The 228,655-nt window shown below is 69.5% G+C and carries 201 protein-coding genes, 7 tRNA genes, 3 pseudogenes and 1 riboswitch (2 of these 212 only partly in view); of the genes and pseudogenes, 93 read left to right on the forward strand and 118 right to left on the reverse strand.

Going from position 1 to position 228,655, the window contains the following annotated elements:
* A protein-coding gene (locus tag ACIP79_RS06535) for a protein kinase (RefSeq protein ID WP_401220137.1) crosses the window boundary here: on the reverse strand, positions 1-243 show its 5' end (the start). It extends 1,332 nt beyond the left edge of the window; only the first 243 of its 1,575 coding nucleotides appear in the window; the start codon lies at positions 241-243; its stop codon lies off the left edge, out of view.
* A gap of 398 nt (positions 244-641) precedes the next feature.
* On the opposite strand from ACIP79_RS06535, the gene ACIP79_RS06540 reads away from it, so the two are divergent.
* On the forward strand, positions 642-2,306 hold the full coding sequence (locus tag ACIP79_RS06540; protein ID WP_401220140.1) for a protein kinase: 1,665 nt from the start codon (positions 642-644) through the stop codon (positions 2,304-2,306).
* A 66-nt stretch (positions 2,307-2,372) separates the two neighbouring features.
* Here the strand turns inward: ACIP79_RS06540 and ACIP79_RS06545 are convergent, their stop codons facing one another.
* A complete protein-coding gene (locus ACIP79_RS06545) occupies positions 2,373-2,903 on the reverse strand; it encodes a bacterial proteasome activator family protein (protein ID WP_401220143.1) in 531 nt (176 codons plus the stop codon).
* Between the two features lie 185 nt (positions 2,904-3,088).
* Here ACIP79_RS06545 and ACIP79_RS06550 point away from each other — a divergent pair, with 185 nt between their 5' ends.
* Positions 3,089-3,529 carry a hypothetical protein gene (locus ACIP79_RS06550; RefSeq protein WP_401220145.1) on the forward strand — a complete coding sequence of 147 codons (441 nt, stop codon included), beginning with the start codon at positions 3,089-3,091 and terminating at the stop codon, positions 3,527-3,529.
* Positions 3,530-4,371: 842 nt separating this feature from the next.
* On the opposite strand, the gene ACIP79_RS06555 is transcribed toward ACIP79_RS06550, so the two are convergent.
* Positions 4,372-5,352 (reverse strand): NAD(P)H-quinone oxidoreductase, encoded by a 981-nt coding sequence (locus ACIP79_RS06555; RefSeq protein ID WP_401220148.1) that lies wholly within the window; start codon positions 5,350-5,352, stop codon positions 4,372-4,374.
* 221 nt (positions 5,353-5,573) lie between these two features.
* Here ACIP79_RS06555 and ACIP79_RS06560 point away from each other — a divergent pair, with 221 nt between their 5' ends.
* Both ACIP79_RS06560 and ACIP79_RS06565 read left to right on the forward strand, forming a co-directional pair.
* Positions 5,574-6,617 carry an ATP-binding cassette domain-containing protein gene (locus tag ACIP79_RS06560; RefSeq protein ID WP_401220151.1) on the forward strand — a complete coding sequence of 348 codons (1,044 nt, stop codon included), beginning with the start codon at positions 5,574-5,576 and terminating at the stop codon, positions 6,615-6,617.
* Positions 6,614-7,462, forward strand: coding sequence for an ABC transporter permease (locus ACIP79_RS06565; protein WP_401220154.1), 849 nt, complete (start codon positions 6,614-6,616; stop codon positions 7,460-7,462). The genes ACIP79_RS06560 and ACIP79_RS06565 overlap by 4 nt, the downstream gene beginning before the upstream one ends.
* 13 nt (positions 7,463-7,475) lie before the next feature.
* Here the strand turns inward: ACIP79_RS06565 and ACIP79_RS06570 are convergent, their stop codons facing one another.
* The 7 genes and pseudogenes from ACIP79_RS06570 to pdhA all read right to left on the reverse strand — a co-directional run bounded on the left by ACIP79_RS06570 (position 7,476) and on the right by pdhA (position 15,256).
* Complete coding sequence (locus tag ACIP79_RS06570; RefSeq protein WP_401220157.1) at positions 7,476-8,594, reverse strand: potassium channel family protein; 1,119 nt, start codon at positions 8,592-8,594, stop codon at positions 7,476-7,478.
* Positions 8,582-10,111, reverse strand: a complete 1,530-nt coding sequence (locus ACIP79_RS06575; RefSeq protein WP_401220160.1) for a molybdopterin molybdotransferase MoeA — start codon at positions 10,109-10,111, stop codon at positions 8,582-8,584. Before ACIP79_RS06575 ends, ACIP79_RS06570 begins: the two co-directional genes overlap by 13 nt.
* Positions 10,108-10,983 carry a DUF6457 domain-containing protein gene (locus tag ACIP79_RS06580; RefSeq protein WP_401220917.1) on the reverse strand — a complete coding sequence of 292 codons (876 nt, stop codon included), beginning with the start codon at positions 10,981-10,983 and terminating at the stop codon, positions 10,108-10,110. The genes ACIP79_RS06575 and ACIP79_RS06580 overlap by 4 nt, the downstream gene beginning before the upstream one ends.
* Before the next feature lie 69 nt (positions 10,984-11,052).
* Positions 11,053-11,418 (reverse strand): annotated as a pseudogene (locus tag ACIP79_RS06585) (molybdenum cofactor guanylyltransferase); the annotation flags it as partial.
* Positions 11,419-11,481: 63 nt separating this feature from the next.
* Positions 11,482-13,092, reverse strand: a complete 1,611-nt coding sequence (locus ACIP79_RS06590) for a dihydrolipoamide acetyltransferase family protein (protein WP_401220163.1) — start codon at positions 13,090-13,092, stop codon at positions 11,482-11,484.
* Positions 13,092-14,096 carry an alpha-ketoacid dehydrogenase subunit beta gene (locus tag ACIP79_RS06595; RefSeq protein WP_383678872.1) on the reverse strand — a complete coding sequence of 335 codons (1,005 nt, stop codon included), beginning with the start codon at positions 14,094-14,096 and terminating at the stop codon, positions 13,092-13,094. The genes ACIP79_RS06590 and ACIP79_RS06595 overlap by 1 nt, the downstream gene beginning before the upstream one ends.
* Positions 14,093-15,256, reverse strand: coding sequence for a pyruvate dehydrogenase (acetyl-transferring) E1 component subunit alpha (pdhA, locus tag ACIP79_RS06600; RefSeq protein WP_401220167.1), 1,164 nt, complete (start codon positions 15,254-15,256; stop codon positions 14,093-14,095). Before pdhA ends, ACIP79_RS06595 begins: the two co-directional genes overlap by 4 nt.
* A 190-nt stretch (positions 15,257-15,446) precedes the next feature.
* On the opposite strand from pdhA, the gene ACIP79_RS06605 reads away from it, so the two are divergent.
* On the forward strand, positions 15,447-15,932 hold the full coding sequence (locus tag ACIP79_RS06605; protein WP_383678985.1) for an Lrp/AsnC family transcriptional regulator: 486 nt from the start codon (positions 15,447-15,449) through the stop codon (positions 15,930-15,932).
* A 58-nt stretch (positions 15,933-15,990) separates the two neighbouring features.
* On the opposite strand, the gene ACIP79_RS06610 is transcribed toward ACIP79_RS06605, so the two are convergent.
* Positions 15,991-16,581 carry a TetR/AcrR family transcriptional regulator gene (locus tag ACIP79_RS06610; protein ID WP_383678869.1) on the reverse strand — a complete coding sequence of 197 codons (591 nt, stop codon included), beginning with the start codon at positions 16,579-16,581 and terminating at the stop codon, positions 15,991-15,993.
* Positions 16,578-18,092: a 3-hydroxyacyl-CoA dehydrogenase gene (locus ACIP79_RS06615; protein WP_383678867.1), complete on the reverse strand. Its 1,515-nt coding sequence runs from the start codon at positions 18,090-18,092 to the stop codon at positions 16,578-16,580. Before ACIP79_RS06615 ends, ACIP79_RS06610 begins: the two co-directional genes overlap by 4 nt.
* Positions 18,093-18,251: 159 nt before the next feature.
* Here ACIP79_RS06615 and paaN point away from each other — a divergent pair, with 159 nt between their 5' ends.
* Complete coding sequence (gene paaN, locus ACIP79_RS06620) at positions 18,252-19,958, forward strand: phenylacetic acid degradation protein PaaN (protein WP_401220171.1); 1,707 nt, start codon at positions 18,252-18,254, stop codon at positions 19,956-19,958.
* Positions 19,959-19,988: 30 nt separating this feature from the next.
* On the opposite strand, the gene ACIP79_RS06625 is transcribed toward paaN, so the two are convergent.
* Genes ACIP79_RS06625 through ACIP79_RS06635 form a run of 3 tightly spaced genes read right to left on the reverse strand, consistent with a single transcriptional unit; the run spans position 19,989 to position 23,334 of the window.
* Positions 19,989-20,774, reverse strand: a complete 786-nt coding sequence (locus ACIP79_RS06625) for a TrmH family RNA methyltransferase (RefSeq protein ID WP_401220174.1) — start codon at positions 20,772-20,774, stop codon at positions 19,989-19,991.
* Positions 20,771-21,994, reverse strand: a complete 1,224-nt coding sequence (locus ACIP79_RS06630; RefSeq protein ID WP_401220177.1) for an HTTM domain-containing protein — start codon at positions 21,992-21,994, stop codon at positions 20,771-20,773. The genes ACIP79_RS06625 and ACIP79_RS06630 overlap by 4 nt, the downstream gene beginning before the upstream one ends.
* Positions 21,991-23,334, reverse strand: a complete 1,344-nt coding sequence (locus ACIP79_RS06635; RefSeq protein ID WP_401220180.1) for a DUF5819 family protein — start codon at positions 23,332-23,334, stop codon at positions 21,991-21,993. The genes ACIP79_RS06630 and ACIP79_RS06635 overlap by 4 nt, the downstream gene beginning before the upstream one ends.
* Before the next feature lie 444 nt (positions 23,335-23,778).
* Between ACIP79_RS06635 and ACIP79_RS06640 the strand changes: the two genes are divergently transcribed.
* Positions 23,779-24,912 (forward strand): acyl-CoA dehydrogenase family protein, encoded by a 1,134-nt coding sequence (locus ACIP79_RS06640; protein WP_401220183.1) that lies wholly within the window; start codon positions 23,779-23,781, stop codon positions 24,910-24,912.
* A 57-nt stretch (positions 24,913-24,969) separates the two neighbouring features.
* On the opposite strand, the gene ACIP79_RS06645 is transcribed toward ACIP79_RS06640, so the two are convergent.
* From ACIP79_RS06645 to ACIP79_RS06660, 4 genes are all read right to left on the reverse strand, one after another.
* On the reverse strand, positions 24,970-25,299 hold the full coding sequence (locus tag ACIP79_RS06645; RefSeq protein WP_383678981.1) for a rhodanese-like domain-containing protein: 330 nt from the start codon (positions 25,297-25,299) through the stop codon (positions 24,970-24,972).
* Positions 25,300-25,511: 212 nt separating this feature from the next.
* Positions 25,512-26,315: a hypothetical protein gene (locus ACIP79_RS06650; protein WP_401220921.1), complete on the reverse strand. Its 804-nt coding sequence runs from the start codon at positions 26,313-26,315 to the stop codon at positions 25,512-25,514.
* A 523-nt stretch (positions 26,316-26,838) separates the two neighbouring features.
* Entirely contained in the window at positions 26,839-28,452 is a 1,614-nt protein-coding gene (locus ACIP79_RS06655; RefSeq protein WP_401220184.1) for a DUF2252 domain-containing protein, read from the reverse strand.
* Positions 28,453-28,656: 204 nt separating this feature from the next.
* The gene (locus tag ACIP79_RS06660; RefSeq protein ID WP_401220186.1) at positions 28,657-29,019 is read right to left on the reverse strand and encodes a winged helix-turn-helix transcriptional regulator; all 363 of its coding nucleotides are present in this window, start codon (positions 29,017-29,019) and stop codon (positions 28,657-28,659) included.
* Between the two features lie 239 nt (positions 29,020-29,258).
* On the opposite strand from ACIP79_RS06660, the gene ACIP79_RS06665 reads away from it, so the two are divergent.
* Entirely contained in the window at positions 29,259-29,912 is a 654-nt protein-coding gene (locus ACIP79_RS06665) for an FMN-dependent NADH-azoreductase (RefSeq protein WP_401220188.1), read from the forward strand.
* A gap of 341 nt (positions 29,913-30,253) precedes the next feature.
* On the opposite strand, the gene ACIP79_RS06670 is transcribed toward ACIP79_RS06665, so the two are convergent.
* Positions 30,254-30,336, reverse strand: a tRNA-Leu gene (locus tag ACIP79_RS06670).
* Positions 30,337-30,918: 582 nt separating this feature from the next.
* On the opposite strand from ACIP79_RS06670, the gene ACIP79_RS06675 reads away from it, so the two are divergent.
* The 6 genes from ACIP79_RS06675 (at position 30,919) to pknB (ending at position 39,081) form a co-directional block, all read left to right on the forward strand.
* On the forward strand, positions 30,919-31,770 hold the full coding sequence (locus tag ACIP79_RS06675) for an FhaA domain-containing protein (RefSeq protein WP_401220190.1): 852 nt from the start codon (positions 30,919-30,921) through the stop codon (positions 31,768-31,770).
* 10 nt (positions 31,771-31,780) lie between these two features.
* The gene (locus tag ACIP79_RS06680; protein WP_383678850.1) at positions 31,781-32,302 is read left to right on the forward strand and encodes an FHA domain-containing protein; all 522 of its coding nucleotides are present in this window, start codon (positions 31,781-31,783) and stop codon (positions 32,300-32,302) included.
* A 128-nt stretch (positions 32,303-32,430) separates the two neighbouring features.
* A complete protein-coding gene (locus ACIP79_RS06685; RefSeq protein ID WP_383678848.1) occupies positions 32,431-33,960 on the forward strand; it encodes a Stp1/IreP family PP2C-type Ser/Thr phosphatase in 1,530 nt (509 codons plus the stop codon).
* A 26-nt stretch (positions 33,961-33,986) separates the two neighbouring features.
* The gene (locus ACIP79_RS06690) at positions 33,987-35,423 is read left to right on the forward strand and encodes an FtsW/RodA/SpoVE family cell cycle protein (RefSeq protein ID WP_383678846.1); all 1,437 of its coding nucleotides are present in this window, start codon (positions 33,987-33,989) and stop codon (positions 35,421-35,423) included.
* Complete coding sequence (locus ACIP79_RS06695; protein WP_401220194.1) at positions 35,420-36,910, forward strand: peptidoglycan D,D-transpeptidase FtsI family protein; 1,491 nt, start codon at positions 35,420-35,422, stop codon at positions 36,908-36,910. The genes ACIP79_RS06690 and ACIP79_RS06695 overlap by 4 nt, the downstream gene beginning before the upstream one ends.
* Before the next feature lie 170 nt (positions 36,911-37,080).
* Positions 37,081-39,081: a Stk1 family PASTA domain-containing Ser/Thr kinase gene (gene pknB / locus ACIP79_RS06700; RefSeq protein WP_401220196.1), complete on the forward strand. Its 2,001-nt coding sequence runs from the start codon at positions 37,081-37,083 to the stop codon at positions 39,079-39,081.
* Between the two features lie 195 nt (positions 39,082-39,276).
* Here the strand turns inward: pknB and ACIP79_RS06705 are convergent, their stop codons facing one another.
* The 6 genes from ACIP79_RS06705 to ACIP79_RS06730 all read right to left on the reverse strand — a co-directional run bounded on the left by ACIP79_RS06705 (position 39,277) and on the right by ACIP79_RS06730 (position 43,959).
* Entirely contained in the window at positions 39,277-40,023 is a 747-nt protein-coding gene (locus ACIP79_RS06705) for a class E sortase (protein ID WP_401220199.1), read from the reverse strand.
* 75 nt (positions 40,024-40,098) lie between these two features.
* Positions 40,099-41,523: a class E sortase gene (locus tag ACIP79_RS06710; protein ID WP_401220201.1), complete on the reverse strand. Its 1,425-nt coding sequence runs from the start codon at positions 41,521-41,523 to the stop codon at positions 40,099-40,101.
* On the reverse strand, positions 41,520-42,158 hold the full coding sequence (locus ACIP79_RS06715) for an aminodeoxychorismate/anthranilate synthase component II (RefSeq protein ID WP_383678836.1): 639 nt from the start codon (positions 42,156-42,158) through the stop codon (positions 41,520-41,522). Before ACIP79_RS06715 ends, ACIP79_RS06710 begins: the two co-directional genes overlap by 4 nt.
* On the reverse strand, positions 42,155-42,397 hold the full coding sequence (locus ACIP79_RS06720; protein ID WP_401220204.1) for a hypothetical protein: 243 nt from the start codon (positions 42,395-42,397) through the stop codon (positions 42,155-42,157). The genes ACIP79_RS06715 and ACIP79_RS06720 overlap by 4 nt, the downstream gene beginning before the upstream one ends.
* On the reverse strand, positions 42,348-43,097 hold the full coding sequence (locus ACIP79_RS06725) for a class E sortase (protein WP_401220207.1): 750 nt from the start codon (positions 43,095-43,097) through the stop codon (positions 42,348-42,350). Before ACIP79_RS06725 ends, ACIP79_RS06720 begins: the two co-directional genes overlap by 50 nt.
* Before the next feature lie 82 nt (positions 43,098-43,179).
* Positions 43,180-43,959 carry a DUF881 domain-containing protein gene (locus ACIP79_RS06730; RefSeq protein WP_401220210.1) on the reverse strand — a complete coding sequence of 260 codons (780 nt, stop codon included), beginning with the start codon at positions 43,957-43,959 and terminating at the stop codon, positions 43,180-43,182.
* A 142-nt stretch (positions 43,960-44,101) separates the two neighbouring features.
* Here ACIP79_RS06730 and crgA point away from each other — a divergent pair, with 142 nt between their 5' ends.
* Positions 44,102-44,356, forward strand: a complete 255-nt coding sequence (crgA, locus tag ACIP79_RS06735) for a cell division protein CrgA (RefSeq protein ID WP_383678830.1) — start codon at positions 44,102-44,104, stop codon at positions 44,354-44,356.
* Between the two features lie 293 nt (positions 44,357-44,649).
* On the opposite strand, the gene ACIP79_RS06740 is transcribed toward crgA, so the two are convergent.
* Both ACIP79_RS06740 and ACIP79_RS06745 read right to left on the reverse strand, forming a co-directional pair.
* On the reverse strand, positions 44,650-45,567 hold the full coding sequence (locus ACIP79_RS06740; RefSeq protein WP_401220212.1) for a rhomboid family intramembrane serine protease: 918 nt from the start codon (positions 45,565-45,567) through the stop codon (positions 44,650-44,652).
* A 202-nt stretch (positions 45,568-45,769) separates the two neighbouring features.
* Positions 45,770-46,303 carry a peptidylprolyl isomerase gene (locus ACIP79_RS06745; protein ID WP_401220214.1) on the reverse strand — a complete coding sequence of 178 codons (534 nt, stop codon included), beginning with the start codon at positions 46,301-46,303 and terminating at the stop codon, positions 45,770-45,772.
* Positions 46,304-46,693: 390 nt separating this feature from the next.
* Between ACIP79_RS06745 and ACIP79_RS06750 the strand changes: the two genes are divergently transcribed.
* The gene (locus tag ACIP79_RS06750; RefSeq protein ID WP_383678824.1) at positions 46,694-47,395 is read left to right on the forward strand and encodes a DUF5324 family protein; all 702 of its coding nucleotides are present in this window, start codon (positions 46,694-46,696) and stop codon (positions 47,393-47,395) included.
* Positions 47,396-47,611: 216 nt separating this feature from the next.
* On the opposite strand, the gene ACIP79_RS06755 is transcribed toward ACIP79_RS06750, so the two are convergent.
* Positions 47,612-47,684 (reverse strand) — tRNA-Ala (locus ACIP79_RS06755).
* A 181-nt stretch (positions 47,685-47,865) separates the two neighbouring features.
* Here ACIP79_RS06755 and ACIP79_RS06760 point away from each other — a divergent pair.
* Together ACIP79_RS06760 and ACIP79_RS06765 are read left to right on the forward strand one after the other, a co-directional pair.
* Positions 47,866-48,414, forward strand: a complete 549-nt coding sequence (locus tag ACIP79_RS06760) for a DNA-binding protein (protein WP_266458338.1) — start codon at positions 47,866-47,868, stop codon at positions 48,412-48,414.
* 207 nt (positions 48,415-48,621) lie between these two features.
* Complete coding sequence (locus tag ACIP79_RS06765) at positions 48,622-50,733, forward strand: protein kinase (RefSeq protein WP_401220218.1); 2,112 nt, start codon at positions 48,622-48,624, stop codon at positions 50,731-50,733.
* Positions 50,734-50,776: 43 nt separating this feature from the next.
* Here ACIP79_RS06765 and ACIP79_RS06770 read toward each other — a convergent pair whose 3' ends face one another.
* Together ACIP79_RS06770 and ACIP79_RS06775 are read right to left on the reverse strand one after the other, a co-directional pair.
* Positions 50,777-52,297, reverse strand: coding sequence for a hypothetical protein (locus ACIP79_RS06770; protein WP_401220221.1), 1,521 nt, complete (start codon positions 52,295-52,297; stop codon positions 50,777-50,779).
* Positions 52,298-52,556: 259 nt separating this feature from the next.
* Positions 52,557-52,685 (reverse strand): DLW-39 family protein, encoded by a 129-nt coding sequence (locus ACIP79_RS06775; RefSeq protein ID WP_003999697.1) that lies wholly within the window; start codon positions 52,683-52,685, stop codon positions 52,557-52,559.
* A gap of 472 nt (positions 52,686-53,157) precedes the next feature.
* Between ACIP79_RS06775 and ACIP79_RS06780 the strand changes: the two genes are divergently transcribed.
* The gene (locus tag ACIP79_RS06780; RefSeq protein WP_401220224.1) at positions 53,158-53,529 is read left to right on the forward strand and encodes a DUF6344 domain-containing protein; all 372 of its coding nucleotides are present in this window, start codon (positions 53,158-53,160) and stop codon (positions 53,527-53,529) included.
* 22 nt (positions 53,530-53,551) lie between these two features.
* Here ACIP79_RS06780 and ACIP79_RS06785 read toward each other — a convergent pair whose 3' ends face one another.
* Positions 53,552-53,785: a hypothetical protein gene (locus tag ACIP79_RS06785; protein ID WP_383678816.1), complete on the reverse strand. Its 234-nt coding sequence runs from the start codon at positions 53,783-53,785 to the stop codon at positions 53,552-53,554.
* A 198-nt stretch (positions 53,786-53,983) separates the two neighbouring features.
* Positions 53,984-54,406: a helix-turn-helix domain-containing protein gene (locus ACIP79_RS06790; RefSeq protein WP_383678814.1), complete on the reverse strand. Its 423-nt coding sequence runs from the start codon at positions 54,404-54,406 to the stop codon at positions 53,984-53,986.
* A 513-nt stretch (positions 54,407-54,919) separates the two neighbouring features.
* Between ACIP79_RS06790 and ACIP79_RS06795 the strand changes: the two genes are divergently transcribed.
* The 5 genes and pseudogenes from ACIP79_RS06795 to ACIP79_RS06815 all read left to right on the forward strand — a co-directional run bounded on the left by ACIP79_RS06795 (position 54,920) and on the right by ACIP79_RS06815 (position 57,819).
* Positions 54,920-55,513, forward strand: coding sequence for an RNA polymerase sigma factor (locus tag ACIP79_RS06795; RefSeq protein WP_401220228.1), 594 nt, complete (start codon positions 54,920-54,922; stop codon positions 55,511-55,513).
* The gene (locus ACIP79_RS06800) at positions 55,510-55,929 is read left to right on the forward strand and encodes a hypothetical protein (protein ID WP_401220231.1); all 420 of its coding nucleotides are present in this window, start codon (positions 55,510-55,512) and stop codon (positions 55,927-55,929) included. The genes ACIP79_RS06795 and ACIP79_RS06800 overlap by 4 nt, the downstream gene beginning before the upstream one ends.
* A complete protein-coding gene (locus ACIP79_RS06805) occupies positions 55,827-56,423 on the forward strand; it encodes a BN159_2729 family protein (RefSeq protein WP_401220233.1) in 597 nt (198 codons plus the stop codon). The genes ACIP79_RS06800 and ACIP79_RS06805 overlap by 103 nt, the downstream gene beginning before the upstream one ends.
* A pseudogene (locus ACIP79_RS06810) lies at positions 56,420-56,752 on the forward strand (WhiB family transcriptional regulator); the annotation flags it as partial. The gene ACIP79_RS06805 and the pseudogene ACIP79_RS06810, both read left to right, overlap by 4 nt.
* A gap of 503 nt (positions 56,753-57,255) precedes the next feature.
* Positions 57,256-57,819 carry a hypothetical protein gene (locus tag ACIP79_RS06815; RefSeq protein ID WP_401220988.1) on the forward strand — a complete coding sequence of 188 codons (564 nt, stop codon included), beginning with the start codon at positions 57,256-57,258 and terminating at the stop codon, positions 57,817-57,819.
* Between the two features lie 184 nt (positions 57,820-58,003).
* Here the strand turns inward: ACIP79_RS06815 and ACIP79_RS06820 are convergent.
* From ACIP79_RS06820 to dnaA, 9 genes are all read right to left on the reverse strand, one after another.
* A tRNA-Ile gene (locus ACIP79_RS06820) sits at positions 58,004-58,077 on the reverse strand.
* A gap of 111 nt (positions 58,078-58,188) precedes the next feature.
* Positions 58,189-58,980, reverse strand: a complete 792-nt coding sequence (locus ACIP79_RS06825) for a DUF3566 domain-containing protein (protein WP_401220236.1) — start codon at positions 58,978-58,980, stop codon at positions 58,189-58,191.
* Positions 58,981-58,998: 18 nt separating this feature from the next.
* Positions 58,999-61,590, reverse strand: a complete 2,592-nt coding sequence (gyrA, locus tag ACIP79_RS06830) for a DNA gyrase subunit A (protein WP_401220239.1) — start codon at positions 61,588-61,590, stop codon at positions 58,999-59,001.
* 42 nt (positions 61,591-61,632) lie between these two features.
* Complete coding sequence (gyrB, locus tag ACIP79_RS06835; RefSeq protein ID WP_401220242.1) at positions 61,633-63,693, reverse strand: DNA topoisomerase (ATP-hydrolyzing) subunit B; 2,061 nt, start codon at positions 63,691-63,693, stop codon at positions 61,633-61,635.
* A 354-nt stretch (positions 63,694-64,047) separates the two neighbouring features.
* Positions 64,048-64,599, reverse strand: a complete 552-nt coding sequence (locus ACIP79_RS06840; protein WP_383685026.1) for a DUF721 domain-containing protein — start codon at positions 64,597-64,599, stop codon at positions 64,048-64,050.
* Positions 64,596-65,720, reverse strand: a complete 1,125-nt coding sequence (gene recF / locus ACIP79_RS06845; RefSeq protein WP_383685024.1) for a DNA replication/repair protein RecF — start codon at positions 65,718-65,720, stop codon at positions 64,596-64,598. Before recF ends, ACIP79_RS06840 begins: the two co-directional genes overlap by 4 nt.
* 64 nt (positions 65,721-65,784) lie before the next feature.
* Positions 65,785-66,660 (reverse strand): phosphogluconate dehydrogenase (NAD(+)-dependent, decarboxylating), encoded by an 876-nt coding sequence (gene gnd, locus ACIP79_RS06850; RefSeq protein WP_387187015.1) that lies wholly within the window; start codon positions 66,658-66,660, stop codon positions 65,785-65,787.
* Positions 66,661-66,814: 154 nt separating this feature from the next.
* On the reverse strand, positions 66,815-67,945 hold the full coding sequence (dnaN, locus tag ACIP79_RS06855) for a DNA polymerase III subunit beta (RefSeq protein ID WP_401220247.1): 1,131 nt from the start codon (positions 67,943-67,945) through the stop codon (positions 66,815-66,817).
* A 947-nt stretch (positions 67,946-68,892) separates the two neighbouring features.
* On the reverse strand, positions 68,893-70,923 hold the full coding sequence (gene dnaA, locus ACIP79_RS06860) for a chromosomal replication initiator protein DnaA (RefSeq protein ID WP_401220250.1): 2,031 nt from the start codon (positions 70,921-70,923) through the stop codon (positions 68,893-68,895).
* A gap of 420 nt (positions 70,924-71,343) precedes the next feature.
* Between dnaA and rpmH the strand changes: the two genes are divergently transcribed.
* The 9 genes from rpmH (at position 71,344) to ACIP79_RS06905 (ending at position 78,374) form a co-directional block, all read left to right on the forward strand.
* Positions 71,344-71,481 carry a 50S ribosomal protein L34 gene (rpmH, locus tag ACIP79_RS06865; RefSeq protein ID WP_003967884.1) on the forward strand — a complete coding sequence of 46 codons (138 nt, stop codon included), beginning with the start codon at positions 71,344-71,346 and terminating at the stop codon, positions 71,479-71,481.
* Positions 71,482-71,502: 21 nt separating this feature from the next.
* Entirely contained in the window at positions 71,503-71,874 is a 372-nt protein-coding gene (gene rnpA, locus ACIP79_RS06870; RefSeq protein ID WP_383685019.1) for a ribonuclease P protein component, read from the forward strand.
* Positions 71,871-72,236 carry a membrane protein insertion efficiency factor YidD gene (gene yidD, locus ACIP79_RS06875; protein WP_383685017.1) on the forward strand — a complete coding sequence of 122 codons (366 nt, stop codon included), beginning with the start codon at positions 71,871-71,873 and terminating at the stop codon, positions 72,234-72,236. The genes rnpA and yidD overlap by 4 nt, the downstream gene beginning before the upstream one ends.
* Before the next feature lie 3 nt (positions 72,237-72,239).
* Complete coding sequence (yidC, locus tag ACIP79_RS06880) at positions 72,240-73,517, forward strand: membrane protein insertase YidC (RefSeq protein ID WP_401220255.1); 1,278 nt, start codon at positions 72,240-72,242, stop codon at positions 73,515-73,517.
* A 15-nt stretch (positions 73,518-73,532) separates the two neighbouring features.
* Complete coding sequence (locus tag ACIP79_RS06885; RefSeq protein ID WP_383685014.1) at positions 73,533-74,045, forward strand: protein jag; 513 nt, start codon at positions 73,533-73,535, stop codon at positions 74,043-74,045.
* 157 nt (positions 74,046-74,202) lie between these two features.
* Positions 74,203-74,919, forward strand: a complete 717-nt coding sequence (gene rsmG / locus ACIP79_RS06890; RefSeq protein WP_401220258.1) for a 16S rRNA (guanine(527)-N(7))-methyltransferase RsmG — start codon at positions 74,203-74,205, stop codon at positions 74,917-74,919.
* A gap of 341 nt (positions 74,920-75,260) precedes the next feature.
* A complete protein-coding gene (locus ACIP79_RS06895) occupies positions 75,261-76,334 on the forward strand; it encodes a ParA family protein (protein ID WP_387187044.1) in 1,074 nt (357 codons plus the stop codon).
* Positions 76,331-77,428 carry a ParB/RepB/Spo0J family partition protein gene (locus ACIP79_RS06900; RefSeq protein WP_401220261.1) on the forward strand — a complete coding sequence of 366 codons (1,098 nt, stop codon included), beginning with the start codon at positions 76,331-76,333 and terminating at the stop codon, positions 77,426-77,428. Before ACIP79_RS06895 ends, ACIP79_RS06900 begins: the two co-directional genes overlap by 4 nt.
* Before the next feature lie 328 nt (positions 77,429-77,756).
* A complete protein-coding gene (locus ACIP79_RS06905; RefSeq protein WP_401220264.1) occupies positions 77,757-78,374 on the forward strand; it encodes a GNAT family N-acetyltransferase in 618 nt (205 codons plus the stop codon).
* 121 nt (positions 78,375-78,495) lie between these two features.
* Here the strand turns inward: ACIP79_RS06905 and trxA are convergent, their stop codons facing one another.
* The 7 genes from trxA to ACIP79_RS06940 form a co-directional block, all read right to left on the reverse strand.
* Positions 78,496-78,825: a thioredoxin gene (trxA, locus tag ACIP79_RS06910; protein WP_326721946.1), complete on the reverse strand. Its 330-nt coding sequence runs from the start codon at positions 78,823-78,825 to the stop codon at positions 78,496-78,498.
* 42 nt (positions 78,826-78,867) lie between these two features.
* The gene (gene trxB / locus ACIP79_RS06915) at positions 78,868-79,833 is read right to left on the reverse strand and encodes a thioredoxin-disulfide reductase (RefSeq protein WP_383683593.1); all 966 of its coding nucleotides are present in this window, start codon (positions 79,831-79,833) and stop codon (positions 78,868-78,870) included.
* A 183-nt stretch (positions 79,834-80,016) separates the two neighbouring features.
* Positions 80,017-80,958 carry an anti-sigma factor family protein gene (locus ACIP79_RS06920; RefSeq protein ID WP_401220269.1) on the reverse strand — a complete coding sequence of 314 codons (942 nt, stop codon included), beginning with the start codon at positions 80,956-80,958 and terminating at the stop codon, positions 80,017-80,019.
* Between the two features lie 5 nt (positions 80,959-80,963).
* Complete coding sequence (sigM, locus tag ACIP79_RS06925; RefSeq protein WP_401220272.1) at positions 80,964-81,680, reverse strand: RNA polymerase sigma factor SigM; 717 nt, start codon at positions 81,678-81,680, stop codon at positions 80,964-80,966.
* A 28-nt stretch (positions 81,681-81,708) separates the two neighbouring features.
* A complete protein-coding gene (locus ACIP79_RS06930) occupies positions 81,709-83,430 on the reverse strand; it encodes a protein kinase family protein (protein ID WP_401220275.1) in 1,722 nt (573 codons plus the stop codon).
* A 116-nt stretch (positions 83,431-83,546) separates the two neighbouring features.
* On the reverse strand, positions 83,547-85,808 hold the full coding sequence (gene murJ / locus ACIP79_RS06935; RefSeq protein WP_401220278.1) for a murein biosynthesis integral membrane protein MurJ: 2,262 nt from the start codon (positions 85,806-85,808) through the stop codon (positions 83,547-83,549).
* 46 nt (positions 85,809-85,854) lie between these two features.
* The gene (locus ACIP79_RS06940; RefSeq protein ID WP_401220281.1) at positions 85,855-88,266 is read right to left on the reverse strand and encodes a DUF6049 family protein; all 2,412 of its coding nucleotides are present in this window, start codon (positions 88,264-88,266) and stop codon (positions 85,855-85,857) included.
* Positions 88,267-88,486: 220 nt separating this feature from the next.
* Between ACIP79_RS06940 and ACIP79_RS06945 the strand changes: the two genes are divergently transcribed.
* Positions 88,487-89,953, forward strand: coding sequence for a CCA tRNA nucleotidyltransferase (locus tag ACIP79_RS06945; RefSeq protein ID WP_401220284.1), 1,467 nt, complete (start codon positions 88,487-88,489; stop codon positions 89,951-89,953).
* A gap of 105 nt (positions 89,954-90,058) precedes the next feature.
* Here the strand turns inward: ACIP79_RS06945 and ACIP79_RS06950 are convergent, their stop codons facing one another.
* From ACIP79_RS06950 to ACIP79_RS06960, 3 genes are all read right to left on the reverse strand, one after another.
* Positions 90,059-91,324, reverse strand: a complete 1,266-nt coding sequence (locus ACIP79_RS06950; protein ID WP_401220287.1) for an MFS transporter — start codon at positions 91,322-91,324, stop codon at positions 90,059-90,061.
* A 98-nt stretch (positions 91,325-91,422) separates the two neighbouring features.
* Positions 91,423-92,505, reverse strand: a complete 1,083-nt coding sequence (locus ACIP79_RS06955) for an inositol-3-phosphate synthase (protein ID WP_383683603.1) — start codon at positions 92,503-92,505, stop codon at positions 91,423-91,425.
* A 44-nt stretch (positions 92,506-92,549) separates the two neighbouring features.
* Entirely contained in the window at positions 92,550-93,233 is a 684-nt protein-coding gene (locus ACIP79_RS06960; protein WP_383683604.1) for a PadR family transcriptional regulator, read from the reverse strand.
* Between the two features lie 375 nt (positions 93,234-93,608).
* Here ACIP79_RS06960 and ACIP79_RS06965 point away from each other — a divergent pair, with 375 nt between their 5' ends.
* Positions 93,609-96,332 (forward strand): transglycosylase domain-containing protein, encoded by a 2,724-nt coding sequence (locus ACIP79_RS06965; RefSeq protein WP_401220291.1) that lies wholly within the window; start codon positions 93,609-93,611, stop codon positions 96,330-96,332.
* A gap of 118 nt (positions 96,333-96,450) precedes the next feature.
* On the forward strand, positions 96,451-97,956 hold the full coding sequence (locus tag ACIP79_RS06970) for a glycosyltransferase family 87 protein (RefSeq protein WP_401220294.1): 1,506 nt from the start codon (positions 96,451-96,453) through the stop codon (positions 97,954-97,956).
* A gap of 94 nt (positions 97,957-98,050) precedes the next feature.
* Here the strand turns inward: ACIP79_RS06970 and ACIP79_RS06975 are convergent, their stop codons facing one another.
* The 3 genes from ACIP79_RS06975 to ACIP79_RS06985 all read right to left on the reverse strand — a co-directional run bounded on the left by ACIP79_RS06975 (position 98,051) and on the right by ACIP79_RS06985 (position 100,814).
* A complete protein-coding gene (locus ACIP79_RS06975; protein WP_383683609.1) occupies positions 98,051-99,082 on the reverse strand; it encodes an alanine racemase in 1,032 nt (343 codons plus the stop codon).
* A 128-nt stretch (positions 99,083-99,210) separates the two neighbouring features.
* Positions 99,211-100,332 (reverse strand): peptidoglycan bridge formation glycyltransferase FemX, encoded by a 1,122-nt coding sequence (femX, locus tag ACIP79_RS06980; protein ID WP_401220298.1) that lies wholly within the window; start codon positions 100,330-100,332, stop codon positions 99,211-99,213.
* A gap of 167 nt (positions 100,333-100,499) precedes the next feature.
* Positions 100,500-100,814, reverse strand: a complete 315-nt coding sequence (locus ACIP79_RS06985; RefSeq protein WP_401220301.1) for a hypothetical protein — start codon at positions 100,812-100,814, stop codon at positions 100,500-100,502.
* 286 nt (positions 100,815-101,100) lie between these two features.
* Between ACIP79_RS06985 and rpsF the strand changes: the two genes are divergently transcribed.
* The 4 genes from rpsF (at position 101,101) to rplI (ending at position 102,833) form a co-directional block, all read left to right on the forward strand.
* Positions 101,101-101,391 carry a 30S ribosomal protein S6 gene (gene rpsF / locus ACIP79_RS06990; protein ID WP_006604399.1) on the forward strand — a complete coding sequence of 97 codons (291 nt, stop codon included), beginning with the start codon at positions 101,101-101,103 and terminating at the stop codon, positions 101,389-101,391.
* Between the two features lie 78 nt (positions 101,392-101,469).
* Positions 101,470-102,084, forward strand: a complete 615-nt coding sequence (locus tag ACIP79_RS06995; RefSeq protein ID WP_401220305.1) for a single-stranded DNA-binding protein — start codon at positions 101,470-101,472, stop codon at positions 102,082-102,084.
* Between the two features lie 47 nt (positions 102,085-102,131).
* Positions 102,132-102,368: a 30S ribosomal protein S18 gene (gene rpsR / locus ACIP79_RS07000; RefSeq protein ID WP_003949403.1), complete on the forward strand. Its 237-nt coding sequence runs from the start codon at positions 102,132-102,134 to the stop codon at positions 102,366-102,368.
* Between the two features lie 18 nt (positions 102,369-102,386).
* Positions 102,387-102,833 carry a 50S ribosomal protein L9 gene (gene rplI, locus ACIP79_RS07005; RefSeq protein WP_153289645.1) on the forward strand — a complete coding sequence of 149 codons (447 nt, stop codon included), beginning with the start codon at positions 102,387-102,389 and terminating at the stop codon, positions 102,831-102,833.
* A 175-nt stretch (positions 102,834-103,008) separates the two neighbouring features.
* On the opposite strand, the gene ACIP79_RS07010 is transcribed toward rplI, so the two are convergent.
* Positions 103,009-104,346, reverse strand: a complete 1,338-nt coding sequence (locus ACIP79_RS07010) for an MATE family efflux transporter (RefSeq protein ID WP_401220310.1) — start codon at positions 104,344-104,346, stop codon at positions 103,009-103,011.
* Between the two features lie 459 nt (positions 104,347-104,805).
* On the opposite strand from ACIP79_RS07010, the gene dnaB reads away from it, so the two are divergent.
* The gene (gene dnaB / locus ACIP79_RS07015) at positions 104,806-106,281 is read left to right on the forward strand and encodes a replicative DNA helicase (protein WP_365440785.1); all 1,476 of its coding nucleotides are present in this window, start codon (positions 104,806-104,808) and stop codon (positions 106,279-106,281) included.
* Positions 106,282-106,389: 108 nt separating this feature from the next.
* Complete coding sequence (locus tag ACIP79_RS07020; protein WP_401220314.1) at positions 106,390-107,775, forward strand: serine hydrolase domain-containing protein; 1,386 nt, start codon at positions 106,390-106,392, stop codon at positions 107,773-107,775.
* 69 nt (positions 107,776-107,844) lie between these two features.
* On the opposite strand, the gene ACIP79_RS07025 is transcribed toward ACIP79_RS07020, so the two are convergent.
* Together ACIP79_RS07025 and ACIP79_RS07030 are read right to left on the reverse strand one after the other, a co-directional pair.
* Entirely contained in the window at positions 107,845-108,297 is a 453-nt protein-coding gene (locus ACIP79_RS07025; protein WP_401220317.1) for a GNAT family N-acetyltransferase, read from the reverse strand.
* Between the two features lie 40 nt (positions 108,298-108,337).
* On the reverse strand, positions 108,338-108,796 hold the full coding sequence (locus tag ACIP79_RS07030) for a MarR family winged helix-turn-helix transcriptional regulator (RefSeq protein ID WP_401220320.1): 459 nt from the start codon (positions 108,794-108,796) through the stop codon (positions 108,338-108,340).
* Positions 108,797-108,939: 143 nt separating this feature from the next.
* Here ACIP79_RS07030 and ACIP79_RS07035 point away from each other — a divergent pair, with 143 nt between their 5' ends.
* On the forward strand, positions 108,940-110,160 hold the full coding sequence (locus ACIP79_RS07035; RefSeq protein ID WP_401220323.1) for an MFS transporter: 1,221 nt from the start codon (positions 108,940-108,942) through the stop codon (positions 110,158-110,160).
* A 115-nt stretch (positions 110,161-110,275) separates the two neighbouring features.
* Positions 110,276-110,698 (forward strand): heme-binding protein, encoded by a 423-nt coding sequence (locus tag ACIP79_RS07040; protein WP_401220326.1) that lies wholly within the window; start codon positions 110,276-110,278, stop codon positions 110,696-110,698.
* A gap of 83 nt (positions 110,699-110,781) precedes the next feature.
* Here ACIP79_RS07040 and ACIP79_RS07045 read toward each other — a convergent pair whose 3' ends face one another.
* Positions 110,782-111,648 (reverse strand): GNAT family N-acetyltransferase, encoded by an 867-nt coding sequence (locus tag ACIP79_RS07045; protein WP_401220329.1) that lies wholly within the window; start codon positions 111,646-111,648, stop codon positions 110,782-110,784.
* 824 nt (positions 111,649-112,472) lie between these two features.
* Between ACIP79_RS07045 and ACIP79_RS07050 the strand changes: the two genes are divergently transcribed.
* Entirely contained in the window at positions 112,473-114,089 is a 1,617-nt protein-coding gene (locus ACIP79_RS07050) for a globin domain-containing protein (protein WP_401220332.1), read from the forward strand.
* Between the two features lie 51 nt (positions 114,090-114,140).
* On the opposite strand, the gene ACIP79_RS07055 is transcribed toward ACIP79_RS07050, so the two are convergent.
* The 5 genes from ACIP79_RS07055 to ACIP79_RS07075 form a co-directional block, all read right to left on the reverse strand.
* A complete protein-coding gene (locus ACIP79_RS07055; RefSeq protein ID WP_401220334.1) occupies positions 114,141-114,623 on the reverse strand; it encodes an NUDIX domain-containing protein in 483 nt (160 codons plus the stop codon).
* Positions 114,624-114,723: 100 nt separating this feature from the next.
* On the reverse strand, positions 114,724-115,629 hold the full coding sequence (locus ACIP79_RS07060; RefSeq protein ID WP_401220337.1) for a LysR family transcriptional regulator: 906 nt from the start codon (positions 115,627-115,629) through the stop codon (positions 114,724-114,726).
* Positions 115,630-115,867: 238 nt separating this feature from the next.
* Positions 115,868-117,013 (reverse strand): cystathionine gamma-lyase, encoded by a 1,146-nt coding sequence (locus ACIP79_RS07065; protein ID WP_401220339.1) that lies wholly within the window; start codon positions 117,011-117,013, stop codon positions 115,868-115,870.
* The gene (locus ACIP79_RS07070) at positions 117,010-117,501 is read right to left on the reverse strand and encodes a low molecular weight protein-tyrosine-phosphatase (RefSeq protein WP_401220342.1); all 492 of its coding nucleotides are present in this window, start codon (positions 117,499-117,501) and stop codon (positions 117,010-117,012) included. The genes ACIP79_RS07065 and ACIP79_RS07070 overlap by 4 nt, the downstream gene beginning before the upstream one ends.
* 9 nt (positions 117,502-117,510) lie before the next feature.
* Entirely contained in the window at positions 117,511-117,891 is a 381-nt protein-coding gene (locus ACIP79_RS07075; RefSeq protein WP_401220345.1) for a phage holin family protein, read from the reverse strand.
* Between the two features lie 80 nt (positions 117,892-117,971).
* Here ACIP79_RS07075 and ACIP79_RS07080 point away from each other — a divergent pair, with 80 nt between their 5' ends.
* From ACIP79_RS07080 to ACIP79_RS07095, 4 genes are all read left to right on the forward strand, one after another.
* Positions 117,972-118,289: a cupin domain-containing protein gene (locus ACIP79_RS07080; protein ID WP_383679188.1), complete on the forward strand. Its 318-nt coding sequence runs from the start codon at positions 117,972-117,974 to the stop codon at positions 118,287-118,289.
* Between the two features lie 164 nt (positions 118,290-118,453).
* Positions 118,454-118,666, forward strand: coding sequence for a DUF5326 family protein (locus tag ACIP79_RS07085; RefSeq protein ID WP_365440758.1), 213 nt, complete (start codon positions 118,454-118,456; stop codon positions 118,664-118,666).
* Positions 118,667-119,220: 554 nt separating this feature from the next.
* Positions 119,221-119,985 carry an IclR family transcriptional regulator gene (locus ACIP79_RS07090; RefSeq protein WP_401220349.1) on the forward strand — a complete coding sequence of 255 codons (765 nt, stop codon included), beginning with the start codon at positions 119,221-119,223 and terminating at the stop codon, positions 119,983-119,985.
* A gap of 99 nt (positions 119,986-120,084) precedes the next feature.
* Positions 120,085-120,522, forward strand: a complete 438-nt coding sequence (locus ACIP79_RS07095; protein WP_383679181.1) for an SsgA family sporulation/cell division regulator — start codon at positions 120,085-120,087, stop codon at positions 120,520-120,522.
* A 106-nt stretch (positions 120,523-120,628) separates the two neighbouring features.
* On the opposite strand, the gene ACIP79_RS07100 is transcribed toward ACIP79_RS07095, so the two are convergent.
* Entirely contained in the window at positions 120,629-122,083 is a 1,455-nt protein-coding gene (locus ACIP79_RS07100; RefSeq protein ID WP_401220352.1) for a YibE/F family protein, read from the reverse strand.
* Positions 122,084-122,154: 71 nt separating this feature from the next.
* A riboswitch (TPP riboswitch) is annotated at positions 122,155-122,311 on the forward strand.
* Here ACIP79_RS07100 and thiC point away from each other — a divergent pair.
* Both thiC and ACIP79_RS07110 read left to right on the forward strand, forming a co-directional pair.
* The gene (thiC, locus tag ACIP79_RS07105) at positions 122,304-124,187 is read left to right on the forward strand and encodes a phosphomethylpyrimidine synthase ThiC (protein ID WP_401220354.1); all 1,884 of its coding nucleotides are present in this window, start codon (positions 122,304-122,306) and stop codon (positions 124,185-124,187) included. Its footprint overlaps the riboswitch before it by 8 nt.
* Before the next feature lie 217 nt (positions 124,188-124,404).
* Entirely contained in the window at positions 124,405-126,003 is a 1,599-nt protein-coding gene (locus tag ACIP79_RS07110) for a VWA domain-containing protein (RefSeq protein ID WP_401220356.1), read from the forward strand.
* 229 nt (positions 126,004-126,232) lie between these two features.
* On the opposite strand, the gene ACIP79_RS07115 is transcribed toward ACIP79_RS07110, so the two are convergent.
* The 3 genes from ACIP79_RS07115 to ACIP79_RS07125 form a co-directional block, all read right to left on the reverse strand.
* Positions 126,233-127,099 (reverse strand): hypothetical protein, encoded by an 867-nt coding sequence (locus ACIP79_RS07115; RefSeq protein ID WP_401220358.1) that lies wholly within the window; start codon positions 127,097-127,099, stop codon positions 126,233-126,235.
* Between the two features lie 182 nt (positions 127,100-127,281).
* Positions 127,282-128,346 (reverse strand): metallophosphoesterase, encoded by a 1,065-nt coding sequence (locus ACIP79_RS07120; RefSeq protein WP_401220360.1) that lies wholly within the window; start codon positions 128,344-128,346, stop codon positions 127,282-127,284.
* Positions 128,347-128,547: 201 nt separating this feature from the next.
* Positions 128,548-129,660: a LacI family DNA-binding transcriptional regulator gene (locus tag ACIP79_RS07125; RefSeq protein WP_383679163.1), complete on the reverse strand. Its 1,113-nt coding sequence runs from the start codon at positions 129,658-129,660 to the stop codon at positions 128,548-128,550.
* 420 nt (positions 129,661-130,080) lie between these two features.
* On the opposite strand from ACIP79_RS07125, the gene hisC reads away from it, so the two are divergent.
* From hisC to ACIP79_RS07155, 6 genes are all read left to right on the forward strand, one after another.
* Positions 130,081-131,160: a histidinol-phosphate transaminase gene (gene hisC, locus ACIP79_RS07130; RefSeq protein WP_401220364.1), complete on the forward strand. Its 1,080-nt coding sequence runs from the start codon at positions 130,081-130,083 to the stop codon at positions 131,158-131,160.
* A 661-nt stretch (positions 131,161-131,821) separates the two neighbouring features.
* On the forward strand, positions 131,822-133,339 hold the full coding sequence (locus ACIP79_RS07135) for a cytochrome ubiquinol oxidase subunit I (RefSeq protein WP_401220367.1): 1,518 nt from the start codon (positions 131,822-131,824) through the stop codon (positions 133,337-133,339).
* Between the two features lie 20 nt (positions 133,340-133,359).
* Entirely contained in the window at positions 133,360-134,367 is a 1,008-nt protein-coding gene (gene cydB, locus ACIP79_RS07140; RefSeq protein WP_401220370.1) for a cytochrome d ubiquinol oxidase subunit II, read from the forward strand.
* A 125-nt stretch (positions 134,368-134,492) separates the two neighbouring features.
* Positions 134,493-138,212 (forward strand): thiol reductant ABC exporter subunit CydD, encoded by a 3,720-nt coding sequence (cydD, locus tag ACIP79_RS07145; RefSeq protein ID WP_401220372.1) that lies wholly within the window; start codon positions 134,493-134,495, stop codon positions 138,210-138,212.
* 135 nt (positions 138,213-138,347) lie between these two features.
* On the forward strand, positions 138,348-140,126 hold the full coding sequence (locus ACIP79_RS07150) for a GAF domain-containing sensor histidine kinase (protein ID WP_401220374.1): 1,779 nt from the start codon (positions 138,348-138,350) through the stop codon (positions 140,124-140,126).
* A 271-nt stretch (positions 140,127-140,397) separates the two neighbouring features.
* A complete protein-coding gene (locus tag ACIP79_RS07155; protein ID WP_401220376.1) occupies positions 140,398-141,444 on the forward strand; it encodes a peptidoglycan DD-metalloendopeptidase family protein in 1,047 nt (348 codons plus the stop codon).
* Positions 141,445-141,560: 116 nt separating this feature from the next.
* Here ACIP79_RS07155 and ACIP79_RS07160 read toward each other — a convergent pair whose 3' ends face one another.
* From ACIP79_RS07160 to ACIP79_RS07195, 8 genes are all read right to left on the reverse strand, one after another.
* Positions 141,561-142,451: a Cof-type HAD-IIB family hydrolase gene (locus ACIP79_RS07160; protein ID WP_383679142.1), complete on the reverse strand. Its 891-nt coding sequence runs from the start codon at positions 142,449-142,451 to the stop codon at positions 141,561-141,563.
* Positions 142,452-142,541: 90 nt separating this feature from the next.
* Positions 142,542-143,444 carry an LLM class flavin-dependent oxidoreductase gene (locus tag ACIP79_RS07165; protein ID WP_401220377.1) on the reverse strand — a complete coding sequence of 301 codons (903 nt, stop codon included), beginning with the start codon at positions 143,442-143,444 and terminating at the stop codon, positions 142,542-142,544.
* A gap of 382 nt (positions 143,445-143,826) precedes the next feature.
* Positions 143,827-144,285, reverse strand: coding sequence for a hypothetical protein (locus tag ACIP79_RS07170; RefSeq protein ID WP_401220380.1), 459 nt, complete (start codon positions 144,283-144,285; stop codon positions 143,827-143,829).
* 8 nt (positions 144,286-144,293) lie between these two features.
* Positions 144,294-144,842 carry an RNA 2'-phosphotransferase gene (locus tag ACIP79_RS07175; RefSeq protein ID WP_401220382.1) on the reverse strand — a complete coding sequence of 183 codons (549 nt, stop codon included), beginning with the start codon at positions 144,840-144,842 and terminating at the stop codon, positions 144,294-144,296.
* A 123-nt stretch (positions 144,843-144,965) separates the two neighbouring features.
* Positions 144,966-146,114 (reverse strand): MerR family transcriptional regulator, encoded by a 1,149-nt coding sequence (locus tag ACIP79_RS07180; RefSeq protein ID WP_401220385.1) that lies wholly within the window; start codon positions 146,112-146,114, stop codon positions 144,966-144,968.
* 48 nt (positions 146,115-146,162) lie between these two features.
* Entirely contained in the window at positions 146,163-147,083 is a 921-nt protein-coding gene (locus ACIP79_RS07185; protein ID WP_401220388.1) for a metal-dependent hydrolase, read from the reverse strand.
* 98 nt (positions 147,084-147,181) lie between these two features.
* On the reverse strand, positions 147,182-148,942 hold the full coding sequence (locus tag ACIP79_RS07190) for an SDR family oxidoreductase (protein WP_401220391.1): 1,761 nt from the start codon (positions 148,940-148,942) through the stop codon (positions 147,182-147,184).
* Positions 148,939-149,781 carry a M24 family metallopeptidase gene (locus ACIP79_RS07195; RefSeq protein ID WP_401220393.1) on the reverse strand — a complete coding sequence of 281 codons (843 nt, stop codon included), beginning with the start codon at positions 149,779-149,781 and terminating at the stop codon, positions 148,939-148,941. The genes ACIP79_RS07190 and ACIP79_RS07195 overlap by 4 nt, the downstream gene beginning before the upstream one ends.
* A 251-nt stretch (positions 149,782-150,032) precedes the next feature.
* On the opposite strand from ACIP79_RS07195, the gene ACIP79_RS07200 reads away from it, so the two are divergent.
* From ACIP79_RS07200 to ACIP79_RS07225, 6 genes are all read left to right on the forward strand, one after another.
* Complete coding sequence (locus ACIP79_RS07200) at positions 150,033-151,037, forward strand: ABC transporter ATP-binding protein (RefSeq protein ID WP_401220924.1); 1,005 nt, start codon at positions 150,033-150,035, stop codon at positions 151,035-151,037.
* A complete protein-coding gene (locus tag ACIP79_RS07205) occupies positions 151,027-151,944 on the forward strand; it encodes an ABC transporter permease subunit (RefSeq protein WP_401220395.1) in 918 nt (305 codons plus the stop codon). The genes ACIP79_RS07200 and ACIP79_RS07205 overlap by 11 nt, the downstream gene beginning before the upstream one ends.
* Entirely contained in the window at positions 151,941-152,852 is a 912-nt protein-coding gene (locus ACIP79_RS07210) for an ABC transporter ATP-binding protein (RefSeq protein WP_401220398.1), read from the forward strand. Before ACIP79_RS07205 ends, ACIP79_RS07210 begins: the two co-directional genes overlap by 4 nt.
* A gap of 10 nt (positions 152,853-152,862) precedes the next feature.
* Positions 152,863-153,582 (forward strand): ABC transporter permease, encoded by a 720-nt coding sequence (locus ACIP79_RS07215; RefSeq protein ID WP_401220401.1) that lies wholly within the window; start codon positions 152,863-152,865, stop codon positions 153,580-153,582.
* Positions 153,583-153,711: 129 nt separating this feature from the next.
* A complete protein-coding gene (locus ACIP79_RS07220; protein WP_401220404.1) occupies positions 153,712-153,966 on the forward strand; it encodes a hypothetical protein in 255 nt (84 codons plus the stop codon).
* 262 nt (positions 153,967-154,228) lie between these two features.
* Positions 154,229-154,316, forward strand: a tRNA-Ser gene (locus ACIP79_RS07225).
* Between the two features lie 213 nt (positions 154,317-154,529).
* Here ACIP79_RS07225 and ACIP79_RS07230 read toward each other — a convergent pair.
* The 9 genes from ACIP79_RS07230 to ACIP79_RS07270 form a co-directional block, all read right to left on the reverse strand.
* Positions 154,530-155,372, reverse strand: coding sequence for an HAD family hydrolase (locus ACIP79_RS07230; protein WP_401220407.1), 843 nt, complete (start codon positions 155,370-155,372; stop codon positions 154,530-154,532).
* A complete protein-coding gene (serS, locus tag ACIP79_RS07235; protein WP_383679103.1) occupies positions 155,369-156,646 on the reverse strand; it encodes a serine--tRNA ligase in 1,278 nt (425 codons plus the stop codon). The genes ACIP79_RS07230 and serS overlap by 4 nt, the downstream gene beginning before the upstream one ends.
* A gap of 742 nt (positions 156,647-157,388) precedes the next feature.
* Complete coding sequence (gene pheA / locus ACIP79_RS07240) at positions 157,389-158,321, reverse strand: prephenate dehydratase (RefSeq protein ID WP_383679101.1); 933 nt, start codon at positions 158,319-158,321, stop codon at positions 157,389-157,391.
* 62 nt (positions 158,322-158,383) lie between these two features.
* On the reverse strand, positions 158,384-159,748 hold the full coding sequence (efeB, locus tag ACIP79_RS07245; RefSeq protein WP_401220411.1) for an iron uptake transporter deferrochelatase/peroxidase subunit: 1,365 nt from the start codon (positions 159,746-159,748) through the stop codon (positions 158,384-158,386).
* 6 nt (positions 159,749-159,754) lie between these two features.
* Positions 159,755-161,728, reverse strand: coding sequence for a copper resistance CopC/CopD family protein (locus ACIP79_RS07250; RefSeq protein WP_401220927.1), 1,974 nt, complete (start codon positions 161,726-161,728; stop codon positions 159,755-159,757).
* A 25-nt stretch (positions 161,729-161,753) separates the two neighbouring features.
* Positions 161,754-162,215, reverse strand: coding sequence for a copper chaperone PCu(A)C (locus ACIP79_RS07255; protein ID WP_401220413.1), 462 nt, complete (start codon positions 162,213-162,215; stop codon positions 161,754-161,756).
* Entirely contained in the window at positions 162,212-162,865 is a 654-nt protein-coding gene (locus ACIP79_RS07260; protein WP_383679092.1) for an SCO family protein, read from the reverse strand. The genes ACIP79_RS07255 and ACIP79_RS07260 overlap by 4 nt, the downstream gene beginning before the upstream one ends.
* Positions 162,866-162,969: 104 nt before the next feature.
* Positions 162,970-163,719 (reverse strand): YcnI family protein, encoded by a 750-nt coding sequence (locus ACIP79_RS07265; RefSeq protein ID WP_401220416.1) that lies wholly within the window; start codon positions 163,717-163,719, stop codon positions 162,970-162,972.
* A 200-nt stretch (positions 163,720-163,919) separates the two neighbouring features.
* Entirely contained in the window at positions 163,920-164,768 is an 849-nt protein-coding gene (locus ACIP79_RS07270; protein ID WP_401220418.1) for a hypothetical protein, read from the reverse strand.
* A 650-nt stretch (positions 164,769-165,418) separates the two neighbouring features.
* Between ACIP79_RS07270 and ACIP79_RS07275 the strand changes: the two genes are divergently transcribed.
* The 3 genes from ACIP79_RS07275 to ACIP79_RS07285 all read left to right on the forward strand — a co-directional run bounded on the left by ACIP79_RS07275 (position 165,419) and on the right by ACIP79_RS07285 (position 167,826).
* Positions 165,419-165,904, forward strand: coding sequence for an ATP-binding protein (locus tag ACIP79_RS07275; RefSeq protein ID WP_401220421.1), 486 nt, complete (start codon positions 165,419-165,421; stop codon positions 165,902-165,904).
* Between the two features lie 91 nt (positions 165,905-165,995).
* Positions 165,996-166,976 carry an intradiol ring-cleavage dioxygenase gene (locus tag ACIP79_RS07280; RefSeq protein ID WP_401220424.1) on the forward strand — a complete coding sequence of 327 codons (981 nt, stop codon included), beginning with the start codon at positions 165,996-165,998 and terminating at the stop codon, positions 166,974-166,976.
* A gap of 10 nt (positions 166,977-166,986) precedes the next feature.
* A complete protein-coding gene (locus ACIP79_RS07285) occupies positions 166,987-167,826 on the forward strand; it encodes a triphosphoribosyl-dephospho-CoA synthase (RefSeq protein WP_401220427.1) in 840 nt (279 codons plus the stop codon).
* A 200-nt stretch (positions 167,827-168,026) separates the two neighbouring features.
* Here ACIP79_RS07285 and ACIP79_RS07290 read toward each other — a convergent pair whose 3' ends face one another.
* Both ACIP79_RS07290 and ACIP79_RS07295 read right to left on the reverse strand, forming a co-directional pair.
* Positions 168,027-169,487, reverse strand: a complete 1,461-nt coding sequence (locus ACIP79_RS07290; protein ID WP_401220429.1) for an aminopeptidase P family protein — start codon at positions 169,485-169,487, stop codon at positions 168,027-168,029.
* Positions 169,488-169,586: 99 nt separating this feature from the next.
* The gene (locus ACIP79_RS07295; RefSeq protein WP_401220432.1) at positions 169,587-171,107 is read right to left on the reverse strand and encodes a PP2C family protein-serine/threonine phosphatase; all 1,521 of its coding nucleotides are present in this window, start codon (positions 171,105-171,107) and stop codon (positions 169,587-169,589) included.
* A 482-nt stretch (positions 171,108-171,589) separates the two neighbouring features.
* Here ACIP79_RS07295 and ACIP79_RS07300 point away from each other — a divergent pair, with 482 nt between their 5' ends.
* Positions 171,590-172,255, forward strand: coding sequence for a bifunctional DNA primase/polymerase (locus ACIP79_RS07300; protein WP_401220434.1), 666 nt, complete (start codon positions 171,590-171,592; stop codon positions 172,253-172,255).
* 125 nt (positions 172,256-172,380) lie between these two features.
* Positions 172,381-172,992 (forward strand): hypothetical protein, encoded by a 612-nt coding sequence (locus ACIP79_RS07305; protein ID WP_401220930.1) that lies wholly within the window; start codon positions 172,381-172,383, stop codon positions 172,990-172,992.
* A 244-nt stretch (positions 172,993-173,236) separates the two neighbouring features.
* Here the strand turns inward: ACIP79_RS07305 and ACIP79_RS07310 are convergent, their stop codons facing one another.
* The 3 genes from ACIP79_RS07310 to ACIP79_RS07320 all read right to left on the reverse strand — a co-directional run bounded on the left by ACIP79_RS07310 (position 173,237) and on the right by ACIP79_RS07320 (position 176,128).
* Positions 173,237-174,226 (reverse strand): DUF5926 family protein, encoded by a 990-nt coding sequence (locus ACIP79_RS07310; RefSeq protein ID WP_401220437.1) that lies wholly within the window; start codon positions 174,224-174,226, stop codon positions 173,237-173,239.
* A 312-nt stretch (positions 174,227-174,538) separates the two neighbouring features.
* Positions 174,539-175,201: an ATP-binding protein gene (locus ACIP79_RS07315; RefSeq protein ID WP_401220439.1), complete on the reverse strand. Its 663-nt coding sequence runs from the start codon at positions 175,199-175,201 to the stop codon at positions 174,539-174,541.
* A 117-nt stretch (positions 175,202-175,318) separates the two neighbouring features.
* Positions 175,319-176,128 carry a glycerophosphodiester phosphodiesterase gene (locus tag ACIP79_RS07320; protein ID WP_401220442.1) on the reverse strand — a complete coding sequence of 270 codons (810 nt, stop codon included), beginning with the start codon at positions 176,126-176,128 and terminating at the stop codon, positions 175,319-175,321.
* Positions 176,129-176,391: 263 nt separating this feature from the next.
* Between ACIP79_RS07320 and ACIP79_RS07325 the strand changes: the two genes are divergently transcribed.
* Together ACIP79_RS07325 and ACIP79_RS07330 are read left to right on the forward strand one after the other, a co-directional pair.
* Positions 176,392-177,996 carry a S1C family serine protease gene (locus tag ACIP79_RS07325; protein ID WP_401220445.1) on the forward strand — a complete coding sequence of 535 codons (1,605 nt, stop codon included), beginning with the start codon at positions 176,392-176,394 and terminating at the stop codon, positions 177,994-177,996.
* 119 nt (positions 177,997-178,115) lie between these two features.
* Positions 178,116-178,202, forward strand: a tRNA-Ser gene (locus ACIP79_RS07330).
* Positions 178,203-178,818: 616 nt separating this feature from the next.
* Here the strand turns inward: ACIP79_RS07330 and ACIP79_RS07335 are convergent.
* The gene (locus ACIP79_RS07335) at positions 178,819-179,700 is read right to left on the reverse strand and encodes a bifunctional DNA primase/polymerase (RefSeq protein ID WP_401220448.1); all 882 of its coding nucleotides are present in this window, start codon (positions 179,698-179,700) and stop codon (positions 178,819-178,821) included.
* A 397-nt stretch (positions 179,701-180,097) separates the two neighbouring features.
* Here ACIP79_RS07335 and ACIP79_RS07340 point away from each other — a divergent pair, with 397 nt between their 5' ends.
* From ACIP79_RS07340 to ACIP79_RS07375, 8 genes are all read left to right on the forward strand, one after another.
* Positions 180,098-180,406 carry a hypothetical protein gene (locus ACIP79_RS07340; protein ID WP_401220450.1) on the forward strand — a complete coding sequence of 103 codons (309 nt, stop codon included), beginning with the start codon at positions 180,098-180,100 and terminating at the stop codon, positions 180,404-180,406.
* 434 nt (positions 180,407-180,840) lie between these two features.
* Positions 180,841-182,115, forward strand: coding sequence for an acyl-CoA dehydrogenase family protein (locus ACIP79_RS07345; RefSeq protein WP_401220453.1), 1,275 nt, complete (start codon positions 180,841-180,843; stop codon positions 182,113-182,115).
* 65 nt (positions 182,116-182,180) lie between these two features.
* Positions 182,181-183,194 (forward strand): bifunctional MaoC family dehydratase N-terminal/OB-fold nucleic acid binding domain-containing protein, encoded by a 1,014-nt coding sequence (locus ACIP79_RS07350; protein WP_401220933.1) that lies wholly within the window; start codon positions 182,181-182,183, stop codon positions 183,192-183,194.
* A 1-nt stretch (position 183,195) separates the two neighbouring features.
* The gene (locus ACIP79_RS07355; protein WP_401220456.1) at positions 183,196-184,260 is read left to right on the forward strand and encodes an acyl-CoA dehydrogenase family protein; all 1,065 of its coding nucleotides are present in this window, start codon (positions 183,196-183,198) and stop codon (positions 184,258-184,260) included.
* Positions 184,261-184,451: 191 nt separating this feature from the next.
* Positions 184,452-184,847 carry a MaoC family dehydratase gene (locus ACIP79_RS07360; protein ID WP_401220936.1) on the forward strand — a complete coding sequence of 132 codons (396 nt, stop codon included), beginning with the start codon at positions 184,452-184,454 and terminating at the stop codon, positions 184,845-184,847.
* Complete coding sequence (locus ACIP79_RS07365; RefSeq protein ID WP_401220459.1) at positions 184,844-186,028, forward strand: lipid-transfer protein; 1,185 nt, start codon at positions 184,844-184,846, stop codon at positions 186,026-186,028. Before ACIP79_RS07360 ends, ACIP79_RS07365 begins: the two co-directional genes overlap by 4 nt.
* Before the next feature lie 297 nt (positions 186,029-186,325).
* Positions 186,326-186,883, forward strand: a complete 558-nt coding sequence (locus ACIP79_RS07370) for a SigE family RNA polymerase sigma factor (protein WP_383679049.1) — start codon at positions 186,326-186,328, stop codon at positions 186,881-186,883.
* Positions 186,884-187,177: 294 nt separating this feature from the next.
* Positions 187,178-188,830, forward strand: a complete 1,653-nt coding sequence (locus ACIP79_RS07375; protein WP_401220463.1) for a long-chain fatty acid--CoA ligase — start codon at positions 187,178-187,180, stop codon at positions 188,828-188,830.
* A gap of 161 nt (positions 188,831-188,991) precedes the next feature.
* On the opposite strand, the gene ACIP79_RS07380 is transcribed toward ACIP79_RS07375, so the two are convergent.
* Both ACIP79_RS07380 and ACIP79_RS07385 read right to left on the reverse strand, forming a co-directional pair.
* Positions 188,992-193,218, reverse strand: a complete 4,227-nt coding sequence (locus ACIP79_RS07380; protein ID WP_401220466.1) for a PAS domain-containing protein — start codon at positions 193,216-193,218, stop codon at positions 188,992-188,994.
* Positions 193,219-193,555: 337 nt separating this feature from the next.
* Entirely contained in the window at positions 193,556-194,056 is a 501-nt protein-coding gene (locus ACIP79_RS07385; protein WP_401220939.1) for an SSI family serine proteinase inhibitor, read from the reverse strand.
* 458 nt (positions 194,057-194,514) lie between these two features.
* Between ACIP79_RS07385 and ACIP79_RS07390 the strand changes: the two genes are divergently transcribed.
* Positions 194,515-194,605 (forward strand) — tRNA-Ser (locus ACIP79_RS07390).
* Between the two features lie 185 nt (positions 194,606-194,790).
* Positions 194,791-194,863, forward strand: a tRNA-Arg gene (locus ACIP79_RS07395).
* 82 nt (positions 194,864-194,945) lie between these two features.
* Here ACIP79_RS07395 and ACIP79_RS07400 read toward each other — a convergent pair.
* The 9 genes from ACIP79_RS07400 to ACIP79_RS07440 all read right to left on the reverse strand — a co-directional run bounded on the left by ACIP79_RS07400 (position 194,946) and on the right by ACIP79_RS07440 (position 200,933).
* On the reverse strand, positions 194,946-196,145 hold the full coding sequence (locus ACIP79_RS07400) for a tyrosine-type recombinase/integrase (protein ID WP_401220942.1): 1,200 nt from the start codon (positions 196,143-196,145) through the stop codon (positions 194,946-194,948).
* A gap of 28 nt (positions 196,146-196,173) precedes the next feature.
* Complete coding sequence (locus tag ACIP79_RS07405) at positions 196,174-196,380, reverse strand: helix-turn-helix domain-containing protein (protein ID WP_401220468.1); 207 nt, start codon at positions 196,378-196,380, stop codon at positions 196,174-196,176.
* Positions 196,377-197,666, reverse strand: coding sequence for a replication initiator (locus ACIP79_RS07410; RefSeq protein ID WP_401220471.1), 1,290 nt, complete (start codon positions 197,664-197,666; stop codon positions 196,377-196,379). Before ACIP79_RS07410 ends, ACIP79_RS07405 begins: the two co-directional genes overlap by 4 nt.
* Positions 197,667-197,830: 164 nt before the next feature.
* A complete protein-coding gene (locus tag ACIP79_RS07415) occupies positions 197,831-198,073 on the reverse strand; it encodes a SpdD protein (RefSeq protein ID WP_401220945.1) in 243 nt (80 codons plus the stop codon).
* Positions 198,074-198,098: 25 nt separating this feature from the next.
* Positions 198,099-198,293, reverse strand: coding sequence for a hypothetical protein (locus ACIP79_RS07420; RefSeq protein ID WP_143638787.1), 195 nt, complete (start codon positions 198,291-198,293; stop codon positions 198,099-198,101).
* A 13-nt stretch (positions 198,294-198,306) separates the two neighbouring features.
* Positions 198,307-198,498 carry a mobile element transfer protein gene (locus ACIP79_RS07425; protein WP_399210970.1) on the reverse strand — a complete coding sequence of 64 codons (192 nt, stop codon included), beginning with the start codon at positions 198,496-198,498 and terminating at the stop codon, positions 198,307-198,309.
* Between the two features lie 13 nt (positions 198,499-198,511).
* Positions 198,512-199,114, reverse strand: a complete 603-nt coding sequence (locus ACIP79_RS07430; protein ID WP_401220475.1) for a DUF2637 domain-containing protein — start codon at positions 199,112-199,114, stop codon at positions 198,512-198,514.
* Between the two features lie 86 nt (positions 199,115-199,200).
* Positions 199,201-200,577 carry an FtsK/SpoIIIE domain-containing protein gene (locus ACIP79_RS07435; RefSeq protein WP_401220478.1) on the reverse strand — a complete coding sequence of 459 codons (1,377 nt, stop codon included), beginning with the start codon at positions 200,575-200,577 and terminating at the stop codon, positions 199,201-199,203.
* A complete protein-coding gene (locus ACIP79_RS07440; RefSeq protein ID WP_401220481.1) occupies positions 200,577-200,933 on the reverse strand; it encodes a hypothetical protein in 357 nt (118 codons plus the stop codon). Before ACIP79_RS07440 ends, ACIP79_RS07435 begins: the two co-directional genes overlap by 1 nt.
* 194 nt (positions 200,934-201,127) lie before the next feature.
* On the opposite strand from ACIP79_RS07440, the gene ACIP79_RS07445 reads away from it, so the two are divergent.
* On the forward strand, positions 201,128-201,496 hold the full coding sequence (locus ACIP79_RS07445; RefSeq protein ID WP_401220484.1) for a hypothetical protein: 369 nt from the start codon (positions 201,128-201,130) through the stop codon (positions 201,494-201,496).
* Between the two features lie 25 nt (positions 201,497-201,521).
* Here ACIP79_RS07445 and ACIP79_RS07450 read toward each other — a convergent pair whose 3' ends face one another.
* Positions 201,522-202,310 (reverse strand): GntR family transcriptional regulator, encoded by a 789-nt coding sequence (locus ACIP79_RS07450; RefSeq protein WP_401220487.1) that lies wholly within the window; start codon positions 202,308-202,310, stop codon positions 201,522-201,524.
* 107 nt (positions 202,311-202,417) lie between these two features.
* Here ACIP79_RS07450 and ACIP79_RS07455 point away from each other — a divergent pair, with 107 nt between their 5' ends.
* The 3 genes from ACIP79_RS07455 to ACIP79_RS07465 are packed head-to-tail and all read left to right on the forward strand — an operon-like array spanning position 202,418 to position 203,689.
* On the forward strand, positions 202,418-202,834 hold the full coding sequence (locus ACIP79_RS07455; protein WP_401220947.1) for an NUDIX hydrolase: 417 nt from the start codon (positions 202,418-202,420) through the stop codon (positions 202,832-202,834).
* Positions 202,835-202,880: 46 nt separating this feature from the next.
* Positions 202,881-203,309 carry an ATP-binding protein gene (locus ACIP79_RS07460; protein ID WP_401220490.1) on the forward strand — a complete coding sequence of 143 codons (429 nt, stop codon included), beginning with the start codon at positions 202,881-202,883 and terminating at the stop codon, positions 203,307-203,309.
* The gene (locus ACIP79_RS07465) at positions 203,303-203,689 is read left to right on the forward strand and encodes a hypothetical protein (RefSeq protein WP_401220492.1); all 387 of its coding nucleotides are present in this window, start codon (positions 203,303-203,305) and stop codon (positions 203,687-203,689) included. Before ACIP79_RS07460 ends, ACIP79_RS07465 begins: the two co-directional genes overlap by 7 nt.
* 347 nt (positions 203,690-204,036) lie before the next feature.
* Here ACIP79_RS07465 and ACIP79_RS07470 read toward each other — a convergent pair whose 3' ends face one another.
* The 4 genes and pseudogenes from ACIP79_RS07470 to ACIP79_RS07485 all read right to left on the reverse strand — a co-directional run bounded on the left by ACIP79_RS07470 (position 204,037) and on the right by ACIP79_RS07485 (position 207,522).
* Positions 204,037-205,185 (reverse strand): hypothetical protein, encoded by a 1,149-nt coding sequence (locus tag ACIP79_RS07470; RefSeq protein WP_401220495.1) that lies wholly within the window; start codon positions 205,183-205,185, stop codon positions 204,037-204,039.
* Positions 205,186-205,451: 266 nt separating this feature from the next.
* A complete protein-coding gene (locus tag ACIP79_RS07475) occupies positions 205,452-206,180 on the reverse strand; it encodes a Shedu anti-phage system protein SduA domain-containing protein (protein ID WP_401220950.1) in 729 nt (242 codons plus the stop codon).
* Positions 206,172-206,366 (reverse strand): annotated as a pseudogene (locus ACIP79_RS07480) (cold-shock protein); the annotation flags it as partial. The pseudogene ACIP79_RS07480 and the gene ACIP79_RS07475, both read right to left, overlap by 9 nt.
* 427 nt (positions 206,367-206,793) lie before the next feature.
* Positions 206,794-207,522: a hypothetical protein gene (locus ACIP79_RS07485; RefSeq protein WP_401220498.1), complete on the reverse strand. Its 729-nt coding sequence runs from the start codon at positions 207,520-207,522 to the stop codon at positions 206,794-206,796.
* Between the two features lie 829 nt (positions 207,523-208,351).
* Here ACIP79_RS07485 and ACIP79_RS07490 point away from each other — a divergent pair.
* Complete coding sequence (locus ACIP79_RS07490; protein ID WP_401220500.1) at positions 208,352-208,801, forward strand: hypothetical protein; 450 nt, start codon at positions 208,352-208,354, stop codon at positions 208,799-208,801.
* Positions 208,802-209,128: 327 nt separating this feature from the next.
* Here the strand turns inward: ACIP79_RS07490 and ACIP79_RS07495 are convergent, their stop codons facing one another.
* On the reverse strand, positions 209,129-209,569 hold the full coding sequence (locus ACIP79_RS07495) for a VOC family protein (RefSeq protein ID WP_401220503.1): 441 nt from the start codon (positions 209,567-209,569) through the stop codon (positions 209,129-209,131).
* Positions 209,570-209,750: 181 nt separating this feature from the next.
* A complete protein-coding gene (locus ACIP79_RS07500; protein WP_401220505.1) occupies positions 209,751-210,440 on the reverse strand; it encodes an SMI1/KNR4 family protein in 690 nt (229 codons plus the stop codon).
* A 75-nt stretch (positions 210,441-210,515) separates the two neighbouring features.
* On the opposite strand from ACIP79_RS07500, the gene ACIP79_RS07505 reads away from it, so the two are divergent.
* The 7 genes from ACIP79_RS07505 (at position 210,516) to ACIP79_RS07535 (ending at position 220,083) form a co-directional block, all read left to right on the forward strand.
* Positions 210,516-211,472, forward strand: a complete 957-nt coding sequence (locus tag ACIP79_RS07505; protein ID WP_401220508.1) for a DUF2797 domain-containing protein — start codon at positions 210,516-210,518, stop codon at positions 211,470-211,472.
* 239 nt (positions 211,473-211,711) lie between these two features.
* A complete protein-coding gene (locus tag ACIP79_RS07510; RefSeq protein WP_401220953.1) occupies positions 211,712-212,608 on the forward strand; it encodes an amidohydrolase family protein in 897 nt (298 codons plus the stop codon).
* Between the two features lie 233 nt (positions 212,609-212,841).
* Positions 212,842-213,582 (forward strand): response regulator transcription factor, encoded by a 741-nt coding sequence (locus ACIP79_RS07515; RefSeq protein WP_401220511.1) that lies wholly within the window; start codon positions 212,842-212,844, stop codon positions 213,580-213,582.
* On the forward strand, positions 213,579-215,189 hold the full coding sequence (locus ACIP79_RS07520) for a sensor histidine kinase (protein WP_401220513.1): 1,611 nt from the start codon (positions 213,579-213,581) through the stop codon (positions 215,187-215,189). Before ACIP79_RS07515 ends, ACIP79_RS07520 begins: the two co-directional genes overlap by 4 nt.
* Before the next feature lie 14 nt (positions 215,190-215,203).
* A complete protein-coding gene (locus tag ACIP79_RS07525) occupies positions 215,204-216,682 on the forward strand; it encodes a glycosyltransferase (protein ID WP_401220515.1) in 1,479 nt (492 codons plus the stop codon).
* A complete protein-coding gene (locus ACIP79_RS07530; RefSeq protein WP_401220517.1) occupies positions 216,679-218,886 on the forward strand; it encodes a glycosyltransferase family 39 protein in 2,208 nt (735 codons plus the stop codon). The genes ACIP79_RS07525 and ACIP79_RS07530 overlap by 4 nt, the downstream gene beginning before the upstream one ends.
* Positions 218,887-219,294: 408 nt before the next feature.
* Positions 219,295-220,083, forward strand: a complete 789-nt coding sequence (locus ACIP79_RS07535) for a TetR/AcrR family transcriptional regulator (RefSeq protein WP_401220520.1) — start codon at positions 219,295-219,297, stop codon at positions 220,081-220,083.
* Between the two features lie 224 nt (positions 220,084-220,307).
* Here ACIP79_RS07535 and ACIP79_RS07540 read toward each other — a convergent pair whose 3' ends face one another.
* The 7 genes from ACIP79_RS07540 to ACIP79_RS07570 all read right to left on the reverse strand — a co-directional run bounded on the left by ACIP79_RS07540 (position 220,308) and on the right by ACIP79_RS07570 (position 227,216).
* The gene (locus ACIP79_RS07540; RefSeq protein ID WP_401220522.1) at positions 220,308-220,778 is read right to left on the reverse strand and encodes a PPOX class F420-dependent oxidoreductase; all 471 of its coding nucleotides are present in this window, start codon (positions 220,776-220,778) and stop codon (positions 220,308-220,310) included.
* 73 nt (positions 220,779-220,851) lie between these two features.
* Positions 220,852-221,673, reverse strand: a complete 822-nt coding sequence (locus ACIP79_RS07545) for a YceI family protein (protein ID WP_383679007.1) — start codon at positions 221,671-221,673, stop codon at positions 220,852-220,854.
* A gap of 110 nt (positions 221,674-221,783) precedes the next feature.
* Positions 221,784-224,306, reverse strand: coding sequence for an MFS transporter (locus ACIP79_RS07550; protein WP_401220526.1), 2,523 nt, complete (start codon positions 224,304-224,306; stop codon positions 221,784-221,786).
* Between the two features lie 29 nt (positions 224,307-224,335).
* A complete protein-coding gene (locus tag ACIP79_RS07555; RefSeq protein WP_401220529.1) occupies positions 224,336-224,836 on the reverse strand; it encodes a MarR family winged helix-turn-helix transcriptional regulator in 501 nt (166 codons plus the stop codon).
* Between the two features lie 257 nt (positions 224,837-225,093).
* Positions 225,094-225,411, reverse strand: a complete 318-nt coding sequence (locus ACIP79_RS07560; protein WP_401220532.1) for a resolvase — start codon at positions 225,409-225,411, stop codon at positions 225,094-225,096.
* Between the two features lie 79 nt (positions 225,412-225,490).
* Positions 225,491-226,474: an amidohydrolase family protein gene (locus ACIP79_RS07565; protein ID WP_401220534.1), complete on the reverse strand. Its 984-nt coding sequence runs from the start codon at positions 226,472-226,474 to the stop codon at positions 225,491-225,493.
* A 40-nt stretch (positions 226,475-226,514) separates the two neighbouring features.
* Complete coding sequence (locus tag ACIP79_RS07570) at positions 226,515-227,216, reverse strand: SDR family NAD(P)-dependent oxidoreductase (protein WP_401220537.1); 702 nt, start codon at positions 227,214-227,216, stop codon at positions 226,515-226,517.
* Positions 227,217-227,354: 138 nt separating this feature from the next.
* Here ACIP79_RS07570 and ACIP79_RS07575 point away from each other — a divergent pair, with 138 nt between their 5' ends.
* A complete protein-coding gene (locus tag ACIP79_RS07575; protein ID WP_401220540.1) occupies positions 227,355-227,816 on the forward strand; it encodes a MarR family winged helix-turn-helix transcriptional regulator in 462 nt (153 codons plus the stop codon).
* Positions 227,817-227,892: 76 nt separating this feature from the next.
* Here the strand turns inward: ACIP79_RS07575 and ACIP79_RS07580 are convergent, their stop codons facing one another.
* Together ACIP79_RS07580 and ACIP79_RS07585 are read right to left on the reverse strand one after the other, a co-directional pair.
* Positions 227,893-228,039, reverse strand: a complete 147-nt coding sequence (locus tag ACIP79_RS07580; protein ID WP_401220542.1) for a hypothetical protein — start codon at positions 228,037-228,039, stop codon at positions 227,893-227,895.
* Positions 228,040-228,224: 185 nt separating this feature from the next.
* Positions 228,225-228,655, reverse strand: partial view of a DUF4158 domain-containing protein gene (locus tag ACIP79_RS07585; protein WP_401220545.1) — the 3' portion only. Its footprint extends 268 nt past the window's final position; 431 of the gene's 699 nt are visible here — the last part of the coding sequence; its start codon lies beyond the right edge, outside the window; the stop codon is at positions 228,225-228,227.

Raw genomic sequence — 228,655 nt, forward strand, 5'->3', positions numbered from 1 at the left:
GGCCTTGGAGACCGGGTCCTCGGCCAGATCCGAGCGGAGCAGTTTGACGGCGACGGTGCGTCCCAGGCGTACGTCCTCGGCCGCGAACACCTCGGCCATACCGCCCCGGCCCAGTCTGTGGGTGAGCCGGTACCGGCCGTCGCCGACCAGGCCGCCGTTGCCCCACAACTCCGGCGCATCTGACATACCGCCGCCAGTCGCCTCGGGGTCGGACGGGCCCTGAGCGCGCTGCTGCTGTGCCATCAGTCCTCGCCGTCGTTTCTGCCCGCGGTCTGCGCGGTGGTTGTCACGGTCTCCGTCGGGCCACGCTACAGGCTCTCGGCAAGGCGCCGGTCCGAGACGGAAGCGGGATGGATCGGCCATCCAACCCGGCCCGGGTACCCGCGTGCAAATTCTGTGTACCGGCCGTACGGCACCTGTAACGCTTCCGCGACGCTTCTTTCGCAGACGGTCACGGAACGGGCACCGAGCTTGACGTGTCAGTGGCCTCGGGCAGACTTGGCCGGGAATGAGCCAATCGATCACCGAACACCGGCTGATCACCGGGGAGATCGCACCGTCGATCACCACAATCGAGTCATCGAGTCACGGACCGCGGGAGCGACCAGCCGCTGCCGCCGCGCCGATGGGGGACGCAGAAGATGAGCCAGGACGGCGCACAGGGCGGCCGGTACGCGGGGCGTGCGGTCGCCGGCGGCCGCTACCAGCTGCGTGACTTGCTCGGCGAGGGCGGCATGGCCTCGGTGCATCTCGCGTACGACTCGGTGCTCGACCGCCAGGTCGCGATCAAGACGCTGCACACCGAGCTCGGCCGCGAGCAGGCCTTCCGCGAGCGGTTCCGCCGCGAGGCCCAGTCGGTGGCGAAACTCACGCACACGAACATCGTCTCGGTCTTCGACACCGGCGAGGACGTCCTGGACGGCATGACGACGCCGTACATCGTCATGGAGTACGTCGAGGGCCGCCCGCTCGGCTCCGTCCTCGACCAGGACATCGCCACCCAGGGCGCCATGCCCGCGGACAAGGCGCTGAGGATCACCGCCGACGTGCTGGCCGCCCTGGAGATCAGCCACGAGATGGGCCTGGTCCACCGGGACATCAAGCCCGGCAACGTGATGATGACGAAGCGGAACGTCGTCAAGGTGATGGACTTCGGCATCGCCCGCGCCATGCAGTCCGGCGTCACCTCGATGACCCAGACCGGCATGGTCGTCGGCACCCCGCAGTACCTCTCGCCCGAGCAGGCCCTCGGCAGAGCGGTGGACGCCAGGTCCGACCTGTACTCCGTCGGCATCATGCTGTTCCAACTCACCACCGGGCGGCTGCCCTTCGAGGCCGACTCGCCGCTGGCCATCGCCTACGCGCACGTCCAGGAGGTGCCGGTCGCACCCTCCTCGGTCAACCGCTCGCTTCCCCCGGCGGTGGACGCGCTGGTCAGCCGGGCGCTGAAGAAAAACCCGAACGAGCGGTTCCCCAGCGCCGAGGCGATGCGCGACGAGTGCCTGCGCGTCGCCCAGTCACTGCACCCCACCGCGCCGAACATCGTGCCGGGTGCCCAGACGCCGAGCGGCGCGGGCGTCTCCTCCGCGGTCTTCCCGCCCGTCGACCAGGCGGCTCCGGCCCCCGGTCCGGTGCAGATGCCCTACCAGCCGGGTCCCTACGGCCCGCCGACCCCCGTGACGGCGTCGCCCCAGACCCCGGCGCCCACCCCGGCCCCGTCGTACGGCTATCCGCAGCAGGGCGGCTATCTGCCGCCGCCGCAGGCCGCGGCGTACTCCCCGCAGCAGGGCGTCTCCACCCCGCCGCCGTACAACCTGACGCCGCAGTACCCGACCCCCCAGCCGGGCGGTGGCGGGGGCCGCAGGAGCGGCAGGGGGGTGGTCGTCGGCTCGATCGTCGTCGCGCTCGTCGCCCTCGGCGGCCTGATCACGGCGATCATGCTCAACGGCGGGTCCGGCGACGACGACAAGGGCGGCAGCGGCGACGCCAGCCGGTCGCCCTCCGTGGTGGCCGGTCACCGGGGTCCGGACACCACGAAGACGATCGAGACGGAGAAGTGCACGGAGCCGGCCGAGTCGTACGACGACGAGACCAAGATCCAGGTCCCGGACTTCTCCTACCTGTACATCAAGTCGGTGAAGTCCTGCTTCCAGGCCGCCGGTTGGCAGATGAAGATCGAGTACGTCGACGAGAACACGTACGGCGAGGGCACGGTCATGGACCAGTTCCCCTCCGAGGGCACGGACGTCGACCCTCGGGACATGCCCCAGATCGAACTGAAGGTGTCCACGGGCAACCCGTCCTGACCCCGGCATGCGAGGGCCCGGCACCTGCGTGCCGGGCCCGTTCCGTTGTGCGGGTTCCGCCGGGGGTTACAGGTACGGGCCGCTCGTGCGCGGGCCCTCTTCCTCCTCGGCGCCGCCGACGCCCGGCGGCAGGGCGCGGCGCATCGACTCCAGCTGAGCCCTCGCCGCCATCTGCTGGGCGAAGAGGGTGGTCTGGATCCCGTGGAAGAGGCCCTCCAGCCAGCCGACCAGCTGCGCCTGCGCGATGCGGAGTTCGGCGTCGGAGGGGATCCCCTCGTCCGTGAACGGAAGGGACAGCCGCTCCAGCTCGTCGACCAGGTCGGGGGCCAGACCGTCCTCCAGCTCCTTCACGGAGCTCGCGTGGATCTCCTTCAGCCGGACGCGGCTCGCCTCGTCCAGAGGGGCCGCGCGCACCTCCTCCAGAAGCTGCTTGATCATGCTGCCGATGCGCATCACCTTGGCGGGCTGTTCCACCATCTCCGTGACCGGGATCTCGCGGGAGTCCTCGTCCCCGGCACCGCCGAGCGCCATTCCGTCCTGGCCCACGACCAGGATCTGGGGGTTCTCCGGCGACCGTTCGTTCCTCGGCATCTCCATGCCACCCATTGTCTCGCACCCGTCCACCGCGGCATCCGTCGGGCCGCCGTCCGCCGGGTCACCCGCAGCGGGGTGACCGGCCGAGATGCCGGGGCAAAGGGGACATGTGAGGCTTGACCCACTGATCATGGACTCCTCACCGGGAGGGGGTCACCGGCGTGACTCCATGGCACCGTGCGCTTGGCGTGGCGGGACTGCTGCCGGCCCTGACCATCGGGGCCGCGGCCCTCTCGTACGCCGCGCCGTACGCCGGATGGCACGCGGCCTCCCCTGCCGCTCCGCAGGCCGTCTCGTACGCCGTTCCGTACGCCCCCGAGCCCGGTGGCGACGCCTCCCGTGCGGGGAGCCATCCGGGTGAGGGCCGTGAGCGACCCGGGCGGAAGGCGGAGGGCGAGGACGCGGCGCCGACGTACACCGATCGCGACCCCGCCGTCCACGACCGCCCGGACCCGGACGCCGCCTCCGAGCCGCCCCGGGAGGCCGCGATCCCCGTACGGCAGAACGTCGTCCGCCCCGGGATCGCCCCGGAACCGGTGCTCCGGATCGTGCCCCTGGGCAGCGGGCTGATACTCATAGGCCTCGGCCTGGGCCTGGCATTCCTCGCCCTGCGCGTCCGGCGCGGCTGACGCGCCGGCACGGGGCCGGGCTTCGTCCGTCCGCTTCCGCCCGACCGGGGCCCCTCCCGCGCCGCGGCCGACGGCTCCCTGCCGGTCCGCGAGCGAAATCCCCGGTCCACGGCTTGAAGCCGCGCGCGGGCGCGGCCCGCAGCCTTCCGGATGCACTGCCGGCAGCCTCGCCGGGCACGGTCAGCACCGCCGCCGGTGCGCGGCGCGAAAGCCCGCAGGGCTGCGGCCGTCAGCCCCGCAGGTGCGACCCGAAGCCCCGCAGGTGCACGACTCGAAGCCCTCGCCGGGGCACGACCTGATGCTGGCACCCCCGCCGGGCACGGTCAGCACCCCGCCGGTGCACGGCTCGAAGCCCACCGCACTACGGCCGACAGCCCTGCAGGTGCGACCCGAAGCCCCGCAGGTGCACGACCTGAAGGGCCTCGCAAAGACACGACTTGAAGCTCGCAGGGCTGCGGCCCGCAGCCTTGCGGCAGCCCCGCCGGGGACGGTCAGCACCGCCGCCAGTGCGCGGCTCGAAGCCCGCAGGGCTGCGGCCGACAACCCCGCAGGCCCCGCCGGGGCACCGCCTGAGACTCGCAGGGCTACGGCCGACAGCCTCGCCGATGCACGGCCCACGGCACCGCCAGGGTTCAGCCAAGGAGCCCTGCCGGTCCGCAGGCGAAACCCCGTCGGTGCTCGGCCCGAAGCCCCGCCGATGCGAGGCGGACAGCACCGCCAGCGCTCGCCCGAGGAGCCCTGCCGGTCCACGGGCGAAACCCGCCGGTGCTCGGCCCGAAGCCCCCGTCGGGCAGCCACCGGCAGCACCGGGCCGGGCCCGGCCCCGGCGTCGACGCAGCCCGCTAGGGAGCGACCAGCAGGACCTTTCCGATGTGGCCGCTCTCCTCCAGCACGCGGTGTGCCTGGGCCGCGTCGTTCATGGGCAGCTCGCGGTCGATCACCGGGCGTACCTGGCCGGCGGCGATCAGCGGCCACACGTGCTCCCGTACGGCTGCGACGATCGCCGCCTTCTCCGCCGTAGGGCGGATACGCAGCGAGGTCGCGGTGACGGCGGCGCGCTTGTTGAGGAGGGTGGCGATGTTCAGCTCGCCCTTGACGCCGCCCTGCATGCCGATGATCGCCAGCCGCCCGTTGACGGCGAGTGCCCTGAGGTTCCGGTCCAGGTACTTGGCGCCCATGTTGTCGAGGATGACGTCGGCACCCGCGCCGTCCGTGGCCCGCTCGATCTCCTCGACGAAGTCCTGCTCGCGGTAGTTGACGAGGATGTCCGCGCCCAGCTCCGCACAGAAGTCGAGCTTCTTCCTGCTGCCCGCCGTGACCGCGGCCCGCGCGCCGACGGCCTTCGCGAGCTGGATCGCCATGGTGCCGATGCCGCTGGAGCCGCCGTGCACGAGCAGGGTCTCGGCGGGGCGCAGGTGGGACACCATGAAGACGTTCGACCAGACGGTGCAGGTCACCTCGGGCAGCGCGGCGGCCTGCCGGAGACCGACGCCCTCGGGCACCGGCAGCAGCTGCCCGGCCGGAACCGCGACTTTCTGCGCGTAGCCGCCGCCCGCGAGCAGCGCGCACACCTCGTCGCCGACCGCCCAGCCCGAGACACCGGGACCGATCTCGACGACACGGCCAGAGCATTCGAGGCCGGGGTAGGGGGACGCGCCGGGCGGCGGGTTGTAGAGGCCCTGCCGTTGCAGCAGATCAGCGCGGTTCACGGCGCTGGCCACCACCTCGACCAGCACTTCGCCGTGACCGGCCACCGGATCCGGGACCTCGTCCCACACCAGCGCCTCGGGCCCACCAGGTTCAGGAATCGTGATCGCGTACATGAGGGGGACGCTACTCCTCGGGGTTATTGAGATGCGCGGATCCTCCAGTAGAGGCACGGTGTAGGCAAAGGGACCGTAAAGTCGGCGGGACGTGGCGGCGGACGGCCACCCGAACGGCGGAGACGGACCACACCGCGAACTGCCCGTGCGGCGGGCGATGAGTTCGCGTCACCGGACCGGTCTCCCTTGCGTAGCCCCCGTACGCGGAAGGACTCCGAGACATGAGCGCACAGAGCGCACCGAGCACACCGGCCTCCGGTCTGGCCATCGAGACCGCAGGTCTGGTCAAGACGTTCGGCGAGACCCGGGCCGTCGACGGCGTCGACCTCGCCGTACCGGCCGGCACGGTCTACGGCGTCCTCGGACCGAACGGCGCCGGCAAGACGACCACCGTGAAGATGCTGGCCACCCTGCTGCGCCCGGACGGCGGCCAGGCGCACGTCTTCGGCCACGACGTCGTACGGGAGGCCGACCAGGTCCGCTCCCGGGTGAGCCTGACCGGCCAGTACGCGTCGGTGGACGAGGACCTGACCGGCAGCGAGAACCTGGTGCTGCTCGGCCGCCTCCTCGGCCACCACAAGCGCGCCGCCGGCATCCGTGCCGCCCAGCTCCTGGAGGCCTTCGGACTGAGCGAGGCGGCGGGCAAGCAGGTCAAGCACTACTCGGGCGGCATGCGGCGCCGTATCGACATCGCCGCCTCCATCCTCAACACCCCCGACCTGCTCTTCCTCGACGAGCCGACCACCGGCCTCGACCCGCGCAGCCGCAACCAGGTGTGGGACATCGTCCGCGCGGTCGTCGCCCAGGGCACCACCGTGCTGCTCACCACGCAGTACCTGGACGAGGCGGACCAACTGGCGTCCCGGGTCGCGGTGATCGACAAGGGCAAGGTGATCGCGGAGGGGACGAAGGGCGAGCTGAAGGCGTCCGTCGGCGCCGGTTCCGTACATCTGCGGCTGCGCGATCCGGCGCAGCGCCCGCAGGCGCGGGAGATCCTGCGCATCACCCTCGATGCCGAGGTCCAGCTGGAACCGGACCCGGTGGCGCTGACGGCCCGGGTCGGTGGCGGCGCCGCCAACGGCCGGGGCGCGGCGGAGCAGGCGGCGCGCGCACTCGCCGAACTGGCCCGCACCGGCGTGGTGGTCGACAACTTCTCGCTGGGCCAGCCCAGCCTGGACGAGGTCTTCCTCGCCCTCACCGGCCATGTGACCGAGCCCGAGGCTCCCGCGGCCGACGACACGATGGACAAGGAGGCGGCGGTATGAGCACCGCGACGACCACCGCGAGCCAGGATCTCGCCCCCGTCAGCGCCGAGTCGCTGGCCGAACTCCTCATCAGCAAGGAGCGTCCGCCGCGGCCCAGTGCCCTGTCGGCGTCGCTGACCTTCGGCTGGCGGGCGATCCTCAAGATCAAGCACGTGCCGGAGCAGCTCTTCGACGTCACGGCGTTCCCGATCATGATGGTGCTGATGTACACGTACCTCTTCGGCGGTGCGCTGGCCGGCTCGCCGAAGGAGTACATCCAGTTCCTGCTGCCGGGCATCCTGGTGATGTCGGTCGTGATGATCACGATGTACACGGGTGTCTCGGTCAACACGGACATCGAGAAGGGCGTCTTCGACCGCTTCCGCACGCTGCCGATCTGGCGGCCGTCGGTGATGGTCGGCTATCTCCTCGGCGACGCCCTGCGCTACACGATGGCGTCGGTGGTGATGCTCGTCGTCGGCGTCATCCTCGGCTACCGCCCGGACGGCGGCGTGCTGGGCGTACTCGCCGGCATCGTGCTGCTGCTGGTCTTCTCGTTCGCGTTCTCGTGGATCTGGACCATGTTCGGACTGCTGCTGCGCACCGAGAAGTCGGTGATGGGCGTCAGCATGATGGTGATCTTCCCGCTGACCTTCCTCTCGAACGTCTTCGTCGACCCGAAGACGATGCCCGGCTGGCTTCAGGCCTTCGTCAACAACAGCCCCATCACCCACGTGTCCTCGGCGGTCCGCGGCCTGATGGCGGGCGACTGGCCGACCGCCGAGGTCGCCTGGTCGCTGGGCTGGGCGGGCCTGCTCATCCTGGTCTTCGGCCCGATCACGATGCGGCTCTACAACCGCAAGTGACCCTGCACGAGCGCTAGAGCCTGTGCTGGTCCATGCGCATGCGCTTGACGTCGGGTGCCACCTGGGTGCCCGGCGTCATCCGCGCGATGGTGATCAGCCGGTCCGTCAACTGGAGCGTCCCGACGGCCGGATCGTCGTATCCGAGCACCCGATGCCCGCGTACGACACTGACGACCAGGTCTTCCGTCTCCCGTACGCCCTTGCCCACCTCGGCCTTGACGACCGGCCGCTCCACGATGTCGAGCCCGCTGCCCTGCTGGATGAGGTCCTCCATGACCATGCCCGCGGCGGGGCTGAGGACGGAGAGCCCGAGCAGCCGTCCGGCCGCGCTGGCGCTGGTGATCACGGCATCGGCGCCGGACTGGCGCAGCAGCGGCGCGTTCTCCTCCTCCCGCACGGCGGCGACGATCTTCGCCCCGCTGTTGAGCTGCCGCGCGGTCAGCGTGACCAGCACGGCGGTGTCGTCCCGCTGCGTGGCGATGATGATCTGCCGCGCCTTGCGCACCTCGGCCCGGTCCAGCACCTCACTGCGCGTCGCGTCACCGACGACTCCCGCGTACCCCTCGGCCGTGGCCGCGTCGACCACCTTGGAGCTGGGGTCGACCACCACGACCTGCTCCTTCTTCAGCCCGGTCGCGCAGACGGTCTCTATGGCCGACCGCCCCTTGGTACCGAAGCCGACAACAACGGTGTGATCTCGCAAGGCCGCCCTCCAGCGGTTCTGCCGCCATTCCTCGCGGGTGCGTTCCGTGAGGACTTCGAGTGTGGTGCCGACCAGGATGATCAGGAACAGCACGCGCAGCGGTGTGATGAGGAAGATGTTGGTGAGCCGGGCGCCGTCGCTGACCGGGGTGATGTCGCCGTATCCGGTGGTGGAGAGGGTGACGGTCGCGTAGTAGAACGCGTCGAGCAGGTCGACGGAGCCGTCGGAGTTGTCGGTGTAGCCGTCACGGTCCGCCCAGACGATGAACGCCGTGGCCGCGAGCACCAGCAGCGCTATCGCCACCCGCTTGCCGACCTGGCGGATCGGACGCTCCACGAAGTCCCTCGGGAGTTTCACCCGATGGGTCATCAGGTGCTCGTCCGCCTGGCGGGCCATCGCGTCGTGGCCCGGTAGTTTCACGTGAAACACACCCCGATTCCTGCTACCGCCCAAGGCAGGTCGAGGAGTTCGAGCTCCTGACCCGCACGTGCTCCGCCCGGTGGTACGACCGCGAGGGCGTCCGCCGCCGCGATGCCACGCAGCATCGCAGGTCCGTTGTAGTGCAGCGGCACCGCCCGGTCGGCCCGCAGCACGACGGGGACGAGCCGGGTGTCGTACGGGTGCCCCTGCACGGCTTCCCTGAGAGGCAGCGTGTACGACTCCGCCGCCGCGCGTCCGGCGAGGACGCGCAGCAGGGGTTCGGCGAGCGTGAGCAGCCCGGAGACGGCCGCCAGGGGGTTGCCCGGCAGGCCGACGAGGTACTGGTCCGGCCGGGTGCGCGCCAGGAGCATGGGGTGCCCCGGGCGCACCATGACGCCGTCGATGAGGAGTTCGGCGCCGATGCGTTCCAGGATGGGATGGACGTGGTCGACGGGACCGGAGGCCGTGCCGCCGGTGGTGACGATCAGGTCGGCCTTGGAACCGGAGATGGCCCGCTCCAGGGCCTTGGCGTCGTCACCGAGCCTGCGGACCGCGACGACCTCGGCGCCGAGCGCGCGCAGCCACGGCGGCAGCATCGGCCCGAGAGCGTCCCGGATCAGCCCTTCCTTGGGCAGCCCCTCGGTGAGCAACTCGTCGCCCAGCACGAGGACTTCGACGCGTGGCCGGGGAACGACGGCGAGGGTGTCGTACCCGGCCGCCGCGGCGAGCCCCAGCACGGCGGGCGTGACCAGCGTGCCGACCGGCAGGAGTTGGTCGCCGCTGCGGCACTCCTGACCGCGCGGGCGGATGTCCTGTCCGTGCACGACGTCGGGCGCGACCCCGCCCCGCGCGGAACCGGAGGCCTGGGGGAGAGCGGCGTGCAGCCGTCCCTTGTCGTCACCGCGCCCGTGCTCACTGCGCAGCACGGCGGTGGCGTCCTGCGGGACGCGCGCCCCGGTGGCGATCCGTACCGCCTCGCCGTCGGAGAGCGCCGCGGGCTGCGCGTGGCCAGCGAGCACCCCTTCCTCGCGCACGTCCCAGGGTCCGGGCCCGGCGACCGCCCAGCCGTCCATCGCCGACGTGTCGAACGGCGGTAGGTCCGTCAGCGCGGTGAGGGGGGCGGCGATGACCAGGCCGAGGGAGGCGTCCAGCGGTACGGACACCGGGGTGCGGCGAGGGAGGGAGCGGGCGGCCCGCTCCGCGGTGATGCAGGCCTCGGGCCAGGGGGTGGCCCTGTGGCGGGCGTCGTGGCCGCCACCGCTGTGGTCCGCCCGGCCACGAGCGCTGTCCGCGGGGCCACCGCCGTGGTCTCCGTGGCCGCTCCGGGAGGCGGGCGCGAGGGGTTCACCCGGCGGGGGCACAGCGGCGGAGGGCCTACGGGTGCCTCGGTCGGCGCTGTCGCCGGCTCCCGGCTCGGCCGAAGCCCGCGCGCTGCCTTCCCTGACCAGCGCCAGCGCCTCCTCCACGGCCAGGTCGTCGAGGTCGCCTGTGCCCTGGCCCTCGCGGGTGCCGCGCGCGGCGGTCATCCGGCGTCCGGCCGGGCGCCGGGACCCGCGCCGGTTCCGTCCGCGGGACCCGTCCCCGGCTCGGCCTCGGCGGCACCCTCGTCGGCGTCCTCGTCGGCCCAGCGGAGCGCCAGCGCGGCGGCCTTGCGTGCGGCTTCGGCCACCGCCTCGGGGCCTCCCCCGGCTCGCGCGGCCGCGTACCCCACGAGGAACGTGGTCAGCGGCGCGGCGGGCCTGGCCACCCCGTGCGCGGCGTCACGAGCCAGGTCGAGCAGGGCGCCGGTGTCGACGTCCAGGTCGATGCCCAGTTCGTCCTTGACTGCGGAAATCCATTCATCCAACACGTGCCCATGCTCCCTGATACGTGCTCGGGCGGCGGCGATGTCGTCCCAGGTGTCGCAGTCGAAGGACGCGACGGGGTCGGAGATTCGGATGAGGTCGAGCGCGGCGACGAGTTTCCGGAGCGGCAGCCCGCCAAGACCGCCGCCCGCGACGGATCCGCCATCGGACGCACCCCCGGCGAGCGAGTCCAACTCCCGGCGCAACGCCCGCACCCGGTACACCGCCACAAGCGGCTGATCCCTGCCCTCGGAATCGACGAGCAGGACACCGTCGGGACGGGTCGGCGAGCCCACGAGGCCGACTTGGCGGACGTCCACGGGGGCGGCGGCGCTTGGGACTTGTCCTGCATCAGCCGGAGCGGCGGTATTCGGGGTCCGTCCGGCATCCGCCGGTGCGGCGGTGTCCGGAATGGGCCCGGTACTCGCCGGAGCGGCGACGCCCGGAATTTGTCCGGCACCCGCCGGACTGACCGCGCCCGGCTCCCGTCCAGCGTCCACCGGGGCGGCGGTGCTGGGGATCCGTCCGGCATCCACCGGGGCGGCGCCCGGCATCTGTCCAGCATCCGCCGGGGCGGCGATGTTCGGGACCGGCCCGGCACCGGCCGGACCGGCGGTGCTCTCCTGAAGGGCTCGCGTCAGTCGTCCCACCGTCCCGGCTTCCAGGAACGGCAGGTCGGCGGAGAGCACGACGACGTACTCCGCGGTGGTGTGCCGGAGCCCGGCATCGAGCGCGGCGACCGGGCCTCCGCCGGGAGGGTCCTCCCGGGCCCACAGGACGGGGCGAGCCGTCGGCCGGGGGTTGGCCACCACCACCGTGGTGGCGGCGTCGGCGCAGGCGGCGAGCACCCGGTCGAGCAGTGCCCGGCCCCCCACCCGCACCGCGGGTTTGTCCACCCCGCCGAGCCGCCGGGCGGCTCCTCCGGCGAGCACGACGGCGTCGTACGGAAGAAGGGCGCCGGGGTCGCCCGATGCCTCGTACGCGTTCATCCCCCGAGTATGGGTGTCCGAAGGATCATTGCCACCCCCTGAGCGGCATGTGGACAGGAGCGGTCACAAGGTCCGCAGCAGCACCGCCGGCTGTTCCACACAGTCCGCCACATAGCGCAGGAATCCGCCCGCCGTGCCGCCGTCGCACACCCGGTGGTCGAAGGTGAGCGAGAGCTGCACGACCTGCCGCACCGCCAGCTCGCCCTGGTGCACCCAGGGTTTGGGAACGATCCGGCCGACGCCGAGCATGGCCGCCTCGGGGTGGTTGATGATCGGCGTGGAGCCGTCGACCCCGAACACCCCGTAGTTGTTCAACGTGAAGGTGCCGCCGGTGAGTTCCCTCGGTGTCAGCGTCCCGGTCCGCGCGGCCTCGGTCAGCCGCGCGAACTCCGCGCTGAGCGACTCCGTGTCGCGGCCGTGCGCGTCCCGTACGACGGGGACGACGAGGCCGCGCTCGGTCTGGGCCGCGAACCCCAGGTGCACCTGGTCGAGTTGGACCACCTCGCGGGCTTCCATGTCGACCGTCGAGTTCAGCTCCGGGTAGCGGGCCAGCGCGGCGGTGCAGATCCGGGCGAGCAGGGCGATGAGGGAGATCTTCGGGCCGCCCGCGGCGTTCATCCGCGCGCGTGCCTCCATGAGTTCGGTGGCGTCGGCGTCCACCCAGCAGGTCGCGTCGGGGATCTCCCGACGGCTGCGGGAGAGCTTGTCGGCGACGGTGCCCCGGATGCCGCGCAGGGGAACGCGGGTGCCTTGGGTCGCGGCGGCGCTCCGTCCGGTCGCCGGCTGTTGCCCGGACCTGGACAGAGGTGCCCCGAGGGGGGCGACGGGGCCGTGCCCGGCGACCGGGAGGGGTTCCGCGGTGGCGGGTGTCCGGGCGTGACCGGTCGCCGCCGCCCGCAGCGCGTACTCGACGTCCGCCCGCAGGATCAGCCCGTCGGGCCCCGAACCCTCCAACTCGCGCAGATCCACGCCGTTCTCCCGCGCGAGCCGCCGTACGAGCGGAGAGATGACCGGCACGGGGCCGTCCCCGCGCGCGACCGCGCCGCGGTGATCGCCGTTGACCAGGTGCCGGGTTTCCGTCCCCGGACCGTGCGGGGCCTCGGAGACCGCGTGGTCCCCGACGCCGGAACGCGAGGCGGAGCCGACACCGGTCCGGGTGAACCCACGCTCCCCCTCCGGGGCGAACGCGACACCGTCGGTCTCACTTCCCGAGCCCGTGGAAGCCCCCGGCCCGCGCGTGGCCGACGTGTTCGTCGTACCCGTTGTGTTCGTCGTACCCGTTGTGTTCGTCGTACCCCGTGTGCCCGTCGTACCCGTGATGCCCGTCGTGCCGGAGGGCCGGACCCTCCCGCGCCGTGCCGGAGGCGCTCCCGTGCCGTACCCCACCAGCACGTTCCCGGATCCCTCGTCGCTCTCCCCGTCGGCGGAGGCGCCCACGGCGACCGTCAGCAGGGGCGCGCCCACGGGCAGTTCCGCACCCTCCTCGCCGAACCGGGCGGTGACCACACCCCCGTACGGGCAGGGGACGTCGACCATCGCCTTGGCGGTCTCGACCTCGACGACGAGCTGGTCCACGGCGACGACCTCGCCGACCTCGACCAGCCACCGGACGATCAACGCCTCGGTGAGTCCCTCCCCGAGGTCGGGAAGCCTGAACTCCAACACTTGGGCCATCAGCTGTCCGCCTCCCATTGCAGACGCCCCACGGCGTCCAGGATCCGGTCGACGCCAGGCAGGTGGTGCCGCTCCAGCATCGGCGGCGGATACGGGATGTCGAACCCGGCCACCCGCAGCACCGGCGCCTCCAGGTGGTGGAAGCAGCGCTCGGTGATCCGCGCGGCGATCTCCCCGCCCGGTCCGCCATACCCACCCGACTCGTGTACGACGACCGCACGCCCGGTCCGCCGCACCGAGGCCGACACCGTCTCGTCGTCGAACGGCACCAGGGAGCGCAGGTCGACGACTTCGAGGTCCCAGCCCTCGTCCCGCGCCGCCTCGGCGGCTTCGAGGCAGACGGGCACGGACGGCCCGTACGTGACGAGTGTGGCGCTCCGGCCGGAACGCCGCACCATCGCGCGGCCTATCGGTTGAACGGCCGGCGGCTCGTCCGGGTTCCAGGAATCCTTCGACCAGTACAGCCGCTTGGGCTCCAGGAAGACGACCGGGTCGTCGGAGGCGATGGCGGCGCGCAGCAGGCCGTAGGAGTCCGCGACCGTCGCGGGCGTCACGACATGGAGCCCCGGAGTCGCCATGTAGTACGCCTCGGAGGAGTCGCTGTGGTGCTCGACGCCGCCGATGCCGCCTCCGTACGGGACACGGATGGTGATCGGCATCGGCATCGCGCCGCGCGTGCGGTTGCGCATCCGGGCGACATGGCTGATGAGCTGCTCGAACGCCGGGTAGGCGAACGCGTCGAACTGCATCTCCACGACCGGCCGCAGCCCGTACATGGCCATGCCGACGGCCGTGCCGAGGATGCCCGCCTCGGCCAGCGGTGTGTCCGTGCAGCGGTCCTCGCCGAACTCCGCGGCGAGCCCGTCGGTGACCCGGAAGACGCCGCCCAGGGTGCCGACGTCCTCGCCCATCACGTGGACGGCCGGGTCGGCGGCCATGGCGTCGCGCAGCGCGCGCCCGAGGGCCTGCGCCATGGTGGCGGGTTTCAGGGCAACGGTCGTCATCGCCCGGCTCCTTCCGGGCCGTGCGTCCCGGCCGGGCCGTGGGCCTCGGCCGCCAGCTCGGCGCGCAGTTGCGCCTCCTGCTCGCGCAGTTGCGGGGTGGGCTCGCTGTACACGTGGGCGAACAGGTCCATGGGGTCGAGCACCGGGTCCTGGTTCATGCGCTCGCGCAGGTCCGCGGCCATCGTCTCGGCGTCCTCGCGCACCGCCGCCATCCGGTCCTCGTCGAGCAGCCCGCGCTCGGTCATCTCGCGCTCCAGGAGCGCGATCGGGTCGTGCGCGCGCCAGGTCTCGACCTCGGAGTCGACCCGGTAGCGGGTGGCGTCGTCGGCGTTGGTGTGGGCGTCCACGCGGTACGTCACCGCCTCGACGAGCGTCGGACCGCCCCCCGCGCGCGCGTGCCGCACGGCCTCGCTCAGCACCTCGTGCACGGCCGCCGCGTCGTTGCCGTCCACCAGACGGCCCGGCATCCCGTAGCCGACGGCCTTGTGGGCCAGCGAGGGGGCGGCGGTCTGCTTGGCGAGCGGTACGGAGATGGCGAAGCCGTTGTTCTGGACCAGGAAGACGACCGGGGCCTGCCAGACGGCGGCGAAGTTCAGTGCCTCGTGGAAGTCGCCCTCGCTGGTGCCGCCGTCGCCGACCATCGCCAGCGCGACCACGTCGTCGCCCTTGAGGCGGGCGGCGTGCGCGAGGCCCACCGCGTGCGGGAGCTGGGTCGCGAGCGGCGTGCACAGGGGCGCCACGCGGTGCTCACGGGGGTCGTAGCCGGTGTGCCAGTCGCCGCGCAGCAGGGTGAGAGCCATGACCGGGTCCAGGCCGCGGGCGACGGCCGCGAGGGTGTCCCGGTAGCTGGGGAAGAGCCAGTCGCGGTCCTCCAGGACGAGCGCGGCGGCCACCTCGCAGGCCTCCTGGCCCGTGCTGGACGGGTACACGGCGAGGCGGCCCTGCTTGGTGAGGGCGGTGGCCTGCGTGTTGTAGCGGCGCCCGCGCACCAGTTCCGCGTACAGGCGGTGCAGCAGGGCGGGGTCGGCCTGGGCGGCCGCCTCGGTGCCGAGCACGCGGTGGGGCAGCGCGTCGGGCAGCAGCGGAGTGGGGTCGGTTCGGGGCTGCCAGGCGGGCGGCGGCGTTGGCCGGTAGGCCCCTCGCTGCTCCATGACGGTCATGACGGCACCTCCTCGTGGGAGACGGCTTCAGACGCGTCACGGATGTGACGCGCCGCACCTACCGATTGTTCGGTCGTCGACACATTTTGGCTACGGGCACCGTCAAGCTGTGGACAAACGGTTCTGCACATCCTGAAATGGACGCAGTACGTCCATGGTACGGAGGCGGGGGGACATGGCACCTGAACAAATGGCCGAGCCGCCGGAGGCCGGCCCCGCCCTGCCGCCGGCCCGCCCGCTCGACGCCATAGACCAGGACATCCTCCAGATGCTCCAGGCGGACGGCCGCGCCTCGATACGTTCCGTGGCCGAACGCGTCCACGTGTCGCGGGCCAACGCCTACGCGCGCATCAACCGCCTCATCGAGGACGGCGTGATCCGCGGCTTCGGGGCCCGCGTGGACCACGAACGCGCCGGTCAGGGCACCTCGGCGTACGTCACCCTGAAGATCGTGCAAAATTCGTGGCGAACCGTCCGCGAACAACTGAGGGTGCTCCCCGGGGCATCCCACATCGCCCTGGTGGGCGGCGATTTCGACGTCCTTCTCCTGGTGCACACCTCGGACAACAAGGCCCTGCGCGAACTGGTCCTTACCCGCCTCCAGGCCATCCCCGAGGTACTCAGCACCCGGACCCTGCTGGTGTTCGAGGAGGAGGACCTGGAACCGCAGAGCTGACCTCGTGGGCGACGGGTTGCCCCGCGCTCCTTCAAGGCCCCTTTGGTGACCGCGGAGTTCAGGACTCCTTGCGCAGCCCGCCGAAGACCAGCACGGTCACCGCGTCGGCCACTTCCCGCTCGCTCGAACCCCGCCCGTCCGGCCGGTACCACTCCACGACCGAGTTGATCATCCCGAAGACGAGCCGGGTCGCGAGCCGGACCTCCACGTCACCGCGTACGTCCCCGTCCGCGGCCGCCGCCTTCAGCAGCTCGGCCACCTGGTGGTCGAAGTCGCGGCGCCGCTCCAGGGCCCAGCGCTCGGTGTCCGTGTTGCCGCGCACCCGCAGCAGCAGCGTCACGTACGGCAGCTCGGCGGTGAGCACCTCCACCATGCGCCGCACCACGTACTCCAGGCGCTCCACGGCACGCCCCACGCGCGCGTGCTCCTCGCCGAGGATCCCGAAGAGACCGTCCAGGGCCCGGCTGACGGCCCTGCGCAGCAATTCCTCCTTGCCGGAGACATGGTGGTATATCGACGACTTGGAGATGCCCGCCGCCTTGGAGAGGTGCTCCATGGACGTGCCGTCGTAGCCGCGCTCGATGAACACCTGGACGGCGACGGAGAGCAGGGTCTCCGGGGTGTACGTGTCCCGCTTGGCCGTGGTCATGAGGTGCCCTCCCGCTTGTCGGCGGTGTGTCCGTGGCGGTACAGCGCGAGCGAGGGCGCGTAACGGCCGGAGGGTTCGCGCAGGTGCAGCTCCTCCAGGAGGTCGTGCGCCCAGGTCCTGCCGACCCTGCGGCTCCATTCGAAGGGGCCCAGGGGGTAGTTGACGCCCAGGCGCATCGCGGTGTCGATGTCCTCCTCGGTGGCGACGCCCTTGGCGACGGCGTCGTGCGCCAGGTCGATGATCCGGGCCACGGTCCGGGCGACGATCATGCCGGGGGCGTCACCGATGACGCTGACGTCCTTGCCGAGCGCCTGGAAGAGGCCGACGGCCTCCGCGAGGGTCTGGGCGGCGGTGTCCTGGCAGGCCGACAGGGCGATCCGGGTCGCCTTGCGGTAGTCGAGCGCCAGGTCGAAGTAGACGACGTCACGGAACTCGACGGAGGTCTGGCCGTCGGCGAGGACCAGTTGGCCGCCGCTGGGCAGCAGCAGCCGCGTGCCGTGGTCCTCCTCGTCCTCGCGGACCTGGATGCCCGCCTCGCGCATCAGCGGAAGGAGCTCGGCCGCGGGGCCCAGGTCGCCCTCCACGACGACGTGGGCGGGCGGCGGCGCCTGTTCCGCGGTGTGCGGCTCGGGCCGGTCGGCGCCCTCCCCGTACTCGTACCAGCCCTGTCCCGTCTTGCGGCCGTGCCTGCCGGACTCGACGAGCCGGCGCTGGGCGAGCGAGGGTGTGAACCGCACGTCCTGGAAGAAGGCCTGCCACACGGAGTGCGTGACCGACTCGTTGACGTCCTGCCCGATGAGGTCGGTCAGTTCGAAGGCGCCCATCCGGAAACCGCCGGACTCGCGCAGGACCGCGTCGATGGTGGCCGGGTCGGCGGCCTGGGACTCGTACACCGCGAAGGCCTCGGCGTAGAACGGCCGCGCGATGCGGTTGACGATGAACCCCGGGGTGTCGGCGCAGGCCACCGGGGTCTTCCCCCAGGAGCGTGCCAGCTCGTACGCGCGCGTGGCCGACGAGAAGTCGCTGGCGTACCCGGAGACGACCTCCACCAGGGGCAGCAGCGGCGCCGGGTTGAAGAAGTGCAGTCCGACGAGCCGGCCGGGGTTGCGCAGGGCGCCGCCGATGGCCGTGACGGACAGGGACGAGGTGTTGGTGGCGAGGAGGCAGTCGTCGTCGACGATGTCCTCCAGGTCGCGGAACAACTGCTGCTTCACGTCGAGCCGCTCGGCCACGGCCTCCACGACGAGCACGCAGTCGGCGAGGTCGGCGAGAGCGTCCGCCGGGCGCAGCCGGGCACGCGCGGCGTCCCGGTCGGCGCCGCTGAGCCGGTCCTTCTCGACCAGCCGGTCCAGCCGCGCGCCGATCGCCCCGGCCGCCGCGTCGGCCCGCCCCGGCACGGCGTCGTAGAGCCTCACCGGATGGCCCGCGACCAGCGCGACCTGGGCGATGCCCTGGCCCATGGTGCCGGTGCCGACGACGGCGACAGGGCTACTGAGGTCGGGTGCTGTCATGCTCGCGATCCTCCCGCACACGGTTTTCCACAGATGCGGCGGACCCCCTTGTCCCGACCGATCGTTCGGTTACTCTAACTCTGTCCGCCTCTTTCCGCGCCTGTTCCTGCCCAGGTCATGAGCTCACGAAGTGTTCTCGAGACGAGGAGTTGGTCCTTGATGGCCGCCGCACTCACCACGCACCAGCTGATCGCCCAGCACCGGCCCACCCTCGACCGGACCCTGGAAGCGATCGGCACGCGCGCGTACTGGTCCCCCCACCCCGAGCACCCCAAGGCGTACGGCGAGAACGGCAGCCTGGACATGGCGCGGGGCAAGGCCGCCTTCGACGCACTCCTGGGCACCCGCCTCGACCTCGGCCAGCCCGGCACCGACGACTGGGTGGGCGGCGAGGTCTCCCCGTACGGCGTCGAACTGGGCGTCACCTACCCGCACGCGGACGTCGACGTGCTGCTGCCCGCCATGCGGGCCGGTCAGCGCGCCTGGCGCGACGCGGGCGCCCAGGCGCGTGCCGCGGTCTGCCTGGAGATCCTCAAGCGGATCAGCGACCGCACCCACGAGTTCGCCCACGCCGTCATGCACACCAGCGGCCAGGCCTTCATGATGGCGTTCCAGGCGGGCGGCCCGCACGCCCAGGACCGCGGCCTGGAAGCGGTGGCCTACGCGTACGCCGAGCAGGTCCGCACCCCGGACAGCGCGACGTGGATCAAACCCCAGGGCAAGCGGGACCCCCTCACCATGACCAAGGAGTTCACGCCGGTGCCCCGCGGCACCGCCCTCCTGATCGGCTGCAACACCTTCCCGACGTGGAACGGCTATCCGGGCCTGTTCGCCTCCCTCGCCACCGGCAACGCCGTGCTCGTGAAGCCCCACCCGCGCGCGGTGCTGCCCCTCGCGCTCACCGTCCAGGTGGCCCGCCAGGTGCTCACCGAGACCGGCTTCGACCCGAACCTGGTGGCGCTCGCCGCGGAGCGCCCCGGGGAGGGCATCGCCAAGACCCTCGCCGTACGGCCCGAGATCCGGATCATCGACTACACGGGCTCGACGGCCTTCGGCGACTGGCTGGAGGCCAACGCCCGCCAGGCACAGGTCTACACGGAGAAGGCCGGCGTCAACACGGTGATCGTGGAGTCGACGGACGACTACAAGGGCATGCTGTCCAACCTCGCCTTCTCCCTGTCCCTCTACAGCGGCCAGATGTGCACCACCCCGCAGAACCTGCTGATCCCGCGCGACGGCATCGGCACGGAGGACGGCGCCAAGTCCTACGACGAGGTGGTCGCCGACCTCGCGAAGTCGGTCGGCGGACTCCTGGGCGACGACGCCCGCGCCAACGCCCTCCTCGGAGCCATCGTGAACCCCGACGTGAGGACCCGCCTGGAGGCCGCCGCCGGCCTCGGCGAAGTCGCGCTCCCCTCACGGGAGGTCAGCAACCCGGAGTTCCCGGACGCGGTCGTCCGTACGCCGGTGATCGTCAAGCTCGACGGCGCGCGGAAGTACTGGGAGGGCGCGGACGACGAGGCCGCCTACCTGAGCGAGTGCTTCGGGCCCGTCTCCTTCGCCGTCGCCGTCGACTCGGCCACGGACGCGGTGGACCTGCTGCGCCGCACGATCCGCGACAAGGGCGCGATGACGGTCGGCGCCTACACGACCTCCGGGGAGTTCGAGCAGGCCGTCCAGGAGGTCTGCCTGGAGGAGTGCGCCCAGCTCTCGCTGAACCTCACGGGCGGCGTGTACGTCAACCAGACGGCCGCGTTCTCCGACTTCCACGGCTCGGGCGGCAACCCCGCGGCCAACGCGGCGCTGTCCGACGGAGCGTTCGTCGCCAACCGCTTCCGCGTGGTGGAGGTGCGCAGGGACGCCTAGGCCTGTCGCCCGCCCGGCAGACCCCGGCCCTCAGGCCGTCGCGCCCCCGGTCGCGCTCCAGTGGAACAGCGTCATCGCCACACTGGTCGCGAGGTTGTAGCTGGAGACCTGGGGGCGCATCGGCAGGGACACCAGGTGGTCGGTGCGGGCCCGGAGTTCGGCGGACAGGCCGCTGCGCTCGGAGCCGAAGGCGAGGACGGCGTCGTCGGGGAGCTTGAGCCCGCGGATGTCCTCGCCCTCCGGATCGAGGGCGAACACCGGGCCCGGCGGCAGCTCGTCCACCGGCAGCCGCTCCACGGCGGTCGCGAAGTGCAGACCCGCCCCGCCGCGTACGACCGTGGGATGCCACGGGTCGAGCGAACCCGTCGTGACCACCCCGGTCGCGCCGAAGCCCGCCGCGAGGCGGATCACCGCCCCGGCGTTGCCGAGGTTGCGCGGGTTGTCGAGGACCACCACGGGTGTGCGGCGGGGCATGCGGGCCAGCGCCTCCAGGTGGGCCGCCCGGGACGGACGTACGGCGAGAGCGGCCACCGAGGTGGGGTGCGGTCGCGGCACCAGTGCCCTCAGCGTCGCCTCCGGGACCTCCACCAGCAGGCCGTCGACGGCCTCCCGTACGTCCGGGGCCAGTTCACCGGCCAGCGCGAGCGCCGCGCGCCGGTCGGTCGTGACGGCCACCGGCACCCGCGCCTGGAAGCGCAGCGCGTGCTTGAGGGCGTGGAAGCCGTCGAGCAGGACGGAACCGTCGGCGAGCCGGTGCCAGGCCCGTACGGCGTCCTGGGGAGCCGTGGCGCCGGGCCCGCTGTCGGGGTCGTTCATGCCTTGGAGCCTACGTGCGTGGGCTCGGCCGGATCCGGGGCGCTCGGCTCGTCCGCACGCGGGCCGGGCACCACGGCCCCCTCGCCGCGCGAGAAGAGCCCTCCACGCGCGCGTGCCACCCATCCACCGAGCAGCAGCAGGAACGACGTCGGCAGGAACACCGCGTCGGCGGCGATCATCGCCAGCGAGAAGAACGGCAGGCCGAGCACCACGGCGATCACCGCGTGCTCCGTGATCATGACGACCAGCAGCACGTTCTTGACCCGCCGGTTGAACAGGGTGAAGGGGAAGGCGACCTGCGCGATGACCGTCCCGTACGTCACCAGCATCACGATCGTGCCGTACCCGGTCAGCAGGTCGGACAGAGCCGGCCAGGGCGAGAAGTAGTCCAGGTGGAGCGGGTAGTAGACCGCGGTGCCGTCCTGCCAGCGCGAGCCCTGGATCTTGTACCAGCCCGCGGTCGCGTAGATCAGACAGGCCTCGGCCATGATCACGAACAGGGCCGCGTTGTGCACGAGGTTGGCGACGATGTCCAGCAGGACCCGGGGCTCGGCACCGCGCACGCGGTTGTCGACGACCCACCACAGGGCCTGCACCGCCCACAGCCCCCAGAAGACCACCCCCCAGCCGGCGCTGAGCCGGCCCGCGAGCGTCGCCGCCGCCAGCGCGAGACCGAGCGCTCCCCACAGCGCCACGCCGACCCGGTCGGGCCGTACCCGTTCGCCACGCGCGCGTGCCTCCCGTCCGAGCCGCGCCCGCCGCGCGTCCAGCGACCACACCTGTCCGCAGCGCGTGAACACCAGGTAGATCGCCATCAGGTGGATGACGTTGTCCCCGCCGTCGCCCAGGAACACGCTGCGGTTCTGCAGCGAGAGCACGCCCACCATGAAGAGGACGGAGGCCGTGCGGGTCCGCCAGCCCAGCAGGAGCGCCAGGCTCGCCAGCACGGCGAGGACGTAGACGATCTCGAACCACACCTGGCTGTCGGACCACATCAGGATCGTGAAGGCGTGGTTGTTCGCGATGAGCTGCTGGGCGATGTCCCAGCTCCACGGCGCGTCGGGCCCGTACAACTCCTGGCGGTGCGGAAACTCGCGCAGCAGGAACAGCAGCCAGGTCACGGAGAACCCGATACGGATCACGGCGCTCTGGTAGGGGCCGAGAGCGGCCCCGGTGACCCGGGTGATGCCGCGCGTGAGCGACAGGGAGAAGGAACTCATCGGGCGCTCGCCTCCGCCGTCTCCTGCTGCTGGTCACTCTCGGGGACGGACCACCAGGGCAGTTCGCGGAGCACGGGTTTGTCGGACACCGTCTCCTGACTCCACTTGGGAGGCGTCACACTGGTCGTACGCGATCGGACCTGGACTCTTTCGATCACCGCCTGCTCGCCTCCGGCCTGCAAACGGTCCAGACGCAGCACCACGATCCGGCGCAGATACCGCTCGGACAGGTCGCCGCGCATGCCCGTGGGCCGGTTGTCGGCGTCGTGCGAGTTCACGAAGAAGTCCCAGGACCGGCGCAGTTCGTTCTGGTCCGTGTGGCTCGGCAGCAGATTGCCGTCGATAGCCGCGCCGTCGAGCGCGGACAGGTCGTACCAGCCGGTCTCGCGACTGGTGCCGTCCGGCGTACGGACCTGGGCACGCACCTGGACCGCGATGTTCTGCTGCAACGGGTTCGGCGCGAAGAGCTTCCAGTTCTGCTCGAACTCGGGGTAGATCCACTCCTCGACCGCACGGCCGTGCTGCTTGGAGACGGTGTTCGAGGGCGCCAGATGCAGGAACACCATCCCCAGGTGCACACAGGCGATGACCGCGACGATCGCCATGGCGAAGGCGGCGGCCACCTGATAACCGAGGGAGAGGTTGGCTATCCCTGGGGGGGTGGGGGTGGCCTGGGCGTCGGAGGTGTCCGGGGTGGCCGGGGTATCCGGGGCGTCTTCCGCGGGCGGGGGGCGCCGGTCGGCGGGTCCCTCGGACGAGGTGGCCGCGGCGGGCACGCCGGTCGCGCCCGCTTCGTTGGGCAGGTCAGAGGCGCCGGGCCCGTCGGGGTCAGCGGGGAGGTCGGGGGCGCCGGCCTCGGCGGTGGCGGCCGGGAGGTCGGGGATGGCGAACTCGTCAGGTGCGGTGGGGAGGTCGGGCACGCCGGTGTTCCCGTGCCGGCTGGAGTTCTCGTGGGCGCTCGCGTTCTCGAGTGCGCTGGAGGTCTCGCGGGTGCCGAAACTCTCGCGGGTGTTGGAGGACTCGTGGCGACTGTCGTTTTCGGGGCGGCTGGAGGCCTCGCGTGCGTCGGAGTTCTCGTGGGGCGTGGACCGCTCGCGCGAACCGGCGTTCTCCTGGGTGCTGGAGGTCTCACGTGCGCCGGGGATGTTCGGGACGGCCGGTGCGAGGGGTGCGGCCGGTGCGAGGGGTGCGGCCGGTGCGTTCCGGGCGGCCGGTGCGTTCCGGGCGTCCGCTGCGTTCCGGGCGTCCGGTGCGGGGGGATCGCCGCGCCTGCCCGGCGCGGGGCCGTCGGGCGCGTCCGGCCCGTGTCGGCCGTTCGAGCCCTCGTCGTACGCGTCCATTCCGCCCCTATCCCCGATTCCGGTCCACAGCCCACCACGGAGGCCGCGCCGCGTGGTCGTAGCGCCCGCGGGCCCCGCACTGCGGCGTTCGCACGGGAACGGTACTCAGGCCAGTTCGCCCGGCAAAGCCCCAGAAGCCACAGCGGTCACATCGGCGGCCACGAGGTCATCCACAGCGGTTGACACCTTACGGCGACTCGTCCCGCCTATGAATCGAGTAGACCCGAACAAACCGAACGGTCGGTAGCTTCACCTGCGGCGTCAACCCCGGCCGGAGTCACCGCCAGCCGGGGTCACCGCTGGCCGGGGTCACCGCTGGCCGGGGTCGCCGCCGAGCGAGGTCACCACCGACCGTTCCCTTCTTGTAGAACCTGTTCTATCTTGACGCTCCGTCAGATCAGGCGTCCGCCTGGTCGACCGGCCGGTGCGTGGGAGGACGGGACAGTGGACTTCACCTTCACCGAGGAACACCTGGCGGCGGTCGAGGCGGCGAAGGCCGTGTTCGCCGGGGTCGCACCGGACGGGGTGCCCAGCCCCGCGCTCACCCCGGGCGCCGTGGCCGAGGACTTCGACCGCGCGCTGTGGGCCAGGCTCGCCGACGCGGACCTGCTGAGTCTGCTCCTGGACACGGAGTACGGCGGGGCGGGCCTCGACCCCGTCGCACTGTGTCTCGTACTGCGGGAGTCGGCCAAGGTGCTCGCGCGGGTGCCCCTGCTCGAGAGCGGCGCGGCGGCGGCGACCGTGCAGCGCTACGGCGGCGCGGAGTTGAAGACACGGCTGCTCACGCGCGCGGGCCGGGGCGAGCTGGTCCTGACGGTCGCCGCGAACGGTCGCAGCGGCCATGACCCGGCCGAACTCGCCGTGACCGCACGACAGGACGGCGACGCGTGGGTGCTGGACGGAACACAGACCGCCGTCCCCTGGGCACAGAACGCCGACCTCATCCTCGTACCCGCGCACACCGCCGCCGACCGGACCGTCCTCGCCCTCGTACCCCGCGTCCACGAGGGGGTCGTAGTCGCCGAACAGATCTCCACCAGCGGCGAGCGACTCGGGGAACTGCGCCTGGAGTCCGTGCGGATCGCCGCCCGCGAGGTCATCGAGGCGGACGGCGCGTGGGAGTGGTCGCGCGAACTGCTGGCCACCGGGACGTGCGCGCTGGCGCTCGGCCTCGGGGAGGGCGTACTCGGCATGACGAGCGAGTACACCGGCAAGCGGGAGCAGTTCGGCTTCCCCGTCGCCACGTTCCAGGCGGTCGCCGTGCAGGCCGCCGACCGCTACATCGACCTGCGCGCGATGGAAGTGACCCTCTGGCAGGCCGCATGGCGGATCGGCACCGGAGCGGGAGGCGCGCTCCCGGCGTCCGGGGACGTGGCCGTCGCCAAGATCTGGGCCTCGGAAGGGGTACGGCGGGTCGTGCAGACCGCACAGCATCTGCACGGGGGATTCGGCGCCGACACCGACTATCCGCTGCACCGCTACCACGCCTGGGCCAAGCAACTGGAGCTGTCACTCGGGCCGGCGGCCGCGCACGAGGAGGCACTGGGGGATCTGCTGGCGGCCCATCCACTGGGCTGAACCTCCGGTGCGCCAGGCGCCCCCCAACGGGAGCAATCCGAGTGCGGACAAGACGCCCTACAGCACGAAGCCCGGCCGGCCCTCGTCGTTCACGACCGGCCGACCGGTCGCCGCCCAGGCCTGCATGCCGCCGTCGACGTTGACCGCGTCGATGCCCTGCTGGGCCAGATACATGGTGACCTGCGCCGAACGGCCACCGGAGCGGCAGATCACGTGCACCTTGCCATCCTGCGGCGCCGCCTCGGTCAACTCGCCGTAACGCGCGACGAATTCGCTCATCGGGATGTGCAGCGCCCGATCGGCGTGACCCGCCTCCCACTCGTCGTCCTCGCGGACGTCCAGCAGGAAGTCTCCGTCCGCGAGATCCCCGACCACGACCGTGGGCACACCAGTTCCGAAACTCATGGCTCCGACGCTACCCGACCCCACGGACAGTCCGGTCCCCCTGGGGACTCCCGCGCATCAGCCGCGCGGCTACGGCACGGCTACGGCCCTGCTCCGTCTACGTCGGCTACGGCTCGGCTCGGCTCGCTACGGATGGGGATGGGTACGGCTGGATGCGGATAGCGGTGGATACGGGTCCGACCGGCCGGCCGGATTCAGGGAGCGTCGCCGCCCGTCAGCTCGGCCAGCTCCGTCTCACGCTCACCGACCTGGGTCAGCAACTGCTCGGCGATCTCCTCCAGGAGACGGTCGGGATCCTCCGGCGCCAGCTTGAGCATCGCGCCGATGGCGCTCTCCTCCAGCTCGCGGGCGAAGAAGGTGAGCATCTCCTTGCGCTGGGAGAGCCACTCGAGCCGGGCGTAGAGCTCCTCGCTACGGCTCGGCTTCCACTCCTCGGGCACCGGACCGGCGGCCCACTCCGCGGAGAGCTCCCGCAACAGCGCCTCGTCACCCCGGGCGTAGGCGGCGTTGACCCGGGTGATGAACTCGTCGCGCCGCTTGCGCTCGTCCTCGTCCTGCGCCAGGTCCGGGTGAGCCTTGCGGGCCAGCTCGCGGTAGAGCTTGCGGGCCTCGTCACTGGGGCGCACCCGCTGCGGGGGCCGCACGGGCTGGTCCGTGAGCATCGCGACAGCCTCCGGGAACAGTCCCTCGGAGTCCATCCAGCCGTGGAACAGCTCCTCGACACCCGGCATCGGCATGACCCGCGCCCGCGCCTCGTCCGCCTTGCGCAGGTCCTCCGGGTCACCTGTACGCGCCGCCCGGGCCTCGGCGATCTGCGCGTCCAGCTCGTCGAGCCGTGAGTACATCGGTCCGAGCTTCTGGTGGTGCAGCCGCGAGAAGTTGTCGACCTCGACCCGGAAGGTCTCCACGGCGATCTCGAACTCGATCAACGCCTGCTCGGCCGCCCGGACAGCCCGCTCCAACCGCGCCTCGGGCCGCGCCTCGGTATCGGCCTCCACCTGCCCGGCCGCCCCGCCCGCACCGCCGACCCCGGCCGGCTCGTCTCCGGGAACCGCTTCGGGATCCGCTCCGGAGACCGCTTCAGGATCCGCTCCAGAGGCCGCTTCGGGATCCGCTTCCGAACCTTCTACGGGACCCGTTCCGGGCCCCGCCTGCGAAGAGGCCTCGGCCTCAGCGCCGCTCTGGTGGGTCGAACCGCCTTCAGGCCGTGTGGGCGCCTCACTCCCAGCGCCGGCCGCCTGCCGCAACGGCTCGCTCACCGGCTCCGTCGACGAGGACGGCCCGCCCCCGGGCTGCGCCTCGGGGGAGTCCGCTGTGGCGGACCCGTCCGCCTCACTCCCCAGGGCACCGGACCGCTCCCGGGCCCCCTCGTCGGTGGGCTCGGACTGGCTCTGCTCGGCTTCCGGCGTCGTCACCCGACCAGCGTAGGCCACGGGGCTCCGGGGGTACTCGGGACCACTGCTTGGGGGGCCCTCCCCCCACCCCCTCCCTCCCCCACCCCTCGCCCCCTCACCCCACCCCTCAAACCCCCAACTCAGCCCCGATACGCCCCGCCCGCACCGCGCTCGTCAGTTCCGCGTGATCCGCCTCGGTGCGGTCCGCGTAGGCCACGGCGAAGGAGGCGATGGCCTCGTCCAGTTCCTCGCTCTTGCCGCAGTAGCCGGCGACAAGGCGCGGGTCGACGCTGTGGGAGTGGGCTCGGGCCAGGAGCGCGCCGGTCATGCGGGCGTAGTCGTCGATCTGGTCGGCGGCGAGGGCGGCGGGGTCGACGCTGCCCTTTCGGTTGCGGAACTGGCGCACCTGGAAGGGCAGACCGTCGACGGTGGTCCAGCCGAGCAGGATGTCGCTGACGACCTGCATGCGCTTCTGGCCGATGACGACACGGCGGCCCTCGTGCGGCACGTCAGGTATCGCGTGGCCCGCCGTCGCCAGATGCGGAAGCAGCGCCGAGGCACGGGCCTCCTTCACCTGGAGCACGAGGGGCTCGCCCCGGTGGTCCAGGAGCAGGACGACGTAGGAACGCGTACCGACGCTGCCGGTGCCGACGACTCGGAATGCGACGTCGTGCACGGCGTACCGGGCGAGGAGGGGGAGGCGGTCCTCCGACAGCGTCGTGAGGTACTCCTCCAGCGACGAGGCGACCGCGTCCGCCTCCGCGTCGGGTATGCGGCGCAGCACCGGCGACGCGTCCACGAAACGCCGGCCACCGCCTTCCACGGCTTCCGTCGACCTCGCCGCGAACCGCCCGCTGGTGTTGCCCCGCGCCTTCTCGGAGACCCGCTCAAGGGTGCCGAGCAGGTCGTGGGCGGCGGTGTGTGAGACGAGTTCCTCGTCCGCTATGGCGTTCCAGGCGTCCAGCGCCGGGAGCTTCGCGAGGAGTCTGAGGGTGCGGCGGTAGGAGCCGACCGTGTCGTGTGCCGCCTTGCGGCAGGCGTCCTCGTCGGCCCCGGCTTCGCGACCCGCGAGCACGAGCGAGGTGGCGAGGCGTTTGAGGTCCCACTCCCAGGGGCCGTGCACCGTCTCGTCGAAGTCGTTCAGGTCGATGACGAGTCCGCCGCGCGCGTCTCCGTAGAGGCCGAAGTTCGCCGCGTGGGCGTCACCGCAGATCTGGGCGCTGATCCCGGTCATGGGGGTGCGCGCGAGGTCGTACGCCATCAGGCCGGCGGAACCGCGCAGGAAGGCGAAGGGCGTGGCGGCCATCCTGCCGACCCGTATCGGGGTGAGTCCGGGGATGCGTCCGCGGTTGGACTCCTCCACCGCGCTGACGGCGTCCGGCCTGCCGGTGTCCGTCGAGAACTCGGCGTGCGTGGTGCGCGGCACTCGCTCGCGCAGGGCTTTGCCCTCTGCCTTCGGCGAGCCCTGGACGGGCCACGTCGCGAAGCCGCGTACCGCTCGCGCCCTGGACGTCTGCCTCGGCCGCGGCTCTGGCTGCGGCTGCGGCTGCGGCTGCGGCTGCAGGGCATCCCGTGCCTGGGTCGCTTCCGCTTCCGCTTCCGCTTCCTGTGCCTGGGTCGCTTCAGGTGGCTGGGTCGCTTCCCGTCCCCCGGCCCCTCCCCGTGACCGGGCGGCCTCCTCCAGCGCTTCGCCCGCTTCGTCCACTTCGCGCGCCAGAACTTCTGTACCGAGCTCGGTCATTCCGACCGCCTCCCCCGTGCATGAACATCAACTTGCGACGACGGTACAGCCGCTCGCCGAGAGGCGTCAGAGCCTGTGGACAACTCGGATCCTGTGGAAATCCCGCGGGCCGGCGCGGTCAGCCACGCGGACATCGAGGCAGACGGGAGACCTGCCGACAGAGCGCTCCGCAAGCTGGGCGACGCCCGGCGCCCCCGCCTCACCTCAGCCAGGACACCCGCCGCTCCCTGGCAGATGCGACTCCGCCCAGGTCCCCAGTTCCTTGAGCGCGGGTGCCAGCGCGGCCCCCGACTCCGTCAGCCGATAGGAGACCCGCAACGGAGGACCTTCGTCGACCTCGCGCACGACGAGTCCGGCCGCGCCGAGTTCGGTGAGCCGGTCGGAGAGCATGCGTTCGCTGATGCCGGGGATCGCCCTGCGCAGTTCGGCGAAGTGGACCGGCCGTTGCAGCAGCACGGACACGACCAGGCCCGTCCAGCGCTTTCCGAGCAGCTGGAAGACACGGGTCATGCCGTCATCGACCTGCTGGCACGGCCCTGCGTCCTCGTGGCTTCCCAGTTCTGGCATGCCCTCAGGGTACTGCGCTCACGCAAGGGGATGAAAAAAAGTAAGTAGCTGTGTTATCTATAGTCGAGTACGAAAAAGAAGCCCTCCCGGGGCGCTGGTTCCATGCCGGATCCATACCGTTCCATGCCGGTTCCACGCCGGTTCCGTGCTGCTCCGTACCGGCTTCCCGGGCCCTCCGCCCGGGTTTGCCGCTGACCACTCCCACCCCCCACTCACTCCCCACTCCTTTGGAGATCTCCATGGCAACGCTTCTCCACGTCGACTCATCCGTGTTCCCGGGCTCCGCCTCCGCCTCCCGCGCGGTGACGGACGTGTTCCGCAAGGCATGGGAGGAGCAGCACCCGGAAGGCACCGTGATCTACCGCGATCTCGCCGCGAACCCGGTGCCGCACATCACCGCCGACGCCCACTCCGCGGGCTTCGCCGCCCCGGACGCGCACACCCCGGAGCAGGCCGCCGCGTTCGCCGCGCGCGTGGCTCTCATCGAGGAGGTGGAGAGGGCGGACGCGATCCTGATCGGCGCCCCGATGTACAACTTCGCCATCCCCTCGACCCTCAAGACGTGGCTGGACAGCATCATCCTGATGGGCCGCACCGCGGCGACCGAGGACTCGAAGATCAAGGGCACGCCGGTCACCGTCGTCGCCAGCCGGGGCGGCTCCTACGGGCCCGGAAGCCCGCGCGAGGGTTACGAGTTCGTGCAGAACTACCTGGAGGCCGTCCTGCGCGACATGCTCGCCCTGGACCTCGACTTCATCGTCCCCGAGCTCACCGCGGCGCCGCAGAACCCGGCGATGTCCGAACTGATCCCGCTCTTCGAGGCTTCCCGCACGAAGGCCCTCGACGAAGCGGCCACCAAGGCCAAGGAACTCGCCGAGCGCCTGGCCGCGTAGCCGCCGGAACCCCTGAGACGTTCCTCACAGACGCCGGGTGACCACCGGCCCTCGCCCCCACCCGGCCGACCGAAGATCAACACCGGACACCGCACGACAAACACCGCACAACGCGTGACGCACGACGCGTGACGCAGAAGACGCGGCGCACGAACGCGGGCTGCCGACAGCCACACAGCCGTCGGCAGCCCGCGTTCACGTCTCCGGGCACCACACCGGCCCGACACGACATCGGCACCACGCCGACCGCAACACCGACACAACAAGAACGGGCGGCATCGTTATCACGATGCCGCCCGTTCCCTCAGTACAACCGGAGCACTTTTTCGGTGCTCCCTGTGTGCGCGAGGGGGGAGTTGAACCCCCACGCCCTTGCGGGCACTGGAACCTGAATCCAGCGCGTCTGCCATTCCGCCACTCGCGCATCAAGCGTGTCGTCCGTCTCTCACCAGTGGTGTGAGCGCCTGCCGACATCGAGAAGATTAGCACGCTGATCGGGGTGGAATCACATCCCTTTAGGGCGGGCACACGCCCTCCGCGGGACCGCGTCGGCGCCCTTCCGAACCGGGCTCCCGCCCAGGCCACCTCCCCGGCGGCCGGGCCGGCGGGGAGCCTGCGACGGTCCTGGGTACCAAGCAGAACCTGTTCACGTATCAACCTCGTACCGGTCCTGGCCATCTACCCAGGAGCAGGGCAGCCCGCACAGTCAGGTGCGGGACACTGGTCGTGGGCCGCCTCTACGATCCTTGGCAGGAGCAGTGCCCGCAGGGAGTTCGAAAAGGCACATCGCAGGGAACTTCGGGAAGGGACTTCGGAAGCCGTCGACATCCGTCGACCGGGCCGACAGGGGGAACCACCCGATTTCCCGGCGCGTAGATACGATCAGTGAGCAGTACGAGCAGGACCCGCATCACCGGCAGGATCGGCTACACCCGCAGGACCCGCAGTACCGACAACCCGACGACAGCAAGCTGTACCAGGACGGCTACGAAGGAGGAGGTGCCCCATGGGAGTCCTGAAGAAGTTCGAGCAGCGTCTCGAAGGTCTGGTCAACGGCACCTTCGCCAAGGTGTTCAAGTCCGAGGTCCAGCCCGTGGAGATCGCCGGAGCACTCCAGCGGGAGTGCGACAACAACGCCACGATCTGGAACCGCGACCGGACCGTCGTACCCAACGACTTCATCGTCGAGCTGAGCACGCCGGACTTCGAGCGCCTCAGCCCCTACTCGGGGCAGCTCGGCGACGAACTCGCCGGCATGGTGCGCGACTACGCGAAGCAGCAGCGCTACGCGTTCATGGGCCCCATCAAGGTCCATCTGGAGAAGGCCGACGACCTCGACACCGGTCTGTACCGGGTGCGCAGCCGGACGCTCGCCTCCTCGACCAACCAGCAGGCCCCGGAGCGCGCTCCCGCGGGCCCGGCGGCCCCGGGCCGGGCCGGGGGCTACGGCTATCCGCCCGCCGCCCAGCCGGCCGGCGCTCCGCCCATGCCCGCCGCGCCACCGCCCGGCGGACGTCCGGCTCCCGCGCCCATGGGCCAGCGGCCCACCGCGGTACCGAGCGTCCAGCCCAGCGGCCGGACCCGGCACTGGATCGAGGTCAACGGCTCCCGCCATCAGATCTCCCGCCCGACGCTGGTGCTGGGCCGCAGCACCGAAGCCGACGTGCGGATCGACGACCCCGGCGTATCGCGCCGGCACTGTGAGATCCGGACCGGAACGCCCTCGACGATCCAGGATCTCGGGTCCACCAACGGCATCGTGGTGGACGGGCAGCACACCACCCGCGCTACGCTCCGCGACGGCTCGCGGATCGTCGTGGGCAGCACCACCATCATTTACCGGCAAGCCGAAGGGTGAAGCGGGGGCAATGTCAGAGCTGACCCTCACGGTCATGCGGCTGGGTTTCCTGGCCGTTCTGTGGCTGTTCGTGATCGTGGCCGTGCAGGTCATCCGCAGCGACCTGTTCGGAACGCGTGTCACACAGCGCGGGTCGCGACGGGACGCCAACAGGCAGCAGCCGGCCGCGCGCCAGGCCGCGCCACCGCAACAACGCCAACAGGCCGCCGCCCCCAGCGGCGGCCGCCAGCGACGCGGCGCTCCCACCAAGCTCGTGGTCTCGGAGGGCACCCTCACGGGAACGACGGTCGCCCTGCAGGGGCAGACCATCTCGCTGGGGCGCGCGCACGACAGCACCATCGTGCTGGACGACGACTACGCGTCCAGCAGGCATGCCAGGATCTACCCGGACCGTGACGGCCAGTGGATCGTCGAGGACCTCGGATCCACCAACGGCACGTATCTCGACCGGAACCGACTGACGACCCCCACACCGATTCCGCTGGGCGCGCCGATCCGCATCGGCAAGACCGTCATCGAGCTGCGGAAGTAGTGCTACATCATGAATAGGCGCGAGCGGAGCGAGCACGCGGCGGCGGTCCAGACGAAGGACGCCCGCGCGCTCCCGACCGGAGGGTGGGCACCGTGCGGATGTACCCGGAGCCGACGGGCGAGGTGCGCATGAGTCTGTCACTGCGCTTCGCCGCCGGATCGCACAAAGGCATGATCCGAGAGGGGAACGAGGACTCCGGCTACGCCGGTCCACGCCTGCTCGCGATCGCCGACGGGATGGGCGGCCAGGCCGCTGGTGAGGTCGCCAGCTCCGAGGTGATCTCCACGATCGTCGCCCTCGACGACGACGTGCCCGGCTCCGACATCCTCACCTCGCTCGGCACCGCCGTGCAGCGGGCCAACGACCAGCTCCGCATGATGGTCGAGGAGGACCCCCAGCTGGAAGGCATGGGGACGACCCTCACCGCCCTCCTGTGGACCGGCCAGCGGCTCGGACTCGTGCACGTCGGGGACTCCCGCGCCTACTTGCTGCGGGACGGCGTACTCACCCAGATCACACAGGACCACACCTGGGTGCAGCGCCTCGTCGACGAGGGACGCATCACCGAGGAGGAGGCGACGACCCACCCGCAGAGGTCGCTCCTCATGCGCGCGCTGGGCAGCGGCGACCACGTCGAGCCCGACCTCTCCATCCGTGAGGTCCGCGCCGGCGACCGCTATCTGATCTGCTCCGACGGGCTGTCGGGCGTCGTCTCCCACCAGACGATGGAAGACACCCTCGCCAGCTACCAGGGCCCGCAGGAGACCGTGCAGCAGCTCATCGAGCTCGCGCTGCGCGGCGGCGGCCCGGACAACATCACGGTCATCGTCGCCGACGTCCTGGACATCGACGGCGGCGACACCCTCGCCGCCCAGCTCTCCGACACCCCGGTCGTCGTCGGCGCCGTCGCCGAGAACCAGCATCAGCACCAGCTCCACGACAACGGCGCGATGCAGACACCCGCGGGCCGGGCCTCTAGCCTCGGCCGCCAGGTGCCCGGCCAGGGCGGCGGCGAGTTCGGCCCGCCCGGCAGCGGCGACACCACGGGATACGTCGACACCAGCGGCTTCGGCGGCTACTCCGACGACGACTTCGTCAAGCCCCGCCCCCGGCGCAGGTGGCTGAAGAGGTCCTTTTTCATCGTGCTCGCGCTCGGTGTCATCGGCGGCGGCCTCTACGGCGGCTACCGCTGGACCCAGACGCAGTACTTCGTGGGCGCCAAGGACGAGCACGTGGCGCTGTACCGGGGCATCAGCCAGGACCTGGCCTGGGTCTCGCTCTCGAAGGTGGAGAAGGACCACCCCGAGATCGAACTCAAGTACCTGCCGCCCTACCAGCAGAAGCAGATCGAGGCGACCATCGCCGAAGGCGGTCTCAGCGACGCCAAGTCGAAGATCGACGAGCTCGCCGTGCAGGCCTCCGCCTGCAAGAAGGACTCCGAACGCCGCGCCGCCGAGGCCGACAAGAACGCCAAGACCGGCGAGGGCGAGGCCGGCGGAACCACGGGAACCACAAAGACCTCCCTGACGTCCAAGGCCACACCGACGCCGACCCCCTCGGCGTCCTCGTCCAAGTCCACGACCGCACCCACTCCCACACCCGGCCCCAGCCTCTCCGACGAGGAGCAGAAGCTGGTCTCGCTGTGCGGTAAGCAGTAAGCAGCCGTGAGGGGCCCTGTCACACCATGAGCAGTAGTACGAACACGCCGACGCACCACACGTCCACGATCGGCTCCATCGGCGCACCGAGCCGACGCAACACCGAGCTGGCGCTCCTGGCATTCGCCGTCGCCATCCCGGTGTTCGCCTACGCCAACGTGGGCCTGGCCATCAACAACACGGTGCCCCCGGGCCTGCTGAGCTACGGCCTCGGGCTCGGTCTGCTCGCCGCCGTCGGCCACGTCGTCGTCCGCAAGTTCGCGCCGTACGCCGACCCGTTGCTGCTGCCCCTCGCGACCCTGCTCAACGGCCTCGGACTCGTCATCATCTGGCGGCTCGACCAGTCGCAGCGGCTCCAGGCCATCAAGCAGGCCGGTACCGCCGCACCCCGCCAACTCCTGTACACCGCGCTCGGCATCGCCCTGTTCGTCGCCGTGCTGATCTTCCTGAAGGACCACCGCGTCCTGCAGCGCTACACCTACATCTCGATGGTCGGCGCCCTCGTCCTGCTCCTGCTCCCGCTCGTCCCGGGCCTCGGCGCCAACATCTACGGCGCCAAGATCTGGATCTCGGTCGGCAGCTTCACCATCCAGCCCGGCGAGTTCGCGAAGATCGTCCTCGCGGTCTTCTTCGCCGGCTACCTCATGGTGAAACGCGACGCGCTGGCCCTCGCCAGCCGCCGCGTGATGGGCCTCTACCTGCCGCGCGGCCGCGACCTCGGCCCGATCCTGGTCGTCTGGTTCGTCTCCATCCTGATCCTCGTCTTCGAGACCGACCTCGGCACCTCGCTGCTGTTCTTCGGCATGTTCGTGATCATGCTGTACGTCGCCACCGAGCGGACCAGCTGGATCGTCTTCGGTCTGCTGATGTCGGGGGCGGGCGCGGTCAGCGTCGCCTCCTTCGAACCGCACGTCCAGCAGCGCGTGCAGGCCTGGCTCGACCCGATGAAGGAGTACACGCTCAGCCAGCAGGGCGTCGCGGGGCACTCCGAGCAGTCGATGGAAGCCCTCTGGGCCTTCGGCTCCGGCGGCACCCTCGGCACCGGCCTCGGCCAGGGCAACTCCGACCTCATCAAGTTCGCCGCCAACTCCGACTTCATCCTCGCCACCTTCGGCGAGGAACTGGGCCTCGCCGGAATCATGGCGATCCTCGTCCTGTACGGCCTGATCGTGGAACGCGGCGTACGCACCGCCCTCGCCGCCCGCGACCCCTTCGGCAAGCTCCTCGCCGTGGGCCTGTCCGGCGGCTTCGCCCTCCAGGTCTTCGTCGTCGCGGGCGGCGTCATGGGCCTCATCCCGCTCACCGGTATGACGATGCCGTTCGTGGCCTACGGAGGCTCCTCCGTCATCGCCAACTGGGTCCTCATCAGCATCCTGATCAGAATCAGCGACACCGCGCGCCGGCCGGCGCCCGCCCCCGCACCCAACCCCGACGCCGAGATGACCCAGGTGGTCCGCCCGTGAACAAGCCCCTGCGCCGGATCGCGATCTTCTGCGGGCTGCTCGTCCTCGCCCTCCTCATCCGCGACAACTGGCTCCAGTACGTCCAGGCGGACACCCTGAGGACCGACCCCAAGAACCGCCGGGTCGCCATCGAGAGGTACGCCACCCCGCGCGGCGACATCATCGTCGACGGGAACCCGATCACCGGTTCCACCAAGACCAGCGGCGACAGCTTCAACGACTTCGAGTACAAGCGCACGTACAAGGACGGCGCCATGTGGGCCCCGGTCACCGGGTACGCCTCGCAGGCCTTCGGCGCCACCCAGCTCGAATCCATCGAGGACGGCATCCTCACCGGCAACGACGACCGGCTGTTCTTCCGCAACACCCTCGACATGATCACCGGCAAGGCCAAGCAGGGCGGCAACGTCGTCACCACCCTCAACGCCGCCGCGCAGAAGGCGGCGTACGACGGTCTGCTCAAGCAGGGCAAGGGTGCCGTCGCCGCGATCGACCCCGAGACCGGCGCGATCCTGGCGCTCGCCTCCACCCCCTCGTACGACCCCTCCACGTTCGCGGGCAACTCCACGAGCGTCGACGGCAAGGCGTGGACCAAGCTCCAGAAGAAGAGCGACCCCAACGACCCGATGCTCAACCGGGCACTGCGCGAGACCTACCCGCCGGGCTCCACCTTCAAGGTGGTGACGGCCGCCGCGGCGCTGGAGAACGGCCTCTACAAGTCCGCGGAGGAGAAGACCGACTCGCCGCTGCCCTACACGCTGCCGGACACCACGACCGAGCTGAAGAACGAGGGGAACATCCCCTGCAAGAACGCGACGATGCGCGAAGCGCTCCGCGTCTCCTGCAACACCGTCTTCGGCAAGATCGGCGCCGACCTCGGCAAGGACAAGATGCTGGCGGAGGCCGAGAAGTTCGGCTTCAACTCCGAGCAGTTCACGCCGGTCCGCTCCAGCGCCTCCGTCTTCCCCGACGACATGGACAAGCCGCAGACCGCGCTCAGCTCGATCGGCCAGTTCGAGACCGCCACGACCCCGCTCCAGATGGCCATGGTCGCCTCGGCCGTCGCCAACAACGGCACGCTCATGAAGCCGTACATGGTCGACAAGCTCCAGGCTCCCGGCCTCGACGTCATCGAGCAGACCGAGCCCGAGAAGATGAGCGAGCCGCTGTCCTCGGAGAACGCCCAGATCCTGCAGTCGATGATGGAGACGGTCGTCAAGGACGGCACGGGCACCAACGCCCAGATCAACGAGGACGGCATCACGGTGGGCGGCAAGACCGGCACCGCCCAGCACGGCGTCGACAACAGCGAGAACCCGTACGCCTGGTTCATCTCGTACGCCAAGCTCAGCGACGGCAGTTCGCCGGTCGCCGTGGCCGTGGTGGTCGAGGACGAGAGCGCCAACCGCGACGACATCTCCGGTGGCGGCCTCGCGGCCCCCATCGCCAGGAATGTGATGAAGGCAGTCATCGACAGCACCAAGTGACCCCCGTCACGTCTCATGCACATCGGTGCACGTTGCGATACCGGTCCTGTATCGGGTGACGATTGTGGCCAGGTCACAGACGGCGAGCCGGGTACGGTATGCCCGGACAGCACACCGCCCGACCACACAACGGTGCGGTCGGGACCGACGGAGAGGGCTGGTAGGTAGCTATGGAAGAGCCGCGTCGCCTCGGCGGCCGGTACGAGCTGGGCCAAGTGCTCGGCCGTGGTGGCATGGCGGAGGTCTACCTCGCCCATGACACCCGGCTCGGGCGCCAGGTGGCGGTGAAGACGCTGCGAGCCGACCTCGCACGCGACCCGTCGTTCCAGGCCCGGTTCCGCCGGGAGGCCCAGTCGGCCGCCTCGCTCAACCATCCCGCGATCGTCGCCGTGTACGACACGGGTGAGGACTACATCGACGGCACGTCCATCCCGTACATCGTGATGGAGTACGTCGACGGGTCCACGCTGCGCGAACTGCTGCACTCGGGCCGCAGGCTGCTGCCCGAGCGCACCCTCGAGATGACCATCGGGATCCTCCAGGCCCTGGAGTACTCCCACCGCGCCGGCATCGTCCACCGCGACATCAAGCCCGCCAACGTCATGCTCACGCGCAACGGCCAGGTCAAGGTCATGGACTTCGGCATCGCCCGCGCCATGGGCGACTCCGGCATGACCATGACGCAGACGTCAGCCGTCATAGGCACGGCGCAGTACCTCTCGCCGGAGCAGGCGAAGGGCGAGCAGGTCGACGCCCGCTCCGACCTGTACTCCACGGGCTGCCTGCTGTACGAACTGCTGACCGTCCGTCCGCCGTTCATCGGCGACTCCCCGGTCGCGGTCGCCTACCAGCACGTACGTGAGGAACCGCAGCCCCCGAGCGTCTTCGACCCCGAGATCACGCCCGAGATGGACGCGATCGTGCTCAGGGCGCTCGTCAAGGACCCTGACTACCGCTACCAGTCCGCCGACGAGATGCGCGCCGACATCGAGGCCTGCCTCGACGGCCAGCCCGTCGCGGCAACCGCGGCCATGGGCTCCGTCGGCTACGGCGGTTACGGCGCCGACCAGGCCACCACGGCCATGCGCTCCGCGGACGCCGGCGCGACCTCCATGCTCCCCCCGATGAACCCGGACGACGGCGGCTACGGCTACGACGACCGCCCCGACCGCCGCCGCCAGAAGAAGACGAACACCTCCACGATCCTGCTGGTCGTGGCGGGCGTCCTGGTCCTCGTCGGCGCGATCCTGATCGGCAAGTGGGCGTTCAGCGGCAACAACTCCGCCGACACGAGTGTCTCCGTACCGCGGTTCGTGGACCAGACGAAGGCGGACGCGGAGAAACTGGCCGTCAACTCCGACCTGAAACTGGCCTTCACCGAGAAGCCCTGCGAGAACCAGCCCAAGGGCAACATCTGCTCGCAGGACCCGGCCGCCGACACCGAGGTCGAGAAGCAGAGTACGGTCAACCTGGTGGTCTCCACGGGAGCGCCGAAGGTCGCGGTGCCCAGTGTCGTCGGCAAGAGCCTGGACGACGCCAAGTCGATCCTCGAAGGCGACGACTACCAGCTCGAGGTCAAGACCAAGACGCAGGAGTCCACGGAGGACCCGGACACCGTCCTGTCGCAGGATCCGATTCTCGGCAAGGAGGTGGAGAAGGGATCCACGATCACCCTCACCGTCGCCATCGAGAAGAAGCAGTCGACCGTCCCGGACGTCTCCGGCAAGTCCTGTGACGAGGCCAAGGCGCAGATGACGGCCAACGACCTCGTCGGCGAGTGCACCGAGGTGGAGACGGACGACGGCAACCTGGTCGGCAAGGTCATCCAGACCTCGCCCGCGGCCAACTCGCAGGCCGATCCGGGGTCCACGGTCAGCATCCAGATCGGCAAGGCCAAGCCCAAGGCCCAGACTCCCGTGCCGAACGTGGTCACCCAGACCGTGGCCGTCGCGAAGCAGACGCTGCAGCAGGCCGGCTTCACGAACATCAAGTTCGCCGACGGCAGCGACCAGGGCGACAACGCGATCGTCCTGGCGCAGGACCCGGGCGCGAACACCCAGGTCGACAACCCCGGCGAGACGACGATCACCCTCACCACCGCGGGCACCGGCGGGAACAACAACGGTGGCGGCGACAACGGCGGCGGGTTCTTCGGGGGCAACTCCGGATAGGGCCAACTCCGGACAGTGTCCGTCCCCCGCGGTCGCGGGGCACGGGCACTGACTCCGCCCGGTACGACAGAGAAGTCCCGGCCCCCTCGGAGGGGACCGGGACTTCGTCGTTCGTCAATCTCGCGCGGGCGCGAGCCGGGAGAGGGGTGCCCTACCGGAGGGCGGGTGCTCCACCGGAGGGCGAGCGCGGTCACCTCACTGCAGTTCCTTCGGTGGGGTCCGGTCGCCGTCGACCTTCTCCACCCGCTCCAGCTCGCCCCACACCACGTACCGGTACCGGGACGTGTACACCGGGGTGCAGGTCGTCAGCGTGATGTAGTGGCCCGGCTTGGTTCTGCCGGACTGCCTGGGGACCGACTGGAGGACCTTGACGTTGTACTTCGAGGTCTCCGGGAGGATGCCGTAGACCTTGTAGACGTACCACTTGTCCCTGGTCTCGAAGACGATCGCGTCGCCCTCTTCCAGCTTGTCGATGTTGTGGAACTTGGCGCCGTGGCCGTCGCGGTGGGCGGCGAGGGTGAAGTTGCCGTTCTTGTCGCTCGTCGGCAGGGCGGAATTGACGGGGTCCGTGTAGTAGCCGGCGACGCCGTCGTTCAGGACCTCGGACGTCGTGCCCTTCTCGACGAGGACCTCGCCGTTCCGCATCGCCGGGACATGCAGGAAGCCGATGCCCGCCTTGGTGTCCAGTGCACCCGGGCTGGTGTCCGACGAGGCCCAGTTGTCGCGGACCTTGTCGCCCTGCCTGTCCGCCGCCCGGTCGGCGACCACGTTCGTCCACCACAGGGAGTAGACGACGAACAGACCCAGCACCAGACCCGCGGTGATGAGGAGTTCACCGAAGACGCTGACCGCCATCGCCAGCCGGCCGGAACCACGGCGTCGCGGCGCCGGCGTCGGCTCCTCGACGTCCGTGCGCTCGTCGTGGTCGGTACTCGCTGCCACTGTGCATCTGCCCCGTCTGGTCCGTCTCGGGTGGTCCGATGTGCTGTTGCCGCCGCCGGTACTGCCGGCGCGCCGTCACTGGACGAGCGCTTCCGGTTTGCCCTCGCCGCGCGGCCGGTCCTCGACCATCTTGCCCCACACGATCATCCGGTATTTGCTGGTGAATTCCGGCGTGCAGGTGGTGAGCGTGATGTAGCGGCCCGCCTTGGTGAACCCCGAGCCCGCGGGCACCGGATCGATCACCGCCGTGTTGCTCGGACTCGTCACCGGCAGGATCGACGTCATCTCGTAGACGTAGTAGTCGTCCTGCGTCTCGACGACGATCTCGTCGCCCGGCTTGAGCTTGTTGATGTACCGGAACGGCTCGCCGTGCGTGTTCCGGTGCCCCGCCAGCGCGAAGTTGCCCGTCTTGGCGTCGGGCATCGCCGTCTTCAGGCTGCCCTCCGCGTAGTGGCCGACCATCCCGCGGTCGAGCACCTTCGACTTGCTCGTGCCCTCGGCGATCGGCGTGACCACGTCCAGCTTCGGGATGTGCAGGATGGCGAAGCCCTGCCCCGGCTCGAACGTCCCCGGCTTCCCCTGGCCCGTCGCCCAGTCCTGCTGAAGGTTGTTGGCGGCCTTGTCGGCCTGCTGGTGCGCCCGCACGTTCGACCACCACAGCTGGTAGGTCACGAACAGCAGCATCAGCACACCGGTGGTGATGAACACCTCACCGATCACCCGGCTCACGATGACCGCGGCCCCCGGTTTCCGCGCCCGCTCCGCCCGCCGCGCCTCCATCCGGGTCAGAGGCGCCTCAGCGCCCTTCTCCCGCGTCGCGGACGACCCCTGGGACTCGGGGGACTCCAGAGGCTCCTGAGCCCCTCCACGCCGCCCGTGGCGCCGCGCCGCCCTACGCCGGGCCGCACGACCGCCGGGCACGGGTGCGCTGTCGGCGGCACTGCGGGCAGCGGTCTCGGCTATTCGGTCCGAGTCCGGGATGCGCAGCGCCACCGTCTCGTCGTCCAAGGGCTGCGGGGGCGGCACGGTCGCCGGGCGCGGTTGCTCGTACGGCGCCGAGACGGGCTCCCGGTACGGCGGGGCGGCCGGTTCCTCGTACGACGGCTGCCTCGGGCGCGTCGGCTCGGGCGCCGCGTACCGGTCGTGGGCGTACCCCTCCGGGCCGTACCACTCCGGCCCCTGGGGGACCCGCGGCGGAGGTGCGGGCTGCTGAGAGGGAACGGGCTGTTGCGGCGGAAGGGGCTGCCGGGTGGCCCGATGCTGACCGGTGGTCGCCTGCTGCTGCCCCGGGAGCGGATCCGTCAGCGGGTCGGCCAGTTGCTCGACCGCCGCCTCGAACGCCTGGGTCGCCCCCAAATCCTCTGGGGCCGCCGGCACTTCGGCGCTCCCGAACGCTTGGGCACTCCCATACGCTTCAGCACCCTCGAACGCCTCGGCGCCCCCGTACGCGGCCTCGCCGCCGTAGGAGGAGCTCTCGCGCTCGGGGCGCAGCGCGGTCACGCCGTGGCCCTGCCCACCACCGGGGCGAGCCCCGCCGACCTCGCCACGGCCCCTTGGTAGCCGCACTCCACCAGCCAGTTGGCGAGCATGCGGTGCCCGTGCTCGGTCAGGACCGACTCGGGATGGAACTGCACGCCCTCGACGGCGAGTTCACGGTGGCGCAGCCCCATGATGATCCCGTCGTGGGTACGCGCCGTGACCTCGAGTTCGGCCGGCACGGTCTTCGGCTCGGCCGCGAGCGAGTGGTAGCGGGTCGCGGTGAAGGGGGAGGGAAGGCCGGCGAAGACGCCCGCGCCCTCGTGCTCCACGAGCGAGGTCTTGCCGTGCAGCAGCTCGGGCGCCCGGTCCACGACACCGCCGTACGCCACCTGCATCGACTGCATGCCCAGGCAGACGCCGAAGACGGGTACGCCGGTCGCCGCACAGTGCCTGACCATCTCGACGCACACGCCGGCCTGCTCGGGAGCGCCAGGACCCGGTGACAGGAGCACCCCGTCGAACCCGTCCTGGGCGTGCGCCGTCGACACCTCGTCGTTGCGCAGCACCTCGCACTCCGCACCCAGCTGGTACAGGTACTGGACCAGGTTGAAGACGAAGCTGTCGTAGTTGTCGACGACGAGAATCCGGGCGCTCACTGGTTGTCCACCGTCACATCGTTGAAGGGCAGCAGCGGTTCGGCCCACGGGAAGACGTACTGGAAGAGCACGTAGACCATCGCGACGGTCAGCACGAGGGAGATCAACGCCCTCACCCACGCGTTGCCCGGCAGATGCCGCCAGATCCAGCCGTACATGCCGTCCCTTCCGTCGCCGTACGGCACCAGACTAACGGCGTAGCGCCGTCGGTTTCCCAGCCTCCACGGGCTGTGTGGCATCGAGATGCGCCCAGACGATCAGCCGATGACTGTGCCCCCACTCCGGGTCGCACGTGGTCAGCGTGAGATACCGGCCCGGACGCTCGTACCCGGACTTACGCGGCACAGGATCGATCACCTCAATGTCGGAGGGCAGCGTTTTGTACGGGCCTTTGTCGATCCGATACGTGAACCAGGTCGTCCCGTCGGTCAGCACCACCGCGTCGCCCCTGCGCAGCCGGGGAAAGTCCTTGAAAGGGTCCCCGTACGTACGGCGGTGTCCCGCGACGGAGAAGTTCCCCGGCTGCCCGAGCTGGGCCGTGCCCCGGTAGTGCCCCAGCCCCTTCTTCAGGACGTCGGTGGCCGTCCCTTCGAGGAGGGGCTTGTTCCACGTGAAACCAAGCCGTGGGATGTACATCACAGCGAAGGGTTTGCCGTACGCGTACGAGGGGGGCGGCGGCGGAGACTCCGCGGGGCTCTCGCTCTGTCCGGGACTCGGGCTCCGTTGCGGGTCCCCATTCGGGTCCGGGCTTCGGGGAGGGGCCGCGGCCGACGGTCGTACGCTCCCCTTCGACCACTGCTCCTGGAGCTGGTCGATCTGGCGGTCCATCGCGCTGTCGGCCTTCACGCCGGTCCAGAACAGCACGTAGACCACGAAGAGCACGATCAGGGCGCCGACGGTGATGCACAGTTCACTGATCGTCCTGACGACCACTCGCACCGACACAGGGTCCCCCAGCGGCAGCAACAGTTAATCAGGCTCTACCAGGCACTACCAGGCACTACTCCCGCTGCTGATCCCGCTACTCCACGGGCTTCGCGTAGTGGAGATCCACTGTGCCCGAGTAGCCGGGAAGAGTCACCGTCCCGTCCTCTTCGACTTTCCATCCGAGCCCGTAGACGTTGACGTACACCATGTAGTTCTGGATCGCGGGGGAGGCGGCGAGCGCGTCCTTGAGCTTGTCGGTGTCGCCGATCGCGGTGATCTTGTACGGGGGCGAGTAGACGCGGCCCTGGAGGATCAGGGTGTTGCCGACGCAGCGGACGGCGCTGGTGGAGATCAGCCGCTGGTCCATCACCTTGATGCCCTCGGCGCCGGCCTCCCACATGGCGTTCACCACAGCCTGGAGGTCCTGCTGGTGGATGACCAGGTAGTCGGGCTGCGGCTCGGGGTAGCCGGGCAGTTTGGCCGTCGCGTTCGGCGGGGCGTCGTTGAGCGTGACCGTGAGGGCGTCGCCCTTGAGCTTCTGGGTGCCCGCGTTCTTCTCCAGCGCCGCCAGCTTGGCGTCCTCGGCGGCCGTGCTGCCGTCCTCCCGCCCGGCCAGGGAGTCGACGTCGTCGCGCAGAACGCCGTTGGACTCGTCCAGCGAGGCGTTCTTGTGACTGCGCTCCTCGATCAGGTCGGAGAGTTTGAGCAAGGAGGCGTCCGTGCGGATGTCGGTGCCCTTGGCGGTGTTGAAGCTGGTGAAGAAAATGAGGCCGGCGAGGGCGAAGACGGCCGCCGTGAGTACGCGAACGGGCCGGAAACGGCGCTTACCGGCAGGACTGGGACCCGTACCGTGGGAGTCGGCGGAATTGCTCAACGTACCCTTATCTCCTTCGGCGCCGCGGAAGCACTACGCTAACGGACGCCCGGGGGAGCTCTCAGTGTCCCCTTGTACGCTGCCCCGGAGCCCGCCCCAGTTCCCTGCGCGGCCACGCAGCGCATCGACAGGAGAGACCCTCGTGCCGAAGTCACGTATCCGCAAGAAGGCCGACTACACGCCGCCCGCGGCGAAGCAGACGACCAACATCAAGCTGACCAACCGCGGCTGGGTCGCACCGGTCATGCTGGCCATGTTCCTCATCGGCCTGGCATGGATCGTCGTCTTCTACGTCACGGACGGTTCGCTGCCCGTCGACGGCCTCGACAACTGGAACATCGTGGTCGGCTTCGGCTTCATCGCCGCAGGCTTCGGCGTCTCCACGCAGTGGAAGTAGCTTCCGGGAGGCAACGTCACCGGAGCCGCGCCACAGCTCAGCGGTGCCCGGCGGCAGCTCTGCCCAGGGCTATCCACTGAGTTATCCACAGGCGTTATCCACACAGGTGGAAAAGAAAGAAGATCTGTGGATAACTCAGCCGGGGTTGACGCCGGTCTGACAGACCTACCGGAATCCGGAAGCTTGTTCGCCCCCTGCCTGACCTGGGAAAACCCGGTTCAGTGACAGGGGGCACAGCTGTTCCCGCACAATGTGCACAAGATCCGCCACAGTCTGTGGACAACGCCGGTCACTCAGGTGAGCTGTGCGGTCCTGACCAGCGTCGCGACCACCACGACGAGCAACACCAGAGCACACACCCCGTACTGGATCAGCGCCCTCCACTCGCGCGGGGCGTGGACCATGGCGTAGCCGAGGACGACACCGGCGACGAGCCCGCCGATGTGGGCCTGCCAGGCGATGTTGAACCCGGGGCTGAAGGTGAAGATCAGGTTGATCACCAGCAGGGCGATCAACGGGCGCATGTCGTACTTGAGCCGTCGCATGAGGACAGCGGTCGCGCCGAACAGGCCGAAGATCGCGCCGGACGCACCGAGCGACGGCTGGTTCGGAGCGGCGAGAAGGTAACTGAGGGCGCTGCCCGCGAGACCCGACACGAAGTACAGGGCGAGGTAGCGGGCGCGGCCGAGGGCCGCCTCCAGGGGGCCGCCGATCCACCACAGGCTGAGCATGTTGAACATGATGTGGATGTAGCTGCCGTGCAGGAACATCGCCGTCAGCAGCCGGTAGGGCTGTCCTTCCGCCACGCCCTGCATCTCGCCGGAGAGCAAGGCCCGCCCGAACAGGTCGAAGCTGTCGGTGAAGCGGTCGCCCAAGGCCAGCTGGACCACGAAGGCGGCGAGGTTGACCCCGATCAGGACCTTGGTGGCGAGCCGGGGGTCGGCGGCGACGGCGCCGCCCGCGAGGGTGCGGGGCTGGGTGGCCGACGCGGGGTGTCCGGTGCCGGAGCCGTCACGGACGCAGTCGGGGCACTGGAAGCCGACGGAGGCACTGACCATGCATTCGGGGCAGATCGGTCGCTCGCAACGGGTGCAGCGGACGCCCGTCTCACGGTCCGGATGCCGGTAGCAGGTGGGCAGGCCCTTGGCGTCCCGCGGTCCCTGATCCCCGGGGCCCTGTGGGTCCCGGGGGCTGCCTGGCGCCTGGTCCATGGGGTCCCCTCGTTCGGTCGTACGCAATGCACCGCCCCGTCCATCCATACGGATGAACGGGGCGTTTGGTTCCCTGCGGGAGCGTACAGACTCTGCCGCGCACCCGGCGATCCCTGGGGGCGCAGTCCGCGTCGCTCAGCCCTCGTCGCTCAGCCCTCGTCGCTCGGTCCTCGGGCCTCGGGCCTCGGGCCTCGTCGAGGGCTCAGGCGTCGCGGGTCTCGACGACGACCGATTCGATGACGACGTCGTTGACCGGGCGGTCGGTGCGGGGATTGGTGGCGGCACCGGCGATGGCGTCGACGACCTTCTGGCTGGCCGGGTCGGTGACCTCGCCGAAGATGGTGTGCTTGCGGGTCAGCCACGCCGTCGGGGAGACGGTGATGAAGAACTGCGAGCCGTTGGTGGCCGGGCCGGCGTTGGCCATGGCCAGCAGGTAGGGCTTGTTGAAGGAGAGGTCCGGGTGGAACTCGTCCTCGAACTGGTAGCCCGGGCCGCCGGTGCCGTTGCCCAGCGGGTCACCGCCCTGGATCATGAAGCCGCTGATCACCCGGTGGAAGACCGTGCCGTCGTAGAGCTTGTCGGTGGACTTCTCCCCCGTCTCCGGGTTGACCCACTCGCGCTCGCCGGTGGCGAGTTCGACGAAGTTCCGGACCGTCTTGGGCGCGTGGTTCGGCAGCAGCCGGACTTCGATGTCGCCGTTGTTGGTCTTCAGGGTGGCGTACAGCTGCTCAGCCACGATCTGCCTTCCGTTGCCTTCTTTTGACCCTCCGATCCTCGCACGGCCGGGACCGCCCGGCGCCCGGCCGCCACCTGTGGGCGGACATATGGGTGTCGGATCGCGGAAATCCAGCCGAGTCCACTCCGTACCGGGGCGAGGTGCGACGATCCGTGGCATTGTCGACGACAAGCTCCCGTTGACCTGTATTAATCCGCTATTGCAGTTGATCGACAGGTGAGCCGCTCTCGATCTGAGCTCACCCGGAGTCCCCCATGACCCGGATGCCCGCCCTCTACATGCCCCGGTCCCGTCGGCCGGGCATGATCCGGAAAAGGGGGGACAGGTGAACTGTGTGTCTTTGGGGGTACTCAGAATCCCCGACGTACGCCACCGAGGAGGAGGAAACCCGTGACCCGCATCGACAGCGTGCGCGCCGCGAGCGGCTCGGCGAAGGACAGCGTGCTGCACGCCGCGGAAGTGGTGGCGCCTTACGCCGACACGGCCAAGGACAAGGCATCGCAGTATGCGCACGAGGCGCGTGTGCGTCTCGCGCCGAAGGTGTCGCAGGCCGCCGACCAGGCCCGCGTGCAGTACGACGCCCATCTCGCCCCGCGCGTTGAGCAGGCCCGTACGCATGTGCCGCCGAAGGTCGACCACGCGGCCCACGAAGCGGCCGTCCGCACCCGTAAGGCGGCTCGGCAGACCGCTGCCTATTCCAAGCCGAGGATCGAGCAGGCGGTGGCCGCGGCCCAGCCCGTTCGGGACGAGGCCGCGTCGCGTGGCGTGGCAGCACTGGCCGCGCTGCGTGGCCAGGTCTCGCCCAAGGAGATCCAGAAGCTGGTCCGTAAGCACGAGCGGCGGGCGCGAGCCGGCCGTGTCGTGAAGGGGCTGGCCGTCCTGGGGATCGTGGCGGGCGGCGCCTACGCGGCCTGGAAGTGGTGGGACAAGCAGGCCAACCCCGACTGGCTGGTCGAGCCGCCTGCCGCGACGGAGGTGCCCGAGCCGGGTCACCTGACGTCGGTCGACGGCAGCGGCCAGGCAGGTCTGGACCCCGAGGTCCGGGCCAAGGAGGCCGAGGAGGAGGCGGCGGAGCGCGAGGACCGTCCCTGATCTCCGCTCCTGACATCTGATCTCTGTCCCGACATCGCTGTGGGGCAGGAGCCTCTGAAGGCTCCTGCCCCACAGCGATGTTTCACGTGGAACCGGCCCGCCTCCCGACCTCCGCGCCCAGGAGACGGCGGCCGATCGCCCCGGACCATCGACACAACCGCGCAAAAAAAGCCCCTCCGTTCTGCGTTTCCGCAGCTCGGAGGGGCTTTTCTGATGTGGAGCCTAGGGGAGTCGAACCCCTGACATCTGCCATGCAAAGACAGCGCTCTACCAACTGAGCTAAGGCCCCGGAAGTGGAACGACCGGTCGAAGGAACCCCTTCCGACTGGCGCCGCAGACCAGAGTACCGGGTCACCCCCGGGATCTCGCAAAAAGATTGGGGGTCCCCGTGGACGACCACTCTCCGTAAGATGCTCGGCGTGGTTCGCGACAGCGAAGCGCGGTTTTTGGGGAAGCGATGGGGAGACGCAATGGACGCCGCACAACAAGAAGCTACCGCGAGAGCCCGGGAGCTTCAGCGGAACTGGTACGGGGAGCCGTTGGGGGCGCTCTTCCGTAGGCTCATAGACGACCTGGGGCTCAATCAGGCGCGTCTCGCGGGGGTGCTGGGTCTGTCCGCGCCGATGTTGTCCCAGTTGATGAGTGGTCAGCGCGCCAAGATCGGCAATCCGGCGGTGGTACAGCGTGTGCAGCTGTTGCAGGACCTGGCGGGGCAGGTCGTGGACGGCAGCGTGAGCGCCGCTGAGGCCACAGAGCGCATGGACGAGATCAAGAAGTCTCAGGGGGGCTCGGTGCTCAGCAACACCACGCAGTCGACGAGCAGTTCGGGCGCGCCCACGGTCAAGCGGGTGGTCCGGGAGATCCAGTCACTGCTGCGCTCGGTGGCGGCTGCGGGGGACATCATCGACGCGGCGGACACTCTCGCCCCGACCCATCCGGAACTGGCAGAGTTTCTCCGGGTGTACGGCGCCGGCCGCACCTCTGACGCGGTCGCGCACTACCAGTCGCACCAGAGCTGAGCCGAGGCCCGGCGCCGCACACCGGGCGCTCGCAGCTCGCGAGGTCTCCGGACGCCGCACGTCAGGCAACCGGGCGCCTCATCGAGGTCGACGCGGCCGGGTGCCTCTGTGAAGTCCTGGCCATCCGGTACTTCACAGGGGTCGAGGCATCCGCGCACGTCGGAAGAGGTCACCGGACCGACCGCCGCAGGGGGGCGACGCACGACCATGGGTGAGGTCTTCGCAGGCCGGTACGAACTGGTCGACCCGATCGGGCACGGGGGAGTCGGTGCGGTCTGGCGCGCCTGGGATCACCGGCGGCGCCGGTATGTGGCCGCCAAGGTGCTGCAGCAGCGCGACGCGCACGCACTGCTGCGTTTCGTGCGGGAGCAGGCGATGCGGATCGACCATCCGCATGTTCTCGCTCCGGCCAGCTGGGCCGCCGACGACGACAAGGTCCTGTTCACGATGGATCTGGTCGCCGGGGGATCGCTGGTACATCTGGTCGCGGACTACGGCCCCTTGCCTCCGCTCTTCGTCTGTACCCTGCTCGACCAGCTTCTGTCCGGGCTCACCGCCGTGCACGCGGAGGGGGTCGTGCACCGGGACATCAAGCCCGCCAACGTGCTGCTCGAAGCGACCGGCAGGGGCCGGCCACGGCTGCGGCTGTCCGACTTCGGGATCGCGATGCGCCTCGGCGAGCCGCGGCTGACGGAGACCAACTACGTGGTGGGGACGCCCGGTTACTTCGCGCCCGAGCAGATGCTGGGCTCCGATCCGGACTTTCCCGCCGATCTGTTCGCCGTGGGTCTGGTCGCCCTGTATCTCCTGGAGGGTGCGAGGCCCGATGCCAAGGCGTTGATCGAGTACTTCGCGGAGAACGGCACGCCGTCGGCGCCCCAGGGAATCCCCGAGCCGCTGTGGCAGGTCGTGGCCACCCTGGTGCAGCCCGACCCCGAGGCGCGGTTCCGTACCGCCACGGGGGCGCGCAAGGCGCTCGCCTCGGCCGCAGAGCTGCTGCCCGAGCCGGGCCCCGACGACGAGTCGATCGACGTCTTCGACCAACTCGGGCCGCTCCCGGACGGGTTCGGCGCCGACGGACCACTGGGGGCCACGCGGGGCGGGCATGCCGTCGGCGCACCCCTTCGCCCACGGCCGACCGCCCCAGCGGCGCAACTCGGGTCGGGGGAAGCGATGTCGGGGGCGGGTTCTGGGGTTGGTTCCGCTTCTGGGTCCGCTCGGGATTCCGGCTTTGGAGGGGGCGATGGCGGAGGTGGCAGGGGCTCTCGGCGTCCGGATGGGGATCGGGATGGGGCGTCGGCTGAGCCATGGGTGCCGGCCGGGCCAGGGGGCTCGGCTGGGCCAAAGCGCTCGGCTGGGCCAGAGGTCGCGGGCCCGCTCGGGGTCCCGGGTTGGCCTGAGGTCGCGGGTGAGCCAGGGGTAGCGGGTGGGGCGGGGGCCGCAGCCGACCCCGCGATCGGCCCCGTTACCGGTGCCTCCTCCGCCTCTGTCTTCGAGCCCCGCCAACCGGGCTCGGATCCCGGCGCGATCTCGGATCCCGGCTCCGGCATTGACCCCGGCCCCAGCTACAGCACGGGCTCCGATCCCGGCTACAGCGCGTCCTCGGATCCCAGCGCGGCCTCGAATCCCGGCACCGGCTCCGACCCATGGCCTCACCGCTCGGGCCTGCCGTCCCAGCCCTCCGCCGCCTCCGGTGCCGTACAGCCAGGGCCCGGCACCGACGGCGTACACCCAGCGTCCGCCGACGACGACCGGCAGCCGGGGCCCGCCCTCAGCAACGTACGACCGAATACCCCCGCCAATGACCGTGGCGCACCCCCACACCCCGCATCCGCTCCCGGCCCAGTCCCCCCGCCGCCCTCCGCGATGTCGGAAACCGGAAGCTTCCACCTCCCCCCGCCTCAGGCAGCCGCCCCCAACGCGCAGCCCCAACAGGCATGGCACGAGACGCAGCACCGCCCCGCCCCCGGCCGGCAACCGCAACCACAACGGCCAGAGCAGCCGCCCACTCCCCCCACCGCGGTGCAGCTCCCTGCTCCAACTCCCCCCTACACAAGGCCATTCGACGCGACTCCCACTCCCACTCCCACGCAAGTCCCGGCCTCCCCCCACACAGCCATGCCGCAGCACGCGTACGCCTCTACTGGTTCATACACCGCTCAAGACCCGCAGGTTCCGCCTCGGGCGGGTGCATTCTCGGAGCGGGTGGCCGGGCGGGCGCGGCCGCGCCCAGGGCCTCCCGCGAAGGTGGCCGTTCCGGTCCTGCTTCTCGCGCTGGTCTGCTTCGCGGTGGGTATCTGGGCGTTGACCCGGATCTGAGGGTGCCCGTGCGGCGCGACGTCCGACGGTAGGTCCGGCGGCGCTACCGGTGCCGCGGCGCTCGGTGGTCTCTGTGAGCCTTGGTCCGCGGTGCGGGAACCGTGACCGCCTCCCCGGAGGAGGCTGTCCCCGCCCGCCGCCGCGCGACCAGCGTCCACATCCCGAGCGCCAGCACCAGGACGCTCCCCGAACCGATCCCCGCCGCGGCGATCAACTTCATCGTGGCGGTGTCGCTGCCGCCACCGGCGCCGTCGCCGTCGCCTCCAACCCCACCGTCGGCGCCCGCCGCCTCATCGAGATCCCCTGAGGTCACGTCGAACGCGTCCCGAGGCTGCGCCGGTCCGGCGTACACCGGTCCCGCCTGGGCGGTGCCGTCCACCCGTACACGCAGTGTCAGGCCGAACGGCCCGTCACCGAACTTCCCGGCGACCTGCTCGGCGAGATGGACCACGAGGTAGTAGGAGCCGGCGAACCTCATCCCGGTCACACGGTTGTCGCGGGCGTAGCGGTTCTCGTAGGTGACGGGAGGCAAGGGGTCCAGCTCGGCCGAACGCTGGCTGCCGTCGTATCCGGAACCCACGTCGTCGACGAAGCCCCGTACGGGGTTGTAGAGGGACATGGCGAGGGCGTTGCCCAGATAGTCGCCGCCGCTGTCCGTGCTGCCCAGTTCGGTCGTGGTGTAGAGCTGTTGCCCCCAGTCGACCGGCACCTTGTAGAAGAGCGTCTGCCCCGGGGTGATCGCGTCCTGCCAGACCCCCTGCCGGAGGCTGGTCGCGCCGGTGAAGCCCGCGCCGCCTCCGCGGGTCTCGGGGTCTCCCGAGAGGGCGTCGGGCGAGGCGGAGTTCCAGGCCTCGGCCGCGCTCGTCGGACCGGCTTTCCTCAGGCCGGGCTCCGACACGTAGGTGAGCTCCAGATCCCAGTCCCCGGAGGAGGATCCCTCCGTACCGCTGCGATCGACGACCACGTAGTACGTCCCCGCCGTCTGGCAGGCGAACTGGTCGCTGCCGATCTCACGCGCTCCCCAGGCGGCAACAGGGTGGGAGCTCTGCGTGGCGCCGAAGTGGGCGGTCGCGGAGGAGGAGCAGTTACGGCTGTTGCCGTCCTGTACGGAGACCCTGATGCCGTCCCCGTAGGAGACCGTCTCGCCCGCACCGGGGACGGCAGTGACGGAGACGTACGCGTTGGCCGTGGCGTCGAGTTCGAGACGGTAGTAGAGCTTGCCGTCCCTCTCTATCGAGCTCTTGTACGCCTTTCCGGGCTCCAGGCGTACGGAGTCGGTGTTGTCCGCGGTGCCCTCGACGGTGGTGGCGTCATCGGCGAACGCGTACGGCTCGGGCGTACCGGCCGCTCGCGGTTGGGTACCGACGGCTGCCAACTGCGCACCGGCGAGGGTGGCGTGGTCCGGCGGTGCGAGTGCGGTGCACAGAGCCGCTGCCGCGAGCGTCGCCGCCGCCGCCGTGGTGAGCGTCGTCGCCGTAGTGAGCACGAGCGACCGGCCGCGCCAGGACGCCGTACGCCACCGCACCCTGCGCCGCCCCATCGCGTACCCCTCTTTCCACGCCACGCCACGGTCGCACCCACAGCGGCGGCCGTCCCCGGATCGTGGCCCATCCTGCCCCGACGTGCACTGCGATACCCGTGCTATCCGGACGAGCGGCCGAAAGACCCCTCTACGTAGTGGACGAATTTGCCGTCGCAATGGAACTGCTTGCCCTTGTGAACCGAAGCGACCCCGGACGACCCGGATCCGGGCAACACAAAACCCCGACCGCGAGGGCGGCCGGGGTCTGCTCTGGGACTGCTGTCTCGACTGTTGTCGATACTCACGAACCCGTGGGCACGGAGTCAGTCGCCTCCGTCCACAGATCCTGCTCGGCGCGATCCGCCTGGATCTGGCGGTACACGAGGAGCCCGCCGATGGCGGCCAGTGCGACCAGGAGGAGCTTCTTCACCGCGCGACCTCGTCTTTCATTGACGTTGGGGACCTCTGGCGCCCGACTATACACACCGACCGATATCGATCGGTGACCTGCGTGGGCGGCCAACTCCGCACCGGGGCAGCGCATTCGGGGCGAGCGAAACCCGTCCGATCAAAGGGTGATCACCTCCCTCCGGAAGGTGACCGCGACAGCCTGGGTGTCCACCCGCGCGGGCGCCGACGCCCTCTTCCGTGGCCTTCGTCGCCCCTCTTCCGTGGCCTTCGACGCCCCTTTGCCTGGGCTTCGGCGCTCTCTTGTCCGGGCTTCGGCGTTCTCGGTCCGCGGAGTTCTTGGCCCTCTTCCAAGGCCTTCTGGACCTCATGCGCCCGTCCGAGTGACGTTCATCGGAAGATCCACACACGCCGAGCGTCGGTCCACCACTCGACGACCCCCATACACATCATGAGGAAAGTACGCAAATCACCCGACCCGAAAGTGAGGGACCATGGCCAGGAATCAGGTCATGAAGCTGTGGACCGCCATCGTCACGCTCCTTGTCACCCTGTGCACGGCGGCCGGATTCATCACGACGACCGCCGCCGCGGCCGTACCCCAGCCGGCGCCCGTCCGCAACACGGGGACCCCGGTCACGACCGTTCCGACGGTGCCCCTGTGGTCCGGGGCACTGGATCGGGGCCTGCCTCCGACGATGAAGCAGCGCATCCGGGCCGAAGCCCACGGTTCGTCTCCGTCGTGCCGCCACCGTGCGCCCCTGGACACGAACGAGCCCGAGGCGGCCGACCTTTCCGCCATCACGGGCTCTACGGCGGAAAACGGATCCACCAGTGCGGACGACTGCCTCACCGGCGCACGATGACCGACAGGCGCCGCGCCGGATGTCAGCGGGCGTCGGCAGCGCTGCCGGAGCCCTGTAGCGCGAGTTCGCCAGGCAGTTCGACCCGCGTGCCGCAGAAACAGAACAGTGCGGGCTCGGCGGTGGCCGGCGCGCCCAGGTCGATCGTCAGGATCTCCTGCAGTTCCCGGAACAGCTCGGCAGTCTCACTGCCCCTGGCGACCAGGATGCTCATTTCATCGGGGTCCCAGATGGCGATCTTCGGTAGGTCGTCCGACACGCAAATCAGGATGCACACAGCTACCTCCCCAGGGATGCACAAGAGCATGTAGTGATCCCGCTCCGGGAGGCCAGCGGACAACCAATCGTACTCGCGCCCGTGCGCCACCAATCCGCTATCGGGATATTCCGTAGAGATGTGCCGGACCGGGGAGAACATGGACACAGTGCACGCGATGCGGAGTTACGCCGATGGCCTTCAGATGGCGCGGCTGAGCTGGAGCATCGCCTCGGCGTTCTTGACCAGGTCACGCTGCCTGGACTCGGGAAGCTGGCGGTAGAGCCGGAGCAGTTGAGCCTCTCGTTCATCACCACTGGGGCCAGGGACCGGTCGCCCGACGGAAGCGAAGAACTCCCGCGGCGTGGTCTTGACCCCCCAGCGACGGAACACCTCCACCATCGCCCGCAGTTTCTCGGGGTCGATGCGGGACGTACCACGGGTCCGGTTCACCCACGCGTTGAGCGTCGGGTACGAGATGCCGGCCTGCTCGGCCAGATCCTTCTGGGTCCGTCCTTGCGCTTGGGCAAGGAGGCGTTCAAGCAGGGCAGCGAGATCTTCACCCCCGTGGGCGAAGTCCTTGCCGGAGCCGGGTTCGCCGGATGGAAGAGGGCGTTTGGTCACGTTTCAGAGCATCAACCAACAACATCCACATGCGCAAGTAGATCGCAGATCGACATGCGGTTTCCGAGGAACGGGAAGCATTCGGCTCCACCCCCGTGCTACGCGCGTGACCCGGAACCTTAGGCCCAAACCGGCTTCCCCCATTTGACAGAATCTACATCTACATGCATGGTGTAGATCTCGTGGGGCGCCCGGCCTCCGGCGCCCCACCCGTATCGGGTGCACTCGTCGCCGGATCGCCCGAGCACGCCGTGCGCGCCTCGCGCGCCACCTGTCGGCAAGCGCAGCCCATGCTTGGGAAATCTACATCTACGTGAAGATTGGAGATAGATGATGAGGGCCACGTCTCCTGCGGCCATCACCTCGATGCACTCGATGCACTCGATACACCTGACCCGTCCGCTCCACCTGACCCGTCCGCCCCACTCCATCCACCCGATCCGCTCAATCCACCCGATCCGTCCGTCCTTACGACGAGTTCACAGGCCTTCGTGACCAAGGAGCACACAGTTCGTGTCCGCACAGATCAGACGTGAGACCGGGACTCCGCGAACGACGGAGCCCGAACTGGTGGCCCGGGCCCCCGCGGGCGACCGCGAGGCGTTCGCCGCCCTGTATGTCCAGCACCAGCACTTCGTGTTCCGCTACCTCCTCTTCCGGACGCGGAACCGCCACCTGGCCGAGGACCTGACCCAGGAGGTCTTCGCACGGGCGCTGCGCCGCATCACCTCGTACACCTGGCAGGGGGCGGCGCTCACCGCCTGGCTGCTCACCATCGCCAGGAACCTGCACCTCGACGAGGTACGGACGAGCCGCACCGGGCTGGAGACCCTGGTCCCCGAACTCGAGGACACCGACACGCACGACCGCAGCGCCGAGTCCACGGCGCTGCGCGAGTTGGAGACGGTCGAGACGCTCGCCGCCGTGCGGGACGCGCTGCACTCGCTCAGCCCGCATCAACGGCGATGCCTGGAGCTGCGCTACATCGGCGAGATGTCGTCCGCCGAGACCGCGCACACCATGGGGCGCAGCATCGGCGCGGTCAGGGGACTCACCTTCCGGGCGATGCAGAAGCTGAGAACGGCCACGGAGGCGAACGCCGCGTGAACAGGAACCTTCCGCACGCGGCACAGGTGATCCGCACGGTCATGGCCGCCGGTGGCTCCGCTCCCGTCACGGCCGCCGCTCACGCCCTGGACGGCGAGCGTCTCCTGGTCGACCCGGAGAAGTCGTACGGCATCGTCCTGCACCGCACCGCGGCCGGGGGCTGGTCGCGCGGGCCGCGACAGCTCACGGAGCTGGAGCGGCAGGCGCGTGCCTGGGACCTGTCGTGCCGGCGTGCCCGTGTCGTCGCGGCCTCCACGCGCGGCACATCGGCCGCCACCAGGACTTCCAGAGCGTCCACGCGGACGGTGACCAGGTGCGCGTCGCACTCCTGGTCACCGATCGGGACCAGTGGGCGCGGTGGCGCTCGCACTTCGGCATCACGCACGACCGCGAACGGCTCCTGCCCGACGCGGTGATCGGCGAATGCCGTCACGAGGGAGTGCGCGTGTCGGTGGTGGCGTACGAACTCCCGCCGCCGTCGCCCAATCCGAGGAGCCCGGAGGCGGCGCGGGCGTTCGAGTTCGGCGGGCGGGTGTACGACCTGACGGTGCCGCAGCGCGACGCGCACGGGCAGATCTGGTACTTCCAGGGCTGGCGCGGTCACGACGGCATGCCCCTCCTGTCGCTGGACAGCCGTCCGGAACGTTGCTCGCTCCCCAACGTGGCGGCGCATCTGGGGCCGTTGACTCCGATGCGGGAGCTGTCCGACCCGGTCGCCGACGACGACGGTGAGCACGCCCGGATTGAATCGGCCTCGCGGGACGTCCGACGTGGGCCGTCCACGCGGGACGCCCGACGTGAACCATCCACGCGGGACGCCCGGAGCGAGCCGTACACGCAGAACGCCGACGCCGACGCCGACGCCGGCACCGACGCCGTGCTCGCCAAGCGGAGCGAGCAGGTCCGATGAGGGCCTACGGCGACAGTTTCCGCGCGTCGGCCGGGAGGGGTCCCACGGAGCCCGCCAAGGCCATCGCCCCCGGCACCGACGGGCTGTGGCGGTGGACGGCACCGCGGCGCGCACAAGCGAACGGCGACGCTTCGGACTGGGGCCTGAGCGCCGCGTGCCGGAGCGAGGATCCCGAACTGTGGTTCTCCGACCGGACCCGGGCGATCGCCACCGCCATCTGCGGCACCTGCTCGGTGCTCCAGGAGTGCCGCGTTGCCGTGCTGCACCGTGAGGCCGGCCTGCCCGCGTGCGACCGAGCGGGCATCGCCGCGGGCCTCACCGGCGCCCAGCGTCACGCGCTGGAGAAGCGGCGCGCCCGACGGGCCGAGGTGCCGTCGGCCCCGCCCAGACCGGTCCCCGCGCGCGAGGAGGTCGCGCCGTGCGGAACCCGCGCGGCCTACCAGCGGCACGTACGCAAGGGGGAGCCGCCCGACGACGCCTGCCGGGCCGCCAACGCCCGGGGCGCCAGCAGTTACCGGCGTACCGGGTCCACGATGCGCTCCGCAGGCCGGCCACCGCCCGGCGGAGCACGGCCCGGCGGAGCGCGTCGTGGACCCGGTAAGGCCCGGTCATCCGGCCCCGAACGGCCACCCCGCCCGAATCGGCCGCCCCTCCGAATCGGCCGCCCCACCCGGAAAGGCCGCCACGGTTTCGGCCCTGCCCTGCGTCCACCCCCCGATCCCGCCGATCCCCCCGATCCCCTCGCACCGCCCACCCGAACCGCCCGTACACAGAGCGGGACGCGGGCCCCTTTCCAGGGGGCCTCGTCCCGGACCGCACCCCGGAGCAACCCATGTCCACACCCGTCATGCCCTCGTCCACGGAACCGGACGCACGGCCGCGCCCCGGCCCCCGTCGTCACGGGGCAGCCGGCCGGTTCCGGGGCCTCCTCGGCTCCGTCCTACGGCGCCGTTCGACGCGGGAACGGGCCGCTGTCGCCGCCCCACAGACGCCCGGGCGGGACGTGTCGGAGGTGATCCGCTGGCAGCAGCACGCCGACGCCTACGAGCGACAGTGCGAGAGCCTGGAGCGGGAGCGGGCGCATCTCCTCGCCTGGCTCGCGGTGCTGCACCCGGCGACCTCGGTGCTCGCCGGGCACAGCACCGGCGAGGACGGCCGGCGCGTCCTGCACATGGTGGCCGGGGGCAGACAGATGCGCTGGCTCGTCGCGGCCACGGACACCCACCTGTTCCGGCACACGCACCACGTCGAAACCGTGGAGCCGGTCGGCGTACACGCGCGTGAGGACGAACGTGAGACCGAGGCGAAGTACGCCCACCTCCGCCGGCACACCCGCCTGCTCGCCCTGGAGGACGGGGTGGCGACGGTCGTCGAGGAACTGCGCCGCCACGACTGACAGATCCCCACCCACGCTTCCCGCACTCCGGTCGGCAGGCTCGGGAGGCACGTCGACCGGACCACACGAGCCCGGCGGATCACCTGATCCGCCGGGCTCGTTACTGACCTCGCCCGGCCGGGACCGACACTGCCCGGGTACGACAAAAGCCCCCGATCACGAGTGATCGGGGGCTTTCACGATGTGGGGCTAACAGGATTTGAACCTGTGGCCTCATCCTTATCAGGGATGCGCTCTAACCAACTGAGCTATAGCCCCGCCGCGCTCTGCGGTGTATGTCCCGCGCGCTGACCTCTGAAGATTAGCGCACGACGCGGCCAGTCCCAAAATCGATAGTCGGCGGACGTTTGGGCGGGCGCCCGACGGTGGTTACTCGTCCTCCGCCAGCGTCAGCTCGACACCACCGACGAAGCCGGCGGAGAGGTTGTAGATGAACGCGCCGAGCGTCGCGAGCGCCGTCGCGAGGACAACGTCGATGACCGCGATGATCGCCGTGAACATCAGGACGTGCGGCAGGGAGAGGAACGACTGGAGGTCGAAGCCGTTCGACTCGTTCGAGCCCGTCGCCTCGGAGATGGTGCCGCCGACGGTCGAGAAGACGCCCATCGCGTCCATGACCATCCACAGCACAGCCGCCGCGACGATCGTGCAGATGCCGAGGGCGATGGAGAGCAGGAAGCTGACCTTCATCACCGACCACGGGTCGGCCTTGGCGACCCGCAGACGGGCCTTGCGGGTCCGCGGCATCGTGCGTGCGCCGGTACGCGGCCGACGGACGGCGCCCGAGGGCGTCTGCGCCGGGTACGCCTGCGGCGGGTGGTACGGCTGCGCGGGCTGCGACGGCTGCCGGTCCCCCGGCAACGGCGAACCGGGCAGCGGCGAACCCGGCATCGACGCTCCGGGCATGGAGGTTCCGGGCGCCGGCGAGCCGGGCAGGGGCTGCCCCTGCTGCTGCGCCCCCGCCCCCGGCGAACCAGGCATCGGCGGCGCTCCTGCCGGGGCCTCCCCGCCCATGTACTGCTGGGCCTGCGGGCCTCGGGTGTCCGTCACAGTTCCCCCCTGGGATCCATGAGAATCATGGGAATCAGTCGCATCCATGGCGGGGCCACGGCCGCCGTCCGTTTCCGTACCGGTCGATCCGGCGCCCGTGGCTCCGCTCACGACGACTCACTCCTCGCGCTACTCGGCCGAGGACGGCTCGCCCTCTTCCGTACCGACGGCCTCGACGCCTTCGGCGGTGTCGTCCACGGCGTCCCCGCCGTCGACTTCCTCCGCCTCGCGACCGGCCTCGGCGTTACGAGCGATACCGACGACGGCATCGCGCTTGCCCAGGTTGATCAGTTGGACGCCCATGGTGTCACGGCCCGTCTCCCTGACCTCGTTGACTCGCGTACGAATCACACCACCGGACAGCGTGATGGCAAGGATCTCATCAGTCTCCTCGACCACCAACGCGCCCACGAGGGAACCGCGGTCCTCCACGATCTTGGCGGCCTTGATGCCCAGGCCACCGCGACCCTGGACGCGGTACTCGTCGACGTTGGTCCGCTTCGCGTACCCACCGTCTGTGGCAGTGAACACGAACGTACCGGGTCGAACAACATTCATCGAGAGCAGCTGGTCCCCCTCGCGGAAGCTCATGCCCTTGACGCCCGAGGTGGCACGGCCCATCGGACGCAGCGCGTCGTCCGTCGCCGTGAACCTGATCGACTGTGCCTTCTTGCTGATCAGAAGCAGATCATCCTCGGCGGATACGAGTTCGGCTCCGATCAGTTCGTCGTCGGAACCGTCCTCCGTCTCACGGAGATTGATCGCGATGACGCCGCCCGAGCGCGGGGAATCGTAATCCTTAAGAGGCGTCTTCTTAACCAGACCGCCCTTGGTGGCCAGCACCAGGTAGGGAGTCGCCTGATAGTCACGGATCGCGAGGATCTGCGCGATCTGCTCGTCCGGCTGGAAGGCCAGCAGGTTGGCGACGTGCTGGCCGCGCGCGTCACGGCCGGCGTCCGGGAGCTCGTACGCCTTGGCGCGGTAGACGCGGCCCTTGTTGGTGAAGAACAGCAGCCAGTGGTGCGTCGTGGACACGAAGAAGTGGTCGACGATGTCGTCCTGCTTCAGCTTCGTACCGCGTACGCCCTTGCCGCCGCGCTTCTGCGAGCGGTAGTCCTCGGTCTTGGTCCGCTTGATGTAGCCGCCGCGCGTGATGGTGACGACGATGTCCTCTTCGGCGATCAGGTCCTCCATGGACATGTCGCCGTCGAACGGAATCAGCTTGGAGCGGCGGTCGTCACCGAACTTGTCGACGATCGCGGTCAGTTCCTCGCTGATGATCTCGCGCTGGCGCACCGGCGAGGCGAGGATCGCGTTGTACTGGGTGATCTTCGCCTGGAGCTCGTCGTGCTCCTGGATGATCTTCTGGCGCTCCAGGGCGGCCAGTCGGCGCAGCTGCATCTCGAGGATGGCGTTGGCCTGGATCTCGTCGATCTCCAGGAGGCCCATCAGGCCTTCGCGCGCGATCTCGACGGTGTCGCTGCGCCGAATCAGCGCGATGACGTCGTCGATGGCGTCCAGGGCCTTCAGGAGGCCACGCAGGATGTGCGCGCGCTCCTCGGCCTTGCGCAGCCGGAACTTCGTACGGCGGACGATGACTTCGATCTGGTGCGTCACCCAGTGGCGGATGAACGCGTCGAGCGAGAGCGTGCGCGGGACGCCGTCGACCAGCGCCAGCATGTTGGCGCTGAAGTTCGACTGGAGATCGGTGTGCTTGTAGAGGTTGTTCAGGACGACCTTGGCGACCGCGTCCCGCTTCAGGACGATGACCAGGCGCTGGCCGGTGCGCGAGGACGTCTCGTCGCGGACGTCGGCGATGCCGCCGACCTTGCCGTCCTTCACGAGGTCGGCGATCTTCTGCGCGAGGTTGTCCGGGTTGACCTGGTACGGGAGTTCGGTGACCACCAGACACTGGCGGTTCTGGATCTCCTCGACCTCGATGACCGCGCGCATCGTGATGGAGCCGCGACCCGTGCGGTACGCCTCCTCGATGCCCTTGCGGCCCACCACGAGGGCGCCGCTCGGGAAGTCGGGGCCCTTGATGCGCTCGATCAGCGCGTCCAGGAGCTCCTCGTGCGAGGCCTCGGGGTTCTCCAGGTACCACTGGGCGCCGGCCGCGACCTCGCGGAGGTTGTGCGGCGGGATGTTCGTCGCCATGCCGACCGCGATGCCCGCCGAGCCGTTGATCAGCAGGTTCGGGAAGCGGGCCGGCAGGACCGTCGGCTCCTGGGAGCGGCCGTCGTAGTTGTCCGTGAAGTCGACGGTCTCCTCGTCGATGTCACGGACCATCTCCATGGACAGCGGCATCAGCTTGCACTCGGTGTACCGCATGGCGGCGGCCGGGTCGTTGCCCGGGGAACCGAAGTTGCCGTTGGAGTCCACGAGGGGCATCCGCATCGACCACGGCTGCGCGAGGCGGACCAGCGCGTCGTAGATCGAGGAGTCGCCGTGCGGGTGGTAGTTGCCCATGACGTCGCCGACGACGCGGGCGCACTTGTAGAAGCCCTTCTCGGGCCGGTAGCCGCCGTCGTACATGGCGTACAGGACGCGGCGGTGGACGGGCTTGAGACCGTCCCGTACGTCGGGCAGCGCGCGCGACACGATGACGGACATCGCGTAGTCGAGGTAGGAGCGCTGCATCTCGGTCTCGAGCCCGACGGGCTCGATGCGCAGGGCGATCTCGCCCTCTTCGGGGATGCTCGGCGTGTTCTCGTCGGTCATTGCTGGTGAAGATCCTTTCTGACGCGGTCAGCTGAGACCGACTCAGATGTCGAGGAAGCGGACGTCCTTGGCGTTGCGCTGGATGAACGCGCGGCGCGCCTCGACGTCCTCGCCCATGAGGACCGAGAACAGGTCGTCGGCCTGGGCGGCGTCGTCGAGCGTGACCTGGCCGAGGACGCGGTGCTCCTGGTCCATGGTCGTGATGCGCAGTTCCTCGGCGTTCATCTCACCGAGACCCTTGAATCGCTGGATCGAGTCCTCACGGACACGCTTGCCGGCCTGGCGGCCCAGCTCGATCAGCGCGTCGCGCTCGCGGTCGGAGTACGCGTACTCGAAGTCCTCACGGCCCCACTTGATCTTGTACAGCGGGGGACGCGACAGGAACACGTGTCCGGCCTCGACCAGCGGCCGCATGAAGCGGAACAGGAAGGTCAGGAGCAGGGTGTTGATGTGCTGGCCGTCGACGTCGGCGTCCGCCATCAGGATGATCTTGTGATAGCGGAGCTTCTCGATGTCGAAGTCCTCGTGGACTCCGGTGCCGAAGGCCGAGATCAGCGCCTGGATCTCCTGGTTCTGCAGGATCTTGTCGATCCGCGACTTCTCGACGTTGAGGATCTTTCCCCGGATCGGGAGGATCGCCTGGTATTGGGGGTTGCGGCCGGACTTGGCCGAGCCACCGGCGGAGTCTCCCTCGACGATGAAGATCTCGCACTTGGTGGGGTCGTTCGACTGGCAGTCCGAGAGCTTGCCCGGCAGGGACGCCGACTCCAGCAGGCCCTTGCGGCGGGTGAGGTCACGCGCCTTGCGGGCCGCCACGCGCGCGGTGGCCGCCTGGATGGACTTGCGGATGATGTCCGCTGCTTCGTTCGGGTTGCGGTCCAACCAGTCGGTGATGTGCTCGTGGACGACCTTCTGCACGAAGGTCTTCGCCTCGGTGTTGCCCAGCTTGGTCTTCGTCTGCCCCTCGAACTGGGGCTCGCCGAGCTTGATCGAGATGATCGCCGTCAGACCCTCGCGGATGTCGTCGCCCGTGAGGTTGTCGTCCTTCTCGCGCAGCAGCTTCTTGTCGCGCGCGTACCGGTTGATGAGACCGGTGAGCGCCGCACGGAAGCCCTCCTCGTGCGTGCCGCCGTCGGGGGTCTGGATGGTGTTGGCGAAGGAGTACACGCCCTCGGTGTAACCGCCGTTCCACTGCATCGCGACTTCGAGGGAGAGCATGCGCTCCTTGTCCTCGGCCTCGATGTCGATCACCGTGGGGTGGACGACCTCGCCCTTGCGGGAGTTGAGGTACGTCACGAAGTCGACGATGCCGCCCTCGTAGTGGTACGTGACGGTCTTGACCTCTTCGGCCTCGTCCGCACCGGCCTCGTCGGCACCCGACGTGGCCTTCGCGGAGTCGCGCTCATCAGTGAGTTTGATGGTCAAACCCTTGTTGAGGAACGCCATCTCCTGGAAGCGCCGCGAGAGCGTCTCGAAGGAGTAGTCCGTGGTCTCGAAAATGTCCCCGTCGGCCCAGAAGGTGACCGACGTGCCGGTCTCGTCCGTGGCCTCGTGCTCGGCCAGCGGGGCCGTCGGGACGCCCAGCTTGTAGTCCTGCGTCCAGCGGCGTCCTTCGGTCCTGATCTCGACCGCCACCTTGGTGGACAGCGCGTTCACGACGGAGACGCCCACGCCGTGCAGACCACCGGAGACCGCGTAGCCGCCGCCGCCGAACTTGCCGCCCGCGTGCAGCACGGTCAGGACGACCTCGACGGCGGGCTTGCCCTCGGAGGGGACGATGCCCACCGGGATGCCGCGGCCGTTGTCGACGACGCGGACACCGCCGTCGGGAAGGATCGTGACGTCGATCGTGTCCGCGTGACCGGCCAGCGCCTCATCGACGGAGTTGTCGACCACCTCGTACACGAGGTGGTGCAGTCCACGCTCGCCGGTGGAGCCGATGTACATACCGGGTCGCTTGCGGACCGCGTCCAGACCCTCGAGGACGGTGATGGCGTTGGCGTCGTACGAGGCCGTGACCTCTCCGTTCGAGATCGCGGCCTCGGCTTTGACGCCGGCGTCGGTGGACGGAATGTTCTCGTTGGGGTTGCCGGAATCGGCCACGAAGCGCCCTTTCTGGCACAGCACAAGCCGAACTCCTGGCAGGTGGCCGGAGCGGCTGCGGCGTGTTGCGTTGGTAAGCCCTAGTCAGCGTTGCTCGGTGTGTCCCACAAGTGGGGCGGGATTAGCTTCCAGTCTACCGGTAGCGCCGACAGTGATGGGGGTTTGCCGGTACCTGAGTCCGCATGTGCCGCCCTGAACCGGTCTCGGCCGACTCCCCATATGCGGACCCGGGCCCAAAGAGGCTCACAGCGGCACTCAGCGCTTCCGGGTGTCAACCCTTGGCTACTGCCGAGTCAGGTCGGTGTTCGCAACCGCACCCGGTCGACCGGCGACAACCGCTCCGGCCTGTTCCGATCACCCGTAGGTGTCGCCGGGACCCTTGCTCCCGGGGGCACGCAGGGGGCCGAAGCGACGAGGGGGACCACCGGGGCCCTGCACCTTGATCAGCCGCACCGTGCCGTGGCCGAGGTCCTGATTCAGCCTTTTCACCAACTCCGGGGCGAGCAGCCGCAACTGGGTCGCCCAGGCGGTCGAGTCGCACTGCACGGTGAGCACGCGCTCGGCCGGATCGTCGTCGTACCGCAGCGGTACGCAGTGCTTGGCCAGGTCGTCCCCGACGATCTGCGGCCAGCGGCCCATCACGCCGCCCACCGCGGCCGGGGTCTCCCAGCCGCGCTCGGTGAGCAGCCGGTTGATGGCGGCACCGAGCGCCATCGGGTCCCGCCCGTCGGCACCGGACCCGGAGCGCAGCCCGCCCCCGCGCCGGGCCTGCTTCTTCTGCTGCGCGGCGTCCCCACGCGCGCGTGCCTGTTCCTTCGCGGCGCGCAGGGCCACGCGCGCGAGGTCGACGCCGGACGGTTCGGGGACCTTGGGGGCCGCCGCCGGGTCGGGTGTGTTCTCCGTCATACGCGCTCCACCCCGCCCTCGGACACGGCGTACCGCGTCCCCGTGAGTACGCCCGGCACGTCATCGTCGACCGCGGCCGTCACGAGCACCTGCTCACCCGGGGCGACCAGCTCCGCGAGCCGCTCCCGCCTGCGGGTGTCCAGCTCGGCGAACACGTCGTCGAGGACCAGCACCGGCTCGTTGCCCTCGGACCTGAGCAGGTCGTACGAAGCGAGGCGCAGTGCCAGGGCGTAAGACCAGGACTCGCCGTGTGACGCGTATCCCTTCGCGGGCAGCTGGCCGAGCTTGAGCAGCAGCTCGTCGCGGTGGGGGCCCACCAGGGTGACGCCCCGCTCGATCTCCTGCTTGCGGGCCTCCAGGAGGGCGGCCATGAGCTGTTCGTACAGCTCCTCGCGCGCGTGGCCGACGATTTCGGGCGAGGAGGGCTTGTACTCCAGTGCGACCGGGCCTCCGCCGGGCGCCAGCTGCTCGTACGCCTTGTCGGACAGCGGCTGGATCGCGGAGACGAGGTCGAGCCGCTGGGCGAGCAGTTCGGCGCCCACGCGCGCGAGGTGCTGGTCCCAGACGTCGAGCGTGGAGAGGTCCATGGTGCGGCCGCCGTGCCGCCGGGCCAGTGCGGCCGACTTGAGGAGCGTGTTGCGCTGCCTGAGCACCCGGTCGTAGTCGGAGCGGACGCCCGCCATCCGGGGGGAGCGGGCGGTGATCAGCTCGTCGAGGAAGCGGCGCCGTTCGCCGGGGTCGCCCTTGACCAGCGCGAGGTCCTCGGGCGCGAACAGCACCGTACGGACGATGCCGAGTACGTCACGTGGTCTGACCTGGGACGACCTGTTGATGCGGGCGCGGTTGGCCTTGCCGGGGTTCAGTTCGAGCTCGATGAGCTGCTGGCGTTCGCCCTGGCGGACGTTGGCCCGGATGATCGCCCGGTCGGCTCCCATGCGCACCAGGGGCGCGTCGGAGGAGACGCGGTGGCTGCCGAGGGTCGCGAGATAGCCGACCGCCTCGACGAGGTTCGTCTTGCCCTGTCCGTTGGGGCCCACGAACGCGGTGACGCCCGGGTCGAGCGGGACCTCGACCCGGGCGTAGGAGCGGAAGTCGGCCAGCGACAGATGCGTGACGTGCATGGTCGTTCGCCGACCTCCCCCAGGGTTGTGGATCCACGGGCCGTTCGGCCGGTGGATCTGTGGACTACTTCTTCTCGACCGCGTGGCCGCCGAACTGGTTGCGCAGCGCCGCCACCATCTTCATCTGCGGCGAGTCCTCCTGCCGCGAGGCGAACCGCGCGAACAGCGACGCGGTGATCGCGGGCAGCGGCACCGCGTGGTCGATGGCGGCCTCCACCGTCCAACGGCCCTCGCCGGAGTCCTGCGCGTAGCCACGGAGCTTGTCCAGGTGCTCGTCCTCGTCCAGGGCGTTCACGGCGAGGTCCAGCAGCCAGGAGCGGATGACGGTGCCCTCCTGCCAGGAGCGGAAGACCTCGCGCACGTCCGTGACCGAGTCGACCTTCTCCAGGAGCTCCCAGCCCTCGGCATAGGCCTGCATCATGGCGTACTCGATGCCGTTGTGGACCATCTTCGAGAAGTGGCCCGCGCCGACCTTGCCGGCGTGCACCGCGCCGAAGTCGCCCTCGGGCTTGAGGGCGTCGAAGACCGGCTGGACCTTCGCGATGTTCTCCGGGTCGCCGCCGTACATCAGCGCGTAGCCGTTCTCCAGGCCCCACACGCCGCCGGAGACGCCGCAGTCGACGAAGCCGATGCCCTTGATGCCCAGTTCGACGGCGTGCTTCTCGTCGTCCGTCCAGCGGGAGTTGCCGCCGTCCACGACGACGTCACCCGGCTCCAGGAGAGCGGCGAGCTCGTCGACGGTGGACTGGGTCGCGGCACCGGCCGGGACCATCACCCACACCACCCGCGGGGCCTTGAGCTTGCCCACAAGCTCTTCCAGGCTGTGGACATCGGCGAGGTCCGGGTTGCGGTCGTATCCGAGGACGGTGTGGCCTGCGCGGCGGATCCGCTCGCGCATGTTGCCGCCCATCTTGCCGAGGCCGACGAGACCGAGCTCCATCAGTTGTTCCTTAGGTTTTCGACGTGGCGTGAGGGCACTCTCGTACCCACGTACGAGCCTAAACCCGGACGGTCACGCACACCTGTGGGCATACGCGCTCAGACGTACACCCCGACCTGCGGCTTCGGCGGCCGGTGGGCCGGCCGCCGACGCGTCAGCCGCTGAGGCGCACCGGCATGATCAGGTACTTGTAGGCATCGTCCGCCTCGGCGTCCAGAGCGGGCTTCCCGCTCAGCAGCGCGGGCTTCGTGGACGTCGTGAAGGCGAGCTGGGCGACGGGCGAGTCGATGGCGCTCAGGCCGTCCAGCAGGAACGTCGGGTTGAAGGCGATCGACACGTCGTCGCCCTCCAGCTGGGCGTCGACCCTTTCCACAGCCTGTGCGTCGTCACTGGAGCCCGCCTCCAGGATCAGCACGCCCTGCTCGAAGCTCAGTCGCACCGGGGTGTTCCGCTCGGCGACCAGGGCCACGCGCTTGACGGCCTCCACGAAGGGGGCGGTCTCGATGACGGCGATGGAGTTGAACTCCGTCGGGAACAGCGAGCGGTACTTCGGGAGGTCGCCCTCGAGCAGTCGGGTGGTCGTACGTCGCCCCGCGCCCTCGAAACCGATCAGGCCCTCGCCGGCACCCGAGCCGGACAGCGCCAGGATCACGCTGTCGCCGCTCGTGAGGGCCTTGGCGGTGTCCAGGAGCGTCTTGGCGGGCACCAGGGCCACCGCGGACGCCTCGGGGTCCTCCGGCTTCCACAGGAACTCCCGGACCGCGAAGCGGTAGCGGTCGGTGGAGGCGAGGGTGACCCTGTCGCCCTCGATCTCGATGCGGACGCCGGTGAGGACGGGCAGCGTGTCGTCGCGCCCCGCGGCGATGGCCACCTGGGCGGCCGCCGAGGCAAAGACCTCCCCCGGGACGGTGCCGGTCGCCGACGGCATCTGCGGCAGCGCCGGGTACTCCTCCACCGGCAGGGTGTGGAGGGTGAACCGCGAGGAGCCGCAGACCACGGTCGCCCGCGTCCCTTCTGTGGAAATCTCCACCGGCCGGTTGGGGAGGGCGCGGCAGATGTCGGCGAGCAGGCGGCCGGAGACGAGCACCGTGCCCTCCTCGTCGACCTCCGCGTCCACCGAGACCCGCGCCGAGACCTCGTAGTCGAAGCTGGAGAGGCTCAGGGCGCCCTCCTCGGCCTTCAGGAGCAGGCCGGCGAGCACAGGAGCCGGCGGACGGGCCGGGAGGCTGCGTGCCGCCCAGGCCACTGCCTCCGCGAGTACGTCGCGTTCCACCCGGATCTTCACCGTTGCCGCCTCCGTCTGTTGCCGGCGCTCTCGCCCTGCTGGCCTTCGTCGTCTGACTCGGTGTCGCTCGGCCCAGGGATGGGCAGGACACCGGGGACCAGTCTGACGCACCGCACTGACAGTCGTTGCCCCTCGGGGTCAAGTCGTGCCGAGCGGCAGCAGAGGCTCCGAGGCCGAGTTGTGCACAGCCCCGTCTTCGAATCGATTCCCAGGCTCTCTCTAGTTGGTCTTAGTAGTAGGGCCTGTGGAAACCGTGGATAACCCCGTTTTCGCAGCTCAGGGGCTGTTTTTTGTCCACCGACCCTGTGGGTGGGAGCGGTGGAAAACCCGGCTCCTCTGTGGACGGCGAAAAGTTCTGCACACTCGATGCACAGGCTGAGGGCACTTCTCCCCAACGCCGTCCCCAGGTTTACCCACGTTCCCCACAGGCCAACCCGGCACCTTTGTGTGACGCCTTTCACTCGACACGGTGAGAGCGCGCGTCGGGTTGCCGAACAGTGGACAGGGATGTGGAGAAGCTGTTGATCGCTGGGGACAACCCGGCCCATCCTGTGGGTCACCGGTGGACAACTCCGTGCACAGCCTGTGGATCTTTTTTCTGTCCACAGGCTGTGGAGAGTCTTCGTCCACCAATGCACAAGCAGGTGACCTGGTCTGATGGTCTTTCAACAGCTCCCCCTGTGGACACGATCTGGACAACTTCCCAGTCCCCAGGGTGTGGACGCCAGAAAGTCACCGAATCTGTGGAGGGTGGCCGTAACCCCGCCCCTAATCGAACAGCGGATGACAGCCGATCGACGACGGACACCCTCCGGTGAGCCACGAAAACCTCTCCGGACGCCTCCGCCGGGCGCGCGGGAACGGCGAAGGGCGCCCTCGGGAAGGTGTCCCGGGGCGCCCTCGGCGACGTACGAAGGTGTGGGTACCGGCTCTGCGAGCCGCCTCCGTCAGCCGTTCTTGATGCGGTTCGTGAGCTCGGTGACCTGGTTGTAGATGGAGCGGCGCTCGGCCATCAGCGCGCGGATCTTGCGGTCGGCGTGCATCACGGTCGTGTGGTCGCGGCCGCCGAACTGCGCGCCGATCTTCGGCAGCGAGAGGTCGGTGAGCTCACGGCACAGGTACATGGCGATCTGGCGTGCCGTCACCAGGACGCGGCTGCGCGAGGAGCCGCACAGGTCGTCCACCGTGAGCCCGAAGTAGTCGGCGGTGGCCGCCATGATGGCCGGCGCGGTGATCTCCGGGGAGGAGTCCTCGCCGCCGGGGATCAGGTCCTTGAGGACGATCTCGGTGAGACCGAGGTCCACCGGCTGCCGGTTGAGCGACGCGAACGCCGTCACCCGGATCAGCGCGCCCTCCAGCTCGCGGATGTTCCGCGAGATCCGGGACGCGATGAACTCCAGCACCTCCGGGGGGGCGTTGAGCTGCTCCTGCACCGCCTTCTTACGGAGGATGGCGATCCGCGTCTCCAGCTCGGGCGGCTGGACGTCCGTGATCAGACCCCACTCGAAGCGGTTCCGCAGCCGGTCCTCCAGGGTGACCAGCTGCTTGGGCGGCCGGTCGCTGGAGAGCACGATCTGCTTGTTCGCGTTGTGGAGCGTGTTGAAGGTGTGGAAGAACTCCTCCTGCGTCGACTCCTTGTCCGCCAGGAACTGGATGTCGTCGACGAGCAGGATGTCCATCTCGCGGTACCGCTTGCGGAAGCTGTCGCCCTTGCCGTCGCGGATGGAGTTGATGAACTCGTTGGTGAACTCCTCCGAGCTCACGTACCGCACCCGGGTGCCGGGGTAGAGGCTGCGGGCGTAGTGCCCGATCGCGTGCAGCAGGTGCGTCTTGCCGAGCCCCGACTCGCCGTAGATGAAGAGCGGGTTGTACGCCTTCGCCGGTGCCTCGGCGACGGCGACCGCGGCGGCGTGCGCGAAGCGGTTGGAGGCGCCGATGACGAAGGTGTCGAAGAGGTACTTCGGGTTCAGGCGCGCGGTGGGCTCGCCCGGACCGCTCGCCGGCGCGGGCTGCGCGGCCAGCGGTCCCGGGGCGCCGCTGGACGAGGGCAGCGAGGGACCGCCGCGGTGCATGTGCCCACCGCCGGAGGGCGGCTCCTGAAGATCGCGGCGGTCGGGCCGCTGGTCGTAGTCGGAGCGCTGCTGGTCGTAGTCGGGCCGCTGCTGCTCGTAGGGCGGGCGGTCCATGGACTGCGGCCGGTAGTCCTGCGAGGGCGAGGCGTAGGGATCGCGGTCGGGGAAGCCGAGGCGCTGCTGCTGCCAGCCGTAGTCGTCGTGCCGGGGCCAGGCGCCCGGTTCGGGGCGCTGGTAGTCGGGATAGGCCGGGCGGGCGGTCGGGAGCTGGTCCGGGCGGCCCGAGGGCAGCTGGTCGCCGGGAGCCCCGGGAAGCTGGTCGGACCGGCCGGACCTGTGATCGTCCGCACGGTGACGCCCGTACCCCTCGTACCCGTCGCGGCGCTGCCCGTCGTAGGGACTCCGGTCGTCACGGTTCTGCATGTCGCGGTTCGGGTTGTCGCGGTTCGGGTTGTCGTAGGGGTTCCGGTCGTCCCGCCCCTGGCTGTCGTACGAGGGCCGCTCGTCGCGCGCGTGGCTGTCGTAGGGGCCCCGGTCGTCGCGGTTCTGATTGTCGTACGCATCCCGGCCCTGGCCCTGGGAGGGCTCGGGGTCCTCGTACCGCGGCTGGGAGGGCACCGGGGGCTCGCCGGCGGAGTCGTCGACGGTGATGGCGATGCGGATAGGGCGGCCGCACTCGCGGCTCAGGGTCTCGCTGACGATCGGCGCGAGCCGGCCCTCGAGTACGCCCTTCGCGAACTCGTTGGGGACCGCGAGGAGCGCGGTGTCCGCGACCAGGGCCAAGGGCTGGCAGCGCTTGATCCAGTGCTCGTCCTTCGCCTCGACGCCCTGGCCGCGGCCCTCCCCGAGAAGTTGCTCCATTACTCGTGGCCACACTGCGGCAAGATCGGCAGGTACGTCAGCCACAGGGCACGCTCTCTCATGGGTCCCACGAACGTGTGGTTCTGGGAGCAGGTTGGGAAGATCACTCGGGTGGGGCGGTGGGAGCAAAGCTGCTGGAGCGGTGGGGACGGAGCCGCCGGGGCGGTGGGAAGGAAACGAAGCGGAGTTCGGCCACGGTAGTCAGGGCGACCGCTGCGGTTCAAGTTGTTGTCCCCAGCCTGTGGATAGTGTCTCCTGGCAGCTGCTGGTTTGACCGGATGGCGTAGCCGCGCGTACCGTAACCAGGTCGAGTTGTCGATGGCTGCTGCCGCCTGCCTCCGATGGGCACAGGTCACTTCGAGTGATCGGGAAGCGGTGCACTCGGGCGTATACGAGCTACTCGTGGGCGCACGGTGACAGCCAGGACGGCACCCCGCCACCACCGATTCTTTCTGGAGCCCCCGAGTGAGCAAGCGCACCTTCCAGCCGAACAATCGTCGTCGCGCCAAGACCCACGGCTTCCGCCTGCGGATGCGTACTCGCGCCGGCCGCGCGATTCTCGCGAACCGTCGTGGCAAGGGTCGATCCAGCCTGTCCGCCTGATCACTTACAGGTCATGACGTCGTGCTGCCTACCGAGCATCGGCTGAGGCGGCGCGAGGACTTCGCGACCGCGGTACGCCGAGGACGCCGGGCCGGACGCCCGCTCCTCGTCGTCCATCTACGTAGCGGTGCAACGGACCCGCACGCGCCTGGGGAGAGCGCTCCCCCGACGCGTGCGGGTTTCGTCGTGAGCAAAGCCGTGGGTGGAGCCGTCGTACGCACCAGGGTGAAGCGCAGGCTTCGCCATCTGATGCGTGACCGAGTGGACCTGCTGCCCCCCGGTAGCCTGGTAGTCGTACGAGCGTTGCCCGGTGCGGGTGACGCCGACCATGAACAGCTGGCCCGAGACCTGGATGCCGCACTTCAGCGGCTGCTGGGAGGGGGCGCGCGATGAAGTACCCGCTGTTGGCTCTCATCAAGCTGTACCAGTGGACGATCAGCCCGCTGTTGGGGCCGGTGTGCAAGTACTACCCGTCGTGTTCCCGCTACGGCTACCAGGCCATCGACCGGCATGGTGCGATCAAGGGAACGGCACTCACCGCCTGGCGCATCCTGCGATGCAATCCGTGGTCGCTGGGCGGTGTGGACCATGTCCCGCCGCGCAAACGACCGCGGTGGCACGAAATGCTGCGTAACGCCTGGCGTGCACGCAAGGGCGGGACCTCCGCCGCCGAACCGGCCATCGAGGGGCACGGTATGTCCGACCACCCCGCGAGCCCGGCCGCCGAGACCCCGTCCCATGCTCAAGGAGCCTGATTAGTGGACACGATTGCCAGTCTTTTCAGCTTCATCACGACACCCGTTTCCTGGGTCATCGTCCAGTTCCACTCCGTCTACGGGAAGCTCTTCGGACCCGATACGGGCTGGGCCTGGGGCTTGTCCATCGTGTCCCTGGTGATCCTGATCCGTATCTGCCTGATCCCGCTCTTCGTGAAGCAGATCAAGGCCACCCGGGCCATGCAGACGCTTCAGCCCGAGATGAAGAAGATCCAGGAGCGCTACAAGAACGACAAGCAGCGCCAGTCCGAAGAGATGATGAAGCTGTACAAGGACTCGGGTACCAACCCGCTGTCCTCGTGCCTTCCCATCCTGGCGCAGTCCCCGTTCTTCTTCGCCCTTTACCACGTGCTCAACGGCATCGCGACCGGCAAGACGATCGGCGTCATCGACGACTCGCTGCTGACCAGCGCGCGTAAGGCACACATCTTCGGCGCGCCGCTCGCGGCGAAGTTCACCGACGGCGCCGACAAGGTCGCCTCGCTCGGTGCCACGGTGACCGATGTCCGTGTCGTCACCGCGATCATGATCGTGCTGATGTCGGCGTCGCAGTTCTACACACAGCGCCAGCTGATGACGAAGAACGTCGACACCACGGTCAAGACGCCCTTCATGCAGCAGCAGAAGATGCTGATGTACGTCTTCCCGGTCATGTTCGCCATCTTCGGCATCAACTTCCCGGTCGGTGTCCTCGTCTACTGGCTGACCACCAACGTGTGGACCATGGGCCAGCAGATGTACGTCATCCGCAACAACCCGACTCCGGGCAGCAAGGCCCAGGCCGCCTACCTGGAGCGCCTGCAGAAGCACGTCACGCACCACGAGAAGACCCGCAGCCGCGGCGAGAAGGCCATCGTCAAGGCGATCGTCGCCAAGGGCCGTGACCGCAACGAGCACGAGCGCAAGTTCATCAACACCCTGACCAAGGCGGGCCTGGCCGCGCAGGCCGACGGCACCGTGGTGAAGGGCGTGACGGCCGTGGTCGAGGCCGAGGACGGCACCCCGACGACCGCCGGCGGCGCCCCCAAGCGCCAGCAGCCGAAGCGGCAGTCGAAGTCCCAGCGCCAGTCGGCCGTGACCAAGGCGGCTGCCGAGTCCGAGCCGAAGACCTCGCTGATCAAGTCCGACGAGCCACAGGACGCCAAACCCACCGCCGCCAAGCCGGCGAGTGGGAGCAAACCCGGCTCCGGGACCCGCAGCAAAGCCCAGTCCGGACAGCGCAAGGGTCCTCAGCGGCCCAAGTCGCCGTCCAAGAAGTAAGAAGGAGTCCATCCCGTGACGGAAGGCACCACCACCTCCGCCGCCGCCGAGGGCGACACCCTGAACCGCCTGGAGCAGGAGGGCGAGATCGCGGCGGACTACCTAGAGGGTCTCCTCGACATCGCCGATCTCGACGGCGACATCGACATGGACGTCGAGGCCGATCGTGCCGCTGTCTCGATCATCAGTGACGCCGGCGGTCGCGATCTGAACAAGCTGGTCGGCCGGGACGGTGAGGTGCTGGAAGCTCTTCAGGAACTCACCCGCCTGGCGGTACACCGGGAGACCGGGGACCGCAGCCGCCTCATGCTGGACATCGCGGGCTACCGCGCGAAGAAGCGTGAGGAGCTCTCCGAGCTGGGTGCCAAGGCCGCGGCCGAGGTCAGGAGCTCCGGTGAGCCCGTCAAGATGAACCCGATGACGCCCTTCGAGCGCAAGGTCGTGCACGACGCGGTCAAGGCCGCGGGTCTGCGCAGCGAGTCCGAGGGCGAGGAGCCGCAGCGCTTCGTCGTCGTGCTTCCTGCCTGACCGGTACGTACGTTCCCTCGGCCCCGTCTGTCGCGCAGGCGGGGCCGATCTTTGTCAGCCCGGCAGTTCCCGGCAGCGCCGGGTGGCACCCCGTAGTCCCTGATGGTCCTGGTGGTCAGCGCTCAGTGCGCTTATGCGGTACGGAAGGACGGTCCCCGTGACGGAGGCAGCGGAGCTTCCTCCCGCGCCCGAGCAGGCGCGTGAGGTATTCGGTAATCGCTTCGCGGACGCGGTCCGGTACGCGGAGCTCTTGGCCGAGGCAGGGGTGCAGCGCGGACTGATCGGCCCGCGTGAGGTCCCCCGCCTCTGGGAGCGGCACATCCTGAACTGTGCGGTGCTCTCCGAGGTCGTACCTGAAGGGGTGACGGTCTGCGATGTCGGCTCGGGCGCCGGGCTGCCGGGCATTCCCCTGGCGCTCGTCCGCGAGGACCTCAAGATCACCCTGCTCGAGCCGCTGCTGCGGCGTACCAACTTCCTCACCGAGGTCGTGGAACTCCTGGGCCTCGACCATGTGACGGTCGTCCGGGGTCGCGCCGAGGAGGTGATGGGCAAGCTTCAGCCCGTCCATGTGGTGACAGCGCGGGCCGTGGCGCCCCTGGACCGCCTGGCGGCCTGGGGGATCCCGCTACTGCGCCCCTACGGCGAGATGCTCGCCCTCAAGGGCGATACCGCCGAAGAGGAGCTGAAGAGCGCTGCAACGGCGCTCAGCAAGCTCGGTGCCGCCAGGACTTCCGTGCTCCAGGTCGGAGAGGGAGTGGTGGATCCGCTTTCCACCGTCGTTCGGGTCGAGGTCGGGGAGAGCCCCGGCGGTGTGCGCTTCGCGGCGAAGCGGGCTAAGGCGGCCCGGACCGGTCGAACGCGACGGCGACGCTGAGCCCGAGAGGTTGAAATGGACCTCGAACTCCCGGCTCCGCTCTGCGGGGCCGGGAGTTTTTCGTCACTATCGCTGATCCGTCCTGACGACGAGCGGTACTCCACACAAGCTGCCAAACCTACGCATGTCGGAGTGTCGCGCCGTGATGGTCCCGAACCCTATGCATCGTGTTTCACGTGAAACGTCGCTCACTGTTGCACGGAATCATCAGTCGGGGCCGGGCTGCGGCCGCTCCCCGGGGCCGGAGACCTCTCGGTTCACCCAGGCAGGGTGTGGAGTTGTCCACAGAGGTGGATTTCTCCACAGAAGAACGGGCCTCGCTGGTTCACGACCCCGAAGGCATGGGAGGCTCTGTTCATTGCGAGCCTGAAGTCGAGGAGAGTGAATCCTTGCGGTCCGACGCCAACATCGCGGGACCGATGACCGATCCGGTCCCCGGTCCCCGTACCGAGTCGATGGGGGACGATGTTTCACGTGAAACACCGCCTCCAATGGACGACACTCCCATCGGTCGTGCTGCCCAACTGGCAGTGGAGGCGCTAGGTCGCGCCGGTGAGGGCCTGCCACGGCCCGAGCAGACCCGGGTCATGGTTGTTGCCAACCAGAAGGGCGGGGTGGGTAAGACCACGACCACGGTCAACCTTGCTGCCTCACTCGCTCTGCACGGTGGCCGTGTCCTGGTGATCGACCTCGACCCTCAGGGCAACGCCTCCACCGCGCTGGGCATCGACCATCACGCCGAAGTTCCATCGATCTACGACGTGCTGATCGACAGCAAGCCGCTCTCCGAAGTCGTTCAGCCGGTCCCCGATGTCGAGGGTCTCTTCTGTGCGCCGGCCACCATCGATCTCGCCGGTGCCGAGATCGAGTTGGTGTCTCTGGTGGCACGGGAGAGTCGGCTGGAGCGGGCGATCCAGGCATACGAGCAGCCGCTGGACTACATCCTCATCGACTGCCCACCCTCGCTCGGCCTGCTGACGGTGAACGCGCTTGTCGCCGGCGCGGAGGTGCTCATCCCCATCCAGTGTGAGTACTACGCACTGGAAGGCCTGGGACAGCTCCTGCGCAACGTGGACCTGGTGCGGGGGCATCTCAACCCCGACCTCCACGTCTCGACGATCCTGCTCACCATGTACGACGGCCGGACGCGTCTGGCGTCGCAGGTCGCGGAGGAGGTGCGCAGTCACTTCGGTGAGGAGGTACTGCGCACGAGCATCCCTCGCTCGGTCCGTATCTCCGAAGCGCCGAGCTACGGTCAGACGGTGCTGACCTACGATCCGGGATCGAGCGGTGCTCTCTCGTATCTTGAGGCAGCACGAGAAATCGCCCTCCGAGGAGTCGGTGTGGCGTACGAAGCGGAACCTGCCCACGTGGGCATCCAGAATGGTCAGAACATGGTGGAGGGGATCCAGTGAGCGAGCGACGACGGGGACTGGGGCGTGGCCTCGGCGCACTGATTCCTGCAGCACCGACAGGGGAGAAGGCGGGTTCCTCCGGGACGGGTGCAGTCTCCACCTCGCCGACGGCTGTGCCCGTCCTCACCGCTGAGCGCGGTGTGGCAGCGGCGAAGGTGGCCCTGCTGCCGCCTGTCTCACATGAGACGGAGGAACTGTCGTCGAACGGAGTTCTGGAGGAGTACTCGGCGCCTGCCGGTGCCTACTTCGCCGAACTGCCCGTCGACTTCATCAACCCGAACCCGCGCCAGCCGCGTGAGGTGTTCGACGAGGACGCTCTTGCCGAGCTCGTCACCTCCATCAAGGAGGTCGGGCTTCTCCAGCCTGTCGTCGTCCGCCAGGTCGCCGCGTCGCGCTACGAGCTCATCATGGGCGAGCGGCGCTTCCGGGCATGCCGTGAGGCCGGGCTCGAAGCCATTCCGGCGATCGTCCGGGACACGGACGACGACAAGCTTCTCCTGGACGCCCTGCTGGAGAACCTGCACCGCGCGCAGCTGAACCCGTTGGAAGAGGCGGCGGCTTACGACCAGCTGCTCAAGGACTTCAACTGCACGCACGACCAGCTCGCCGACCGTATCGGCCGGTCCCGTCCGCAGGTCTCCAACACCCTGCGTCTGCTGAAGCTGTCTCCCGCGGTGCAGCGCCGGGTGGCCGCCGGAGTTCTCTCCGCGGGGCACGCGAGGGCCCTGCTCTCCGTGGACGACTCGGAGGAGCAGGACCGGCTGGCTCACCGGATCGTGGCCGAAGGGCTTTCGGTGCGGGCGGTCGAGGAGATCGTGACCCTCATGGGATCGCGTCCGCAGACCTCTGCGCGTTCCAAGGGTCCGCGGGCCGGCGCGCTGGTCTCCCCGGCGCTCAGCGACCTGGCTTCACGCCTCTCGGACCGCTTCGAGACGCGGGTGAAGGTCGACCTTGGCCAGAAGAAGGGCAAGATCACTGTCGAGTTCGCCTCGATGGACGACCTTGAGCGGATCCTCGGCTCTCTCGCCCCGGGGGAAGGACCGGTCCTTCAGAAGAGCCTTCTGGACGACGACTCCGAGGACACGGAGGCCTGAGTCGCCCTGTGGGCGGGACGGTCTCCGAGCGGCAGATCCATCAGAGCGGGCCGCGTCCGGTACTCACCGGACGCGGCCCGCTCTTTTGCTTTCCGCCGGTATCGAGGCAATCTCATCGTGGATACGATGCCTAGGGGTATGGCGCATCCACCTGGCAGCACCTTCATGGGGAGGCGGGGGCCGTGCAATCCATCACCCGTACCGGACTCGTGACCGCGGGTCTGGGACTGGGAGCGGTCGGCGGGTTCGTCGGCAGCCTGCTCAGGGAGCGGAGTGCTCTGACAGCCGCCCGTGACGCCGCGGGCGAAGGAAGCGAGGAACATCCTTCATGGGGCGTCGGCTCGTACCGCTCACGCTGGACAACCTTCAGGACCTCCCCCAACGTTGTCGCTCGTGCGTCTTCTGGGAACTGGACCCAGTCCGTGGGCAGGCCGCGGTAAAAGCGGGTACCCCCGAACTGGAGAAGGAAGCCTGGATCTCGGCCGTCCTGCTGGAGTGGGGATCCTGCGGCCGTGTCGTCTACGTGGACGACGTGCCAGTGGGGTTCGTGATGTACGCCCCTCCGGCCTACGTCCCACGGGCCACGGCATTCCCCACAAGCCCGGTGTCACCGGATGCCGTTCAGCTCATGACCGCCTTCATCCTGCCGGGCTACCAAGGGCAGGGACTGGGCCGGGTGATGGTTCAGACGGTCGCGAAGGATCTGTTGCGCCGGGGCTTCAAGGCGATCGAGGCCTTCGGGGACGCGCGGTGGAAAGAACCCGCCTGCCTGTTGCCCGCAGACCATCTGCTCGCCGTGGGCTTCAAGACCGTTCGGCCACACCCCACGCATCCGCGCCTGAGGCTGGAGCTGCGGACGACGCTCTCGTGGAAGGAAGACGTGGAGCTGGCGCTTGATCGCCTTCTGGGAGCCGTGCAGAAGGAACCGGCGCTCCGTCCTCTGTAGACGACCTTTCTCGTGGAGAAGGCGTACCGGGTTCTCCACGACGAATGGGCCGACCCGGAAGGGACGGCCCATTCGTGTTTCACGTGAAACATCCGCCGCTCTCACGGCAGTTCACCGACTACTAGGCGATGAAGTCCTCAAGGTCACGCACGATCGCGGCCTTCGGCTTGGCACCCACGATGGTCTTGGCGACCTCGCCACCCTGGTAGACGTTCAGGGTCGGGATCGACATGACGCCGTACTTGGCGGCGATACCCGGGTTCTCGTCGATGTTGAGCTTGACGACCTCGATCTTGTCGCCGTACTCGGCGGCGATCGCCTCGAGCGACGGCGCGATCTGACGGCACGGCCCGCACCAGGCGGCCCAGAAGTCCACCAGGACGGGCTTGTCGTTCTTGAGGACGTCCTGCTCGAAGGAATCGTCGGTCACGTTCTTGAGGGTGCCGGCCACGGCGGGCTCCTTAACTCGTTGGTGCGGTGGGGCGGACGGGGGTCAGACAGTGGCGGCCGGGGCAGCGGCCTCGTTGTCCGCGAGGGCGGCGAGGTAGCGCTCGGCGTCCAGGGCGGCGGAGCAGCCGGTGCCGGCCGCGGTGATCGCCTGGCGGTACGTGTGGTCGACGACGTCACCGGCGCCGAAGACACCGGTCAGGTTCGTCCGGGTCGACGGGGCCTCCACCTTGAGGTAGCCCTCTCCGTCCAGGTCGAGCTGGCCCTTGAAGAGCTCGGTGCGCGGGTCGTGGCCGATCGCGATGAACAGGCCGGTCACCGGCAGGCCGGAGATCTCGCCCGTCTTCAGGTTGCGCAGCTTCAGACCGGAGAGCTTCGGGTCGCCCTCGATCTCGGCGATCTCGCTGTCCCAGACGAACTTGATCTTCGGGTCGGCGAAGGCCCGCTCCTGCATCGCCTTGGAGGCACGGAGGGTGTCACGACGGTGGACGATCGTCACCGACTTGGCGAAGCGGGAGAGGAACGTCGCCTCTTCCATCGCGGTGTCGCCACCGCCGATGACGGCGATGTCGTGGTCCTTGAAGAAGAAGCCGTCACAGGTGGCACACCAGGAGACGCCGCGTCCGGAGAGGGCGTCCTCGTTGGGCAGGCCGAGCTTGCGGTGCTGCGAGCCCGTCGTGACGATGACAGCCTTGGCGCGGTGGACGGTGCCGGCGGTGTCCGTGACCGTCTTGATCTCACCCGACAGGTCGACGGCGACGATGTCGTCCGGGACCAGCTCGGCGCCGAAGCGCTCGGCCTGGGCGCGCATGTTGTCCATGAGCTCGGGGCCCATGATGCCGTCCTGGAAGCCGGGGAAGTTCTCCACCTCGGTGGTGTTCATCAGCGCACCGCCCGCGGTGACGGCGCCCTCGAAGACCAGCGGCTTGAGCGACGCGCGCGCGGTGTAGAGCGCTGCCGTGTAGCCGGCCGGCCCTGAGCCGATGATGATCACGTTACGGACGTCGGTCACGGCTTGATTCCTCGTCTCTGAAGACTGCTGCGTACTGCCGGTGGGAGTCTCTCTCAGAGCTCTCATCCCACCCAACGGATCCTAAGGGGCCAGCATTCCCGCTGTGTCCGGGCACACGGAGACCCGCGACCGTGGAGAGACGCCGTAGGGCGCCCGAGAGGGAGTGCGTTGGAGCGGAAGGCCTCAGGACGGCGTGTACGACTGCGTGAGCAGGAGCTTTCCTGGAGACGTCGAGGACTGCCGCACACAGGCCGCGTCGACGATGTACGCCGCGACCTTCGTGCTGTCGGAAGTGTCGGGCTGCACGACGAGATACACGCTCGTGCCGTTGTACGTACCCGGTTCCGCCGCGAGGACTGCCCCGCTGTTTCCCGTTCCCTCCTGGATGCAGGCGGGGACGGTCACGGAGGGCGTGACCAAGGTGCCGACTCCGGGAGACCCGGAACCGGCACCGTGGGACTGGGCGCCGAACGGTTCGTCGCTGCCGGAGTGATTCTGCGCGTTCCTGTTCTTCGCGAGCAGATCGGAGACCTGGCTCTCCAACGACCCTTCCGAGAAGGTGACGGTCGAACCCGATTCCTGCGTCGCCGCTGCCCGAGGAGTGTTGCCCGAGCTGTCGTCGTCCATTGCCTGCAGGACGATCGCGCCCAGCCCAAGAGCGGCGGCCGTGAACGCTGTGCCGATCAACGTCGCCCTATGGCGTCCTTGACGTACTCGATGGGCTCGGCCCGGACCGGTGGCCGCGCGAGGCTTCGAGGGGCGGTTCGCGGAGGGGGAGGAGCCTGAGTCGGATGAAACGGTGAGGGCTCCGGCGGTCGATGTTTCACGTGAAACAGTCCCGTGGTCGTCCCTGGGACCCGCCTCGGTGCCCCGCGTCGAGGCGCCCAGCAGAGCCTCCGCGGCCAGGGCCGCGTCGATGCGGCCTGCCACGTCGTCCGGCATACGGGCCGGTTCCGGCAGGGAGCCGAGTAGACCGCGGATCTCCTCCAGGGAGTCGTGCGTGTCCGCACAGAGGGGGCAGTCCTCGAGATGGCGCCGGATGTCCGCGGTGCGAGCGGGAGAGAGGAGACCCTCGGTGAGGTCGGAGATCTCCGCGACGTCCGGGTGCCCGTCCGTGTCCGTCATCGATGTCACGCTCTCCCACCTCCGCCCTTCACAGCCGCTGAATCGCTTGGCCCCACGTCTTGTGGTCCCGCTGCGGGTGGGACGGATGTCCCCTGCGTCCGGTTCCGCCCGCCGCCCGACTTCTTGTGGCCCTCGCCGTTCTCGTCCTCCGTGCGGAGGTGGGAGAGCAACGGGAGGAGTCTGGCTCTGCCGCGAGCGCACCGGCTCTTCACCGTCCCAACCGGAACGTCGAGCGCGCGGGCGGCCTCCGCCACGGGGTAACCCTGCATGTCCACCAGCACCAGGGCCGCGCGCTGGTCCGCCGGGAGAGTCGCCAGGGCGGTGAGGAGTTCTCGGTGCAGGTCGTTGCGCTCGGCCGGCGCGGCGGCGGACTCGTGCGGTTCGAGGAGCTGCTCCAGGCGCTCGGTGTCATCGACGGGCGATGTCTTTCTGGAAGCGGCCTTGCGGGCGCGGTCCAGGCAGGCGTTCACCGTGATGCGGTGCAGCCAAGTGGTGACGGCCGACTGGCCGCGGAAGGTGTGGGCGGCCCGGTACGCGGAGACGAGGGCGTCCTGGACGGCGTCAGCGGCCTCCTCGCGGTCTCCCAGCGTCCGCAGGGCCACCGCCCAGAGACGGTCACGGTGACGCCGTACGAGCTCACCGAAGGCATCGGGGTCGCCGTCCACATGACGAGCGAGGAGGTCCTGATCGCTTGCTTCGCCGTAGGTGGCTTCATCGGCCATCGGACCCCCTCCCCTTTTCCGACGAGCGTCAGCCGGTGAACTTCACGTCCGTGATGGCCTGCTTGTAGCCGGAGCCGCTGAACTCGTCAGCAGGAGCCTGCGGCACCGCGGTGAGCCACAGCACAACGTACCGAGTCTCCACCGGCTTCTTCACCGAGATCTTCAGGCCCGTGCCCGTAGTCGTGGCCGTCGCGATTTTCGCCATGGAGGTCAACGGGGCCGACGACGAGAGCGAGTCGGCGGCGTAGAGCGTGGCCGTCGTGTGGTCGCCGGAGTAGTACAGCCCTATCGAAGCGGCCGACAGGTTCTGGGTGGACCCGAGGTCGTAGACGATTCCCACGCCCTGCTTGAACGGGGCCAGCACCGGACCGCCCTTGTAGGAGTACGTCCTCCAGTACGTCGAACTGTCCTTGTCGTAGGTCAGCTTCACGTCACCGGCGTGCTGCGGCTTGCCGTCCGGGTAGTACTCGGCCGAGTCCTGGATGGTGAGCGGCTTGACCGCCTGGACCTTGCCGCCCGACTTGTCGTCGGTGTCCGTCGTCTGGGTCCTGTTGGTGTCCTCGGACTTGCCCTGTTCCATGAGCGCGTCCGCGAGCTGCCAACTGCCCAGACCCAGCGCGGCGATGAGCAGAGCGGAGACGGCCCACTTGAGGGCCGTGCCGGTGCGGCTCTGCAGGGGGGACGGCAGGGTCGGCACGGACGAGGGGCCGCCCATACCCAGGTGCGAGGTCTGACGGCCGTACGTGCCCTGCTGGTACGACGTGCGCTGGTACTCCGGCGGGGCGGTGAACTCGGGCTCCGGCGGGCGGATGCGGGGCATCTCGTTGATCGCCCGCACGAGCTCCTCCGGCGTGGTGCACGGCGTCTCGTGGCGGGAGGCGGTGGCCCCGTCGTTGGCGAGCGCGCGCATGGTGAGCTCGGACAGGCCCCGGTGAACGCCCGCACGCACCTGGTCGGGAGCGATGAGACCGATGTCCTTGGGCAGCCCGGACAGACCGTAGGCGTCGTTGTCGTAGGGCCAGCGGTGGGTCAGCGTCGCGTACAGCAGCGCGCCGATCGCCTCCGTGTCGGTGCGCTGCGGGGTTTCGGACGTGATGCCGCGCAGCGCGGCGTTGACGGCGAGTCCGCGAATGCGCCACTGGCCGGACGAGGTGCGCAGCACGGCGCCCGGCGTCAGACGCAGGTGCGCCAGGCCCTCACGGTGCGCGGCGGCCATCGCCTGCGAGACCTGACTGGCCATCTGGTAGACGTCGTGCACTTCCAGCGGGCCGGAAGCCAGAAGGGTCGTGAGCTCCGTGGCGTCCGGGAGCCATTCGTGGACCACATAGACGAGGTCGTTCTCCTCGACCGCGTCCAGGACCTGAACGAAGCGAGGGTCGCCCAGCAGGGCGGACGAGCGGGCCGCCGCCAGTACGGAACGGGCCCGCGGATGGTCGGCGGGCAGCAGATGCACTCCGACGGCACGGCGGAGTTTCTCGTCCACCGCACGCCAACTGCTGAAACCGTCCAGACGGGTGACGCACTCTTCGAGGCGGTAGCGTCTGGCGAGTTTGTGACCGCTGTGCAGTTCGGGCGGTGAGGCCTTTCCGGGACGCTCGGTCCCGCCGCTCCCCTGTGCCTCTTCGCTGTCCGTGTCCCGCTCCCGCTTCTGGGCCACCCCGTCGGCCGTGGACTGGTCCGCCTTGGCGGTCAGCGGCTCGTCACCACTGTTGTCTGCCACGTCGACGGCAGCCGTGCTCCGTTCCGCCACCGTCGTTCCCGCCTCCCCATCCATTGCGTGCTCCGACGCAGAAACCAATTGTGCCCACAGTCCGCCGCTATGCACGACACGCGGCGGCGAATGATGGTTGTGCGCTTACCCCCGCCTCAGCGTCCCAGGCGCCCGCGGACCATTCCGACCAGAGAGTTGAGCTCTTCGATGCGCATCTTCCGTGCCGCGACGTAGAAGACGCCGAGGAGGGCGATCGATCCCGCGATCAGCGCCGCGATCGATCCGAGGGCGCCGTGTCCGAGCGCCCTGGTGATCGCGAACCCGACGGCGGCACCTGCCAGGGCACCTGGGATGCACGCCAGGCAGAGCCGCGCGTACGTCCGCAGGACGCGGCCGCCGTCCAGGTCGCCGTCCAGCCGCCTGCGCAGCCGCTGCCAGGCGACACCGACGCCGACGGCGTACGCCAGGCCGTACGAACCCGCCATGCCGACGACGGCCCACTGGGCCGGCAGGACCACGTAACAGACGGCCGAGGCCGCGGCGTTCACCGCGGCCACGATGACCGTGTTGTAGAAGGGGGTGCGGGTGTCCTCGTACGCGTAGAACCCGCGCAGGACGACGTACTGCACCGAGAACGGGATCAGGCCGAGACCGAACGCCATGAGGACGTACCCCATGGACTGGGCGGCGGAGATACCGCTGGAGCCGAAGAGCAGGGTGCACATCGGGATGCCCAGGGCGACGAACATGAAGGAGACCGGGACGATCGCGACGGCCGAGGTGCGCAGGCCCTGGGAGATGTCGTCGCGGACAGCGCCGGGATCGCCGTCGTGGGCGGCCCGTGAGATCCGCGGCAGCATGGCCGCCATGACGGAGACCGTGATGATCGCCTGCGGCATGCCCCAGATCAGCTGCGCGTTGGAGTAGGCCATGATGCCGGCGCCGCTCTTGCCGGACGCCTTGCCGGCCGCGGTGGCCAGCTGGGTGACGACGAGGACGCCCGCCTGGTTGGCGAGGACGAAGAGCACGGTCCACTTGGCGAGCTTGACCGCCTTGCCGAGACCGTGGCCCTTCCAGTCGAAGCGCGGGCGGAACCGGAAGCCGGTCTCACGCAGATACGGAATCATCGCCAAGGCCTGCACGACCAGGCCGAGCAGGGTACCGATGCCGAGCAGGCGGATGCCGTCCGGCGGGATGCTGCTCACCGTCATGCCGGAGTCCGCGGCGGTCCCGTACACCCAGAGGAACATGCCGAAGGTGAAGATCATGACGATGTTGTTGAGGACCGGAGTCCACATCATCGCGCCGAACTTGCCGCGGGCGTTCAGGATCTGACCCATGACCACATGGACGCCCATGAAGAAGATCGTGGGCAGGCAGTAACGGGCGAAGGACACCGCGACGTTGTTGGACGCCGGGTCGCTCGCGATGGGGTTCGACATCAGCTGGATCAGCAGCGGCGCGGCGAAGACCGCGGCGGCGACGATCACGGCGAGGGCGACCATGACGAGGGTCAGCAGGCGGTTGGCGTACGCCTCACCACCGTCCTCGTCGTCCTTCATGGAGCGCACCAGCTGGGGAACGAAGACCGAGTTGAGGCCTCCGCCGACGGTGAGGATGTAGATCATCGTCGGCAGGGTGTAGGCGACGGTCCAGGTGTCGCCGAGTGTCGCGGCGCCCAGGGCAGCCGTGATGATCATGGTGCGCACGAAGCCGGTGAGCCGGGACACCAGCGTTCCCGCCGCCATCACCGCGCTCGACTGGAGCATCCCCGAGACGCGTCCTCCGGACTTCCTCGGGGCGGACGTGCCCGCGTTCGAGGGCGGCGGTTCGGGGGCCGGAGCCGGTTCGGGGGCCGGCGACGGTACGCCGGGCGGACCGGCGTACGGCCGGCCCCCTCCCTGTCCCTGGTCACGGAAGAGGTGGGCGAAGGCGTCGGGCTCGTGCTGCTGCTCGCCCGCCTGGGTGACCAGGTCGTCGACGCCCACGAACTGGGTGGTGCGCGCGTCCTCGCCATAGGGCAGGTGCCGCGTCGGGCCCGAGGGTTCCGGCGGGGGCGTCTGGGCCCAGACGCGTGGGTCGGGGGCGTACTGCGTGGTGGGCGGCTGGCCGTAGAGCGGAGGCTGCGGGTAGTACGAGCCGGGGGGCGGCGGGGGGTGCGCGGCGCGGTCGTAGAGCGCCTCGGTCACGGGGTCCTGGGCGGAGAGGTCCTGCGCTCGGTAGGGGTCCTGGGCGTACGCGTCCTGGAAGTACACGTCCGCGGGAGGGCCTTGAGGCAGCTGCCCGGCCTCCGGGGGCGGACCCTCGGGATACCCCTCGGGATAGCCGGAGTTCCCGGTGCCCTGCTCCGGATAGCCCTCGGGGTAGCCGGAGCCGCCCGCGCCCTGACCGCGGTCACCGTCGTACGGCGCGTTCATGGTTACCCCACCTCATCGTCCCCGGGCCCACCGGCCACGACATCGCTCAACGGTCCACTCTCTCACCCGTCCCGGACGGGCCGGTGCTTTCCGCTGCGGTGTCCGGTGTCAGGTCACTCGGGTGCTGCGGGTCGTCTTCCCCGGACCCCGTGCGGAACTCGCCCGCGGGGCGGTCCTGAAGGCCCTCGGAGGGGCTGCCCGCCGCGGGCATGCCGCCGCCTCCGCCCTCGCCCGGGACCCCGTCCTCGCCGGTGTCGTCCCCGGGCCGCTGGACGGCCGCCCGCTTGCGCTGGGTGTACATCCGGAACCCGGCGAGCACCAGCAACAGGACGCCGCCACCGATGACGAGCATCACCGTGGAGGTGATCTCGGTGACCTTCACCTCGAAGGTGACCGGGGCGCCGTATCTCTGTCCGTCCTGCGTGTACAGCTGGGCGACCACCTTGACCGGGCCGTTGGCCTTGGTCGAGGTGGTGAACTTCACCGACTGGCTGTGCTCACCCGCGACCGTGATCGGCTGCTCGTCGTAGGGGCCGTCGCCGATCTTGAGGCGAGTCGGCTGCTGGGACGTGAGGCGCAGGACCAGGCGGTCCACGCCCTGTACGAGGTTGTTCTGCACGGTCACGGGGATCGTGGCACTGCGGCCCGAGAGCTTCGCGTCGGACTTGTCGATCAGTCTCACCAGGCCGGTGAGGTCGTTCAGATACGACGAGACGCTCGCGCGGAAGGTCGCCGCCGGAGCGGGCCGGCCGCGCCAGGAGGTGGACATCCCACGGTCCATCGCCCGGCCGAACGGGGTGACCACACGGGACTGGTCGGTCAGGATGACCTTGAAGTTGTCGAGACTGGTCTGCGTGTCCCGGATCCACTCGAAGGCCGACTGCGGCAGCTCCTGCTTGCGCAGCGCGGCGGGATAGGCGGACTCGGCGGGCACCTTCGTGGTGGCACCCGGGTCCGGCTTGGCCCTCGCGGCCGCGGACAGGTCCTGGGACTGCGACCAGTTCCCGTCCTGGATGGCCGTCAGTGTCTGGGCCATCGTCTGGGCCTGGCTGGCCGACGGCATGCGCTGGGGGGCGATCACGATGCTGCGTTGCTTGTTGGGCTCCTGGAGGGTGATCGCCAGGCTCTGGGCGAGGAACTCCTGCACAGCGAGCGTGGAGTTGTCGGCCTCGGTCATGTCGCCCTGGAACTCGGTCGACAGCCGGGCGTCCGCGACCACCGCGGTCGTTCCGCCGCCGATCGGGCGGGCGGCGGTCGGCGAGTACGACAGGCCGCCCGTCTCACCCAGGCTGTCGCTGCGGGCGATCACCTTGTCGGCGCCCGCGGAGGTGGCGACCTTGACGATCGACGGGTCGAGGGCGCCGTCCGCGGGCCAGGCGAAGTCGGTGTTCGGCGTGATGTGCAGGATCGTGTCGACCGTGCTGGCGGCCACGTCCGTGGCGTCCTTGAGGTGGCTCAGGGAGCCGGTGACGTTCGTGCCGTTGTGCGCCAGTGACGCCAGGTCGGGGTCGGCGAAGGGGAGGGCGACGACTTCCTTGTCCTCGACCGTCTTCTCCAGCTTGGCGAGCCACGCCTTGGCGATCGCCTGGTTCTTGCCGGCCGTGGTGGTCTCGCCGTCCTGGATCTGGTAGCTGCGCGTCATGGCGTCCACGGAGGCCAGCAGGTCCGGGTCGAGCACCCAGGTGACGTCCAGGTCGCTGCCCAGGGACACCAACTGGTCCAGGCGTCCGCCCGGGGAGATCTCCGTCGCCAGGTCGTCGTTCTCGAAGACGGGCGTCTGCTGCTCGTCCGAGCCGGTCTCCGCCGTGAGGTGGACCGTGGAGATCAGCGGCCAGAGAAACGTCGTTTTCGTCTTCGTGTCGGCCGCGTCCGGCTGCCAGGGCAGGAACGTCCGCTGGATGCCGAGAATCTGGTCCCACTGCTGGGCGGCGGTCCGGCCGGTGAGGGAGACGGCGAACTGGTAGACACCGTCGGCGCCGAGATCCAGCTCGTCGACGGGCACCGAGATGGTGAAGGGCTGCGCGACCCCTGGGGCGAGCGAGGAGATCTTCGCGACGTAGTCGCCGCCGACCTCGGTGGGATCGACGCCCGGCTGGAACCCGGTGCGCTTCGCGGCACTGTCGATCGCCGAGCGGCTGTTGAGGGACGGACCCACACGCACGCCCACGTGCGCGTCGGTGATCGCCTGCTTGCCCTTGTTGGTGACCGTGCCGGAGACGGTGATGGTGTCGCCGGTCGTGGGCGCGCTGGGGCTGAGTGAGTCGATTGAGACATCGACCGTGCCCGATGCGGTGGCGTCCGCCACGGCGGCCTTCTCGGCGGCGTGCGCGGGCACGCCCAGAGGCAGCTGGACCAGGCCGGTCAGCAAGGGCACACCGGCGAGCAGTGCGCCGCTGCGCCGGAGCCACCGGCGGGCAGGTGAGGGATTCATCCCCTGGAAGTCTGCCGCCTCGGCCACGCGCTCGCCCGTCCCTCGTGGTTGTCAGTGGTCGTCGGAATGTGCGTCCACGCATGGTAACGATGTGCGCTGAGGGGAAGTGCCGCGGACTGCTCCACAAGATCAGCGGACCGGGCCGAGTGTCCTGTATGTGCGTCTATCGGCGGCCCAACCGGAGGGACCGCTGTGCACGTTTTATGGAGGCGCCCCGCGGTGCCCCGGCCACGTACCCTTTTCTGTTGTGCCGAACGCCAACGAAGACAACCTCAGTGCCCTGAGCCAGGTGCAGCGCCGCGCAGTGAGTGAGCTGCTGCGGGTGTCCCCTGTCGCCGACGAGCTCGCCCGCCGATTCCAGGAGGCCGGGTTCTCCCTCGCCCTGGTCGGGGGCTCGGTCCGGGACGCGCTCCTTGGCCGGCTCGGTAACGATCTGGACTTCACTACCGACGCCCGCCCCGAGGACGTACTGAAGATCGTGCGTCCCTGGGCGGACGCCGTGTGGGAGGTCGGGATCGCCTTCGGCACAGTCGGCGCACAGAAGGACGCCCGTGTGGGCGATGAGCGGCAGTCGTTCCAGATCGAGATCACGACGTACCGCTCCGAGGCGTACGACCGGACCTCACGCAAGCCCGAGGTGTCCTACGGCGACTCCATCGAGGAAGATCTCGTGCGCCGGGACTTCACCGTGAACGCCATGGCGGTCGCGCTGCCGGTGAAGGACTTCATCGACCCGCACGGAGGCCTGGAGGACCTGGCAGGTCGCGTGCTGCGGACTCCGGGCACCCCTGAGGCCTCCTTCTCCGACGACCCGCTGCGGATGATGCGGGCCGCGCGGTTCGCCGCGCAGCTGGACTTCGAGGTGGCGCCCGAGGTGGTGGCCGCGATGACGGACATGGCCGGCCGCATCGAGATCGTCTCCGCCGAGCGGGTGCGGGACGAGCTGAACAAGCTGATCCTTTCCGCGTACCCGCGCAAGGGCCTGACGCTGCTCGTCGACACCGGGCTCGCCGACCATGTGCTGCCGGAGCTTCCCGCCCTCCGTCTGGAGCGCGACGAGCACCACCGGCACAAGGACGTCTACGACCACACGCTGATCGTCCTTGAGCAGGCGATGGAGTTGGAGGAGGACGGTCCCGACCTTGTCCTTCGGCTCGCCGCACTGCTGCACGACATCGGCAAGCCGAGGACGCGCCGCTTCGAGGACGACGGCCGGGTCTCCTTCCACCACCACGAGGTGGTGGGCGCCAAGATGACCAAGAGGGGGATGACGGAGCTCAAGTACTCGAACGAGCTCGTGAAGGACGTCTCGCGGCTGGTCGAACTCCACCTGCGTTTCCACGGGTACGGCACCGGCGAGTGGACGGACTCCGCCGTCCGTCGCTATGTGCGCGACGCCGGCCCCCTGCTTGACCGCCTGCACAAGCTGACCCGTTCCGACTGCACCACACGCAACAAGCGCAAGGCCACCGCGCTCTCCCGGGCGTACGACGGGTTGGAGGAGCGCATCGCCCAGCTTCAGGATCAGGAGGAGCTGGACTCGATCCGCCCCGACCTCGACGGCAACGAGATCATGGGCATCCTCGGCATCGGCCCCGGCCCAGCCATCGGTCAGGCATACAAGTTCCTGTTGGAGCTTCGGCTGGAGAACGGGCCCATGGAGCACGATGCGGCCGTCGCGGCACTCAAGGAATGGTGGGCCGCGCAGGAGTGAGGTTCTCGGCGCCGGGTCTTGTTTCACGTGAAACAAGACCCGGCGCGTGACGGTGGGGGCGATGTTTCACGTGAAACATCGCCCCCACCGTCACGCGGATACCACCTATCGCACCCTCAGGCGGGCCAGCACCACGGCCACCGCCGCGTAGAGGACCGCCACGGTGACGACGAGGGATGCCGAACGCCCATCAGGAGGCAGGACCAGCGCGGCCACTGCCGCCGCGCCGACGAAGGCGACGTTGAAGAGGACGTCGTAGACGGAGAAGATCCGGCCCCGGTAGGCGTCGTCGACCGACGACTGCACGATCGTGTCCGTAGCGATCTTCGATCCCTGGGTGGTCAGACCCAGGATGAAGGCGGCCGCCAGCATGGGGGCAACGGCGAACGGCAGGCCGAGTGTCGGCTCCAGGACGGCCGCGGCTCCGGCGCATGTGACGATCCAGCCGCTGGGGCCCAGTCGCCCGGCAGCCCACGGTGTCACCACCGCGGCGACGAAGAACCCCGCAGCGGACACCCCCAACGCGAGCCCCAGCAGCGCGAGCCCGTCGTCGTCCGAGCCGGACGTCCAGGCGTACCGGCACAGCATGAGCACCATGACGGTCAGAGCGCCGTAACAGAAACGCATCACCGTCATCGCCAGCAGCGCCCAGGCCGCCTCCCGCCGCGCGGGCTCGACCAGGTGACGTACACCCGCAACGAGGCCGCGGGCGGTGCCGGTGAGCGCTGTGGACAGCCTGGTCGGTGCCAACTCCTGGTCGGGGCCGAGGAGTTCCGGGGCGAGGCGCAGGGAGGCCAGGGCCGAGCACAGGTACAGGGCTGCCCCGACGAGGACGACCGCCGCGTCGGAGTCCGAGCCGACGAGCCGTACGACGAACGCGACTCCGCCGCCCATGGTCGCGGCGAGCGTGCCGGCGGTGGGTGACAGTGAGTTGGCCATGACCAGCCGGTCGGAGTCGACGACGCGGGGCAGCGCGGCGGAGAGGCCGGACAGGACGAAGCGATTGACCGCGGTGACGCACAGTGCGGAGACGTAGAAGAGCCAGTCCGGGACATGGCTCAGCATCAGGACGGCCGTCACGCACGCCAGCGCCGCCCGCAGCAGGTTGCCGTACAGGAAGACTTGACGGCGCCGCCAGCGGTCCAGCAGGACGCCGGCGAAGGGGCCGATGATGGAGTACGGCAGTAGCAGGACCGCCATCGCGGAGGCGATCGAGCCTGCCGAGGTCTGCTTCTCCGGCGAGAAGACGACGTAGGTGGCGAGGGCGATCTGGTAGACCCCGTCGGCGCCCTGGGAGAGCAGCCGTACGCCGAGCAGGCGCCTGAAGCCCTGGAAGCGCAGGAGTATCCGCAGGTCACGCACGACAGCCATGGGGCACAGCCTCACACACGAGGAGAGCCCCCGGGCGACTGCCCGGGGGCTCTCAACAGCCTTCGACGAGAGGAGCGTCAGCGCCCCTCAGCCGTTCGCTAGCGCTCGACCTCGCCCTTGATGAACTTCTCGACGTTCGCGTAGGCCTCGTCGTCGAAGTACTGGACCGGCGGGGACTTCATGAAGTAGCTCGACGCGGAGAGGATCGGGCCACCGATGCCGCGGTCCTTGGCGATCTTCGCGGCGCGCAGGGCGTCGATGATGACACCCGCGGAGTTCGGGGAGTCCCAGACCTCGAGCTTGTACTCGAGGCTCAGCGGGACGTCACCGAAGGCGCGGCCCTCGAGGCGCACGTACGCCCACTTGCGGTCGTCCAGCCACTGCACGTAGTCCGACGGGCCGATGTGGACGTTCTTCTCGCCCAGGTCGCGGTCCGGGATCTGCGAGGTGACGGCCTGCGTCTTCGAGATCTTCTTGGACTCGAGGCGGTCGCGCTCCAGCATGTTCTTGAAGTCCATGTTGCCGCCGACGTTGAGCTGCATGGTGCGCTCGAGACGGACACCGCGGTCCTCGAACAGCTTCGCCATCACACGGTGCGTGATGGTGGCGCCGACCTGCGACTTGATGTCGTCGCCGACGATCGGGACACCGGCCTCGGTGAACTTGTCCGCCCACTCCTTGGTGCCGGCGATGAAGACCGGGAGGGCGTTGACGAAGGCGACCTTGGCGTCGATGGCGCACTGGGCGTAGAACTTCGCCGCGTCCTCGGAACCGACGGGCAGGTAGCAGATGAGGACGTCGACCTGCTTGTCCTTGAGGGTCTGGACGATGTCGACCGGGGTCTCGTCGGACTCCTCGATGGTCTGGCGGTAGTACTTGCCGAGACCGTCGAGGGTGTGGCCGCGCTGGACCGTGACGCCCTTGTTCGGGACGTCGCAAATCTTGATGGTGTTGTTCTCGCTGGCCCCGATGGCGTCGGAGAGGTCGAGGCCGACCTTCTTCGCGTCGACGTCGAACGCGGCGACGAACTCGACGTCACCGACGTGGTACTCGCCGAACCGGACGTGCATCAGGCCGGGCACCTTCGCCGACGGGTCGGCGTCCTTGTAGTACTCGACGCCCTGAACCAGCGAGGCGGCGCAGTTGCCCACACCGACAATGGCTACGCGAACCGAACCCATTCCGATTGCTCCCTGTATGTGCTGGTGAGACCCCGAACGGGGGCTCACGTGGTGGTGTCGTCGGACGGATCCGGCCGGGAGCTGTCCCGGTGCCGGGGCAGGCCGCCCGTCTCGCCAGATGTGCTGTCCTGCTGAGCGGAGCCTTCGGGGCCGGGACTCTTGATGTCCCGTCCCGCCCGCTCGCTCTCGATGAGCTCGTTCAGCCAGCGCACTTCGCGCTCCACGGACTCCATTCCGTGGCGCTGGAGCTCAAGCGTGTAGTCGTCGAGGCGCTCCCGGGTCCGCGCCAGAGAAGCGCTCATCTTCTCCAGGCGCTCCTCGAGGCGGCTGCGGCGGCCCTCCAGTACGCGCATGCGTACGTCGCGTGACGTCTGCCCGAAGAAGGCGAAGCGAGCGGCGAAGTGCTCGTCCTCGTAAGCGTCGGGACCCGTCTGGGAGAGCAGCTCCTCGAAGTGTTCCTTACCTTCCGCCGTCAATCGGTAGACGATCTTGGCCCGCCGCCCCGCGAGCGGAGCGGCGAGGGTGTCTTCGGGTGAGGCTCCCGGCTCTTCGATCAACCAGCCGTTGGTGACCAGCGTCTTGAGGCAGGGATAGAGCGTTCCGTAACTGAAGGCGCGGAACACACCCAGTGACGTGTTGAGCCGTTTACGCAGCTCATAGCCGTGCATCGGGGACTCGCGGAGCAGGCCGAGGACAGCGAACTCGAGGATCCCGGAACGCCGGCTCACGTCGCCTCCTCCCTGTTGCTGTCGCCTGGCACGGTCTTTATGCCGAGCTGATGTATCGACTCGATACATCGACACGATAGAACGGCCACTCGGATGCGGCAAGAGGGGTCACGGTGAACGGCGTCACATCACTGATTCATACGAAGCAAGTTGCCTGATTTGGGGTGAACTTCGGCCCTAGGCGGGTTTTGACGGTGCGTAGTCTGTGCGGCATGCACACCACGGGGAACCAAGTGACGTCTGAGGACGTCAACGTCCTCGGTGCAGTACGGATGAATGCGATGACGACCACATCCGTATTTCGGGGGGACCGGAAACCAGCCGCTGCCGTTTCCAGGCGTGCACGAGTGCGCCTGCCCGAGGAGTAATCGTTCGATGAGCGAGCACCGTCGCAAACTGCCGCAGTCGCAGGAAGGCGGACGTGCCGCGGCCCGACGCGGCCAGTCCGGCGCGTCCGCCGGCCGCCGTGCGGCACCGCGAAGCGCCACCGGGTCTCCTTCCGACTCCTACGGGTCGGGGGGTGAAGAGGAGCGCTCGTACGGTGGCCGTGCCGAGGCACGTCGTGCGGCGCAGAGAAGTGGTGGCGGCCGACGCCGAGGTGCCGACGGCGCCGGACAGGGTGGCACCGGAGGCGGAGGCGGAGGTCGACGTACCGGCCCCGGCGGCCCGACCGGGCCGGGTCGGGGCCGCGGCCGTGGATCCGTGCCCGCCAAGAAGCGCATCATCGACTATCCGCGCGCCAACAAGTACGGCGCGGCGCGCTGGATCCCGTCCTGGAAGCTGGTCTCGGGGCTGTTCATCGGCTTCTGCGGCAGCCTGGTGGCCGTCGCGGGTGTCGCGTACGCCCTGGTGGGTGTCCCGGACGTCGCCAAGACCGCCGAGGCGCAGAACAACGTCTACTACTGGGCCGACGGCAGCGAGATGGTTGCCACCGGCGGTGAGACCAACCGCCAGATCATCAGCTACGCGCAGATCCCCAAGGAGATGCGGTACGCCGTCATGTCGGCCGAGAACAAGACGTTCGAGACCGACAGCGGCGTCGACCCCATGGGTATCGCCCGCGCCTTCGTGAACATGGCCAAGGGCGGCCAGACGCAGGGTGGCTCGACCATCACCCAGCAGTTCGTGAAGAACGCGATGCTGGACGACCAGTCGCAGACGGTCTCCCGGAAGTTCAAGGAGCTGTTCGTCTCCATCAAGGTCGGTGCCTCCATGGACAAGGAGGACATCATGGCCGGCTACCTGAACTCGGCGTACTACGGGCGCAACGCGTACGGCATTCAGGCGGCGTCGCGTGCCTACTTCGACAAGGACGCCACGGACCTGAACGCGAGCGAGTGCGCCTTCCTGGCGGCGATGCTCAAGGGCGCCACGTACTACGACCCCGCGGGCTCCGTGTCGATCGACCCGGCGGCCACCCCCAAGGCCAACCGCGAGCGCGCCGAGTACCGGTGGAAGTGGATCCTCGACGAGGAGGTCAAGGACGGGCACCTGACCGCCGCGGAGCGGGCCAAGTACCAGACCTTCCCGAAGTCCCAGAGCCCACGGTCGAACGCCCAGCTGAGCGGTCAGGTCGGTTACCTCGTCGACCTGGCGAACTCGTACCTCATCAACAACAAGACCGGGATCACCCAGGACCAGCTCCAGCAGGGCGGTTACGAGATCCACACGACCTTCGAGAAGAAGAAGGTCGCCGCTCTCGAAGCCTCCGTGAAGGAAGTCCAGAAGAAGAACATCGATCCCAAGAAGCGTCCGAACACGGACACCTTCGTCCAGTTCGGTGGAGCCTCCGTCGATCCGGCATCCGGCGCGATCAAGGCCATCTACGGCGGCGTGGACGCGACCAAGCACTTCACGGACAACGCCGACGCGACCGGTGCCCAGGTCGGTTCGACGTTCAAGCCCTTCGTACTGGCGGCCGCCATGTCGTGGGGCGTGCGGGACCCCGACGGTGACGCCGTCCAGGCACAGGACGAACGCACCGTGGTCTCTCCCAAGAGTCTCTACAGCGGCAAGAACAAGCTGAAGATCGAGGACTACAACAAGAAGGTCTGGACGGACAAGGAAGGCAAGGAGTGGCTGCAGACGAACGACGGCGGTGAGTCGTACAACGCTCCCAGCTACAACATCGACCTCCGCGAGGCGATGCGTGAGTCCGTGAACTCCGCGTACGTCCAGTTGGGCATGGACGTCGGCCTGGACAAGGTCAAGGAGGCCGCAGCGGACGCAGGCATCCTGGAGTCCAGCTTCGCCGGCGCCAACTTCCCGTCCTTCTCCCTCGGCACCTCCTCCCCGAGCGCGATCCGTATGGCCGGCGCCTACGCCACCTTCGCGGCCAGCGGCAAGCAGAACGACCCCTACTCGGTCGAGAAGGTCACCGACAAGGACGGCACCGTCTTCCAGCACGAGGGCACGGCCAAGGAGGCCTTCACCGCCAAGGTGGCCGACAACGTCACCGACGTCCTGAAGACCGTGGTCGAGAAGGGAACCGGTACCGCCGCCCAGCTGACGGGCCGCGAGGTGGCCGGCAAGACCGGTACCACCGACGGCAACAAGTCCGCGTGGTTCGTCGGCTACACCCCGCAGCTGTCGACCGCGATCGGCATGTACCGCATGGACGACGACGAGACCAAGAAGAACCGCGAGTTCCTGGAGATGTACGGCACGGGTGGCGAGGAGAAGATCCACGGTGCCTCGTTCCCGGCCCAGATCTGGCATGACTACATGGAGCAGGCGCTGAAGGGCGAGAAGGCCGAGGACTTCCCGGAGCCCGAGGACATCGGTGAGGTCATCAACGACACTCCGAGCCCGACCCCGACCCCCTCGCCCACCGAGACCGAGGTGGAGAGCCCGACCCCGACCCCGACGCCGACGCGCGAGGAGCCCACGACCTCTCCCACTCCCACGGAGAGCGAGACCTGTGAGCCCTTCGACTTCAACTGCGAAGAAGAGGACGGCGGATCCGATAACGGCGGTACCGAGACAGGTGGTACCGACGGGGGCGAGAGCGCCTCACCATCGGAGTCGAGCAGCACCAGTACGAGTAACGGAAACAGCAACGGAAGTAATGGCGGCTTCTTCGGCGGCTCGACCGGATAGCCACCTCCGTGTGTGTTTCACGTGAAACACGCCGTTTCACGTGAAACGAGGGCCGTCGCACCGACCAGGTGCGGCGGCCCTCGTCGTACACCCAGGTACGTACGGCAGGATGTGCGCCATGCCCAGTGCAGAGACGACGCGAGCGAGCGTGCGCGAGCCAGAGCTGGTACGGCCGACCAAGGAAGACGAGGTGGCCGCGACCGGCAGTGAGCTGATCGGCGGTCCCATCGGACGACGAGCCCTGCTCGGAACGTCCTGGTGGACCCCCGTGCGGGTGGTCGCACTCATCGCGATCGGTGTGTTCGCCCTCGGGATGGTGCAGAAGCTGCCGTGCTACGACGGCGCCTGGTTCTTCGGAGCCAGCTCCCAGTACACGCACGCGTGCTACTCGGACATCCCGCACCTCTACCAGGGGCGCGGCTTCGCCGACGGTCTCGTGCCGTACTTCGACAAGCTCCCCGGCGACATGGAGTACCTCGAGTACCCGGTGCTGACCGGTGTGTTCATGGAGGTCGCCTCCTGGCTCACGCCGGGCAGCGGAAGCATCCAGGATCAGGAGCAGATCTACTGGATGGTCAACGCCGGGATGCTCATGGTGTGCGCGGCGGTCATCGCCGTATGCACCGCGCGCACCCACCGCAGGAGGCCCTGGGACGGCCTCCTGGTCGCTCTCGCGCCCGCTTTCGCGCTCACGGCCACCATCAACTGGGATCTCCTCGCTGTGGCCCTCCTGGCCGCCGCGATGCTCATGTGGTCACGAGGGCGTGTCCTGGCGTTCGGTGTGCTCATCGGGCTCGCCACGGCCGCCAAGTTCTACCCGTTCCTGGTACTCGGGCCGCTCTTCCTGCTGTGCTGGCGAGCCGGCAGGTGGCGTGAGTTCGGAACCGCGCTGCTGGGCGCGGTCGGAGCCTGGCTCGTGGTGAACCTTCCGGTGATGTTCCTCGCACCGGAAGGATGGGTGAAGTTCTACAGCTTCAGCCAGGAACGGGGGGTCGACTTCGGTTCGATCTTCCTGTTCCTCTCGAACTGGCTGAAGATCACGATCACGGCCGACGCGGCGAACACATGGGCGCTGGGCATGATGCTGCTCGTCTGCCTGGCCCTGGCCGCCGTCACGCTGACTGCTCCACGCCGCCCCCGCTTCGCCCAGCTGGCCTTCCTGATCGTCGCGGCCTTCATCCTCACCAACAAGGTCTACTCGCCGCAGTACGTACTGTGGCTGGTCCCCCTCGCCGCGCTGGCCCGGCCGCGCTGGCGGGACTTCCTGATCTGGCAGGCCTGCGAAGTCGCGTACTTCCTGGGCATCTGGATGTACCTCGCTTACACGACCAGTGGGGACGCTCACAAGGGCCTCCCGACCGAGGGCTATCAAGTCGCCATCGCCGTCCACCTGTTGGGGACGCTGTACCTGTGCGCCGTGGTCGTACGGGACATCTTCATGCCCGAGCGGGACATGGTGCGCCGCGCCGGTGACGACGACCCCTCGGGCGGGGTGCTGGACGGTGCCGAGGACGTCTTCGTGTTCGGGGCCGCCGCCCATCCGCCCCGGCACGCCGTCCACTTCGAGGGGCCCCAGGTGGACTGGGGCAGCGGAAGCATGAAGGCCGGAGACAGTTCGCCCTGAGCGAACACAGCGCAGTGAGGGATGTGAAGAAGGGCCGTACACGGAGTCCGTGTACGGCCCTTCTCGCTGGGTCCTGTGGGGTCCCGCTCCGGCGTCAGCGCTCGACGACGCGGTCGAACTGTGTGGTGGTGTGCCGCAGATGGGCCACGAGCTCGTCGCCGACCTTCGGCTCGGTGGCGTCGGAGGGCACGAACAGGATGGAGACCTGCATGTGCGGGGGCTCCGCGAACCAGCGCTGCTTGCCCGCCCAGACGAACGGGGAGAGGTTCCGGTTGACCGTGGCGAGGCCGGCACGGGCGACGCCCTTGGCGCGCGGCATGACGCCGTGCAGCGCCTTCGGGGCCTCCAGACCCACTCCGTGCGACGTCCCGCCCGCGACGACCACCAGCCAGCCGTCGGAGGCGGCCTTCTGCTGGCGGTAGCCGAAGCGGTCGCCCTTGGACACGCGGGTGACGTCCAGGACCGCGCCGCGGTATTCGGTGGCCTCGTGGTCCCCGAGCCAGAGCCGGGTGCCGATGCGGGCGCGGAACCGGGTCTGCGGGAACTGCTGCTGGAGACGGGCGAGTTCCTCGGCCTTGAGATGGCTGACGAACATCGTGTGCAGCGGCAGGCGGGCGGCGCGGAGCCGGTCCATCCAGCCGATGACCTCCTCGACGGCGTCCGAGCCGTCGGTGCGGTCCAGCGGCAGGTGGATGGCGAAGCCCTCCAGCCGGACGTTCTCTATGGCGGAGTGCAGATGCGGCAGATCCTGCTCGCTCACACCGTGCCGCTTCATCGAGGACATCACCTCGATGACGACACGGGCGCCCACGAGGCCGTACACGCCGTCGATGGACGACACGGAGCGGATTACCCGGTCGGGCAGCGGCACGGGCTCCTCGCCCCGCCTGAAAGGCGTCAGGACCAGCAGGTCACCGCCGAACCAGTCCTTGATCCGGGCGGCTTCGTACGTGGTGCCGACGGCGAGGACGTCCGAGCCCAGGCGGGTGGCCTCGTCAGCGAGGCGCTCGTGGCCGAAGCCGTACCCGTTGCCCTTGCAGACGGGGACGAGCCCCGGAAACTGCTCGGACACCTGCTTGTGGTGTGCCCGCCAGCGCGCGGTGTCGACGTAGAGCGTGAGCGCCATGGCCGGTCCCGGAACCTTTCTCGTGGCTGCGGTGTATCAGAGGTATGAACGGAGATTGTCGCGGATTCGCCGGACCGATGGTGCGGCGCCGGGCCGGGTCAGGGGCCCGGCGCGCGGATCGGTCCGGGTCAGCGGCGCGACATGTACATGTCGAGTGCCTTGTGGAGCAGCTTGTTGAGCGGGAAGTCCCACTCGCCGAGATACTCCGCGGCTTCCCCGCCCGTGCCGACCTTGAACTGGATCAGGCCGAAGAGGTGGTCGGTCTCGTCCAGCGAGTCGGAGATACCCCGCAGGTCGTAGACGGTCGCCCCGAGAGCGTACGAGTCGCGCAGCATCCGCCACTGCATCGCGTTCGAGGGCCGGACCTCACGCCCGATGTTGTCCGAGGCGCCGTACGAGTACCAGACGTGCCCGCCCACCACCAGCATCGTGGCGGCGGACAGGTTCACGCCGTTGTGCCGGGCGAAGTAGAGCCGCATGCGGTTGGGGTCCTCGGTGTTGAGGGCCGTCCACATGCGCTGGAAGTACGAGAGCGGGCGGGGCCGGAAATGGTCGCGGATCGCGGTGATCTCGTAGAGCCGCTGCCACTCCTCCAGGTCCTGGAAGCCGCCCTGGACGACCTCCACGCCCGCCTTCTCGGCCTTCTTGATGTTGCGGCGCCACAGCTGGTTGAAGTTTTTGTGGACCTCTTCCAGGGAGCGGTTGGCGAGCGGCACCTGGAAGACATAGCGGGGCTGGACGTCGCCGAAGCCGGCGCCGCCGTCCTCACCCTGCTGCCAGCCCATACGGCGCAGCTTGTCGGCCACCTCGAAGGCGCGCGGTTCGATGAAGTCCGCCTCGATGTCGCGCAGGCGCTTCACGTCCGGGTTCTGGATGCCGCCCTTGATGGACGTGGCCTCCCAGCGCCGGATGATCACCGGGGGGCCCATCTTCACGGAGAAGGCGCCCTGCTGCTTGAGATGAGCGAGCATCGGCTGGAGCCAGTCGCCGAGGTTCGGGGCGAACCAGTTGATGACCGGGCCCTCGGGCAGGTAGGCGAGATAGCGCTTGATCTTGGGCAGCTGGCGGTACAGGACGAGGCCCGCACCGACCATCTCGCCGGTCCGGTCGTCGAACCAGCCGAGGCTCTCGGAGCGCCACTCCGCCTTGACGTCTGCCCAGGCGGGGACCTGCATGTGGCTGGCCGCGGGCAGGCTCTGGATGTATGCCAGATGCTGCTCACGGCTGATGGTCCTCAGGGTCAGGCTCATTCCGGGCGCTCCTCGGGCTGGTGTGTCCCCATGGGTACAGGGGCTCCGGCTCTCGCGCCGAAGCCTACTGCGCCATGTGAGCGCCCCGTCTGGCCGTATGGAACCTGCGTCCCGACCGATACGTGGTCAGGACGCTCCGTGGGCCTCCGCGGCTCTCTGGCGGGCCGTCAGCCGATGACGCCGCCGAAGAGTCCGCCGTGCGCCATGCCCAGGAAGAAACCGACGCCCGCGGCACCGAGACCCACGATCAGCCCGAAGCGCTCCCGGGTCGTCTCGGAGATGAACTGTCCGCCGGCCCCGGTCAGGATGCCCAGCAGTCCCGTCCAGGAGCTGATCAGGTGCAGGCTGTGGAACTGGGCGGTGATGAAGGCGATCGCCCCGAGGACGAGAGTCAGCCCGACCAGGGTGTCCTGGAGGGGGTGGGGCCTGTGGTCCGTGGCGAGCAGGGAACCGGCGGCGTTGGGTCGCAATGTCTGTGCCATGGGGCACCTCCTGCGGAAGGCGGCGCATCGTAGCGCCATACACACCCGAGGTGTACAGACTGACGCTCAACCCGGTCGGATTTCAACCGGAAGCCAGTGTGCGGGTAGTCTGTACCCTCTGCACCGGTGTCTGCCCAGGCCAAGGCCAGGTCACGGCAGGGAAACCCGTTCGGTAAGCCGATCGGGAGTCCCATTGTCAGTGGCGGCCGATACCGTTGCGTACGCATCACAACCCTCCTGCCACGGAACGACCGTGGCCGCTGAGTCCAAAGGAGGTGGGTTTCACATGCGTCACTACGAAGTGATGGTCATCCTCGACCCCGATCTCGAAGAGCGCGCTGTCTCTCCGCTGATCGAGAACTTCCTCTCCGTCGTCCGTGAGGGCAACGGAAAGGTCGAGAAGGTCGACACCTGGGGCCGTCGTCGTCTGTCCTACGAGATCAAGAAGAAGCCCGAGGGCATCTACTCGGTCATCGACCTCCAGGCTGAGCCTGCGGTCGTCAAGGAGCTCGACCGACAGATGAACCTGAACGAGTCGGTCCTCCGGACCAAGGTCCTCCGTCCCGAGACCCACTGAGCTCTCCAGCTCAGCTGATCTCGGGCATCGAGTAGCAGCACTTAGCAGCCAGCAGCAAACCCGCCGAGAGGTTCCCCCATGGCAGGCGAGACCGTCATCACGGTCGTCGGCAATCTTGTCGACGACCCCGAGCTGCGCTTCACCCCTTCCGGTGCGGCGGTCGCGAAGTTCCGTGTCGCGTCCACTCCGCGCACCTTCGACCGGCAGACCAATGAGTGGAAGGACGGCGAAAGCCTGTTCCTGACCTGCTCGGTCTGGCGTCAGGCCGCGGAGAACGTCGCGGAATCGCTCCAGCGAGGCATGCGCGTGATCGTGCAGGGCCGGCTGAAGCAGCGGTCCTACGAGGACCGTGAGGGCGTCAAGCGCACGGTCTACGAGCTGGACGTCGAGGAAGTCGGCGCCAGCCTGAAGAGCGCCACGGCCAAGGTCACCAAGACCACGGGTCGCGGCGGCCAGGGCGGATACAGCGGCGGTGGCGGTGGCGGCGGCCAGCAGGGCGGTGGCTGGGGCGGAGGCTCCGGCGGCACCCAGCAGGGCGGCGGCGGAGCTCCCGCTGACGACCCCTGGGCGACCAGCGCTCCGGCCGGCGGCCAGCAGGGCGGCAATGCCGGTGGCGGCGGAGGCGGCTGGGGCGGAAGCTCCGGCGGCTCGAGCGGTTCCGGCGGCGGCTACTCGGACGAGCCCCCCTTCTAAGGGGTGGGGCTCGTACCCCAACTTCTTGATCACACAGGAGAAACACCATGGCGAAGCCGCCTGTGCGCAAGCCTAAGAAGAAGGTCTGCGCTTTCTGCAAGGACAAGGTCACGTACGTGGACTACAAGGACACGAACATGCTGCGGAAGTTCATTTCCGACCGCGGCAAGATCCGTGCCCGCCGCGTGACCGGCAACTGCACGCAGCACCAGCGTGACGTCGCCACGGCTGTCAAGAACAGCCGTGAGATGGCGCTGCTGCCCTACACCTCCACCGCGCGATAAGGGAAGGGTGACTGACACATGAAGATCATCCTCACCCACGAGGTCTCCGGCCTCGGTGCCGCGGGCGACGTCGTCGACGTCAAGGACGGTTACGCTCGCAACTACCTGATCCCGCGGAACTTTGCGATCCGCTGGACCAAGGGCGGCGAGAAGGACGTCGAGCAGATTCGTCGTGCTCGCAAGATCCACGAGATCGCGACCATCGAGCAGGCCAACGAGATCAAGGCCCGCCTCGAAGGTGTCAAGGTCCGTCTGGCCGTTCGCTCCGGCGACGCCGGTCGCCTCTTCGGTTCCGTCACCCCGGCCGACATCGCCTCGGCGATCAAGGCTTCCGGTGGCCCCGAGGTCGACAAGCGCCGCATCGAGCTGGGCTCGCCGATCAAGACCCTGGGCGCCCACGCGACGTCCGTGCGTCTGCACCCCGAGGTTGCCGCCAAGGTCAACATCGAGGTCGTCGCGGCCTGACCGCTGCACTCGGCATAGCTGAATGGAAGGGCCGCACCCAGCGGGGTGCGGCCCTTCTGCGTTCTGTGGCAGGGCGGCCTTCAGGGGTTGGTCTTCAGGACGGTGTCACGCATCGTCGTTTCACGTGAAACGAGGAGAGGGCAGTGGTTTCACGGCTTGGTTTCACGTGAAACGCTCAGCGCGTCGCGCCCGTGATGATCCAGCGTCCGGAGCGAGAACGCAGCCACAGGGTCGCCATCCGGACCGTCATCATCAGCGCCATCGCTCCCCAGAGAGCGGTGAGGTTGCCTCCGAGTACCGGCACGAGAAGCGCTACCGGAGCGAAGACCAACAGGGTGAGCAGCATCGCCCAGGCGAGATACGGCCCGTCCCCTGCGCCCATCAGGACTCCGTCCAGGACGAAGACAATGCCGCTGATCGGCTGCGAGACGGCGACCAGAAGCAGGGCGGGCAACGCCACGTTCTGGACGACCGAGTCGCTGGTGAAGAGGGGGAGGAACAGAGGGCGGGCGATGATGACCAGCAAGCCGAGTACCACTCCGGTGGCGATACCCCACTGGACCATCCGGCGGCAGGCTTCTCGAGCGCCCTGGGCATCGCCTGCCCCGAGGTAGCGTCCGATGATGGCCTGCCCGGCGATGGCGATCGCGTCGAGCGCGAAGGTCAGCAGGCTCCAGAGCGACAGGATGATCTGGTGGGCGGCCATGTCGGCGTCGCCGAGGCGAGCCGCGACCGACGTGGCGATCAGGAGGATCGCTCGCAGGGACAGGGTGCGGACCAGGAGAGGTGCACCGGCCTGGGCGCAGGCCCGTATCCCGGCGGCGTCCGGTCGCAGCGAGGCGTTGTGCTTCCGGGCGCCACGGATCACGACGTACAGATAGACCGCGGCCATGCCGCACTGGGCGATGACGGTTCCCCAGGCGGAACCCGCGATGCCGAGGCCGGCGCCGTAGACGAGACCGATGTTGAGGATGCCGTTGGCGACGAAGCCGGCGATGGCGACGTACAGCGGAGTCTTCGTGTCCTGGAGACCCCGAAGGATCCCGGTGGCGGCGAGGACGACGAGCATGGCCGGGATGCCGAACGCCGAGATGCGCAGATAGGTGATGGCGTACGGAGCGGCGGTGTCAGAGGCGCCGAAGAGTTCCATCAGAGCGGGTGCCGTGGGCAGGGTGACGGCTATGACGGCCACGCCGATCAGCAGGGCGAGCCAGATTCCGTCCATGCCCTGGCGGATCGCGGCGGTCAGGTCTCCGGCGCCGACGCGGCGGGCGACGGCTGCCGTGGTGGCGTAGGCGAGGAAGACGAAGACTCCGACGGCCGTCATGAGGAGGGCTGAGGCGACGCCGAGGCCGGCAAGTTGCGCGGTGCCGAGATGGCCGACGATCGCGGTGTCGGCCATGAGGAAGAGTGGCTCCGCGACGAGTGCGCCGAAGGCCGGAACGGCCAACGCGACGATCTCTCGGTCGTGCCGTCGTCGGACGGCCTTGGACGCCGCGGGAGCCTGTGTCATGAGCACCAATCTAATCTTCCACAGGTAAGAGATGCAAACCTATAGTGACTATTACTTGCACTCTGGCGGGACACGTCGGCGCACGCCGTTTGCGACGATCTTGGTCTGGGTTCGAAAGTTTTTCTTCTGCACAGCCAGTGGACGGGAAACTAGCAGGTCAGGGCTGGTTTCGCTGAGTGGTTGAGTGCTTGTTCACAGGCCTGTCCACCGGGTCGTGCACAGGTTTTGTGGAGTTCTCCACAGCATCCGGGCCGTCGTCCACATGGCCTGTGGATAACCAGATTGGCTGACGGTGCCCGCGGGCCTAACGTGGGGCGGCGCCCACTCTCTCCTCCGTCCTCGGAACCCTCGCAAAACCGACGCGCCAGAACCGGAGTTGGGTCCCTTAGTTGTCAGTGCCGTGCCGTAGAAATAAGAGGCACGGCTAGGTCCGCTCCGCGGACGGGAGGAGGTGGCTCGGTGAGTATTTCCGAGCCCTTGGACGACCCCTGGGCCGACAGCGGTCCCAGTGATCGTCTGCCCTCCTCCCGCCGACGCCAGGACGGTGGCCGGAGCCGGGACGAGCAGCATGACCGCGACCGGGACACCGGCTCGTGGGAGGGCGGAGGCTCGGCCTTCGAGCGCGTACCGCCGCAGGATCTGGACGCGGAGCAGTCTGTCCTCGGCGGCATGCTTCTCTCCAAGGACGCCATCGCCGACGTCGTGGAAGTGCTCAAGGGCCATGACTTTTACCGCCCGGCGCACGAAACGATCTTTCAGGCGATCCTCGACCTCTATGCGAAGGGCGAGCCCGCCGACCCCATCACGGTCGCGGCCGAGCTGACCAAGCGGGGTGAGATCACCAAGGTCGGCGGCCCGCCATATCTGCACACGCTGGTGCAGACGGTCCCGACCGCGGCAAATGCCGAGTATTACGCGGAGATCGTCCATGAGCGCGCGGTCCTGCGCCGGCTGGTCGAGGCGGGTACGCGCATCACGCAGATGGGGTACGCGGCCGACGGAGACGTCGATGAGATCGTCAACAGTGCCCAGGCCGAGATCTACGCGGTCACCGAGCAGCGCACCACCGAGGACTATCTGCCGCTCGGCGACATCATGGAGGGCGCGCTCGACGAGATCGAGGCGATCGGGTCCCGGTCGGGGGAAATGACCGGTGTGCCGACCGGCTTCACCGACCTCGACTCGCTCACCAACGGTCTCCACCCGGGCCAGATGATCATCATCGCCGCCCGTCCCGCGATGGGTAAGTCGACGCTGGCCCTGGACTTCGCGCGGACCTGTTCGATCAAGCACAACATGCCCAGCGTGATCTTCTCGCTCGAAATGGGCCGTAACGAGATCGCGATGCGTCTGCTGTCCGCGGAGGCGCGGGTCGCCCTGCACCACATGAGATCCGGCACGATGACCGACGAGGACTGGACCCGGCTCGCGCGCCGGATGCCCGACGTCTCCGCCGCCCCGCTCTACATCGACGACTCCCCGAACCTGTCGATGATGGAGATTCGGGCCAAGTGCCGCCGCCTCAAGCAGCGTGCCGACCTGAAGCTCGTGGTCATCGACTATCTCCAGCTGATGCAGTCGGGTGGCAAGAGGTCGGAGAGCCGTCAGCAGGAGGTTTCCGACATGTCGCGAAACCTGAAGCTGCTGGCCAAGGAGCTGGAGCTGCCGGTGATCGCGCTGTCCCAGCTCAACCGTGGCCCCGAGCAGCGCACGGACAAGAAGCCGATGGTCTCCGACCTGCGCGAGTCCGGATCGATCGAGCAGGACGCGGACATGGTGATCCTGCTGCACCGTGAGGACGCCTACGAGAAGGAGTCGCCCCGCGCGGGGGAGGCCGACATCATCGTGGGCAAGCACCGTAACGGCCCGACGGCCACGATCACGGTGGCCTTCCAGGGCCACTACTCCCGCTTCGTGGACATGGCGCAGACCTGATCCGACATTTCGCCAGCCTGGCTGGGCAGGGTTCCTGTCCCGGCCCGGGTGCCGGAGCCGCAGGGAAATGTGCTCGACGCGCGGTGCCGGGACGGGTGGACTGGGGGCATGACGACACCTCAGGAAGCGCTCCTTCCCAGCACGGACCGGGCTCTGTTGCACCGCATCGCCGTCGCTCAGGCCGAAGGGCGAGCACCGTCACTGGTCGCCGCCGTGGCCCGGGCTGGGGAGACGGTGTGGACCGGCGCGCGCACCTCGGTGGACGGGCACGGGCCGGACGAGAACGTGCAGTACCGGATCGGCTCCATCACCAAGACCTTCACCGCCGTACTGGTGCTGAGGCTGCGGGACGAGGGGCTCCTGGATCTCGGTGATCAACTGGAGAAGCACCTGCCGGGTACCGGCGCGGGAGAGGTCACGATCGCCGAACTGCTCGCCCACACCGCGGGGTTGGCCGCCGAGTCCCCCGCTCCCTGGTGGGAACGCACCCCCGGCTCACTGCGCCCCGAACTGGCCGACGTACTGGGCGAGCAGCCCTTCCGCCATCCGATCGGGCGGCGCCACCACTACTCGAACCCCGGCTACACGCTGCTCGGAGCGCTGGTGGAGGAAGTACGAGGTGCCCCCTGGGAGGAGGTGCTGCGGCGCGAGGTGCTCGAGCCGCTGGGACTGCGCCGCACCGGTGGAGAGCCGCAGGCGCCGCATGCGGGCGGGTGGGCCGTCCACCCCTGGGCGGACGTGATGCTGCCGGAACCGGCGGAGGACCTCGGCCGGATGGCGCCGGCGGGACAGCTCTGGTCCACCACCGGGGATCTGGCACGGTTCGCGGTCTTCCTGGCCCGGGGCGACGACCGGGTGTTGAGCGCCGAGTCCGTGCGGGAGATGAGGGTGCCCGCCGCGCCTCCCGAGGCGGCGGACCTGACCGCAGGTTCTGGCTACGGCCTGGGTATGCAGATCGTGCACCGTGACGGACGGATCCTCGTCGGGCACTCCGGTTCGCTGCCGGGCTTCCTCGCCTGCCTGATGGTGAGCGTGGCGGACGACCTCGCCGCGGTAGTCCTGGCCAACTGCACATCGGGGTCGGCGGTGTCGACTGTCGCCGCCGATCTCGTACGGATCGTGGCAGAGGCCGAACCCCGAATTCCCGAGCCCTGGCGTCCGCTGCCCGAAGTGGACAGGGCCGTCCTGGAGTTGGCGGGACAGTGGTACTGGGGGACGTACGCCTTCGGCCTGCGGCTGGAAGCGGACGGTGGCCTTTCGCTGGAGCCGTTGTCCGGTACGGGGCGCGGCGCACGCTTCCGGGCGAACGGCGACGGCACCTGGACGGGATTGGACGGCTATTACGCCGGAGAGCTCCTGGAGGCCCTACGACGCCCTGACGGGTCCGTGAGCCACCTGGACCTCGGATCGTTCACGTTCACGCGTCAGCCGTACGGCGAGGGGACTCCTGTGCCCGGTGGGGTGGACCCTGGCGGCTGGCGAGGGGTTCGGTAGAGGCCCGAAGACGGGAGGCGGCTGTTTCACGTGAAACAGCCGCCTCCCGCCGTACGTGGCGCTGCCATCTCAGAGCGGCAGTTTGAAACCCACATGAGAGGCCGTGAAACCGAGCCGTTCGTAGAACCGGTGTGCGTCCGTGCGGCTGGCATCGGAGGTCAGCTGGACCAACTGGCAGTCCTGGCGCCGGGATTCCTCGATCGACCACTCGATGAGCCGGGTGCCGAGGCCGCCGCCACGTTCGTCGGCGTGCACCCGTACGCCCTCGATGATCGAGCGGGTCGCTCCCTTGCGAGACAGCCCGGGTACCACCGTGAGCTGGAGAGTACCGACGACTCTGCCCTCGCGTACGGCGACGACGAGGTGCTGGTTCACGTCACCGCTGAGGCGTTCCAGGGCGGCCAGGTACGGGGTGAGGTCGTCAGGCGATTCCCGCTGGGCGCCCAGCGGGTCGTCCGCGAGCATCGCGACGATGGCGGGGACGTCTTCCGGAACGGCGGCTCGTATCTCAAGATCTCCCATGGCCGCACCCTACGAGAGCGGGCTCACCCCTACGTCCGGCTCAGGCGAGCACGCTCGCCGATTCCACGACCCGGACCAGTGGGGCCAGTTCAGGGTTCCTGGCCGCCTCGTCGAGAGCCTCGCGCAGGGCGGAGTCGTTGGTGGGGCGCGCCGCTTCGAGGAGGGTCAGGCCCGCTTCGCTGACGTTCGTGTAGATGCCGCGGCGATCGGTCGGGCACAGGTAACGCGAGAGCAGCCCGCGGTCCTCGAGCCGGGTGACCAGCCGGGTGGTGGCGCTCTGACTGAGGACGACCGCGTCCGCGACCTGCTTCATCTGCAGATGACCGCCCTCCCCGTCGTGCTGTCGGCTGAGCACGTCCAGCAGGGAGTACTCCCGCACGCTCAGGCCGTGCTCGGCCTGTAGAGCGCGCTCGATGTGGGCCTCGATTCTCCCGTGAAGCAGGGAGAGGGCGCACCAGCCCTGTGCGAGGGCGGTGAGCGCGGGGTCCGTGGCTGTCATGGCGATTCCTCCGTCCCGGAGCGACTGAGACCCAGGATAGAGCACGAGTGCAATAGCCCGCTCTTGCGTATAGCCCGCGTGTGCAACTATTGTGGACGCAGGCAAAGAGCTCCTGCAATCTTCTGGAAGGGTGTTACCCCACCATGCCTCTCGCGCTTCTGGCCCTCGCGATCGGGGCCTTCGGAATCGGAACCACCGAGTTCGTGATCATGGGTGTGCTGCCCGAGGTCGCCGGTGACTTCGGTGTCTCCATCCCCACCGCCGGACTACTGGTGACCGGCTACGCCCTAGGCGTGGTGATCGGTGCCCCGATCATGACAGCACTCGGCACGAAGGTGTCCCGCAAGCGGATGCTGATGCTGCTGATGGGGCTGTTCGTACTCGGCAATCTGCTCTCGGCCGTCGCACCGGCTTTCGGTCTGATGCTGGCCGGCCGAGTGGTGGCCTCCCTCGCCCACGGTGCCTTCTTCGGCATCGGTTCGGTGGTCGCCGCCGAACTGGTCGCCCCGGAGAAGAAGGCCGGCGCGATCGCCATGATGTTCAGCGGTCTGACCGTCGCCAATGTGGTCGGCGTCCCGCTGGGCACGCTCATCGGACAGTCCGCCGGCTGGCGCGTCACCTTCGCCGGTGTGGCGCTGCTCGGAGTGGTCGGACTGCTGGGTATCGCCAAGCTGGTCCCCGAACTGCCCAAGCCCGAAGGCGTGCACCTCCGTCACGAGTTGGCCGCCTTCAAGAACGTCCAGGTTCTTCTGGCCATGGCGATGACCGTGCTCGGGTTCGGCGGCGTCTTCGCGGCCATCACCTACATCGCGCCGATGATGACGCACGTCACGGGATTCGCCGACGGGTCCGTCACCTGGCTCCTGGTCCTCTTCGGCCTCGGGATGGTCGGGGGGAACCTGATCGGCGGCAAGTTCGCCGACCGCGCGCTGATGCCGATGCTGTACGTGTCCCTGGGCGGCCTCGCCATCGTGCTCGCCCTGTTCACCGTCACCGCGCACAACAAGATCCTCGCGGCCCTCACGATCGCGCTGATCGGCGCTCTCGGGTTCGCCACCGTGCCCCCGCTCCAGAAGCGCGTCCTCGACCAGGCGCACGGCGCTCCCACGCTCGCCTCGGCCGTCAACATCGGCGCCTTCAACCTCGGCAACGCCCTGTCGGCCTGGCTCGGCGGCATCGTCATCGCGGCGGGCATGGGGTACACCGCCCCCAACTGGGTCGGCGCCGCCCTCGCGGGGAGCGCCCTCGTCCTCGCCGTCGTCTCGGCCACCCTGGAGCGCCGCACCGCTGCCGGCGCCGCCGCTCGCGACGCCGTCGTCGCCGGTGGCACGGCCGCCGAGCAGCGGACCGCCGTCCCCCACTGACCGGGGCCGGGACCGGTTAGTGGGGCCGGGGCCGTCCCCGCGTCCACTCGGCTCGGAATCACCTGCTGTGACTCAGCACGACTCGATCAACACCCCTCACAAGGAGAAACCCCTCATGAGCACCACCACCGCCGTTGCCCCGCTGACCACTGAGGATGCGGAGATCCTCGTCAGTGCCGCTCGCCGTGCAGCGGACGCGGCCGGGGTCCGCGTCAGTGTCACCGTCCTCGACGCGGGCGGTCACCTGCTCGCCTTCCGGCGCGACGACCAGGCCGTGCTGATCTCCGGTGAGACCAGCACCCGCAAGGCCTACACGGCACTCCAGTTGAACTCGGCCACCGCGGACCTCGTCGAGGCGGTCCAGCCCGGCGGCCTCTTCCACACCCTGCCCACCGCGCTCGACCGCCCGCTGCTGTTCATCGCGGGCGGTGTGCCGGTTCATCGCGACGGCCGACTCATCGGTGCTGTCGGCGTCGGCGGCGGTGCGCCGGACCAGGACCACGGTTTCGCCGAAGCGGGTGTGGCGGCCCTCGTCTGACAGTGCTGCGGGGCGCAAGCGGCGGTCTCCCTCACTTGAAGGGACCGTCGCTTGCGCCGTTCTCGGTGTCGGACCGCCGTCCGTCAGCCGGCCGCCACCGTCAGGGGAGCGAAGCGTCGTGTCCAGTCCCCGGGGAGCTCCGGGATCCCGTACGTCATGACCGCGTTGAAGCCGGTGGGCGCGAGGCCGTGGTCCTTCACCCAGGACAGCAGCTCCTCGTGCCGTACATCGATGTCGGTGCGCAGGGGGCGGTCGGTGCGGGCGGCCAGTGAGGCGATGAGCGCCTTCGCGGTCACGGTGTCGTGGGCGATCAGCGGACCCAACACGTGGTCATCCATGTTCGGCCAGGCGGCCAGGTATCCGCTGATCCGGCCTCCGCCCTCGGCGACACGCAGTTGGTCCGAGAAGGCAGGCAGCCGAGTGATCACATGAGTGCGGTCGCACCCGAAGATCTCCTCGTCGAGCCGGAGGATCTCGGGGAGGTCCCCGGCCGTGGCCGGGCGCGTGAACACCTTGGAGTCCGGCCCGTCGGCAGTGAAGTGTCCTCGGACCATCTCGGCCCGGCCGGTGACCTTGAAACCCAACTCCTCGTAGAGCGGGCGTCCGTACGGCGTGGAGTGCAGCGTCAGTGGGATGGTGCCCATCTCCTCGACGACATGCCGCATCAGGCGCCGGCCGACTCCCTGGCGGGCGTGCCGCTCGGCGACGAGCACCATGCCGATCACGCCAAGATCAGGGCGTTCACGCGGCCCGTACTCGGTCACGACGCAGGCGGTGACCAGTCCGCCGTCGGGATCGTCGATGCCGTATCCCGTCCCTGCTGCGAGGAGGAGGCCCCACTTGTGTTCCTCACGGGGCCAGCCTCGGTCTTCGGACAGGTCGGCGCAGGCGAGGAGATCACGAGGCGTCAGGCGGCGGATGGGCAGTGAGGCGAGGGTGGGTGTCGACACGCGGTTCAGGCTGTCTCAACCGGGTCCGCGACGTCCACTCGATTGCAGAGTGAGCGGGCGCTCTTGGTCAGCCCGCAGCGGACCAGATGGCATGCGAGCGGACGTTTCACGTGAAACAACCCATGCCTTTCGGTCGTGCTCCCCGTCGACCAGGCCGATGAACCCGGCCGGCATTCTCGACGCCGGATCAAGGTGGAGATCACGGACCGGGCTTGTGAAGAATTCGAGGTGAGCCAGGGGTACCCCGAGGGCTTACGGCGACTCGCTGTCGCATGCCGATCCGTTCAGTGCCGTAACGGTATCGGCGGCGGTCGGGGGATGGTGTTCCGACGGTCCTGTCCGGCCGCACTTATGTGGGTCTGAGACTGTGAGGTGTCCATGAATTGGCCCTCGGTGCCCGGCAATTGAGGCCAGTGACGCTTGAGCCCCGCCAATTCGTGCCGAACGCGGGCGGGACTTGTGTGTGAGACGGCTGCCGGTATGGTCGAGTCCGGTTCGCGTCCACCGGGATGTACGCAAGTCGCGGGCAGGCACGAACGCACGTCAATGCAGCCTAACGGGACGGAGAGATCGAGGGCCCGCATTTTCCGTTATGCGGCTGGGCTTCGGCCCGGGGTGCGACGCTGCCGTGAGAAGACTGCGGCCAATGTCACATTCCTGCCTTACTTGTGCGTACGGGGCGGTAATCCGGGTTCAATGTGGCCGCATTGACCCACGGAGGCGGAACCAGGAAAGAAAGCGAGCCGTCTGCGGGGGAAAGCAGGCATCTTCCGACCGCGGAGGTGCGCAGACCGACCGAAAGATGTTCGAGGCGAGGCACAACCATGGACGCTCCGACCACCACGTCGGCCGACAAGGGCGCTTCCGGCGGCAACGGCGGGAGTGGCTGGTTCACACCGCGCAAGGACCCCGCACCGACGTCAGCCGACGGAGAGCGGGAGGTGGAGGGGAGCCGGCTGGCCGCGCTGCGACCGGTGAGGCGGCCGACCGAGAGCAATCCCACCGACGCGGGACCCTTCGGGCGGACCTCCGCACCGGCCGAGGGCACGCATCCGCAACGGCGAATACGCCCTGTGGGGCACCCCGAGACCGCTGACCCCGGACGCCCGGAGGCAGCACATATTCCAACGGCGCCCCGGGAGCAGAGGCCCGCACCCCAGGCCGTACGACCGCAACCGGGCCCGGCACCCGAAGCTGTACGACCGCAACGTGGCCCGGCATCCGAGACCGCACGACCGCAGCCCGGCCCCGCTCCTGGCGCCGAGCGCCCTGCTCCCGCCCCGGAGCCGCCGGTTGACGCTCAGCGTTCCCCCTCCGCTCCCGCGGCGTCTCCGGACGCCGTGTTGGTCCGTCGGACCATGGCGGAAGCGGGCCCCGTCGCCGACAAGGTCACCTCCTACTTCTACGCGCTGCTCTTCGTGCGCCACCCGGAACTGCGGTCGCTGTTCCCCGCCGCGATGGACACCCAACGGGACCGGCTGCTGAAGGCGTTGCTGACCGCCGCCGAGCACATCGACAACACCGAGGTCCTCGTCGCGTACCTGCAGAACCTGGGGCGTGGACACCGCAAGTACGGCACTAGGCCCGAGCACTACCCGGCCGTCGGGGAGTGCCTGATCGGCGCGCTCAGCCGGTTCGCCTCCGCGAGCTGGGACGCCGAGACGGAGGCGGCCTGGGTCCGCACGTACACGACGATCTCGCAGGTCATGATCGACGCCGCGGCGCAGGACGAACTGCGTGCCCCGGCCTGGTGGTACGCCGAAGTCGTCGCTCACGAGCTCAGGACCCCGGACATCGCGGTGATCACCGTCCGCCCGGACCAGCCGTACCCCTTCCTCGCCGGGCAGTACACGAGCCTGGAGACACCGTGGTGGCCGCGGATCTGGCGTCACTACTCGTTCGCCTCGGCGCCCCGCTCCGACGGCCTGCTGTCCTTCCATGTGAAGGCCGTGCCGGCGGGCTGGGTGTCCAATGCGCTGGTGCACCGCGCCCGGCCCGGTGACCACGTACGCCTCGGGCCGCCGACCGGCTCCATGACCGTCGACCACACCACCGACAGCGGACTGCTCTGCCTGGGCGGCGGCACGGGCATAGCGCCCATCAAGGCACTCGTCGAGGATGTCGCCGAGCACGGTGAGCGGCGCCCGGTCGAGGTCTTCTACGGCGCCCGCACCGATCACGATCTGTACGACATCGACACGATGCTGCGGCTCCAGCAGAGCCACCCGTGGCTCGCGGTACGCCCGGTGGTCGACCAGCAGGGTCATATCCAACTGCCCGACGTCATACGCGAGTACGGGCCGTGGAACGAGTTCGACGCCTACCTCTCGGGGCCTCCCGGGATGATCCGCAGCGGGGTGGACGCCCTCAGGGACATCGGGATGCCGTCGGACCGCATACGCCACGACGCGGTGGAGGAACTCGTCGCAGCGGGGGACTGAGCCCGGGTTCGGGGCACTAGCGGCCCGACACGGCGCGTCCCGGGCTGAGAGTCAGCCGAGGTCGGGCGCGTGCATGGCCCGTACGCCCTCGATGTTCCCGTCGAGATAGTGCCGCAGGGAGAGCGGCACGAGGTGCACGGAAGCGATGCCGACGCGGGTGAAGGGGACCCGCACGGTCTCGTACTCGCCGCACGGCTCGTCGATCTCGGGTCCGTGCCGCAGCGCCGGATCCATGGATTCCAGGTGGCAGACGAAGAAGTGCTGCACCTTCACGCCGGTCGAGCTCTCGTCGTGGCCGATGTGCTCGACGGTGTCGACGAAGCAGGGCACCACGTCGATGACCTTGGCGCCGAGTTCCTCGTGCACTTCACGGTGGAGCGCGTCGACGACAGTCGCGTCTTCCGGTTCGACCCCGCCACCCGGTGTGAGCCAGTAGGGATCGACGCCGGGCTTGGTGCGCTTGATGAGAATCAGGTCGTCGCCATCGAGCAGGATGGCGCGTGCGGTGCGCTTGACCACGGGTCGGACGGTCATGGGAGGAATGTGGCCCGGTTGGTTCCACGTGAAACATCGCGAAGCCGCCAGGACGCCAGGAGAGGGCCCAGAAGGGGACAAGGAGGCCAGAGAGGCGCCGTCACGACCAGTCGGCGGCGGCACGCAGCAGCCACTCGTGCGCACGTGCGATGTGCGGTAACGCCAGCGTGCCGGTGCGGACCACCAGGAAATACGTGCGCAGTGGGGGCACCGCCGGATCCAGGAGCGCCACGACGTCGCCGCGTTCCAGGGCGGCGGCGCACAGATACCGGGGAAGCACGGCGAGGCCCGCGCCCGTGGCGGCGCAGGCGAGTACCGCGCGGAGATCGGGCACGACAACGGTGCCGGAGGCAGCCGGGCGGCGGTCGAAGACGGAAGCCCAGTAGCGGGCGACGAGGGGAAGTGACTCGTGGACCTCGACGACGGGGAAGTTCTCCAGTGCGTGGGCCCCCTTGCGGCGCAGCTTGCCCGGACCGATACGGGCTGCCCAGCGGGGGGAGGCGATCAGGACGTGTTCCTCGTCGCAGAGCGGAGTCGCGGCAAGCAGCGCGCCGCGCGGCTGGGCCGTGGTGATGGCCAGATCATGATGTCCGGCGGCGAGTCCTTCCAGCGTCTCCTCGGCGTTTCCGAAGGAGGCGCGCAGGGCCAGACTCTGGCCGTCGTCGCCGATCAGCTCGGTCAGCGCGGGCAGGGCCCGTTCAGCGGTGAACTCGGGTGGCCCGGCGAGGTGCAGGGTTCGGGACGAGTAATCCACGTCGAGCCCGGTCTCGGTGATCTCCACCAGGGCGTCGAGATGCGGAGCCGCCTTGTGGGCGAGTTCGTCGCCGATGGTCGTGGGGGTCACCCCGCGGGCCTGGCGCAGGAAGAGCGGCCTGCCCAACTGCCGCTCCAGAGCACGGATCTGTGAGGTGACGGCGGGCTGCGAGAGTCCGAGCAGGGCGGCGGCGCGGGTGAAGGAACCGGCCCGGTGCACCGTCACGAACGTGCGCAGCAACGCCAGATCCACGACGCCCCTCCCCTCCCACCAACCTCGCCGGAGCCCCAACTATAAATATGTCGATAGGTCTCTGTCGCTACTGTGATTGGACACTGACACAGAGTCAACTAGCCTTGTGCGCGCGGTTCTTCGCGCGGAGAACCGGGGCGGTCCGAGCCACGAGGGGGGAGGCTCGGACCGTCCGTAGGCCATAGCGGGGGCACCAGAAGCCGCGGCCCGGAGGGGCGTGGCCGGCTCTGGTGGGGACTCAGTCCTCGGACTCGTCGAGCGCCCGCAGCACGTCCGCCACCAGGTCCTCGGGATCCTCCGCGCCGGCGGAGAGGCGGATGAAGCCCTCGGGCACGGCGTCGCCGCCCCATCGCCCACGCCGCTCGGCCGTGGACCGCACTCCGCCGAAGCTCGTGGCGTCGTCCACCAGGCGCAGGGCCTCCAGGAACCGGTCGGCACGCTCGCGCGTGGGGAGCGTGAAGGACACCACGCACCCGAAGCGCCGCATCTGCCCCGAGGCGATCTTGTGGGAGGGGTCGTCGGGCAGCCCCGGATAACGCAGCCCGGTCACCTCGGGCCGGTTCCGCAGTGCCTCGGCGATCGTCAGGGCGGTGGCGGTCTGCCGGTCGGCACGCAGTTGGAGGGTGGCGAGCGAGCGGTGTGCCAGCCATGCCTCCATCGGCCCGGCGATGGCGCCGACGACCTTCCGCCAGCGCCGCACGGGAGCCATCAGGGACGCGTCGCGCCCGGTGACGTATCCCAGGAGGATGTCGCCGTGTCCGGTCAGCATCTTGGTGCCGCTGGCCACGGAGAAGTCGGCGCCCAGCTCCAGCGGGCGCTGTCCGAGCGGGGTGGCGAGGGTGTTGTCGACGGCGACGAGGGTGCCCTGCGCGTGTGCCGCCGCGACGAGCCGCCGGATGTCGCACACGTCGAGGCCCGGGTTCGAGGGGGTCTCGATCCACAGCAGCTTCGCGCCGTCCAGCACGTCGAGCTGTGCGTCGCCGCCGGTCGGCGCGGTGCGCACCTCGATGCCGAAGGCGGTCAGCTGCTCGCGCACCAGCGGCAGTACCTGGTAGCCGTCGTCCGGCAGCACCACGATGTCGCCGGCCCGCAGCTGGGAGAAGAGCACCGCCGAGATGGCGGCCATGCCCGAGGGGAAGACGAGCGTCTCGACGCCTTCCAGTTCGGGGGCCTCCAGCTCGCCGATGGCGCGCTCCAGGAGGGTCCAGGTCGGGTTCTCGTCACGGCCGTAGGTGTACGGACCGGTGGGCTCCCCCGGCAGATGGAAGTGCGCGGCGAAGACCGGGCCCGGGAGCGTCGGCTCGTACTTGACGGGTTCGGGCAGTCCGGCCCGCACCGCGCGCGTGCCGTCACCGCTACCCGTGACGAAATCCCCTGACGTCATGCCGCTCGTCCCTCCACTTGCTCCTGCACAGCGGCGAGCAGTCCGCGGCTCGCCGCCTCCACCATCTCAAGACATTCGGTGAAGCCTTCTATATGTCCGTAATACGGATCGGGCACGTCGGGATCGGCATCCGCGCCGGGGTCGTACGCGCGCAGCAGCCGGACCTTCTCCGCGTCCCGAGGCGTGGGCGCGAGGCGGCGCAGGGCCTCGAGGTGGCTGGAGTCGAGGGCGATGACGAGGTCGAGTCGGCTGAACCAGGAGGCCTGGAACTGCCGGGCCGTGTGATCGCTCTCATAGCCGGCCGCCTCCAGGACGGCGACGGTGCGCCAATCGGCGCCGTCGCCTTCGTGCCAGCCGCCCGTGCCCGCGCTGTCGACCTCGACCAGGCCGTCGAGCCCGGCCTCCTCGACGCGGGCGCGGAAGACGGACTCGGCCATCGGGGAGCGGCAGATGTTGCCGGTGCAGACGAAACAGACGGAGAAGGTCATCGAGACCACTCAGTCCTTGTCGTCGGGCAGGACGACGGCAAGCGCCCAGGAGACGATCGAGATGATCAGGCCGCCCAGGACGGCGGTCCAGAAGCCCTCGACGTGGAAACTCAGGTCCAGCTTGTCGGCCAGCCACGAGGTGAGCATCAGCATGAGAGCGTTGACCACCAGGGTGATCAGGCCGAGCGTGAGGATGAAGAGCGGGAAGGTCAGCACCTTCACGATCGGCTTGACCAGGAAGTTCACCAAGCCGAACACCAGTGCCACGAGCAGCAGGGTGCCGATCTTCTTGCCGGTGCTGTCACCGGTCAGGGTGATCCTGTCCAGCACCCAGACGGCGATGGCCAGGGCCGCGGCGTTGGCGATCGTCTTGACTACGAAATTCTTCATGTGTCTGATCGTGGCAGAAGAGATCGACTGGCGAGCGCGGCTGTGGACAGAGCAGGCGCGTACGAGAGCGGACGAGGGCGATGAAGGCATTCCGGCTGGATGAACTGGAGGCGGAACGCGCCGCCAATGACGGTGCCTACCTGCAGTTTCTGCGCGAGCGGAACATGTCGGTCGGCCTGTACGCGCTCGACGCGGGGGAGCAGGACCCGCAGCGGCCGCACCAGCAGGACGAGGTGTACTTCATCGTGAGCGGACGGGCCTCGATCACGGTCGGTCTGGAGACCACTCAGGTGGCGCGGGGCAGCGTCGTGTACGTGCCCGCGGGAGTCGCCCACAAGTTCCATCACATCACCGAGGACCTGCGGGTTCTGGTGGTCTTCTCTCCGCCCGAGAGCTGAGGCCGGTCTCAGGGTTCCCTAGGGGAACGGTCAGGGGGGAACAAGGGGTCCGAGGCCCCCGTCCGGTCCCGCGCGGATCTAGCATCGGATGCGAGACATCGGAGAACCCGCGAGCACTGCCCCGGACTTGGGGCGACGGGCGGACAGAGGCAAGGACAAGGGCGATGCGAGAGATCTTCAACGGTATGCCGTGGTGGGTGAAGTGGGTCGCGGTGCCGGTCATCGCCCTCGTGGTGTTCGGCGGTCTCATAGCGACCGTCGTCGGCTTCGTCATCGGCCTGCTCTTCAAGGCGCTGATCTTCGTCGCGCTGGTCGGCGGACTGATCTACGTCGTACGGAAGTTCACGACGAGTTCGTCCTCGCGCGGCGACTGGTGAGCCGGCCGGGCGACGCGACCGGGTGAGCGATCGGTAACGGGCGAGCGGGCAAAGGGGAACGGAGGTTCCCTCTGCCGGGGGAAGTTTCCCGGTGGGGCCGACCTCGGGCGGTGGTGGGCGGTTAAGGTCCGGGGGCTCGACGCGGGGCCGAACCCGCGGGCAGCGCACACTCCCTCCCGTGTCCCCCCACACGGGCGGTCCCCCTCGCGCTCAGGGAGTACCCCTTGGCCACGGTTGACACCGCACCCGCAACCTCACACACCGCACCCGCAACCTCACACACCCCACCCCTCCAGCGGACCGCCACGTCCGCGGGGTCTCGTGTCCCCCCGACCCAGCCACGCACGTCACCCGCGGAGACGCACGCCGCCACCACGCCGCCCGCGTCGACACCCGACACCCGACGCCCACCCGCCGCGGAGACACGCGAGGCAACGAGGCCGCCAACGGCGTCGCCCGCCGCCGAGCCGGACACCCGGACCGCCGCGACGCGCCCCCCGCCCGCGGCCGCCCACGCCCCGCTCTCCCGGCCCCGGACACCGCCGACGGAGGCCGTGCCGCCGGAGCCGCACGCCACCACCCTCATCGGCTCCGTACAGCGAGCGATGCGCCTCCTGGAGGCCGTCGCCGCGCGCGAGCAGGGAGCGCCCGCCAAACAGCTCGCCAGGGAGGCGGGGCTCGCGCTCCCGACGGCGTACCACCTGCTGCGCACGCTGGCCCACGAGGGCTATCTGCGCCGTGAGAAGGGGCTGTTCGTCCTCGGGGAGGCCGCCGAGCGGTTGAGCAGCAGCGGAGCCCAGCAGAAACGTCGCAGCACGATGAACGACGCGCTCGCGCAATGGCGCGATTCCATCGGTGTCCCCGTGTACTACGCGACGTACCGCGACGGCGAGATCGAGGTCATCTGCGTCGCCGACTCACCGGCCAGTCCCGCGGTGGAGGAGTGGGCCGACTTCAGGGAGACCGGGCACGCCCACGCGATCGGCCAGTGTCTGCTGTCGCAGCTGGACGAGAAGGCGCGCAAGGACCATCTCGACCGCTATCCGGTGCAGTCGATCACTCCCTACACCGTGCGTGACAGCGACAGCCTGCTGCGACGCCTGGAGCGCGCCGGCCGGATGGAACCCGTGATCGAGCGACAGGAGTACGCACTGGGCACCGTCTGCGCCGCGATTCCCCTCACCGTCGGTAGCTCCGCGTCGACCATGGCCATCTCCCTGCCGTCGCATCAGGCCGACCGACTCCTCCCGGCAGTACGCCAGTTGCAAGGGGAAATCGGCAGGCTGCTGGGGACACTCGCCATCTCTATCAGTATCTGAAAACTCACTCCTTGTAATCCGTCGTATACGTTGAGCAAGATTCCAGCAGTGTCAGGGGGACGATTCCTGGCCAGTCGACGGCAAACGACGGGGTAGGCGATGCGCGAGTCGGTGCAGGCAGAGGTCATGATGAGCTTCCTGGTGTCGGAGGAGCTCTCCTTCCGCATCCCGGTGGAGCTGCGATACGAGACCTGTGATCCGTACGCGGTGCGGCTGACCTTTCATTTGCCCGGCGACGCGCCCGTGACCTGGGCGTTCGGACGGGAGTTGCTGGTCGACGGCGTGGGCAGGCCGTGTGGCGACGGGGATGTGCACATCGCCCCCGCCGACCCGGACGCGTTCGGCGAGGTGCTGATCCGGCTTCAGGTGGGTGGCGACCACGCGCTGTTCCGGTCCGGCGCGGCACCGCTCGTGGCGTTCCTCGACCGTACGGACAAGCTGGTGCCGCTCGGCCAGGAGCGCTCCCTCGCCGACTTCGAGGCGCATCTCGACGAGGCGCTCGACCGCATCCTCGCGGAGGAGCAGAGCGCGGGCTGAGCGGTCACTCCGAGTCAACAGAGGCGTAACGCTTCCTCTCAGGCGGCCCGGGGAACTGGACAGCGGCGGCACGGCTCCCGGCAAGGGGCTCGGGCGGCACGGGACTTCAGTGCTTGCGGCGGCGGCCCTTCCCGCCGCGTACCGGCGTCCTGGCGGCCCCCACGGGCTCCTTGGGGCCCTCCGGAGCGCCCGGCCGGACCCGGCCCCCCGTGCGGTCGGCCGAGACCACCAGGGCGGCCAGCGCGGTCGTGACCGGTACGGCGGCGACGAGGCCGATCGACCCGACCAGGGTGCGCACGATCTCCTCGGCGACCAACTCGCTGTTGGCGACGGCTCCCACGCTGCTCTGCGCGATCGAGAAGAGCAGCAGCAGGGGCAGCGCCGCGCCGGCGTAGGCCAGGACCAGCGTGTTGACGACCGAGGCGATGTGGTCGCGGCCGATGCGGATGCCCGCGCGGTACAGGCCGCGCCAGCCCATCGCCGGATTCGCCTCGTGCAGTTCCCAGACCGCGGAGGTCTGCGTCACCGTCACGTCGTCGAGCACACCGAGCGAGCCGATGATGACGCCCGCGAGCAGCAGGCCGCTCATGTCGATGGACGGATACAGGCCGTGGATCAGGCCGGTGTTGTCGTCCGTGTTCCCGGTGAGCGACGCCCAGTCGATGAAGACGGAGCCGAGCAGCCCGATCAGGATCAGCGAGAGCAGGGTGCCGATCACCGCCACCGAGGTCCGGGCCGACAGGCCGTGGCACATGTAGAGCGCGATCAGCATGATGGCGCTCGATCCGACTACCGCGACGACCAGAGGGTTCGAGCCCTGCAGGATCGCGGGCAGGATGAAGAACGTCAGGATCATGAAGCTGACGGCCAGCGCGACCAGCGCCATGACGCCGCGCATCCGTCCCACGACCACGACGACCAGGGCGAAGATCCCGGCGAGCACCGTCATCGGGATCCTGCGGTTCACGTCGCTGACGGAGTACTGCAGATCCTTGGGCGCGGAGGGCTCGTAGGCGACCACGACCTTCTCGCCCTCCTCCAACTGGCGTGACTGGTCCGGCTGGACGATCTCCGTGAACGTACGGCCCTTGTCGTTGCCGGTGTCGACCCGGATCGTCGCCTTCTTGCAGTCGCCCGTCGCCTGCTGCTGCGCGGAGGAACCCTCGGCGGTGGAGGTGTCGCCGGTCGGGGTCTCCCCCGAGGCGTTCACCGAATCGCAGTCCACCTTGTCGATCTTGGTGACCGTCGCCTGCTGGGTCTGCCGGTCGAAACCGACGCCGGTGCGCTCGTGCCCGGGTGCGCCGCCCGGCCAGAGCACCACGAGGCCCACGACGACCGCTACGGCGAAGGGGATCAGCACCGCGGCGATGACCTTGCGCAGGTGCTTGGAGACGGGGGCGGCGGGGCCATGGCTGTGGCTGTGCCCATGACCGTGGCCGTCGCCGCCCTGCCCGCCACCGGATCCCTGGCCCCCGCCCGGACCGTGTCCGTGGCCGTCGCCGGGGCCCTGTCCGTGCGGCGGTTCGGACGGCGGAATAGGAGGCTGCTGCATCGTGGTCACCGACCGATCATCGCAAGAACGCACGGGGCCCACTGTTCAGCGCGCCCGATGGGACGCTAGCGTGGAGGCACCTTTGCACACGCGGGAGCTCGGAGCACCGGGCTGAGAGGGCGCTGACCTTCGTCGTAGCGATGTTTCACATGAAACATCGGCAGACGGAAGCCGCTGCGTCGACCGCCGAACCTGTTACCGGGTAATGCCGGCGTAGGGAGTAGGTCTCATGACCAACAAGGACGTATCAGGCACGCCTGCCTCCGGCCAGACGGACGGGACATCCACGTCACCGAACGGCGAAGTCCCGTCAGCCAACGGCGAAGTCCTCTCGACAAACGGCGAAGTCCCCTCAGCCGACGGCGAGGCCGGGCGGTCCATCGGCTGGCACAAGGCGTACGCCGGAGGCTCGCGCCCCGATCTGCGGGTGCCGGTCCGTCAGGTCCACCTCACCAACGGCCAGTCCGTCACGCTGTACGACACCTCCGGCCCGTACACCGATCCGGCCGTCGACACCGACGTACGGCGGGGACTGGCGCCGCTGCGCGAGAACTGGATCATCGCCCGCGGTGACACCGAGGAGTACGCGGGCCGCCCGGTCCGCCCTGAGGACGACGGGATCAAGCACACCTCACCGCGCGGCGGCCTCCGCAACCTCGACGCGGTCTTCCCGGGCCGGCCGCGTCAGCCGCGCCGGGGCCGCTCCGGACAGGCCGTGACGCAGCTCGCGTACGCCCGGCGTGGCGAGATCACGCCCGAGATGGAGTTCGTGGCGGTCCGCGAGAACGTCGAGGCGGAGGTCGTACGCGAGGAGATCGCCGCCGGACGCGCGGTGATGCCCGTGAACGTCAACCACCCGGAGATCGAGCCGATGATCATCGGCAAGCGGTTCCTGGTGAAGGTCAACGCCAACATCGGCAACTCCGCGGTCACTTCCTCCATCGAGGAGGAGGTCGAGAAGATGACGTGGGCGACCCGCTGGGGCGCCGACACGGTCATGGACCTGTCCACCGGCCGCAACATCCACACCACCCGCGAATGGGTGCTGCGCAACTCCCCCGTGCCGATCGGCACCGTGCCGCTCTACCAGGCGTTGGAGAAGGTGGACGGCCGTGCCGAGGAGCTGACCTGGGGGATCTACAAGGACACGGTCATCGAGCAGGCCGAGCAGGGCGTGGACTACATGACGGTCCACGCGGGCGTGCGCCTGCCGTTCGTGCCGCTCACCGCGAACCGCAAGACCGGCATCGTCTCGCGCGGCGGCTCGATCATGGCCGCGTGGTGCCTGGCCCACCACCAGGAGAGCTTCCTCTACGAGAACTTCGAGGAACTGTGCGAGATCCTCGCGGCGTACGACGTCACCTACTCGCTCGGTGACGGGCTACGGCCCGGGTCGATCGCGGACGCCAACGACGCCGCGCAGTTCGCCGAGTTGAGGACGCTCGGGGAACTCAACACGATCGCGAAGCGTTTCAATGTTCAGACCATGATCGAAGGCCCGGGACATGTCCCGATGCACAAGATCAAGGAGAACATCGACCTTCAGCAGGAGATCTGTGATGAAGCTCCGTTCTATACGCTCGGCCCGCTGACCACGGACGTCGCGCCGGCGTACGACCACATCACCTCCGGTATCGGTGCCGCGATGATCGCCTGGTGGGGCACGGCCATGCTCTGCTACGTCACGCCCAAGGAGCACCTGGGGCTGCCCAACCGTGACGACGTCAAGACCGGTGTCATCACGTACAAGATCGCCGCACACGCGGCCGACCTCGCCAAGGGCCACCCGGGTGCGCAGGACTGGGACGACGCGCTGTCCGACGCCCGTTTCGAGTTCCGCTGGGAGGACCAGTTCAACCTGGCCCTCGATCCGGACACGGCACGGGAGTTCCACGACGAGACACTGCCGGCCGAGCCCGCCAAGACGGCCCACTTCTGCTCCATGTGCGGGCCGAAGTTCTGCTCGATGAAGATCAGTCACAGCATCACGGAGCAGTTCGGTGGCACGGCGGCCGCGGGAGCGTCCGCCGAGGAGGTCGCCGAGGGAATGCTGCTGAAGTCGAAGGAGTTCGCGGCGAGCGGGAACCGGGTGTATCTGCCACTCGCGGACTGACTCGGCGGGGGCGCCCTGCTCCTTCGGCGGCGTCCGGCTCCTTCTCCGCGGCCCCGGCCCCGCCGCCCGCAGGCTGGGACCGCGGAGAAGGCCGGGGCCGCGAAGGCGGCGCGCGGCCGTCGTCGCGGTGCCGACCGCCGCGTGGAATCCCTCACCGGGTGCCGGCGCTCGTCACAGGCGTTGCCACGCGACAGGATTCTCTCGGCAGACTTGACCCATGACATCCACATCGATGAGCAAGGGCGCCAACCTCCCGGTCGACGCCGGGTCCGTACATGCCGTGCTCGGCTGGTCGGGGGCGTCCGGCGCGCCGGACGCCGACGCCTCCGCACTGCTGCTCGGTGCGGATGGACGGGTGCGGGACGACGGCGACTTCATCTTCTACAACCAGCCGCAGCACGCCTCCGGCGCCGTACGGCACCTGGGGAAGCGGGAGGCCGCCGGTGTCACGACCGACACGGTCGAGGTGGATCTGCGTGCCCTGGAGCCCGGCATCGAGCGGGTGGTGCTGTGCGCCTCGGCGGACGGGGGCACCTTCGGCGAGCTGTCCGGGCTGACGTTGCGGCTGCTCGACGCCGGGACGCGGAGCGAGGTCGCGTACTTCGAGATGGAGGCCACGAGCGAGACGGCGTTCATCGGCGGTGAGCTGTACCTGCGGGGCGGCCGGTGGAAGTTCCGCGCGGTCGGACAGGGGTACGCGTCCGGGCTCGCGGGGCTGGCCACCGACTTCGGCATCAGCGTGGACGAGGAGACGGACGCCGCGGTGACCTCGCCGGCCGGCACGCCGACGGCCGCTCCCGCACGGGGCCCGGCGGCGGCCCCGGCGTCCGCTCCGACCCGTACACCGGCGGCGGCTCCGACGCACAGCCCCGCATCCGCCCAGCCACCCAACTCGGCGTCCGCCCAGCCACCCAACGCGGCGTCCGCTCCGACCCGCGACCCGGTCGCCCAGCCCCGTACCGCACCCGCCGCCCCCACAAGGCCGCCCAGGGCTCCCGCAGCCGCCCCGGCGCCGGCCCAGGCCCCCGTACCTCCGTCCGCCGCTCCCCCTCGCCTCACCAAGGGCGAGGAGCACCTGCCCGTGGACATGCGCAAGCGGCTCTCCCTGCGGAAGGAGCAGGTGGCGGTCAGCCTGCGGAAGCACGGGGCGGCGGGGGTCAGGGCCCGGGTCGTGCTGGTTCTCGACGCTTCCGGATCCATGTCCGGGCTGTACACGCAGGGCGTCGTGGCCGACGTGGTGGAGCGGATGGCCGCGGTCGCCGCGGAGCTGGACGACGACGGGGCGATGCAGGCGTGGACGTTCGCGTCGCAGCCCGCCCGGCTGCCGGATCTGACCCTGGGCGAGCTGCCCGAGTGGCTGGGGCTGCATGTGCGGGTCGGTGAACTGACCCTGTTCCGGCGCAAGAAGCCCCGCAAGGGTCTTCTGCCGGGGCAGGTGGACATGCGGGCGGTCGGCATCCAGAACGAGGAGCAGAAGGTGATCGCCGAGGTGCGTACGTATGTTCGCGAGCACCCGGCCGCCGATCCCACACTGGTGCTGTTCTTCTCCGACGGCGGCGTCTACCGCAACAGGGAGATCGAGCGGGAACTGCTGGGGGCGGTGGAGGAGCCGGTCTTCTGGCAGTTCGTGGGCCTGGGCCGGTCCAACTACGGCGTGCTGGAGCGTTTCGACCAGCTGCCGGGCAGGCGCGTCGACAATGTGGGGTTCTTCGCCGTCGACGACATCGGCCGCCTGCCGGACGCGGAGCTGTACGACCGCCTGCTCTCCCAGTTCCCGTCGTGGGTGACCGCGGCCCGGCAACTGGGCATCGTCTGAGGCCGGCACAGGTGCGTCTGTCCGGAGCCCGGACCGACACAGCTGCCTCTGTCCGCAGCCCGGTGCGCCGTACGCATGGGGCGCGCGTACGAATCGGGCGGGCGTACGCATCGGGCGGGCGTTAGTGGGCGTACCTGCGCCACCGTCGACGAGGTGCGGGCCCACGCCGAAATGGCGCGGGCCCGTTTCCCCTTCACGTGACCGTCCCCGACCGTCGGCCGGCGGGGTGTCACTCCGGCTGGTGTTCGGGCCCCCCGAAGTCCGGGCTGGAGAAGTCCGGGCTGGAGAAACTCGGGCGCGCCGCGGCCGGGCCGCCGTCGGGGCTGCTGAACCCCGGCCGGTTGTAGCCGAGTTGCGGCATGCGGCTGCTCGGTGTCGGCGACGACGTACGGCGCATGGCCGCCGAGCCCGGGTCGGTGAGCGCATCTCGGAGGAACGGCATGATGCCGCGCTCCAGGAGAGCGTCGTGCCAGGCTTCCCTGGCCCGGTCGACCTGTTCGTCGAGCTCGCCGCGGGCTCCAGCCTGGAGCGAGGACGAGCTGTTGCGCAGTGCGGTGAGCAGGAGCCCGACCGCGGCGACCAGAATCGCGGCCGCCGTGACCGCGCCGAAGACCCACCCGGTGGTCAGGAGGGTCTTGGCGAACGCCGGCTCGGGGTCGAGCATTTTCAGGATGTACCCCACGAGCAGGAAGATCGCCGCGGCCGTCCCGGCGAGGACGGGGGCGAGCACCGCGACGACGGCGATGGCGCCCGCGCCGGCTGTCTCGGTGACCTCCCCCACGGTGGCGGCGAACCCCATCGCACTCGAACCCGGCTCGGCGGAGCCGGATTCCTTGCGAGCGGACGGGGTGGTCGGCGCCGGTTGACGCAGTTCCTCACGGGCTTTCACGTAGTGCTGGTACTCGGCCGTCGCGGCCACCGTGATGAGTGCCGTGGCGTTGAGTGCCATGGTGCGCAGTTGTTCCGGGTTGAGCCGCTGGCCGACAGCGGCGAGTTCCGGGCGGTGTGGTGCGGAGCGCAGCGCCTCATCGAGGATCCGCTCGTATTCCTGGCGGTCCTCGCTCAGCAGGTGCTGCGGAACGCTGTTCATCTGCATCCCCCGATGCTCCGTAGGGCTGATGGCTCGCACGCTGACGAGCCGTTGGGCAGAAACGGAGGGGAGCCTGCTACGGATAGTCCGATGGTAGAGCGGCGACGGCACGCCGTGACAGGGGGTTTCCAGAAATTGCCCTGTGGCCAGCGGAGTCCTTCACCGTGGGATGCCTGCCCGAAGAAGCCTCAGCTGTCCAGTGGCAGCTGCTGGACCAGCAGTTTTCCGGCCATGGTCACACCGCCGTCCATCGCGATGGCCAGTCCGTCGGCGTAGAGATGTGGTCCTTCGACTCCGGGGCTGGTGTTTTCCTCGCCGTCCTCGGACCCCACGTCGCCCAGGAGGTAGGGGATGGGGCTGTGGCCGTGGACGATGCGTGAGCCGCCGTACATGTCCAGCAGGGAGAGCACGGCCGCGGCGCCGCCGTCGTCGCGGAAGGCGAAGCGCTTGGTGAACTTGCGGAACAGGTCCCAGCACTCGTCCGCGTCGTTGCGGGTGAGGGTTTCGCGGACGGTGTCGTTGACCGCCTCGATGGAGTCGCCGTAGTCGAGGTAGGCGGTGGTGTCGGAGTGCACCAGGAGGTGGCCGTCGACCTCCTCCATCGCGTCGAGACGGGCCATCCACTGCAGATGGTGGTCCTGGAGACGGTCCATGTCGGTCTTCTGGCCGCCGTTGAGCAGCCAGGCGGCCTGGAAGGTGGCGGTGCCGGCGCCGGAGTTGACCGGGGTGTCGCCGAAGCGCCTGGCACCGAGCAGCAGCAGCTCGTGGTTGCCCATGAGCGCCTTGCAATAGCCGCCGGCGGCCGCGGCCTCGGCGGACAGCCGCATCACGAGGTCGATCACGCCGATGCCGTCCGGGCCGCGGTCGGTGAAGTCGCCGAGGAACCACAGGCGCGCGGTGCCCGCCGACCAGTTGCCGCCGGCGTCGAGGAGGCCCTGCTCCTGGAGCGCGGCGACGAGCTGGTCGAGATAGCCGTGCACATCGCCCACCACGTACAGCGGGCCCGGTCCGTCGGCTCCGCCCGGCACGGCCTCCGCGGGGTCGACGGTGACCTGGACCGTGTCACCCCGGTTGATCACCGGCAGATCGCGCCGCGTCGGGGTGTAGCCCTCGGGCTCCTCGACGGCCACAGGTCCCTCGCCGGGTAGCGTGCTCTGGGCGTACGGACCGGTCTCGTGCACGTACGCGGGCACCCGGAAGTCGCGCAACGTCGCCGTCCGCGCCTCGGGTCCCTGACCGGCCCCCTGAGTCATCGACCCCTCCACCACCATCGCGCCGCATCTGCACCGGATCGGACTGCCTGGTCGCAGCGGCCCGCGGTGTCGTGGGCCCATCATAGGAATGCGGATCGCGCCATGTGATGACCCAGGGGTGGTGAATCGGAGCAGGAGCCCTGTTCACCGGGGTTTTTGCCCGGATTGGGCGGGGCTTACCCCACCCGTCCGCGTCGGGCGTCAGCCTTTCTCGGGTGATCGGGGCGGACTCACCGTCGTCCGCGGCGGACGGCGTTCCGAGGAGGTCCGCACGATCAGCTCGGTCGGTATCACCTGCTCGACCGGTTGGTCCGATTCGACCCCCTCGATGGCGTCGATGAGGAGTTGCACCACCGCGGTGCCGATCCGGCGCGGTTTGAGCGAGAGCGTGGTGATGGGCGGCTCGGTGCTGGCGTACACCGTGGACTCGCTGCAGCAGACGAGGAGCAGGTCGTCCGGTACGCGCAGGCCGTAGCGCCGCGCCGCGGCCAGCAGGTCGGTGCCGTTCGGGTCGAAGAGTCCGTAGACGGCGTCCGGCCGGTCGGGCCGCGCGAGCAGCCGGTCGGCGGCGACGGCTCCCGCGCAGGGATCGTGCGCCGGGTAGGCCTCGTACACCGGATCCTGGCCCACGCGCTCGCACCAGCGCAGGTAGGCGGTGGTGGAGAGGTGAGTGTAGGTGTCGGTGGTGGTGCCGGTGAGGAGGCCGATCCGGCGGGCGCCGGCGTCGGCCAGGTGGTCGAGGATGCCCAGTACGGCGGCCTCGTGGTCGTTGTCCACCCAGGCGGTGACCGGCAGCGAGCCGGCCGGGCGGCCGTCGGAGACGACCGGTAAGCCCTGGCGGACGAGTTCGCTGACGACCGGGTCGTGGTCGGACGGGTCGATGACGACGGTGCCGTCCAGGGCGACGTTGGACCACACGTCGTGGCGCGAGGTCGCGGGGAGGATGACCAGGGCGTAGCCCCGGGCCAGCGCGGCCGAGGTGGCGGCTCTGGCCATCTCCGCGAAGTACGCGAATTCGGTGAAGGTGAAAGGTTCATCCCCGTACGTCGTCACGGTCAGGCCGATGAGACCCGACTTGCCGGTACGGAGGGTTCGGGCCGCGGCCGACGGGCGGTAGCCCAGCCGGTCGGCGACCTCGCGGACATGGCGTCGGGTGGCGTCCGGGAGCCGGCCCTTGCCGTTGAGGGCGTCGGAGACGGTCGTGATGGACACTCCGGCGGCTGCGGCCACGTCTCTGATGCCCGCCCGGCCCGGCCGACCGCCGCGGCGGGTTGTATCCGCCCGGCTCACCTGGTGCTTCCCTGCTGCTGTCATGGCGAGCCGATAGTAGGGCTCATGCGGTGGGGTAGTGCGGACGCATATGCACTCGTTGACAGGCACGTTTCTGCATGGTCGAAAAGGGCCAACTGCCTTAGAAAGAAAGTCAGTTGAACGATCCAATGGCAGGACGTGACTTGTCGGCGCGCATAGGCCTGCCAAGGGGGCCATGTCTCGAAGAGGTCTCAACTCACCTTGACGAGGGATGCGCGCTACGGCGTGAGCCACCGGCGCGCGGTCTGAAGGGTGGCGCGCCCCCCATTCGTACGCCTTCGTACGGGGATGATCACTCGGGCTCCGCCGACGGCGAGGCGGTTGTCCACAGGCCATTCGCAGTGGCGCCGAATCCTCATAAGGTGAGGAGCATTGGTAGCCGGTGGTGGTCATGAGCCGTCGGTGGTCGCGAGGAGGACTGCGGTGAGCGAGACGAGCCCCAAGCTGCGTGCCGAGCTGGAGGGTATCCCCACCTACAAGCCCGGCAGGCCCGCCGCGGCCGGTGGCGGGGTGGCGTACAAGCTGTCCTCGAACGAGAACCCCTACCCGCCGCTGCCCGGTGTGATGGAGAGCGTGGCCGCCGCCTCGGCGTCCTTCAACCGCTACCCGGACATGGCGTGCACCGGTCTGATGAACGAGTTGTCGGAGCGCTTCGCGGTCCCCCTCTCGGACCTGGCCACCGGCACCGGTTCCGTCGGGGTCGCACAGCAGCTGGTGCAGGCCACGAGCGGGCCGGGCGACGAGATCATCTACGCCTGGCGGTCCTTCGAGGCGTACCCGATCATCGCGCAGATCAGCGGGGCGACCTCGGTGCGGGTGCCGCTGACGCCGGGCGATGTGCACGACCTGGACGCGATGGCGGACGCGATCACCGACCGGACCCGGCTGATCTTCGTCTGCAACCCCAACAACCCCACCGGCACCGTGGTGCGCCGGGCCGAGCTTGAGCGGTTCCTCGACCGGGTGCCCAGCGATGTGCTGGTGGTCCTGGACGAGGCGTACCGCGAGTTCAACCGTGACGTGGAGGTGCCGGACGGCGTCTCGCTCTACCGCGACCGGCCCAACGTCTGTGTGCTGCGCACCTTCTCCAAGGCGTACGGGCTCGCGGGCCTGCGGGTCGGTTTCGCGATCGCCCACGAGCCGGTGGCCGCGGCCCTGCGCAAGACGGCGGTCCCCTTCGGCGTGAGCCAGCTCGCCCAGGACGCGGCGGTCGCCTCGCTGCGCGCCGAGGACGAGTTGCTGGGCCGGGTGGGCTCCCTGGTGTCGGAGCGCCTCCGGGTGGTCGAGGCGCTGCGCGGGCAGGGCTGGACGGTGCCCGAGACGCAGGCCAACTTCGTCTGGCTGCGGCTGGGGGAGCGCACGCTCGACTTCGCTGCCGCGTGCGAGCAGGCCGGGGTCGTCGTGCGGCCGTTCGTCGGCGAGGGGGTCCGGGTGACGATCGGCGAGACCGAGGCGAACGACATCTTCCTCAAGGCGACGGAGGGGTTCCGCAAGGAGCTCTAGGGGGTGTCGGAGGGTTGCCGAGAGCCTGTCGGAGGGTTGTCGGACAGGCCCTGGGTTCCGGGGCCGGGGCGGCGGTGACGGGGGTTGGGGCAGGCGGGGTCGCCGGGTCGTCGGGGCGCTGCCTCGGTGGTGACGGGGCTGGGGCCCGTGGAGCCGCCGGGTCGGAGGTTCCGGGGGCCCAGGGCATGCGGGGCCAGGGCGGCGGTTCCGTCGAAAGACGTTCTACGGGTACGAGGGCGCCGTCGTGCGGTGTGGATGCGCGGCGGCGTCTTGCTGTGCGCCCGGGCGGGCGGGGTCCGGCGAGGGGCGAGGCTGGTCGGTGTCGGTGCCGGTGCCAGTGCCAGTGCGAGTGCCGGAGGCGGTGGACCGGTGGCCCACCGGTCGGTGGAGCGGGCCGGCGGGGCGGGCTGCGGATCGGTCTGCGGATCGGTCGGATCGGGGTCCGGGACGACCTTCGCGCACCGACTTCGTGTCGACAATTCGGCCGTGACCAGCCGGTCCACGCTTAGGCACCCCCCGCGTGTCAACCCTCGAACGGCTATGCGGCATACTTGCTTGTGAATGTGAACGCGTTCACAAACGTGCCCGGTTGCGCCCGTGATGTGCGTGACAAACGGAGCAAACTGCCGCTGTACCACGGCGATGTAAGGAGAGTGACGACGTGGAATTGGCTTTGGCGCCCGAGACCCTGGCGCGCTGGCAGTTCGGCATCACCACCGTCTACCACTTCCTCTTCGTGCCCCTGACGATCTCGCTCGCCGCGGTCACGGCGATCCTCGAGACCGCCTGGGTGCGAACGGGCAAGGAGCACTACCTCAGGGCGACCAAGTTCTGGGGAAAGCTGTTCCTGATCAATATCGCCATGGGTGTCGTGACCGGCATCGTGCAGGAGTTCCAGTTCGGCATGAACTGGTCCGACTACTCGCGCTTCGTAGGTGACGTCTTCGGCGCCCCGCTCGCCTTCGAGGCGCTGATCGCCTTCTTCTTCGAGTCCACCTTCATCGGGCTGTGGATCTTCGGCTGGGACAAGCTGCCGAAGAAGATCCACCTCGCCTGCATCTGGATGGTCTCGATCGGCACGGTCCTGTCCGCGTACTTCATCATGGCGGCCAACTCCTTCATGCAGCATCCGGTCGGCTACCGGATCGTGAAGAAGGCGGACGGCAGTACCCGGGCCGAGCTCACCGACTTCCCCAAGGTGCTCTTCCAGGAGACCGCGCTCGTCAACTTCTGGCACGTCATGAGCGCGTCCATCCTGGTCGGCGGCGCCTTCGTGACCGGCATCGCCATCTTCCACCTCCGCAAGAGGCAGCACATCCGGACGATGCGCATGTCGCTGCGGCTCGGGCTGATCACCGCGCTGGTCGGCACGATCCTCACCGTGGTCAGCGCCGACACCCTCGGCAAGGTGATGTACGAGCAGCAGCCCATGAAGATGTCGGCCGCCGAGGCGCTGTGGGAATCCGAGCAGCCCGCCCCCTTCTCGCTCTTCGCGTACGGCGATGTGGCCGAGGGACACAACAAGGTCGCCATCGAGATCCCCGGAATACTGTCCTTCCTCGCCAAGAACGACTTCAACGCCGAGATCCCCGGCATCAACGACATCAACAAGGCCGAGCAGGAGAAGTACGGGCCGGGCGACTACCGGCCCAACATCCCCACCGCCTACTGGGCCTACCGCTGGATGATCGGCTTCGGCGGAGTCTCGATGATCCTCTGCGGCGCCGGTCTCTGGCTGACCCGGCGGAAGTTCTGGCTGGCGGCGGAACACCGCACCGGGGACGAGGACGTGCCCAAGCTCATGCTCACCAAGCGGCGGGAGCTGACACCGAAGCTGGGCGTCTGGTGGTGGCGGCTCTCCCAGTGGACGCTGATCTTCCCGATCATCGGCATCTCCTGGGGCTGGATCTTCACCGAGACGGGACGTCAGCCCTGGGTGGTCTACGGCCTGCTGAAGACCAGGGACGCCGTCTCGCCGGGCGTCTCGCAGGGTGAGGTGCTCACCTCGCTGATCGTGTTCACCCTGATCTACGCGGTCCTCGCCGTCATCGAGGTGAAGCTGATGGTCAAGTACGTCAAGCAGGGGCCGCCCGAACTCACCGAGGCCGACCTCAATCCGCCCACGAAGATCGGCGGCGACCTCAGTGACGCCGACAAGCCGATGGCCTTCTCCTACTAGGCCGAGGGAGCTGCTGAGTCATGGAACTCCACGACGTCTGGTTCGTCCTTATCGCGGTCCTCTGGACCGGCTACTTCTTCCTGGAGGGCTTCGACTTCGGGGTCGGCGTCCTCACCAAACTGCTGGCCCGTGACCGCACCGAGAAGCGCGTCCTGATCAACACGATCGGCCCGGTCTGGGACGGCAACGAGGTGTGGCTGCTCAGCGCGGGCGGCGCGACCTTCGCCGCCTTCCCCGAGTGGTACGCCACGCTCTTCTCCGGCTTCTACCTGCCGCTGCTGATCATCCTGGTCTGCCTGATCGTGCGCGGCGTGGCCTTCGAGTACCGGGTGAAGCGGCCTGAGGAGAACTGGCAGCGCAACTGGGAGAACGCGATCTTCTGGACCTCCCTGATCCCCGCGTTCATGTGGGGCGTCGCCTTCGGCAACATCGTGCGCGGAGTGAAGATCGACCGCAGCTTCGAGTACGTCGGCGGCTTCTGGGACCTCCTCAACCCGTACGCGATCCTCGGTGGCCTGGTCACGCTGACCCTGTTCACCTTCCACGGGACGGTGTTCGTCGGGCTCAAGACCGTCGGGAACATCCGGGAGCGGGCGCGGAAACTGGCGCTGAAGCTCGGGCTGGCGACGGCCGTGCTGGCTCTCGTCTTCCTCGTCTGGACCCAGGCCGACAACGGTGACGGCAGCTCCCTGGTCGCGCTGATCGTCGCGGTCGTCTCGCTGGTCGCGGCACTCGGGGCTGTCCAGGCCGGGCGTGAGGGCTGGGCGTTCATGCTGTCGGGGCTCACCATCGTGGCTGCCGTCGCGATGCTGTTCCTGTCCCTCTTCCCGAACGTCATGCCCTCCTCGCTCAACGACGAGTGGAGCCTGACGGTCAGCAACGCGTCGTCGAGCCCGTACACCCTGAAGATCATGACCTGGTGCGCTGGGATCGCGACACCGATCGTCCTGCTCTACCAGTCATGGACGTACTGGGTGTTCCGCAAGCGGATCGGCACGCAGCACATCAGCGTCGACGCAACGCACTGAGTCCTCTACCGGACACCGAGTCCGCCACCACGCACTGAGTCTTCCGACGCGCGCTGAGCCCGGTTGAGCGCGCTGAGTCCGACTACGGCATGTTTCACGTGAAACGTGCCTGTTGAGCCAAGGGTGTGTTTCACGTGAAACCAATCGACCCGCGTCTGCTTCGGTACGCCCGCGCAACTCGCTTCTTCCTCGCGGCGGTTGTCGGTCTGGGGGCCGCCGGAGCGGCGCTGGTCATTGCCCAGGCGATGCTCATCGCCGAAGTGGTGGTCGGCGCCTTCCAGCACGGCTACTCGGTCACCGAACTCCGCACCCCGCTGGTTCTGCTGGTTCTGGTCGCTGCGGGGCGCGCCCTGGTTTCCTGGCTCACCGAACTCGCCGCGCACCGGGCCGGCGCGGCGGTCAAGTCGGAGTTGCGGGGGCGGCTGCTGGAGCGGGCGTCGCAGCTCGGTCCCGGCTGGCTGAGCGGGCAGCGGACGGGATCCCTGGTCGCCCTCACCACCCGGGGAGTCGACGCGCTCGACGACTACTTCTCGCGCTATCTGCCGCAGTTGGGGCTCGCGGTGGTGGTTCCCGTGGCGGTGCTCGCCCGGATCGTCACCGAGGACTGGGTGTCGGCGGCCATCATCGCCGGCACGCTGCCGCTGATCCCGGTGTTCATGATGCTCATCGGCTGGGCCACCCAGAGCCAGATGGACCGTCAGTGGCGGCTGCTCTCACGGCTCTCCGGGCATTTCCTGGACGTGGTCGCGGGGTTGCCCACGCTCAAGGTCTTCGGCCGGGCCAAGGCGCAGGCCGAGTCGATCCGGAAGATCACCGGCGAGTACCGGCAGGCGACCATGCGGACCCTGCGGATCGCCTTCCTGTCGTCCTTCGCCCTGGAACTGCTCGCGACGATCTCGGTCGCGCTGGTCGCGGTGACCATCGGTATGCGGCTCGTCCACGGCGAGATGGACCTCTACGTGGGGCTCGTCATCCTCGTCCTGGCACCCGAGGCGTATCTGCCGCTGCGGCAGGTGGGCGCGCAGTACCACGCCGCCGCCGAAGGCCTCTCCGCGGCAGAGGAGATCTTCGCGGTGCTGAAGACTCCGGTGCCCTCCTCCGGCTCGCGTCCCGTGCCGGAGGGCGAGATCGGCTTCGAGGCCGTGACCGTGCGGTATCCGGGGCGCTCCGGCGACGCGGTCTCAGGCGTCTCCTTCACCGTCGGGCACGGGGAGACGGTGGCCCTTGTCGGGCCGAGCGGCGTGGGCAAGTCGACGCTGCTGAACGTCCTGCTGGGATTCGTGGAACCCGCCGAGGGGCGGGTGCGGATCGGGGGAGTCGATCTCCGCGAGGCAGACCTGGCTGACTGGCGTTCGCGCATCGCCTGGGTGCCGCAGCGGCCCCACCTGTACGCCCAGTCGATCGCCGAGAATGTACGGCTCGCCCGGCCCGACGCGGACGACGCCGCGGTACGGCGGGCGCTGGCCGACGCGGGCGCCGCGGGCTTCGTCGACGCGTTGCCCGACGGAGCGGCCACCGTGCTCGGTGAGGACGGTGCCGGGCTGTCGGCAGGCCAGCGCCAGCGTCTCGCCCTGGCCCGCGCGTTCCTCGCGGACCGTCCGGTGCTGCTCCTCGACGAGCCGACGGCCGCACTGGACGGCGCGACGGAGGCGGAGGTCGTGGAGGCGGTCCGGCGGCTCTCCGTGGGCCGGACGGTACTGCTGGTGGTGCACCGGCCGGCGTTGTTGGGGGTGGCCGACCGGGTGGTTCGGATGGAACCCGCGACGGCCGTACCGGCTTCCGGTTCCGCGGCGGACGTATCGGCGTCCGGTTCCGCGGCGGACGTATCGGCGTCCGGCTCCGGGTCGGTCGTACCGGCGCCCGCGTCCGGACCAGTGGTCGTACCGGCGCCTGGAGCGGTACCGGCGGTCGTACCGGTGTCCGGATCGGTACCGGCGGCGGTCGGATCGGTACCGGCGGTCGTGCCGGTGGCCGGTGCCGGGAGCGCCGGGAGTGTGCAGGCCGGGCGAGCGTCGGAGGGACGGGCGGTCGAGCTGGAGAGCGTGCCTGTCGGGGTCGGAGGAGGGGCGGGCATGGCCACGCGCAGGCGGGACGGCGTGCTCGCCCGTGTCCGGGCCATGGCCGCCCCCAGACGGGGCGCCCTCGGTCTCGCCCTCCTCCTCGGCAGTCTCGCGCTGGGCAGCGCCGTCGGGTTGATGGCCACGTCCGGATGGCTCATCTCGCGAGCGTCCGAGCAGCCTCCGGTGATGTATCTGATGATCGCGGTGACGGCCACGAGGGCGTTCGGTATCGGGCGGGCCGTGTTCCGGTACACCGAGCGGCTCGTGTCGCACGACGCGGTGCTGCGGATGCTGGCCGACACCCGGGTCGCCGTGTACCGGCGCCTTGAGCGGCTGGCGCCCGCCGGACTGCGGACGACCCGGCGTGGAGATCTGCTGTCTCGGCTCGTCGCCGATGTCGACGCCCTCCAGGACTACTGGCTGCGCTGGCTGCTCCCCGTTGGAGCCGCGGGCGTCGTGTCCGCCGCTTCCGTCGGCTTCACGGCGTGGCTGCTGCCCGAGGCCGGTGCCGTGCTCGCCGTGGGACTGCTGGCGGCCGCGGTCGGGGTACCCCTGCTGACCGGCGCCGTGGCGCGTCGCGCGGAGCGGCGGCTCGCACCCGCGCGCGGTGTTCTCGCGACCCGGGTGGCCGATCTGCTCACCGGCACGGCCGAGTTGGCGGTCGCCGGCGCGCTGCCCGCCCGTACCGCCGAGACTCGACGGGCCGACTCGGTACTCACCCGTATCGCCTCCCGGACCGCCACCGCGACCGCGCTGGGCGACGGGCTCACCACCCTGGTGTCCGGGCTGACGGTCACGGCCGCGGCCGTCGTGGGCGCCCAGGCGGTCTCCGCGGGGCGGCTGAGCGGAGTGGCGATGGCCGTCGTCGTCCTCACCCCGCTGGCCGCCTTCGAGGCCGTCCTCGCGCTGCCGCTCGCCGTCCAGTACCGACAGCGGGTGCACAAGAGCGCGGAGCGGGTGTACGAGGTGCTGGACGCCGCCGATCCCGTACGCGAACCGGAGGACCCGGCGCAGGCGCCCGCCTCCCCCTTCCCCCTGGTCCTCAAGTCGCTGGACGCCCGACACGCAGGACAGGACCGGGACGCGCTCACCGGGCTCGGCCTGACCCTGGAGCAGGGGCGCAGGATCGCTGTCGTGGGCCCCTCCGGATCCGGCAAGACCACGCTCGCGCAGGTTCTGCTGCGCTTCCTGGACGCGGACGAGGGCACCTACACGCTGGGAGGGGCAGACGCGTACGAGATGTCAGGTGACGCCGTACGGCGGCTGGTCGGGCTGTGTGCCCAGGACGCGCACCTCTTCGACAGTTCGGTACGCGAGAACCTGTTGCTGGCCAGGAAGGACGCAACCGAGGCCGGGCTGCGTGACGCGCTCGCGCGGGCCCGGCTGCTCGACTGGGCCGACGATCTCCCCGACGGGCTCGACACGCTCATCGGCGAACACGGCGCCCGGCTGTCCGGGGGGCAGCGTCAGCGGCTCGCGCTGGCCCGCGCACTGCTCGCCGACTTCCCCGTCCTCGTGCTGGACGAGCCCGCGGAGCACCTCGATCTCCAGACGGCCGACGCGCTCACCGCGGATCTGCTGGCCGCGACCGAAGGCCGTACGACTGTGCTGATCACCCATCGGCTGGCCGGTCTTGACGCCGTGGACGAGGTGATCGTGCTGGCGGAGGGCCGGGTGGTCCAACGAGGGCCGTACGCGGAGCTGGCGGCCGTCGAGGGCCCGCTTCGGGAGATGGTGGACCGGGAGGCGGCAGGGGACCTGCTGGTCGGTGCCGCGGCGTACTGATCGCGAGGGCGGCCGAGCTGGGTGGCCGAGGTGGATGGCCGCCCGATCAGGCATCAGGCCCTGGGCCCGATCAGGCATCGGGCCAGGGCCTGTCTCCGGCTTTCCCTGACAAAAGGGACTAACTACGCTCGGGGTATGTCGGCAGACCCCGCCTCGCCCGAGTCCGAGCCCGAGACCCCGTCCCCGTCCCTATCCCCGTCTCAGTCCCCGTCTCAGTCTGGCGGTGGTTCCGGCACGGCCGGTCCGGAGGTCCCCGGGGGGCAGGGGCTGTCCGTCGACCTGGCCGTGCGGGTGCCCCAGTTGTTGGAGGCGGTGCGGTCGGTGGGAACGGGCCTGGAACTGCACTCCACGCTCGACCACATCTGCGAGACCGCGGCTGAGCTGTCGGACGCCCGGTACGCGGCGATCGGGGTCCTGCCGGAGGACGGGGACGGGCTCGTGGACTTCGCGTTCCACGGTGAGGGCGTCGACGAAGACACCGCCCGGCTGATCGGGAGGCTGCCGGACGGTCACAAGGGGCTGCTGGGGGCGCTCATCCACGACCCGGAGCCCGTACGGCTCGCGAACGTGACGGACGATCCGCGGTCCTGCGGCTTCCCGGCGCACCATCCGCCGATGCGGACCTTCCTGGGGGTGCCCATCCAGGTACAGGGCGAGATCCTCGGGAATCTGTACCTGACGGAGAAGCGTGGCGGCGGGCCCTTCAACGACTACGACCTCAACATGGTCCGCGTGCTGGCGACGGAGGCGGGCATCGCCATCGGCAACGCCCGGCTGTACGAGGCCGCCCAGCAGCGCGAGCGCTGGATCGACGGCTCGGTGGCCGTCACCACCGCCCTCCTGTCCGGCGGTCCTGCCGAGGACGCCCTCCAGGTGGTCGCCGAACAGGCCCGCCGGCTCTCGGGTTCCGCGGCGGGGGTCGTGCTGCTGCCCTCCGCCGAGGGCGGCCTGGAGGTCGTCGCCGTCGCCGCCGAGCACCCCTCGAAGGCGCTGGGAATGGTCTTCCCGCCGGAGAACGAGTTCGTCGCCGAACTTCGCTGCGGGAAGCCCGTGTTCGTCGACGACGCGGCCACCGACCCGCGCATGGTCACCGAGTTCGCCCGACTGTACGGGCCGATGATGATGCTCCCGTTGCAGAGCGACGGACGCGTCCTCGGCTGCCTCGTCACCCCGCGCGGGCTGGGCGCCCGCCCGTTCACGGGGACCGAGCGGACCCTGGCCGCGCAGTTCGCCGCGCAGGCCGCGCTCGCGCTGATGATGGCCGAGGCGCAGCGCGACCGGGAGCGCCTCGCGGTGTACGAGGACCGCGACCGGATCGCCCGTGACCTGCACGATCTCGTGATCCAACGGCTCTTCGCCACCGGGATGATGCTGGAGGGCGCCCAGCGGCGGTCCGTCACTCCCGAGGTCCGGGAAGGGGTCGGCAAGGCGGTGGACGCTCTCGACGTCACCATCCAGGAGATCCGCACCGCCATCTTCGCGCTCCAGCAGGACCCCGCCGAAGCACCGTCCGGACTGCGCACCCGCGTACTGCGCGAGATCAACATGGCCGCCGTACCGCTCGGTTTCAAGCCCGCCCACCGCTTCGTCGGACCTGTCGACACCGTGGTCGGGGAACTCACCGGCAAGAACCTCATCGCCGCCCTGCGTGAGGCCCTCTCCAACGCCTTCCGGCACGCCGGGGCCTCCCGCATCGACGTCGTCGTCGACGCGAGGTCGACCCTGCGGGACGGACGGCGGGGCGTACGGCTGACGGTCGCCGACAACGGGGTCGGCATCCCCGACGGCGGCAGGCGCAGCGGCCTGCACAACCTTGAGCGGCGCGCCGAGTCCCTGGGCGGCGAGAGCTGGTTCGAGCCGGGGGCCGGTGAGCACGGCAGCGGTACGACAGTGGTGTGGCAGGCGCCGTACTGAGCGCACACGGCTCCCGCCTCGTCTCGCCGAACTCCCCGCCTCAGGGCTCCCCACCTCAGGGCTCCCCGCCTCAGGGCTCCCCGCCTCAGGGCTCCCCGCCTCAGGGCTCCCCGCAAGGCTTCCCCCAGCACATCTCACCGCCCTCGCGGGTCAACACGCCCTAGCCATCCCCCTGTTCGGCCCACCCGAAAGAGCCATCCGTGGCGCCCGTTCCCCCGTGCGTACCCCTTGAACAGGACCGGGAGCGCGGGTACGCGACACGATCGCTGTCATGCGCTCACTTCGCCGCCATCCCCTGTTCCTGCCGGCCCTGCTGTGCGCGGTCGCGGTTCTCGCGGCCCGGCCCACCTCCGCCGAGGGCGAGTCGGGGGCCGAGCCCGGCATCAGTGCCCAGGTGGCGCGGCTCTACGAGGACGCCTCCGTGGCGGCGCGGCAGTACGAGGCCGGATATCAGGAGGCCGCGGCGCAGCGGAGCAGAGCGCAGCGGGCGGAGGAACTCCTCGCACGGGAACGGCAGGACATCGCCGTGCTGAACGGGGACCTCGGCCGTATCGCGCGCGCCCAGTACCGCGAGGGCGGCGGCCTGCCGATCACCGCGCAGTTGCTGCTCGCGGACAGCCCGGAGGAACTGATGCGCGGTCAGCGCGCGGTGTGGCAGGCGGATCTCGCCGTCAACAACGCCATCAGCAAGAGCCGCCGGGCCGAGGAGAGACTCGCCGCGGACGAGGCGAAGGCCCAGGCGCAGTGGCAGGCACTGGACAGGCGCAACGTCGAACTCGCCGAGATCAAGCGGACGATCCAGGTGAAACTGGACGAGGCGCGGTCGGTGCTCCAGGGCCAGGCGGACGCCGCGGTGGGGGCGGGCGCCTGCCGGGGTGCCGTCCGGCTCGACCAGCCGGAAACGGACTCCACGCGCGCGTGGGTCCCGCCGGTGGAGACGTACGAGCTCTCCGCGAGCTTCGGCAGCGGCGGTGAACGCTGGGCCGGCCGGCACACCGGGCAGGACTTCGCGGTGCCGATCGGCACGCCGGTGCGGGCGGCCGGAGCGGGCAGGGTGGTGAAGGTGTCGTGCGGCGGGGCGTTCGGTATCGCGATCGTGGTCCAGCACCCGGGCGGCTACTACACGCAGTACGCGCACCTCGCCGCAGTCACCGTCGACCAGGGCGAGCGGGTCGAAGCCGGGCAGTGGATCGGACAGTCAGGCACCACCGGCAACTCGACCGGCCCGCATCTGCACTTCGAGGTGCGGGTCACGCCCGAGCTGGGGTCGGGGATCGACCCGGTGCCGTGGCTGGCGGCGCGGGGGGTTTCGCTGTAGATCCGCGCGAACGGGTGCGGGGGGTACCGGCTACGGTGCGGGCGGGAACGCGGCCGTGAGCCTTGCCTCGGCATCCGTCGTCGCGAGTCCGCGCGGGCGTCGTCCCCGGTCGCGGGTCAGGCCTGCCGCTCGGCGATGATCTGCTCGATCACCACCGCCACGCCGTCCTCGTTGTTGGCGACCGTACGTCCGGACGCCGCGGCGATCACGGCAGGGTGGGCGTTGCCCATCGCGTACGAGCGGCCCGCCCAGGTGAGCATCTCGACGTCGTTCGGCATGTCACCGAAGGCGATGACCTCCTCGTGCGAGATGCCGCGCTCGGCGCAGCACAGCGCGAGTGTGCTCGCCTTGGAGACACCGGGGCCGCTGATCTCCAGGAGGGCGCTGGGGCTGGAGCGGGTGACGCCGGCCCGGTCGCCGATGGCCAGGCGGGCGACGGCGAGGAAGCCGTCCGGGTCCATGTCGGGGTGGAAGGCGAGCACCTTGAGGATCGGCTGGTCGGCGTCGAGGGCGTCCGCGGCGAGCAGCTTCTCGGCGGGTGCGATGGACTCCGGGGCCTCCATGTGCAGCGCCGGGTACGCCGGTTCGAGGTGGAGTCCGTAGGTGCGCTCGACGGCGACCGCGGTGCCGGGGGCCGCGGCGCGGAGCAGTTGGATGACGTCGAGAGCGACGTCGGGCGTCAGCTCACGGATCTTGACGAAGCGGTGGGCGCCGGGGCCGCCGTGCAGGTCCACCACCGCGGCGCCGTTGCCGCAGATCGCCAGGCCGTGCCCGTGGACGTGGTCGCTGACGACGTCCATCCAGCGGGCCGGGCGGCCGGTGACGAAGAACACCTCGATGCCCGCCCGCTCGGCGGCGGCGAGGGCGGCGACCGTGCGCTCGGACACCGACTTGTCGTCGCGCAGCAGCGTGCCGTCGAGATCGGTGGCGATCAGCCGGGTCGGAACCATGGAGGCCGGGGTCTCGGGCCGTCGAGTCGCTGAGGTCACCGGCCCATTGTCCCGCATATGCGTGCACGGGCGGGCGGCGGCCCGCACATGTGAGTGATTACCGTCCTCACCAGGGTTGTTACGCCCCGTCAGGGTGGAGCCGACGATTCAGGCCAGTTGCGCGGTCGCCTCCAGGGCGATCCGCTCGAAGACCTTCTCGTCCGCCGCGAAGTCGGATTCGGGGATCGGCCAGTGGAGCACCAGGTCGGTGAAGCCCAGCTCCGCGTGACGGCCCGCGAAATCGACGAACGCGTCCACCGACTCCAGCGGACGGCCACGGTCCGGGGTGAAGCCGGTGAGCAGGATCTTGTCGAGTTCGCCCACGTCACGACCGGCTTCGGCACAGGCCGCACCCAGCTTTTCGACCTGGCCGCGAATGGCTTGAACCGACTGTTCAGGAGTGCCCTCCTCGTACAGCTTCGGGTCGCCCGTCGTCACCCACGCCTGTCCGTACCGCGCCGCGAGCGCCAGTCCGCGCGGCCCGGTGGCGGCCACCGCGAACGGCAGCCGGGGGCGCTGGACGCAGCCGGGGATGTTGCGGGCCTCGTGCGCCGAGTAGTAGTCGCCGCCGTACGACACGGAGTCCTCGGTGAGGAGGCGGTCCAGCAGCGGGACGAACTCGGCGAGACGGTTGGCGCGCTCGCGCGGGGTCCAGGGCTCCTGCCCGAGCGCCGTCGCGTCGAAGCCGGTGCCGCCGGCGCCGATTCCCAGGGTGACCCGGCCGTTGGAGATGTCGTCGAGGGAGATCAGTTCCTTGGCGAGGGTCACCGGATGCCGGAAGTTCGGCGAGGTCACCAGCGTGCCGAGGCGCAGGCGGTCGGTGACGGCGGCCGCGGCGGTCAGCGTCGGGACGGCTCCGAACCACGGACCGTCCCGGAAGGTCCGCCACGACAGATGGTCGTACGTGAACGCGGTGTGGAAACCGAGCTCCTCCGCGCGCTGCCACGCGGCACGACCGCCCTCGTGCCAGCGGAGATACGGCAGGATCACGGTGCTCAGACGCAGACTCATGCCGCCGAGCCTATGCGCAGGAGCGAAGCGGTCGCGGCAGGGGCGGGGCGGGGGCGCGACCGGCGAAGCGGGCGGCGATGGGCGGAGGGTCGGTGACCGTGGGACTGGTACGGCGATCGAACGGGGGGTCGGTGATCAGACAGAGGGCCGGCGATCGAGTGCCGGGTACGGCGATCGGGCGGAGGACCGGCAGGCGGTGACCGCCTCGGCACTCGCGTGCACTGACACCGTCATCAAGCCCCGCGGTTGGTCGGTTCCTCGCCCGGCCGGCCGCGGTCGCGTTCACCTGCCGCGACGCTCCGTCCGGCGACAAGGCGGAGGGCCGGTGATCGGGCGGAGGGCCTGCCACAGCGCGGACCGGGTAGGGCGATCGCGTGGAGGGTCAGCGCACGCGTGCGCTCAGCCACGGGCTCAGGCCGACCATCAGAAGGCGCTCCTTGTACGTCCGGTCGCCGGGCAACGGCACGATGAGCCGGTAGCCGGGCGGGAACCGGCGCGCGCTCACGTACGCGAGGCCCCCGAGGACCGAGCGCAGGAAGGCGGGTACGTCGTCGCGCGGGACGTCGGGGAACTCCACGCCCTCAACGCTGATCAGCGCGTCGTCCTCCGGATAGAGCCGCACGCTCAGCCGGGGCAGCCCGCCGAACTCCACGAAGGCCTCGTGCGGAAGCGAACCGTCGGGGTCGGCCGTCACACCGACGCCCGCGGCACTGCGGCGGGACGTCTGGTCGGCGCCGATGTCGTGGGTGACCTCGAACTCCCGCGCGTACTCGGAGGCGATCGACCGGAGGGCGTCGACGGCGGCCTCGGTGCTGGGCAGCTGCTCCATGTCCCCGATCATCCCTGAGGTCAGTGCGGCGAGGGGAACCGGATGTACCGGGGCGGTACGGCCTCGGTGAGCCACACCCCGTTGGCGCTGACGTGGAAGACATGGCCGTCGCGGTCCATGGCGCCGGCGTCCACGGAGAGCACGACTGGCCGGCCGCGGCGGGCGCCCACCCGCGTGGCGGTTTCGCGGTCGGGCGAGAGATGCACGTCGTGCCGGTTCATCGGCTTGAGACCCTCGGCGCGGATCGCGTCCAGGCTGCGGGCCACGGTCCCGTGGTAGAGGTACGCGGGGGGAGTCGCCGTGGGCAGCCCGAGGTCGACCTCGACGGAGTGGCCCTGGCTGGCGCGGATCAGGTTCCCCTCGACGGCGAAACGCCGTTTGTCGTTCGCGGCCACCACGTGGTCCAGCTCCTCGCGCGTGAACCGGAAACCGTGTGCCGACGCCGCGGCGATCAGCGTTTCGATCTCGACCCAGCCTCCCTCGCCGAGGGTCAGTCCGATCCGCTCGGGCTGGTGCCGCAGGTGTTTCGAGAGGTACTTCGACACCTTCACGGTGCGTCTTTCATCCATCCCGCAAGGGTGCCTGCCGGGATGGAGATCACGCATTTGATTTTGGTCCCGAGGTTTGATCCACAGCCAAGTCCAGTTATCCACAGGGGAATTGGCGATTCTGTGGACAACTCACAAGACTCTTCAGGGTATTTCGCCAACCTTGGGCTTTTTGTTGTGGTTTGACATGAGGAGATCCAAGGTACGTGCCTGCATCTCCCGTTCGGCGGCGGCCGCGATGAACTCGTCCACCTGCCCGGCGCCAACCAGCTTGGTGATCGCCTCAGTTGTCCCGGCCGGTATCGCCGCGAAATGCGTCTCGCCCGCGGGTCGAGGCACCTTGTCCGCGCCGAGCTGTTGCCGCAGATACCGGTTGGCGAACAACCGCATGGCGCGCGCCAGTTCGGCGTCCACGGTCTGCTGCGCGAGCGGTCGTAGCCGTCGTACGAGCGAGGCCGCCTCGGCCGCTTCCGTGTCCGTCGGAGGGTGTCCTCCCAGATAGCGGGCGAACACGTGCTCGGTCGTGAACTCCAGGAAACGGGAGGCGATGTGCTCGACCTGACCCCGCAACTCCCTGAGATGGCCCGAGATCGCGGGAAGGGGTACCCCCGCCGCGTACAACTCGACCGCCACGGACAGCTCTTGGGGGCTCGGAACCAGGAAGAGGTTCTCGTCCCCCGGCACGGGCTCCAGCACACCGAGTGCGATCGCTTCGGCGAGTGCCGCGGCGTCCGGACTGCCGCCGAACCTCTCGTCCAGGTCCGCCCGGGAGATCCGTACGGGCTCCTCGTCCGTCCACGGCCCGTCCACCTCGGCGACCAGGCCGAGGACCCCGCCGAGACCCCGGCCCGCGTCCCAGGCCTCCAGGAGCTCCTTTATCGAGGCCAGGGTGTACCCCCGGTCGAGGAGATCGGCGATCTGGCGCAGCCGGGCCAGGTGCGCGTCCCCGTACACGTTGGCACGGCCGCGCCGCTCGGGGCGGGGGAGCAGGCCACGGTCCTGATACGCCCGGATGGTACGGACCGTGGCACCGCTTCTGTGCGCCAGATCCTCTATGCGGTAGGCGGGTTGGGCGGCGGGGGTGCCGTCCGTCGCGGGGCCGTTTCCGGGCCCCGCGCCCTCGGCGTTCGCCGCGCAGGCGATGTCGGGTCGGCCCGCGGCGTTCGCCACGCCGGGCCTGTCGAGTCCGCCTGCGGCTTCCACCGCACCGCCCCTGTCGAGCCGGCCCGGGGCGTTCATCGCGCCGCCCCCGTCGACCCGGCCCGCCGCCGTATCCACCGGCTCCTCGTTCACGGTTCCCCGCCCTCCCGAGTCGCCGGGCGGGTCCGCCCGGCGAAGTCGCTACGCGATGGCCGCCCGGCCGATCGCTCCCGCCGCTGAGCGAGCCGCGGGCGACCGCGCCAGGTACTCCGCCGCCCGGCGCAGCGAGCCCTCCTGCGAGGGATGGTACGACCGCCGCAGATAGCGGGGCACGGCCGCTCCCAGCTCTTTCCAGGTGGGCAACAGGCCTTTTCGGACGGCACTGTTGTGTGCGGCGAGCGAGTAGCGCAGGCGTCCGGCGAGCTGGGGGTCGTGCCGGATGAGATAGGCCGCCCCCCACCCCCACAGGTAGAGCAGCACCGGCGCGGTGACCGCCATCCCCGCCACCCGGCGCGCGTACCGGGGCAGGCCCTCGCCGCCGCAGTGCTGGTACATGTCGAAGGCGACGGCGCGGTGTTCGACCTCCTCCGCGCCGTGCCAGCGCAGCAGGTCGAGCATGACCTCGTCGGCGTCGGCGAGGTCCAGGCCCTCCGCCGCGAGCACCCAGTCGCCCAGCACCGCGGTGAACTGCTCGATCGCCGCGATCACCGACAAGCGGAAACGCAGCCACTCCCGCGGCGGGACGGGCGCTCCCAGCGGAGGCCGCTCGCCGAGCAGCCCATCAAAGAGGAAGTCGACGTGCCGCGTGAAGTCCGCGGTGTCGAGCCGCTGCGCCGCCAGGTGGTCCAGGACGTACGCGTGCTGCACGCTGTGCGTCGCCTCCTGGCCCATGAACCCCTTGACGTCCTTGAGGAGTTCGGGGTTGTCGACGAGCGCGAGCGCCTCCTTGAAGACCTTCACGAACCACCGCTCCCCCGCTGGAAGCAGCAGATGCAGCACGTTGATGACATGCGTGGCGGTGGGCTCGTCCGGGATCCAGTGAAGGGGCGTCCTCTCCCAGTCGAAGGAGACCCGACGCGGAGCGATCGTGTAGCGGTCCTCCCCGGCGGAGGCCCCTCCCAAGAAGTCCTCTTCCCCCGCGCAGTGTTCGACGAAGTCACCGGCCGATCCACCGGCCGATCCACCGGCCGATCCACCGGCCGACCCGCCGCCCGACCCGCTCATAGTGGTGGCTCCAGTCGTGCGACCGCGCGCAACGCCCTCGGTGAGAAGCGGGACATGAGGTGGGCGCCGCGGGCCTCCGGCGTGACGGGCACGACCGCCTGGTTGCGGACGACGGCGCGCAGGATCGCGTCGGCCACCTTCTCCGGCGGGTAGTTGCGCAGCCCGTACAGCCGCGCCGACCGCTTCTGGCACCGCCGCTCCTCGCTCTCGTCGACACCGGCGAAGTGCGCGGTGGAGGCGATGTTGGTGTTGACGAAACCGGGGCATATCGCCGAGACGCCGATCCCCTGCCCCGCCAGCTCCGCGCGCAGGCACTCGCTGAGCATCAGCACGGCCGCCTTGGAGGTGCTGTAGGCGGGGAGCGCCTTCGACGGCTGGTACGCCGCAGCCGACGCGGTGTTGACGATGTGGCCGCCCTGCCCGCGCTCGGCCATCTGCTTCCCGAAGAGCCGACAGCCGTGGATCACGCCCCACAGATTCACGTCGAGGACCTTCTTCCAGTCCTCGGGAGTGGTGTCGAGGAAGGACCCGGAGAGTCCGATGCCGGCGTTGTTCACCAGCACGTCCACGACGCCGTACTCGGTGGCGACCTTCTCGGCGAGCTTCTCCATGGCCTGCTCGTCGGAGACGTCGACGGTCTCTGCCCAGGCCTCGGGGGAGCCGATCAGCCGGGACATCTCCGCCGTACGGGCGGCACCCTCCGCGTCACGGTCGACGGCCACCACGCGCGCGCCGGCCTCGGCGAACGCGTAGGCGGTGGCCCGCCCGATGCCGCTCCCCGCGCCGGTGACCAGCACGAGCTGTCCGCCGAACCGGTCCGCGTGCCTGCCGGTGGCCACGGTGTCCCCCAAGGGCACGCCGTCCTCGTTGGCGTGCACGAACTCGGTGATCCGGGCCGCCAGTTGATCGGGCCGGGTGCGCGGAACCCAGTGCTTGGCGGGGAGAGTTCGGCGCACGAGACCCGGGGCCCACCGCTCCAGCCCGTCGTTGAGCCGCTCGGAGAGGAACGCGTCCCCCAGGGGCGTGATGAGCTGCACGGGCGCGTGCGCGTACGCGTCCTCGCGCGGCCTGCCCAACCGCGCCCGCACGTTGTCCCGGTACAGCCAGGCGCCGTGCGCCGCGTCCGAGGGCAGCGAGGGCGTGGGGTAACCGTCCGAGGGGACCTTCTCGACGCGCCGCAGGATCTTGGGCCACTGCCTGCCCAGGGGCCCGCGCCAGGCCAGCTCGGGCAGCACCGGCGTGTGCAGCAGATACACGTACCAGGACTTGGCGCCCTGGCCGAGGAGCTGGCCGACCCCGCGCGGGGTGGGCCGCTTCACGCGCTGCTTGATCCAGTGCCCGAAGTGATCGAGAGAGGGGCCGGACATCGACGTGAAGGACGCGATCCTGCCCTCGGTGCGGGCGACCGTGACGAACTCCCAGGCCTGCACCGAACCCCAGTCGTGCCCCACCAGGTGCACCGGCTTGTCAGGACTCACCGCGTCCACGACGGCCAGGAAGTCGTCCGTCAGCTTCTCCAGCGTGAACCCGCCCCGCAGCGGCTGCGGCGCCGATGACCTGCCGTGCCCGCGGACGTCGTACAGCACCACGTGGAAGCGCTCGGAGAGCTTCCCGGCGACCTCGGTCCACACCTCCTTGGAGTCCGGATAGCCGTGCACGAGAACGACCGTCGGCTGCCGCTGATCGCCCAGCTCCGCCACGCACAGCTCGACCCCGCCCGTCCGCACCCAGCGCTCGCGCGCCCTCGTGAGACTCACTTGTCCTCCGCCCAGCGCCGCACGTGCGGCAGATCGTCGTCCAGCCAGAACGCGCTCGCCTCGGGGTCCTTCGAGTCGGTGACGACCAGGATCTCCTCGAACTTCGCGCCCGTACCCCGGAATCCGAGGTGCGGTTCGACCGCCCACAGCCCCGGACGGGGTGGGTGGTCGGAGAACCTGTACGGCGACCACAGCGGCGACCAGCCGTCGCGGTGACCGTGCAGGGCGTCGCTCGCCAGCCCCTTCAGGGACTGGATACCGAACCCGAACAGGTGGGGTGACCAAGGGCGTTCCTTCACCCGGTCGACCTTGTGGGCGATCACACCGAACGGATAGGCCCGGTGCCGGTTCGCGTACCCCTGGCGGACCATGAGCCGGTCCACGTCCTGGTAGATCTCGCGCAGCGGGCGACGCTCACGCACCTCGCGCAGGATCAGCTCGCGATGGGCCCTGAGGTCGGCCATCAGCTTGTCCTGCACGGGATTGAGCCCCAGGGAGCCCGAGTAACCGATGTCCGCCGTGAAGCCCTTGTGGACCGGGGCCATGTCGAGGATGAACGGCATCCCCGCCTTCAGCCTGCGGTTGGTGGGGAAGAACTGGAGCGGGACGCGGAAGCCGGTGAACGCCGTGCGGTCCCCGAACCAGGCGAAGGGCAGGTGGAACCAGTCCCGCACCCCGCGCCCGCGCAGCCACTCACGCTGCATGCGCGCCGCCTCGCGCTCGGTCACCCCCGGCTCCAGCCGGGCCGCCACCGCCTCCGCGCACTCGTAGGCGAGCCGCTGCACGTCCCTGAACCCCCGCAGCTCCGCGGAGAGTTCACCCGTCGCCGCACCGCTCATGCCACCGTCCGTCCACCACGATCGCCGTACGTGCCCGTAACTTGACACTGATGAATGTGACAATGGTTGGAGGCTGCGTCAATAGGGCGGCGTCGCCCCTGTGGACAACTCGGCGGATGTGGATGGTCCGTCGCCGGTTGTTCGACCTCAGGGGGACCCTTACGGTCCCCTACACCTGAAGAGGGATGCCGATACAGCTCCCTGGTCTGACGACCGGCTGTGGCGTGCGCCACTACCTTCGAACCGTGACTGTGATCGCGACCGAAAGCCTGAGCAAGCGGTTCCCCAGGGTGACCGCTCTTGACCGGCTCTCCGTGGACGTCGGACCCGGTGTGACCGGACTCGTCGGAGCCAACGGAGCCGGCAAGTCCACATTGATCAAGATCCTGCTGGGTCTGTCCCCCGCCACGGAGGGCCGCGCACACGTGCTCGGCCTCGACGTCGCCACCGAAGGCGGCGCCATCCGTGAGCGGGTCGGATACATGCCCGAGCACGACTGCCTGCCGCCCGACGTCTCGGCCACCGAGTTCGTCGTCCACATGGCGCGCATGTCCGGGCTCCCGCCGGCCGCGGCCCGCGAGCGCACCGCGGACACCCTGCGCCACGTCGGCCTCTACGAGGAGCGGTACCGCCCCATCGGGGGCTACTCGACGGGCATGAAGCAGCGCGTCAAGCTCGCGCAGGCCCTCGTCCACGACCCCCAGCTGGTCTTCCTCGACGAGCCGACCAACGGCCTCGACCCGGTCGGCCGCGACGAGATGCGCGGCCTGATCCGGCGTATCCACACCGACTTCGGCATCTCGGTGCTCGTCACCTCGCACCTCTTGGGCGAGCTGGAGCGCACCTGTGACCACGTCGTCGTGGTGGACGGCGGCAAACTGCTGCGGTCCAGTTCCACCACCGACTTCACGCAGAAGACGACGACCCTCGCCATCGAGGTCACCGACACCGACGAGCACCCGGACGGCACCCGCGCGGTCCGCGACGTGCTCCACGCGCGCGGGGTGGAGACCCACGAGGGCAGCGGCCTGCCCGGCGCCGGACACATCCTGCTGCTCACCGCCGACGGCGAGGAGACCTACGACCTCGTCCGCGACATCGTCGCCGACCTCGGCCTCGGCCTGGTCCGCATGGAACAGCGCAGGCACCACATCGCCGAGGTGTTCAACACCGAGAACGACCAGAACGCCCAGAACCAGAGCGGCGAACGTGACGAGCGCGAGCAGCGGAAGGAGGCGGTCGGCCATGGCGGTTGAGCAGCCCCAGGTCCAGCCCACACCCGGCGCGGGCGAACAGACCCGCATCCACAACATCGGCTACCGCAACTACGACGGGCCCCGCCTGGGCCGCGCCTACGCCCGCCGCTCGCTGTACTCGCAGTCCCTGCGCGGTTCCTACGGATTCGGCCGCTCGGTCAAGTCCAAGGTCCTGCCCATGCTGCTCTTCGTGGTGATGTGCGTCCCCGCCCTGATCATGGTGGCCGTGGCGGTCGCCACCAAGGCCAAGGACCTGCCCGTCGACTACACGCGCTACGCGATCATCATGCAGGCCGTCATCGGCCTCTACGTGGCCTCCCAGGGACCCCAGTCGGTCTCCCGGGACCTGCGTTTCAAGACGGTGCCGCTGTACTTCTCCCGCCCCATCGAGACCGCCGACTACGTACGCGCCAAGTACGCGGCCCTCGCCTCGGCGCTCTTCGCCCTCACCGCCGCACCGCTGATCGTGCTCTACGTAGGGGCCCTGCTGGCCAAGCTCGACTTCGCCGACCAGACGAAGGGATTCGGCCAGGGACTGGTCTCCGTGGCGCTGCTGTCCCTCCTCTTCGCCGGCATCGGCCTGGTCATCTCCGCGATCACCCCGCGCCGCGGCTTCGGCATCGCGGCCGTCATCGCGGCCCTGACCATCACCTACGGAGCGGTTTCCACCGTCCAGGCCATCGCCTTCGACCAGTCCAGCACCGGAGCCGTCCCCTGGCTCGGCCTGTTCTCGCCGATCACGCTCATCGACGGAGTCCAGACGGCGTTCCTGGGCGCCGCCTCCGCCTTCCCCGGAGGGGAGGGCCCCTCGTCCGCGCAGGGCGTCGTCTACCTCGTCGTCGTCCTGGGACTCATCGCCGGCTGCTACGGCCTCCTGATGCGCCGCTACCGAAAGGTCGGGCTGTGACCACGCTTAACATCGACCACGTCTCACGCTGGTTCGGCAACGTGGTGGCGGTCAACGACATCACCATGACGATCGGCCCCGGCGTCACCGGTCTGCTCGGCCCCAACGGCGCCGGGAAGTCCACCCTCATCCACATGATGGGCGGCTTCCTGGCCCCCTCCACCGGCACCGTCACCCTCGACGGCCGGCCCACCTGGCGCAACGAACAGATCTACAAGCAGATCGGCATCGTCCCCGAACGCGAGGGGATGTACGACTTCCTCACGGGCCTCGAATTCGTCGTCGCCAACGCCGAGTTGCACGGCCTGGGCAAGAAGGCCGCCCAGAAGGCCCTCGCCACCGTCGAGATGGAGTACGCGCAGGACCGCAAAATCTCGACGTACTCCAAGGGCATGCGCCAGCGCGTGAAGATGGCGTCCGCGCTCGTCCACGAGCCGTCCCTGCTCCTCCTCGACGAACCCTTCAACGGCATGGACCCGCGCCAGCGCATGCAGCTCATGGACCTGCTGCGCCGTATGGGCGACGAGGGCCGCACCGTGCTGTTCTCGTCCCACATCCTCGAAGAGGTCGAGCAGCTCGCCGCCCACATCGAGGTGATCGTCGCCGGACGCCACGCGGCCAGTGGCGACTTCCGCCGCATCCGCCGGCTGATGACCGACCGGCCGCACCGCTACCTCGTCCGCTCCAGCGACGACCGGGCACTCGCCGCCGCGCTGATCGCCGACCCGTCCACGTCCGGCATCGAAGTGGACCTCGCCGAGGGCGCGTTGCGCATCCAGGCCGTCGACTTCGGCCGGTTCACCGCGCTGCTGCCCCGGGTCGCGCGCGACAGCGGCATCCGGCTGCTCACGGTCTCGCCGTCCGACGAGTCCCTCGAGTCCGTCTTCTCGTATCTCGTAGCGGCGTAGGAGGCCGAAGATGTACGACCCCACAGTCGCCAGGCTCACGTACCGAGCCCTGCTCGGCCGCCGCCGAGCCCTCATTCTCGCCGCCCTTCCCGTGCTCCTCATCGTCATCTCCGTGGCCGTACGCGGCTTCACCGGAGCCGACGACCAGGTCGCCTCCGACGTACTGGGCGGGTTCGCGCTCGCCACGATGGTGCCGATCATCGGCGTGATCGCCGGCACCGGCGCGATCGGCCCCGAGATCGACGACGGCTCGGTGGTGTACCTGCTCGCCAAACCGCTGAAGCGGCCGACGATCATCTTCACCAAGCTGATCGTCGCCATCGCCGTCACCATGGCGTTCTCCGCGGTGCCGACCTTCGTCGCCGGCATGGTCCTGAACGGCAACGGCCAGCAGATCGCCGTCGCCTACACCGTGGCCGCCCTGGTCGCCTCGATCGCGTACGCCGCGCTGTTCCTGCTCCTGGGGACCATCACCCGGCACGCCGTGGTCTTCGGCCTCGTCTACGCCCTCGTCTGGGAAGCCCTCTTCGGCACCCTGGTGTCCGGCGCGCGCACCCTCAGCGTCCAGCAGTGGGCGCTCGCGGTGGCCCACAAGGTCACCGGCGGGGACCTCGTCACCTCGGACGTCAGCCTGCCGACCGCGACCGTGCTGCTCGTCGTGGTCACCGTCGCCGCCACCTGGTACGCCGGGCAGAAGCTGCGCACGCTGACGCTGGCGGGCGAGGAGTGAGCGGGGCTCCACGCGCGCGTGCCTGCTGTCGCCGTGCACGCGCGCGTGGAGCCCTCTTTTCTTGACACCGACTTCACATCTGTCCGGGCACACTGGACGAACGGGGACGCACGGCCAGGAGGAACGGGGATGGCGACCGAGGAACAACGGGGTGAGGGCGGCCGGGGATCCGGGGGCCAGGAGTCCGAGGAAGCCTGGGACGACCTCGTCCTGGACCAGGAATTCATACGGTCCGCGGAGACGGCCGAGCCGTCCGCCCGCGCGCGTATGCTCGCCGCCCGCTGGCATGAGGGCGGTCCCGATCCGCAGCCCTGGCGCTCGGACGAGCCGCCCGCGGGATGGTTCTTCAGCAAGGCACGCCGGCGCAGGTGGCGCCGCGGCTGACCACAGCCGCCCGCCCCGGCTTTATTCGGTGGCGCCCAACTCGGTCCGCGGGCACAGTAGTTGTGTCAACGCCGTCGGGTCGGACCGGCGCCATGTTCTGGGAGAGGGGCGCGACGATGTTCATCAGGAGCAGTTCGTCGAGCTCCCGACAGGGCAGCCCGCGGCGGGTTCCGGAGTAACCACCCTCCGTCGAACCCGCCTCGCACGGGGGGCTGCTCGGGGCGGCCGCTTCGAGCGCGCGTCGCGCGCGGGCCGCCCACCCGGAGGATTGGCCGAGAGGTAAGGCACCGGCTTGCTAAGCCGTGGTCGGGGCTGGAACCCCCGCGCGCGTTCGATTCGCGCATCCTCCGCAGGACGGCATCAGGGGCACCTGGCCACTTCGCACGTGATGTCACGTGATGTCATGTGGTCTCCCGCGGTGGCACGTGGTCTCAAGAGATCTGAATGGCACCGTCGCGATGCATCGGCGCTCGGTGCTCGGCGCTCGACAACGCGGCGATCCGCCGACGGCGCAGCACCGCGGCTATGGCACAGTCACCGCGGCTACGGCACAGCACCGCGGCTTACGACGCCCCCGCCAGCAACCGTTCCAGCACCACCGCGATGCCGTCCTCCTCGTTGGAGGCCGTCACCTCGTCGGCCACCGACTTGAGCTCGTCGTGGGCGTTGGACATCGCCACCCCGTGCGCCGCCCAGGCGAACATCGCGATGTCGTTGGGCATGTCCCCGAAGGCGATCGTCTCCGCCGCCTTCACACCGAGACGGCGGGCCGCCAGGGAGAGTCCCGTCGCCTTGGAGAGGCCGAGGGGAAGCAGCTCCACGATCCCGGCACCCGCCATGGTCACGCCGACCAGACCGCCCGCGACCCGCAGGGTGACCGCGGCCAGCTCGTCGTCGGAGAGCGTCGGATGCTGCACGTACACCTTGTTCAGCGGCGCCGACCAGAGGTCCGCCGCGTCCCTGAGCGGCACGACCGGGAGCGAACCCTCCAGCCTCCGGTAACCGGGCGCGACCAGCACCTCTCCGTCCAGCCCGTCCCGGCTCGCCGCCAGCAGGAGCGGGCCGACCTCCGCCTCGATCTTGGCGAGCGCCAGAGCGGCCAGCTGCCGGTCCAGCGTCACCGAGGTCAGCAGCCGGTGCTCCCCCGCGTCGTACACCTGGGCGCCCTGACCGCACACCGCGAGCCCCTGGTAACCGAGGTCGTCGAGGATGTGCCGGGTCCAGGGCACCGCGCGCCCGGTGACGACGATGTGCGCGGCGCCCGCGGCGGTGACCGCGGCGAGCGCCTCACGCGTACGGGGTGAGATCGACTCGTCGGAACGCAGCAGCGTCCCGTCGAGGTCGGTCGCGACGAGCTTGTAGGGGAACGCCCCCTTGGCGGGGAACGGTCCGTCCGCGGAAGTCACTTGGAGATCGGCTCCAGGACCTCACGGCCGCCCAGGTAGGGACGCAGTACCTCCGGCACCCGTACGGAACCGTCGGCCAGCTGGTGGTTCTCCAGGATCGCCACGATCGTGCGCGGCACGGCGCACAGCGTGCCGTTCAGCGTCGAGAGCGGCTGCACCTTCTTGCCGTCGCGCATCCGGACCGACAGCCGGCGCGCCTGGAAGCCGTCGCAGTTGGAGGCCGAGGTCAGCTCGCGGTACTTGCCCTGGGTCGGGATCCACGCCTCGCAGTCGAACTTGCGGGTCGCCGAGGAACCGAGGTCGCCCGAGGCCACGTCGATCACCTGGAAGGGCAGTTCGAGGGCGGTCAGCCACTGCTTCTCCCAGTCCAGGAGCCGCTGGTGCTCGTTCTCGGCGTCCTCGGGAGCGACGTACGAGAACATCTCGACCTTGTCGAACTGGTGCACGCGGAAGATGCCGCGGGTGTCCTTGCCGTACGTGCCGGCCTCACGGCGGAAACACGGCGAGAAGCCGGCGTACCGCAGGGGCAGCTTGTCGGCGTCCAGGATCTCGTCCATGTGATACGCGGCGAGGGGGACCTCGGAGGTGCCGACCAGGTAGTAGTCGTCCTTCTCCAGGTGGTACACGTTCTCCGCGGCCTGGCCGAGGAAGCCGGTGCCCTCCATGGCGCGCGGGCGGACCAGCGCCGGGGTCAGCATCGGGATGAAGCCGGCCTCGGTGGCCTGCGCGATCGCGGCGTTGACGAGGGCGAGCTCCAGAAGCGCGCCGACGCCGGTGAGGTAGTAGAAGCGGGAGCCCGAGACCTTGGCGCCGCGCTCGACGTCGATCGCGCCCAGCGCCTCGCCGAGCTCCAGGTGGTCCTTCGGCTCGAAGCCCTCGGCGCCGAAGTCACGGATCGTGCCGTGCGTCTCCAGGACGACGAAGTCCTCCTCGCCGCCGACCGGGACGTCGGGGTGCACCAGGTTGCCGAGCTGGAGGAGAAGCCGCTTGGTCTCCTCGTCCGCCTCGTGCTGCTCGGCGTCGGCGGCCTTGACGTCGGCGGCGAGCTGGCCGGCCTTCTTCAGCAGCTCGGCCTTCTCCTCACCCGAGGCCTTCGGGATCAGCTTCCCGAGCCCCTTCTGCTCGGAGCGCAGCTCGTCGAAGCGGAGGCCGGACGACCTGCGCCGCTCGTCGGCGGAGAGGAGGGAGTCGACGAGCGCGACGTCCTCTCCACGGGCGCGCTGGGAGGCGCGAACACGGTCGGGGTCCTCACGGAGCAGGCGAAGGTCAATCACCCCTCAAGGTTACCGGTGCGTGCTTCCCGCCAACGACTCGATATTCCGCACCATGACGTGTGTCACGTTATGGGCGAAATGCCGGACTGGATTTCTTGATCGGTTATGCGCGTCAATAAAAGGGCTCCGCTACCTGGATCGGGGCAGGTGGCGGGCGGTCTGTTGACCGGATCCCCTTGCGGGGGGCGGGACTTGAGATGCGAGTTGTCCACAGGGGTCCGGGCTTTCATGAAGTTATCCACAGGGTGTGTGGACGATCTGTGGACTACGGAAGTGATCATTCCGAAATTCGCGACCGGGGCGAGGGATTCCCGGGTCAAACCATCCCTACACCCACGTTCGAGTGGATTCGAGCAGAAATGCTTCGCTCCATGGGATTGACCGAAGGAAAAGAGTGGACGAGGGGTGACGTGCCCGCCTGTGGATGAACGAAGGGTCCGCAGGCCGATTTGTCGACGATGCAGGCCTCCGTTGTCGACTTGTCCCCAGGTCGAGAACCGCGCCTGTGGATAACTCTTGTGGATGACGAAAATCGGCAGGTACGACCGGCGTCGGATCGGCCTCCTCAGCACAAGGCCGCACAAGGCCCTCCGGCCCGGCGCAGCGCCGAGCCCCGCCGAGCGACGCTCAGCGAATCGACACAGGAGCGACCCTCAGCGAGTCGACACAGGAGCGAGGGGCAGCAGGACGGCGAGGGGCGCAGGACGACAGGACGGCGGGGCGGCAAGGACGACGGAAGTCGTCAGAACCGGCCGTCACCGCACCGCGCCACCCAGTCGGCCGCCGCCACGAACTCGGAGTCCGTCGTCCCCCGTAGCGGAGCGGGTACGTCCTCGACGCGGACGCCCGCACGCGGGTACGACCCGAGAAAGCGCACCTCGTGGCAGATCCGCTTGAGCCCCATCAAGGCCTCGGCCACCCGGCGGTCGGAGATGTGGCCCTCGGCGTCGATGCAGAAGCAGTAGTTGCCGATGCCCTCGCCGGTGGGCCGGGACTGGAGCAGCATCAGGTTGATACCGCGGGTGGCGAACTCGCCCAGCAGGTCGCGCAGCCCTCCGGGATGGTCGTCGCGCTGCCACAGGACCACGGACGTCTTGTCCGCGCCGGTGGGCGCCGCGGGCCGGGCGGGCCGGCCCACCAGCACGAAGCGGGTCTGCGCGTTCTCCGCGTCGTGGATCCCGGTCTCCAGAGCCTGGAGACCGTAGGGGCCCGCCGCGAACTCACCGGCGAAGGCGGCGTCGTACCGGCCCTCCTGGACGAGCCGCGCACCGTCCGCGTTGGAGGCGGCCGACTCCCAGAGCACGTCCGGGAGGTTGGCCTTCATCCAGTTGCGGACCTGCGGCTGGGCGGCGGGGTGCGCGGTGACCGTCTTGATCTCCGACAGCTTCGTGCCGGGCCTGACCAGCAGCGCGAAGGTGATCGACAGCAGGACTTCGCGGTAGATCATCAGCGGCCTGCCCGCGACCAGCTCGTCGAGGGTCGTGGTGATGCCGCCCTCCACGGAGTTCTCGATCGGCACGAACGCGGCCTCGGCCTCGCCGTTGCGGACGGCGTCGAGCGCGGCGGGGACCGACACCATCGGGACGAGCTCCCGGGTGGCAGCCTCCGGGAGCGTCCGCAGGGCGACTTCGGTGAAGGTGCCCTGCGGACCGAGATACGCGTAGCTGGCTGGCATGACCTCACCCTAATGGGCCTGACGGAACCCCACTCACGCTCCGTCCGAAGCGGGCGGGCCCTTCACCCCTCAAGCAACCGCTGTCCCACGTACTCCCCCTCCGCCGCGCCGCCCGGCACCGCGAACAGTCCGCTCGACTCGTGACGGATGAACTCGGAGAGCGCGTCGCCGCGGTCGAGTTTGCGCTGGACGGGGACGAAGCCGCGTACCGGGTCGGCCTGCCAGCAGATGAAGAGGAGGCCCGCGTCCGGCACCCCGGCCGAGTCGAAGCCGTCGTGGAAGGAGAACGGCCGGCGCAGCATCGCGGCGCCGCCGTTCTGGTCGGGGCGGGTGATCCGGGCGTGCGCGTTGATGGGGACGACGAGGTTGCCGTCGGTGTCGGTCGCGTCGAGGTTCATGTCGGTGGTCTCGGTGCCGCCGCTCAGCGCCGCCCCGGTGGACTTCTTGCGCCCGATGACCGCCTCCTGGGCCTGCACCGCGAGCTGCTCCCAGTCGTCGAGGAGCATGCGGATACGGCGTACGACCGCGTAGGAGCCGTTGGCCATCCAGGCCGGGTCGCCGGAGGCGGGGACGAAGACGCGCTGGTCGAAGTCGGTCTCGGAGGGCTTCGGGTTGCGGGTGCCGTCGAGCTGGCCCATCAGGTTGCGGGCCGTCATCGGCTGGGCGGTGGCGCCGGGGGAGCGGTTGAAGCCGTTCATCTGCCAGCGCACGCGGGCGGCGCTGCCCGCGTCCTTCTGGATCGCGCGCAGCGCGTGGAAGGCGACCAGGGCGTCGTTCGCGCCGACCTGCACCCAGAGGTCGCCGTTGCTGCGCGCCTTGTCCAGGTGGTCGGAGGAGAAGTCGGGGAGCGGGTCCAGGGCGACGGGGCGCTGCTTCTCCAGGCCCGTGCGGGCGAAGAAGCTGTGCCCGAAGCCGAAGGTGACGGTCAGGGAGGACGGTCCGGAGTCACGGGCTACGTCGGTGTCGCCCTGTGCGGCGGCCTCGCCCGCCATCAGCCGCTGGGCCGTCGTCGACCAGCGGCGCAGCAGCGCGGCCGCTTCCCTGCGGCCCGCGCCGGCCGCGAGGTCGAAGGCGATGAGATGGCCGCTGGCGTGGAGGGGCGTGGTGATGCCGGGCTGATGTTTCCCGTGAAACATCACCGTGTCCATGCCGAGCGAAGCGAGCGGTACCGCCTGGTCGGAGGGCGCGGCGGCGTATCCCGTGGCGGCGCCCGCCGCGCCGATGGCGAGTCCGGTGGCCCCGGCGGTTCCCAGCAGCCGCCGCCGTGAGATGCCCTCCCTGGGGGCGGCGTTCTCGGAAACGGCCTCCCTGAGGGGGGCCACCTTGAGCGCGCCCTCCTCGGGGGACACGTCCGGGGACGCGGCCGGGGACGTCTTCCGGTCGGCGCCGCTCTGGGTGAAGGCTCCCGGCGTGGACTGGTCAGCCATGGTGGTTCAGCCGATCTTCGCGTTCTTGTCTACGGTCGCTTGGTCGATGTCGGAGGTCCGCACGGTCACGGCGATGTTCCAGTCGCCGGCGATGGGGAGTTGCACCCCGGCGGCCGTCCAGTGGCCGGTGGCGATGCGGTCGGGGGTCACGGGCAGCGGGCCGATGTCCTTGGCCTCCAGGGTGAAGGCGACCTTCACCTCCGGGACGTCGAAGGCCTTGCCGTTGGGCCGTACCACGAAGACATGCATCTCGTTGCCGCCGACGCGGGCCGGGTCGAGGGTGACCTCCACGGTGCCCTTGCCGTCCTCGCCGCCGGTGTCGAACGGCAGCTTCAGGGACAGCGGTCCGGCCTGCCGGGTGGTGGCGGAAGTGGCCGCCCTGGCCTCCTCCTCCGTGCGTCCCGGCTCGGTGGACGTCAGCACGGTGGTGACCGCCAGCAGGACGACGGCGACACCGGCCTCGGCGAGTACCGAGCGGCGCAGGCCGGAGCGGAGCGGGTCGGCCTCGCGCAGGCGCTTGTCGCGCGTGCCGTCCACGGCGGCCCGCTGCCGGGCGAGCTGAGCCGCCCGCCGGGGGTCACCGGAGCCGGCGGAGACCTTGGTACGGGTCTTCGCGCGCTGTTCCACGACGGTCGCCGCGGCGGTCTCCGGAACCGCGGTCAGCTGCCCCGTCCAGCGCCGGGAGATCCAGGCGATGCCGACGAGGACCGCGACCAGGCCGATCTTGACGAGCAGCAGCTGTCCGTACGTCGTGTCGGTGAACGCCGACCAGTAGCCGACCTGCCGCCACGACTGGTAGATCCCGGTGACCACGAGCGCGATGACGCTGCCGAACGCGAGGCGGGAGAAACGCTGGACCGCCGCCGCCTCGATCTGCGCGTCGGCGGGGGCCCGGAACAGGGCGACGAGCAGGGTGGAGAGCCCGCCAAGCCAGAGGGCGACGGCCAGCAGGTGCACGACGTCGACGGGCATCGCGATGCCCGTCTGGATGCCGGCCGAGGCGTGCTCGGCCATCGCCCAGGTCGCGGCGAGGCCCGCGGCGACGACGGCGCCGCCGATGGCGAGTCCGAAGGTGAGGTCCTTCTTCTCCTGGGCCTTCTCCTGGGCGAGATCGGCGCCGTCGGCATCGCCGTCGCCGCTGCTTTCCGCTGCCTCGTCGCGCTTCACGTAGGCGCCGAAGAGGACCGCGATGAACAGCGCGCCGGCGGCGAGCAGCAGCAGCCGTGACACCAGCGCGGCGCCCGCCTTGGTCTGGAGCACCTGGCCGAGCAGCGCCAGGTCGAAGATGTCGCCGACCTTGCCGGAGCCGACGTACGAACCGCGCAGGAGCAGCAGTGCGAGGGTGGCGACGGTCAGCGCGAGCCATCCGGCGACCACCAGCCGCTGGACCGGGCGGACTCCGGCGCCGCGCTGCCAGCAGGCCAGGACGAAGGCCGCGCCGCCGACGAGCAGGATGAATCCGGCGTACGAGATGTAGCGCCCGGCCTCGTAGAGGGCGCCGACGACTCCGCCGCCCACCTCCTGGTCCGAGACGGCCACGGAGGTCTGGGAGGGCGCCCCGATGGAGAAGGTGAAAGCGCCGGAGACGGGGTGGCTGTCGGCCGAGACCACCTGGTAGGTGACGGTGAACGTGCCGTCGGGCAGCCCGGTGTGCAGCTTCACGGCGTAGGTGGTGCCGCTCGTGTTGGTGGGCTTGCCGGTGTCGACGCGCTCGCCCTTGGGGTCGAGCACCTGGAGGGCGCCGTCGGACAGCGCGATCTGCTCGGAGAACGTCAGCGAGACCTGGGTGGGCGCCGTGTCGACCACCGATCCCTGTGTCGGATCACTGCCGGTCAGCGCCGCGTGCGCGGAGGCGGGCGCGGCGCCCGCCAGGAGCGCGCCGGCGACGGCGAGGAACAGCAGCAGCAGTGTCCGTATCCGCACGGCGTCACGACGTCTCGCGCCGCGTGTGGTGTCGCGTGCGGTGCCACGGGGAGCGATGGTCCGCGTCACAGGTGATCCTCCCTCAGTGCCCGGTCTTCGGGTTGTACGTCGCGGACTTCACCGGCATGGAGATCCGCACCGTGCCGGACTTGGTGAAGTGCAGCTCCACCGCCACCTTCTCGCCCTGTTCGGGCCGACGGGTGAGCTTTTCGAACATGAGGTGGTTGCCGCCGCTGGCGAAGTCGAGGGTGCCGTCGGCGGGCACGGCGAAGGACTTCTCCTCCTCCATCGTGCCGTCCTTGGTGGAGTGCAGCGTGACGTGGCCCGAGAGGTCGCTGGTGACGGAGGTCAGGGTGTCGGCGCCGCCGGTGTTGGTGACGGTGAAGAACCCGGTCGCCATCGTGTCCATGCTCGGGGCGGGCATGTAGGCGCCGCTGACCTTCAGTCGGGGCTTGGCGGAGGCGTTGGCGGAACCGTCCGCGCCGCACCCCGCGAGTGCCAGGGCCACGGCGGTCACCACGGCCGCTCCTGCGGTGCGCTTCACGGGTTCTGTCCCTTGATGAGCTTGGGAAGGTCCTTGATGTAGTCGTCGACGGTGGCGTCCTCGCCGTACAGCACGTAACCGCCGTCGGTCTTCGGTGAGAAGGCGATGACCTGGGTGCCGTGCACGGAGACGAGCTTGCCGTTCTTGTCCTTCGACGTCGGCTCGATGGAGATGCCGAGGGTGCGGGCGCCGGCCTGGATGGTGGCGAAGTCGCCGGTGAGGCCGACGAAGTCGGAGTCGATGCCCTTGAGCCACTTGCCGAGCGCGGCGGGGGTGTCGCGGCCGGGGTCGGTGGTGACGAACACCACGCGGAGCTTGTCCTGCTCTGCCTTGGGCAGTGCCTTCTTGGCGACGGCGAGGTTGTTCATCGTCAGCGGACAGACGTCGGGGCAGTGGGTGTAGCCGAAGTAGATGAGCGTCGGGTCGCCCTTGGTCTCCGCGCGGAGGTCGTACTTCTCGCCCTCCGTGTCGGTGAGCACGAGGTCCGGCTTCCCGAACGGCTGGTCGAGTACGGTCGCGGCCTTGCCGGAGCCGGCCTCGGCCGACACGTCGGCGACCGGCTTGGTGCTGTCGTCGCCGCTGCCACAGGCGGAGAGGGTCAGAGCGGCGGCGGCGAACAGGGCGGCCGCGGCATACGTCTTCTTGCGCATATCAAAATGTCCCAGATGTGAGGGCCCCGGCGGGCACCGGGGTCGTACGACGGCCGATACGGCGGTGTCGTACGACCTCCGGTGTGCACCGAGAGTGCGATGGATCAGGCGGTGGTACGCCGACGGCCGGCCAGCACGCCGAACGCCACGCCCGCCACGCCGACGACGATGCCCACGACACCGAGCACGCGCGCGGTGGTGTCACTGCTGTCGGTGGAGGCGGCGGCCGCCTCGGTGGTGTCCTCGTGCGACGCGGACTCGGCGGAGGCTTCGGCGGAGGGGGCGGCCGTGTCGGTCGAGGCGCCGTGGTGACCCTCGGTCGCCGCGCTGAGCGCGAGCACCGGGGCCGGGTTGTCGGGCTCCTCCGCGCCTTCTTTCTGCTCCTCGATCCAGCGGACGACCTCCTTGTTGGAGTACGTCTGGATCGCCTTGAAGACGAGTTCGTCGGTGTCCTCGGGCAGCGCTCCGACCGAGAGCGGGAACTTCTGGAAGTAGCCCGGCTCGATGCCCTTGCCGGTGGCGGTCCAGGTGACCTTGCTGACGGCCTCGGAGATCGACTCGCCGTGCAGTTCGAGCGGCTTGTCGAGCTTGGACTTGGTGACCTTGGCGGTCCACCCGGCGACCGGCTGTGGCATGACGGAGGCGAGCGGGTGGTCGGTCGGGAAGTTCACCTCGAGCTTGGTGGTCGAGGCGTTGTCGCGCTCGTTGGGCACCTTGAAGTTGACCGTCGCGTACCCGCCCTTGGCGGCCTCGCCCTCCGGCTGCACGCTGACGTGCGCGAAGGCGGGGCCGGACAGGACGAGGACGGTCGAGGCGGCGAGGGCACCGGTGACGGCGATACGGGAAACCTTCATGACAGGAAGCACTCCACTGTGAGTCCGATGACCGGACGGGATCCGGGTAGCCCGGACGGGATCCGGTGAGCTGGGGGCGCGCGTGGTGCGCGATGCGCGTGCGGAAAGCCGCCCGGACGGCGCCGTTCGAGGACGCCGGGGACGCGGGCACGCGCGTGTGCCGCACGACGGCAGCCCCCCGGTGGAGTGGTGACGTCGCGTCAGGCAGCGAGGACGAGCACGGTCCGGGACGGCGGTCCGCGCCGGACGACGGTGTGCTGGAGCGCGCAGGCGGGGGGCTTCGGGGGCGAGAACGACGCGGGGCGCGGAGGACGCGGCGCCGCGTCCGGCGTACCGGGAAGCCCCGCGCGCAGAGCGCGCACGAGTGCGAGCGCGGCGCGCAGGGAACGTACGAGCGCCCCTTCGCTCACCCCGTGCGCCGACAGTCTGATGAGGCGCAGCAGCGCCATGTCACCGCGGCGCAGCACCCATCCGGTGGCGACGGCCGCCAGGACGTGACCGAGCAGCATCGGCAGCGAGGGCAGCACGGACATCGAGGAGCCGGCCGCGGCCGACATGACGTCCGTCGAGTGGTGCATGGACTGCGTCATGTCCGTGTCGACGCGGGCGTCGGCGAGGATCCGCTGGGCCTGTGCGGGGCTGATCGCCGCCGTCGTCGCGCCGCAGAGGAGGCTCGCGGCGCGCTGGACGAGCGAGGCGTCCGTCATGGCCATGCCCGAGCCGCTGCCCGGACCGCCGGTCGACGACATGGCCGACGCCATCGTCGTACCGCCGTGCTGGCCGAGCCCGAACAGGGTGTGCAGCACGGTCTGGCCGGTCGCGAGGACCGCCGCGATGCCCGGCAGCGAACGCTCGCGTCCGGCCAGCGGCGCGGCGACGGCGAAGACCGCGAGGAACCCGGCGGCCAGGGTCCACGGGGGGACCGTGGCGGAGGAGGCGAGCACATGACCGGCCGCGGCCAGCACGACGCAGACCGCGGCGAACACCGCGGCCCGGAGCATCCGGAGATCGTGTCCGGAGCGCGCCGTGCGCTTGTGGGGGGCAGTCATGGCGGGCTCATCATCGCACTGGGCCCACCCCTTCCATACGGCAGGTCGGGAAGTTGTCGTACTACGCGGAGGGAGGGGGTCCGGGTGACCGCCTCGCGCGTACGGGGCGGGCAGGGCCCCGCGCGGCGGGCGTAAGCGGGTCCGTGCCGTACGGGGTGCCAGTCCCCCGCTGTTCGCAGGGACCGACCCGTGCCCTACGGGTTGTGCCGGTGCCCCTGCCGTACGGGGTGTACCGGCCCGTACCGTACGCGCGGGACGATTCGGCCGTAGACGTGTGCCGGTCCCCGCTGTTCGCACGGACCGACCCGTGCCGTACGTGCGAACGGGTCCCTCCTGTTCGCACGGACCGCTCGACATTCGCACGGACCGCTCGACATCGCCCGGGCGAACCGGTTCGCCCTGCCCCGGCGAACCTCATGCGCGCTGCCCCGCCGACCCCAAGCGCCTCTCCAGGCCACCCGATTCGCGCACCCGGGTGTACGGATTCGCGTAGGCCACGCCTCCGGAAGACCCCCGCGGCCTGCGCATACACCGATCCGTGTCGCCCGCGCGTCCGCCGTATGGGCGGTATCACGTCAAGTGGGCGATTGCGCACGCGTGGTAGCGGCAATACGTAACGGTATGTCGAGCCGCGGCCGGGAGGCTGGAGCATGAGCATCTGGTGGTCACTCCATTTGCGGCGTGAAGCCGCGAGCGTCCCGCTGGCCAGACGCCTGCTGATCGGCACGATGGAGACGGCGGGCGTCGACCCGGACGTCTCCTTCGAACTGTCCGTCGCGCTGAGCGAGGCGTGCGCCAACGCCGTCGAGCACGGCGGCGACACCACCGCGCGGGGCGACTTCTCCGAGGCCTACCGGGTGACCGCGTACCTCGACGGCGAGACGTGCCGCATCGAGGTCACCGACTCAGGACCCGGCTTCCCATCCGCCCCCGACACCACGACGGGCCGCGCCGCCCGCACCCCGCTCCGTCCGGTCCCCGCCCGCGCCGACGCCGAGAACGGCCGGGGCCTGTGCCTCATCCAGGAACTCGCGGACCACGTCCAGATCGGCAACAAGCCGGGCCGGGGCGGCGCGGTGGTCAGCTTCGACAAGATCCTCAAGTGGCGGAAGGACGCCCCTTTGATGGCGGTGTAGGCGCCGATTCGGTTCAGTTTTCTCAGAGCCCATAGTCAACTGACAGTGCCGCCCCATGTCCTTGACGGGTAGCGCCCCTAATTTTCCCAGCATGACGGGAAGCCACAAAGAGAAGACGATCACCCGGCGCCGCGCGATCGCGGTGACCGGAGGGACGGTCGCGGCCGGCGGACTGGCGGCAGCGGGATACCAGGCGGCGTTCGCCGATGACACGACGACGACTTCCACAGCCACCGCCGACGCGTCGGCCTCGACCTCGGCCTCGGCGAGTTCCAACGGCGGCGCCCAGTGCGTGCTGATGTCCAGCGTCACGGAGGGGCCGTACTACCTGGACGGCGCCCTGGTGCGCAAGGACATCACCGAGGGCAAGAGCGGCGTGCCGCTGACGCTGCGCATCACCGTCCAGGACACCACCGACTCCTGTGCCCCGGTCGCGGGCGCCGCCGTGGAGATCTGGCACTGCGACGCCTGGGGCTACTACTCCGGCTACACCACCGCCAACCCCGGCGGTTCCGCCCCCGCGGAGAGCGAGGACGGCTCGACGGCCGACGACCAGACGTACCTGCGCGGCTACCAGGTCGCGAACGCCAACGGGGTCGTCAAGTTCGAGACGATCTTCCCGGGCTGGTACACGCCCCGCACCTGCCACATCCACGTCAAGGTGCACACCGGCGGCGAGAAGGAGGACGGCACCTACGAGGGCGGCACGGTGAACTTCACCGGCCAGCTGTTCTTCGACGACGACATTGCCGCGGAGATCTTCACCCTGGAGCCGTACTCGAAGCACTCCGGCAGCTACACCGAGCTCGCCGACGACATGGTCTACGAGGACAACGGCGCCGCCGGCGGTCTGCTGACCCTGAAGGCGGTGCACAAGAAGGACCCCTCCAAGGGCTACAAGGGGTCCATCGTCCTCGGCATCGACCCCGACGCCGAGAACACCGGCGCGGGCAGCGGCGCTGGTGGCGGTGGTACGCCGCCGAGCGGATCCCCGGGCGACGCGCCGACCGGCACGCCGCCGAGCGACGCCCCGACGGACAGCGCCTCCCCCTCCGCCTCGACCTCCTCGTAGGCTCCCGCCCATGAGCAGCCGCGAGGACGAGACGCTCGCGCGGGCCGCCGTGGCCGCGCTGACCCGGCAGTTGGAGCTGACCCCCAAGCCCGGACTGCCCGACCCGCGCGACCTCGACGCCCGGACCACCCGGCAGGACCACTGTGCCCTGCGCTGGTCGGCCAAGGCGCTGGCGCCCGGCCTCGCGGCGATGGCGGCCGCCGCCCGCCGCAGCGGCGGACCCACACCCGAACTCCGCGGGGAACTGGGCGCGATAGGCCGCTCCACCGAACACTCGGTTGCCCTGGCGGGCGGCGGCCACCGTGGCGCCCTGTGGGCCCTCGGGCTGCTGGTCGCCGCGGCGGCCCTGGAACCCCGCGCCGCCGGAACGGACGTCACCGCGGTCGCCAAACGGATCGCGGCTCACCAGGACCGGCGGGCACCCCGGCGGCCCTCCCGGGGGTCGTCCGTCTCGGCGAAGTACGGCGCGGCCGGAGCGCGGGGCGAGGCGAGGGCCGGGTTCCCGCACGTACGGCGCGCGTTGGACGCCCTCGCCGCCGCCCGTTCCGCCGGCGCCCCCGAGCCGTGTGCCCGGCTCGACGCCCTCCTCACCGTCATGTCCACCCTCCAGGACACCGAGTTGCTCTACACGGCGGGACCGCACGGTCTGCGCCATGTCCAGGCGGGCGCCCGCGGAGTCCTCGAAGCGGGCGGTACCTCCACCGAGCCGGGCCGCGCCGCCCTGCGCACCCTCGACGACGACCTCCACGCGCGCGCGTGGAGCCCCCGTGGCAGCGGAGGGCTGCTCGCCGGTGCCCTGTTCGTGGACTCGCTTCCGGTGGCACCCCGTTCCCCGGCGGCAGCCGCCTGACACCCCTGCTCGGAGGCCCCTGCGCCGGTACGGACCTCGGCACGGCCAGTGCGCCAGGCCAGGTACACGGATGGCCAGGCACACCGCTGGCTGGGCACACGGATGCCCGGTCACACCGATGGCCGGGCATCACCACGGATACCCGGCCACCGATGTCGTATCAGGGCTCTGAGCCCTCTCAGCCCACGAAGGGCGCCGCGTCAGGCCTTCAGGGAAGCCATCCACGCCTCGACCTCGTCGGAGCGCCGCGGCAGCCCGGCCGACAGGTTCAGGTTCCCGTCCTCGGTCACGAGGATGTCGTCCTCGATCCGCACGCCGATACCGCGGTACTCCTGCGGCACCGTCAGATCGTCCGCCTGGAAGTAGAGGCCGGGCTCGACGGTCAGGCACATGCCCGGCTCCAGCGTGCCCTGCACATACGTCTCGGTGCGCGCCGCCGCGCAGTCGTGGACGTCCATGCCGAGCATGTGACCGGTGCCGTGCAGGGTCCAGCGGCGCTGGAGACCCAGCTCCAGGACGCGCTCGACCGGGCCCTCGACGAGGCCCCACTCGACGAGCCGTTCGGCCAGCACGTGCTGCGCGGCGTCGTGGAAGTCGCGGTACTTGGCACCGGGCCGCACGGCCGCGATACCGGCCTCCTGAGCCTCGTACACGGCGTCGTAGATCTTCTTCTGGATCTCCGTGTACGTGCCGTTGACGGGCAGCGTGCGCGTGACGTCGGCGGTGTAGAGGGTGTGCGTCTCGACGCCGGCGTCCAGCAGCAGCAGGTCGCCGGAGCGGACCGGACCGTCGTTGCGCACCCAGTGCAGCGTGCAGGCGTGCGCTCCGGCGGCGCAGATCGAGCCGTAGCCGATGTCGTTGCCCTCGACCCGCGCGCGCAGGAAGAAGGTGCCCTCGATGTAGCGCTCGCTGGTCGCCTCGGCCTTGTCGAGGACCTTTACGACGTCCTCGAAGCCGCGCACGGTCGAGTCGACGGCCTTCTGCAGCTCACCGGCCTCGAACTCGTCCTTGACCAGCCGGGCCTCCGACAGGAAGACCCGCAGCTCCTCGTCGCGCTCGGCGGTCACCTTGTCGGTGAGGGCCGCCTCGATGCCGGCGTCGTGGCCGCGGACGACCCGGACCGGACCGGTCGCCTCGCGCAGCTCGTCGGCGAGCTCGCGGACGTCGGAGGCGGGGATGCCGTACAGCTGTTCGGCCTCCGTCAGGGAGTGGCGGCGGCCGACCCACAGCTCGCCCTGGCCGCTGAGCCAGAACTCGCCGTTCTCGCGGTCGGAGCGCGGCAGCAGGTAGATCGTCGCCTTGTGGCCGCCCGTGGTGGGCTCCAGGACCAGGACGCCGTCCTCGGTCAGGTTGCCGGTCAGGTACGCGTACTCGACCGAGGCGCGGAAGGCGTACTCGGTGTCGTTCGAGCGGGTCTTCAGGTTGCCCGCGGGGATGACCAGACGTTCGCCCGGGAATCGCGCGGAGAGCGCCGCGCGGCGGGCGGCGGTGTGCTCGGCCTGCGCGATCGGCTCAAGACCGTGCAGCTCCGTGTCGGCCCAGCCGGACTTCATGCTCTCGGCCAGCTCGTCGGACACACCCGGGTACAGCCCGTTCTTGCGCTGCTTGATCGGCTCTTCGGGAGTCTCGTCCGGGGTCTCCGGGTTGAGCTCGTCCGCCACGGTCTGCCTCCTATTTACGACTCTGGACCCCCACCATCGTACGGTCGTACGGAAGGGGGTCCAGAGCCGGAAGGCCTGTTACACAGGGCGTGCGGGAGCTCACTCGAAACGCGCCGCCAGCAGGACGACGTCCTCATCCGAGTCGGCCTCGTCCAGCCCGTCCGGCAGCACACTCCGCAGGACGTGGTCGGCGAGCGCGCCCGGGTCCTCGCGCAGGGTCCTGGGGACGCTCGCGGCGGCGGCGTGCAGCCGGGCGAAGGCCCGGTCCATGGGGTCGCCGGTGCGGTGCAGCAGGCCGTCCGTGTAGAGCAGCACCGTCTCACCGGGCTCGGCGCACAGCTCGACGCTCGGCGCCTCCCAGCAGGCGAGCATGCCCAGGGGCGCCGAGAGGGTGGTCTCCACGAACTCCGTGCGCCGCGGACCGATCACCAGGGGCGGGCTGTGTCCCGCCCCGGCGAGCGTGATCTTGCGAAGCGCGGGCTCGCAGAAGGCGAAGAGGGCGGTGGCGGAGCGGGCCGGTTCGGTCAGCCGCATCAGCAGTTCCAGATCGGAGAGTACGGCGACGGGGTCCTCGCCCTCCATCACGGCGTACGCCCGCAGGGACGCTCTCAGCCGGCCCATCGCGGCGACGGCGCTGGGCCCGGATCCGGTGACGGAGCCGACCGCGAGGCCGAGCGCGGCGTCGGGCAGCGGCAGCGCGTCGTACCAGTCGCCGCCGCCGCGCGGTCCCGTGCGGCGGCGGGCGGCGAGCTGGACCCCGGCGACCCGGGGCAGCCGGGAAGGGAGCAGTTCCTCGGAGACCGTCGTGATGCACGCGCGCGTGCGCTCCAGTTCCAGCAGCCGTGCCAGGTGTTCGGTCGCGTGCCGGGCGTACCGCCCGATCAGGTGGCGTCGGCGCTCGCCCGGCTCGGCAGGCTCGTCGTAGAGCCACACGGCGGCGCCCAGGCGGCCGGCGGCGTCCGTGGACAGCGGCAGCGCATAGCTCGCCGCGTAGCCGAGCAGGGCGGCCACCTCGCGGTGGCGGGGGTCGAGCCCGTCCTCGGCGAACAGGTCGGGCTGGGTGATCTCGGCCTCGCCGCCGGGCAGCCCGGCGGCCGTGTCGAGGAGCTTGCCGTACGCCGTACAGCTGCGCGGGATGGTCTCGATGTGGCCGAGATCGGCCCGCGCGAGGCCCAGTCCGATCGTCGTGTCGGGGCCGAGTCCGTCGCCCGGTTCCATCACGACGAGACCGCGCCGGGCGCCCACGAGGGCGGCTCCGGCGCGCAGCAGTTCCTCCAGTGCGTCGCTCAGCGTCGCCGTGCGTGCCAGGCGCTCGGTGAGTTCGTGGAGGGTGGTGAGATCGGAGACCAGACCGGCGAGACGATCTTGCAGATCGGCTCCGGGGCCGGTGGAAGAGGTGGCCGACGGGGTGGTCCTGGTGGCGGATGTCGGCGCGACAGTGTGTGCTGGGGAGGGAACCGTGGAATCGATTCCGGCCACTTTCGGGAGGTGAGGGGCGGTCATGTCGGCCGGCTTTCCGACCGGTGCGTATTGCTCAATAGCATCGCAAACCCCCATGTCGTTCTGCGCCGCAAGCAGTGTCTCCACATGTACACGCACTCGTGAGGGGATGTCCAGCATTGTCCTGCTGGGATTCCTGGTGTCCGTGCGACCGGCGGTAACCCTTGCGGGAAAGTAAAGTTGGCTTAAAACTGACTCGGGTAACGGCTTATTGAGGTCGACTGGCCTTGTTCCACAGAGCGTCACAGCGGTCGTGATGGGTACGTACTCGGTGAAGGCCAGGGGCGGTTGCGAATCGCCCGGAACCTGGCAGTGGATCCGGGCGTCTTAACCACCGACGACCGTGCCCCATCCTCCCGTGGCGGAGGCGGCTAGAAATACCCGGGACGGCAAAACGCCAGGCGCCGCCACCCCACGCCATGCCCATGCTTCAGGCACACGCAAGACGGACGCGGACGAAGCCAGACGCTCGGCCCAGAGGGGTTCCCCTTGTCTCCAGCAAGGGTGTGATGCGCCAGCAGGTACGCACAGTGAAGTGATCGACACATGATGTGAATGGTCCACAGTGTTGCCAGGCGTGCAACGGAAAGGAACGAGCGCTCATGCGCGAGATCCTCGGAAGGCGACGCAGGCTCCTGTCCAGGCGAGACAACGGCAGGCCTGAGATGCTCAAGTCAGCCCTGACCTTCGCGACCGAATGGCAGTGGCCCGTACTCCCGGGTGTGGCGTCGGACCCGCAGGGGCGTGCCCGCTGCGGGTGCCCCGACCCGGAGTGCACGGTGCCCGGCGCCCACCCCTTCGACCCAGGCCTCCTCGCGGCCACCACCGACGAGCGCATGGTGCGCTGGTGGTGGACCAACCGGCCGACGGCACCGATCGTGCTGGCCACCGGCGAGAAGGCCCCCTGCGCGGTGAGCCTGCCCGCAGTCGCGGCGGCCCGCGCGCTCGCCGCGCTCGACCGCCAGGGCATGCGCCTCGGCCCGGTCGTCGCCGCCCCCACGCGATGGGCGATCCTCGTCGCGCCCTACTCCCTGGAGCAGCTCGGCGAGCTGCTGTACGCCAAGGACTACGTCCCCGGCTCGCTCCGCTTCCACGGAGAGGGCGGATACATCGCGCTTCCTCCGTCGGAGACCGGCCCGGGCCAGATCCGCTGGGAACGCGCGCCGCTGCCCGGCTCGGCCGCGCCCTGGGTACCCGATGTGGAAGCCGTGGTGGACGCCGTCGTGGAGGCTCTCACTCGTACGGGTGTGAGCGCGCCCGAGTTGTAGGGGTGTCGGGCGCGCGGCGAACCGGGCGCCCGCCCACGGTCGTTATCTTCAGCCCTATGCCGCGCCACTCCGGGGGACGACCCCGAGACACCCGAAGAGTTCGTCTGCTCGCACTCGTGGGCGTGGTGGCGGTCGCGGTCGCCCTTCCGCTGGCCGTGGCATCCGCGGGACCCGTCGAAGACCTGGGTCCCGCGGATGCGCATGCGCCCGAACGTTCCGACCGATCCGCACCCGACAGCGACAGCGACAGCGACAGCGACAGCGACAGCGGCAGTGAAAGTGACAGCGACGGCACGGGTAGCGGCGCGGGCAGTGGCTCGCGCGGCGACAGCGACAGCGGCAACGGTGAGGAGTCGGCACCCGATCCCGCGCGGTCGCCCCGGCTGCTCGGCCTCGGTCTCGCCACCGCCGCCCGCTGCGGCCCCGAACTCACCTCCGCCGACGGCATCGAGGCGCAGACCTGTGTGCTGACACAGGGTGAGGAGACATGGGCGCGCACCTACTACCGGAACGCGACCGGCGGCGAGCTGAGTTCCGTACTGAGCCTCATGGAGCCGGGTGGCCGCACGGTGCTGATGCGGTGCGTGGTGAGCGCGCAGGACGACCCCGGGGCGTGCGAGACACCGAGGCGGCGTACGACGGGAGATGTGGGGGCGTACGCGGCGGTCGCGGAGTTCGCGACGGGCGGCGAGGACGGGCCGCTGCTGCTGCGCTCGGGGAGCAACTCGGCCTCGTAGCAAGCTGGTTGACGCGTTCCGGGACTCCGCACCGGATTCCGCGCATGAGAAGACCCGGTTGCTGGCGACGGGGGATGCACCAGCAACCGGGCTACTCGAACGGTAACAAGAGATCGGCGGTTCGCAAATTCGGTCTTGGCTATTCGGACACGAATTTACCTGCCAGTAGCGGGAGTTGTGACAGGACTCACCACTCAGGTGGGTCCTGACCGTCTGACCGTCCGGTCAGTTCCCTTCCTGTGTGTCAGCTGAGCGTCACCTGTCGGTTGGTGAGGCCGCCGCGGGCCCGGCGCTCGTCCGCCGTGAGCGGCGCGTCCGTGGCGAGGGCGGTGGTGAGACGCTCGGCGAACTCGGCCGCCGGCTTCTCGATGTCGTCCGCCGTGACCCCCGTCGGCAGGTCCCAGACCGGCACGGTGAGCCCGTGCGCCCGGAAGGAGCCGACCAGGCGGGTGCCCTCGCCCAGACTCGACTTCCCGGCGACGTGCAGCCGCGCGAGCGCGTCCAGAAGCCGCTCCTCCTGGTACGGCATGACCCAGCGCAGGTGGTTCTTGTCGGGGGTCTCGCACCAGTAGGCGGCGTCGACGCCGGAGAGCTTCACCGTCGGGATGGCGGCGGCGTTGGCCCGCTCCAGGGAGGCGGCCACCTCGGGCGACGCGTTCTCCGCGTCCGGGACCCAGAACTCGAAGCCCGCGTGCACAACTGGCTCGAACGCGCCTTCGGGGTCGAGGAGATCCTGGAGCCGCGGGCTGTCGGCGGGGGCGCGGCGGCCCTCGACCGGGGTGCCGGGCTTCGCGGTGAGCGCGCGCTGGAGGGTGTCGGCCAGGTCGCGGCTGATGTCACCGGACGCCGTGTCGTTCTGGAGGCCGATCAGGACCGAGCCGTCGTCGCGGCGCAGCGCGGGCCACGCCATCGGCAGGACGGTGGCGAGCGTGACCGAGGGGACGTCGTCCGGCAGGCCGTCCCTGAGCGTCAGCTCGACGGTCGCGGCGGGTACCAGTTCGCGCAGCGCGATCCAGTCACCCTCACCGGCCAGGCCCTCGAAGGGGCGCTGCACCAGCTCGGTCGCGGCGTGCGCGGCGGCCCGGCCGTGGCATGCCTTGTAGCGGCGGCCACTGCCACAGGGGCAGGGCTCGCGGGCGCCGACGACCTGGACGTGTCCATCAGCGCCGTTGGCACGGGCACCATCTTTCAGCTGAGGCTGCTTGGCCTTCGTCTGGGCTCGCTTCTTGGCCATCGTGGGTGTCTCCCGGTTACGGCTCGTCTGGTACGGGCGCGAGCCTAGCCGTTCGTACCGGAGCCGACGGGACCCTGTGGACAACGAACCCGGTCGTCCCGGAACGGATACTCCGGTCCGGCGGGGGTGGTGAGGACCCGGTCGGGGCCAGCCTGTGCCGCCGCGACGAGTTCGGTTCGGGCCGGTGGTGAGGAGCCTGTTCCGGGCCGGGCCGGGGCGGTGAGGGGCGGTTCCGGGGCGGTGTCGTTGGGAGTCCGGGGAGGGCCGGTGTCGTGACGAGCCCGGTCCGGGCCGGTGTCGTGAGGAGTCCGCTCAGGCCAGGTCGTCGAACGCGTCCGCGAAGTCCAGGTCGGGTATCGCGGGGCGCGGTATGAGCGGTCGGTGTCGCCCGGCCGTCGATGTGACGCGCGTAGCCGGATCGTCCCGTTGTCGGGCGGGCTTCGTGCTGCTCTGGCTGCTCCGGACGACGACCCAGACCGTGATCTCTCCGTGGGCGTCGTCCCGGACGCCCCAGTCCTCGGCGAGTGCCGTGATGATGTTCAGCCCGCGGCCGCCGCGCGCGGTCACCGAGGGGGTGGCCGGGACAGGACGGGTCGGTCCTCCGCCGTCCGTCACCTCGACCGTGAGCCGTCCCGACGGGTCGACCCGCCACGCGGCGCGGACGTCACCGTCTCCCGCCAGGGCGTCGCCGAGCGGCCTGCCGTGCCGGCACGCGTTGCTGAGCAGTTCGGAAAGGATCAGTACGGCGTCGTCAATGACCGTTTCCGGCACTCCGCCGGTACGCAGCTGATCACGCATCCGGTGTCTTGCCTGCCCCACGCCCGCAGGGCCATGAGGAACGGCCATGCTCGACGACGCGGGCACTTCCTGTGCCACCACCAACGCCACCCCCGAGACCTCCTTTGCCCCACGCCACGGTGTGGATGCCCCTTTGAACTGGACCGGAAACCGGCCAATCCACGTCTGCTGACGCACTCGTAACGATCGAATACGGACCGAACGCGCCGGTGCACTCCTCGTGACCACGTGGCTGGTTCTCGACGGTGTCGTGTGGGCTTTTGTGCGATGGCTGGCCGGAAGTGTGCTGTTCCGTCAGCGGGCCAGCTGACTCAGTACCGCGCGCGGTCGGTTGGTGATGATGGCGTCGATGCCCAGCTCAACGCAGAGATCGACATCCTCGGGTTCGTTCACGGTCCAGACGTGGATCTGGTGACCGGCACGTTTCAGGCGGTCGATGTACCCGGGGTGACTGCGTACGATCCGCATCGACGGGCCCGCGATCCGGACACCCGCGGGCAGCCTTCCGTCGCGCAGGCGGGGTGACACGAACTGCAGCAGATACACCATGGGCAGGGTCGGCGAGGCGGCCCGGACGCGGAGCAGCGAGCGCGCCGAGAAACTCATGACGCGTACGGGCGACCCGGCTGCGGAGTCCGGGGCGTCCAGGCCGAAACGCTTCAACAGAAGTAGCAGCCGCTCCTCGACCTGGCCGGCCCAGCGCGTGGGGTGCTTGGTCTCGATGGCCAGTTCCACGCGTCGGCCCGCGTCGGCGACGAGCTCCAGGAGTCGCTCCAGGGTGAGGACGGAGGTGTCCTCGCGGTCCCCGGGGCCGTACTCCCAGTCGGGGGACTCCTCGCGGTTCTTCCAGGCGCCGAAGTCCAGCGCCGCGAGGTCGGCGAGCTCCAGGGCCGAGACCGCTCCGCGGCCGTTCGACGTACGGTTGACGCGGCGGTCGTGGACGCAGACGAGATGGCCGTCCGCGGTCAGCCGTACATCGCACTCGAGGGCGTCCGCACCGTCCTCGATCGCCTTCTTGTACGCGGCCAGCGTGTGCTCGGGGGCGTCCTCGGAGGCTCCGCGGTGGGCGACGACCTGGATCCGGTGCTGTCGTGCGTGGGTCACCGCGTCATGGTGTCACCGTCGAAGGGCCGACGTGAGGGCGTATACGCCGGGAATGGGTTAATTTCGTCCGACAAGTCCCTTGTAAGGGTTGGTCTCGGACACACAGGCACCGCTTATGGTGCTCTGACGTCCAGTGGGAAAAGCTGACGGCAGACAAGAACACATGTACATGCACAGCTGAATCGCGCCGGACCGCCGACAAGCGTGAGCGAGCGTGACCGAGTGCGACCGAGAACAACAGCCGTGGATCGAGGAGAAGAGCTGTGAGCACCGAGAACGAGGGCAACGCAGTACCCCCGGCCCCGTCCGCACCTCCCGTGCCGGTGGACACTCCCGCTGCTTCCGCGCCGAGCGCCACGCCCGCGGAGAGCGCGCCGACCGCTCAACTCCCGTCGGTGCCGCCCAACGCCCCCGGCGCACCGGAGCAGACACCGGCGTACGGTGCGCGGGATCAGGAATCGGCGTACGGGTCGCAGGGCCAGGCGCCGGGCTACGGTTCCCCGGACCAGGCGCAGACGCAGACGTACGGCGCATCGGGAGAGGCGCCCGCGTACGCCTCCGTGGGGGGCGGGGCTCCCCACGCGCAGGGATATGACTCCGGAGCGCCCGGGGCCACCGGTCCTTCCGGGGCGCCGGTCTCGGCGGCCGACGCGAACTGGCCGCCTCCGCCGCCCGCCACCCCCTCGTACGCGGACGGCGGCGGTTCGGGATCCGGCTGGGGCTCCTCCCACCAGCAGCCCGCCCACAAGGCGGGCGGCGGTCGTGGCGGTCTGGTCGCCGCGATCCTCGTCGCCGCGCTGGTCGCGGGCGGCGTGGGCGGCGGCATCGGCTACTCACTGGCCAAGGGGAACGACGACTCCACCGGCTCGACCACGGTGTCCGCCTCGGAGAGCGGCGGCGACGTGAAGCGCGCCGCGGACACCGTCGCGGGCGTGGCCGCCAAGGCGCTGCCGAGCACGGTCACCATCGAGGCCGAGAGCAGCAGCGGCGAGGGCGGCACGGGCACCGGCTTCGTGTTCGACAAGGAAGGCCACATCCTCACCAACAACCACGTGGTGGCGGACGCGGTCGACAACGGCAAGCTCACCGCGACCTTCTCCAACGGCAAGAAGTACAACGCCGAGGTGGTCGGTCACGCGCAGGGTTACGACGTCGCCGTCATCAAGCTGAAGAACGCGCCCTCGGACCTGAAGCCCCTGGCCCTCGGAAACTCCGACAAGGTGGCCGTCGGCGACTCGACCATCGCGATCGGCGCGCCCTTCGGCCTCTCGAACACGGTGACCACGGGCATCATCAGCGCCAAGAACCGCCCGGTGGCCTCCAGCGACGGCACGTCGAGCAGCGCCTCGTACATGAGCGCGCTCCAGACGGACGCCTCGATCAACCCCGGCAACTCCGGCGGTCCCCTCCTGGACGCCCAGGGCTCGGTCATCGGCATCAACTCGGCGATCCAGTCCAGCGGCAGCCTCGGTGGCACCAGCCAGTCCGGTTCCATCGGCCTGGGCTTCGCGATCCCGATAAACCAGGCGAAGAACGTGGCCCAGCAGCTGATCAAGACGGGCAAGCCGGTCTACCCGGTGATCGGTGCCTCGGTCTCCCTCGAAGAGGGCACCGGCGGGGCGAAGATCACCGAGCAGGGTGCGAGCGGCTCCGCCTCCGTCACGGCCGGCGGCCCCGCGGACAAGGCGGGCCTCAAGTCCGGCGACGTCATCACCAAGCTCGACAACCAGGTGATCGACAGCGGCCCCACCCTCATCGGCGAGATCTGGACCCACAAGCCCGGAGACACCGTCAAGCTCACCTACACCCGCAACGGCAAGACCCAGACGACCGACGTCACCCTCGGCGAACGCGAGGGCGACAGCTGACCCGGAACCCCGACGGCTCCCGGCGCCCCACCCCCCACCCGACCTGTGGGCCACCAGCCCACGACACCTCCCGAGGCCGGTAGGCTGTAGCCGCTTCGTCCCTGGTGGGCCGGGGCGAGGGTGGGTTGCCCGAGCGGCCTAAGGGAACGGTCTTGAAAACCGTCGTGGCAGCGATGTCACCGTGGGTTCAAATCCCACACCCACCGCAGTGGTTGAGAGCCCCTGACCAGCAGGATCGGTCGGGGGCTCTCGGCGCGTCCGCTTTCCGTCAGTGCCCGTCAGTGCCCGTCAGTGCCAGTCATTGCCCGTGGTGCCTCGGCCGATCGGGCACGCGAAGCGCACGGTCATCCCCCTTGCTTCCGGCACACGAACTCGTGAGCGGGAATGACGGGCTCGCCGGGTGTCGGGTCGATGGCGCCGATCCTGATGGCCACTGTGGCCACGGGGATCGGAGTGTTCGCTGCCCTCGGGCGCATCAAACGCCAACGGTGCCCCGGCGGGACCTTCTTCGCCGGCAACTCGAACGTGGCCAGCTCGGCTCGACCCATTCAAGGTCATCCGGGTCGAACTCCGGGTCCGGTGCTGCTGTGGCGCCCTCGCACACGGCGAGCTCGTTGGCGACCTTGTTCCAGCACCTGCGCCTTTCGGCCTTATTCGCCAAAGTCGCGCTTCAGTAGCCATATCGCCGCACAGCCGCCACTACTGCCTCCTCGAACCACCGCTCACCCCTCCCCGCACCCTGTTGGCGGTGGCGGCGACGTACCGACTCGGTCACGCGCGCGTGCGGGCGCGGGTTCATCCTCGGGGGCGTGCGACAGGCAATCACGGGCGGTTTCCCGTCATCCTGGCTGCCGACGCCACCGTGGAGCGGGCCTCGCGGAGGGTGAGGCCGGTGTGGACGGCCGCGTCGATGAGGGCGGGGGTCAGGGCCGGGCCGATGCCGTTCTCGTAGGCGCGGCAGGCAGCCCAGAAGAGACGGGTGTTGCGCTGGCCCGCGTGGGCCGCCAGGACGAACTGGATCAGGCCCTGGCCCTGCCCGTGCACGTCGCCCGGTGTCGAGGACGTCGGCTTGGCGTGCCGTGATGGCGGCAGGAGCAGTCGTAGCAGGGCCGGCGGGCAAGGGGCGGGCGCCAGGTGAGCGGTGCCCGGGGCGGTGCTGTAGGCGCCGTGGTCGGTACGCGAACCGGGTCCGACGAGATAACCGCCGGCGCCACGGACGTCGATACCGGGGGCCAGCCGGCTCGCCGAGTTGGGGACGGCCACGTCCGGCGGACCGCTCAGCCACAGGTGGCGGCCACCGCTCGGGGTGAGGACGACCACGGTCTCCGGGATGGTGAACAGGTGCCGCAGCGCCAGTTCGCGCAGGGCCGCGGACGACTCCGTACCGGACTTGGTGTCCAGGTCGATGCCGATCAGGTGGTAGGGCGGCAGGCCACAGGCGATGCCATAGCCGGTGGCCCATGGGGCGGCCGTGAAGAGCCTTCGAATACGGCGCGGGTCGGTCGAGGCGTCGTACACCCCGTGCCCGAAGCGGCCGCACTCGCCGTGGCAGACGGGCAGGCCGGCGGGGTCGGTGCGGTGGGGGGAGCGGAGCGCGGGGAGCTTGGTGCGGGACAGCGGGATGACCGCGAGGCCGCGCTCGGCGGCGGACAGTGCGTGGGCCAGGGCCATGGTCGTGGCCTGCCGGTCGGTGGTGGTGGCCATGCCTCTATGTTCGTACGAGTGTTCGAAAAAGGGAAGAGGGTTCGGCGAGGCGTCGGAACGGCGAGGGGTGTTTCGGAGGTTGCGGGGGAGATTGGCCGAAAATGTGCCGGAACGCTTCATCCCGTGCGGTGACTGCTGTCCGACCTCACGCGGGGGCCTTGAGCTGCGGATTCGAGCCAGGCGCGATGGGCGGAAGGTCGCGAAAGGCGTTTATCGACATGTCCTCACGCTTGAGGGGGAATCGGTGCTTCCGGGGTGGTTCGCCGGGGGTTCGGTGGGCAACTCTGGATTCGCGACGTCGTGCACATCACCGAGGCGGTCGGCCAACTGCCTTGGTACAAGCCGTACTTCCCGGTTCACGCCGGTGCGTACATCTGGTTCTTCTGGAGGAATTCACATGGCAAGCATCCGTACCGCCCGCGTCCTCGCCGCCGTCGCAGCTCTGCCCCTCGCGGCCACCCTCTTCGCGGGGGTCGCGACGGCGGACAACGGCGCCTTCGCGGACGACGGATCGAACGCGGCGGTGGCGACCGTCAGCGGCAGCGGTGTCGGTGGCGACAACTTCGGAAACTCGTCCACCACACAGCAGCAGGCGGTCGGCTCAGGCGCCTCGAACCAGAACAACACGGCCCAGGTGAACGGTTCCGCGTTCACGGCCATCGACCAGTCGAACAACGTCGTCAACTTCACCAACCTCTGGTGGTGAGCCCCGGGCCGATGCGCTCACATCGGCCCGGTGACCCCCGTGCGGGGTTGTGCTCTGCGGGGTTGTAACACGTCTGCGCGGCGGTGCTTCGGTGCCGTCGCGCAGACGATTTCGTGTCTCCACGCGCGCGTGCACATGTCCCGGCGGTCATGTCCCGGCGGCCATGTTCCGGCGCCGACGCGCTGGCGCCCGCCCGCCCGCGCGCGCGTGGCGGGGTGCCGGTGCCGGTGCCGGTGCTCACGCTCTTGCGCGCATCTGCCCGGGAGCGATCAGGGGCGCCCAGCTGACGCCGGAGGGGCGCCCTGACGTAGGTGGAGGTGGCGCCCAGGCATAGGCGAAGGGGTGCCCGAGGAGGGTCCGTGACCTTGACAGTCGACATTGTCTGACGGACAGTCAGAAACCCTTGTTCGTACGAGGTCCGGGAGGCCGCCGCCGTGCACCTCGCCCCCACCGAACGCCAGCAGCGGCTGCGCGCCGAACTCCGTACGTACTTCCGCGACCTGATGCCCGACGGCCCACCGCGCGCCGATGACCCCGCCGGGCAGCGCGCGCTGCTGCGCCGCATCGGCGCCGACGGACTGCTCGGACTCGGCTGGCCCGTCGCGTACGGGGGGCAGGGGCGCGGCGCGGACGAGCAGTTCGTGTTCTTCGACGAGGCGTACCGGGCCGGCGCGCCCGTGTCGATGGTCACGCTGAACACCGTGGGACCGACGCTCATGAAGTACGGGAGCGAGGAACAGAAGGCCTTCTTCCTGCCCCGCATCCTGAGCGGTGACCTCGTCTTCGCGATCGGCTACTCGGAGCCCTCGGCAGGGACGGATCTGGCCTCGCTGCGGACGCGGGCGGTGCGGGAGGGCGGGGGCGCGGCCTCATTCGGTTCAGCGGGCGAGCCGGATCCAGTCGGCGTCGGCGTCAATGGCGGCGGCGAGGGCGAGGGCCGCGTCGGTGGCAGCGCCGGGGGCGGCGACGGTGACTGGCTGATCGACGGGCAGAAGATCTTCACCTCCAACGCCCAGAACGCCGACTGGATCTGGCTCGCCTGCCGGACCGACCCGGCCGCGCCCAAACACCAGGGCATCTCCATCATCCTCGTGCCGACGGACGCGCCCGGCTTCTCGTGGACGCCGATCGAGACGGTGGGCGGGCTTACGACGACAGCGACGTATTACGACGGGATCCGCGTCCCGGCCACCAACCTCGTCGGCGAAGAGAACGGCGGCTGGGGACTCATCACCAACCAGCTCAACCACGAGAGGGTGGCCCTCGCCGCGATCGGCATGCAGGCCGAGGACTTCTACGCGGCCGCGCTACGGGCGGCGAACTCACCTGATCCGGTGACAGGTCGGCGCCGGATTGACGAGCCGTGGGTGCGGTTCCAACTGGCTGAGGCGCATGCCCGCCTGGCGGCATCACGCCTGCTCAACTGGCGTTTGGTGGCCGATGTGGGGGCCGGTCGACTGGCGCCGGGCGACGCCAGCGGCGTGAAAGTGGTGGGAACCGAATCGGCGGTGGCGGTGTACCGAATATGTCAGCAAATTGTCGGAGCGGACGCCCTGGTCCGCTCCGGTTCGCCGGGGGCGTTCGGGGACGGCGAGCTGGAGCGGATGAACAGGGCGGCACAGATCAACACGTTCGGGGGCGGGGTGAGCGAGGTGCAGCGGGAGATCGTGGCGACCATGCGGCTCGGCATGCGGAGGGGGCGGCGGTGAGCGACGTGGGCAAGGAAGACGTGGGCAAGAAGGACGTGGGCAAGGAGGGGGACGGGAGCGGCGACGTGGCCGTGGTGTCCCGCGCGTTCGAGGAGCGGCTCAAGGCGTACGAGGGCCGCGCGGCCGCCGTCGCGGGCGTGGGCAAGGACCCGGTCAACGAGCCGATGATCCGGCACTGGTGCGAGGCGATGGGCGACACCAACCCTGCGTACGCGGGGCCGTACGCCATCGCCCCGCCGACCATGCTCCAGGTGTGGACGATGGGCGGCCTCTCGGGGCACATGGCCCGCTCGGACGCTTACGACGAGTTGCTCGGGCTGCTCGACGCCTCCGGGTACACCTCGGTGGTCGCCACCGACTGCGAGCAGGAGTATCTGCGTCCACTGCGGCCCGGGGACGAGATCACCTTCGACGCCGTGATCGAGTCGGTCTCCGCACGCAAGACCACCAAGCTGGGGACCGGGCACTTCGTCACGACGCGGATGGATGTGCGGGCGGGCGGGGAACCCGCGGGAACCCACCGGTTCCGGATCCTCAAGTACGCCCCGGCACGGGAACGGGTGCAGGGCTCAGGACGGTCGGCCCCCGCGGCGCGGACGAAACCGGTGGCCGGCCGACCGCGCCCGGTGATCAACCGTGACAACGCCGGCTTCTGGGAGGGCGTGGACCGGCACGAGTTGCTGATCCAAAGGTGCGAAGGCTGCGGCACGCTGCGGTTCCCCTGGCTGCCGGGGTGCAACGCATGCGGCTGCCTGGAGTGGGACACGGTCGAGGCGAGCGGCGAGGGCACGGTCTACTCGTACGTCGTCATGCACCACCCGCCCTTCCCGGCCTTCGACCCGCCCTACGCGGTCGGTCTGATCGAACTGTCCGAGGGCGTCCGGATGGTGAGCAACGTCGTGGGTGTGCCGTACGACAAGGTGCGCATCGGGATGCCGGTGCGGCTCGGATTCCAGCAGTACGACGACGGCTTGGAGCTGCCGGTCTTCCATGCCGGTGACTCCGGTGACTCCGGTGACTCCGGTGACGTCGGAGTCGCCGCTGACGCCGACGCGGCTCTCGCGGGCGGTGGTGGCTGACATGGACTTCACGCCCACGGAGGAGCAGGCCGCCGCCCGCGATCTGGCCGCCCGGATCTTCGGCGACCTCTCCACGTACGAGCGGCTCACCGCGGCCGGGACCGGCAGTGATGCCGAGCTGTGGAAGGCGCTGTGCGAGGCCGGACTCGTGGCGGCGGTGGCGGACACCGGGCTGCTCGGCCTGGTGCTGCTCCTGGAGGAGCAGGGGCGCACCACGGCTCAGGTGCCGTTCGCGACGAGCTGTGTGTACGGGCTGCTGGCGGTGGAGGCCCACGGTTCCCCGGAACAGCGGGAGCGGCTGCTGCCAGGGATCGGCGACGGGACTGTGGTGGTGGGTGGGGCGCTTTCGGGGCCGGGGCCGGGGCCAGAAGCGAGGGCGGTGGCGTCCGTCCGTACGGCCGATCTGTCCGAGGGGCGGTTGACCGGCACCTTCCCCGTGGTGCCCTGGTTGCGGGACGCCACCCATGTGCTGGTCGCGGACGACCGGCGTCGGCTGTGGCTGGTGCGGACCACCGAGGCGGCGTGCGAACCGGTGGAGCTGACGGCGCCCTGGTCGGCGGGGCGACTGACGCTGGACGGGACGCCGGGTGAGCGGCTGGGCGGTGACAGCGCGTACGAGGACGTACTCGCCACCGCGCGTACCGCCTTCGCCGGACTACAGGCCGGGGTGTGCGCGGGATCGCTGGCCCGAGCTGTGGAGCACACCAACGCGCGCGAGCAGTTCGGACGTCCACTCGCCGCCAAGCAGGGAGTCCAACTCCGGGCGGCCGACGCCCACATGGACACCGAGGCGATACGGGTGACGGCGTACGAGGCCGCGTGGCGTCGGGACGAGGGGCTGGCATACGCGACCGAGGCACTGACAGCCGCCTGGTGGGCATCGGAGGCGGGCCAGCGCGTGGTGCACGCCGGCCAGCATCTGCACGGCGGGACGGGGGCCGACCTGGAGCACCCCGTGCACCGGCACTTCCTGTGGGGGCGGCAGTTGGACGCCTACTTGGGATACGGGGGCGAAGTGCTCCAGGAACTGGGGGAGTTGATCGTGAACGGGGAGGCGGAGACATGAGGCCAGGGGGCGCAGGGGGCACGAGGGACGGAGTCGCGAGGACCGGAGACGACGGTGCGGCGGGTGTCGGCCATGCCGGATATGCGGGCGGCACCGGACATGCGCCGCACGGTGACGTCACGGTCGGCGACCCCGGGGTCGCCGAAGTGCGGGCCGGTGATTCGACAGGCGGCGGCTTGACGGCCGGCGACGTGAAGGTCGGAGACGTACTCCCCCCGCTGGAGATCGACATCACGCGCACGTTGATCGTGGCCGGGGCCATCGCGTCACGGGACTACCAGGACGTGCACCACGACGCGGAGCTGGCGCGGCAGAAGGGTTCCCCCGACATCTTCATGAACATCCTGACGACCAACGGACTGGTCGGTAGGTACGTCACGGACCACTTCGGACCCGGTGCCGTTCTCCGCGGGGTGGCCATCCGGCTCGGGGCACCCAACCACCCGGGCGACACGATGGTGCTGACCGGCTCGGTGGAGGAACTCGCCGGTGACACCGCGACGGTGCGGATCGTCGGGGCGAACGCCATCGGCAGACACGTGACCGGCACGGTGACGGTCACCCTCCGGTCCGGGGAGGCGTCATGAGCGTACGGACACGGGACACCCTGGGCGGGCGGGCCGCGATCGTCGGGATCGGGGCCACCGAGTTCTCCAAGGACTCGGGACGCAGTGAGCTCCGGCTGGCGGTGGAGGCGGTGCGGGCCGCGCTCGACGACGCGGGGCTGACGCCGGGGGACGTCGACGGGATGGTCACGTTCACGATGGACACCAGCCCGGAGATCACCGTCGCCCAGGCGGTGGGCATGGGGGAGCTGTCCTTCTTCTCGCGCGTCCACTACGGGGGCGGGGCGGCCTGCGCGACGGTCCAGCAGGCGGCGCTCGCGGTGGCGACCGGGGTGGCCGAGGTCGTGGTCTGCTACCGGGCGTTCAACGAGCGGTCGGGACGCAGATTCGGTTCCGGGGTGCAGCGGCGGGAGCCGTCGGCGGAGGGGGCGGCCCTCGGGTGGGCCCTGCCGTTCGGGCTGCTCACGCCCGCGTCCTGGGTGGCGATGGCGGCCCAGCGGTATCTGCACACGTACGGGCTGACGCCCGAGGTGTTCGGCCAGGTCGCCGTCGTCGACAGGAAGCACGCGGCGACGAACCCGGCGGCCTACTTCCACGGCAGACCGATCACGCTCGCCGAGCACGCGGCCTCGCGGTGGATCGTGGAGCCGCTGCGGCTGCTGGACTGCTGCCAGGAGACGGACGGCGGCCAGGCCCTCGTGGTCACCTCGGTGGAGCGGGCCCGCGATCTGCCGCACCCTCCCGCGGTGATCAGGGCTGCCGCCCAGGGTGCGGGCCGCGGGCAGGAGCAGATGACCAGCTTCTACCGGGACGACCTGACAGGGCTGCCGGAGATGGGAGTGGTGGCGCGCCAGTTGTGGCGGACGGCGGGGCTGACCCCGGAAGACATCGACGTGGGAATTCTCTATGACCACTTCACGCCGTTCGTGCTGATGCAGCTGGAGGAGTTCGGGTTCTGTGATCCGGGGCAGGGAGCGGACTTCGTCGCGGAGGAGCGGCTGCCGCTCAACACACATGGCGGACAGTTGGGGGAGGCGTATCTGCACGGGATGAACGGCGTCGCGGAGGCCGTACGGCAACTGCGCGGGACGGCCGTGAACCAGATACCGGGCGCCCGTCACACGCTCGTCACCGCGGGCACCGGGGTTCCCACGTCGGGGTTGATCCTGGGGGCGGACACGGACGCCGGCGCGGCTTCCTAGCCATCGGCCCTCGGTGCCCTCGGTGCCGTCGGCCGTCCACGAAGTCGGCCTGTGGCGTCCCGGGAGTCGCCGTGGCGTCCGCGGAGTCGCCTGTGGGCGCCGGGGGACCGGTTGCGTCCCGCGCACTGCCGCGTACTGCCGCCGTAGTCGTCCCTCAGGGGTGAACCCTCAGGGGGCAGGACTCGCTCGTCCACCTTCAGGAGGTGGGGAGAGCCCCCCACCTACAACCTGAGGCGGACACGGCTTCGGGACCTGCGGCCGATCCGCGAGAGTAGGGGTCGATCCTAGCGTGGAGCCATGACCACACCCGTCTGCACCAGCGCTTCGAACGCCGCGACGCGGGCCCTTCCGTACGCGCCCTACCCGTCGTTCGCGTCGTACGTGAAGGCACGCCAACCGGTGTTGCTGCGTACCGCACGGTCGCTGACCGCGAACCCGTGCGATGCCGAGGATCTGTTGCAGACCGCGCTCACGAAGACGTACGTCGCGTGGGAGCGGATCGAGGACCACCGGGCACTCGACGGGTACGTACGGCGGGCGCTGCTGAACACGCGGACGTCGCAGTGGCGTAAGCGCAAGGTCGACGAGTTCGCGTGCGACGAGCTGCCGGAGCCGGAGGGTGCGGCGCCTGCCGGGGACCCCGCCGAGCAGCAGGCGCTGCACGACTCGATGTGGCGGGCGATCATGAAGCTGCCCGCGCGGCAGCGGGCGATGGTCGTCCTGCGGTACTACGAGGATCTGAGCGAGGTGCAGACGGCCGAGGTGCTCGGCGTCTCCGTCGGGACGGTGAAGTCGGCGGTCTCGCGAGCGCTGGGCAAGCTGCGGGAGGATCCCGAGCTGGAGCCCGTACGCTAGCCGCCCCCTGGACGGACCCCGTCGCCCCAGGGCACCCCGCGCCCATCGTGGACGCCAGCCGCCGGCCGCCGGCCGCCGGCCGCCGGCAATTCGTCCCTGGCCATCGGCCAACAGCCCTTGGTCAGCGGTGTTCCGATGGCACGGCGACCTCTCGTTTTTCGGGAGATGGCCGCGAGCTTGATCGATTACCTTGATCGATCATCCCGGCTACTAGTGACATACCATGCGGTATGTGCGCAGAATCAGCGCAACCCTGACCGCCTCGTAGGCAATGTCGCCCCCGGGAGGAACGCTGTGTTGAGCACGATGCAGGAGGTACCGCTGCTGATCTCGAGGATCCTGACCCACGGGTCGGCGGTTCACGGATCATCGCAGGTGATCACCTGGACCGGTGAGGGAGCGCCCCAGCGCCGTTCCTACGCCGAGATCGGCGCCCGAGCCGCACAGCTCGCGCACGCCCTGAGCGACCTCGGAGTGGAAGAGGGACATGCGACAGGGACGCTGATGTGGAACAACGCCGAGCACGTGGAGGCGTATTTCGCCATTCCCTCCATGGGCGCGGTCCTGCACACCCTCAACCTCCGCCTGCCCGCGACGCAGCTCGCCTACATCGTGAACCACGCCGCCGACCGCGTGATCATCGCCAACGGATCACTGCTTCCGTTGCTCGCGCCGCTCCTCCCCCATCTGCCGACGGTCGAGCACGTCGTGGTCTCGGGGCCGGGTGACCGTTCGCTGCTGGACGGGGCGACGGCGCGGGTGCACGAGTACGAGGAGCTGATCGCGGGCAGGCCGACCACCTACGACTGGCCCGAGCTGGACGAACGTACGGCCGCGGCCATGTGTTACACGTCCGGTACGACGGGCGACCCCAAGGGCGTCGTCTACTCGCACCGTTCCGTCTATCTGCACTCCATGCAGGTCAACATGGCCCAGTCGATGGGTCTCACCGACCGGGACACCACGCTTGTCGTCGTCCCGCAGTTCCACGTGAACGCCTGGGGTCTGCCGCACGCGACCTTCATGACCGGCATCAACATGCTGATGCCGGACCGCTTCCTCCAGCCCGCGCCGCTCGCCGAGATGATCGAGAGCGAGAAGCCGACCCATGCGGCGGCCGTCCCCACCATCTGGCAGGGCCTGCTCGCCGAACTAACCACCAAGCCCCGTGACGTCTCCTCGCTCACGCAGGTGACCATCGGCGGCTCCGCCTGTCCGCCCTCGCTCATGGAGGCCTTCGACAAGCTGGGGATGCGGGTCTGTCACGCCTGGGGCATGACGGAGACGTCTCCGCTGGGCACCATCGCCCGTGCGCCGGCCCATGTCGTGGGCACGGACGAGGAGTTCGCCTACCGGCTGACGCAGGGCCGTTTCCCGGCCGGAGTCGAGGCCCGTCTCACCGGCCCCGGCGGCGAACGGCTCCCCTGGGACGGCGAGTCCGCCGGCGAGCTGGAGGTCCGCGGCCCCTGGATCGCGGGCGCGTACTTCGGCGGGCCCGGCGCCGAACCGGCCCGCCCCGCCGACAAGTTCAGCGAGGACGGCTGGCTCAAGACCGGCGATGTCGGCACGATCAGTCCCGACGGCTTCCTGACGCTCACCGACCGTGCCAAGGACGTCATCAAGTCGGGCGGCGAGTGGATCTCGTCGGTCGACCTGGAGAACGCGCTGATGTCCCACCCGGACATCACGGAGGCGGCCGTCGTCGCGGTCCCCGACGACAAGTGGGGCGAGCGCCCCCTTGCCACCGTCGTCCTCAGGGAAGGTGCCACCGCCGACTTCGACACCCTCCGGGCCTTCCTCGCGGGCGAGGGGAAGATCGCCAAGTGGCAGCTCCCCGAGCGCTGGACGATCATCGAGTCGGTTCCGAAGACGAGCGTCGGCAAGTTCGACAAGAAGGTGCTGCGTCGCCAGTACGCGTCGGGCGAGCTGGACGTGACGCAGATCTAGCAGATCTAGCAGTTCTCGTACGAGGCTGGGGGCGTTGTTTCACGTGAAACAACGCCCCCAGTTCTGCTGCCTGAATCCCTTGTGTGGGAGGCCAGTTCGCGCCCAGGCGACTGCCGTCCCGCGGTGGAGCGGCCGGCGAGAGCGGCACGGGCGCGGAACGGTCAGTTCGTTCCGATCCGCGCCAGCAGGTCCACGATCCGCTCCTGCACCTCGGCGCTCGTCGAACGCTCCGCGAGGAACAGCACCGACTCCCCCGAGGCCAGCCGCGGAAGCTCGGCCTGGTCGACGGCTGCGGTGTAGACGACGAGCGGCGTGCGGTTCAACTGCCCGTTCGCCCGCAGCCAGTCCACGATTCCGGCCTGACGCCGCCGCACCTGAAGCAGATCCATCACCACCAGGTTCGGCCGCATCTGCGAGGCCAGCGTCACCGCGTCCGCGTCGGTCGACGCACGCGCGACCTGCATCCCGCGCCGTTCCAGCGTCGCCGTGAGCGCCAGCGAGATCTCCGCGTGCTCCTCGATGAGCAGTACGCGCGGAGGGTGCTGCTCGGAGTCCCGAGGTGCCAGGGCCTTCAGGAGTACGGCGGGATCGGCGCCGTACGCCGCCTCGCGCGTCGCCTGTCCGAGTCCCGCCGTCACCAGTACGGGCACCTCGGCGGCGACAGCTGCCTGACGCAGTGACTGGAGCGCCGTGCGTGTGATCGGCCCGGTCAGGGGGTCGACGAAGAGCGCGGCGGGGAAGGCGGCGATCTGCGCGTCGACCTCCTCGCGCGAGTGCACGATGACGGGCCGGTAGCCGCGGTCGCTCAGCGCCTGCTGCGTCGTCACGTCGGGTGCGGGCCACACGAGCAGGCGCCGCGGGTTGTCCAGCGGCTCCGGCGGCAACTCGTCGTCCAGCGGCTGGGGACGCGGCTGGTCGGCGACCTCCACGGCGCCGCCAGGACCGTCGAGCGGCTCGGGGCCTTCGTCGGCGTTCTCGTCCGGGGCTCCTATGGCGTACGAGCGTCCGGCGCCCTCGGTGGCCCCCGTCAGCCGTGACCCGGGGCCCTGCCCACCCTGCGGATGCGGACGGGCCGCCGTTTCCGCGCGCTCGGTGGCGGGTTCGGGGCGAGTGCCGAGCTTGCGCCGACGGCCGCCGTTGCCGTTGGTCTGGTGCGGGGGAGGTGTCGGGGACTGGGACTGCGGTTGTGCCTGCGCCTGTCCTTGCGCCTGTGCTTGTCCCTGCGCCTGGGCATGGGGAGCCTGCGGCTGGTTCGGAGCGGGCTGGCGGGCGAACGGCACGCCCTGGCCCAGCGTCCGGACGCTGATCGCCCTGCCCTGCGTCGAGTTGGGGTCGATCGGCACCGCGGCCTCGGCGGGCAGCGGCTGGGCGGCGCGTGGTTGGGCGGGGCGCTCGGGCGGCAGTGCCTGGCCGGGGGCGTTCGGCCCGGAGGCGGCGGGCGCGGCGGGCGTGGCCTGAGCCGGTGTTCCGGGATGGGCCGTTGCCGGTGTCTGCGCCGCCGCCGGTGCTGCTCCAGGCTGCGCCGGGCTGCCGGCGCCTGACGTGTCCTGGGCGCCGGTGTTCGCATTCGGCCAGGGCTGCGCCGGGGTGGCTGCCTGCGCCGGTACGGGCTGCCCAGCGGCTGCCGCAGCCGGATTTCCCTGCGGCGGAACTCCCTGTGCCGGAACCCCTTGTGCGGGCGTCCCCGTCGCACTCGGCTGCGGCTGCTGCGCCGGAGTCCGTGCCGCCCGCCGTCGTCCCGTGGGGCTGGAAACGGGGTGCGGCTGGGGCGGCGTGTGATCGTCAGCCGGGTCGTGCAGCATCGCGTCGTGCCGGCCGTCGTCGGTCCGGCCCTGCGGAGCGCCGAGGGCGTCGGCTTGCTGAAGCTGCTGCCGCTGGGCCTGCTGCTGGGCCTCGATGTACTCAGGGGAGCGGTCGGCGTCCGCGGGCGGCAGCGCGAACACCGTGCGTGCCCCGGCCTCCTGCGGCGCGGCACGCTCGGCCGAAGCGGCCAGCGCACGCCGACGCCGCCCGGCAGCCGGTGCACCTTCCGGGGCTGCACCACCTTGAGGTGCGTTCTGCGCGCCGCCCACTCCCTGCGGGTTGGCCACACCTTGCGGGTTGACCACTCCCTGCGGGTTGGTCCCTCCCTGCGGGTTGGCCGGACTCGGAGACGCGGGCAAGGCAGGCGGCAGCGCGTGCTGTTCGCCGCCCTGCCGGGCGCGCCGTCCGGAAGGCACCGGCACGCCCTGCGCGGACACGGGCACCCCCTGCGGAGGCACCGTCCCGCCGAGCCCCGTACCTGTCGCCGCGGTCCCGGCCGAGGCCTCGCCCGCCATGACGACCGCACCCTCGGAAGCACTCCCGGGGGCGCCCGCGGGGGCATCGCCCGCCGAGCCCTCGACCGGGCTCGGCCGCCCGCGCCGTCGCCCGGTACCACCGGAGCCACCGTCACCGGAGCTCTCGCCCCCCGCGACCTGTGCGGGGACCGACACCGCGCCTGCCGCCTGCTCCTCCGCCGTACGACGCCGCCGTCGCCCGGTGGGAGCGGTCGAGCCGTCGCCGGTGCCAGGGTCGGCGCCGGAATCTGCGTCGGACTCCCCCGCCACCTCGCTGTCCAGGAAGGCGTCCACGGAGGACCGCCTGGCCCGCCGCCTGCCGCCGCCCTGATGGGAGGCCTGCTCGGGAAGGGCGACCTCGGCGCCGGTCGTGGAGACCGGGGCCTCGGCGCTCAGCGGAACCGCCCCGGCCCCGCCCCCGATCGGTACCTCCAGCACGAACGAGCTGCCGCTCATCCCCGGCACCTCGTGCGTCTGCAGCACACCGCCGTGCGCGCGCACCGTTCCCCGCACGATCGGCTCGTGCACCGGGTCTCCCCCGGCGTAGGGCCCGCGTACCTCGATGCGTACGACCTCACCGCGCTGTGCAGCCGCCACGACGACGGTGTTGTCCATGTAGCCGCCGGTGGACATGGGTGCGTTGCCGGTGGCGTCGACACCGGCGACGTCCGCGATGAGGTGGGCGAGCGCGTTCGCCAGCCGCCGCGGGTCGACCTCGGCCTCGATGGGCGGCGCGTGCACGGCGAACTGCACGCGACCGGGCCCGATCAGCTCGACGGCGCCCTCGACACCGGCCGCGACGACCGCGTCGAGCATGACGTTCGTACGGGAGATCTGCTCGGCCCCGGAGTCCAGCCGCTGGTAGCCGAGCACGTTGTCGACCAGCGTCGTGATCCGCGAGTAGCCGGCGGCGAGGTGGTGGAGGACCTGGTTGGCCTCGGGCCACAGTTGGCCGGCGTCGTCCGCGGCGAGCTTCGACAGTTCGCCGCGGAGCTGGTCGAGGGGTCCGCGCAGGGACAGCCCGAGCACGGCGAGCAGTTGGTCGTGCCGGGCGGCGAGGGCCTCGTACCGGTCCTTCTCCCGCTCCCCGAGCGACGCGTACCGCTCGTCGCCCGCGGCGAGGTCCTCCTCGTGCTGTTCGCGCAGCTCCGCGAGCTCGGCGGCATGCCGCTCCCGCAGTTCGACGAGCGCCTTGTCGTGTTCCTCCGCGAGCCGCGCCAGCTCCTGCTCGTGACGCTCCTCGGCCTTGTCCTTCTCCTCGGCGAGGGTGTCGTACGGCCGCCGGTCGGTGAACGTCATCACGGCGCCGACGAGTTGGTCCCCGTCGCGCACGGGCGCGGTGGTGAGGTCGACCGACACCTTGTCGCCGGACTTGGACCACAGCACCTGCCCACGGACCCGGTGCTTCCGTCCGGAGCGCAGGGTGTCGGCGAGCGGCGACTCCTCGTACGCGAAGGGCTCGCCGTCGGCGCGCGAATGCAGGATGAGGGAGTGCAGCTCCTGCCCGCCCAGATCGCTGGCCCGGTATCCGAGGATCTGCGCGGCCGCCGGATTGACGAGGACGACCCGCCCGTCCGTGTCCGTCCCCACGACGCCCTCGGCCGCGGCCCGCAGGATCATCTCGGTCTGTCGTTGCGAACGCGCGAGTTCGGCCTCGGTGTCGACGGCACCCGACAGATCGCGTACGACCAGCATGAGCAGCTCGTCGTTGGCGTATCCGTAACTGTCGTAGGCCTGCTGGCCGTCCTCCAGGTTCGCACTGGTGACCTCGACAGGGAACTCACTGCCGTCGGTACGCCGCGCGATCATCCGGGTCGGCTTGGTCCGCCCGCTCGGATCGACCGACTCGGGCCGCCGCATGCTTCCGGGGATGAGCCGGGAGTCGAACGCGGGCAGCAGATCGAGCAGTCCGCGCCCCACCAGAGCCGTGCCCGGGGCCTCGAAGGCCTCCAGGGCGATGGTGTTCGCATTGACGACGGTCCCATTGGCGTTGACCAGCACCAACGCATCGGGAAGCGCGTCCAGTATGGCTGCGAGGCGAGCAGCGCCTCGGGATGGCCTGCTGCTCACGAGACGCTTCCTCCCTGTTACCGCACCTTGCCGACCGCGAGTGCCATCTTGCCAACCCTCCCGCGGCGTGTCACGCGAGGGAGTCTACGGGCAGAGGTTGCGCTCGCGACGCCGGATGAGAGGGAGGTCGCACGCAGAACCGACGGAGAAACCACGCGGAATCGACGCAGAAGCCGTGACCACGCATTTCATCCCGCTTCGCCCTCCCCGCGCAACCTTTCCGCCACCGTGAATCCGCCGTGAACCTGCCGTGCCTCGACCCTGCCCCGAGCCCGCGAGGGCCCTACTCCCCCCTCCACCTCCCCTTACTCCTGCCCGCTTCCTCCTTCGTGCGTCTCTATGACCGAGTGGCGGGAAGGAGCGGCGTGAGGGCGTTCCACCGTGAGATCTGGCAGCCGTCCCCGCGGTCGAAGCGGGCGTCGACGGGTCGCCCGGCCCAGGTGCCGGTGACATGCGCGGTGGCCGGACCGCCGTACTGCATCGTGCACAGCGCGTCCGGCGGCACCGGGGCGAAGGGGTCCTTGCCCCACTGGGCACCCCGGTCGAGCGCGGCGCACGCCCCACTCACGTCGGGGTGACTGCCACCGCCGGGATGACACCGCAGTTCGTACGTCCCGTCCGCGCCGTTCCCCGCGTCGTGGACCGTCACGGTCAGCCGGTCACTGGAGTCCTCGTCGCGGGCGGGCGGGGGCATCCGGGTCTTCGAGACGAACGGCACCGGGCCGGCGGGTCCGGGAGAGCCGAGAGAGCTGAGGGATCCGAGGGATCCGAGGGATCCGAGGGATCCGGTGAACCCGGCGGGGGCGGTTGTTCCGGCAGGCGGCGCGGTGGCCGGCAGGGTGGACGGGGTGGAGAGCGCGGCGGCCGACGTGGCCGACGCGGCCGACGCGGCCGACGCGGTGGAAGCGGTGGGGAGCGCGGCCGCGAGTACGGCGGCCGGTACGGCGGAGAGCGCGGCGGCGGACGCGGCGAGAGTGAGGACGAGACGACGCAACATGACCTGACTAACGCCACGGGCCTCACACGGTTGCGCGGCCTTCCGGTCACACGGGTTGCCGGCCCGCTCTCCCGCACCCCGCCTCCCTCACCCCACCTTCGGCACCTTGCCTCCCCCCACGCCTCTCCCCACCTGCGGCTCGCGCCCGGAGGCCCCGCCGCTCGCCCGGTCACTCCGGTCGCATTTGGACTTTGCTCTGCGGCCTGACTGCCTAGTACCGTAGGAGCCGATTGGTGACAGCCCGCTCGGCTGTGTCATCATCTGCACGCACCACTCGCGCTCGCGCGAGCGGTTGTGCGGGAGGCGTCGCCTAGTCCGGTCTATGGCGCCGCACTGCTAATGCGGTTTGGGCCTCAAAGCCCATCGAGGGTTCAAATCCCTCCGCCTCCGCACGAAGATCCGAAGCCCCGGCCCACCTGGTCCGGGGCTTCGGTGTTACCCCAGGCCAGAGCACGTTCGCGCAGCTCACAAGGGGTACGGCAAACGGATTTCACATGGCGGCGGCAGTCATGTAATGTTCTTCCTGTCGCCGCGAGCGGGTCCAAAGCCCAGCAAACGGCACAAAAACAAAACAAGCACTCGTAGCTTAACGGATAGAGCATCTGACTACGGATCAGAAGGTTGCAGGTTCGAATCCTGCCGAGTGCACAGCAGGTGAGAGGCCCCGGATCACTCCGGGGCCTCTCGCGTTTTCGGGGCGTATAGCAGTGAAGTACAGCAACGGCTGATGTCAGCCGGTGGCGGTGCCGCCCATCGCTTCGGACAGCTTGCCGAGCGCCGCGCGCACCTGGTCCTCACTCGCCTCCGCGTAGACCTCCATCGTCATGGCGATCTGCGAGTGCCGCAGAATGCGCTGAGCGATCTTCGGGTGGACCTTGAGGGCGACCAGGAGCGAGCTGCATGTGTGCCGGGTGTTCCGCAGAGGGATCACTCGGAGCCCGGCTCGACGGGACCGAAGGGCGAACATGCGGGTCAGGTTGCCCGGCTCGATCGGCGTCCCGTACTTCGTGGTGAAGACCAGGCCGCGGGTGTCCTGCCAGAGATCACCCGCCGCCTTCCGGTCCCCTGTCTGCTGAGCGCGGCGCATTCGCAGGGCCTTGAGGCAGAGTTCGGGCAGCGGCAGGAAGTCGTCCGACTCCTCGGTCTTGGTCTCCCGGTGGAGGATCTGACGGCCCGCCCACTGGATCTGGTGGTCCACGTACAGTTCACCGGCTTCGGCGTCGATGGACTTCCAGGTGAGGCCGAGGACTTCACCACGTCGCAGACCGAGGCAGAGGACCAAGACCCAGGCCGCGAACAGGGGATCTTCGCGGGCGAGGCCATCAGCGAGGAACTGGCCCGCCTCAGCCGCGGACCATGGCTTGATCCGGCGGCGACGCGGCTTGGGCACCCTGACCAAGGAGGCCACGTTCTTGCTGAGCTCCTCCTCTGCCACCGCGTGAGTCAGCGCGGCCCGCAGCGCATCACGGGCAGCCTGGATCACTCGCCGGGAGGGGTAGGCCTCGCAGCACTCCCCAACGGCACAGCACCGCCGCCGACTCGTGGCGCGCTTGGCATCCTTCCCCTGAGCACAGCACTGACAGATGCCGGCCAGCTTGGTCAGCCACTCGCGCACGTCCCGGACAGTGAGCTTGTCGAGCCGTTTCGTGCCGAGGTGGGGGCCGATGTAGAGGCGCACCGAGCCCTCGTACGAGATGTACGAGAGCGGGGCGAGATTCGGCTTCACGATCGAGTCCAGCCAGTACGACAGGAAGACCGCCACGGTGCGGTGCCGAGTCTGTACGGGTCCCTTGCTTGCCTCGGAGTGCAGACGGATCCACTTCTCGTGGACCTCGTCACGGGTCTTGCCGTAGACGTACTTCCGCTTGCGTTCGCCGTCGGGAGAGGTAACCCAGACGTAGGCCGCGTAGCCGTTCTTGTACGGGTAGATGGACCCTTCGCCATTGCCTCGCTTCCCGCTACGCCGACCACCTCTCGTCGGCGGCTGTGCAGCGGTTGACGTACTCGTCCACCCAGGCCGGAAGGATGCGACGGTTCCGGCCGACCTTCACGGAGCGGATCTCTCCGGCGAGCACGAGCGCTTTCGTCTTGGAGAGGCCGAAGCCGAGCATTTCGGCGACCTCGGCCGTCGTGTGCCACTTCCGGTGGATCGTCACCGAGGTCATGGGGTCGGTTCTCCTTCCGTTCCGGGGGCGGGTTCGAGAGTTGCGGCTAGCCAGGCTTCTGCGGAGGAGAGGCCGGTTCCGGCGAAGGCCCAATGGGCGAGGACGTACGTCATTTCCGGCTCGGGGCCGTTGGCGGCTGCCTGCTCTCGGCGCCAGGCGGCGCGGGCGTCGCGGAGGGCGCCGAGAGTGGTGGAGTAGCGGCGGGACTTGGTGGAGAAGTGGCCGCGGAAGCCGAGCATGTGAGCCCAGGCGCGGAGCCGGAGGTCTTCCAGTTCCTTGCGTGCGCCGAGGGTCCAGGCGGTTCGTATGAGTTGGCGGGCGTGGTCGCTGATGTCGAGCTGGGCGAGTTCGGCGAGGAACTTCAGGGGGCGGTCGAGAGCTCCCGTGGCGGTCTCGGCGCCCTTGGTGGCGTACTTGGCGATGTAGGAGGCGACGGCCCGTTCGGTGAGTTCCTGGTCGCCGTCGAAGTCGGCGCTGCGGATGGTGCGTACGTCGAGTTGGCGGCCGAAGGTGAAGGTGTGGGCGCGTTCGTCGATGACTGGGCCGTCCACGCATACGTGGGCAGCGGCGGCGGTAATGGCGTCGGTCAGGAGTTCGGCCTTTGCCCAGGCCGGCGGTGGGGTGTCGCCGCCCTCGGGCCCGTCTATGCGGATGACGGCGTGGAAGTGGACGGCGCCGCGCTTCTGGTACTCGGCGACCTTGGCGAAGGACACCCGCGCGTGCTCGCGGAACGCGCGCTGTGACAGCCCGGCGCGCTTAGCGACCTCGCGGCGCAGGTACGTGGAGAAGCGGCGCCAGAGCGGACCGGCGTGCGCGTTCCAGAGCACGGCCGCTTCGTAGTCGTACGTGTCCGGGTTGAGCGGGGTTCCGAGTGTGTCGTCGTCCTGGTCGTGGTGGACGCCGCACCGGCAGCGGCGTACCGAACCGGCTGGCCCGGTCGGGCGGTTGTGGACGGGGCCGAAGCCTGGTGCGGTGAAGGTGGCGAAGACGCAGGGGTGTGCGGCGACGCGTTCGGGGGTGCCCTTGCCGCCGCGGAGGCCGGAGGTGATCAGGTGAAAGGTGTCGCGGCGGTAGACCTCGGAGCAGGCCGCGCAGCGGGTCGTACGGCGGTTGTTGCAGCGGACGAGGAGGTGACCGGCCGGGAGTGTGGCGGAGTCGAGTTGGTGGAGGACGTTGCCGATCTCGCCGGTGTGGGTGTTCACGTCGTACTCGGTGCGGTGGCCGTCGAGGCGGATCGGGTGGGTGCAGCCGCCGAGGCTGGAGAGTTGACGGAGGAGGCCGGGCATGGTGCCGAGTGAGGCCAGGTCGGCGAGTTCGGACAGTGGGGGCGGGGTGGAGCGGGTGATGATGACTTTCTCCTTCTGGCTTCGGTCAGGAGGGGTAGGGCCCCCGGGGCGGCGGATGCTTGGCGGTATCGAGGCCGTCCCGGGGGTCTGTTGTTCAGCGGCTTTCAGCGCCGGTGCTGGTCGCGGAGCATCGAGCGCAGGACCACGGCGGCGATGGCGACGGAGATGGCCGAGACGGCGACGGCGGCCAGGAGCGCGGTCAGGACGACTCCGCCGACGAGGACGGCCGCGACCGCTCCGGTGCTGATGGAGATCTGCGGGGCCGCACGCCGAACGGGTGCCGGATCGGCCGGGGTGGGCGTGTGCGCGGGCGGCGTCGGGCTGTCCGGGTACTTGGGCAGGAACACGGCGAAGGTCTCCTTGGCTACTCGTCTAGTCATGTGAGCCGTTTATGACGTCCACTCCGGAGCGGGTGCCGGACTCGATGGCGGGAGCCATGAAGGTCTGTGAGAGCCAGAAGCCGAACAGGGCGATCACGACGACGATCCAGGTACGGACGCCGAGGAACTTGACCGCTCCCCAGGCGAAGAAGCCGAGGACGACGACAAGCGGCAGGCTGACGGTCAAGGGGTAAGTCCTTTCAGCGCACGGGGCATTGGTGGGTGCGGGCGGCCAGTTCGGCGGCAGCGCGGCTGTCGTAGTCGGCGGAGAAGCCGCAGCGCGGAGCAGTGCACGCGGCGGTGTGTTTCTCTCGGCCCCGGCCGTCGTAGGACGTGCCGACCTGCACGGGGCCGATGCGGGTGACGGAGCGGAAGCGGCGGTTGGCGGTCACAGCGGATCTCCTTTCAGAGGTGAGCGGCGATGGCCTCGGCCATGGGTGCGGGTACGCCGAGGCGGGCGCGGAGGGTGGGGGTGTCGATGGCGGCTCCTGTACGGGTCTGGTGCTCGGCGGCGACTTTGCGGGCGTGCTCGACCAGGGCGGCCGGCACAGGCACGGCGGGTGGAGCGGGTGTTGGTTCCCGGGCGGGTGGCTCGGGTACGGGCTCGGCGTCGCCCTCCTGGTCCACGGCGTGCTCAGCGGCTGTCGGCGTCGAGTGGGCGAGGAGCGTTCCGCCGAAGAAGGCGACCGTGGGCCAGCCCGCGACGAGGATGCGCAGCCATGCCGGCACTTGGTCCATGTCGAGGAGTCCAGCGGTGGCGACGTTCGCGCCGAGCGATGCGGTCAGCGCGATGACGAACCAGCACCACCCGGCCACTTTCGCTTCCCCGGTGCGCAGCCGACGCCAGGCGGCGACGAGCAGCAGGTCGACGGAGATGGGATACGCCCACGCTTTCCACCCGTCCTGTCCGGCCGCCGAAGCGATGTCATGCAGGTGGGCGAATGACAGCGCGGCGGCGATGACCGCTTGGACGAGCACCGCGTCGACGCGGGCCAGTTGGGCGCGCATGCTGCGGCTCCTTCCGGGTTCGGGCATGGGAGGGGTAGGGGGTTGGCGCGAGGCGGTCACGCCGACCGGGTTGGGAGTGGAGAAGGTCAGTCGGTCGCCGGACGCGGCTGGACTAGCGGCGCCGGGAGCTGAACAGGTCGTACGGGTACGTCGGGGCGGAAGGGCTTCAGCGCGGGCAGGTCGGGCACCAGGTGCGCGGACTCCCGGCAGACCTCGGCGGCGTCGCCGAGAGACAGGTACGGCGTACGGATGCGGGACCAGCCACCGGACGTGTCACCGGCGACGGCCAGACCGGGCCGCTCGGGCGCGATGGCGCATGCGGCGGAGACCGCTTCGGGGGCGATGTCGTCGAGCGCCATCTTTGCGGAGGCTTCGTCGTTGACGCGGTGGCAGACGCGGCCGGTCAACTGGGCCCGCAGCATGGTCGCGCCCTTGCCCAGCTCGGCGCCGAAGCGCTGCCCGCAGACCTCCAGGTAGATCCCGGCGGCACGGCCGAGTTGGGCGAGCCGGATGAGCTGAGTGACCATCTCGTCGCGCCGTTCCTCGTCCTTGCGGCTCGCGACAAGGAAGAGCTCGGCCACCTCGTCGACGAACAGCACGATCGGTACCGGGCGTTCGTGGTCGGGCAGGCCCCAGACGTCCGAGGTGATCTCCTCAGCGGGCATGCCGGGAGCGATGCCCTGCCGGGTCTTGATCAGGTCGTATCGGTCCTCCATTTCCTTGATGAGTACGGGCAGGAGCTCGGCCGCCTGCTCCGGATCTGTGGCCAGCGCTGAGAGCCGTGGGGCGAACGGCGCCAGCTCGACGCCACGCTTGCAGTCGATGCCGACCAGGGCGACCGGTTGCCGGGCGAGTCCAGTGACGAGGTGGCGCAGGTACATGGACTTGCCGGACAGCGTTGCGCCGAGGGTCAGTTGGTGCGGAACGGCCCGGTAGTCCCGTGCGAACGGGGTGGCGTCCTCCCGTAGAGCCACGGGCACCTTCAGGAGCCCGTTCACGGCCTTGCGCGGCATCTTTACGTTCCGCAGCACGTCGAAGCCGACGAGCCGCAGCTCGACCACACCCGGCTTGACGGTCGTGACGTAGACGGCGTGAACTCCCCATGCGTGCCGCAGCCGTTCGGCCGAGGCGGCGACGTCGGCGGGTTCCTGCCCGGGGGCGAGCCGCAGACGTAACCGCAGCCCGGTGGACGTAGGGCGGATGAGGCCCCGACGGGGCGGTACGGGACGGATCTCGCGGCGGGTGGTGGCTTTGACCGCCATGACCCGCAGTCGGGACGGAGCGACGGTCAGCCCGCAGGCTTCCATGACCGAGCTGTACGAGGTGAGCAGCCGGGCCGTGGATATCGGCAGGCCGACTGTGGACCAGTAGATGCCGGGGTGTTGTGCCCGGGCGTAGGCAGCCCCGCCGCCGAGTGCGGCGACAGGACCACCCAACTCCAGAAGCGTTGTCAGGTCGGTCATCAGGCCGTGGCCCCTATGGAGGCCGGGAAGGCAGCCGAGGTGACGGCGGCGGCCCGGAACGCGATCCCGTGCCGCTGCTGCCCGTTGAACACGCTCTCCCATGGCCGGGCGACCAGCCCCGGCAGCGAGACGGGAGCTCCGAGCGCGAGCCCTTCGGAGACGCCGCTCTCGGGAACCGTGACCTTGATGAGCGACGACTCCCCCTCCTCGATGTAGACGACGCCGAGCGTCATCAACGCCTCGCCGCTGACGACATCCTTGGCGATCTCGCCGGTCTGACGGTCGCGGACCTTCGGCTCGGGAGCTTCGGTCAGCAGGATCGTCGCGGCGGCGGTCTCCACACGGATGGTGCGCAAGATTTCTTCCTATCTACTCGTCTATATGAGTTGCGGTCTTCGAACCCGATCTCCGGGAACGACGACCACCCTGCCACACAACTTGCCCACTCGTCTATACGAGTATGCCTGTTGGAGCATACGAGTTGAGGAGGATAGACCGCGCGCCCGACTCGGCAACCCCGACTGTCAGACCCGTACGGCACGATCTGGTCATGCTGATTGCCACGAACGCCCGAGGTCACGCGGTGAAGCGCCCTTCGAAGCCCGCGATAGGCACCATGCTCGCCAACTTGGGACGCGACAACGAGCACATGGTCGTCGAACGACAGGACGAGGATCTCGCAGGTGACTGGTACATCCAGGTTCTGATGCGCGAGAACAACACGTATCAACTGGAGTACCGGGACGGCGTTGCCGCGGAGCACTACCAGACGCAGACCGTCTCCCAGGAGAAGGTGCTCCGAGCGCTGCTCGGTTGGGCGGCCGGTAGGTCGGACTGGCGAGAAGAGTTCATGTGGAACAACATCAGCGCTACGTTCGAGGCCCCCGCCTCCGAGGCCATGGACCAGCCGGCTGTCTAGCGTCAGCCCACTCCTGGTCACGCGGTCACGTCGCGGGGAGTTGGTAGGACAGGACATACGCGTCCGCCGCCATGACCGTGTCACAGACCTCCACGGCCCGCCCTTCGGTGTCGTACGCGGTACGGATCAGGTGAATGACAGGCACACCGGCGGCCAGCCGAAGGGTCTTCACCTCGGTGGGCGAGGGCATTCGGGCCCGGATCTCCTCCTCGAAGTGGTCGAGGCGATGGCCCAGTTCTTCGAGGCGGGCATAGATGCCGCCCGGGCCGGGGTTGGGCTCGGCGATCGGGGTGTCCCGCGCGATGTCGAGCGGGAGGTACGAGGCGGCGAACTCGACCGGTTTCCCGTCGAGCAGATACCGGCGCCGACGAGCAAGCACGCGCCTTACGGAACCGAGCCGGGCGGAGATGTCCTGGCTGGCCTTCTCCTCCTTGACCTCCAGGCTGTCGACCTGAGGGTGACTGCCGGCGGCGTCCGCCTCGACGATGAACGCCGACTTCCCCTGCTCGCGGTGGCGCCGGGCGAACCTGTCGGAGGCCAGCCGACGGACGGGCGGGCGCGGTCGCACGAAGACGCCCTTGCCGTGCTCCGCGTGCACCAAGCCCTCGCCCTGGAGGATGGAGAAGGAGTTTCGGACCGTCATACGGGAAACCCCGTAGTGGTCGACAAGCTCGGCTTCCGAGGGCAGTTTTTCGCCCTCTGTGAATCGCCCACGGTCGATGGCCTCGCGCAGCTGGTCGGCGATCTGCCGGAACACCGCACGGTCGCTCGTGGGGTCCAGGTCGCCGAGTTGGCTGGTCGGGAGTGAGGTCACGTTTACTCCTTTAGGTATCTAGACGAGTGGGCGAGTGTTGTTGCTACGGTGGAGAGCCTAGCCATCCGAGAGGGCCGAGGAACGTGAGCACTGACCGTCCGCACTCCGTGAGCGTTGCCGGAGTCATCGTCGACGACCAGGGCCGTGCCCTTTTGATCAAGCGACGCGACAACGGCAAGTGGGAACCCCCGGGTGGCATCGTCGAGCGGGAAGAAACCCTTCCCGAGGCCCTCCAGCGCGAAGTTCTCGAAGAAACGGGGATCAAGATCGCGCTTCCGGCGACCCTCACCGGCGTCTACAAGAACATGACGGGCCTGATCGTCTCCCTGGTGTTCCGCTGCGAGGCCGCCGATGGCTCGCCGACGACTGGGGACGAGACCCGCGCGCTGTGCTGGGCCACCCGCGAAGAAGTCACCGAACTTGCCGACGAGGCGTACGCGGTCCGCGTCCTGGACGCACTCGACTCCCTCGGCGGGGCATCCCCGCCGGCCATCCGCGCCCACGACGGCGTGAAACTCGTCTAGCCCGAACCCGCTGCACATGGCGGCCTACCAGCATAAAGGAACTTGTATGCACGAGTATACGAGCACTGCGCAGGTCTGGGGGCTCACTTGCCCAGGTTTCCCAGAAGAGGTGAGCCGGGCCCGCCGCTGGACGAGAGACATCCTGTGCGGTTCACCGCTGGCCGAGGACGCCGAGCTGATCGTGAGCGAGCTGAGCGCGAACGCGATCCTGCACACGGCGAGCGGTCGGGAGTCCGGCAGCTTCCATCTGGCGCTCGCGGTGTCCTCGCGGGTGGTTGCCCTGTCGGTGACGGACGACGGGGGAGCCGGTACGTCTCCGAAGGTCGAGCACCGGGACCAGGAGGCGGAGCACGGCCGCGGGCTGGGCATGGTCAGCGCGATCGCCCACCGGGTTGTGGTCCATGACAGCGACGGCGGCCACACGGTCACTGCGGAGCTCTTCATGGACATGCACCCTGGAGGACACCCATGCTGACACCGAACGGCACGCGGCCGGGGTTCTGGTGCGAGTGCTGGACCCAGGACCTCGCAGAGGAGCAGCGGCCAGCACTGCGGGCATCCTTCGACGCGTACTCGCCTCCGCAGGCGGACAGATGGGTTGCTGTCGCGCTGCGGACGATCTCACCGGCGCTCGATCCTGAGGCTTCCGACGACGCGTGGGTCTGGCTCTATCAGGGCCGCATCGCAACACGGCATGCCCTCCTGCACGGCGAGCCCTGCGAAGTCGCGGTCACTCATGAGACCACCCGCATCACGTGGACGATTCGACCGGTGCTCTTCCTGCCACTCGCACACCGGCAGGGTGCCGAACTCCCAGCGTGCGCATACGACTTCAAGCCCCACGCGTCCGACTGAGTTACAACTTTCTCTACTGGTTCAAGGCGGCTCGCTCCGCTCCCCGCGCGCGGCCCGGCTCCCGTCCGGGCCTGCGCTCCTGTCTCCGCCCCGCTCCAGCCCGGCCGGCACCCGTGCCGCGCTCAAAGCATGCAGCCGCCTGATGCCAGAGAAGGGGTACGTCGTGGCTGGGGCGGTCGGCTCCACGGCTTTACGGAGCCACTTTGGCGCGAGCCTCGAAGATCATGGCCCCAACGTCGTGCTTTACCGGGCAGGTCCACAGACTGCCCGACGCGCCGGAAGCTTACGGGGCCATGATCACTCGCGCCAAAGCAGCGCCACCCCAAAGCCGTTCCACCGACCTTCGTTTACTCGGCATCTGGATCTCCCAATTTTCCCAGGAGAGCGTGCGGAGAAGCTCCCACAATCTGGCTAAGCATATGCGTCAAAACGGTTGACACATTAATCAGGTCACTGATCAGCGGACTGACGTCACCATCCTCTTGCAAAATTCGATTAACCGTTTCAGAAGCCGCCTGCTGACCTCCACCTACAAAAAATGAGGAAAGCACCGCAGAAGCCCTTTTCCCGCTTGTTGGCATCTTAGGTGGCGCATTAACTTCTCTAACTCTTAGAGATTCGAGGGGATCCGCATCCTTAGACGCTGACACGACTGCCTCCAGTGCGGAGATAACCGGGATCGCTCGGAGAGAAAAATCGGTGGACTGATCCCCCAGTCCCACTCCAGAGATTCGGAAAAGAGCAGGATTGCCATCGTCGATATCTCCAGACCGCAAAGTTTCCAGGAGTAAGGGAGAAACGGCAACACAACGCCTAATTGCAATTCGCAGCATCCGATCCTCAACAGCAGCGTACCCCGCCATAGCATCTTCAAGAAGAGGCATGAGGAGAATTTGCTCAGGCCAGCTCTCAAGAAGTAGCTTCGCGTGCGAACTCCAATTGAACCTAGCCGTGAGGAGGCGAGATCTATCTAGCGTGATCGCCACATTCCTGTTGGGCCGATTTCCCGAAACTTGCATGCGCCCAGGTGGAATTCCGCAGTGTTGCGTGTAATCGCGCAGGTTATATAGGAATCTATAACCTACATGCTCGTCGAACGCGGACGACGTCGCATTTTTATATTCAGACATTTCTTCGCTCGATTTACCGAACTCCCGAAGAATAAAGTCTCTCTCGTTCTCCAGGTATAGTCGAGTGGCGGCCAGCCAGTTCGTAAGCTCGGCCATTAGAGAGCGCTTCACTACTTCCCGATTCGTCTGACGAAATTCGCCAGCATACCTCTCGACATTTGCGAATGTGTCTACCATAATTTGGAGGTTCGAATGATTCCTGAGGATGAGCGAAAAAGCGCCTCTTTCAACCAAGGTCTCGTAGGCGTTGACGGCGTCGACATGTCTAGCAAACTCATCCTCAGACATCTCATGGATGATCCGAACGTCCATCCCAGGCTGCCCGAGCTTCTGCGTCCAAACACCGAAAGCGTGAGTGATGTTCATACCCTTATGAGACCAGGAGGGGGCTATTTTTGCAACAGCCGAGAGATTGATCAAAGGTAGAGCCCAACGACTTAAGACTCATCCACCCGTCCGTCTTTCTGAAGCGGACCGCAATTAAATTATGCACCAGTTAGCGACATGTAAACTGCGTGATTCTCTGCACCAATGCTAGTCATGCATCCTCATTAAAGAAGTTTCCTAAAATTCAGAGAGATGACATTCCACCATCAGCGTCGCAATCTAAGGGCGATGCGGTACTAAATTGATCACCTTCTGCGAAGTCGCGCCTTAGCGCGCTCAAGAATGTCGTCATAGGTGACGATAGAAAGGTTTGGAACGTCAGACTCGGCGCTCCTGAGATCAGATGCAGAGTAGTCGCTTCTCTTCCCGATGAGAACCATCATGCGCGGTCGAAAGAACCGCAGACCATAGGTTTCTTCAACAGCTACCCTTTTTTTGACGTCATCGAAATATGATTGATACTCGCGCAACTGAGCACAGGCCTCCATGATTGCGGAGGTAAGTCGAACTCGGTTCTTACTGACTCGAAGCAATTTGGCCTTTGGTAGCTTGAGCTCTAGTAGGTCACAAAGCGCATTCGGATTTCTAGGCTTCAGAGCGAAGTCCGGAATAAGCGGTCCATCACTATCTCTCTGCAAAACAATGTGGGATTTCGCCTCTTCATAGGCGTCACCGCAAAGAAAATCAGGGTTTCGTTCGAAGAATTGGTGAAGATCCCGTTCGGCTGATTTTGGAGAGTTGATTAGATCTTCAAGTTCTTGAACCAGCGCCTTCCACCCCGCCGCCTCTAGAGATGCGACATAGAGGAGACTGTGTAGATGACCAGGTGTATCGAGGATTTTTACACTGCCATCCGATTGAACGGATACGAGTCTGAGTCGACCGTCAAGTAGTTCAATGCCAAGCCAGTCGTCACCGTTCGACTCGGAAATTTCCTGTTCCTCCTCGGTGTCGCCGGAATCAACAATCTTCACTTGATTCGCTTGTGGCCCTTTCTCGCCCTGCGAAATCTGGAACTCAACTCGTTGCCCTTCCTTCAAATCCCGATAGCCATCCATTTGGATCACACTGTAATGAACAAATAGATCCGCACCGCCGTCCACGACGATGAATCCGTATCCTTTCTCTGAGTTGAACCACTTAACCGTCCCATTGGCCACGACGTCCCCCAATCGCTGTAGAATATAATCAAATTGGTGGATAGCGACTGCCCCAGAGCAAAGGTGGACTCTACGTGTAGAGGTGATACCCGGGCGCGGCCCAGTCACTAACCGAGCGTCCGGCTTTGTAATAGCTGCCTGAGGCACCTCAGAAACCAGTCTCACGCGCAAGACTCTATCTGCGGGCACTGACAGCCGGCCTTGGACCTTGACGTCCCCCGCCAAGCGCCACTTGGCCCCGCACCGCACCGCACCAGCTCGAACGGGGAACAGCGGAGCATCACGGTACTAGCGACCGAGCCTGACTGTGCCGCGCTGTGGCTGTTTGCCCAGGTCAGCATTCTTACCGGCCCGAAATCGCAGCTTCCCAAGCTCATGGTCACCACCGCTGCGACGGATTGAAGAACTTGGTTGCCAGGGTCCGTCATCAAGGTGACGGCTCCGCCTCGTCCTGCAACAGCGTCAGCAAACGTCGCCCAAGCCCCGACACGGCGTACGGTCGGAAAGTACCTCCGTAGATCACGCCGTGGAGGGCACTCTCTACCAGTCCTAGCGAGATGAGCTTCTGAAGGACTGCGTGTCCACCTAGGTCTAGGCCAGGGTCGATCTTGTACACGTCCTGCAACGTCATGCCGTACTTCACGCCCTCCGAGGGGCGCTCGGGGGGCCGTGGCAACGGTGTCGCCAACGAGATGACGTGCATGAGCCTGATATGCGGAGGATCAATCTCCTTAATGGCTGTTTGCAACAATTCCCATATGTCGAGGCGTGCCGGCGCTGGGTCTTCCACCGCCGCGGCTAGGGCACGAGCAAGTGCCCGCCGCTTCTGGCTGAGTGAGATGTCCTGCGCGGCACTGACAACTCTCCCGGCGAACTCAAGCAACCGCTCATCGGAGAGAAGCCGATCCTGTAGTTCTTCCGGATCGATCCGCAGCACACGGGTGACTTCACGCACCAACTCAGAACGTCGACCTGCACGGTGCGCTGCAACCCGATCCGCGACCATGTCATAACTCGTTGCCAAGGCAGGGCCAACGGCCGCTCCAAGCAGTGCCCCTTCGGATCCGCCGATCATGGCACCGGCTGCTGTTCCAGCCGTGGCGGCGGCTATCTGCTTCAGGCCGTCAGCTATCTGACCTTCAGTCCTTTTGCTCACAGAGCGACTGTATGCACTCGTCGCCGGGCCAGGCCCTCTTTTTGCCTGATCCCTCGACCTGGCCACGCCTGGCTCGGTGCAACACGCTACGCACGTCATGTAGCGGATCATGACGAGCCTGTGAGCCCGCGCGGAAGGCGTCGCCTGCCAGCCGTCTCAGTTTCCGTCTCATTCAGCCCCGTTCACGGCCGTTCAGGCGAGACCCGAACCCTTCCCCGTCAGGGCTGTCGACCGTCCATGAACGCAGGTGAACGCCCCTGCACCCACCCCAACTCCCCACCACCACAGTTGGAAAGCGTGCATCTGAGCCTGGTCATGGTGATGCTCTACACGTCGCATCCCAGGCGTGCGGACGCCCCTTCGGATGAATCACGACAATGTTGCACTTCCAACCAGTTCGCCTCGCGTGTGACTCAGGTGGCCTACGGTGACCGTCACGCGCAGCAAGGCAGGGGGAACCGTGAGCACACCACCGCCGCCGCAGAGGCCACCGCGCCCTGACGAAGTGCTTGCCTTCCATAACGGTGACACGCTGGAGAACATCCCCGTCATCCGCGACGCCGCACTTCCTCGACCGCTGCGGTTCCCTTGGAAGGCGACGATAACCGGGGGAGCCGTTGCCTCCGTTTTCGGCGTTTTCCTGGCTCTAGTGCTGCATCAGCAGACGGGATCGGACGACAAGGACGGGAAGGCGCTCCCTCAAGCAACCCGCAGCGCCACAGAGGCGGTACGCGGAAACAGCGGAACCTCTCCGGCGCTGCCAGCGCAAGCTTCGCCGTCGAGTACTACGCCGTCCCGCTCAGTGGTTGCAGCGCCAACGTGCGTCCCGGTGAGCTACAAGACGCCTGGCGGTCCAGCCGCCTGTGAGCCGAAAGCCGATGTCTGCGTGGCCGGCGCACCCTGCTATGTCGAAGACATCGAGGGGCTGTGTGGTGGCCCCGTGCCTCTCCAGGCCATTCACGTCATCTCGCAGCCTGCCACCGGTGGGGACCCCGGATCCACCTACTGTCTCGCGTGGACGGGCAGCAGCGACGGCGCAGGAAGGGACGCCACCCTTCTGATGAATGCGGCCGGTTATCAGTGTGGTGCGTACCTGGTCGGCTCAGACGGACTGGCGATCCAGGCGGACGGCACGTCAGTCTTCTCGGATAGTCCTCAGTCCTGCGAGGGGTCCTATCCGGGCACCAGGATGACCTACCCGGGCGTTCTGGACTTTCCGACCGAGGGCGGTGCGCAGCCCCCCACCTACGTCTGCGTTACTGAAAACGCAGGTGCATAGGCGAGTGCAGCAATGAGTACAGCCGCAGCCGCGCCGATTCGACTGCCGCTGTACAGCAACGAAGTACAGCAACCCCAGCAACCTTCAGCGCCCAACACCGGCCGCCAAGCCCCTCCCCGCAGCCTGTATGACCTTCAATGACCGATCTCTGTAGAGCTACGGATCAGAAGGTTGCAGGTTCGAATCCTGCCGAGTGCACCCAGGTCGAAGCCCCGCTCCGGTGATCGGAACGGGGCTTTTTCGTGCCATGTGGCAGCGACGTACAGCGGATGAGTCCGCGGGGGTCCTGTCGCAGGGCAGCCGTCGGGTTTCTGGTCGTCGGGCTTCTCAGCTCAGTTGTTGGGCCAGGCCGATGATGATGCCCTCTGGGCCGCGGAGGTAGCAGAGCAGGTAGCTGTCCTCGAAGCGGGCGATCTCGCCGACGAGTTCGGCGCCGTGCGGGCGCAGGCGGGCGACGGTGTCCTCGATGTCGTCGACGGCGAACATGACGCGGTGGGTGCCCAGGATGTTGTGCGGCCGGTTGCGCGGACCGGCGCTGATCACCTCGGGGCTGCGGTACTTCGCCAGTTCGAGCCGGCTGTGACCGTCCGGGGTCCGGACCATCGCGATCTCACAGTGGACGCCGTCGAGTCCGGTGCACTGGTCGGCGAAGGGGCCCTGGACCTCGCCCCTCCCCTCCAGCTCCATACCGAGTTCCAGGAAGAACGCGACGGCGGCATCCATGTCCTCGACGACGATGCCGACGTTGTCCATCCGCTGAATCGCCATGCTGGTTTCTCCTTCTTCCTCGTGCGGCCGGTGGTGGCCGCTGATGTCCCTGGGACGGAGCCGGTGGCACGTTCTCGACATCGACATCACGTCAACATCGGCCTCAGTCGCCATTAGAAGCCGTCAGAAGCCGTCCGATTTCGGCGTCCTCTGCGACTCGGCTCGGCTCGATCGGCTCGCCCTAGCGGCTCTCGTGGCGGGCCGTGGTCTCGGACTTGTTGAGCCAGTCGAGGTACCAGTTCGTGAAGTCGACGGGGGTGGCGGGTGTTCCGAGGGGTTGGAAGGTGCCGTCGCCGGGGCGTTCGTCGAGCCAGATGTGGCCGCGTTCCGGGCCGGAGAGGACGAGCCAGTAGCAGTAGCCGCAGCCCTCGTGGCAGAGGTTCAGCGCACCGGATGTCGACCACTCGAAGAGTGTGTCGTCCCGCGCCAGCCAGGCGCGGACGGCGTCACGGAACGAGTCCTCGTCCGTGAACGCGGACTCCTCGGGCTCCCCGGCACTGTGCTCGGCCTGGAGGCGTGCGCTGTCCTGCGGTGGCGGGAAGGGGAGCCGCATCCGGTCGTGCGGCATGGCGTCGTTCACTTCGGTCCACAGCCATCCGGCGGCGCTCCGGCTCAGGGTGCTGAGACCGTAGCCGGGTCCGGCACCGCCGGCGCCCACGTCGAGCATAAAACTCCGGTAGTCGTCCGGCAGGGAGATGCCCCACTGAGCTTCCGCCGCGCTGACGTCCGATTCCGACAGCGGATCGGCGAGACGGAAGGGATGGCCCTGAGCCCCGTACGAGTCCCAGGCGCCGAAGACCTTCCGTGCCCGATCCGTGCGGGCCAGGCTCTTCACCCGCTCACGGACGCCGGTCCAGATCGATGCCCCCATGAGCCGAAGCGTAGGCCCGCGCCCGTGGCCGAGGTGGCCTGGGGATTGTCAGTGGTGGCCTCTACGCTTTCGGTGATGGCACAGGTGTGGAGATGTACGGGGCTGCGATGGGGCGACGGTGGCCCTGTGCTCGTGTGGGAAGGGGGGCGGCGGAGCACGCTGACCTGGGGGAAGCCGGTCGCCTTCGGGGTCGTGGGTGGGGGTGGGCGCAGGTGTGTGGGGGCGCGCGGGAATGTGTGTCCGGTGCGGGCCGCGGTGGCGGGGCGGACCGTCGGTGCCCGGTGCGAGGAGTGCGGGCGGCTCGAGCGGGCGCACTCCGTCGCGGCGGACACCATCGCCGATGACCTTCGGCCCTACTCCGTCTATCTGGCCTGGTTCGGGCCCGGCATGGTCAAGGTCGGGATCACCGCCGTCGAGCGCGGGTCCGCCCGGCTCCTGGAGCAGGGCGCCGTCGTCTTCAGTTGGCTGGGACGCGGGCCGCTGATGGCCGCCCGGCGGAGCGAGGAACTGCTGCGTACGGTCCTCGGCGTGCCGGACCGGATCTCCTACGACGCCAAGCGGGCCGTACGGAGTGCCCTGCCGGACGTGGCGGCGCGGGCGGCGGAGGTGCGTGAGCTGCACGCGCGGGCGGTGGGGCTCGACGGGTGGCCCGAGTCCCTGGAGCGGATGCCGTTCGAGGCCGTCGATCACGCCGGGGTCTTCGGGCTCGCCGGGCTGCCGGCCGCCCGGGGTGTCGTCGCCGAACTCGTCGCGGGGGGTGTGGTGAGGGGGGAACTGGTCGCCGCCGCCGGACCCGACCTGCATTTGGCCACCGACCGCGGAGTCGTGGTCCTCGACACGCGGCTGATGGCCGGCTGGGAGCTGACCACGGCCACGGCCACGGCCACGGCCACGGGGGCGGGGGCGGCGGGGGCGGCGGCGAGGGCGGCGGCTGCTGCCACCAGCGTCGGTGCCCTCCCCGTCCCCGGCCCCGTTCTCACCGTTCCCCTACGGGAGTTGAAGGACCCCGCCGTTCAGGACGGCCTCTTCTGAAGCCGACCCTCCGCCTGGCGCCTGCCTCCGGCCGATCCTCCGCCCGGCGCCTGCCTCCACCCCGCGCCTGCCTCCGCCCGGCGCCGGCCCCCCAAAAAACCGCCCCACCCCCCATGGTCAAGAATTCGATCCCTTTCGCCTCCCGTTGGGCAAGGCCCTGGACGTCGGAGGACCCGGCGTCCGAGAGTGGCGGACATGAGTGATCACGACCTGGCCGCCAGCGAGCGGTTGTGAACGGGATGGACGGCCGGTCGGAGTCCGGCGAGGTGCGGGAGTTCTGGACGCGGCTCGGGCTTCCGGGGCTCGTCGACGTCCACACCCACTTCATGCCCGAGCGCGTCCTGCGCAAGGTATGGGCCTACTTCGACGGGCTCGGCCCGCTGACGGGCGGCGTCGAGTGGCCGATCACCTACCGCGGCGACGAGGACGAACGGCTCGCGATGATCAGGGAGTTCGGGGCGCGGGCCTTCACCTCCATGCTGTATCCGCACCGGCCGGGCATGGCGCGGTGGCTCAACGGCTGGGCCGCCGACTTCGCCCGGCGCACCCCGGACTGTCTGCACACCGCGACCCTGTTTCCCGAGCCGGGCGTCGAGACGTACGTGCGCGAGGCCGTCGAGGCGGGCGCGCGGGTCTTCAAGGCGCACGTGCAGGTGGGGGCGTACGACCCCGGTGACCCGCTCCTCGACCCGGTCTGGGGACTGCTCGCCGAGGCCGGCATCCCGGTCGTGACGCACTGCGGGTCCGGGCCCGCGCCCGGCAAGCACACCGGGCCGGGGCCGGTGGCCGGGGTGCTGGCCAGGCATCCCCGGCTGCGGCTGGTGGTCGCGCACCTCGGGATGCCCGAGTACGAGGACTTCCTCGGGCTCGCGGAGCGGTACGGGGAGGTGCGGCTGGACACGACCATGGCGTTCACCGACTTCAGCGAGCGTCTCTCGCCGTTTCCGCGTGCGGCGCTGCCCCGGCTCGCCGACCTCGGGGACCGGGTGCTGCTCGGCACCGACTTCCCGAACATCCCGTACCCGTACGTCCACCAGCTGCACGCCCTGGAGCGGCTCGGCCTCGGCGACGACTGGCTGCGGGCCGTCTGCCACGACAACGGGGCGCGACTGTTCGGGATCAGCCCCACGGCGTGAGCCCGGCGACCTGTCCAAGGAGAGCCCCGCCCCACGCCCGCTGAGCCCACCCCACCCCAGGCCAGCCCACCCCAACCCCAGGCCACCCCAGGCCAGCCCACCCCAACCCCACCCCAACCCCAGGCCACCCCAGGTCTCCCCCAAGCGCTCCCTGAGAGCCCCCTGTGCGTTTCTCAGGAAAATCACAGGTTCCGGAAAGATGGTTCTCAGCGGCGCCGAGCAATGTGTCGGCTATGACCACGACCTCGCCCCAGGGGCGCACCGAACTGCTGAGGCCGGACGGGAGCCCCGTCCGAGTGCTTGTGGTGGACGACGAGCTGTCGATCACCGAGCTGCTGTCCATGGCCCTTCGATACGAAGGCTGGCAGATCCGCGCGGCGGGTGACGGGACGGGAGCGATCCAGACCGCTCGCGACTTCCGGCCCGACGCCGTCGTCCTCGACATGATGCTGCCCGACATGGACGGGCTGACCGTCCTTGGCCGGCTGCGCCGCGAGCTGCCCGACGTGCCCGTCCTCTTCCTCACCGCGAAGGACGCCGTCGAGGACCGTATCGCCGGGCTCACCGCGGGCGGCGACGACTACGTCACCAAGCCCTTCAGCCTCGAAGAGGTGGTGGCCCGGCTGCGCGGCCTGATCCGCCGGTCCGGCGCCGCCGACCGCCGCAGCGACTCCGTGCTCGTCGTCGGCGACCTCACCCTGGACGAGGACAGCCACGAGGTCGCGCGCAGCGGCGAGGGCATCCACCTCACCGCGACCGAGTTCGAGCTGCTGCGTTTCCTGATGCGCAATCCGCGCCGGGTGCTCAGCAAGGCGCAGATACTCGACCGCGTCTGGTCCTACGACTTCGGCGGCCAGGCCAACGTCGTCGAGCTGTACATCTCCTACCTGCGCCGCAAGATCGACGCCGGGCGGGAGCCGATGATCCACACGCGGCGCGGCGCCGGTTACCTGATCAAGCCCGCGGTGTCATGAGCGGACGACGACGGCCGCGGACGCAGAAGGGGCGAGGACGACAGCCGCGCACGCTGCGGACGCGGCTCGTCGTCTCGGCGGTGGCGCTCATCGCCGTGGTGTGTGCTGTCATCGGTACGGTGACCACCATCGCGCTCCAGAAGCACCTGTACGAGCAACTCGACGGCCAGCTCGGTGAGGCCGCGATGCGAGCGACCGGAGGCCCGCTGAAGCCGGGCGGCGGGAACCAGGACGGCGGCGTCCAGATACCGGGGACCCTCGACGACACCGGCTCGCAGGACGCCACCTTCGAGTTCCTCACCCGGGGGCCGAGCCAGGAGAACACCGTCGCGGCCGTCGTGGAGAACGGCGGGATCACCGAAGCGGTCGTCTCCAAGGAGCGGACCGACACCAACGGCAGCTTCCAGATGGGCACCAAGACCCTCACCGAGGCACAACAGGCCGCGCTCGGCTCGGTGTCGAAGACCGGCGTGCACACCGTGGAACTCCCCGGCCTCGGTGAGTACCGCGTCACGTACAAGGACGGCAGCAAGGGCGCCTTCTACGTCGCCATCCCCACTAAGTCCGTCACCAGCACCATCAACACCCTCATCCTCGTCGAGGTGAGCGTCACCGGCGCCGGTCTGATCGCCGCCGGCATCGCGGGCAGCGTGCTCGTCGGGCTGGCCCTGCGCCCGCTGCGCAAGGTCGCCTCCACCGCCACCCGCGTCTCCGAACTCCCCCTGCACAGCGGTGAGGTCACCCTGTACGAGCGGGTCCCCGAGTCCGAGGCCGATCCGCACACCGAGGTCGGCCAGGTCGGCGCGGCCCTCAACCGGATGCTCGACCACATCCACGGCGCCCTGCACGCGAGACAGCAGAGCGAGACGCGGGTACGCCAGTTCGTCGCCGACGCGAGCCATGAACTGCGTACGCCACTGGCGTCCATCCGCGGTTACGCCGAGCTGACCAGACGCGGCAGGGAGGAGACCGGGCCCGACACCCGGCACGCGCTGGGCCGGATCGAGTCCGAGGCCGGGCGCATGACGCTGCTCGTCGAGGACCTGCTGCTGCTCGCCCGGCTGGACGCCGGACGCCCGCTCCAGTACGAGAACACCGACCTCGTACCGCTCGTCATCGACGCGGTGAGCGACGCGCGGGCCGCCGGACGCGACCACAACTGGCGCCTGGAGCTGCCCGACGAGCCCGCCCTCGTCCTCGCGGACGCGGCCCGGCTGCAACAGGTGATGGTCAACCTGTTCGCGAACGCACGCACGCACACACCGCCCGGTACGACCGTGACGGCGCGCGTCCACCAGCAGGGGCCGTGGCTCTGCGTGGACGTCCAGGACGACGGCCAGGGCATTCCGGGAGACCTGCTCCCCCGTGTCTTCGAACGCTTCGCGCGCGGTGACACCTCACGCTCGCGCACCTCCGGCTCGACCGGCCTCGGGCTCGCCATCGTGCAGGCCGTCGCCTCCGCGCACGGGGGCGCGGTGACCGTCGACAGCGTGCCCGGACGCACCGTGTTCACCCTGCATCTACCCGCGCTCCCCGTCGAAACAAATTCGCAAACGTACTCACAGTCACAGCACAGTGCCACCACATGGGTGCAACAGGGCGTATGAGGAGAGTCGTTGTCATGCGAACCGACTCTTCTCCCGGCAACCTGCCGGCGCGGGAGCACCTCCCGGCCGGGTCCGCCGGTACGCCTGTCCTGGACGTCGTGATCCCCGTGTACAACGAGGAGAAGGACCTCCAGCCGTGTGTGATGAGACTGCACGAGCACCTCAGGCGCACCTTCCCGTACGAGTTCCGCATCACCATCGCGGACAACGCGTCGACCGACGCGACTCCGCGGGTCGCGGCCCGGCTGGACCAGGAGATCCCGGAGGTCAGGTCCTTCCGGCTGGAGGAGAAGGGCCGGGGCCGGGCGCTGCGCACGGTGTGGTCCGCCTCGGACGCCCCGGTCCTCGCGTACATGGACGTGGACCTCTCCACCGACCTCAACGCCCTGCTGCCGCTGGTCGCCCCGCTGATATCGGGCCACTCGGACCTCGCCATCGGCTCACGGCTCTCCCGGAGTTCGCGGGTGGTGCGCGGCGCCAAGCGGGAGTTCATCAGCCGCACGTACAACCTGATCCTGCGCGGTTCCCTCCAGGCGCGGTTCTCCGACGCCCAGTGCGGCTTCAAGGCGATCCGGCGTGATGTGGCCCAGGTGCTGCTGCCGCTGGTCGAGGACACCGGCTGGTTCTTCGACACCGAGATGCTGGTGCTCGCCGAGCGCGCGGGGCTTCGTATACACGAGGTGCCCGTCGACTGGGTCGACGACCCGGACTCGACCGTGCACATCGTCAGGACCGCGACGGACGACCTGAAGGGCGTGTGGCGCGTCGGCCGCGCCCTCGCCACCGGTTCGCTGCCGCTCGACCGGCTCGCCCGGCCCTTCGGCGACGACCCGCGCGACCGCGAGCTGACCGACGTACCCAAGGGCCTCGCCCGCCAGCTCGTCGGCTTCTGCGTGGTCGGCGCCCTGTCGACGCTCTTCTACCTGCTGCTCTACAGCGGCTTCCGTACGTTCTCGGGCTCGCAGGTCGCCAACGCGCTCGCCCTGCTGGTGTCGGCCGTCGCCAACACCGCCGCCAACCGGCGTCTCACCTTCGGCGTACGCGGCCGGGGCGGCGCCGTCCGCCACCAGGCGCAGGGCCTGGTCGTGTTCGGCGTCGGGCTCGTCCTCACCAGCGGTTCGCTCGCCGCCCTGAACGCGGCGACGACGGATCCGGGGCACTCCACGGAACTGGCGGTGCTCATCGCCGCCAACCTCGCGGCGACGGTGCTGCGTTTCCTGCTCTTCAGGGCCTGGGTCTTCCCCGACCGGCGCGACGAGACGCCCTCCCCGGTCGTGGCGGGCCACAACCCGGCCTCGCCGACCTACTCGACGGCGGCCCGGCCCCCGTACGACACGGGCCCGTTCGGTCCCGACCGGTTCGGCGCGGACCACTTCCGTACAGACCAGTTCCGCGCCGGTGAAGCCGCGGACCTCACTCGGGGGGACGCGACCATGCAGCTGCAGGCCGTGCGCCCGTACGACGACGAACCGAATCCGAGGGACGCGCGATGACCACTCAGCCCGACACGAGTTATCAGGGGGGAGCGAATCCCCCGGGCGACACCTCGACGGCGGTGCACGAGCCGGTCCTGTCCCCCGTCTCCACCGGGCCGGAGCCGCAGACCTCGCCCGGGTCCGGTGACCCCGCGCGGCCGTTCGCGCGCCGGGTCTGGCGAGGCCGGCCCGAGGACCCGCGCTGGGTGCGCCCCGCGTTCCTCGGTCTGCTGGTCGTCACCGCGGTGCTGTACCTGTACAACCTGAGCGCCTCCGGCTACGCCAACTCCTTCTACTCCGCGGCCGTTCAGGCCGGCAGCCAGAGCTGGAAGGCCTTCTTCTTCGGCTCGCTGGACGCCTCCAACGCCATCACCGTCGACAAGCCCCCGGCCTCGCTGTGGCCGATGGAGCTGTCGGTACGGATCTTCGGGCTCAACTCGTGGGCGATCCTCGTCCCCGAGGTGCTGATGGGCGTCGGCACGGTCGGCGTCCTGTACGCGGCCCTGCGCCGCCGCTTCAGCCCGGCGGCGGGCCTGATCGCGGGTGCGGTGCTCGCGCTCACCCCCGTGGCCGCGCTCATGTTCCGGTTCAACAACCCGGACGCGATCCTCGCGCTGCTCATGACCGTCACGGTCTACTGCGTGATCCGCGCCCTGGAGGACGGCCGGACGAAGTGGCTGGTCTGGGCGGGTGTCGCGGTCGGCTTCGCCTTCCTGTCGAAGACCCTCCAGGCCTTCCTGATCCTGCCGCCGCTCGCCGTGCTGTACGCGGTCTGCGCGCCGGTGGGGCTGCGGAAGCGGTTCGTGCAGCTGGGCTGGTCGACGCTCGCGCTGGTCGTCTCCGGCGGCTGGTGGGTCGCGGTCGTCGAGCTGTGGCCGGCGTCCTCGCGCCCCTACATCGGCGGCTCGCAGAACAACTCGTTCCTCGAACTGACCTTTGGCTACAACGGACTCGGCCGGATCAGCGGCGATGAGACCGGCAGTGTCGGGGGCGGAGGCGGCGCCGGCGGGACCGGGCAGTGGGGTGAGACCGGCTGGGACCGGATGTTCAACTCCGAGATCGGCAGCCAGATCTCGTGGCTGCTGCCGGCCGCGCTGATCCTGCTGGTCGCGGGCCTGGTCCTGACCCGCAGGGCCGGGCGGACCGACCTCACCCGCGCCTCGTTCCTCGCCTGGGGCGGCGCGCTGCTGATGACGCTGGTCGTCTTCAGCTACATGGCGGGCATCTTCCACCAGTACTACACGATCGCGCTGGCCCCCTACATTGCCGCCGTGATCGGCATGGGCGCCGCGGCGCTGTGGCAGGAGCGCGCGAAGGCCTGGGCCTCGCTCGCCCTCGCCGGCTCGGTCACCGCGACCGCGGCCTGGGGATACGCGCTCCTCAACCGCACCCCCGACTACCTGCCCTGGCTCAAGTGGCTGGTCCTCGTCGGCGGTCTGGCCGGCGCCCTCGGGCTGATCTTCGTGGCCCGGCTGGGCCGCCAACTCGCCCTTGCGACGGTCGCGTTGAGCTTCGCCGCCTCGATCGCCGGACCGACCGCCTACACGCTCAGCACGGTGAACACCGGGCACACCGGTTCCATCGTGACAGCCGGCCCGTCCGGCGCGAGCATGATGGGCGGCCCCGGCGGAGGCGGCGGTGGCGGCCGAGGCGGCTTCGGCGGCGGTGGCATGCCGGGCCAGAACCAGCAGGGCGGCGGCACCACCGGGCAGCCCCCGACCGGCGGCACCGGCGGCGGCTTCCCCGGCGGCGGGACCAACGGCACCGCCCCGCAGAACGGGCAGCAGGGCGGCACGGCCGGCGGCGGCATGGGTGAAGGCGGCGGCATGGGCGGTGGCGGCGCGGGCGGTCTGCTCAACGGCGCGACCGTCACCGACGAGGCGAAGGCGCTCCTGGAGAAGAACGCCGACGACTACACCTGGGCGGCGGCCGCGATCGGCGCCCAGAACTCCGCCAGCTACCAACTCGCCACCGGCGCCCCGGTGATGGCCATCGGCGGCTTCAACGGCACCGACCCCTCACCGACGCTCGCCCAGTTCAAGCAGTACGTGACCGACGGAAAGATCCACTACTTCGTCTCCAGTGGAACGAGCGGCGGCATGGGCGGCAGCACCGACGACACCTCCTCCCAGATCACCTCCTGGGTCGAGGCCAACTACACGAAGGTCACGGTCGGTTCGGCCACCTTCTACGACCTGACGCAGCCGACGACCGGGAGCTGACGCTCCGCGGTGGCTGACGCTCCGCGATGACCGAGGGTTTCCGCGCGGGTGTGGCCCGGGGCTTTGGCTCCGGGCCACACCCCGTTCCGCGTCTATGAAACGATCATGTTGTACGTCGTACGGGGGTGCGCGATCGCCAACGGACGCGTTCTCGTCGGGGCTTGAGTCGAGCCAGTTGGTGGGTGCCGGGGCAGTGCTTGGCGGAGGGCTGTTGGCGGCGGCGTTGCTGCGGCGGGCGATGGGGGTAGCACCCAGGCACTGAGTGCGGGAGATACGGGAGTAGGGCGGGTCTCGCGGTGGTGATCACCGTGCGGTGCGCCGCTTAGCATCGGGGTGGGCGGACCGGGGGGTTCCTGGTCGCTTGCCGAACGTGAGTCCGCGTAGGGCGAGTTGCGAGGAAGGTGCGCCATGGTGAGGGCTTCCGACCGGGCCGAGCGTCCGGCGCGGGCCAGCGTCTGGCTGGAGGGCAAGGCCGTGCGGGGTGCGGCGGCGCGGGGTGTGGTGGAGCGGGGTGGTGGTCAGCCGGCCGGGCTCGACCGGGAGCGGATCACCGAGGTGACGGTGCGGCTGCTCGACGCGGAGGGGATGGCGAAGTTCTCGATGCGCCGGCTGGCCGCCGAGCTGAACGTCACCGCGATGTCCGTGTACTGGTACGTCGACACCAAGGACGACCTGCTCGAACTTGCCCTCGACGCGGTCTACGGCGAACTGGAGCTGCCCGACCCGGAGTCGGGGGAGGACTGGCGCGACCAGCTGCGGTCCCTCGCCGGGGGCTACCGGGCGCTGCTGGTGCGGCACCCGTGGGTGTCCCCGCTGATGGGCACCTTCCTGAACATCGGCCCGCACTCCATGGCCTTCTCGTTCCGGGTGCAGAAGGTGGTTCGCAGGACGGGGCTGCCTCCGCACGGGCAGAGGGGCGCGGTGTCGGCGGTCTTCCAGTTCGTGTACGGCTTCGGCACGATCGAGGGACACTTCGTGCAGCGGTCCGCCTCGGCGGGGGTGAGCCAGGAGGAGTACTACCGGCAGGCCATGGGTGCGATCGGCGAACAGCCGCAGTTCGCGGCGCACTTCGAGAGCTTCGCGGATCTGCGGGAGGCGCGGGGCGGTGACACCGTCGAGGAGATGCGGGAGCGGGACTTCAGGTTCGCGCTGGAGACGCTGATCGCGGGGATCGAGGCGATGGTGGAGCGGGGCTGAGGGTCGGCCGGGTCGGGCGCGGGTTGTCGGTGGTTCGCCCGCGGTGGTGGGGGGTCGGGGCCGCGCCGGTACATCCGCCCGTATCCGAACGGATCGACCGTCGGTGAACAGTGGGCCTTGGGATCGATCCGTTCGGATACGGGCATTTGATGTACCGACACGGCCCCTCCCGTCGTTCCGCGGCTGCGGGTGTCACTCCCGTGCGGTCACTTCCGTCGGTCGTGCTACTCCTGCGGAGCCAGTCTCGCCGGGAAGCCGCCTGTTGCCACCGGGCCCCAGCGGTCGGGGGTGACGCGGATGATCGACTTGGCCTGCTTGAGCATGGCCTCGCGGTACTCGTCCCAGTCGGGGTGTTCGCCCGCGATGTTGCGGTAGTACTCGACCAGGGGCTCGACGGAGTCGGGGGAGTCGAGGACCTCGGCCGTTCCGTCGATCTGGACCCAGGGGCCGTTCCACTCGTCGCTCAGGACGATCAGGCTGACGCGCTCGTCCCGCTTGGCGTTGCGGGTCTTGGCGCGTTCGGGGTAGGTCGAGACGACGACGCGGCCGGAGTCGTCCACCCCGCAGGTCAGGGGTGAGCCCTGCGGGGTGCCGTCGGCGCGGCGGGTGAGCAGGATGGCGCGGTGGCGGGGGCGTACGAAGTCCAGCAGTTCGTCGCGGGATACGGGGGTGTTCGTCGCGGTGTTCGGTGCCATGGTCCGCAGCCTAGGGCCTGCGTCCTCGGCCTGGCTGTCCCTGTCGTTCCTACGACCGGCTGCGCCGTCCCTGTTACGCCTGCGGGAGTGATCCGCCCTGCACGGCCTGGATGTCCAGTTCGACCTTCAGGGTCGTGCCGATGGCGGCGATGCCCGCCTGCACGATCTGGTTGTAGTTCATCGCGAAGTCCTCGCGGTGCAGTTCCGCGGTGGCCCGGAACGCGGCGCGGGTGCCGCCCCACGGGTCGGCGCCGGTGCCGAGGTAGGCCAGGTCCAGGTCGACGGGACGTACGACCCCGCGCATGGTCAGCTCGCCGTGGACGGTCCAGCGGTCGGAGCCGGTGAGGGTGAGGCCCGTCGAGTGGTAGGTGATCTCGGGGTACGCGGTGACGTCCAGGAAGTCGGGGGACCTCAGGTGTTCGTCACGTGTCGTGTTGCCGGTGTCGATGGAGGAGGCGTTGATCACCGCTTCCACGCGGGACTTGGCCGTCTCGTCGGGGGCGATGTCGATGCGCGCCGCGAAGTCGGTGAACCTGCCGTGCACGCTGGAGATGCCCAGGTGCTGGGCCACCGCGCCGACGGAGGAGTGGGCCGGGTCGACGGTCCAGGGGCCGGGCGGCGGCAGTTCGGTGCCGCCCTGGCGGGCGAGGGTCACCGTGCCGGCCTCCGCGCGGCCGCTCGCCGTGACGATGGCGCTGGAGGCCGCGGGCGCGTAGCCGACCGCCGTGACGATCACGGTGTACGCGCCGGGGGCGAGCGGAGTCGTGTCGCGCACGGCCCCCTCGGCGTCCGCCTCGGTACGCAGCACCTGGACGCCGGTCATGTCGGTCACCGTGACGACCGCGTGCGACACGGCCCATCCGTCCCGTGTCCGGATCCTTGCGGTCAGTCCCATCCCGTTTTCTCCCTGCGAATTGCTGTGAGCCAGTGCGGGTCGTCAAAAAAGACCGGCCCGTGGAGGCGCGCCTCCGCTCAGAGCGCGCGCCCCACGGGCCGGGGTCCGGATTACTCGCCGGGGTGGGCGAGTTCGATGTCGTGCGCGTCGACGCCGCGGCCCTGGACGGTGAGCGCGGTGGCCACCGGCGGGTAACCCGTCGCGATGACCGTGTACTCGCCGCTGCCCAGGTCGGTGAAGGCGTACGCCCCGTCCGCGCCGGTCCTGGCGGTGCCGACCACGTTCCCGGCCGCGTCCACCAGCGTCACCCGCGCGTCGCCGAGCGGGCCGCCCGGAGCCCGTACGACACCCTGGACCAGGGCGCCGGAGGCGAGCTCGACCTCGACCCGGGTGACACCCGCGCCGCCGACCTCGACGGGCAGTGCCACGGGACGGTGCCCGGCGGCGTTGACCGCGACGGTCACGGAGCCCGGGATCAGCTCGGCGAAGGCGAACTCGCCCTGCTCACCGGTGGTTCCGGTGGCCAGCACGTCACCGCGTACGTCGGTCACGATGACCATGGCGTCCTTGACCGGGTTGCCGCCCTCGGAGGCCCGTACGACACCGCTCAGCCCGCTGGTACCGCTCAGCAGGATGTCGTAGGCGAGCGGCTCGTCGTTCACCAGGACCGTCGAGGCCTGCGGCTGGAAACCGTCGGCCGAGGCGATCAGGACGTAACTGCCCACGCCGGGCGCGTCCACGGCGTAGGAGCCGTCGGCCTGTGCGACCGAGCGGCCCAGCTGCCGTCCCGCGAGCGAGATCAGCGTGACCGCGGCCTGCGGCACGGGCGCGCTCTCGGCGCCGCGGACGTGACCGCGTACCGGGATCCCGCCGGGCGTGGTGGACATGGTGGGCATGGGCGACATGGTGGTGCTTTCCCTCTCCGACGCGGGCGTGAGCTGCCGCGTGCCTTCGGGGTCCGCCGCGGACCGCGCCGTCGACGGGCTCAGGACCTTCTCGTCGGCATCCGGCACCGGTACCCCGGCGGCTGCCTCCGCGGCCTGCGCGAGGCCGCCCGAGGTCCGCAGCGGAACCTCCTTGATGAACAGCGTCACCAGGAGGGCGAGCAGCGCCATCCCCGCGGCGATCAGGAAGACGTCCGCGATGCCGTGGCCGTACGCGCTCTCCATGACGGTGCGCAGCGGCAAGGGCAGCTTGTCCATGTCCGGGATGGCGCTGTCGGAGCCCGAACTCGCTGCCGCGGCAGCGTACTTGGGGTCGAGACCGGCCAGGCCGTCCTTGACGTAGTCGGTGATCCGGGTGGACATCACCGCGCCCAGCGCGGAGACGCCGATCGCGCCGCCGAGGGAACGGAAGAACGTCACCGTGGAGCTGGCCGCGCCGAGGTCGGCGGGGGCCACCTGGTTCTGCGTGGACAGCACCAGGTTCTGCATCATCATGCCGATGCCGAGACCCATCAGCGCCATGAAGATCGCGATGTGCCAGTAGGGCGTGTCGTACCGGATGGTGCCCAGCAGACCGAGGCCCGCGGTGATCAGTACGCCACCGCTGACCAGCCAGTACTTCCACCGGCCGGTCTTGGTGATGATCTGGCCTGAGACCGTGGAGGAGAGGAACAGGCCGCCGATCATCGGGATGGTCATGACGCCGGACATCGTCGGCGACTTGTCACGGGCCAGCTGGAAGTACTGGCTGAAGAAGACCGTGCCGGTGAACATCGCGACGCCCACGAAGAGCGAGGCGATGGAGGAGAGCGTGATGGTGCGGTTGCGGAACAGCCGCAGCGGGATGATCGGCTCGCTCGCCCGGGACTCCACGAGCACGAACAGCAGTCCGAGCACGATCGAGCCACCGACCATCGCGTACGTCTGCCAGGACACCCAGTCGTACTTGTCACCCGCGAAGGTGACCCAGACGAGGAGCAGCGAGACCGCGGCGGAGACGAAGAACGCGCCGCCCCAGTCGACCTTCACGTCCCGCTTCACGACGGGCAGGTGCAGGGTTTTCTGGAGAACGATCAGCGCGATGACCGCGAACGGCACACCGACATAGAAGCACCAGCGCCAGCCCAGCCAACTGGTGTCCGTGATGACACCGCCGAGCAGCGGGCCGCCGACGGTCGCGACCGCGAACGTCGCGCCGAGGTAGCCGGAGTACCGTCCGCGCTCACGCGGGGAGATCATCGCGGCCATGACGATCTGGGCGAGGGCGGACAGACCGCCGACGCCGATGCCCTGGACGACACGGCAGGCGATGAGCATGCCGGGGTTCTGGGACAGACCGGCGGCGGCCGAACCCAGTACGTAGATGACGAGCGCTATCTGTACGAGCGCCTTCTTGTTGTACAGGTCGGCGAGCTTGCCCCACAGCGGGGTCGTCGCCGTCATGGCCAGCAGCGCGGCCGTGACGACCCAGGTGTAGGCGGACTGGCCGCCGCCGAGGTCGCCGATGATCTCGGGGAGGGCGTTGGTGACGATCGTCGACGACAGGATCGCGACGAACATTCCGAGCAACAGCCCGGAGAGCGCCTCCATGATCTGCCGGTGCGTCATCGGTGCGCCGTCGGCGGGCCCGGAGGACCCGCCTCCGTGCTTGGCATGCGCCCGCACACCGGCTGGTGTGGTTGTAGCCATGGTCTTCCTTCTGTTGCGTACTCGCGTACTCATGCGGGTGTACGGGTGGTCAGTTCCGGCGCGTCCGCCTCCGGCGCCTGCGGAAGCCGTTGCGGGGCGGACCGGCAGTCGCCGAAGCTCTCGCGCAGCCGGCCCATCAGGTGGATGAGGAGTCCGACCTCGTGGTCGGACCAGTCGCTCAGCCGGTCGGCGAGGAGTCGGGAGGTGCGCCGGGAGAGCTCGTCGAGCAGTTCGTGTCCGGCGGGGGTGAGGCGCAGGATGCGGGAGCGTTTGTCGGCCGGGTCCAGGGACCGTTCGATCCAGCCCCGGTCCGCGACGTGGGCGACGTGGCGGCTGGTAACCGACATGTCCACGGAGAGCAGCTCGGCGAGCCTGCTCATCCGCATCTCGCCGTACTGGCCGAGCAGCGTCAGAACGGCGGCCGAACCCGCGGGGCAGTCGGACGGCAGGATCCGCCCCATGCCCCTCTTCACCGCGCCGATGGCGCTGAGCTGACGGGCCAACTCCTCGTACTGCGCCTGCTCCGCCATCACCCCTCCTGCTTATTCGTTGCTTTGGGCAACCATAATAATGTTGGTTGCTACAGGCAAACTAAATCGGGGGTCGAGCCCTAAAACCTTGGCAAAGGCAAGCATTGGCGAATGTAAACCCGCAGGTGGGGGCGGGGTGGGCGACGGTCCGCGCCGACGGGCCCGAGGTCATCGGGATGTCTGGAGGGGCGGGTAGCGCCGAGGCAAGTCCGAAAGCCACCAGTACTTGATCTTGGTGGGTGTGGTGCTCGGGCCGTTCAACGCAGGCTGACAACAGGGAGCGCGTTGACGCGATTCTCGTACTCACGGCGGGCCTTGCGCTGGGCCGGCACCGCCGTGGCGCCGTCGAGGAGCCGGCAGCGGGCAAGGAGTTGCCGGTGGACCGCGGGCACGGCGGTGACGCGAAGGGTGTAGCCCTGGCCGCGCCGTACGGTCACCCCCTGGTCGAGCGTGACGCGCTCAACGGGCTCCAGTTCGGCAGCGCGCAGGAAGTCGGCGACCTTGCCCGGCATGTCGAGGACGACTGACAGTTCCGGGGTCGGGGCGCCCGGGGCGGCGGCCGTGTACTCGGGCAAGAGGTCTGCGACGGCGCGTGTACGCGGCGCCTGTCGTCATTCGATCGTTTGACGACAGCGACGACCGTGTATAGGTCGGTCACATAAGGCGGAACAGGGCTTCTGCGTTGGTTGAGGCGATCTTGGAGCGGTCTGCGGGGTCGGGGACGGCCTCGAAGAACTTCTGGACGGCCGCTGCGTCGGGTCGGTGGAAGGGGTAGTCGGTGGAGAACAGCACCTTGTCGGCGTGGGTGAAGTCGAGGGTGTGGTGCAGGAGCCGTTCCTGGAGCATTCCGCTGCTGGTGATGTGGATGTTGGTGGTGATGTAGTCGGCCACTCGGCGTTCGAGGTGTGTGGCGACGTTCGAGAGGCTGTCGACGCGGTCCAGCCAGAACAGCAGCATCTCGCCCCAGTGCCCGAGGACGAGCTGCAGATCGGGGTGGCGGTCGAAGGTGCCGCTGAGGACGAGGCGCAGGGCGGAGAGGCCGGTGTCCATGTGCCAGCCCCAGCCGAAGCTCGCCAGGCCGAGTTCGATCTGTGGGTCCAGGCCCCGGTAGGAGGCGTCGCGCAGCTCGTTGGAGGTGATCTGCGGGTGGATGAAGACGGGTTGGTGCAGGCGGGCCGCGGTGGCGAACAGGTCCTCGTAGGCCGGATCGTCGAGGGTGCGACTGCCGCTGCGTCCGTGGATCATCGCGCCGACATGCCCCGACTCGGTCGCGCAGCGTTCGAGTTCGGCGGCTGCGGCCTGGGGGTCGCTGGTCGGCAGGGTGGCGAATGCGCGGAAGCGGTCGGGGTGTGCGCGGACGGCGTCGGTGGCTTCGTCGTTCGCCTCCCGTGCCAGTGCGACGGCCTCGGCCGGTGGCAGGGGCTGGGTGGCGGGGGTGACGACCGACAGGAGGGAGACGTCGATCCCGGCGGCGTCCATCGCCTCGATGCGGCCGGGGCCGATGTCCTCAAGGCGCGCCTGATTGTCGCCCCTCGCGTTGAAGGCGACGCTCTCGTCCCGGGACCCGGACGGCAGGCGTTCCAGTGCTTCCCGGATGCGGGCGCTGTTCCAGTGTTCTTCGACGGCGATGATCTTCATGTGGACGGCCTCCAGGGTGGTCGGGGGCGGAGCTGGGGTACTACCAGCGGACGGTCTGGCCCTCACGGTCGAGGTAGTGCAGTCCACCCTTGCCTGCGTGGGCGTCGATCGTGTCGACGACGCCGGGGATGCTCTCGTCGATGGTCAGGCGGGCGCTGGGGCCGCCCAGGTCGGTCTTGACCCAGCCCGGGGCCATGAGCAGGAGCGTGCGCGGGTCATCGGCGTGCCGGGCGGCGAAGCTGCGCATCAGCTGGTTCAGCGCGGACTTGCTCGCCCGGTAGACCTCGAAGCCGCCCCTCGTGTTGTCGGCGACGCTGCCCTGTCCCGAGGACATCACGCCGATGGTTCCGCTCGCGGGGACCAGGTCCTTCAGCGTCTCGACGGCGCGCATGGGGCTCAGTGCGTTGGTGACCATGACGCGGGTGAAGTCGTCGGTGGAGACATCGGTGAAGGTCGCCGAGGGGTCGGTGGTGTAGTTCGTGCCGGCGTTGACGAACAGCAGGTCGAGCGTGGTGCCGGCCAGACGCTCGCGCAGCGCTGCGACCCGCTCGGGTGCTGTGATGTCGACGTTCTCCACCGTGAGCCGACCGTTCGCCGACTGGGCCAGGGTGTGCAGGTCGGACTGCTTGCGCTCGGTCGCGGTGACCTGCCAGCCCCGGCTCAGGAGCTCGGCGGTCAGCGCGTAGCCCAGCCCCCGGGAGGCACCGACGATCAGAGCGGTCTTGCTGCCAGTTGTTGTCATGGCTGTTCCTCGTTCCAGAAGGGTCGGCCTTGAGCGCCGACCCTGAATCTATGCAATTCGGACACCAGTCACATTACGAGCTGAAGATTTATCTGTCAAATGACAGCTATCTTTCGACAGAGAAGTTAGGGTGGGGCAATGGAAGAGAACCAGACCTCGCAGCTCTTCGAGCTGGCCGACCTGATCCTGGCGGTGGGGCGGCACATCGAGGCGTCAAAGGAAACCGCGGCCGAGTCCGGGACGCCCCTGGAAGGCGCGGTGATGCGCTTCATCGACCGGCATCCCGGCACGACGGCCGGCGAAGCGGCCGAGGCCACCCAGCTGATCTCCAGCAACTTCAGCAGGGCGGTACGCGGCCTGGAGAAGAAGGGCCTGGTGCGCCGCGACGTCGACCGGCGCGACGCCCGCCGGGTACGCCTCTACCCCACCGAAAAGGCACAGGAGAACCTGCAGCGACTGCGTGACGCCTGGAGCCGCCTGCTCGACGGCACGGTCACCGATTCCCACGAGATCGATGCCGTGATCACAACCCTTCAGCACATCGAGACCCGGCTCGTCGCCCAGTCCCCCGGCGGGACCCGGGGCCCGGCAGATCGGTAGCCGGAGCAGTGGACGGCACCAACGGGCTACATCCGAAGGAATCGGCCTGGCTGCACTGCCGTCCGGCCTGGCCCGGTCAGGCCGCGGCCCCGAAGCCCTCGGCGCGTAGATCCTGATCGCGGAGCTGGGTGAAGTCGACGTCGAGTTTCGGGTCGTACGCCTCGGGCTGGATGCCGGGTTCGTGGGTGGAGTACTCGCCGAAGCGCTTGATGTGTTCGGTCATCCTCCAACTCCTCCTCGGCCTTCTTGATCTTCATGGCGACCCGCCGCTTGCAGAACATCGTCGCCAGATCATCCCGCACCCACATCCGTGCCTTGTGGGCGAGGCAGGCCAGCAACGCGATCCGCTTGACGGCCGCGTAGTCCCGCAGTTCGGAAGCGTCCGCCGCATCCGCTTACCCGGCGAAGTCAGTGACCTTCGGCGCCGCGACGCCGTCCACCCACACCGCGGTGTCGCCGAGCTCGTCCAGCCACTCCAGGTGCGTGAACAGGCGCTTGAAGTGCGACCAGCTCGGGCCGTGGGCGATCTGCTTCAGCCGGTTGATCTGCGTGGTGCCGTCGCTGTCGCGCTATTCCAGCAGCCGCTGCATCCCCCCGCTCCGCCAGGCTCATCCGGGCGTGGATCCCGCAGCAGATCGAGGCGTTCACCTCGGTGCGGACCGTGGAGGTCATCGTGTCGAAGGTGGAGAACGCCGGCATTTCCAGCCCGGCCGCCATCACCTTCTCCAGCGCGATATTGATCAGGTCGGCGGGCCGGTTCTTCGACGCGGCCTCCTTGCGGATCGCCGCCTCGGCAATCGGGCGGGCCTGGGACCGCTGGTACTTCGTCCCCACCCGCC

Origin of the sequence: Streptomyces sp. NPDC088747 (genome assembly GCF_044751025.1) — a bacterium.
Taxonomy (GTDB): Bacteria; Actinomycetota; Actinomycetes; order Streptomycetales; family Streptomycetaceae; genus Streptomyces.

Coding starts and splice junctions, on each gene's coding strand:
- ACIP79_RS06540 (WP_401220140.1), top strand. CDS start 642: ATGAGCCAGGACGGCGCACAGGGCGGCCGGTACGCGGGGCGTGCGGTC.
- ACIP79_RS06545 (WP_401220143.1), bottom strand. CDS start 2,903: ATGGAGATGCCGAGGAACGAACGGTCGCCGGAGAACCCCCAGATCCTG.
- ACIP79_RS06555 (WP_401220148.1), bottom strand. CDS start 5,352: ATGTACGCGATCACGATTCCTGAACCTGGTGGGCCCGAGGCGCTGGTG.
- ACIP79_RS06560 (WP_401220151.1), top strand. CDS start 5,574: ATGAGCGCACAGAGCGCACCGAGCACACCGGCCTCCGGTCTGGCCATC.
- ACIP79_RS06565 (WP_401220154.1), top strand. CDS start 6,614: ATGAGCACCGCGACGACCACCGCGAGCCAGGATCTCGCCCCCGTCAGC.
- ACIP79_RS06575 (WP_401220160.1), bottom strand. CDS start 10,111: ATGACCGCCGCGCGCGGCACCCGCGAGGGCCAGGGCACAGGCGACCTC.
- ACIP79_RS06580 (WP_401220917.1), bottom strand. CDS start 10,983: ATGCCGGGCGCCGCCCCGGTGGATGCCGGACGGATCCCCAGCACCGCC.
- ACIP79_RS06590 (WP_401220163.1), bottom strand. CDS start 13,092: ATGGCCCAAGTGTTGGAGTTCAGGCTTCCCGACCTCGGGGAGGGACTC.
- ACIP79_RS06595 (WP_383678872.1), bottom strand. CDS start 14,096: ATGACGACCGTTGCCCTGAAACCCGCCACCATGGCGCAGGCCCTCGGG.
- pdhA (WP_401220167.1), bottom strand. CDS start 15,256: ATGACCGTCATGGAGCAGCGAGGGGCCTACCGGCCAACGCCGCCGCCC.
- ACIP79_RS06605 (WP_383678985.1), top strand. CDS start 15,447: ATGGCCGAGCCGCCGGAGGCCGGCCCCGCCCTGCCGCCGGCCCGCCCG.
- ACIP79_RS06610 (WP_383678869.1), bottom strand. CDS start 16,581: ATGACCACGGCCAAGCGGGACACGTACACCCCGGAGACCCTGCTCTCC.
- ACIP79_RS06615 (WP_383678867.1), bottom strand. CDS start 18,092: ATGACAGCACCCGACCTCAGTAGCCCTGTCGCCGTCGTCGGCACCGGC.
- paaN (WP_401220171.1), top strand. CDS start 18,252: ATGGCCGCCGCACTCACCACGCACCAGCTGATCGCCCAGCACCGGCCC.
- ACIP79_RS06625 (WP_401220174.1), bottom strand. CDS start 20,774: ATGAACGACCCCGACAGCGGGCCCGGCGCCACGGCTCCCCAGGACGCC.
- ACIP79_RS06630 (WP_401220177.1), bottom strand. CDS start 21,994: ATGAGTTCCTTCTCCCTGTCGCTCACGCGCGGCATCACCCGGGTCACC.
- ACIP79_RS06635 (WP_401220180.1), bottom strand. CDS start 23,334: ATGGACGCGTACGACGAGGGCTCGAACGGCCGACACGGGCCGGACGCG.
- ACIP79_RS06655 (WP_401220184.1), bottom strand. CDS start 28,452: ATGACCGAGCTCGGTACAGAAGTTCTGGCGCGCGAAGTGGACGAAGCG.
- ACIP79_RS06660 (WP_401220186.1), bottom strand. CDS start 29,019: ATGCCAGAACTGGGAAGCCACGAGGACGCAGGGCCGTGCCAGCAGGTC.
- ACIP79_RS06665 (WP_401220188.1), top strand. CDS start 29,259: ATGGCAACGCTTCTCCACGTCGACTCATCCGTGTTCCCGGGCTCCGCC.
- ACIP79_RS06675 (WP_401220190.1), top strand. CDS start 30,919: ATGGGAGTCCTGAAGAAGTTCGAGCAGCGTCTCGAAGGTCTGGTCAAC.
- ACIP79_RS06680 (WP_383678850.1), top strand. CDS start 31,781: ATGTCAGAGCTGACCCTCACGGTCATGCGGCTGGGTTTCCTGGCCGTT.
- ACIP79_RS06685 (WP_383678848.1), top strand. CDS start 32,431: ATGAGTCTGTCACTGCGCTTCGCCGCCGGATCGCACAAAGGCATGATC.
- ACIP79_RS06690 (WP_383678846.1), top strand. CDS start 33,987: ATGAGCAGTAGTACGAACACGCCGACGCACCACACGTCCACGATCGGC.
- pknB (WP_401220196.1), top strand. CDS start 37,081: ATGGAAGAGCCGCGTCGCCTCGGCGGCCGGTACGAGCTGGGCCAAGTG.
- ACIP79_RS06720 (WP_401220204.1), bottom strand. CDS start 42,397: ATGCCACACAGCCCGTGGAGGCTGGGAAACCGACGGCGCTACGCCGTT.
- ACIP79_RS06740 (WP_401220212.1), bottom strand. CDS start 45,567: ATGGACCAGGCGCCAGGCAGCCCCCGGGACCCACAGGGCCCCGGGGAT.
- ACIP79_RS06760 (WP_266458338.1), top strand. CDS start 47,866: ATGGACGCCGCACAACAAGAAGCTACCGCGAGAGCCCGGGAGCTTCAG.
- ACIP79_RS06765 (WP_401220218.1), top strand. CDS start 48,622: ATGGGTGAGGTCTTCGCAGGCCGGTACGAACTGGTCGACCCGATCGGG.
- ACIP79_RS06780 (WP_401220224.1), top strand. CDS start 53,158: ATGGCCAGGAATCAGGTCATGAAGCTGTGGACCGCCATCGTCACGCTC.
- ACIP79_RS06815 (WP_401220988.1), top strand. CDS start 57,256: ATGTCCACACCCGTCATGCCCTCGTCCACGGAACCGGACGCACGGCCG.
- gyrA (WP_401220239.1), bottom strand. CDS start 61,590: ATGACCGACGAGAACACGCCGAGCATCCCCGAAGAGGGCGAGATCGCC.
- ACIP79_RS06840 (WP_383685026.1), bottom strand. CDS start 64,599: ATGACGGAGAACACACCCGACCCGGCGGCGGCCCCCAAGGTCCCCGAA.
- recF (WP_383685024.1), bottom strand. CDS start 65,720: ATGCACGTCACGCATCTGTCGCTGGCCGACTTCCGCTCCTACGCCCGG.
- gnd (WP_387187015.1), bottom strand. CDS start 66,660: ATGGAGCTCGGTCTCGTCGGCCTCGGCAAGATGGGCGGCAACATGCGC.
- yidD (WP_383685017.1), top strand. CDS start 71,871: ATGAAGTACCCGCTGTTGGCTCTCATCAAGCTGTACCAGTGGACGATC.
- ACIP79_RS06895 (WP_387187044.1), top strand. CDS start 75,261: ATGGGAGGCTCTGTTCATTGCGAGCCTGAAGTCGAGGAGAGTGAATCC.
- ACIP79_RS06905 (WP_401220264.1), top strand. CDS start 77,757: ATGGGGCGTCGGCTCGTACCGCTCACGCTGGACAACCTTCAGGACCTC.
- ACIP79_RS06920 (WP_401220269.1), bottom strand. CDS start 80,958: ATGACGGACACGGACGGGCACCCGGACGTCGCGGAGATCTCCGACCTC.
- sigM (WP_401220272.1), bottom strand. CDS start 81,680: ATGGCCGATGAAGCCACCTACGGCGAAGCAAGCGATCAGGACCTCCTC.
- murJ (WP_401220278.1), bottom strand. CDS start 85,808: ATGAACGCGCCGTACGACGGTGACCGCGGTCAGGGCGCGGGCGGCTCC.
- ACIP79_RS06950 (WP_401220287.1), bottom strand. CDS start 91,324: ATGGCTGTCGTGCGTGACCTGCGGATACTCCTGCGCTTCCAGGGCTTC.
- ACIP79_RS06955 (WP_383683603.1), bottom strand. CDS start 92,505: ATGGGTTCGGTTCGCGTAGCCATTGTCGGTGTGGGCAACTGCGCCGCC.
- ACIP79_RS06965 (WP_401220291.1), top strand. CDS start 93,609: ATGAGCGAGCACCGTCGCAAACTGCCGCAGTCGCAGGAAGGCGGACGT.
- ACIP79_RS06970 (WP_401220294.1), top strand. CDS start 96,451: ATGCCCAGTGCAGAGACGACGCGAGCGAGCGTGCGCGAGCCAGAGCTG.
- ACIP79_RS06975 (WP_383683609.1), bottom strand. CDS start 99,082: ATGGCGCTCACGCTCTACGTCGACACCGCGCGCTGGCGGGCACACCAC.
- femX (WP_401220298.1), bottom strand. CDS start 100,332: ATGAGCCTGACCCTGAGGACCATCAGCCGTGAGCAGCATCTGGCATAC.
- ACIP79_RS06985 (WP_401220301.1), bottom strand. CDS start 100,814: ATGGCACAGACATTGCGACCCAACGCCGCCGGTTCCCTGCTCGCCACG.
- rpsF (WP_006604399.1), top strand. CDS start 101,101: ATGCGTCACTACGAAGTGATGGTCATCCTCGACCCCGATCTCGAAGAG.
- ACIP79_RS06995 (WP_401220305.1), top strand. CDS start 101,470: ATGGCAGGCGAGACCGTCATCACGGTCGTCGGCAATCTTGTCGACGAC.
- rpsR (WP_003949403.1), top strand. CDS start 102,132: ATGGCGAAGCCGCCTGTGCGCAAGCCTAAGAAGAAGGTCTGCGCTTTC.
- rplI (WP_153289645.1), top strand. CDS start 102,387: ATGAAGATCATCCTCACCCACGAGGTCTCCGGCCTCGGTGCCGCGGGC.
- ACIP79_RS07010 (WP_401220310.1), bottom strand. CDS start 104,346: ATGACACAGGCTCCCGCGGCGTCCAAGGCCGTCCGACGACGGCACGAC.
- ACIP79_RS07020 (WP_401220314.1), top strand. CDS start 106,390: ATGACGACACCTCAGGAAGCGCTCCTTCCCAGCACGGACCGGGCTCTG.
- ACIP79_RS07025 (WP_401220317.1), bottom strand. CDS start 108,297: ATGGGAGATCTTGAGATACGAGCCGCCGTTCCGGAAGACGTCCCCGCC.
- ACIP79_RS07030 (WP_401220320.1), bottom strand. CDS start 108,796: ATGACAGCCACGGACCCCGCGCTCACCGCCCTCGCACAGGGCTGGTGC.
- ACIP79_RS07035 (WP_401220323.1), top strand. CDS start 108,940: ATGCCTCTCGCGCTTCTGGCCCTCGCGATCGGGGCCTTCGGAATCGGA.
- ACIP79_RS07040 (WP_401220326.1), top strand. CDS start 110,276: ATGAGCACCACCACCGCCGTTGCCCCGCTGACCACTGAGGATGCGGAG.
- ACIP79_RS07050 (WP_401220332.1), top strand. CDS start 112,473: ATGGACGCTCCGACCACCACGTCGGCCGACAAGGGCGCTTCCGGCGGC.
- ACIP79_RS07055 (WP_401220334.1), bottom strand. CDS start 114,623: ATGACCGTCCGACCCGTGGTCAAGCGCACCGCACGCGCCATCCTGCTC.
- ACIP79_RS07065 (WP_401220339.1), bottom strand. CDS start 117,013: ATGACGTCAGGGGATTTCGTCACGGGTAGCGGTGACGGCACGCGCGCG.
- ACIP79_RS07070 (WP_401220342.1), bottom strand. CDS start 117,501: ATGACCTTCTCCGTCTGTTTCGTCTGCACCGGCAACATCTGCCGCTCC.
- ACIP79_RS07075 (WP_401220345.1), bottom strand. CDS start 117,891: ATGAAGAATTTCGTAGTCAAGACGATCGCCAACGCCGCGGCCCTGGCC.
- ACIP79_RS07080 (WP_383679188.1), top strand. CDS start 117,972: ATGAAGGCATTCCGGCTGGATGAACTGGAGGCGGAACGCGCCGCCAAT.
- ACIP79_RS07085 (WP_365440758.1), top strand. CDS start 118,454: ATGCGAGAGATCTTCAACGGTATGCCGTGGTGGGTGAAGTGGGTCGCG.
- ACIP79_RS07095 (WP_383679181.1), top strand. CDS start 120,085: ATGCGCGAGTCGGTGCAGGCAGAGGTCATGATGAGCTTCCTGGTGTCG.
- thiC (WP_401220354.1), top strand. CDS start 122,304: ATGACCAACAAGGACGTATCAGGCACGCCTGCCTCCGGCCAGACGGAC.
- ACIP79_RS07110 (WP_401220356.1), top strand. CDS start 124,405: ATGACATCCACATCGATGAGCAAGGGCGCCAACCTCCCGGTCGACGCC.
- ACIP79_RS07115 (WP_401220358.1), bottom strand. CDS start 127,099: ATGCAGATGAACAGCGTTCCGCAGCACCTGCTGAGCGAGGACCGCCAG.
- ACIP79_RS07120 (WP_401220360.1), bottom strand. CDS start 128,346: ATGACTCAGGGGGCCGGTCAGGGACCCGAGGCGCGGACGGCGACGTTG.
- ACIP79_RS07125 (WP_383679163.1), bottom strand. CDS start 129,660: ATGACAGCAGCAGGGAAGCACCAGGTGAGCCGGGCGGATACAACCCGC.
- cydB (WP_401220370.1), top strand. CDS start 133,360: ATGGAACTCCACGACGTCTGGTTCGTCCTTATCGCGGTCCTCTGGACC.
- ACIP79_RS07150 (WP_401220374.1), top strand. CDS start 138,348: ATGTCGGCAGACCCCGCCTCGCCCGAGTCCGAGCCCGAGACCCCGTCC.
- ACIP79_RS07155 (WP_401220376.1), top strand. CDS start 140,398: ATGCGCTCACTTCGCCGCCATCCCCTGTTCCTGCCGGCCCTGCTGTGC.
- ACIP79_RS07160 (WP_383679142.1), bottom strand. CDS start 142,451: ATGCGGGACAATGGGCCGGTGACCTCAGCGACTCGACGGCCCGAGACC.
- ACIP79_RS07165 (WP_401220377.1), bottom strand. CDS start 143,444: ATGAGTCTGCGTCTGAGCACCGTGATCCTGCCGTATCTCCGCTGGCAC.
- ACIP79_RS07170 (WP_401220380.1), bottom strand. CDS start 144,285: ATGATCGGGGACATGGAGCAGCTGCCCAGCACCGAGGCCGCCGTCGAC.
- ACIP79_RS07175 (WP_401220382.1), bottom strand. CDS start 144,842: ATGGATGAAAGACGCACCGTGAAGGTGTCGAAGTACCTCTCGAAACAC.
- ACIP79_RS07195 (WP_401220393.1), bottom strand. CDS start 149,781: ATGAGCGGTGCGGCGACGGGTGAACTCTCCGCGGAGCTGCGGGGGTTC.
- ACIP79_RS07205 (WP_401220395.1), top strand. CDS start 151,027: ATGGCGGTTGAGCAGCCCCAGGTCCAGCCCACACCCGGCGCGGGCGAA.
- ACIP79_RS07215 (WP_401220401.1), top strand. CDS start 152,863: ATGTACGACCCCACAGTCGCCAGGCTCACGTACCGAGCCCTGCTCGGC.
- ACIP79_RS07220 (WP_401220404.1), top strand. CDS start 153,712: ATGGCGACCGAGGAACAACGGGGTGAGGGCGGCCGGGGATCCGGGGGC.
- pheA (WP_383679101.1), bottom strand. CDS start 158,321: ATGCCAGCCAGCTACGCGTATCTCGGTCCGCAGGGCACCTTCACCGAA.
- efeB (WP_401220411.1), bottom strand. CDS start 159,748: ATGGCTGACCAGTCCACGCCGGGAGCCTTCACCCAGAGCGGCGCCGAC.
- ACIP79_RS07260 (WP_383679092.1), bottom strand. CDS start 162,865: ATGCGCAAGAAGACGTATGCCGCGGCCGCCCTGTTCGCCGCCGCCGCT.
- ACIP79_RS07265 (WP_401220416.1), bottom strand. CDS start 163,719: ATGAAGGTTTCCCGTATCGCCGTCACCGGTGCCCTCGCCGCCTCGACC.
- ACIP79_RS07270 (WP_401220418.1), bottom strand. CDS start 164,768: ATGACTGCCCCCCACAAGCGCACGGCGCGCTCCGGACACGATCTCCGG.
- ACIP79_RS07275 (WP_401220421.1), top strand. CDS start 165,419: ATGAGCATCTGGTGGTCACTCCATTTGCGGCGTGAAGCCGCGAGCGTC.
- ACIP79_RS07280 (WP_401220424.1), top strand. CDS start 165,996: ATGACGGGAAGCCACAAAGAGAAGACGATCACCCGGCGCCGCGCGATC.
- ACIP79_RS07285 (WP_401220427.1), top strand. CDS start 166,987: ATGAGCAGCCGCGAGGACGAGACGCTCGCGCGGGCCGCCGTGGCCGCG.
- ACIP79_RS07295 (WP_401220432.1), bottom strand. CDS start 171,107: ATGCTGGACATCCCCTCACGAGTGCGTGTACATGTGGAGACACTGCTT.
- ACIP79_RS07300 (WP_401220434.1), top strand. CDS start 171,590: ATGCGCGAGATCCTCGGAAGGCGACGCAGGCTCCTGTCCAGGCGAGAC.
- ACIP79_RS07310 (WP_401220437.1), bottom strand. CDS start 174,226: ATGGCCAAGAAGCGAGCCCAGACGAAGGCCAAGCAGCCTCAGCTGAAA.
- ACIP79_RS07335 (WP_401220448.1), bottom strand. CDS start 179,700: ATGGCCACCACCACCGACCGGCAGGCCACGACCATGGCCCTGGCCCAC.
- ACIP79_RS07340 (WP_401220450.1), top strand. CDS start 180,098: ATGGCAAGCATCCGTACCGCCCGCGTCCTCGCCGCCGTCGCAGCTCTG.
- ACIP79_RS07355 (WP_401220456.1), top strand. CDS start 183,196: ATGGACTTCACGCCCACGGAGGAGCAGGCCGCCGCCCGCGATCTGGCC.
- ACIP79_RS07365 (WP_401220459.1), top strand. CDS start 184,844: ATGAGCGTACGGACACGGGACACCCTGGGCGGGCGGGCCGCGATCGTC.
- ACIP79_RS07370 (WP_383679049.1), top strand. CDS start 186,326: ATGACCACACCCGTCTGCACCAGCGCTTCGAACGCCGCGACGCGGGCC.
- ACIP79_RS07405 (WP_401220468.1), bottom strand. CDS start 196,380: ATGACCTCGGTGACGATCCACCGGAAGTGGCACACGACGGCCGAGGTC.
- ACIP79_RS07410 (WP_401220471.1), bottom strand. CDS start 197,666: ATGCCCGGCCTCCTCCGTCAACTCTCCAGCCTCGGCGGCTGCACCCAC.
- ACIP79_RS07430 (WP_401220475.1), bottom strand. CDS start 199,114: ATGCGCGCCCAACTGGCCCGCGTCGACGCGGTGCTCGTCCAAGCGGTC.
- ACIP79_RS07435 (WP_401220478.1), bottom strand. CDS start 200,577: ATGACCGACCTGACAACGCTTCTGGAGTTGGGTGGTCCTGTCGCCGCA.
- ACIP79_RS07445 (WP_401220484.1), top strand. CDS start 201,128: ATGCTGATTGCCACGAACGCCCGAGGTCACGCGGTGAAGCGCCCTTCG.
- ACIP79_RS07460 (WP_401220490.1), top strand. CDS start 202,881: ATGCACGAGTATACGAGCACTGCGCAGGTCTGGGGGCTCACTTGCCCA.
- ACIP79_RS07465 (WP_401220492.1), top strand. CDS start 203,303: ATGCTGACACCGAACGGCACGCGGCCGGGGTTCTGGTGCGAGTGCTGG.
- ACIP79_RS07470 (WP_401220495.1), bottom strand. CDS start 205,185: ATGAACATCACTCACGCTTTCGGTGTTTGGACGCAGAAGCTCGGGCAG.
- ACIP79_RS07495 (WP_401220503.1), bottom strand. CDS start 209,569: ATGGCGATTCAGCGGATGGACAACGTCGGCATCGTCGTCGAGGACATG.
- ACIP79_RS07500 (WP_401220505.1), bottom strand. CDS start 210,440: ATGGGGGCATCGATCTGGACCGGCGTCCGTGAGCGGGTGAAGAGCCTG.
- ACIP79_RS07505 (WP_401220508.1), top strand. CDS start 210,516: ATGGCACAGGTGTGGAGATGTACGGGGCTGCGATGGGGCGACGGTGGC.
- ACIP79_RS07510 (WP_401220953.1), top strand. CDS start 211,712: ATGGACGGCCGGTCGGAGTCCGGCGAGGTGCGGGAGTTCTGGACGCGG.
- ACIP79_RS07515 (WP_401220511.1), top strand. CDS start 212,842: ATGACCACGACCTCGCCCCAGGGGCGCACCGAACTGCTGAGGCCGGAC.
- ACIP79_RS07520 (WP_401220513.1), top strand. CDS start 213,579: ATGAGCGGACGACGACGGCCGCGGACGCAGAAGGGGCGAGGACGACAG.
- ACIP79_RS07525 (WP_401220515.1), top strand. CDS start 215,204: ATGCGAACCGACTCTTCTCCCGGCAACCTGCCGGCGCGGGAGCACCTC.
- ACIP79_RS07530 (WP_401220517.1), top strand. CDS start 216,679: ATGACCACTCAGCCCGACACGAGTTATCAGGGGGGAGCGAATCCCCCG.
- ACIP79_RS07535 (WP_401220520.1), top strand. CDS start 219,295: ATGGTGAGGGCTTCCGACCGGGCCGAGCGTCCGGCGCGGGCCAGCGTC.
- ACIP79_RS07540 (WP_401220522.1), bottom strand. CDS start 220,778: ATGGCACCGAACACCGCGACGAACACCCCCGTATCCCGCGACGAACTG.
- ACIP79_RS07545 (WP_383679007.1), bottom strand. CDS start 221,673: ATGGGACTGACCGCAAGGATCCGGACACGGGACGGATGGGCCGTGTCG.
- ACIP79_RS07550 (WP_401220526.1), bottom strand. CDS start 224,306: ATGGCTACAACCACACCAGCCGGTGTGCGGGCGCATGCCAAGCACGGA.
- ACIP79_RS07555 (WP_401220529.1), bottom strand. CDS start 224,836: ATGGCGGAGCAGGCGCAGTACGAGGAGTTGGCCCGTCAGCTCAGCGCC.
- ACIP79_RS07565 (WP_401220534.1), bottom strand. CDS start 226,474: ATGAAGATCATCGCCGTCGAAGAACACTGGAACAGCGCCCGCATCCGG.
- ACIP79_RS07570 (WP_401220537.1), bottom strand. CDS start 227,216: ATGACAACAACTGGCAGCAAGACCGCTCTGATCGTCGGTGCCTCCCGG.
- ACIP79_RS07575 (WP_401220540.1), top strand. CDS start 227,355: ATGGAAGAGAACCAGACCTCGCAGCTCTTCGAGCTGGCCGACCTGATC.
- ACIP79_RS07580 (WP_401220542.1), bottom strand. CDS start 228,039: ATGACCGAACACATCAAGCGCTTCGGCGAGTACTCCACCCACGAACCC.